At 72.1% G+C, this 198,697-nt stretch carries 178 protein-coding genes, 1 tRNA gene, 7 pseudogenes and 1 riboswitch; of the genes and pseudogenes, 98 read left to right on the top strand and 88 right to left on the bottom strand.

All coding sequences use genetic code 11. The features are described from left to right. Positions 1 to 175: 175 nt before the first annotated feature. The 3 genes from ACWDAS_RS19335 to ACWDAS_RS19345 form a co-directional block, all read right to left on the bottom strand. Positions 176 to 2,146 carry a YncE family protein gene (locus tag ACWDAS_RS19335; RefSeq protein ID WP_450392145.1) on the bottom strand — a complete coding sequence of 657 codons (1,971 nt, stop codon included), beginning with the start codon at positions 2,144 to 2,146 and terminating at the stop codon, positions 176 to 178. A 616-nt stretch (positions 2,147 to 2,762) separates the two neighbouring features. After that, positions 2,763 to 4,403: a hypothetical protein gene (locus tag ACWDAS_RS19340; protein WP_450392148.1), complete on the bottom strand. Its 1,641-nt coding sequence runs from the start codon at positions 4,401 to 4,403 to the stop codon at positions 2,763 to 2,765. 128 nt (positions 4,404 to 4,531) lie between these two features. Further along, positions 4,532 to 5,011, bottom strand: coding sequence for a DUF5707 domain-containing protein (locus tag ACWDAS_RS19345; protein ID WP_450392150.1), 480 nt, complete (start codon positions 5,009 to 5,011; stop codon positions 4,532 to 4,534). A gap of 294 nt (positions 5,012 to 5,305) precedes the next feature. Here ACWDAS_RS19345 and ACWDAS_RS19350 point away from each other — a divergent pair. The 3 genes and pseudogenes from ACWDAS_RS19350 to ACWDAS_RS19360 all read left to right on the top strand — a co-directional run. After that, a pseudogene (locus tag ACWDAS_RS19350) lies at positions 5,306 to 5,476 on the top strand (ABC transporter ATP-binding protein); the annotation flags it as partial. Beyond that, positions 5,458 to 5,562, top strand: a pseudogene (locus tag ACWDAS_RS19355) (ABC transporter ATP-binding protein); the annotation flags it as partial. The pseudogenes ACWDAS_RS19350 and ACWDAS_RS19355, both read left to right, overlap by 19 nt. 78 nt (positions 5,563 to 5,640) lie before the next feature. Further along, entirely contained in the window at positions 5,641 to 8,049 is a 2,409-nt protein-coding gene (locus ACWDAS_RS19360) for a PA14 domain-containing protein (RefSeq protein WP_450392153.1), read from the top strand. A 384-nt stretch (positions 8,050 to 8,433) separates the two neighbouring features. On the opposite strand, the gene ACWDAS_RS19365 is transcribed toward ACWDAS_RS19360, so the two are convergent. Together ACWDAS_RS19365 and ACWDAS_RS19370 are read right to left on the bottom strand one after the other, a co-directional pair. Continuing rightward, entirely contained in the window at positions 8,434 to 9,135 is a 702-nt protein-coding gene (locus ACWDAS_RS19365; protein WP_450392154.1) for a hypothetical protein, read from the bottom strand. Positions 9,136 to 9,247: 112 nt separating this feature from the next. Further along, positions 9,248 to 9,769: an RNA polymerase sigma factor gene (locus tag ACWDAS_RS19370; protein WP_450392157.1), complete on the bottom strand. Its 522-nt coding sequence runs from the start codon at positions 9,767 to 9,769 to the stop codon at positions 9,248 to 9,250. A gap of 308 nt (positions 9,770 to 10,077) precedes the next feature. On the opposite strand from ACWDAS_RS19370, the gene ACWDAS_RS19375 reads away from it, so the two are divergent. After that, on the top strand, positions 10,078 to 10,731 hold the full coding sequence (locus ACWDAS_RS19375; RefSeq protein ID WP_450392159.1) for an RNA polymerase sigma factor: 654 nt from the start codon (positions 10,078 to 10,080) through the stop codon (positions 10,729 to 10,731). Next, on the top strand, positions 10,728 to 11,783 hold the full coding sequence (locus ACWDAS_RS19380; protein WP_450392161.1) for a CU044_5270 family protein: 1,056 nt from the start codon (positions 10,728 to 10,730) through the stop codon (positions 11,781 to 11,783). Before ACWDAS_RS19375 ends, ACWDAS_RS19380 begins: the two co-directional genes overlap by 4 nt. Positions 11,784 to 12,308: 525 nt before the next feature. On the opposite strand, the gene ACWDAS_RS19385 is transcribed toward ACWDAS_RS19380, so the two are convergent. Together ACWDAS_RS19385 and ACWDAS_RS19390 are read right to left on the bottom strand one after the other, a co-directional pair. Next, entirely contained in the window at positions 12,309 to 12,872 is a 564-nt protein-coding gene (locus tag ACWDAS_RS19385; protein WP_450392164.1) for an HAAS signaling domain-containing protein, read from the bottom strand. 37 nt (positions 12,873 to 12,909) lie between these two features. Then, entirely contained in the window at positions 12,910 to 13,251 is a 342-nt protein-coding gene (locus ACWDAS_RS19390) for a PadR family transcriptional regulator (protein ID WP_450392167.1), read from the bottom strand. A gap of 452 nt (positions 13,252 to 13,703) precedes the next feature. On the opposite strand from ACWDAS_RS19390, the gene ACWDAS_RS19395 reads away from it, so the two are divergent. Then, positions 13,704 to 14,279, top strand: coding sequence for a TerD family protein (locus tag ACWDAS_RS19395; protein ID WP_319132064.1), 576 nt, complete (start codon positions 13,704 to 13,706; stop codon positions 14,277 to 14,279). A gap of 248 nt (positions 14,280 to 14,527) precedes the next feature. Here the strand turns inward: ACWDAS_RS19395 and ACWDAS_RS19400 are convergent, their stop codons facing one another. Further along, a complete protein-coding gene (locus ACWDAS_RS19400) occupies positions 14,528 to 14,965 on the bottom strand; it encodes a MarR family winged helix-turn-helix transcriptional regulator (RefSeq protein ID WP_450392170.1) in 438 nt (145 codons plus the stop codon). Positions 14,966 to 15,021: 56 nt separating this feature from the next. After that, on the bottom strand, positions 15,022 to 17,493 hold the full coding sequence (locus tag ACWDAS_RS19405) for a SpoIIE family protein phosphatase (RefSeq protein ID WP_450392172.1): 2,472 nt from the start codon (positions 17,491 to 17,493) through the stop codon (positions 15,022 to 15,024). A 153-nt stretch (positions 17,494 to 17,646) separates the two neighbouring features. On the opposite strand from ACWDAS_RS19405, the gene ACWDAS_RS19410 reads away from it, so the two are divergent. The 3 genes from ACWDAS_RS19410 to ACWDAS_RS19420 all read left to right on the top strand — a co-directional run bounded on the left by ACWDAS_RS19410 (position 17,647) and on the right by ACWDAS_RS19420 (position 20,339). Next, positions 17,647 to 19,065: a DUF2252 domain-containing protein gene (locus tag ACWDAS_RS19410; protein ID WP_450392175.1), complete on the top strand. Its 1,419-nt coding sequence runs from the start codon at positions 17,647 to 17,649 to the stop codon at positions 19,063 to 19,065. An 82-nt stretch (positions 19,066 to 19,147) separates the two neighbouring features. Continuing rightward, entirely contained in the window at positions 19,148 to 19,957 is an 810-nt protein-coding gene (locus ACWDAS_RS19415) for a hypothetical protein (protein ID WP_450392177.1), read from the top strand. 49 nt (positions 19,958 to 20,006) lie between these two features. Beyond that, on the top strand, positions 20,007 to 20,339 hold the full coding sequence (locus ACWDAS_RS19420; protein ID WP_450392180.1) for a rhodanese-like domain-containing protein: 333 nt from the start codon (positions 20,007 to 20,009) through the stop codon (positions 20,337 to 20,339). Positions 20,340 to 20,364: 25 nt separating this feature from the next. Here the strand turns inward: ACWDAS_RS19420 and ACWDAS_RS19425 are convergent, their stop codons facing one another. Then, complete coding sequence (locus ACWDAS_RS19425) at positions 20,365 to 21,480, bottom strand: acyl-CoA dehydrogenase family protein (protein ID WP_450392182.1); 1,116 nt, start codon at positions 21,478 to 21,480, stop codon at positions 20,365 to 20,367. Positions 21,481 to 21,667: 187 nt separating this feature from the next. On the opposite strand from ACWDAS_RS19425, the gene ACWDAS_RS19430 reads away from it, so the two are divergent. From ACWDAS_RS19430 to ACWDAS_RS19440, 3 genes are read left to right on the top strand one after another with little or no spacing between them, the layout of a single operon-like run. Then, positions 21,668 to 22,336, top strand: a complete 669-nt coding sequence (locus tag ACWDAS_RS19430) for a DUF5819 family protein (protein ID WP_450392185.1) — start codon at positions 21,668 to 21,670, stop codon at positions 22,334 to 22,336. 8 nt (positions 22,337 to 22,344) lie between these two features. Then, complete coding sequence (locus tag ACWDAS_RS19435) at positions 22,345 to 23,712, top strand: HTTM domain-containing protein (RefSeq protein WP_450392569.1); 1,368 nt, start codon at positions 22,345 to 22,347, stop codon at positions 23,710 to 23,712. Then, the gene (locus ACWDAS_RS19440) at positions 23,709 to 24,413 is read left to right on the top strand and encodes a TrmH family RNA methyltransferase (RefSeq protein WP_450392188.1); all 705 of its coding nucleotides are present in this window, start codon (positions 23,709 to 23,711) and stop codon (positions 24,411 to 24,413) included. Before ACWDAS_RS19435 ends, ACWDAS_RS19440 begins: the two co-directional genes overlap by 4 nt. 42 nt (positions 24,414 to 24,455) lie before the next feature. Here the strand turns inward: ACWDAS_RS19440 and paaN are convergent, their stop codons facing one another. Then, complete coding sequence (gene paaN, locus ACWDAS_RS19445) at positions 24,456 to 26,132, bottom strand: phenylacetic acid degradation protein PaaN (protein WP_450392191.1); 1,677 nt, start codon at positions 26,130 to 26,132, stop codon at positions 24,456 to 24,458. Positions 26,133 to 26,263: 131 nt separating this feature from the next. Here paaN and ACWDAS_RS19450 point away from each other — a divergent pair, with 131 nt between their 5' ends. From ACWDAS_RS19450 to ACWDAS_RS19460, 3 genes are read left to right on the top strand one after another with little or no spacing between them, the layout of a single operon-like run. Then, positions 26,264 to 27,784 carry a 3-hydroxyacyl-CoA dehydrogenase gene (locus ACWDAS_RS19450; protein WP_450392194.1) on the top strand — a complete coding sequence of 507 codons (1,521 nt, stop codon included), beginning with the start codon at positions 26,264 to 26,266 and terminating at the stop codon, positions 27,782 to 27,784. Positions 27,785 to 27,786: 2 nt separating this feature from the next. Further along, complete coding sequence (locus tag ACWDAS_RS19455) at positions 27,787 to 28,404, top strand: TetR/AcrR family transcriptional regulator (protein WP_450392196.1); 618 nt, start codon at positions 27,787 to 27,789, stop codon at positions 28,402 to 28,404. Between the two features lie 33 nt (positions 28,405 to 28,437). After that, entirely contained in the window at positions 28,438 to 29,166 is a 729-nt protein-coding gene (locus ACWDAS_RS19460) for an alpha/beta hydrolase family protein (protein WP_450392198.1), read from the top strand. A 40-nt stretch (positions 29,167 to 29,206) separates the two neighbouring features. Here the strand turns inward: ACWDAS_RS19460 and ACWDAS_RS19465 are convergent, their stop codons facing one another. Continuing rightward, positions 29,207 to 29,749, bottom strand: coding sequence for an Lrp/AsnC family transcriptional regulator (locus tag ACWDAS_RS19465; protein WP_450392201.1), 543 nt, complete (start codon positions 29,747 to 29,749; stop codon positions 29,207 to 29,209). A 149-nt stretch (positions 29,750 to 29,898) separates the two neighbouring features. On the opposite strand from ACWDAS_RS19465, the gene pdhA (ACWDAS_RS19470) reads away from it, so the two are divergent. The 10 genes from pdhA (ACWDAS_RS19470) to ACWDAS_RS19515 all read left to right on the top strand — a co-directional run bounded on the left by pdhA (ACWDAS_RS19470) (position 29,899) and on the right by ACWDAS_RS19515 (position 39,419). Next, a complete protein-coding gene (gene pdhA, locus ACWDAS_RS19470; RefSeq protein WP_450392203.1) occupies positions 29,899 to 30,999 on the top strand; it encodes a pyruvate dehydrogenase (acetyl-transferring) E1 component subunit alpha in 1,101 nt (366 codons plus the stop codon). Beyond that, positions 30,996 to 32,021, top strand: a complete 1,026-nt coding sequence (locus ACWDAS_RS19475) for an alpha-ketoacid dehydrogenase subunit beta (protein WP_450392206.1) — start codon at positions 30,996 to 30,998, stop codon at positions 32,019 to 32,021. The genes pdhA (ACWDAS_RS19470) and ACWDAS_RS19475 overlap by 4 nt, the downstream gene beginning before the upstream one ends. Next, complete coding sequence (locus tag ACWDAS_RS19480; RefSeq protein ID WP_450392208.1) at positions 32,021 to 33,361, top strand: dihydrolipoamide acetyltransferase family protein; 1,341 nt, start codon at positions 32,021 to 32,023, stop codon at positions 33,359 to 33,361. Before ACWDAS_RS19475 ends, ACWDAS_RS19480 begins: the two co-directional genes overlap by 1 nt. Positions 33,362 to 33,389: 28 nt before the next feature. Next, complete coding sequence (locus tag ACWDAS_RS19485; protein WP_450392210.1) at positions 33,390 to 34,301, top strand: NTP transferase domain-containing protein; 912 nt, start codon at positions 33,390 to 33,392, stop codon at positions 34,299 to 34,301. Then, the gene (locus ACWDAS_RS19490) at positions 34,298 to 35,719 is read left to right on the top strand and encodes a molybdopterin molybdotransferase MoeA (RefSeq protein WP_450392212.1); all 1,422 of its coding nucleotides are present in this window, start codon (positions 34,298 to 34,300) and stop codon (positions 35,717 to 35,719) included. Before ACWDAS_RS19485 ends, ACWDAS_RS19490 begins: the two co-directional genes overlap by 4 nt. Next, on the top strand, positions 35,716 to 36,780 hold the full coding sequence (locus ACWDAS_RS19495) for a potassium channel family protein (RefSeq protein WP_450392215.1): 1,065 nt from the start codon (positions 35,716 to 35,718) through the stop codon (positions 36,778 to 36,780). Before ACWDAS_RS19490 ends, ACWDAS_RS19495 begins: the two co-directional genes overlap by 4 nt. Positions 36,781 to 36,790: 10 nt before the next feature. Then, positions 36,791 to 37,762, top strand: a complete 972-nt coding sequence (locus ACWDAS_RS19500) for an NAD(P)H-quinone oxidoreductase (RefSeq protein ID WP_450392217.1) — start codon at positions 36,791 to 36,793, stop codon at positions 37,760 to 37,762. A gap of 66 nt (positions 37,763 to 37,828) precedes the next feature. After that, the gene (locus ACWDAS_RS19505; RefSeq protein ID WP_450392219.1) at positions 37,829 to 38,191 is read left to right on the top strand and encodes a hypothetical protein; all 363 of its coding nucleotides are present in this window, start codon (positions 37,829 to 37,831) and stop codon (positions 38,189 to 38,191) included. Between the two features lie 40 nt (positions 38,192 to 38,231). Further along, positions 38,232 to 38,798, top strand: coding sequence for a PadR family transcriptional regulator (locus tag ACWDAS_RS19510; protein WP_450392222.1), 567 nt, complete (start codon positions 38,232 to 38,234; stop codon positions 38,796 to 38,798). 57 nt (positions 38,799 to 38,855) lie between these two features. Then, positions 38,856 to 39,419 (top strand): bacterial proteasome activator family protein, encoded by a 564-nt coding sequence (locus tag ACWDAS_RS19515; RefSeq protein WP_450392224.1) that lies wholly within the window; start codon positions 38,856 to 38,858, stop codon positions 39,417 to 39,419. 142 nt (positions 39,420 to 39,561) lie between these two features. Here ACWDAS_RS19515 and ACWDAS_RS19520 read toward each other — a convergent pair whose 3' ends face one another. Then, the gene (locus ACWDAS_RS19520) at positions 39,562 to 41,358 is read right to left on the bottom strand and encodes a protein kinase domain-containing protein (RefSeq protein WP_450392227.1); all 1,797 of its coding nucleotides are present in this window, start codon (positions 41,356 to 41,358) and stop codon (positions 39,562 to 39,564) included. Between the two features lie 236 nt (positions 41,359 to 41,594). Here ACWDAS_RS19520 and ACWDAS_RS19525 point away from each other — a divergent pair, with 236 nt between their 5' ends. Continuing rightward, on the top strand, positions 41,595 to 43,172 hold the full coding sequence (locus ACWDAS_RS19525; RefSeq protein WP_450392230.1) for a protein kinase domain-containing protein: 1,578 nt from the start codon (positions 41,595 to 41,597) through the stop codon (positions 43,170 to 43,172). Positions 43,173 to 43,213: 41 nt separating this feature from the next. Here ACWDAS_RS19525 and ACWDAS_RS19530 read toward each other — a convergent pair whose 3' ends face one another. The 3 genes from ACWDAS_RS19530 to ACWDAS_RS19540 all read right to left on the bottom strand — a co-directional run bounded on the left by ACWDAS_RS19530 (position 43,214) and on the right by ACWDAS_RS19540 (position 45,498). Beyond that, positions 43,214 to 44,242 carry a phosphotransferase gene (locus ACWDAS_RS19530; protein ID WP_450392233.1) on the bottom strand — a complete coding sequence of 343 codons (1,029 nt, stop codon included), beginning with the start codon at positions 44,240 to 44,242 and terminating at the stop codon, positions 43,214 to 43,216. Continuing rightward, positions 44,239 to 44,607 carry a pyridoxamine 5'-phosphate oxidase family protein gene (locus ACWDAS_RS19535; protein ID WP_450392236.1) on the bottom strand — a complete coding sequence of 123 codons (369 nt, stop codon included), beginning with the start codon at positions 44,605 to 44,607 and terminating at the stop codon, positions 44,239 to 44,241. The genes ACWDAS_RS19530 and ACWDAS_RS19535 overlap by 4 nt, the downstream gene beginning before the upstream one ends. Positions 44,608 to 44,697: 90 nt before the next feature. Next, positions 44,698 to 45,498: a carbon-nitrogen family hydrolase gene (locus tag ACWDAS_RS19540; protein ID WP_450392238.1), complete on the bottom strand. Its 801-nt coding sequence runs from the start codon at positions 45,496 to 45,498 to the stop codon at positions 44,698 to 44,700. A gap of 132 nt (positions 45,499 to 45,630) precedes the next feature. Here ACWDAS_RS19540 and ACWDAS_RS19545 point away from each other — a divergent pair, with 132 nt between their 5' ends. Beyond that, positions 45,631 to 46,461 carry a maleylpyruvate isomerase family mycothiol-dependent enzyme gene (locus ACWDAS_RS19545; RefSeq protein ID WP_450392241.1) on the top strand — a complete coding sequence of 277 codons (831 nt, stop codon included), beginning with the start codon at positions 45,631 to 45,633 and terminating at the stop codon, positions 46,459 to 46,461. A gap of 15 nt (positions 46,462 to 46,476) precedes the next feature. Here ACWDAS_RS19545 and ACWDAS_RS19550 read toward each other — a convergent pair whose 3' ends face one another. From ACWDAS_RS19550 to ACWDAS_RS19560, 3 genes are all read right to left on the bottom strand, one after another. Continuing rightward, a complete protein-coding gene (locus ACWDAS_RS19550) occupies positions 46,477 to 47,781 on the bottom strand; it encodes an MFS transporter (RefSeq protein ID WP_450392244.1) in 1,305 nt (434 codons plus the stop codon). Further along, positions 47,781 to 48,461 (bottom strand): GntR family transcriptional regulator, encoded by a 681-nt coding sequence (locus tag ACWDAS_RS19555; RefSeq protein ID WP_450392247.1) that lies wholly within the window; start codon positions 48,459 to 48,461, stop codon positions 47,781 to 47,783. The genes ACWDAS_RS19550 and ACWDAS_RS19555 overlap by 1 nt, the downstream gene beginning before the upstream one ends. A gap of 79 nt (positions 48,462 to 48,540) precedes the next feature. Next, the gene (locus ACWDAS_RS19560; RefSeq protein WP_450392250.1) at positions 48,541 to 49,239 is read right to left on the bottom strand and encodes a response regulator; all 699 of its coding nucleotides are present in this window, start codon (positions 49,237 to 49,239) and stop codon (positions 48,541 to 48,543) included. Between the two features lie 310 nt (positions 49,240 to 49,549). Between ACWDAS_RS19560 and pdhA (ACWDAS_RS19565) the strand changes: the two genes are divergently transcribed. From pdhA (ACWDAS_RS19565) to ACWDAS_RS19580, 4 genes are all read left to right on the top strand, one after another. Further along, positions 49,550 to 50,692: a pyruvate dehydrogenase (acetyl-transferring) E1 component subunit alpha gene (gene pdhA, locus ACWDAS_RS19565; RefSeq protein WP_450392252.1), complete on the top strand. Its 1,143-nt coding sequence runs from the start codon at positions 49,550 to 49,552 to the stop codon at positions 50,690 to 50,692. A gap of 1 nt (position 50,693) precedes the next feature. Then, positions 50,694 to 51,668, top strand: coding sequence for an alpha-ketoacid dehydrogenase subunit beta (locus ACWDAS_RS19570; protein ID WP_450392255.1), 975 nt, complete (start codon positions 50,694 to 50,696; stop codon positions 51,666 to 51,668). Between the two features lie 52 nt (positions 51,669 to 51,720). Further along, entirely contained in the window at positions 51,721 to 53,142 is a 1,422-nt protein-coding gene (locus ACWDAS_RS19575) for a dihydrolipoamide acetyltransferase family protein (protein ID WP_450392571.1), read from the top strand. Positions 53,143 to 53,247: 105 nt separating this feature from the next. Continuing rightward, on the top strand, positions 53,248 to 53,442 hold the full coding sequence (locus ACWDAS_RS19580; protein WP_450392258.1) for a hypothetical protein: 195 nt from the start codon (positions 53,248 to 53,250) through the stop codon (positions 53,440 to 53,442). A 23-nt stretch (positions 53,443 to 53,465) separates the two neighbouring features. Here the strand turns inward: ACWDAS_RS19580 and ACWDAS_RS19585 are convergent, their stop codons facing one another. Both ACWDAS_RS19585 and ACWDAS_RS19590 read right to left on the bottom strand, forming a co-directional pair. Beyond that, positions 53,466 to 53,945, bottom strand: a complete 480-nt coding sequence (locus ACWDAS_RS19585) for a hypothetical protein (RefSeq protein ID WP_450392261.1) — start codon at positions 53,943 to 53,945, stop codon at positions 53,466 to 53,468. After that, on the bottom strand, positions 53,938 to 56,115 hold the full coding sequence (locus ACWDAS_RS19590; protein ID WP_450392263.1) for a CHAT domain-containing WD40 repeat protein: 2,178 nt from the start codon (positions 56,113 to 56,115) through the stop codon (positions 53,938 to 53,940). The genes ACWDAS_RS19585 and ACWDAS_RS19590 overlap by 8 nt, the downstream gene beginning before the upstream one ends. A 288-nt stretch (positions 56,116 to 56,403) precedes the next feature. Between ACWDAS_RS19590 and ACWDAS_RS19595 the strand changes: the two genes are divergently transcribed. The 5 genes from ACWDAS_RS19595 (at position 56,404) to ACWDAS_RS19615 (ending at position 61,732) form a co-directional block, all read left to right on the top strand. Beyond that, complete coding sequence (locus ACWDAS_RS19595; RefSeq protein ID WP_450392266.1) at positions 56,404 to 57,564, top strand: hypothetical protein; 1,161 nt, start codon at positions 56,404 to 56,406, stop codon at positions 57,562 to 57,564. Between the two features lie 25 nt (positions 57,565 to 57,589). Next, positions 57,590 to 58,507, top strand: a complete 918-nt coding sequence (locus tag ACWDAS_RS19600; RefSeq protein WP_450392268.1) for a hypothetical protein — start codon at positions 57,590 to 57,592, stop codon at positions 58,505 to 58,507. A 98-nt stretch (positions 58,508 to 58,605) separates the two neighbouring features. Further along, positions 58,606 to 58,956 carry a hypothetical protein gene (locus ACWDAS_RS19605; protein WP_450392270.1) on the top strand — a complete coding sequence of 117 codons (351 nt, stop codon included), beginning with the start codon at positions 58,606 to 58,608 and terminating at the stop codon, positions 58,954 to 58,956. A 5-nt stretch (positions 58,957 to 58,961) separates the two neighbouring features. Next, positions 58,962 to 59,912, top strand: coding sequence for a M48 family metallopeptidase (locus ACWDAS_RS19610; RefSeq protein WP_450392273.1), 951 nt, complete (start codon positions 58,962 to 58,964; stop codon positions 59,910 to 59,912). Positions 59,913 to 59,926: 14 nt separating this feature from the next. Beyond that, positions 59,927 to 61,732, top strand: coding sequence for an NHL domain-containing thioredoxin family protein (locus tag ACWDAS_RS19615; RefSeq protein ID WP_450392275.1), 1,806 nt, complete (start codon positions 59,927 to 59,929; stop codon positions 61,730 to 61,732). Positions 61,733 to 61,737: 5 nt separating this feature from the next. Here ACWDAS_RS19615 and ACWDAS_RS19620 read toward each other — a convergent pair whose 3' ends face one another. The 4 genes from ACWDAS_RS19620 to ACWDAS_RS19635 all read right to left on the bottom strand — a co-directional run bounded on the left by ACWDAS_RS19620 (position 61,738) and on the right by ACWDAS_RS19635 (position 66,494). Then, entirely contained in the window at positions 61,738 to 61,959 is a 222-nt protein-coding gene (locus tag ACWDAS_RS19620) for a hypothetical protein (protein WP_018559143.1), read from the bottom strand. Between the two features lie 133 nt (positions 61,960 to 62,092). Beyond that, positions 62,093 to 63,382 carry a M18 family aminopeptidase gene (locus tag ACWDAS_RS19625; RefSeq protein ID WP_450392277.1) on the bottom strand — a complete coding sequence of 430 codons (1,290 nt, stop codon included), beginning with the start codon at positions 63,380 to 63,382 and terminating at the stop codon, positions 62,093 to 62,095. 95 nt (positions 63,383 to 63,477) lie between these two features. Beyond that, on the bottom strand, positions 63,478 to 65,307 hold the full coding sequence (locus ACWDAS_RS19630; protein ID WP_450392280.1) for an acyl-CoA dehydrogenase: 1,830 nt from the start codon (positions 65,305 to 65,307) through the stop codon (positions 63,478 to 63,480). A 110-nt stretch (positions 65,308 to 65,417) separates the two neighbouring features. Further along, entirely contained in the window at positions 65,418 to 66,494 is a 1,077-nt protein-coding gene (locus tag ACWDAS_RS19635; protein WP_450392282.1) for an AI-2E family transporter, read from the bottom strand. 136 nt (positions 66,495 to 66,630) lie between these two features. On the opposite strand from ACWDAS_RS19635, the gene metG reads away from it, so the two are divergent. Together metG and ACWDAS_RS19645 are read left to right on the top strand one after the other, a co-directional pair. Next, positions 66,631 to 68,358: a methionine--tRNA ligase gene (gene metG / locus ACWDAS_RS19640; RefSeq protein WP_450392284.1), complete on the top strand. Its 1,728-nt coding sequence runs from the start codon at positions 66,631 to 66,633 to the stop codon at positions 68,356 to 68,358. Next, positions 68,358 to 68,906 (top strand): hypothetical protein, encoded by a 549-nt coding sequence (locus tag ACWDAS_RS19645; protein ID WP_450392287.1) that lies wholly within the window; start codon positions 68,358 to 68,360, stop codon positions 68,904 to 68,906. The genes metG and ACWDAS_RS19645 overlap by 1 nt, the downstream gene beginning before the upstream one ends. Before the next feature lie 88 nt (positions 68,907 to 68,994). Here ACWDAS_RS19645 and aspS read toward each other — a convergent pair whose 3' ends face one another. Then, on the bottom strand, positions 68,995 to 70,764 hold the full coding sequence (gene aspS / locus ACWDAS_RS19650) for an aspartate--tRNA ligase (protein ID WP_450392289.1): 1,770 nt from the start codon (positions 70,762 to 70,764) through the stop codon (positions 68,995 to 68,997). 108 nt (positions 70,765 to 70,872) lie between these two features. Between aspS and ACWDAS_RS19655 the strand changes: the two genes are divergently transcribed. The 4 genes from ACWDAS_RS19655 (at position 70,873) to ACWDAS_RS19670 (ending at position 74,978) form a co-directional block, all read left to right on the top strand. Continuing rightward, the gene (locus ACWDAS_RS19655) at positions 70,873 to 72,981 is read left to right on the top strand and encodes an ATP-binding SpoIIE family protein phosphatase (protein ID WP_450392292.1); all 2,109 of its coding nucleotides are present in this window, start codon (positions 70,873 to 70,875) and stop codon (positions 72,979 to 72,981) included. Between the two features lie 21 nt (positions 72,982 to 73,002). Beyond that, a complete protein-coding gene (locus tag ACWDAS_RS19660; protein ID WP_450392295.1) occupies positions 73,003 to 73,446 on the top strand; it encodes an SseB family protein in 444 nt (147 codons plus the stop codon). A 105-nt stretch (positions 73,447 to 73,551) separates the two neighbouring features. Then, entirely contained in the window at positions 73,552 to 74,505 is a 954-nt protein-coding gene (locus ACWDAS_RS19665; protein ID WP_450392296.1) for a pirin family protein, read from the top strand. Positions 74,506 to 74,738: 233 nt separating this feature from the next. Continuing rightward, positions 74,739 to 74,978, top strand: coding sequence for a DUF397 domain-containing protein (locus ACWDAS_RS19670; RefSeq protein WP_450392299.1), 240 nt, complete (start codon positions 74,739 to 74,741; stop codon positions 74,976 to 74,978). A 22-nt stretch (positions 74,979 to 75,000) separates the two neighbouring features. On the opposite strand, the gene ACWDAS_RS19675 is transcribed toward ACWDAS_RS19670, so the two are convergent. Beyond that, complete coding sequence (locus ACWDAS_RS19675; RefSeq protein WP_450392301.1) at positions 75,001 to 75,486, bottom strand: ATP-binding protein; 486 nt, start codon at positions 75,484 to 75,486, stop codon at positions 75,001 to 75,003. Between the two features lie 223 nt (positions 75,487 to 75,709). Here ACWDAS_RS19675 and ACWDAS_RS19680 point away from each other — a divergent pair, with 223 nt between their 5' ends. The 3 genes from ACWDAS_RS19680 to ACWDAS_RS19690 all read left to right on the top strand — a co-directional run bounded on the left by ACWDAS_RS19680 (position 75,710) and on the right by ACWDAS_RS19690 (position 78,524). Continuing rightward, positions 75,710 to 76,549 carry a helix-turn-helix domain-containing protein gene (locus ACWDAS_RS19680; RefSeq protein ID WP_450392303.1) on the top strand — a complete coding sequence of 280 codons (840 nt, stop codon included), beginning with the start codon at positions 75,710 to 75,712 and terminating at the stop codon, positions 76,547 to 76,549. Positions 76,550 to 76,623: 74 nt separating this feature from the next. Continuing rightward, on the top strand, positions 76,624 to 78,081 hold the full coding sequence (locus tag ACWDAS_RS19685; RefSeq protein WP_450392306.1) for an aldehyde dehydrogenase family protein: 1,458 nt from the start codon (positions 76,624 to 76,626) through the stop codon (positions 78,079 to 78,081). A gap of 95 nt (positions 78,082 to 78,176) precedes the next feature. Next, positions 78,177 to 78,524 carry an STAS domain-containing protein gene (locus ACWDAS_RS19690; RefSeq protein WP_450392309.1) on the top strand — a complete coding sequence of 116 codons (348 nt, stop codon included), beginning with the start codon at positions 78,177 to 78,179 and terminating at the stop codon, positions 78,522 to 78,524. 24 nt (positions 78,525 to 78,548) lie between these two features. Here the strand turns inward: ACWDAS_RS19690 and ACWDAS_RS19695 are convergent, their stop codons facing one another. Further along, the gene (locus ACWDAS_RS19695) at positions 78,549 to 78,971 is read right to left on the bottom strand and encodes a CBS domain-containing protein (RefSeq protein WP_450392312.1); all 423 of its coding nucleotides are present in this window, start codon (positions 78,969 to 78,971) and stop codon (positions 78,549 to 78,551) included. A 120-nt stretch (positions 78,972 to 79,091) separates the two neighbouring features. Here ACWDAS_RS19695 and ACWDAS_RS19700 point away from each other — a divergent pair, with 120 nt between their 5' ends. Next, the gene (locus tag ACWDAS_RS19700) at positions 79,092 to 79,361 is read left to right on the top strand and encodes a DUF1876 domain-containing protein (RefSeq protein ID WP_450392314.1); all 270 of its coding nucleotides are present in this window, start codon (positions 79,092 to 79,094) and stop codon (positions 79,359 to 79,361) included. 51 nt (positions 79,362 to 79,412) lie between these two features. Here ACWDAS_RS19700 and ACWDAS_RS19705 read toward each other — a convergent pair whose 3' ends face one another. Both ACWDAS_RS19705 and ACWDAS_RS19710 read right to left on the bottom strand, forming a co-directional pair. Next, the gene (locus ACWDAS_RS19705; protein ID WP_450392317.1) at positions 79,413 to 80,597 is read right to left on the bottom strand and encodes a magnesium and cobalt transport protein CorA; all 1,185 of its coding nucleotides are present in this window, start codon (positions 80,595 to 80,597) and stop codon (positions 79,413 to 79,415) included. A 151-nt stretch (positions 80,598 to 80,748) separates the two neighbouring features. Beyond that, complete coding sequence (locus tag ACWDAS_RS19710; protein WP_450392320.1) at positions 80,749 to 81,504, bottom strand: TetR/AcrR family transcriptional regulator; 756 nt, start codon at positions 81,502 to 81,504, stop codon at positions 80,749 to 80,751. Positions 81,505 to 81,568: 64 nt separating this feature from the next. On the opposite strand from ACWDAS_RS19710, the gene ACWDAS_RS19715 reads away from it, so the two are divergent. The 5 genes from ACWDAS_RS19715 (at position 81,569) to ACWDAS_RS19735 (ending at position 88,186) form a co-directional block, all read left to right on the top strand. Then, positions 81,569 to 82,585 carry an ATP-binding cassette domain-containing protein gene (locus ACWDAS_RS19715; protein WP_450392323.1) on the top strand — a complete coding sequence of 339 codons (1,017 nt, stop codon included), beginning with the start codon at positions 81,569 to 81,571 and terminating at the stop codon, positions 82,583 to 82,585. Then, a complete protein-coding gene (locus ACWDAS_RS19720) occupies positions 82,582 to 83,406 on the top strand; it encodes an ABC transporter permease (protein WP_450392324.1) in 825 nt (274 codons plus the stop codon). The genes ACWDAS_RS19715 and ACWDAS_RS19720 overlap by 4 nt, the downstream gene beginning before the upstream one ends. A gap of 59 nt (positions 83,407 to 83,465) precedes the next feature. Further along, entirely contained in the window at positions 83,466 to 83,708 is a 243-nt protein-coding gene (locus ACWDAS_RS19725; protein ID WP_450392327.1) for a hypothetical protein, read from the top strand. 78 nt (positions 83,709 to 83,786) lie between these two features. Next, positions 83,787 to 86,327: a SpoIIE family protein phosphatase gene (locus ACWDAS_RS19730; RefSeq protein ID WP_450392330.1), complete on the top strand. Its 2,541-nt coding sequence runs from the start codon at positions 83,787 to 83,789 to the stop codon at positions 86,325 to 86,327. A 200-nt stretch (positions 86,328 to 86,527) separates the two neighbouring features. After that, positions 86,528 to 88,186 carry a glycosyl hydrolase family 18 protein gene (locus ACWDAS_RS19735; protein WP_450392333.1) on the top strand — a complete coding sequence of 553 codons (1,659 nt, stop codon included), beginning with the start codon at positions 86,528 to 86,530 and terminating at the stop codon, positions 88,184 to 88,186. A 121-nt stretch (positions 88,187 to 88,307) separates the two neighbouring features. Here ACWDAS_RS19735 and ACWDAS_RS19740 read toward each other — a convergent pair whose 3' ends face one another. From ACWDAS_RS19740 to ACWDAS_RS19765, 6 genes and pseudogenes are all read right to left on the bottom strand, one after another. After that, positions 88,308 to 89,792, bottom strand: coding sequence for a cellulose binding domain-containing protein (locus ACWDAS_RS19740; protein ID WP_450392335.1), 1,485 nt, complete (start codon positions 89,790 to 89,792; stop codon positions 88,308 to 88,310). A gap of 223 nt (positions 89,793 to 90,015) precedes the next feature. Then, positions 90,016 to 90,270, bottom strand: coding sequence for a YceI family protein (locus ACWDAS_RS19745; protein WP_450392573.1), 255 nt, complete (start codon positions 90,268 to 90,270; stop codon positions 90,016 to 90,018). Positions 90,271 to 90,283: 13 nt separating this feature from the next. After that, positions 90,284 to 91,045, bottom strand: a complete 762-nt coding sequence (locus ACWDAS_RS19750; protein WP_450392337.1) for an energy-coupling factor ABC transporter ATP-binding protein — start codon at positions 91,043 to 91,045, stop codon at positions 90,284 to 90,286. Continuing rightward, positions 91,033 to 91,794, bottom strand: coding sequence for a cobalt ECF transporter T component CbiQ (gene cbiQ, locus ACWDAS_RS19755; protein ID WP_450392340.1), 762 nt, complete (start codon positions 91,792 to 91,794; stop codon positions 91,033 to 91,035). Before cbiQ ends, ACWDAS_RS19750 begins: the two co-directional genes overlap by 13 nt. A gap of 2 nt (positions 91,795 to 91,796) precedes the next feature. Beyond that, positions 91,797 to 92,812, bottom strand: a pseudogene (locus ACWDAS_RS19760) (energy-coupling factor ABC transporter permease). A gap of 130 nt (positions 92,813 to 92,942) precedes the next feature. After that, positions 92,943 to 93,506 carry a histidine phosphatase family protein gene (locus ACWDAS_RS19765; protein WP_450392342.1) on the bottom strand — a complete coding sequence of 188 codons (564 nt, stop codon included), beginning with the start codon at positions 93,504 to 93,506 and terminating at the stop codon, positions 92,943 to 92,945. Between the two features lie 297 nt (positions 93,507 to 93,803). Here ACWDAS_RS19765 and ACWDAS_RS19770 point away from each other — a divergent pair, with 297 nt between their 5' ends. Together ACWDAS_RS19770 and ACWDAS_RS19775 are read left to right on the top strand one after the other, a co-directional pair. Then, positions 93,804 to 94,025, top strand: coding sequence for a CbtB domain-containing protein (locus ACWDAS_RS19770; protein WP_450392344.1), 222 nt, complete (start codon positions 93,804 to 93,806; stop codon positions 94,023 to 94,025). A gap of 15 nt (positions 94,026 to 94,040) precedes the next feature. Next, positions 94,041 to 94,820 carry a CbtA family protein gene (locus tag ACWDAS_RS19775; protein ID WP_450392346.1) on the top strand — a complete coding sequence of 260 codons (780 nt, stop codon included), beginning with the start codon at positions 94,041 to 94,043 and terminating at the stop codon, positions 94,818 to 94,820. Positions 94,821 to 94,911: 91 nt separating this feature from the next. Here ACWDAS_RS19775 and ACWDAS_RS19780 read toward each other — a convergent pair. From ACWDAS_RS19780 to ACWDAS_RS19810, 7 genes and pseudogenes are all read right to left on the bottom strand, one after another. Next, positions 94,912 to 95,109 (bottom strand): annotated as a pseudogene (locus ACWDAS_RS19780) (hypothetical protein); the annotation flags it as partial. Beyond that, positions 95,106 to 97,217, bottom strand: coding sequence for a SpoIIE family protein phosphatase (locus ACWDAS_RS19785; protein WP_450392349.1), 2,112 nt, complete (start codon positions 97,215 to 97,217; stop codon positions 95,106 to 95,108). The pseudogene ACWDAS_RS19780 and the gene ACWDAS_RS19785, both read right to left, overlap by 4 nt. 179 nt (positions 97,218 to 97,396) lie before the next feature. After that, positions 97,397 to 97,933, bottom strand: a complete 537-nt coding sequence (locus ACWDAS_RS19790) for a universal stress protein (protein WP_450392351.1) — start codon at positions 97,931 to 97,933, stop codon at positions 97,397 to 97,399. 107 nt (positions 97,934 to 98,040) lie between these two features. After that, complete coding sequence (locus tag ACWDAS_RS19795; protein ID WP_450392355.1) at positions 98,041 to 99,126, bottom strand: ABC transporter ATP-binding protein; 1,086 nt, start codon at positions 99,124 to 99,126, stop codon at positions 98,041 to 98,043. After that, positions 99,123 to 99,944 (bottom strand): molybdate ABC transporter permease subunit, encoded by an 822-nt coding sequence (gene modB, locus ACWDAS_RS19800; RefSeq protein ID WP_450392576.1) that lies wholly within the window; start codon positions 99,942 to 99,944, stop codon positions 99,123 to 99,125. Before modB ends, ACWDAS_RS19795 begins: the two co-directional genes overlap by 4 nt. A gap of 29 nt (positions 99,945 to 99,973) precedes the next feature. After that, positions 99,974 to 100,801 carry a molybdate ABC transporter substrate-binding protein gene (gene modA, locus ACWDAS_RS19805; protein ID WP_450392358.1) on the bottom strand — a complete coding sequence of 276 codons (828 nt, stop codon included), beginning with the start codon at positions 100,799 to 100,801 and terminating at the stop codon, positions 99,974 to 99,976. Then, a complete protein-coding gene (locus ACWDAS_RS19810) occupies positions 100,801 to 101,211 on the bottom strand; it encodes a TOBE domain-containing protein (RefSeq protein ID WP_450392360.1) in 411 nt (136 codons plus the stop codon). The genes modA and ACWDAS_RS19810 overlap by 1 nt, the downstream gene beginning before the upstream one ends. A gap of 138 nt (positions 101,212 to 101,349) precedes the next feature. Here ACWDAS_RS19810 and ACWDAS_RS19815 point away from each other — a divergent pair, with 138 nt between their 5' ends. From ACWDAS_RS19815 to ACWDAS_RS19830, 4 genes and pseudogenes are all read left to right on the top strand, one after another. Beyond that, positions 101,350 to 101,796: a hypothetical protein gene (locus ACWDAS_RS19815; RefSeq protein WP_450392362.1), complete on the top strand. Its 447-nt coding sequence runs from the start codon at positions 101,350 to 101,352 to the stop codon at positions 101,794 to 101,796. Positions 101,797 to 101,817: 21 nt separating this feature from the next. Further along, positions 101,818 to 102,222, top strand: a complete 405-nt coding sequence (locus ACWDAS_RS19820) for a pyrophosphohydrolase domain-containing protein (protein WP_450392365.1) — start codon at positions 101,818 to 101,820, stop codon at positions 102,220 to 102,222. A 31-nt stretch (positions 102,223 to 102,253) separates the two neighbouring features. Then, a pseudogene (locus ACWDAS_RS19825) lies at positions 102,254 to 102,574 on the top strand (LysR family transcriptional regulator); the annotation flags it as partial. Beyond that, a complete protein-coding gene (locus ACWDAS_RS19830; RefSeq protein WP_450392368.1) occupies positions 102,574 to 102,972 on the top strand; it encodes a DnaJ family domain-containing protein in 399 nt (132 codons plus the stop codon). The pseudogene ACWDAS_RS19825 and the gene ACWDAS_RS19830, both read left to right, overlap by 1 nt. Positions 102,973 to 102,981: 9 nt before the next feature. Here the strand turns inward: ACWDAS_RS19830 and ACWDAS_RS19835 are convergent, their stop codons facing one another. Next, the gene (locus ACWDAS_RS19835; protein WP_450392370.1) at positions 102,982 to 103,149 is read right to left on the bottom strand and encodes a hypothetical protein; all 168 of its coding nucleotides are present in this window, start codon (positions 103,147 to 103,149) and stop codon (positions 102,982 to 102,984) included. Positions 103,150 to 103,280: 131 nt separating this feature from the next. On the opposite strand from ACWDAS_RS19835, the gene ACWDAS_RS19840 reads away from it, so the two are divergent. Next, positions 103,281 to 104,234, top strand: a complete 954-nt coding sequence (locus ACWDAS_RS19840) for a ribonuclease BN (protein ID WP_450392373.1) — start codon at positions 103,281 to 103,283, stop codon at positions 104,232 to 104,234. On the opposite strand, the gene ACWDAS_RS19845 is transcribed toward ACWDAS_RS19840, so the two are convergent. Then, the gene (locus ACWDAS_RS19845; RefSeq protein WP_450392375.1) at positions 104,204 to 104,632 is read right to left on the bottom strand and encodes a DUF7144 family membrane protein; all 429 of its coding nucleotides are present in this window, start codon (positions 104,630 to 104,632) and stop codon (positions 104,204 to 104,206) included. The two genes, ACWDAS_RS19840 and ACWDAS_RS19845, sit on opposite strands and share 31 nt — an antisense overlap. A 26-nt stretch (positions 104,633 to 104,658) precedes the next feature. Beyond that, positions 104,659 to 105,144 carry a hypothetical protein gene (locus ACWDAS_RS19850; protein WP_450392377.1) on the bottom strand — a complete coding sequence of 162 codons (486 nt, stop codon included), beginning with the start codon at positions 105,142 to 105,144 and terminating at the stop codon, positions 104,659 to 104,661. A gap of 96 nt (positions 105,145 to 105,240) precedes the next feature. On the opposite strand from ACWDAS_RS19850, the gene ACWDAS_RS19855 reads away from it, so the two are divergent. The 8 genes from ACWDAS_RS19855 to cobM all read left to right on the top strand — a co-directional run bounded on the left by ACWDAS_RS19855 (position 105,241) and on the right by cobM (position 113,795). Beyond that, positions 105,241 to 106,536, top strand: a complete 1,296-nt coding sequence (locus ACWDAS_RS19855; protein WP_450392380.1) for a hypothetical protein — start codon at positions 105,241 to 105,243, stop codon at positions 106,534 to 106,536. 117 nt (positions 106,537 to 106,653) lie between these two features. Further along, positions 106,654 to 108,468, top strand: coding sequence for an APC family permease (locus ACWDAS_RS19860; protein ID WP_450392578.1), 1,815 nt, complete (start codon positions 106,654 to 106,656; stop codon positions 108,466 to 108,468). 230 nt (positions 108,469 to 108,698) lie between these two features. Next, on the top strand, positions 108,699 to 109,418 hold the full coding sequence (locus ACWDAS_RS19865) for a response regulator transcription factor (protein WP_450392383.1): 720 nt from the start codon (positions 108,699 to 108,701) through the stop codon (positions 109,416 to 109,418). Beyond that, positions 109,415 to 110,911 carry a sensor histidine kinase gene (locus tag ACWDAS_RS19870; protein ID WP_450392386.1) on the top strand — a complete coding sequence of 499 codons (1,497 nt, stop codon included), beginning with the start codon at positions 109,415 to 109,417 and terminating at the stop codon, positions 110,909 to 110,911. Before ACWDAS_RS19865 ends, ACWDAS_RS19870 begins: the two co-directional genes overlap by 4 nt. 47 nt (positions 110,912 to 110,958) lie before the next feature. After that, entirely contained in the window at positions 110,959 to 111,357 is a 399-nt protein-coding gene (locus ACWDAS_RS19875) for a hypothetical protein (RefSeq protein ID WP_450392388.1), read from the top strand. Continuing rightward, on the top strand, positions 111,354 to 111,572 hold the full coding sequence (locus tag ACWDAS_RS19880) for a hypothetical protein (protein WP_450392391.1): 219 nt from the start codon (positions 111,354 to 111,356) through the stop codon (positions 111,570 to 111,572). The genes ACWDAS_RS19875 and ACWDAS_RS19880 overlap by 4 nt, the downstream gene beginning before the upstream one ends. 220 nt (positions 111,573 to 111,792) lie before the next feature. Then, positions 111,793 to 113,028 (top strand): precorrin-6y C5,15-methyltransferase (decarboxylating) subunit CbiE, encoded by a 1,236-nt coding sequence (cbiE, locus tag ACWDAS_RS19885; protein WP_450392393.1) that lies wholly within the window; start codon positions 111,793 to 111,795, stop codon positions 113,026 to 113,028. Beyond that, entirely contained in the window at positions 113,025 to 113,795 is a 771-nt protein-coding gene (gene cobM, locus ACWDAS_RS19890; protein ID WP_450392395.1) for a precorrin-4 C(11)-methyltransferase, read from the top strand. The genes cbiE and cobM overlap by 4 nt, the downstream gene beginning before the upstream one ends. Positions 113,796 to 113,905: 110 nt before the next feature. Here the strand turns inward: cobM and ACWDAS_RS19895 are convergent, their stop codons facing one another. Further along, complete coding sequence (locus ACWDAS_RS19895) at positions 113,906 to 114,313, bottom strand: DUF3224 domain-containing protein (RefSeq protein ID WP_450392398.1); 408 nt, start codon at positions 114,311 to 114,313, stop codon at positions 113,906 to 113,908. Positions 114,314 to 114,352: 39 nt separating this feature from the next. Further along, on the bottom strand, positions 114,353 to 115,453 hold the full coding sequence (locus tag ACWDAS_RS19900) for a cobalt-precorrin-5B (C(1))-methyltransferase (RefSeq protein ID WP_450392399.1): 1,101 nt from the start codon (positions 115,451 to 115,453) through the stop codon (positions 114,353 to 114,355). A 21-nt stretch (positions 115,454 to 115,474) separates the two neighbouring features. Here ACWDAS_RS19900 and ACWDAS_RS19905 point away from each other — a divergent pair, with 21 nt between their 5' ends. Further along, the gene (locus ACWDAS_RS19905; RefSeq protein ID WP_450392401.1) at positions 115,475 to 116,233 is read left to right on the top strand and encodes a cobalt-precorrin-6A reductase; all 759 of its coding nucleotides are present in this window, start codon (positions 115,475 to 115,477) and stop codon (positions 116,231 to 116,233) included. Positions 116,234 to 116,249: 16 nt separating this feature from the next. Here ACWDAS_RS19905 and ACWDAS_RS19910 read toward each other — a convergent pair whose 3' ends face one another. From ACWDAS_RS19910 to cobG, 3 genes are read right to left on the bottom strand one after another with little or no spacing between them, the layout of a single operon-like run. Next, a complete protein-coding gene (locus ACWDAS_RS19910) occupies positions 116,250 to 117,746 on the bottom strand; it encodes a precorrin-2 C(20)-methyltransferase (protein ID WP_450392404.1) in 1,497 nt (498 codons plus the stop codon). Then, entirely contained in the window at positions 117,743 to 118,375 is a 633-nt protein-coding gene (locus ACWDAS_RS19915) for a precorrin-8X methylmutase (RefSeq protein ID WP_450392405.1), read from the bottom strand. Before ACWDAS_RS19915 ends, ACWDAS_RS19910 begins: the two co-directional genes overlap by 4 nt. Beyond that, complete coding sequence (cobG, locus tag ACWDAS_RS19920) at positions 118,372 to 119,739, bottom strand: precorrin-3B synthase (protein ID WP_450392407.1); 1,368 nt, start codon at positions 119,737 to 119,739, stop codon at positions 118,372 to 118,374. Before cobG ends, ACWDAS_RS19915 begins: the two co-directional genes overlap by 4 nt. A gap of 115 nt (positions 119,740 to 119,854) precedes the next feature. Beyond that, positions 119,855 to 119,939: riboswitch (cobalamin riboswitch) on the top strand. A 52-nt stretch (positions 119,940 to 119,991) separates the two neighbouring features. On the opposite strand from cobG, the gene cobN reads away from it, so the two are divergent. Then, complete coding sequence (gene cobN, locus ACWDAS_RS19925; protein WP_450392409.1) at positions 119,992 to 123,603, top strand: cobaltochelatase subunit CobN; 3,612 nt, start codon at positions 119,992 to 119,994, stop codon at positions 123,601 to 123,603. A 509-nt stretch (positions 123,604 to 124,112) separates the two neighbouring features. Next, the gene (gene ppk2, locus ACWDAS_RS19930) at positions 124,113 to 125,009 is read left to right on the top strand and encodes a polyphosphate kinase 2 (protein ID WP_450392412.1); all 897 of its coding nucleotides are present in this window, start codon (positions 124,113 to 124,115) and stop codon (positions 125,007 to 125,009) included. A gap of 311 nt (positions 125,010 to 125,320) precedes the next feature. Here the strand turns inward: ppk2 and ACWDAS_RS19935 are convergent, their stop codons facing one another. Together ACWDAS_RS19935 and ACWDAS_RS19940 are read right to left on the bottom strand one after the other, a co-directional pair. Then, positions 125,321 to 125,782 (bottom strand): hypothetical protein, encoded by a 462-nt coding sequence (locus ACWDAS_RS19935; RefSeq protein ID WP_450392414.1) that lies wholly within the window; start codon positions 125,780 to 125,782, stop codon positions 125,321 to 125,323. Positions 125,783 to 125,872: 90 nt separating this feature from the next. Continuing rightward, a complete protein-coding gene (locus tag ACWDAS_RS19940; protein WP_450392417.1) occupies positions 125,873 to 127,954 on the bottom strand; it encodes a putative Ig domain-containing protein in 2,082 nt (693 codons plus the stop codon). A gap of 630 nt (positions 127,955 to 128,584) precedes the next feature. Here ACWDAS_RS19940 and ACWDAS_RS19945 point away from each other — a divergent pair. The 3 genes from ACWDAS_RS19945 (at position 128,585) to ACWDAS_RS19955 (ending at position 131,294) form a co-directional block, all read left to right on the top strand. Continuing rightward, a complete protein-coding gene (locus tag ACWDAS_RS19945; protein WP_450392420.1) occupies positions 128,585 to 129,517 on the top strand; it encodes a putative protein N(5)-glutamine methyltransferase in 933 nt (310 codons plus the stop codon). Between the two features lie 292 nt (positions 129,518 to 129,809). Further along, positions 129,810 to 130,271 carry a transglycosylase SLT domain-containing protein gene (locus ACWDAS_RS19950; RefSeq protein ID WP_450392422.1) on the top strand — a complete coding sequence of 154 codons (462 nt, stop codon included), beginning with the start codon at positions 129,810 to 129,812 and terminating at the stop codon, positions 130,269 to 130,271. A 222-nt stretch (positions 130,272 to 130,493) separates the two neighbouring features. Then, positions 130,494 to 131,294: a maleylpyruvate isomerase family mycothiol-dependent enzyme gene (locus ACWDAS_RS19955; RefSeq protein WP_450392425.1), complete on the top strand. Its 801-nt coding sequence runs from the start codon at positions 130,494 to 130,496 to the stop codon at positions 131,292 to 131,294. 53 nt (positions 131,295 to 131,347) lie between these two features. Here the strand turns inward: ACWDAS_RS19955 and ACWDAS_RS19960 are convergent, their stop codons facing one another. Further along, positions 131,348 to 132,292: a GlxA family transcriptional regulator gene (locus tag ACWDAS_RS19960; RefSeq protein WP_450392428.1), complete on the bottom strand. Its 945-nt coding sequence runs from the start codon at positions 132,290 to 132,292 to the stop codon at positions 131,348 to 131,350. Between the two features lie 70 nt (positions 132,293 to 132,362). Here ACWDAS_RS19960 and ACWDAS_RS19965 point away from each other — a divergent pair, with 70 nt between their 5' ends. The 4 genes from ACWDAS_RS19965 (at position 132,363) to ACWDAS_RS19980 (ending at position 135,967) form a co-directional block, all read left to right on the top strand. Continuing rightward, entirely contained in the window at positions 132,363 to 133,319 is a 957-nt protein-coding gene (locus tag ACWDAS_RS19965) for an NADP-dependent oxidoreductase (protein ID WP_450392431.1), read from the top strand. Positions 133,320 to 133,432: 113 nt separating this feature from the next. Continuing rightward, entirely contained in the window at positions 133,433 to 134,155 is a 723-nt protein-coding gene (locus ACWDAS_RS19970) for a Clp protease N-terminal domain-containing protein (protein ID WP_450392433.1), read from the top strand. A gap of 64 nt (positions 134,156 to 134,219) precedes the next feature. Further along, positions 134,220 to 135,476: an SLC13 family permease gene (locus tag ACWDAS_RS19975; RefSeq protein WP_450392581.1), complete on the top strand. Its 1,257-nt coding sequence runs from the start codon at positions 134,220 to 134,222 to the stop codon at positions 135,474 to 135,476. 5 nt (positions 135,477 to 135,481) lie between these two features. Continuing rightward, positions 135,482 to 135,967: a universal stress protein gene (locus tag ACWDAS_RS19980; RefSeq protein WP_450392435.1), complete on the top strand. Its 486-nt coding sequence runs from the start codon at positions 135,482 to 135,484 to the stop codon at positions 135,965 to 135,967. 7 nt (positions 135,968 to 135,974) lie between these two features. On the opposite strand, the gene ACWDAS_RS19985 is transcribed toward ACWDAS_RS19980, so the two are convergent. From ACWDAS_RS19985 to ACWDAS_RS20020, 8 genes are all read right to left on the bottom strand, one after another. Beyond that, the gene (locus ACWDAS_RS19985) at positions 135,975 to 136,268 is read right to left on the bottom strand and encodes an RNA polymerase sigma factor (RefSeq protein WP_450392437.1); all 294 of its coding nucleotides are present in this window, start codon (positions 136,266 to 136,268) and stop codon (positions 135,975 to 135,977) included. A 45-nt stretch (positions 136,269 to 136,313) separates the two neighbouring features. Beyond that, positions 136,314 to 137,162: a class II glutamine amidotransferase gene (locus tag ACWDAS_RS19990; protein WP_450392440.1), complete on the bottom strand. Its 849-nt coding sequence runs from the start codon at positions 137,160 to 137,162 to the stop codon at positions 136,314 to 136,316. A gap of 42 nt (positions 137,163 to 137,204) precedes the next feature. Continuing rightward, a complete protein-coding gene (locus ACWDAS_RS19995) occupies positions 137,205 to 139,634 on the bottom strand; it encodes a SpoIIE family protein phosphatase (protein ID WP_450392443.1) in 2,430 nt (809 codons plus the stop codon). Between the two features lie 133 nt (positions 139,635 to 139,767). Beyond that, complete coding sequence (locus ACWDAS_RS20000; RefSeq protein WP_450392446.1) at positions 139,768 to 140,298, bottom strand: hypothetical protein; 531 nt, start codon at positions 140,296 to 140,298, stop codon at positions 139,768 to 139,770. Next, a complete protein-coding gene (locus ACWDAS_RS20005; RefSeq protein ID WP_450392450.1) occupies positions 140,295 to 141,764 on the bottom strand; it encodes an ATP-binding protein in 1,470 nt (489 codons plus the stop codon). Before ACWDAS_RS20005 ends, ACWDAS_RS20000 begins: the two co-directional genes overlap by 4 nt. Further along, entirely contained in the window at positions 141,761 to 142,441 is a 681-nt protein-coding gene (locus ACWDAS_RS20010; RefSeq protein ID WP_450392451.1) for a response regulator, read from the bottom strand. Before ACWDAS_RS20010 ends, ACWDAS_RS20005 begins: the two co-directional genes overlap by 4 nt. Before the next feature lie 17 nt (positions 142,442 to 142,458). Beyond that, positions 142,459 to 144,135 carry a murein biosynthesis integral membrane protein MurJ gene (gene murJ / locus ACWDAS_RS20015; RefSeq protein ID WP_450392454.1) on the bottom strand — a complete coding sequence of 559 codons (1,677 nt, stop codon included), beginning with the start codon at positions 144,133 to 144,135 and terminating at the stop codon, positions 142,459 to 142,461. Continuing rightward, on the bottom strand, positions 144,132 to 145,328 hold the full coding sequence (locus ACWDAS_RS20020) for a lipid II:glycine glycyltransferase FemX (RefSeq protein ID WP_450392457.1): 1,197 nt from the start codon (positions 145,326 to 145,328) through the stop codon (positions 144,132 to 144,134). Before ACWDAS_RS20020 ends, murJ begins: the two co-directional genes overlap by 4 nt. 226 nt (positions 145,329 to 145,554) lie before the next feature. Here ACWDAS_RS20020 and ACWDAS_RS20025 point away from each other — a divergent pair, with 226 nt between their 5' ends. The 3 genes from ACWDAS_RS20025 (at position 145,555) to ACWDAS_RS20035 (ending at position 148,862) form a co-directional block, all read left to right on the top strand. Beyond that, the gene (locus ACWDAS_RS20025) at positions 145,555 to 146,751 is read left to right on the top strand and encodes an Ig-like domain-containing protein (RefSeq protein ID WP_450392459.1); all 1,197 of its coding nucleotides are present in this window, start codon (positions 145,555 to 145,557) and stop codon (positions 146,749 to 146,751) included. 85 nt (positions 146,752 to 146,836) lie between these two features. Further along, positions 146,837 to 147,772: an SDR family NAD(P)-dependent oxidoreductase gene (locus ACWDAS_RS20030; RefSeq protein ID WP_450392462.1), complete on the top strand. Its 936-nt coding sequence runs from the start codon at positions 146,837 to 146,839 to the stop codon at positions 147,770 to 147,772. A 232-nt stretch (positions 147,773 to 148,004) separates the two neighbouring features. Then, entirely contained in the window at positions 148,005 to 148,862 is an 858-nt protein-coding gene (locus ACWDAS_RS20035) for an alpha/beta fold hydrolase (protein WP_450392465.1), read from the top strand. 58 nt (positions 148,863 to 148,920) lie between these two features. On the opposite strand, the gene ACWDAS_RS20040 is transcribed toward ACWDAS_RS20035, so the two are convergent. Next, positions 148,921 to 150,702, bottom strand: a complete 1,782-nt coding sequence (locus ACWDAS_RS20040; protein ID WP_450392468.1) for a sulfatase — start codon at positions 150,700 to 150,702, stop codon at positions 148,921 to 148,923. Between the two features lie 346 nt (positions 150,703 to 151,048). On the opposite strand from ACWDAS_RS20040, the gene ACWDAS_RS20045 reads away from it, so the two are divergent. From ACWDAS_RS20045 to ACWDAS_RS20055, 3 genes and pseudogenes are all read left to right on the top strand, one after another. Continuing rightward, positions 151,049 to 152,725 carry an LCP family protein gene (locus ACWDAS_RS20045; RefSeq protein WP_450392470.1) on the top strand — a complete coding sequence of 559 codons (1,677 nt, stop codon included), beginning with the start codon at positions 151,049 to 151,051 and terminating at the stop codon, positions 152,723 to 152,725. 93 nt (positions 152,726 to 152,818) lie between these two features. Further along, a complete protein-coding gene (locus ACWDAS_RS20050; RefSeq protein ID WP_450392473.1) occupies positions 152,819 to 153,229 on the top strand; it encodes an ester cyclase in 411 nt (136 codons plus the stop codon). Positions 153,230 to 153,437: 208 nt separating this feature from the next. Beyond that, positions 153,438 to 154,838: pseudogene (locus ACWDAS_RS20055) on the top strand (IPT/TIG domain-containing protein); the annotation flags it as partial. Between the two features lie 114 nt (positions 154,839 to 154,952). On the opposite strand, the gene ACWDAS_RS20060 reads toward ACWDAS_RS20055, so the two are convergent. After that, positions 154,953 to 156,008: an alpha/beta fold hydrolase gene (locus tag ACWDAS_RS20060; RefSeq protein WP_450392474.1), complete on the bottom strand. Its 1,056-nt coding sequence runs from the start codon at positions 156,006 to 156,008 to the stop codon at positions 154,953 to 154,955. A gap of 224 nt (positions 156,009 to 156,232) precedes the next feature. On the opposite strand from ACWDAS_RS20060, the gene ACWDAS_RS20065 reads away from it, so the two are divergent. Together ACWDAS_RS20065 and ACWDAS_RS20070 are read left to right on the top strand one after the other, a co-directional pair. Further along, complete coding sequence (locus ACWDAS_RS20065) at positions 156,233 to 156,487, top strand: hypothetical protein (RefSeq protein ID WP_450392477.1); 255 nt, start codon at positions 156,233 to 156,235, stop codon at positions 156,485 to 156,487. A 332-nt stretch (positions 156,488 to 156,819) separates the two neighbouring features. Continuing rightward, on the top strand, positions 156,820 to 157,275 hold the full coding sequence (locus ACWDAS_RS20070; protein ID WP_450392480.1) for a hypothetical protein: 456 nt from the start codon (positions 156,820 to 156,822) through the stop codon (positions 157,273 to 157,275). A 153-nt stretch (positions 157,276 to 157,428) separates the two neighbouring features. Here the strand turns inward: ACWDAS_RS20070 and ACWDAS_RS20075 are convergent, their stop codons facing one another. The 4 genes from ACWDAS_RS20075 to ACWDAS_RS20090 form a co-directional block, all read right to left on the bottom strand. Next, positions 157,429 to 158,166 (bottom strand): hypothetical protein, encoded by a 738-nt coding sequence (locus ACWDAS_RS20075; RefSeq protein ID WP_450392481.1) that lies wholly within the window; start codon positions 158,164 to 158,166, stop codon positions 157,429 to 157,431. Between the two features lie 126 nt (positions 158,167 to 158,292). Further along, a complete protein-coding gene (locus tag ACWDAS_RS20080) occupies positions 158,293 to 158,592 on the bottom strand; it encodes a GYD domain-containing protein (RefSeq protein ID WP_450392484.1) in 300 nt (99 codons plus the stop codon). A 111-nt stretch (positions 158,593 to 158,703) separates the two neighbouring features. After that, a complete protein-coding gene (locus ACWDAS_RS20085) occupies positions 158,704 to 161,010 on the bottom strand; it encodes a hypothetical protein (protein ID WP_450392487.1) in 2,307 nt (768 codons plus the stop codon). 292 nt (positions 161,011 to 161,302) lie between these two features. Continuing rightward, complete coding sequence (locus ACWDAS_RS20090; RefSeq protein ID WP_450392489.1) at positions 161,303 to 162,079, bottom strand: hypothetical protein; 777 nt, start codon at positions 162,077 to 162,079, stop codon at positions 161,303 to 161,305. A gap of 224 nt (positions 162,080 to 162,303) precedes the next feature. Here ACWDAS_RS20090 and ACWDAS_RS20095 point away from each other — a divergent pair, with 224 nt between their 5' ends. Continuing rightward, positions 162,304 to 164,568: a hypothetical protein gene (locus tag ACWDAS_RS20095; RefSeq protein WP_450392492.1), complete on the top strand. Its 2,265-nt coding sequence runs from the start codon at positions 162,304 to 162,306 to the stop codon at positions 164,566 to 164,568. Between the two features lie 235 nt (positions 164,569 to 164,803). On the opposite strand, the gene ACWDAS_RS20100 is transcribed toward ACWDAS_RS20095, so the two are convergent. Continuing rightward, entirely contained in the window at positions 164,804 to 165,937 is a 1,134-nt protein-coding gene (locus ACWDAS_RS20100) for a hypothetical protein (protein WP_450392494.1), read from the bottom strand. A gap of 661 nt (positions 165,938 to 166,598) precedes the next feature. Here ACWDAS_RS20100 and ACWDAS_RS20105 point away from each other — a divergent pair. Next, complete coding sequence (locus ACWDAS_RS20105; RefSeq protein ID WP_450392497.1) at positions 166,599 to 166,931, top strand: hypothetical protein; 333 nt, start codon at positions 166,599 to 166,601, stop codon at positions 166,929 to 166,931. A gap of 467 nt (positions 166,932 to 167,398) precedes the next feature. Here the strand turns inward: ACWDAS_RS20105 and ACWDAS_RS20110 are convergent, their stop codons facing one another. The 4 genes from ACWDAS_RS20110 to ACWDAS_RS20125 form a co-directional block, all read right to left on the bottom strand. Next, entirely contained in the window at positions 167,399 to 167,779 is a 381-nt protein-coding gene (locus ACWDAS_RS20110) for a hypothetical protein (RefSeq protein ID WP_450392498.1), read from the bottom strand. Between the two features lie 233 nt (positions 167,780 to 168,012). Further along, positions 168,013 to 168,174 carry a hypothetical protein gene (locus ACWDAS_RS20115; protein WP_450392501.1) on the bottom strand — a complete coding sequence of 54 codons (162 nt, stop codon included), beginning with the start codon at positions 168,172 to 168,174 and terminating at the stop codon, positions 168,013 to 168,015. 96 nt (positions 168,175 to 168,270) lie between these two features. Next, positions 168,271 to 168,789 (bottom strand): SMI1/KNR4 family protein, encoded by a 519-nt coding sequence (locus tag ACWDAS_RS20120; RefSeq protein WP_450392504.1) that lies wholly within the window; start codon positions 168,787 to 168,789, stop codon positions 168,271 to 168,273. 913 nt (positions 168,790 to 169,702) lie between these two features. After that, positions 169,703 to 169,852 (bottom strand): hypothetical protein, encoded by a 150-nt coding sequence (locus ACWDAS_RS20125; RefSeq protein WP_450392507.1) that lies wholly within the window; start codon positions 169,850 to 169,852, stop codon positions 169,703 to 169,705. Between the two features lie 794 nt (positions 169,853 to 170,646). Here ACWDAS_RS20125 and ACWDAS_RS20130 point away from each other — a divergent pair. Then, positions 170,647 to 171,522, top strand: a pseudogene (locus ACWDAS_RS20130) (tyrosine-type recombinase/integrase); the annotation flags it as partial. Positions 171,523 to 171,573: 51 nt separating this feature from the next. Here the strand turns inward: ACWDAS_RS20130 and ACWDAS_RS20135 are convergent. Then, positions 171,574 to 171,647, bottom strand: a tRNA-Gly gene (locus ACWDAS_RS20135). Positions 171,648 to 172,151: 504 nt separating this feature from the next. Between ACWDAS_RS20135 and dcd the strand changes: the two genes are divergently transcribed. Next, a complete protein-coding gene (dcd, locus tag ACWDAS_RS20140; protein WP_450392509.1) occupies positions 172,152 to 172,727 on the top strand; it encodes a dCTP deaminase in 576 nt (191 codons plus the stop codon). 4 nt (positions 172,728 to 172,731) lie between these two features. Further along, entirely contained in the window at positions 172,732 to 173,244 is a 513-nt protein-coding gene (locus tag ACWDAS_RS20145; protein ID WP_450392511.1) for a phosphoribosyltransferase, read from the top strand. Positions 173,245 to 173,716: 472 nt separating this feature from the next. Here ACWDAS_RS20145 and ACWDAS_RS20150 read toward each other — a convergent pair whose 3' ends face one another. Continuing rightward, positions 173,717 to 174,577, bottom strand: a complete 861-nt coding sequence (locus tag ACWDAS_RS20150) for a Yip1 family protein (protein ID WP_450392514.1) — start codon at positions 174,575 to 174,577, stop codon at positions 173,717 to 173,719. Between the two features lie 161 nt (positions 174,578 to 174,738). Beyond that, positions 174,739 to 175,098 (bottom strand): hypothetical protein, encoded by a 360-nt coding sequence (locus tag ACWDAS_RS20155; RefSeq protein ID WP_450392517.1) that lies wholly within the window; start codon positions 175,096 to 175,098, stop codon positions 174,739 to 174,741. Between the two features lie 60 nt (positions 175,099 to 175,158). Between ACWDAS_RS20155 and ACWDAS_RS20160 the strand changes: the two genes are divergently transcribed. Further along, positions 175,159 to 175,968, top strand: a complete 810-nt coding sequence (locus ACWDAS_RS20160; RefSeq protein ID WP_450392584.1) for a thioredoxin domain-containing protein — start codon at positions 175,159 to 175,161, stop codon at positions 175,966 to 175,968. Positions 175,969 to 176,059: 91 nt separating this feature from the next. Here ACWDAS_RS20160 and ACWDAS_RS20165 read toward each other — a convergent pair whose 3' ends face one another. Then, positions 176,060 to 178,327, bottom strand: a complete 2,268-nt coding sequence (locus ACWDAS_RS20165) for a (Fe-S)-binding protein (protein ID WP_450392519.1) — start codon at positions 178,325 to 178,327, stop codon at positions 176,060 to 176,062. Between the two features lie 325 nt (positions 178,328 to 178,652). Here ACWDAS_RS20165 and dnaK point away from each other — a divergent pair, with 325 nt between their 5' ends. Genes dnaK through ACWDAS_RS20185 form a run of 4 tightly spaced genes read left to right on the top strand, consistent with a single transcriptional unit; the run spans position 178,653 to position 182,849 of the window. Continuing rightward, complete coding sequence (dnaK, locus tag ACWDAS_RS20170) at positions 178,653 to 180,503, top strand: molecular chaperone DnaK (protein ID WP_450392521.1); 1,851 nt, start codon at positions 178,653 to 178,655, stop codon at positions 180,501 to 180,503. Next, positions 180,500 to 181,171, top strand: coding sequence for a nucleotide exchange factor GrpE (gene grpE / locus ACWDAS_RS20175; protein ID WP_450392524.1), 672 nt, complete (start codon positions 180,500 to 180,502; stop codon positions 181,169 to 181,171). Before dnaK ends, grpE (ACWDAS_RS20175) begins: the two co-directional genes overlap by 4 nt. Positions 181,172 to 181,204: 33 nt before the next feature. Continuing rightward, positions 181,205 to 182,380 (top strand): molecular chaperone DnaJ, encoded by a 1,176-nt coding sequence (dnaJ, locus tag ACWDAS_RS20180; RefSeq protein WP_450392527.1) that lies wholly within the window; start codon positions 181,205 to 181,207, stop codon positions 182,378 to 182,380. A 22-nt stretch (positions 182,381 to 182,402) separates the two neighbouring features. After that, positions 182,403 to 182,849 carry a heat shock protein transcriptional repressor HspR gene (locus ACWDAS_RS20185; protein ID WP_450392587.1) on the top strand — a complete coding sequence of 149 codons (447 nt, stop codon included), beginning with the start codon at positions 182,403 to 182,405 and terminating at the stop codon, positions 182,847 to 182,849. A gap of 28 nt (positions 182,850 to 182,877) precedes the next feature. Here the strand turns inward: ACWDAS_RS20185 and ACWDAS_RS20190 are convergent, their stop codons facing one another. The 3 genes from ACWDAS_RS20190 to ACWDAS_RS20200 form a co-directional block, all read right to left on the bottom strand. After that, complete coding sequence (locus ACWDAS_RS20190; RefSeq protein ID WP_450392530.1) at positions 182,878 to 183,420, bottom strand: hypothetical protein; 543 nt, start codon at positions 183,418 to 183,420, stop codon at positions 182,878 to 182,880. After that, positions 183,417 to 184,574, bottom strand: coding sequence for an ImmA/IrrE family metallo-endopeptidase (locus ACWDAS_RS20195; RefSeq protein WP_450392533.1), 1,158 nt, complete (start codon positions 184,572 to 184,574; stop codon positions 183,417 to 183,419). Before ACWDAS_RS20195 ends, ACWDAS_RS20190 begins: the two co-directional genes overlap by 4 nt. A gap of 69 nt (positions 184,575 to 184,643) precedes the next feature. Then, positions 184,644 to 186,668 carry a PA14 domain-containing protein gene (locus ACWDAS_RS20200; RefSeq protein WP_450392536.1) on the bottom strand — a complete coding sequence of 675 codons (2,025 nt, stop codon included), beginning with the start codon at positions 186,666 to 186,668 and terminating at the stop codon, positions 184,644 to 184,646. Between the two features lie 166 nt (positions 186,669 to 186,834). Here ACWDAS_RS20200 and ACWDAS_RS20205 point away from each other — a divergent pair, with 166 nt between their 5' ends. After that, on the top strand, positions 186,835 to 187,299 hold the full coding sequence (locus tag ACWDAS_RS20205) for a hypothetical protein (protein WP_450392538.1): 465 nt from the start codon (positions 186,835 to 186,837) through the stop codon (positions 187,297 to 187,299). Here ACWDAS_RS20205 and ACWDAS_RS20210 read toward each other — a convergent pair. The 5 genes from ACWDAS_RS20210 to ACWDAS_RS20230 all read right to left on the bottom strand — a co-directional run bounded on the left by ACWDAS_RS20210 (position 187,257) and on the right by ACWDAS_RS20230 (position 191,545). Then, entirely contained in the window at positions 187,257 to 187,553 is a 297-nt protein-coding gene (locus tag ACWDAS_RS20210) for an NIPSNAP family protein (RefSeq protein ID WP_450392541.1), read from the bottom strand. The genes ACWDAS_RS20205 and ACWDAS_RS20210 overlap by 43 nt on opposite strands. Before the next feature lie 61 nt (positions 187,554 to 187,614). After that, positions 187,615 to 188,271 (bottom strand): nucleotide exchange factor GrpE, encoded by a 657-nt coding sequence (gene grpE / locus ACWDAS_RS20215; RefSeq protein WP_450392544.1) that lies wholly within the window; start codon positions 188,269 to 188,271, stop codon positions 187,615 to 187,617. Further along, a complete protein-coding gene (locus ACWDAS_RS20220; protein WP_450392547.1) occupies positions 188,268 to 189,407 on the bottom strand; it encodes a tetratricopeptide repeat protein in 1,140 nt (379 codons plus the stop codon). Before ACWDAS_RS20220 ends, grpE (ACWDAS_RS20215) begins: the two co-directional genes overlap by 4 nt. 21 nt (positions 189,408 to 189,428) lie before the next feature. Then, entirely contained in the window at positions 189,429 to 191,024 is a 1,596-nt protein-coding gene (locus ACWDAS_RS20225) for an Hsp70 family protein (protein ID WP_450392550.1), read from the bottom strand. Positions 191,025 to 191,140: 116 nt separating this feature from the next. Beyond that, on the bottom strand, positions 191,141 to 191,545 hold the full coding sequence (locus ACWDAS_RS20230) for a pyridoxamine 5'-phosphate oxidase family protein (RefSeq protein ID WP_450392553.1): 405 nt from the start codon (positions 191,543 to 191,545) through the stop codon (positions 191,141 to 191,143). Between the two features lie 171 nt (positions 191,546 to 191,716). Here ACWDAS_RS20230 and clpB point away from each other — a divergent pair, with 171 nt between their 5' ends. Both clpB and ACWDAS_RS20240 read left to right on the top strand, forming a co-directional pair. After that, positions 191,717 to 194,314 (top strand): ATP-dependent chaperone ClpB, encoded by a 2,598-nt coding sequence (clpB, locus tag ACWDAS_RS20235; protein ID WP_450392589.1) that lies wholly within the window; start codon positions 191,717 to 191,719, stop codon positions 194,312 to 194,314. A gap of 111 nt (positions 194,315 to 194,425) precedes the next feature. Further along, positions 194,426 to 194,950, top strand: a complete 525-nt coding sequence (locus ACWDAS_RS20240) for a YbjN domain-containing protein (protein ID WP_450392556.1) — start codon at positions 194,426 to 194,428, stop codon at positions 194,948 to 194,950. 146 nt (positions 194,951 to 195,096) lie between these two features. On the opposite strand, the gene ACWDAS_RS20245 is transcribed toward ACWDAS_RS20240, so the two are convergent. Both ACWDAS_RS20245 and ACWDAS_RS20250 read right to left on the bottom strand, forming a co-directional pair. Further along, positions 195,097 to 196,269, bottom strand: a complete 1,173-nt coding sequence (locus tag ACWDAS_RS20245) for a pyridoxal phosphate-dependent aminotransferase (protein WP_450392559.1) — start codon at positions 196,267 to 196,269, stop codon at positions 195,097 to 195,099. Between the two features lie 303 nt (positions 196,270 to 196,572). Continuing rightward, positions 196,573 to 196,818 (bottom strand): hypothetical protein, encoded by a 246-nt coding sequence (locus ACWDAS_RS20250; protein ID WP_450392562.1) that lies wholly within the window; start codon positions 196,816 to 196,818, stop codon positions 196,573 to 196,575. A 375-nt stretch (positions 196,819 to 197,193) separates the two neighbouring features. Between ACWDAS_RS20250 and ACWDAS_RS20255 the strand changes: the two genes are divergently transcribed. Then, the gene (locus ACWDAS_RS20255; protein WP_450392564.1) at positions 197,194 to 197,724 is read left to right on the top strand and encodes a DUF7919 family protein; all 531 of its coding nucleotides are present in this window, start codon (positions 197,194 to 197,196) and stop codon (positions 197,722 to 197,724) included. 289 nt (positions 197,725 to 198,013) lie between these two features. On the opposite strand, the gene ACWDAS_RS20260 is transcribed toward ACWDAS_RS20255, so the two are convergent. After that, positions 198,014 to 198,229, bottom strand: a complete 216-nt coding sequence (locus tag ACWDAS_RS20260; protein ID WP_450392567.1) for a hypothetical protein — start codon at positions 198,227 to 198,229, stop codon at positions 198,014 to 198,016. Between the last annotated feature and the right edge of the window lie 468 nt (positions 198,230 to 198,697).

Below are 198,697 nucleotides of genomic sequence, written 5' to 3' on the forward strand. Positions count from 1 at the left end.
CGGCCCGTTTGGGGGGGGTGGGCGGGGGGCCCGCCGTGGGGCCCGCGCCCTATGTTGTTGGGGGGCCCCCCCGGGGGGGGGGGGCCCCCCACGATCCTCGGCTTCCGTTGTCCTGCTCTTCGTCGGCAGGTACTGTCCCCCGGGTTCGCTCGTGCGATCTTCCGGGGCGGTGGATCTACTTGGTGAAGATGAAGTACTTCCAGGCGCCGTGCGTCGTGGAGTTGACGTTGTCGCCGGAGGAGCCGTTGATGTAGGACGAGCGCATCCGGGCCCGAATGCCGGACTCGCCCGCCGCCTCCAGGCGTACGGCCGACTTGCCGTTCGTGCCCAGGGCGAAGTACTGGGTGCCCGCGTCGTACCAGGAACCCTGGTAGTACACCTGGAGCTGGAAGCGCTGCTTCCGGCCGGCGTAGTAGTTCATCGTCGTGGTGAACACCGGGTCGGTGTTCTTGTGGAAGTAGTAGTACGTGGTGGAGCCGATCTTGCCCGTCTTGTAGTGCTTGGAGACGGTGGTGGAGACCTTCGCCCGGGCGTACGCCGTCGACTTCACGGTCTTGGAGGCGGACCGGGCGTCGCCGGCGAAGACCGCGGTGACGGTGGTGTCACGAGTCATGTCGACGGTCGCCGACACATTCCCCTTGGAGTTGACCTCGGCGGTCTTCAGCAGCTTCTTCGGCTTGTCCGTCCCGAACGGGTCCGCGTAGATCGCGACGGTGCGGCTCTTGTACGTCGTACCGAGGTGCGCGGTGAAGACGACGTCCTTGCCGTACGAGTACACCTTGCCGTTGTTGTTCAGGCTGAGCGAGGTGGCCTTGCGCGAGACCTCCACCGCGTCGGAGCCGGAGGCGGGCGCGTGCGTGGCGTCGCCCGCGTAGGAGACCTTGTAGGTGACCTTGCCGCCGACGGTGGGGGTGTCGGTGAAGGAGAAGCTGCCGTCCGCCTTCGTCGTCACGGCAGGCAGCGCTCTGCCGTTCGGCGACTCGATGTCCGTGCGGGTCACCTTCAGGCCGGTGCCCGCCGCCAGGAGCGTCTTCGAGGTCAGCTTGCCGGTGACCGTGAGCTCCTTGGCGCGTTCCGACGTGGTGGGGGCCGACACCTTGAGCGTGGGCAGCTCCTTGGTGGGATCGGTCAGGGCGCGAAGGGTGTAGGTCCCGTAGCTGTTCACGGAGACGGCGAAGATCCGGCTCGCGTCCGGCGCCCAGGCGAGTGCCCCGTCCACGAGGGTGTCGGCGCCGCTGCTGTTGCCGGTGTTGGGGAAGTCGTACTCCCGCGTCGGCGTGGGGTCACCGGGCCGGTGGATGTGAACGTCGGGGTCGTACCAGGAGAAGCTGCCGCCCGCGACGCTGCCGTCGGGTGCGACCCGCACGGCGTTCGGGTAGGCGTTGATGGGGTAACCGGCCTGCTCGGTGAGGTCCGTGGTCGAGTAGGCCCCGATGCCGTACCCCATGTCGGGGTCTCCCCACGACGTGAGGACCTGGCCGCCGTCGGGTGTCAGGTCCAGCTGCTTCACGGCGGTGTCCATCTCGCCCTTGACCCGCAGCGTCGCCCCGTCGGCCGAGACGTCGTAGACCGCGAGGTCGCCGCCGTTTCCGGCCGCCAGCACGCCGGGGACGGCCGGATCCGACGCCAGGAACATCCCGAAGGCGCCGGAGAAGTCGACGTCGCCCCGCTGGGCGAGGTGGACGACGGGTTCCGCTCCGGAGACGTCGAGCGAGCCGAAGTCGGTGCCGTAGGCGAACCAGATCCGGCCGTCCACCACCTCCAGGTCGAGGGGGGCCGCGCCGACGGGGTAACTCGCGGTCTGGGTGTACGTCCCCGTCTCCAGCGAGATGATCCGGCGGTCGTTCTTCACAGCCGCGTACACCTGGCCGGAGTCGGCGGACAACGCGAGGCCCATAACGCCGGAGAGCCCGGTCAGCGTCGCCTTCACGGTGCCGGCGTAGTCCGTGACGACGATCTTGCCGCTGGTCGGATCGGAGACGTACACCCGCTGGTGGACGCCGTCCACGACCATGGCGCCGACCGACTTCACCGGAAGGGTCTTCGCGGAGTCGGCTGCCGCCGGACCGGCCAGGCCCGTTGCCAGGGCCGCGGAACTGAGGACGACTGCGAGTGCCGTCGCGGTCGAGATGCTGCGCCTGCGCACAGTGATGTGACCCCCACAGAAGAAGCCCGGTACCCGCCGGGCGGAAACGAACAGGCAACGCGTCCCCCCTCGCACCGACAGGGGTGCGTGGACGCCGAAGTGGCAGCGTATGGCATGCGAGTGACAATTGAAGACTGGAATACCGCGCTCAAGTCACCCGGCGGTGCTCCGCCTGCGCCACCGTGATCAGGGATTCGAGTACACCGACGCTCGCGCAGCGCGTCGCCAGCACGCGGGGGCATGCTCGTGCTCCACACGCCGCTGCGTTCACCAGGAAAGTCGCGTGTCGGAAGCGAGGTCGTCGGCGTGTATGTAGAGAGAGGGGTCAGCCCCTTGACGGCTGCTGATGGCTGTCGTCGGGGTGGTCCGGGCTACGGTCAGCCACGTCTGGATCCACTACGCAAGCAGCGCGACCAGGCCCGTGCCGCAGCCGGCGTCCCGCCGCGGACCAGAGGGAGGTGACCTCCAGCTGATTGGTTGACGTCGCATGGGATGACGAAGTCGTCCACCCCGTCGTCGGTGACACCCCCTCGCGCGCGGCCCACCCCAGGTGGGCCGCGCGTGACCGCGTGGGCCTCGCCGCTGCCTACAGGTCCCCAGGCAGAAGCCTGGGTGGTCAGACTGCGCTGACCCGGACCATGGGGCCGTAGGCGTTGACGTGGAGTTGGTCGGGGGTCTTGTACACGAGGCGCCAGGTGCCGGAACGGGCGACGGTGGGGTGAGCGGCGAAGTAGCCGCTGCTGCTGGTACGGGCGCTGGTGATCAGGTGCCAGGTGCTGCTGCCGGAGGGGCGGAAGAAGATCTGGACGGTGGCCTTGGGCAGGGCTGTCCAGTAGCCGTAGCCGTTCTGCTTGAGGGTGCCGCTGATGGTCACGGTGTGGCCCTTGGTGACCCGGGTGCTGCTGGGCTTTCCGCCACTGATGGCGGTCTGGTAGCGGAAGGCGTGGACGACCGGGCTGTAGGCGGCGGTGTAGCCGGCGGCGCCGGGGTAGTAGTAACGCCAGTAGCCGTGGGGGTTGGTGACGGTGAGCACGGAGGCGGCGAAGTTGGCGGAGGTGTCGATCGTGGTGGAGCCGATGCTGGTCCAGCCGCTGTGGCCGTCGTTGGACTGCTGGATGTAGATCCGCCCGTTGGACGGCCACTCGTTGCCGGCGGCGGTCAGGTATCCAGAGATGTGCAGGCGGGAGTAGGCGTCGACGCTTGGCTTGTTCGCGTACAGGGACACCTTCGTGAGGGGGTTGGCGATGGTGTAGCTGGCGCTGACCGGCATGAGGAAGGGCCGCGTGTCGCTGACGGTCCAGATCGTGGTGTCCTTGGTGACGGTCACGGTCTGGCTGAACCGCCCGGTGGCATCGGTGGTCGCCCAAGCGACCGCCAGGTCCGTGTTGGTGTTCATCCGGAGCGGGCTGTTGGCGAGCGGAGCCCAGGTGCCGTCCTGCTGCTGGCGTTCTGCGGTTCCACTGATGACCTGCGTGCTGCCGACCAGCGCGCCGGTGCTGCCGGTGTGGTCCAAGGTGATGCGTACGGGGGAGTCGACGGAGGTGATCGGCTCGGAGTCCGGCCCCTGAGCGTACGTCGTTCCGGCTGAGACGAACACGTGGAGGGTGGTGTTCTGCACGTCGCCGGGATGGACGGTGAAGGCGAAGGTGCCGTCTGCTGCCGTTGCGTTGGGGGGCGACGTGTGCCCGTCCCAGGTGGCGAAGACGCCGGCGACGGCGGTGGCTGGCCACGGGGCTCCGGTGTCACCGCTGGCCGGGTCGTACTCGGTCAGCCGGCCGGTGACGTTGATGTCCTGGTGCTCGAAGCTGAGGGCCGTGGGCGCGTAGACGGTGTCGTGGAAGACCGGCCAGGGGCGGTAGTCGAGCAAGCCGCGACCGGGAAGGGAGACCGTTCCCTGGCTGTCCTGCGCAGTGATGGCGACCCGGTAAGCGGTGTAAGTGTCCAGTCCCAGTGGGCCGCTGCTCTGCCAGGTACCGGAGGTGGCGGTGCCGGAGACGAGGTGGAAGTCGGTGACCGTGCTGACGAAGGTGTCGGGCACGCTCATCGTGCCTGAGGTGATGGTGGCCGTCACGGAGGTGACGCCGGCCGGGGCGTCGATGTCCGCGGTGAGCTCGAGCCCGGTGTCGGTTCGGATCTTGCCGACCTTCGAGACCACGGGCCCGGTCGTGTCGGCGCTTGCCTGCCCGGGGGCTGCGACCATGCCGGCGAGTATCGCGGTGCTGATGGCCGCGGCTCGCACGGCGCTCTTCAAGTTCACGGGACTGCTGCTTTCGAATAGAGGGGATGACGACGGGCCTGAACCGCGGCGGCCGGCCGCCCCGCCGAGAGGAACGGCGAGGTGCCGGGCCCCCGCTGAGGGACCCGGCATCCGCAGGTGCCTCTGGGTCAGCGCACGTCGACGAAGTCGCCGGCGGCCGCGGCCCACACCTTCCAGGTGCCGGCCAGAGCGTTCTTGTAGAGGTCGGACCGCGGGTCGACCACGATGCTGACCTTGCAGGTCGAGGTGGTGGCGTTGACGGCCGTGCAGGTGCCGTTCTCCGCGGCGGGAACGAGCGCGCCGTCGATGCCGGCCTGGGTGAAGCTGGTGCCGTGCCAGAGCATGGCGTACCCGTCGGAGATGCCCGAGAGGTCGGTGGCGGTCACCGTGATGGTGATGGTCTTGCTGTAGGTAGTCCCGAGGACGATGTCCTTGCCCGCGTTGACGACGACCTTGGTGATGGCCGTGTCGCCCTGGATCTCATCCGCCGGGGCCTTGCCGGAGAACGGCGCCAGGGCGGCGCCCGGGATCTCGTCGGCCTGGGCGGTGGGCAGGGCAAGCGCGGAGAGTGCCAGGGCGCCGGAGACGGCGGCCACAATGGCGCGCATACGCATGTAGAAATCCCCACATCGGATGCGATCCCATCGTGCGTCCCCCCGGCGGGATCTTGAATGGTGAACGGATCCTATGCATGGCCCACGCGTTCGTAAACGCCTTTGCACGCGCCGGATCTCGGGGTTTCACACGCCCATGGCGTAGCCGCGTGCGCGGTGGTGTCCCGATGTCACAGGGGTTTCGTCTTACGTCTGCGGTTGGTGCGCCTGATGGGGCGCTGTCCGCCGAGGGCCTGGCTGTCCAGCCACGTCGTGATCTTCCGCCGGACGGGCCGGGATCGTGAGGAGGATGCCTCCAGCACGGCTGCGCTGGTCACCGTCGTCGAGGACTGTCGCGCCGCCACCGGCACGGGCCTGATCGCCGTCGGCCGCGACGCCACCCTCCTGCACCGCTGGTGCGACCGGGTGGTGGACGGGGGATCGCTGGGTGACGCTGCCGCACAGCCGACACCTCTGTGAGCCTCACCCAGGACCACCTGGGACGACGTCCTCACGAGGTCAGCGGCGGCCAACTCCAGCCTGCCTGCCTCGCCCGCAGGCTCGTACAACCAATCGACGCTCTCGTCAGTCCTGTTCCGCGACGTCTGATCGACGTCTGTCGTTGAACAGGCCTGAAGGACTCGATGAACCCCAGACGCATCACCGCCACCGCCCTGGTTCTGGCCGCGGCAGGCGGAGTGCTCACCGCCACCGCCGCGCCTGCCTCCGCGGCGGTGAGCTGCACCTCCCCCGTCTTCAAACGGCAGTTCTTCGCGAACACGACTTTCTCGGGCACGCCGAAGAAGACGGACTGCGACTCCGCGATCGACCAGAACTGGGGCACGGGCGCACCCGTCTCCGGCGTACCGTCCAACAACTTCGGCGTGCGCTGGTCGGTGACGCGCGATTTCGGCTCCGGTGGCCCCTTCGCGTTCACGGTGTCCGCCCAGGACGGCATACGTGTCTACCTCGACGGTGTCCGCAAGATCGACTTGTGGAAGAACGTCTCCACCACCGTCAAGAAGACGGTCAATGTGACGATCCCCAGCGGCAAGCACACGCTTCGCGTCGACTTCGTCAACTGGACGGGCACCGCGAACGTCAAGTACGCCTACACGCCGCGCACCTCCGTCGACGTTGACAGGGTCAAACCGCTCGCGCCGACGGGCGCAGCCGTCTCCTACGACTCAGCCACCGGCGCGGCCAAGCTCACCTGGTCCAGGAACAGGGAGATGGACCTCGCGAACTACCGGGTCTACCGGCGGCTGAAGGGCGCGTCGTACGGCGCCAAGCCGCTCGCGACGACCACCGCAACGTCGTACACCGACAGGACCCTGCCGAAGACCGGCGCGGCCTACTACTACGAGGTGCGGGCCGTCGACAGGGCGGGCAACGCCTCCAGCGGCAGTGCCGACCAGCTCGTCGCCACCGTCGACAAGACGCCGCCCGCCGCGCCGTTCGTCGAGATGGACGCGTGCCCGGCCGACCAGCCCTACGCGGCTCCGGAGCTGGTCACCACCGCGGCGAACGCCGCCGACATCGCCTGGTACGAGATGCAGCGGCTCGACGCCGCCACGCAGAGCTGGAGGACGGTCTACTCCGGCGCCAAGGGCGCGATCTGCGACACCGGGTACCCGGCAGACGGCAGTAAGGTCACCTACCGGGGCCGGGCCCGGGACGCCGCCGGGAACTGGTCGGCGTACTCGGCCGCCGCGACGTTCACCACCTCCGACCGGACCCCGCCGGCCGCGGTCGCGAAGGTCGACGTGGAGTACCGGTCGGGTGTTCCGCATCTGGTGTGGTCGCCCGTCACCGGAGCCGCCTCGTACCAGGTCGTCCAGTACGACCCGGCGAGCGGCGGCTATGTCAACGCCCTGCCCGAGGGAAGCACCACCACGCAGACCGACGTGGCGCCGCGCCAGCTGGCCACCGTCGCCGATAGTTACCGGTACGCGGTGCGCTCGGTGGACGCCAGGGGCAACGCCGCCGCGCCTGCCGAGATCACGCTGAAGATGGCCGACCGGCCGGAGGCGATCCCGGCGTTCCAGACCACTGCCCGCGTTTTCGACGAGGGCGTGATGATCGCGTGGAGCAGCGTCGACCCGTGGACCGTCGACGAAGCGCCGCTGCCCACGTACAGGATCGTCCGGACCGACACCGCGACCGGCGAGACCCGCGTCGTGGACAAGTGCAAGCCGTTCACCCCGTGGGACGAGCCGCTGGAGGACCCGAAGACGTACTGGACCTGGACGGGCGGCGACGCCCCCCTGTTTGCCGACAAGCAGGTCAACGGCAGCTGCTGGGACGTCCAGGGCAAGTCGGAGACGACGTACGAGTACCGGGTCGTGACGACCGACCGGTACGGGCATGACTCGACGCAGGGCCCGGCCGCCACGGAGACCACCCCGGACACCGAGCGTCCCGCCCCGGTGCAGAACCTGACCGCGGAACGTGTCCCACTCGGTGTCCGGCTGACGTGGACGCCGCCCGCCGACACCGACGTCCGCGGCTACCACGTGTGGCAGGGCGTCACGGACCCGGACAGCGGCGAGACGGTCTGGAAGGAGAACTGCTGGAGGGGCAGCTCCCTGGCCGAGACCGAGATCCTCTGCCCGACGGTCCCCGACGGCTCCACCCACGTCTACAAGGTGGCCGCCACGGACGACCGGCTTCTGCACGACGACGATCCACTCGACGTCCTCCACTCCACCGAGGTCTCGGTCACCCTGCCCGACACCCGGCCGCCGGGCTGGACCCAGACAGAGGTCGGTGAGGGGCAGTACCCGGAGCTGTACGTCGGCTGCTCCGAGAGCTCCGGCTTCGGGGACTGCTCCCGGTTCGCGAGCTACCGTGTGGAGCGCTGGGACCCGGCCACGGCCGCTTACGTCACCCTGGCCGAGGGCACGATGGGTGACAGAGCGTTCTTCATGGACACCACGGTGCACGAGGACCGGCTCGGCCTGTACTACTACCGCGTCGTACGCCGGGACGCTTCCGGCGCCGAGGCCCTGACCCGGTCGATGGCGTGCGGCATCTGGGACGACTGGCTCTGACCGGACGCGAGGAATGAGAGGGGCCCGGAGGATTCTCCTGGCCCCTCTCACCCACCACGTGAGCGTCGGCGACTGCTGCTTCCGCCTGCTTCGGCGAGCGTGATGGCGCGCTTGCGGCGAGGGGTCCGGTAGGACTGGGCTGAGGGTCGACGAGCGGGAGGTGGATGCCGCGTCCGAGCGTGCGCGGCTCGAGCGGGCACTGCACCTTGTTCCCGCCTCGAAGACGGCGGACGGTCTTCAGCCCGTTGTACCCGGGGCGCTCTCCCGGCTTGTCCGGGCAGAGACCGAGAGCGAGAGCAGGCAGGACGCCGGGATCAGGTGCCGCTCCGGAAGATGCCGCGGCAACCACTTCCGGCCGCCGATGCGGCCGGTCGTATCGGTTCCTTACTCCTTCGGGAAGATGGAGTCGCCGGAGACGGTCCGGGTGGAGCCGTTCTTGAGGGTGAGGACAACCTCGCCACCGGCGCCGCCCGTCGGCTCAGAGGCCGGCCACCAGGCGGTGAACCGGCTGTTCTCGATGGTGGCCTCGATGGTGCGGCCGCCGTCGTGCAGGGTCACGGCCTTGACGTCGGATCCCACCGAGCCCACGAGGTAGTTGAAGCCGTCGGTGCCCTGGCCGTGGCCACCACCCGAGTCCACCTCGATCGCGTTGCCGGCGAGCTTCTTGACCGGATCGATCACCTCGGCCATGCCGTCGCCGGTCTTGTCGGTGAGGCAGTAGGAGATGGTCGTCCCGTCGGTGACGACCACGGACGTGACCGACCCCCGCACCTCCAGATTGGCGTACGAGACCGACTTTCCGGAATAGTCGCTCCCCAGGGCCTTGACGCACCACTTCCTGGCGGCGATGGCCTCGGGCGAGGTGGCCGCCGGCTGACTCGGGGTGCCGGTCCAGCTCGCGAGTTCCACCGAGGACAGCGAGCCACCGGAGTCGGGCACGCTCTGCGATGCCTGATTCACGGCGACCACGGCCGCGGTGGCGGCGACAGCACCGGCCGCCACCCAGAGCAGCGGGCGACGGCGGCGGCGAGCCTCGGGAGCGGGCGCCTGCGAGGTGGATCCTGCATCATTCATCACGGTGCTCAACAGGTATTCCTTACGGGTGTTTTCGGCCTCGGTCAATTCGCGGACGGGAGCAGCGTCCAGAGCGGCCAGCAATTGGGGGAGTCTTTTCTCGCGATCGTTCACGTTTCTTCCTTCAGCGCGTCAAAGCCGGAGCGGGTATGGTCTGGCCGGTTGTTCCGAACAACTTGGCCAGGCGACGTTTGGAGCGGGAGAGCCGCATCGTGTAGGCCGCACGTGAGCAGCCGAGCACAGTGGCCGCGGCCCGGTCCGTAAGGCCCTCCCACACATGGAGCGCCAATACCTCCTGGTCGGCGGTCGGCAGTCGCCGCCAGGCGGCTATGAGGTCCATCCGGTCCTCGGCTGCGACCATCCCGTCGTAGCCGTCGTCGCCGCCGTTCTCCATGACACGCACCGCGACTGCCGTCTGGCGCCGCTGCCCACGGTGGGCATTGAGCATCGCGTTGCGAGCGGTTCCGAAGAGCCACGGACGAGGGTCTTCCGGCAGCTCGCTCCGGCGGCGCCATGCGGCGAGAAACGTTTCACCGACGATGTCGTCCACGTTCATCGGGTGAGCACGCCGGCGGACGAAGCGCAGTACGTCCTCATAATGAGCGCGGTAAATATCGGCGAACTCGTCCTCGGTGTCGATGGCCATGGCTTCCTTTCGCTGCTTCCGTCCCTACGTGTCCACCACCCGCGAAGGTGCAACGCGAGGACTCGAAATAGTTTGCGTCGGGCCTCAGCAGCCGGAAGGCGGGGCTCAAAACTGGGCAAAAGGGCCGGCTGGGCCCTTCTGTGGGTGGCCTCGCGACGGGCGGCGCGCAGCACGTACCTCGCGGTCCGGCAGCGGCCGGCGGCCCGGGTGCGGAATGGGTCCGTCGGCGTGTGCTTCCATGACTCCGACGCCTCCCCGACACCTGTGTGACAGCGGACACAGGAACTCGGCCGGGGCGGCGGAGGGTAATGAATGTGACGCAAATAGAACCAGCAGAGTCGTCGCGTGGGCGCATACGTGCAGGAGACCGTTCCGCGTTCGCCGACCTGTACGAACAAAACGCGCGAGCGGTCTACAGTCACGCGCTGCGGTTGACCGGGAGCTGGTCGGAGGCCGAGGACGTCATGTCCGAGACGTTCCTCGCCGCCTGGCGCGCGCGGGAGACCGTGGAGCCCGAGGGCGGCTCCCTCACCCCGTGGCTGCTGGGCATCGCCACGTACAAGGCGCACAACGCCAACCGTGGACTGCGGCGCAAGCTCGCCTTCCTCGCGCGCAGCCCGGAGCCCCGTCCCGTCGAGGACTTCGCGGACGAGACGGCCGGCCGGATCGACGACGCCCGCCGCCTGGCCGCCGTCCACGACACACTGCGCCAGCTGCGCCGCCAGGACAGGGAAGTGATCGCCCTGTGCGTGGCGGCCGGGCTGGACTACCAGCAAGCCGCCGAGGCCCTGGACATCCCGGTCGGCACCGTGCGCTCGCGGCTCTCGCGTGCCCGGAAGCGACTGGCCAAGCTGAGTTCCGCACCAGCGCGCGGCACGAGTGTGGAACCGGATGGCGCTCGCGGAGGGATAGAGAGCGAGGCCGCGTTCGCGGCGCTCTTTCTGCAGGAGGAAACCCGATGAACGCCGACCATCCGCACGGCGCCGGCCCAGCCCGGAGTGACGCGGAAGAACTGCTGGCGGCCGCGGCCGCCTGGGACCTCTCGCCGAGCCGTCATCTCCATTACAAGGAAGTTCTGATGCAACAGATCGACCAGGACCGCGTCTCCGACGCCCGGACGTCGAAGGCACAGCCCCGCCGTCGGCTGCTCCGTCCGGCGATGGTCCTGCCCGTGGCAGCCGCACTGACCGGCGTGCTGGTCGTCACCGCGTCCGGCGGTGACCACACCTCCGCCCCGCGTCCCTCCGCCGCCCGGCCGGCGAAGGACAACGGCGCGTCCGTCACCCTCGACCGGATCGCCGCCGCCGCCATGTCACGGGACGTGAAGCCGGTGAAGGACAACCAGTTCGTGTACGTCGAGTTCCTGGCCCGCGGGAACAAGGGCACGTTGGGCGGCCCGGTCCGGCTCGGTGCGCTGGGCAAGCAGGAATACTGGTTCGCCCAGGGCTCCGGCCCCACGACCAGGACGGGCTGGCTCCGCGATACTGACAAGGACGGGGACAAGCCCGGCAAGCTGGGCACCATCGTCACCACCTCGCCCGTGCGCCCCGGCCTGGACCATCCCACCTACCAGTGGCTGGCCACGCTGCCCACGGACCCCGAGGCCCTGCGCTCACTGCTCTACGCCCAGGTCAAGCCGTGGGGCGACCTGTCGCAGGACGAGACCGTCTTCAGGAACATCGGTGAGCTGCTGCGCTCGACGGTCATGCCGCCCGCCACCGCCTCCGCGCTGTACAAGGTCGTTGAGAAGATCCCCGGAGTCACCGTGGTACCCGACGCCGTCGACGCGGCAGGCCGTCACGGCATCGGCATCACGCGCAAGGACCCCGGGGACGCCACCCGTGACGAGTGGATCTTCAACAAGAAGACCCTTGCCTATCTCGGCGCGCGGTCCTACATGACCGCCGGCAAGGGCACCGGCGGACCCGCCGACACGTTGTACGGCGTCGAAGCCGTCATGGCGAGCGGCGTCGTCGACAGTCCCGGCGAGGTCCCCGCGGACACCGAGGGCTGACCCCGGCAGTGCCGGCGGACTCCCCGCTCTCCGGAGCGGGGAGTCCGTGCAGTGCGTCGGCCAGGAGCCGGCGATCGGCGGCTGACCACGCCCGGCGCTGTGACCGGTAACGAGGCACGCCCTCCCAGGCCCACCTGCGCAGACGCCGCATCGCGGAGCCGCCTCGACGAAGCGGGGACCAGGCCGCGGACCGTCGGGGAAGGCAATAGGGAGGGGTGGGCCCGTCGCCCCGACGCCGGCCGCCTCCACCGCTGCCGCGGCACCGTCGGGCAACCTGTCAAGGGGATGACGGTAGCCGTCGTCGGCAAGTGTGAGGTAGCGGTGCCGATGCGGGGAACGGTATCGGCTGGTCGCGGCGCCTGATGTCGGTGAAAGGCGGGTTCCGGCGGTCGGCACCCCCATCGGTGCGAGCGCACACATGGTGGTGGGGGAGGCGTCACCACCGCTTCGCTCGTGGCCTCTGATGAATCGGAGACCACCCGCTGTCGGCCGCCGTCCCGCGCCGCCACCACAGGCCATTCAGCCTCATGACGACATGTGGCGCCCGGCCCGGAAGAGGTGTACCGATGCGGACGCCGGGACCAACGTGATGGTGGCGATGGCGGCGAGCATCGCCGGATCGAGCCGCCCTTCTGCCGAGGAAGTCAGGGCGACAAGCGCGGCGCCCATGGGGACCAGGAGCGCGGCCGCAGTGCCGATGATCTTGTCGCGCCTGCTCCAGTGCGGTGCTGTCCACAGCAGCGCGACGCCCGCGATCATGGCAAAGCAACCCAGGACGGAACTGACGTCCACGAGGAGTCCAGCCACCGGCAGCAAGATCAACGGGCCGAGGCTGTGCCACTTACTGACCGGCGGTGCAGTCGTCTCGCCTTCCCGGGCGGTGGCCACGATGGCGCGGGGGTCGCCGAGACGGTCCAGGACGGCTTTCACCCCTGCCTCGCCGCGGGCGGGCCGCTCGGCGAAAGCCACCTCAATGTGCTCCGTCAGATCGGCAATCAGTTCATCGCGGCGTTCCGGCGCCAGGACCGCGGCCTCGCGTGCCACAGCCCCCAGGTACGCAACCACGAGAGGGTGCTCGATGTTCTTCATAGCGCATCTCCATAAAGACTGTGAGGAAGTCGGTCGTTCAGTCGGTGATGAAGCGGTCCACGGCGTCGCGGAAGTGCGGCCAGATTTCGGTGAACTCCGCCAGCGCCGCCTCCCCCTGGGGGGTCAGCACGTAGTAGCGGCGCGGCGGCCCACTCGGGGACTCCTGCCAGGTGGTTTCCACCAGGCCGTCCCGGCGCAACCGGGCCAGCAGGGGATAGATCGTCCCCTGACTCGTGGCCATTACGCGCACTTCGCCGAGCACCTCGAGCAACTCCACGCCGTAGCGGGCGCCATTGCGCAGAAGCCCCAGGACGCAGTACTCCAGCACTCCTTTGCGGAGCTGGCTCTCGGCCTTCCCCGAGCCGCCGTTACTTGCCATCCCAGCTACCATGCAATGCACAGTAGCTGGCATGGCTATGTACGTCCAGCCCTGCTGGGGCTCCGCCTGGGGCCGCACGCCGCGGCCCCGACTTGAGGTGACGACCCCGAGGGGCCGAGGGCGAGGACCGCTTCCACGGCGCGGTGTGGATCCTGCCCGGTACGTCCACCAGGCCCACCGGGAAGGACAGTGTGGAACCGACCGCCGGGAAGCTCGGGGTGGCAGGCGGGTTCCCGCAGGTCGGCGGCTTCCAGCCGTAGTGATGGGGGAGGCACCGTGGCCCCGGTGGCCAGGCGGCCTTCCCCCGCTCCCGTCTTCGCCGTACGGGTGTGTACGGCACTCAGGTGAAGCGGCACGGAGCCGGGAACCCACGCCCCGGGAGCGCCGTTGAATCCATTGGGCAAAGGAATCGTCAAGGGGCGCGGCCCGCGCCGGAAGAGCAGGGAGATCCCATGGGTGTCAGCCTTTCCAAGGGCGGCAATGTCTCGCTGACGAAGGAGGCCCCGGGACTGACCGCGGTCACCGTCGGTCTGGGCTGGGACGTCCGTACGACCACCGGCACCGACTTCGACCTCGACGCGAGCGCGCTCCTGGTCAACGCCGACAGCAAGGTCGTCTCGGACAAGCACTTCGTGTTCTTCAACAACCTGAAGAGCCCGGAGGGCTCGGTGGAGCACACCGGCGACAACCTCACCGGCGAGGGTGAGGGCGACGACGAGCAGGTGAAGGTGAACCTGGCCACCGTGCCGGCCGAGGTCGAGAAGATCGTCTTCCCGGTGTCGATCTACGAAGCCGAGAGCCGCCAGCAGTCGTTCGGCCAGGTCCGCAACGCGTTCATCCGCGTGGTCAACCAGGCCGACAACAACGAGCTCGCCCGCTACGACCTCTCCGAGGACGCCTCGACCGAGACGGCGATGGTCTTCGGCGAGCTGTACCGCAACGGCGCCGAGTGGAAGTTCCGCGCCGTCGGCCAGGGCTACGCCTCGGGCCTGCGCGGCATCGCGCAGGACTTCGGCGTCAACCTGTGAGGTAGCCGGACGCCCCCGGGCGGACGGTGCGTGCGACGACACAGGGCCGCGTGGCGCATGCCACGCGGCCCTCTTGCGCGTTTGCGGCCGGAGCCGCGGTCGGACCTCCCGGACGCCGGAAGGTCAGGCGACGCGCGTCGCGAGTTGCGCTGGGTGAGCTGGGTTCGTGGGCGGAGAGGTACCTGCCCGACGAGGTTCCCTGCCCGGACGGCGGCGCCGAAGCCTGCGGCTGATCGACTGACGGCACGTCATCCCCGTTGCGGAGCGGCCTCGTTGTAACGGGTCAGATAGGCCGCGAACCGCTCCAGGTCGGCGTCCTCCCAGTCCGCCAGCCTGCCGCGGACGCTGCGCCGCGCCGCGCGGGTCGCCTCGGCCAGCACGGCCGCACCGGCCGCGGTCGGCAGCAGCACCTGGACGCGGTGGTCGCAGGGGTCGGTACGCCGCTCGACGAAGCCCAGCCGCTCCAGGGCGGCCACCTGGCGGCTGACCGTCGACTTGTCGAGCAGGAAGGCCTGCGCGAGGTCCGTGGCCCGGCAGTCCGGCCGGTCGCTCATGTACGTCAGCAGCGTGTACGCGACCAGCGACAGCTGCGGATGCATGCGTGCGGCCGCGGCGCGGGCCCGGCGGGCGAACGCGACCATCTCACGGTGGATGGTCTCGATGGACGCGTCTTTGCGGGCCGGCATTCCCGCAGATTACATCCGGCCAGGGCGCAATGGTTTCCAGCCATTCGCGCGGACGGTCAGACGGGCAGCGGCAGCTCGAACCAGACGACCTTGCCGACCGCCTTGCGGCTGGTGCCCCAGCGCCGGGAGAAGTTGCTGACCAGGGCCAGGCCCCGGCCCTCCTCGTCGTCGGCGTCCGCGCGGCGCAGCTGCGGCAGGTTGTGGTCGTCGTCGCTGACCTCGACCAGCAGCTTGCCGACCCGCATCAGCCGCAGCGACACCTCGTGCGAGGCGGCCCGCAGCGCGTTGGTCACCAGCTCGCTCACCAGCAGTTCGGTCAGATCGCTCAGCCCCTGCAGACCCCACAGCGCCAGTTGCTCGCGGGTGAGCGCGCGGGCCCTCCGGACGTCGGAGAGGTCCATCGTCAGCCGCCACTCGACGACGTCCTCGGGCGGGATGCCCTGGAAGTTGGCGACCAGCAGTGCCACATCGTCGCGGCGGTCGTCGGAATGGACCCGGCTGAGGATCTGCTCGCAGACGTCCTCGGGGGTCTGCTGCGGCTCGATGACGTTGGAGCAGAGCGCCGCCAGGCCGGCGTCTATCCCCTGGCCGCGCACCTCCACCAGGCCGTCGGTGCACAGCACCAGCCAACTGCCGTCCGGGACGGGGATCTCGACCGTCTCGAAGGGCACGCCGCCGACCCCGATCGGGGCGCCCTTCGGGATCTGCAGCAGTTCGCTGCGGCCGTCGTGCCGGGCCAGCACCGGCGGGATGTGGCCGGCGTTGGCGAGGGTCAGAGTGCGGTGGATCGGGTCGTAGACCGCGTACACACAGGTCGCCAGGTGCTCGGCGCCGAGGCGGTGGGCGAGGTTGTCCAGGTGGCGCAGCAACTGCGCGGGCGGCAGGTCGAGTGCGGCCATCGTGATCACCGAGGTGCGGAACTGGCCCATCACGGCGGCCGACAGCAGCCCGTGGCCCATGACGTCGCCGACAATCAGCGCCACGCGCCCGCCGGGGAGCTGGATGGCGTCGAACCAGTCGCCGCCGACCTGGGCCTGGCGGTCGCCGGGCATGTAGTGGTGGGCGATCCGCACCCCGGGGATGCGGGGCGGGCGGGTCGGCATCATGCTGCGCTGCAGGGTCGCGGCGGCGCGCGACTCCAGTCGGTGAAGCCTGGCGTTGTCCAGGTGCACCGCGCCGCGCGCGGCGACCTCGGCGGCGGTCGCGGCGTCCTTGGCGTCGAAGGGGCGGCGCCCGGGGTGGCGCAGGAAGCACATCCGGCCCAGCACCGTGCCGCGCGCGGTCAGCGGTACGACGATCATCGACCGCTCGGGCAGTAGCGGGCCGAGCCCGGGAACGCCCAGGTCGAGCGCGATGTCCCGGGCGAGCGCGGGGTCTATCACCGGTACGAGCAGCGGCTCGCCGAGGCGCGGGGTGGAGTCGGCGGGGAGCGGGATCAGCTCGCCCTCCGGGAGGGCGGCCGCCCAGGGGCCCGGGGGCGTGGGGTCGGTGTGGGCGACGGCGACCCGGCGGGCGACGATCGTGTCCCCGGTGAGGTCGTCCTTGGGCGGCTCGGTGTCGGAGAACAGCTGGTCGACGACGAGGATCGCGGCGAAGTCGGCGAAGCGCGGCACGGTGACGGCGCACAGCTCGCGGGCGGTGGTCTCCAGGTCGAGGGTCGTGCCGACCTTGGCCCCGGTCTCGCGCAGCAGCGCCAGCTGCTCGTCCAGTACGTGCCCGGGGGCGAGCGAGGCTGCGGGCGCCGCCGCGGGAACCAGCGCCGGGGGCGTGGCGTCGCCGCGCGGGCCGGGCAGCAACTCCCGGCGCGGGGCGGGCCGGGTGGGGCGGGCCGTACGTCCGGTGGCGGGGTTCGCGGCGGGCCGCGCCGCGTTCGTCCCGTGCTCCTCCGGCAGCACGGGGAGCAGCACCGTGCCGTCGATCTCCACCGCCGGATAGCCCAGGGGCACGATCTGACGGACGATCCGGTCCAGCCGGCCCGCGCTGACCCGGGGCAGCACCGAACCCAGCCGGCCGGCCAGGTGCTCGGCGTGCGCGGGGTCGGCGACCGGGGCGAGGCGCGCGGTGACGCGGACGCCGCCGCGGGCGGTGGTGCCGTCGGCGGTGTAGGGCAGCAGACGGTCGCCGAGCGCGAGGCGCGGCCCGGTGTCGCGCAGCGGCCGGGCGTTGGCGGCGATCACCAGCAGGCTGCGGCCGGCCGGCTCCATGATGCGGTAGGACCACCACATCATGTCCTTCACGCCGCCGTCGCGGTCGGTGGTGGGCAGTGCGCCGGCCCAGGCGGACCGGGTGAGGTCGTCCAGGACCTCCAGGGCGTCCTGCTCGCCGGGATGACGGCCCGCGGTGTGCGGCAGCAGCCCGGTCGCCGGGCGGCCGAACACGCCTTCCCAGCGGTGGCCGAAGAGCTCCTCGGCACCGCGGTTCCAGTAGGAGATGTCGCCGTCGGGGCCGACGCAGAGCACGGCGAGGCGTACGAGCGCGGATACACCGGTGGCTGCGAGCGGGGTCGTGGTCGTGGGGAGCCTGGTCATCTCGTCCAACGTCGGGCACCTGCGGTTCGGCTGCGGTTCGGCGCGGAAGGCTGAAAGAGCATCAGGGTCGGGTCTTCACCGTCCAGGCAAGCATGAAACGTCGGACGCGGTCCGGTAAATGGCTAGATTGCCCCCAGGAGTGACCAACCGGGCATGGCCCATGGGGAGGGAGAGCACGTGGAGCAGAGGGTTCCGCACATCGCGGGGTTCGCGAGATGGCCGCACGACGGCGCCCCGAAGCAGGAGGGCAAGGCTCTGCGGCAGACGGTGCCGCGCGAGGCGCACGCCGCTTTCGTCCCGGGCGCCGACCGGCCGGGCGCGGTGGAGGCGGTGCGGGAGTCCGGCCGGGGGCGCATCCCCGAACTCGTCCCGCTGCGGGTCGGGCGGATGGCGGCGAGCCCCTTCGCCTTCCTGCGCGGCTCGGCCGGGCTGATGGCCGCCGACCTCGCGGGCGGCCCGGTCACCGGTATCGGCGCCCAGATCTGCGGTGACGCGCACGCCGGCAACTTCGGCCTGTACGGGGACCACCTCGGCCGGCTGGTCATGGACATCAACGACTTCGACGAGACCGTGCACGGCCCGTGGGAGTGGGACGTCAAGCGGCTCGCCGCCTCACTGGTACTGGCCGGCCGCGAGGCGGGGGCGGGCGAGGTCGAGTGCCGCGGCGCCGCCTTCGACGCGGTGGGCGCGTACCGGCGGACCATGCGGCTGCTGGCGAGGATGGCGGTGCTGGACGCCTGGCACGCCATCGCCGACGAGGAACTGGTCGCCCACGCCGACGCCCGTGACCTGGCGGGCACGCTGCGCCGGGTCGCCGGGAAGGCGCGCCGCAACACCAGCGCCAAGTTCGCGGCCGGGTCCACGGAGGAGACCGAGGGCGGCGGCCGCCGTTTCGTGGACGCGCCGCCCGTGCTGCGCCGGGTGCCGGACGAGGAGGCGGCGGCGGTCGCGAGCGCCCTGTCGGCGGCCGGTTACCTGGCGACGATCGGCGAGGACCGGCGGCCGCTGCTGGCCCGGTACGCGGTGCACGACGTCGCCTTCCGGGTGGTCGGCACGGGCAGCGTGGGCACCCGCTCGTACGTGGTGCTCCTCCTGGACCACCTCGGTCAGCCGCTGGTGCTCCAGGTGAAGGAGGCACGGCCCTCGGCGCTGCTGCCGTACCTGGGGAAGGCCGGGTTCGACGCGCCCGCGGTGGAGCACGAGGGGCGGCGCGTGGTGCTGGGGCAGAAGCGCATGCAGGTCGTCAGCGACAGCCTGCTGGGCTGGGCGGACGTGGCCGGCCGGCCGTACCAGGTGCGGCAGTTCCGCAACCGCAAGGGCAGCGTCGACCCGGCCGAGCTGCAGGCCGGCCTGATAGACGACTACGCGCGGATGACGGGCGCCCTGCTGGCCCGCGCGCACGCGCACAGCGCGGACCCCCGGCTGATCGCGGCGTACTGCGGCAAGGGCGAGCAGTTCGACGAGGCGGTGGCGGCCTTCGCGGTCGCGTACGCGGACCGGACCGAGGCGGACCACGCCGAGCTGCTGGCGGAGGTGCGTACCGGGCGGATCGCCGCGGAACCGGGCCTGTGAGGCACGGGGCCGGCGCGTTCCGGTACGGTCGGGAGGCCCGGACCCTGTGACCGGCGCCCCCCGCTCCTCGTAGGCTGGACCGGTGACGAATTCCTCCGGCACCGAATCGGCTGCCGCCTCCTCCGAACCGCAGGACCGGCTGGCCCAGGCGGTGCGCGCCGCCGAGCGGGCCCTGATCGAGTTCGAGATCGCGGTGGAGACCTTCAAGGTGGAGGTCGAGAACTTCTCCCGGCTGCACCACCAGAAGCTCGGCCCGATGTACGCACGGCTCGACGAGCTCGACGCGCTGATCGCCGAGGCGGTCGCGGCGAAGAGCGGCTCCCGCGAGGACATCCAGCGCGCCTGGGAGGCGCGGGCCCTGGTGATGCCCATGCCGGGGGTGGAGGAGCTCTTCGAGGGGCTGTTCGGCTCGGACGGGGTGCGGCCCCAGGAGGACCCGAACCCGCCGCGCCGGGTGCGCCCGGGCAAGGAGGCGCAGCGGCTCTACCGGGAGCTGGTCCGCAAGGCCCACCCTGACCTGGCGCAGGACGAGGCGGAGGTCGCACGCCGGAGCGAGTTCATCGCCAGGGTCAACGAGGCGTACACCTACGCCGACGAGGAGCGGCTGCGCGAACTGGCGGAGGAGTGGGAGGCCGGTCCGGTCCCCGAGGAGGCCAGGCCGAGCGAGGCCGAGGTGCTGTACGCGCGGCTGGAGTGGCTGGCGCAGCGCAAGGAGCAGCTGGCCGCCCTCGCCGCCGAGCTGGAGGACAGCGCGATCGCGCAGATGATGAAGCTCGCGCCGGACGACCCGGACGGGCTGCTCAACGAGATCGCGGAGAGTCTCCTCAACCAGGTGGCCAACCGCGAGGCGCGGCTGGCGGAGCTGGTGCGCTCGTCGAAGGGGCCCGTGTAGCGGGTCCGGTACGTTCGATGTGCACGCCCCGACCGAAGGAGTCCGTTCCATGTTCTACGCCCAGCTGCCCGCGGTGGACGCCGCACAGGTCCCGGCCGACGGTTACCTGCTCGACGTCCGGGAGCACGACGAGTGGGACGCGGGGCACGCCGACGGCGCGGTGCACATCCCGATGGGCGAGGTCGTGGCCCGTATCGAGGAGGTCCCGGCGGACCGCCGGGTGCACGTGGTGTGCCGGGTCGGCGGCCGCTCGGCGCAGGTCGCGCAGTACCTGATCGCGCAGGGCCTCGACGCGGTGAACGTCGACGGCGGCATGCTCGGCTGGGAGGCCGCCGGCCGCCCGCTGGTGGCGGACGGCGCGGGCCCGGCCCACGTGCTCTGAGGCCTGCGCGCAGGCCCCGGGGCCGTCAGGCCTCGGCGGCCAGCAGGTCGCCCAGCTCCTCCTCGTGGGCCGCGGCGGGGCCGAGCGAGAGCTCGAGCTGCTTGGCCCAGGCGTGGTAGCGGTGCAGCGGGTAGTCGGTGTCGGCGCCGAAGCCGCCGTGCAGGTGCTGCGCGGTCTGCACGACCCGGCGTACGCCCTCCGAGGCCCAGATCTTGGCGACCGCCACTTCGGCGGGGGCCAGCCGCCAGGCGGCCTGCCAGCAGGTGACCTCCATCGCACGCAGGTCGATGTAGCGGTCGGCGGACTGCATCGCCACCGCCTGGAAAGTGGCCAGCGGGTGCCCGAACTGCTCGCGCTTGCTCGTGTACGCGCCGGTCATCCGCAGGACGGCGGTGCCGAGGCCGAGCGCCAGGGCGCAGGTGCCGGTGGTCAGCAGCCGGCGCAGCCGGTCCCAGGCGCCCTCGGCGGTGATCACGTCGGAGGCGGCGACGCGGACCCCGTCCAGCCGGAGCTCGGCGTGGCGCTCCCCGCTGGTCGAGATCTGCTCGGCCGCGGTGACGGCCTCCCGGGGGACGAGCGCGAGGACGGTACGGCCCTCGGCGGCGGACGCCGGGACCAGGACGAGACCGGCGTGCGGGGCCCAGGGAACGGCGGTCTGGACGCCGTCGAGCAGCCAGTCCCGCCCGGACTCCGGCCCTTCCCCCGGCGCCGGGCGGGCGGTGACGGCGAGCTCCGCGCCGTCGTGGCCGGTGCGGCCCGCTGCGGCGACGGTGAGCACGAGGTCGCCGCGGCCGACCGCGGGCAGCAGCCGGGCGCGCAGCTCCTCGGGGCCGTGGGTCTGCACGGCGAGCGCGGCGGCGCAGGTCTCCAGCAGCGGCACCCTGGCCAGGACCGCCCCGGCCTCCCGCAGCACCAGGCAGAGCGCGACCGTGTCGAGGCCGGCGCCGCCGTACGCCTCGTCCAGCACCAGGCCCAGCAGGTCGGCGGCGGCCAGCCGTCGCCACAGCGGGCGGTCGAAGTCCTCCGCGACCGCGCCGGCGGTCAGTGCGGGACTCGGCACGGCGTCGGGCGCCACGCCGGAGAACACCGCCCGTGCCGCCTCGACGGCCGCCGTCTGCTCCTCGCTGAAGCCGAAGTCCATGGCCCGACCTCCCGCACGACTCGATTCTGACGGTGTGTCAGGTTAGGTGGGCCGGGCCGGGAAGTCCACATCCCCGTCGCCGCCGGCCGCACGGCGCCCCGCGATGACCGGGACGGCTGTACCGCACGCGTGTGGCATGAGTACCGTTCCGTGCTGAGCGAAACGCGGGGAACAGGAGCGAAGGACCATGGAGCCACCCGAGGAATCCGGGGGATCGACCGGGATAGCCGCGCTGTCGCCGCCCGCGCGGGTGGCGGTCGCGCTGGCGCTGGCCACGGCCGTGGTCGGCGTCGCGGTGCACCTCCTCATGGTCTTCCTGCACGTCGCGCCGGAGAACACCGCCACCAAGCAGCACGGGGACCTGGTCGGCGGCTACGTCTACCCCGAGTTCGAGCAGAACTGGAAACTCTTCGCGCCCAATCCGCTCCAGCAGAACATCCACGTGTGGGCGCGCGCCGACGTGCACAAGGACGACGGCACGAACGAGGTGACCGGCTGGGTCGACCTCACGGCCCTGGACGCGGCCGCCATCCGGCACAACATCGCCCCCAGCCACACGCAGCAGAACCAGCTGCGCCGGGCGTGGACCTTCTACAGCGCCAGCCACGGCGAGAACAACAAGCCGATCGGCATGCGGGGCGAGCTGAGCAGGCAGTACCTGCAGCGCATCGTGGAGCACCGCTTCGGGCCCCGGCTCAACGGCGGCGAGGTCGCCCGCGTCCAGGTGCGGACGGGCGCGACGCCGGTCGCCGCGCCGGAGTGGAGCCCGGAGAAGATCGACACGCGCACCGTCTTCCAGGTGCTGCCGTGGTGGAACTCCGACGTCGCGGACGGGCACCGGGAGGACGCGTCGTGAGCGAATCCATGAGCGAGCCCGTGGCCGAGCCTGTGGCCGAGCCCGCGGCCGGACCCGTGCGTGAGCCGGCGCGTGAACCCGTGAGCCGTCCCGCTCCCGTGCCGTCGCCCTTCGCGGGGCTGCCCGAAGCCGCCGCGAGGGGTCTGTCCCGCGGGCTGGTCCGGATCACCGGCACCGTCGTCGGCCCGTACCAGAGCGCCGTCGTACGCATCGGAATCTCGCTGACCTGGCTGCTGTTCCTGCTGCGCGAGTGGCCGCACCGGCGCGAGCTCTACGGGCCGGACGGGGCGTGGAGCTGGGACCTGGCGAACCGGCTCGTCGCCGACAACCACGCCTTCACCGTCCTGCTGTGGAGCAGGAGCGGCGCCTGGTTCGAGATCGTGTACGGGGGCGCGATCGTCGCCAGCGCCATGCTGCTGCTCGGCTGGCGCACCCGCACCGCCTCGCTGCTGTTCATGGTCGGCGTGCTGTCCCTGCAGAACCGCAGCGTGTTCGTCGGTGACGGCGGCGACAACGTGATCCACCTGATGGCGGTCTACCTGGTCGTCACACGCTGCGGACAGGTCTGGTCGCTCGACTCCCGTCGCCGGGTCAAGGGGCGGGAGGGTGACGCGGTCGGGATCGCGCTGTGGATCGTCCTCGGGCTGGTGCTCACCGTGGCGCAGCTGCTCGGCCGTACCGGCCTGACCTGGACCGACGGCCTGCTGCCGTGGCTGGGCTGGACCCCGTTCCTGTGGGGCTTCCTGCTGCTCCAGGCGGTGTGGTGGGCGGTGCGCCGGTACGCCCCGGGTGAGCCGCGCACCGTGCTCGACATCTTCGCCAACATCCTGCACGCCGCAGGCATGGTGGTGATCGTCGTGGAGGTGTGCCTGATCTACTCCACCGCGGGCTGGTACAAGATCCAGGGCTCACGCTGGCAGGACGGCACCGCGACCTACTACCCGCTGCACCTGGACGACTTCAGCCCGTGGCCCGAGCTCTCCCACGCGATGGCCGCCAGCGGCCTGATGATCATGGCGGTCACCTATGGAACGGTGATCGTCCAGGTGGCCTTCCCCTTCACCCTCTTCAATCGCCGTGTGAAGAACGTGCTGCTCGCGCTCATGATCGTCGAGCACACCTCGATCGCGGTGGTCCTCGGACTGCCGTTCTTCTCGCTCGCGATGATCGCCGGAGACGCGGTCTTCCTGCCGACCGGCTTCCTGCGCTGGGTGGGCGACCGGGTGGCGCGCCTCGTGCGGCGCGGCGGCGGCCCTGCGCAGGACGAAGGCGGCGACCGGGAGCCGGAGGGCGCGGAAGCCGAGGCGGAGGCGGAGGCGGGGCTGCGAGGGCCGGGACCGGCCACCGAGCCCGCCCCCTCTAACCTCGTGGTGTGAGCACCAGCCAGGACGACGCGGCCGAGCCGCTGCAGTACGACGACGGCTTCGGCCCCGAGATCGGGGTCGGGCCGCACCCGCGACCCTGGCCGGAGGACCCGCGGTACGACCGCGGGCTGCTCGCGCAGGGCGACCGCCGCAATGTGGTGGACGAGTACCGCTACTGGACGCGGGAGGCGATCGTCGCCGACCTGGACACCCGGCGGCACGACTTCCATGTCGCGGTCGAGAACTGGCAGCACGACTTCAACATCGGCTCCGTGGTGCGCACCGCCAACGCCTTCCTGGCCAAGGAGGTGCACATCGTGGGGCGGCGGCGCTGGAACCGGCGCGGCGCCATGGTCACCGACCGCTACCAGCATGTGCGCCATCATCTGGACGTCGCGGCGCTGGCCGCCTGGGCGGCCGCGGAGGACCTGCCGATCATCGGGATCGACAACCTCCCCGGCGCCGTGCCGCTGGAGACCACCGAGCTGCCGCGGCGCTGTGTGCTGCTCTTCGGGCAGGAGGGGCCGGGGCTGACCGACGAGGCCTGGAAGCACGCCTCCGCGGTCTGCTCGATCGCGCAGTTCGGCTCCACGCGGTCGATCAACGCGGGTGCCGCGGCGGCCATCGCCATGCACGCCTGGATCCAGCGCTACGCACGGGTGTCCGCGCAGCAGCCCGCACAGCACCTCGCACAGCAGCCCCGTCCGGAGTGACAGGGCTCCGGACGGGGCTGCGAGGACGGGGGCGGAGCGGGATCAGACCGGGCGGCGGACCTCGATGACCCGGAAACGGCTCGCGACGAAGGCCCCGTCGCACAGGGCCGCGTTGGCGGCGGGGTTGCCGCCCGAGCCGTGGAAGTCGGAGAAGGCGGCCGTCTGGTTGACGTACACCCCGCCGGTCAGGTTGAGGGAGAGCTGCGCGGCCTCCTCCAGGCAGACCTCCTCGATCTGCCGCTCCACCTCGGCGGAGGTGGTGTAGGCGCCGACCGTCATCGCGCCCTTGTCCCGCACCGTGCGGCGCAGCAGGTCGACCGAATCCTTCGTGGAGTCCATCGCGACCGCGAAGGCGACCGGGCCGAAGCACTCGGACATGTAGGCGGCCTCGTCGTCAGGCTTGGCGCCGTCCAGCTTCACGATCACCGGGGTGCGGACCACGGCGTCCGGGAAGTCGGGGTGCGCGACCTCGCGGGAGGCGAGCGCGACCTCGCCCAAGGAGGCGGCGGCCTCCAGGCGGGCCTTCACATCGGGGTTGACCAGGGCGCCCAGCAGGGCGTTGGCCCGGGCGTCGTCGCCGAGCAGCCCGCCGACGGCGGCCGACAGATCGCCCACCACCTCGTCGAAGCCCTTGTGGCCGTCGTCGGTGGCGATGCCGTCGCGCGGGATCAGCAGATTCTGCGGGGTGGTGCACATCTGGCCGCTGTACAGGGACAGGGAGAAGGCCAGGTTGGACAGCAGGCCCTTGTAGTCGTCCGTGGAGTCGATGACGACGGTGTTGACGCCGGCCTTCTCGGTGAAGACCTGGGCCTGGCGGGCGTTCTCCTCCAGCCAGTCGCCGAAGGCGGTGGAGCCCGTGTAGTCGATGATGCGGACCTCGGGGCGGAGCGCCAGCGTCTTGGCCAGGCCTTCGCCGGGCCGCTCGGCGGCCAGGCAGACCAGGTTCGGGTCGAAGCCGGCCTCGGCGAGCACCTCGCGGGCGATCCCGACCGTCAGCGCCAGCGGCAGCACGGCGCGGGGGTGCGGCTTGACCACGACCGCGTTGCCGGTCGCCAGGGAGGCGAAGAGGCCCGGATACCCGTTCCAGGTGGGGAAGGTGTTGCAGCCGATCACGAGCGCGATGCCGCGCGGCACCGCCGTGAAGTCCTTGCGAAGGGTCAGCGGGTCGCGCTTGCCCTGCGGCTTGGCCCACTCGGCCGTGCCCGGGGTGCGGACCTGCTCGGCGTAGGCGTACGCGACGGCCTCGAGGCCGCGGTCCTGCGCGTGCGGGCCGCCGGCCTGGAAGGCCATCATGAAGGCCTGGCCGGAGGTGTGCATGACCGTGTGGGCCAGCTCCGTGGTGCGGGCGTTGATCCGGGCCAGGATCTCCAGGCAGACCAGGGCCCGGTTCTCGGGACCGGCCTCGCGCCAGGCGGGCATCGCGGCCTTCATCGCGGGAAGCAGCACGTCGACGTCCGGGTGCGGATACTCCACGCCCAGCTCGATGCCGTACGGGGACACCTCGCCGCCGGTCCAGCCGTCGGTGCCGGGCTGGTCCAGGTCGAAGCGGGTGCCGCGCAGGGCGTCGAACGCGGCCTGGGCGGTCTCGCCGTCCGCGTATGCCTTCGGGTGCTCGGGGTACGGAGACCAGTACTCGCGGGTACGGATCGTCTCGAGCGCCTTGTCGAGCGTCTCGCGATGCTTTTCGATCAACGGGACAGCGGTGAGATCGGCAGCCATGGGGCCAACTCCTCGTCGAGCTGGATTGGGGTGGGCAGGGTGCTGGCTTCACCGCTAGATTAACCGAATGTTCGGTCGGGACAAGGGGGCCGGCCGAAGCTGTGGACAACTGGCGAGGAGCAGTGGCGGCGATGAGCGCTCTTGACCGATCCAGCACGATCGCGGTTGTCGGCGCGGGCACGATGGGCCAGGGAATCGCCCAGGTCGCGCTGGTCGCGGGGCATTCCGTACGGCTCTACGACGCGGGCCCGGGCCGCGCCGAACAGGCCGAGCGGGCCATAGCGCACCGGCTGGACCGCCTGGTGGAGAAGGGCCGGCTGCCCGCCGCCGAGCGGGACGCGGCCTGCGGCCGGCTCTCGGCGGCCCGGGAGATCGAGGAACTGGCGGGCGTGTCGCTCGTCGTGGAGGCGATCCTGGAGGACCTGGGCGCCAAGCAGCAGCTCTTCACCGCCCTGGAGTCGGTGGTCGCCGAGGACTGCCTGCTGGCCACCAACACCTCCTCCCTGTCGGTGACCGCCGTCGGCGGCGTCCTGCGCCGGCCCGGCCGCTTCGTCGGGCTGCACTTCTTCAACCCGGCCCCGCTGCTCCCCCTGGTCGAGGTCGTCTCCGGCGCCGCCACCGACGAGGCGGCCGCCCGGACCGCGTACGACACGGCCGCCACCTGGGGCAAGACGCCCGTGCGCTGCGCCGACACCCCCGGCTTCATCGTCAACCGGGTCGCCCGCCCCTTCTACGCGGAGGCCTTCCGGCTCCACGAGGAGCGCGTCGCCGACCCCGCCACCATCGACGCGGTGCTGCGGGAGAGCGGCGGCTTCCGGATGGGCCCGTTCGAGCTCACCGACCTGATCGGCCAGGACGTCAACGAGGCCGTCACCCGCTCGGTGTGGGACTCGTTCTTCCAGGATCCGAAGTTCACCCCCTCCCTGGCGCAGCGGCGGCTGGTGGAGTCCGGGCGGCTCGGCCGCAAGAGCGGTCACGGCTGGTACGACTACGCCGAGGGCGCCGCCGCCCCGGCCCCCCACACCGCGGGGCCGGAGAAGCCGCCCGCCGAGGTCACCGTGTGCATGGGCGGCCGCGGCCCGGCCGCCGTGCTGCCCCAGCTGATCGCCGAGGCGGGGATCGAGGTGCTGGACGGGGAGGTCGCCGATCCGTACGACGGCTACATCGAGCTGCCCGGCGGCGGCCGGCTCTACCTGGCGGACGGCGGCCCGGCCACCACGGGCCCGGCAGTCGACTATGTGCAGTTCGACTTGGCGCTGGACTACCGGGCGGCCACCCGGGTCGCGATCGCGCCCTCCGACTCCGCGCGCCCGGAGACCGTGCAGGCGGCGATCGGGCTGTTCCAGGCGCTGGGCAAGCAGGTCAGCGTGATCGAGGACGTCCCGGGCATGATCGTCGCCCGTACCGTCGCCATGCTGGTGGACTTCGCCGCCGACGCCGTCGCCCGCGGGGTCGCCTCGCCCGAGGACATCGACTCCGCGATGCGGCTGGGCGTGAACTATCCGCGCGGTCCCCTCGCCTGGGGCGACGAACTGGGCCCTGAGTGGGTCCGCGAGGTGCTGCGCAACCTGCACCAGGCCTGCCCCGGCGGACGTTACGCGCCGTCCCGTCTGCTGAACCGCCGCGCGGCGGTCGAGGGGGGACTGCTCTAATCATGGCCATGGCACAGCGCGACACTCCCGCACCCAAGCGGGACACCTACACCCCGGACTCGCTGCTCGCCGTGGCCGTGGAAGTCTTCATCGAGCGCGGGTACGACGGCACGTCCATGGAGCACCTGTCGCGGGCCGCCGGCATCTCCAAGTCCTCCATCTACCACCATGTGCGGGGCAAGGAGGAACTCCTGCAGCGCGCGGTCGGCCGTGCCCTGGACGGCCTCTTCGGCATCCTGGAGGAGCCCGGTGCGCGCAACGGGCGGGCCGTCGAGCGGCTGGAGTACGTCACGCGCCGTACGACCGAGGTGCTGACGACGGAACTGCCGTACGTCACGCTGCTGCTGCGGGTGCGCGGGAACACCAAGACCGAGCGCTGGGCCATGGAACGCCGCAGGGAGTTCGACCACCGGGTCGCCGACCTGCTGAAGTCGGCCGTCGCGGAGGGGGATCTGCGCGGTGACGTGGAACCCAGGCTCGCGACCAGGCTGCTCTTCGGAATGATCAACTCCATAGTCGAGTGGTACCAGCCGCACACGGCCGGTACCCGGGATCAGGACGAGGCCGCGGTCGTGGACGCCGTGGTCCGGCTGGCCTTCGACGGGCTGCGCGTCTCTTGACGTTGGTCCAGACCTGGCTTCACGATCAGGGTCATGTCAGCCCTCTTCCGTGCCCGTCTGTGCGCCGTCCCGGCCGCCGTCCTGCTGCTCACCGCATGCGGCGGGGGTGACGGTGGCGGTCAGGCCGCCGACGCCACGCCGCCGGAGGACTTCGGCTGTCTGACGGCCGCGCAGGCGAAGTCGGGCTCCGTCAGCTACGACGACACCGACGACAACCCCGTGGACGCCTGGTTCGCGGGCAAGGGCGACGCCGCCGTCCTGCTGATGCACCAGTCGGACGGAGACCTGTGCCAGTGGCTGCCGCAGGCGGAACTCCTGCTGAAGGACGGCTACCGCGTCCTGGTCGTCGACTCCAACGGCAGTGAGGTGCCCGAGGTCGTGGGCGGGGTGGGCTTCCTGCGCGCCAAGGGCGTGAAGCACGTCCTGCTCATGGGCGCGTCGAAGGGCGGCACGGCCGTACTGGAGGGTGCGGCGGCGGTCGATCCGCCGGTCGACGCCGTGGTCTCGCTCTCCGCGCCCGAGGCGTACGGGACCATGGACGCGAGTTCCGCGGTGCCCCGGCTGACCGCGCCCGTGCTCTACATGGCCGCGGCCGGCGACACCGAGTTCGCCGAGTCCACCAAGGCGCTGAGCAAGGCGACGAAGAAGGCGGCCGAGAACAGGCTCGACATCGTCAGCGGACCCCAGCACGGGGTGGGCATGCTCACCTACGACCCGAACTGGGCCACCGTGACGTCCTTCCTGAAGAAGTACGCCGGGTAGCGCCTCCGGCGGAGCGATCGGCGGCGGGCCGGCCGGCTGGTCAGTCGGTCAGCACCCGGTCGGTCTCCTCGAAGACCAGCAGCGTGCGGCTGCTGAGCACCTCCGGCACAGCCTGGATGCGGGTGAGCACCAGCTCCCGCAGGCTGCGGTTGTCGGGGGTGTGCACGAGCAGCAGCACGTCGAAGTCCCCGCTGACCAGGGCGATGTGCGCCACTCCCGGCAGCTCCAGCAGCTTCTCGCGCACGGTGCGCCAGGAGTTCTGCACGATCTTCAGTGTGATGTACGCGGACGCGCCGTGGCCCGCGCGCTCGTGGTCGACCCGGGCCGTGAAGCCGCGGATGACCCCGTCCTCGATGAGCCGGTTGATCCGGGCATAGGCATTGGCGCGGGACACATGGACACGTTCCGCCACGGAACGTATCGACGCCCGGCCGTCCTCCTGCAGATACCGCAGGATCGCGCGGTCGATCGCGTCCAGCGGACGCACCGCCGCCGGACCGGAGTCCGGCGCCCCCGCCTGGGGTCCCGGGGAGCCGCCCCGAGAAATTTGGGAATCCGTCACGCCCCCGAGCCTCCCTAGCATGGACGTACTGGCTCCATCTCAGGGTGTGGAGAACCGTTTGTCCACAGGCGGAACACACCTGTAGCCAAAATGCCTCCGGCGACCGAACAATCGGTAGGGGAGCGATACCCGCTCCCTCGTTCGAACACGCCCACGAGGAGGTGCTCGCGATGACCGTCCTGGACCAGCATGTCTGGCACCCCCGCACCGACCCGGCGCCGCTGCTGCCCGACCCTGAGCCGTACCGACTGCTCGGCACCCCCGAGGCAGGCGCACTCGACGCCGGGCTGCTGACCACGATGTACGGACAGCTGGTGCGCGGCCGCCGCTACAACCGGCAGGCCACCGCGCTGACCAAGCAGGGCAGGCTCGCCGTCTACCCCTCCAGCACGGGCCAGGAGGCGTGCGAGATCGCCGCCGCGCTCGCCCTGGAGCCGCAGGACTGGCTGTTCCCCAGCTATCGCGACACCCTTGCCGCGGTCGCCCGCGGCGTCGACCCCGTGCAGGCGCTGACGCTGCTGCGCGGCGACTGGCACACCGGCTACGACCCGCGCGAGCACCGTGTCGCCCCGCTCAGCACGCCGCTGGCCACCCAGCTGCCGCACGCCGTCGGCCTCGCGCACGCCGCCAGGCTCAAGGGCGACGACGTCGTCGCGCTCGCCATGGTCGGCGACGGCGGCACCAGCGAGGGCGACTTCCACGAGGCGCTGAACTTCGCCGCCGTGTGGCGCTCCCCCGTCGTCTTCCTCGTGCAGAACAACGGCTTCGCCATCTCGGTGCCGCTCGCCAAGCAGACCGCCGCCCCGTCGCTGGCCCACAAGGCCGTCGGCTACGGGATGCCCGGGCGGCTCGTCGACGGCAACGACATCGCGGCCGTCCACGCCGTGCTCACCGAGGCCGTGGCCCGCGCCCGCGAGGGCGGCGGCCCGACGCTGGTGGAAGCCCTCACCTACCGCATGGACGCCCACACCAACGCCGACGACGCCACCCGCTACAGGGACGCGTCCGAGGTCGAGGCCTGGCGCGAGCACGACCCGATCGCCGTGCTGGAGCGCGCCCTGCGCGCCCGCGACCTGCTCGACGAGTCGCTGGTCAGCGATACCGAGGAGGAGGCGGAGCGCATGGCCGCCGCACTGCGCGAGCGGATGAACGAGGACCCGGTCCTGGATCCGATGGATCTGTTCGCACACGTCTACGCCGAGCCCACCCCGCAGCTGCGTGAGCAGGCCGCGATGCTGAGGGCCGAGCTGGAGGCCGAGGCACAGTCATGAGCACCGCCACCACCGCGACCCCCGTGGCCGCCGGGCGCAAGCCGGCCACCATGGCCCAGGCGCTCAACCGCGCGCTGCGCGACTCCCTCGCGGACGACCCTTCGGTCCACCTCTTCGGCGAGGACATCGGCACCCTCGGCGGCGTCTTCCGGATCACCGACGGCCTCGCCAAGGAGTTCGGCGACAGCCGCTGCACCGACACCCCGCTCGCCGAGGCCGGCATCCTGGGCACGGCCGTGGGCATGGCGATGTACGGCATGCGTCCCGTGGTCGAGATGCAGTTCGACGCCTTCGCCTACCCGGCGTTCGAGCAGCTCGTCAGCCATGTCGCCAAGATGCGCAACCGCACGCGCGGCACGATGCCGCTGCCCATCACCATCCGCGTGCCCTACGGCGGCGGCATCGGGGGTGTCGAGCACCACAGCGACGCCTCCGAGGCGTACTACACCCACACCCCCGGTCTGCACGTCGTCACGCCGGCCACGGTCGCGGACGCCTACGGGCTGCTGAGGGCCTCGATCGCCTCCGACGACCCGGTGATCTTCCTCGAGCCCAAGCGGCTGTACTGGTCCAAGGCCGACTGGTCGGCGGACGAGCCGGAGGAGGTGGCTCCCATCGGGCGGGCCGTCGTCCGCCGCAGCGGCCGCTCCGCCACCCTCATCACCTACGGCCCGTCGCTCCCGGTCTGCCTGGAGGCGGCGGAGGCCGCCGTGCACGAGGGCTGGGACCTGGAGGTCGTCGACCTGCGCAGCCTGGTGCCCTTCGACGACGAGACGGTCGCCGCTTCGGTGCGCCGCACCGGCCGCGCGGTCGTCGTCCACGAGTCCTCGGGTTTCGGCGGCGTGGGCGCCGAGATCGCCGCACGCGTCACCGAGCGCTGCTTCCACCACCTGGAGGCCCCGGTCCTGCGGGTCGCCGGCTTCGACATCCCCTATCCGCCGCCGATGCTGGAGCGGCACCACCTGCCCGGCGTCGACCGCATCCTCGACGCGGTCGGGCGGCTGCAGTGGGAGGAGGCGTGATGGCCGTCGTCCGTGAGTTCGCCCTTCCCGACCTGGGTGAGGGACTGACCGAGGCCGAGATCGTGCGGTGGCTGGTGCAGGTCGGCGAGGTCGTCGCCATCGACCAGCCGGTCGTCGAGGTCGAGACGGCCAAGGCCGTCGTCGAGGTGCCCTGCCCCTACGGCGGGGTGGTCACCGCGCGCTTCGGCGAGGAGGGCGAGACCCTCGACGTCGGGCGGCCGCTGCTGACGGTCGCCGTCGGCTCCCCCGACGGGCACGCCGCCCCTGCTTCCCCCGCTCCCGCCGCCTCCGCCGACGGTGACTCCGGTTCCGGCAATGTGCTGGTCGGCTACGGCACCAGCGCCCCCGCGGCCCGCCGCCGCAGGGTGCGCCCGGTAGCGGCACCGGCACCGGCTGCCGCGCCCGCCCCGGCTCCCGTACCGGCGGCGGTCGCCGTCGCGGCCCCGGCCCGTCACGACGAGGGTCCCGTCGCCGTCATCTCCCCGCTGGTGCGGCGCAGGGCCCGTGAGCACGGGCTCGACCTGCGCGCGCTGACCGGGTCCGGCCCCGACGGGCTGATCCTGCGGTCCGACGTCGAGCGGGCCATCACGTCCGCGTCCGCGGCGCCGGTCACGGCCGCCGCCCCCGCGGCGTCCGCCGCTCCGTCCGCCGAGGCCACGCGCATCCCGCTGCGCGGCATCCGCGGCGCCGTGGCCGAGAAGCTCGGCCGCAGCCGGCGGGAGATCCCCGACGCCACCTGCTGGGTGGACGCCGACGCGACGGAGCTGCTCGCCGCACGCGCGGCGATGAACGCCTCGGGAGGTCCCAAGGTCTCGGTCCTCGCGCTGTTCGCGCGAATCTGCACGGCGGCCCTCGCCCGGTATCCGGAGCTCAACTCCACCGTGGACACCGAGCGCGGCGAGATCGTCGTGCTGCCGGAGGTGCACATCGGCTTCGCGGCGCAGACCGACCGTGGTCTCGTCGTGCCGGTCGTCCGGGACGCCCACCGGCGCACCACGCAGGAGCTGTCGGCGGAGATCGGCCGGCTCACCGAGGCGGCCCGCTCCGGTGGCCTGACCCCGGCTCAGCTGACCGGCGGGACCTTCACGCTCAACAACTACGGCGTGTTCGGTGTCGACGGCTCCACACCGATCATCAACCACCCCGAGGCCGCGATGCTCGGCGTCGGCCGGATCACACCCAAACCATGGGTGCACCAGGGCGAACTGGCGGTGCGCCAGGTGGTCCAGCTGTCGTTCACCTTCGACCACCGGGTGTGCGACGGCGGCACCGCGGGCGGTTTCCTCCGCTTCGTCGCCGACTGCGTGGAACAACCGGCGGTGCTGCTGCGCGCGGTGTGAACGCGTCACGGTGGGCGATACTCCGGGCATGACTCCGGAGCCGCGTGAGCCGCGTGACCACCCATCGCCGCGTTCGCCGTACGAGCGGGACTTCGACGCCGTCGTCCTCGCCGGCGGCGCCGCGAAGCGCCTCGGCGGGGCCGACAAGCCCGGCCTGCCGGTCGCCGGGCGGGCGCTGATCGAGCGCGTCCTGGACGCGTGCGCGGGCGCGGCCACCACGGTGGTCGTCGGCCCGCGCCGCCCGACCGCCCGCCCGGTGGTATGGGCCCGTGAGGACCCGCCGGGCGGCGGCCCGCTGCCCGCGCTCTCCGCCGGACTGCGCCAGGTCACGGCGGAGACCGTGCTGGTGCTCGCCGCAGACCTGCCCTTCCTCTCCCGGAAGACGGTGGGCGCGCTCCTCGCGGCGCTCGGCGAGGACGAGGGCGGCGACGGCGTCGTGCTCACCGACCCCGGCGGCCGCGACCAGACGCTGGCGGCCGCCTACCGCACGGAGGCGCTGCGCCAGCACCTCGCGCTGATCGCCGCCGAGCACGGGACCCTCACCGGGCTGCCGTTGCGTCTGCTCACCGGTGAACTGGCCCTGCGGCGCCTGCCCGACCCGACCGGGCAGGCCTCCTTCGACTGCGACACCTGGGACGACCTCTCCACAGCCCGTGCCCGTATCAGGGAGCATGGGGGCGTGCTGGATGAATGGATTGCCGCCGCCAAGGCCGAACTCGGCGTCGAACTCGACGTCGACATCCGTCTGCTCCTCGACCTCGCGCGCGACGCCGCCCATGGCGTCGACCGCCCCGCCGCGCCGCTGACCACCTTCCTGGTGGGATACGCGGCGGCCAAGGCCGGCGGGGGCGAGCAGGCCGTCGCGGAGGCCGTCAGGCGCGCCTCCGCGCTGGCCGAGCGGTGGGCGAAGGAAGCGGAGAGCGGGGACCCGGGCGTATGAGCGTGCCGGGTGCGGCCGGCGGTGGCCGGGACACCGGTGCGGGGGACGTGGCCGACGACGAGTTGGACGCGGCGCTCGCCCTGGCCAACGGGCGGGCCCCCGACGAACCGCACGGGCCGCACGGCTCCCGTGAACGGCGCGAACCGCACGGGCCGCACAGGACGGCCGCCGGGCACCACCCCGCTCCGCCGTCTCCCGGCGACGCTGCCCGCTCGCCCCACCCGCCTCCCCACGGCGGGCACCACGACCTGCCGTGGCCGCAGGCGCGGCGGATCGCCGGCTCCGCCGCGGGGCCGCTGGGGCGGCTGGCCGTACCGCTCGGCGAGGCGCTGGGGCACGCGCTGGCCGAGCCGCTGACCGCGCTCACCGACCTGCCCTCCTTCGACACCTCCGCCATGGACGGCTGGGCTGTGGCCGGCCCCGGCCCGTGGCGGCCGGCGGGCAGTGTCCTGGCCGGGCACCGTCCCGCGGCCCCGCTGCTCGACGGGCACGCGACCGGCATCGCCACCGGGGCGGCCCTGCCGCCCGGCACGACGGCGGTGCTGCGCCGTGAGCACGGGCGGATCACCGGCGACGGGCTGCTGCACGCGACGCGGGGCGGCCCGGAGCCCGGGCAGGACGTCCGGCCACGCGGCCAGGAGTGCCGCGGCGGCGACGAGTTGCTGGCCACCGGCGTCCTGGTCACTCCCGCCGTGCTCGGCCTGGCAGCGGCGGCCGGCTATGACGAACTGGCCGTCACCGCGCGGCCCACGGTCGAGATCCTCGTCCTGGGGGACGAGTTGCTGGACGCGGGCGCGCCGGGCGGCGGCCGGGTGCGGGACGCGCTCGGCCCGCTGCTGCCCGGCTGGCTCACCGCGCTCGGCGCCGGCGCGGTCTCCGCGCGGCGGCTGAAGGACGACGCCGGTCTGCTGGAGGACGCCATCACCGCGTCCACCGCCGATCTCGTCGTCACCACCGGCGGGACCGCGGGCGGCCCCGTGGACTTCGTCCACCCCGTGCTGGCCCGCCTGGGCGCCCGGCTGCTGGTCGACGGTGTCGAGGTCCGCCCCGGCCACCCCATGCTCCTGGCGGAGATCCCCGGCGACGGCGGGCATCTGGTGGGTCTGCCGGGGAACCCGCTGGCGGCGGTCTCCGGTGTGCTGACCCTCGTCGTCCCCCTGCTGCGGGCCCTCGCGGGCCGGCCGGCCCCGGTGCCGTGCGAGGCGCGGCTCACCGGTGACGTGCCCGGCCACCCCATCGACACCCGGCTCGTGCCGGTGATCCTCGACGAGGAGTCGCAGGCGGTGCCCCTGCACTTCAGCGGTCCCGCCATGCTGCGCGGCATCGCCGCGGCCGACGGCATGGCCGTCGTCCCGCCCGGCGGAGCCGTCAAGGGCGACCGCACGGCCGTCCTGGAGACGGGCTGGGGGCGGCTGTGAAAGACCTGCGCCGCGACACCGGCCAGGCGACGGGCGATTTCGTCCATCTGCCCCGCAAGAGGGCCCTCGCCCCCATGCACCAGGTGGCCCGGCGACTCGTGCTGGCGCTGTTCGTCCTGGCGGCGACCGTGCTGATCGTGTACGCGGACCGGGGCGGCTACCACGACAACGCCGGCGGCCCGATGACGCTCCTGGACTGCGTCTACTACGCCACCGTCACCCTTTCCACCACCGGCTACGGCGACATCGTCCCGTACAGCGCGAGCGCCCGGCTGACCAATGTGCTCCTGGTGACGCCGCTGCGCGTGCTCTTCCTGATCATCCTGGTCGGCACCACCCTCGAAGTGCTCACCGAGCGCACCCGCGAGCAGTACCGGCAGCAGCGCTGGAGGTCCACCGTGCGCGACCACACCGTCATCATCGGATACGGCACCAAGGGCCGCTCCGCGGCCAGGACGCTGACCGGCCACGGCGTCCCCGCCCAGCGGATCGTGGTGGTCGACCCCGATCCCAAGGCGGTGGAGTCCGCGGTCGCCGCGGGCTTCACCGGCGTCATCGGCGACGCGACCCGCAACGACGTGCTGCTGCGCGCCGAGATCCAGCGGGCCAAGGAGCTGATCATCGCCGCGCAGCGGGACGACACCGCCGTCCTGGTGGCCCTCACGGCCCGCCAGCTCAGCAAGCGGATCATGATCGTCGCCTCGGTGCGCGAGGAGGAGAACGCGCCCCTGCTGCGCCAGTCCGGCGCGAACGCCGTCGTCACCAGCTCCGGCGCGGCGGGGCGGCTGCTCGGGATGTCGATGCTCAGCCCCAGCGCCGGCGCGGTGATGGAGGAGCTGATCAGCTACGGCAGCGGCCTCGACCTCATCGAACGCCCCGTCAACAAGGCGGAGGCGGGGCTGTCCCCGCGCGAGGTCGGCGACCTGGTGGTGGTCGTCAAGCGCGGTCACCGCCTGCTCGACCACGACAACCCGGAGGCCGGCCCCCTCCAGTTGACCGATCGGCTCATCGTCATCCACAGGACGAGTCAGGAAGGCCCTTCGCACGTCCCGCAGGGGTAGCGTCGGCCCCATGCATGCGATCACCATCCCCGAACCCGGCGGCCCCGACGCGCTCGTCTGGGCCGAGGTCCCCGATCCCGTACCCGCCGAGGGCGAGGTGCTGGTCGAGGTCGCCGCCACCGCCGTCAACCGTGCCGACCTGCTGCAGCGGCAGGGCTTCTACGACCCGCCCCCGGGCGCGTCCCCCTATCCGGGCCTGGAGTGCTCGGGCCGGATCGCCGCGATCGGCCCGGGGGTCAGCGGTTGGACCGAGGGCGACGAGGTCTGCGCGCTGCTCGCGGGCGGCGGCTACGCCGAGAAGGTCGCCGTCCCCGCCGGGCAGCTGCTGCCGGTGCCCAAGGGCGTGGGGCCCGTCGAGGCCGCCGCCCTGCCGGAGGTGGTCTGCACCGTCTGGTCCAACGTCTTCATGGTCGCCCATCTGCACCCCGGCGAGACGCTGCTGGTCCACGGCGGTTCCAGTGGCATCGGCACGATGGCGATCCAGCTGGCCAAGGCGGTCGGGGCCAAGGTCGCGGTCACCGCGGGCAGCGAGGACAAGCTCGCCGCCTGCCGCGAGCTGGGCGCGGACCTCGCGATCAACTACCGGGAGCAGGACTTCACCGCCGAGGTGCGGGAGGCGTTCGGCGGCGCCGACGTCATCCTCGACATCATGGGCGCGAAGTATCTGGGCCGGAACGTCGACGCCCTGGCGATGAACGGCCGGCTGGCCGTCATCGGTCTCCAGGGCGGCGTCAAGGGCGAGCTCGACCTCGGCAAGCTGCTGGGCAAGCGGGCCGCGATCACGGCGACGTCGCTGCGGGGGCGGCCGCTGGAGGAGAAGGCGGCCATCGTGGCGGCGGTGCGGGAGCACGTCTGGCCGTTGTTCGAGTCCGGGGCGGTGCGCCCGGTGGTGGACCGTACGTTCCCGATGCGCGACGCGGCCGAGGCGCACCGGGTGGTCGAGGCCAGCACGCACGTCGGGAAGGTGCTGCTCACGGTGTGAGCCGCCCGCGCGCGGTCCGGGCGGGCACGACTGGCCGCCCGTGACGCTCCGTGTGACGCTGGGAGCATGGAGTGGCGCAAGGCGGTCGTGGCGGCGACGGTGGCCGGGGTCGCCCTCTCGGTCACCGGCGCGGCCAGGCCGCCCGCGCCGCCCGCGGCGGCCTCCACGGGGCTGGCCGGGAGCGGACCGGGCGAGGGGCGCAGGCATCCCGGGCGGGCGGAGGAGCCGAGCAACCCGGGTGAGACCGACCCGGTGCCCTCCGCGCCGGTACCCGTCCACATCGAGGAGCCGCAGGGCCAGGACCAGGGTCCGGCCGCCGTCCAGGCACCCACGGGGCGGGTGCTGCAGGTGCTGCCGCTCGGGGCCGGACTGGTGCTGATCGGCCTGGGTCTCGGATTTCTCGCCCTGCGACTGCGCCGCGGCCGTTGAGCCTTGCCCCACCCCTGCATACTCGGTATACGTTCGCGGCATGTCCATTCGACACGGCTTGCTCGCCCTCCTGGAGGGGGGTCCCCGCTACGGCTACCAGCTCCGTACGGAGTTCGAGTCGCGCACCGGGTCGACCTGGCCGCTCAATGTCGGCCAGGTCTACACGACGCTGGGCCGGCTGGAGCGGGACGGCCTGGTGGTCCCGGCGGGCGAGGACGGGGCGGGACACTCCCTGTACGCCATCACCGGCGCGGGCCGCGCCGAGTTACGCGCGTGGCTGGGCCGCCCCGTCGACCGGACGAGCCCGCCCCGCGACGAGCCGGCCATCAAGCTGGCGATGGCGGCCTGCTCGCCTGGCGCCGACCCGGACGCCGTCATCGAGGCGCAGCGGGAGCACACCGTCTCCGCCGTGCGGGAGTGGACCCGGCTCAGGGACCGGGCCCAGGAAAGCGGCCCGGCCACCGCGGAGGACGTGGCGCGGCTGCTCGTCCTGGACCGGCTGATCCTCGCGGCCGAGGCGGAGGCCCGCTGGCTCGACCTCTGCGCGGACCGGCTGGCCGGCTTCCGCGCCGTACCTCCCGCGAACGACCGTGGCCCGGAGGGGTAGCGGGGGCCAACGGGGGGCACAAATCCCGGAGAGGCGCCGGTGCGCGACAATGGCGGCATGGAGATGCCGATGAACGAACGGTCGCAGGAGAGCCCGCAGGTCCTGGTCGTCGGCCCGGACGGGATGGCCCTCGGCGGCGGCGGACACGCCGGCCGCGCCGGAGAAGGCGACGAGCAGCGCGAGGTCCCTGTGACGGAGATGGTCGAACAGCCCGCGAAGGTCATGCGGATCGGCAGCATGATCAAGCAGCTCCTGGAAGAGGTCAAGGCGGCGCCGCTGGACGAGGCGAGCCGCGTCCGGTTGAAGGAGATCCACCACAGCTCCGTGAAGGAGCTGGAGGCGGGACTCGCTCCCGAGCTCGTCGAGGAGCTGGAGCGGCTCTCGCTGCCCTTCGCCGAGGACGGCGTGCCGAGCGAAGCCGAGCTGCGGATCGCCCAGGCGCAGCTGGTGGGCTGGCTGGAGGGCCTGTTCCACGGCATCCAGACCGCTCTGTTCGCCCAGCAGATGGCCGCCCGCGCCCAGCTGGAGCAGATGCGCCGCGCCCTGCCGCCCGGGGTGGGCCACGAGGGCGACGAGGACGGGCACGTCCCCGGCAGCGCGCGCACCGGCCCGTATCTGTGAGCGGTCGGCGGCGGGACGGTACGTACGCGTAGGTACAGACGCACGGACGGCGGGTGACGTTACGGTCGCCGGCCGTCCGTGGTTCGCGGCGCCGGACGCCTCGTTCGCGCCCTCGTACTCACGGGGCGGTCGAGCGGGTCCGTCAGCCGCCCTCGCCGGTGGACACCCAGATGGTGATCTTGTCCTTCTCCGGCTTCAGGGCGGAGTAGCTCTTGGGCCTCTGGTCGACGACCGCGCCCTTCCCGTAGATCTGCTCGTTGCGGTACTTGATGTCGTAGCGCCAGCCGGCCTCGTCCATGCAGGACTTCACCGAGTCGACGTACTTGGTGAAGAAGTCCGGCATGATCACCGCGTCAGGGTCGTCGTTCAGATAGCTCTTGCTGGCCTCGGTGCAGCGAGCGGCGTCGATCGTGCGGGTCCGGTCGGCCTGGCTGACGCCCGGCGCGGGTTCGTCGGCGCCCCCCGGCGACGAGGACGTCTCGCCGCGGTCGGTGGCCGGAGCGCCGGCCCGGGGGTCGTAGGTGGGCGTGCCGCCGGTGTCTCCGTCGCCGCCCGGTTTGCCCAGCCACAGGATGACGCCGACCACGACCACCGCGATCACGGCGACCGTGGCGCCGATGGCGACGACCGCCGTCGAGGCGCCGCCGCCCCTGCGTCCGCCGCCGGCCGGGGTGCCGGGACGCATCGTGTACGGCGGGGCGGCGTGCTGCTGCACGGCCTGCGGATGGGGTTGGTGGGGCTGGTGCGCTTGGTGCGGCACGCGCGGGGCGTTCTGCGGATACCCGTAGGCCGGGCCGGGACCGGGCGGCGGGGTGTGCGCGGGCCCGCCCTGGCCGCCGGTGCCCCAGCGGGGCTGCTGCTGCGGCTGTGGCTGCGGGTAGGACGGCGGGGGTGTCTGCGGCAGATGCGGGGCCGGGGCCCGGTACGGCGTCTGCACGTTCGGCGGCGGGGTGCGCACATCCCCCTGCACCGGCGGGAAGACCGCGGAGGAGACCGCCTCACCGCGGCCGCGGGCCCGCGGCCCCTCGCCGATGATCAGCGGGGTGGTGCCCGCGCCGCGCACCGGGGCGGCGACCCGGTCCGCCTCGTCGCGCATCGCGTCGGCGGTGGGGAAGCGCTCGGCCGGGTTCTTCCTCAGGGCGCGGGCGACCAGGGCGTCGATGCCCGGCGGCACCGAGCCGTTGAGCTCGGACGGGGCCGGCGGGACCTCCTGGACGTGCTGGTACGCGATGGCCAGCGGGGAGTCGCCGTCGAACGGCAGCCGCCCGGTGAGCAGCTCGAAGAGCAGGCAGCCCACCGAGTACAGGTCGGAGCGCTCGTCCACGCCCCGCCCCAGCGCCTGCTCCGGCGACAGGTACTGCGGGGTGCCGACCACCATGCCGGTCTGGGTCATCGACGAGACGCCGGACTGCATCGCGCGGGCGATGCCGAAGTCCATCACCTTCACCACGCCGCGCTTGGTCAGCATCACGTTGCCGGGCTTGATGTCCCGGTGCACCAGGCCCATGCTGTGGCTCTCGGAGAGCGCCGCCAGCACGTCCGCGGTGATCTTCAGCGCCTTCTCGGTGGGCATCGCGCCGAGCTGCGCGATGTCCTCGTCGAGGATCGTGCGCAGCGGCTTGCCCTCGACGTACTCCATGACGATGTACGGCACGAGCGTGCCGTCGACGGTGTCCTCGCCGGAGTCGAAGACCGAGACGATGTTGGTGTGGTTGAGCTTGGCGACCGCCTGCGCCTCACGCCGGAACCGCTCGCGGAAGGACTGTTCCCGGCCGAGGTCCGTGTGCAGCGTCTTGACGGCCACCGACCGGTCCAGCACTGTGTCATGAGCCAGGTGCACGGCGGCCATGCCGCCCTGCCCCAGCAGGTCGCGCAGCACATAGCGGCCGCCACCGACCGAGCGCCCCGAATGAGTGCCCCGCGTGCCGTCCCCGCTCATCCGTACCCGTCCCCTTGGCGTTCCCCCTGAGCGCACCCCGCGTACGCACCAGACACTTCTCCCGATCCTGACCGCCCAGTCTGCCCGACGACCTGGACAGGTCAAGTTCGTTGACCTGTTCGTCACCGGATGCGTATGAATCCCTTCACAGGTGGCACAGGGGCACGTCCACCGCGGAACGCGGTAGCGTGGTGCGCTGGAGGACCCTGTACGGCGACGATCGACGGCGAGGACTGATGGCACAGACGACAGCCGCCGGGGGCCCTGACGAGCCCTCTGCCGACGGCCGGGGCGTGCCCGACTCGCCCGAGCAGTGGGGTGCCGGAGGCCTGGTCGGCGACGGCCGTTACCGGCTGACCCGGCGTCTCGGCCGGGGCGGTATGGCCGAGGTGTTCGCGGCCGAGGACGTGCGCCTGGGGCGGACGGTGGCCGTGAAGCTGCTCCGTTCCGACCTGGCCGAGGACCCGGTCTCCAAGGCCCGGTTCACGCGCGAGGCGCAGTCGGTCGCCGGGCTCAACCACCATGCGGTGGTGGCGGTGTACGACTCGGGCGAGGACATCACGCCGGGCGGCACGGTGCCGTACATCGTGATGGAGCTCGTCGAGGGCCGCACGATCCGTGACCTGCTGCTGGGTTCCGACGAGCCGCCGCCGGTCGACCAGGCGCTCATCATCGTCTCGGGCGTGCTGGAGGCGCTGGCGTACAGCCATGCGCACGGCATCGTCCACCGGGACATCAAGCCCGCGAACGTCATCATCACCAACACCGGCGCGGTGAAGGTGATGGACTTCGGCATCGCGCGGGCGCTGCACGGCGCGTCGACCACCATGACGCAGACCGGCATGGTCATGGGCACTCCGCAGTACCTGTCGCCGGAGCAGGCGCTCGGCAAGACGGTCGACACCCGCTCCGACCTGTACGCGACGGGCTGCCTGCTCTACGAACTCCTTGCGCTGCGTCCGCCGTTCACCGGCGAGACCCCGCTGTCGGTGGTCTACCAGCACGTCCAGGACGAGCCGCGCCCGCCCTCCGAGACCAGCGACCGGGTGCCGCCGGAGCTGGACGGGCTGGTGCTGCACGCGCTGGCCAAGCACCCGGACGACCGCTTCCAGACCGCCGAGGAGATGCGCGGCGTCGTCCAGTACGCGCTGAACATGCTCAACGAGCGCGGCGGCCGCACCGGCACCTGGAACACCGGCTTCGTGCCCGCCGCCAGCGCCGCGCCGACCGCGCCCATGGCCGTCACGTCCCCGTACGGGCAGCAGCGCCCTCCGCACACCACCGCCGAGCTGCAGCCTCCGCTGCTGCTCGGCCCGCCGGGCGGTGACGGCGGTGACCGCGGCTACGACGGCTATGACGGCGGACGGCCCCCCGGCGGCGGCAACCGCTGGGTCAAGCCGGCGCTGTTCGTGGTCGCGGCGGTGCTCGCGGTCGCGCTCGGCATCTACTTCGCCGTCTCCCACACGGGCGACAAGACGCCCCCGGCCGAAAAGGTGACGCCGACTCAGTCGCAGCCCGAGCGGCCGACGTCGGAGCCGACCCAGGACAACTCCACGGGCGGTACGCAGAACAGCACGGGCGGCGTCACGGAGAAGCCGTCGTACAGCTCGACCCCGTCGTACACGCAGCCGACCACGCAGGCGCCCACGACCTCCGCGCCGCCGAGCGAGGAGCCGAGCACCCCGGCCACCTCCGCGCCGCCCACGCCGACGCCGTCCGCGTCCGCGACCGGCGGCACCGGGGGCGCCACGGGGGAGGCCTCGGGCGGCAGCGCCGGCACCGAGGGCGCGGACGGCGGCGCCGTCGGCGGCTGACCGGCGCGAGGACGCCGGACACGGCCGGGCCCGGCACCGGGTCAGGCCGTGAAGGCGTCCAGCACGGCCTCGTACGCCGCGGTCCACCACACGACCAGGGCGGACGAGGCCGGGAAGAGCGGATCGGTTCTCCGGTCGTCGAGGACGTAGCGCCAGCGCAGCATCCAGAAGTCGTTGAGCCGCTCCCACCACACCCGGTGCACGGCCGCGGCCAGTTCGTCCTCGGGCAGGGAGGCGGCGGCGCGGTAGGCCCTGGCGTACGCGCGGATCTTCTCCAGGTCGAGGGTGCCGCCGGGCCGCACGAAGAAGATCACGGCGGCCCGTACCGCCTCCTCGGCGCGCGGCTGGACGCCGAGCCGGTCCCAGTCGACGATGGCGACCGGTTCGTCCTCGCGGTAGAGCAGGTTGAGCGGGTGGAAGTCGCCGTGCACCCAGCCGGATACGGGCTCGGCGGCGTCCGGCGGGCGGCGGTGGGCGTGACGTTCCAGCAGGGTCCGCCGCTCCAGCAGCCGGTGCTCGGCCAGTTCGTCGAAGGTCTCGCGGGGAGCGCGGGCGCGCACCCGCCGCAGCAGCGCGGCGATCAGCGCGTACGTCAGTTCCGGGTCGGCGCTGGCGTGCCGGCCCGGCTCGGGGGCGGGCTGCACCCGGGCCAGCGTGGTGTGGACGAGACCGAGCAGCGCGCCGAGGCGGCGGGAGTCGGCGGTGGTCAGTTCGCCGCCGTCGCGGTGCCGCCCGTCCACCCAGGGGTAGAGGGCGTAGCAGCGGCCGCCGAGCACGGCGACGGTGCGGCCGTCGGTGTCGGGCAGCGGCGGCGCGACCGGCAGGCCCACCTCGTCCAGGCGCTGGGTCGCCCGGTGCTGGCGGGCGATGACGGTGGAGTCGGCCGTGGCGCTGTCGACGTACAGCTTGAGGAAGTAGCGGCCTCGCGTGGTGGCCAGCCGGAATCCCCGGTTCAGTAAGCCCTGGGCAACGGGTTCGCAGGACATCGGGTCGCCGGCGTCCGCGTATCGGCGCAGCAGGATGTCCAGTGTCCCGGCGGAGGGCGGCGCCGTCGCCGAACTCCCGATCACCAGGCAGATGCTAGATCATTCCGGTGGTGGACTCGCGGGTCGAGCCGTACGTACACATGGCCCGGGCCTTGGCTTGTATCGTTTTGGCGATCTGTGCCGAAGAGCGCCCGCTGCGCCTCCGAGGGTTCGAAGGCCCGCGCCGTCCCGAGGAACTGCACCGCCCAGCCCGCGTCGAGGTCGTCCGCCTGGTAGGCGACGACCGTGCCCTCCACGCCCCATGAGCGCTCGGTGCGGATCAGCACGGAGCCGTCCGCGACGACGTGCCGTGCCACGGCGATGTACGGCAGGGCCCCCCGCGTCAGCGCCAGCCGCCCGTACCGAACCCTTTCCAGTAGCGCCAGCGCAGCGCGCCCCTCGAATTCCATAGGCACAACCTTGCCGGGCCGGCCCCCGCAGGCGCAGAGCACTCCGCCCCCACCTCCGGGGCCGATGGTCCCTGATGGGGCCATACCGTCTCAACCAGTCGAATCCGGCACAGGCAGGCCCAGAACGCGGTCGCGCAGCACCGGGAATTCCGCGCGGGTCCTCGCGACGAAGCCGGGGTCGAGCTCGGCGGTCAGGACCTCCTCCCCGGGGCCCGCCTCGGCGAGGACCGCGCCCCAGGGGTCGACGACGACGCTGTGCCCGGCCAGCTCCACCCCGGCGTGGCTGCCCGCGGTGCCACAGGCCACGACATAGGCCTGCGCCTCGACGGCGCGGGCCCGCGCCAGCAGCGTCCAGTGCTCTCGGCGCCGCTCGGGCCAGCCGGCCGGGATGACCATGACGGTGGCGCCCGCGTCGACCAGCAGCCGGAACTGCTCGGGGAAGCGCAGGTCGTAGCAGGTGGCGAGGCCGACCGGGACGCCCTGGACGTCGGCGGTGACGACGCGGTCGCCGCCGCTCATGATCACGGCCTCGCCCTTGTCGAAGCCGAAGCGGTGGATCTTGCGGTAGGTCTCGCGCAGTTCGCCGTCGGGGGAGAAGAGGAGCGAGGTGTTGTAGAGCGCCCCGTCCGGGGCCCGCTCGACGATCGACCCCGCGTGCAGCCAGACGCCCGCGTCGAGCGCGGCGGCGCTCATGACCTCCGCGGTGGGGCCCTGGAGCGGTTCGGCCTCTGGCTGGAAAAGATCGGCCGCGAAGGCCCCGACCGGCCACAGTTCGGGCAGAACGACCAGGTCCGACCCGGCTTGTTCGCGGACGAGCGCCGCGACCCGTTCGCGCCGGGCGTGCACCGGTTCGCCGGGGTCGACGTCGATCTGGAGCAGGGAAACGCGCACAGTACCACCGCCCATGGATTCGGCAGGTCTTGACGGGCCTACGATCGTCACACGAAAGCACTCCCGTGGTGTCACTGCGCAGCGTAATTTAAGGCGCACACCACGACCGCGCTCCGACCGTCGAGGGGTCCCGTGACCGGCACCGTCCACAGCCAGATCCAGCCGTACATCGACGCCTGGACCCACTCCATAGAATCCATAGCCGAGTTGGTCCGGCCCGTTCCTGCGGGCGCCTGGAACCGGCCCACCGAGTGCCCGTACTGGTCCGTGCGCGACGTCGTGTCGCACGTGATCGGCTTCGAGTGCGAACTGCTCGGCGACCCGCGGCCCATCCACACGCTCCCCAGCGATCTGCGGCACATGACCACCGAGCACGCCCGTTACGTGGAGGTGCCGGTCGACAAGCGGCGGCACCACACCCCGCCGGAGGTCGTCGGCGAGCTCGACTACACGATCATCCGCCGGTCCCGGCAGTTGCGGAACGAGACCCGTGGCGCGCAGGACACCGTCCGCGGCCCCATGGGCAAGGAGATGACCCTCGAGGAACTGCTGAAGTGGCGGGTCTTCGACGTGTGGGTGCACGAGCAGGACCTGCGCCGCGCGCTCGCCGAGCCCGGCAACCTCGACTCCCCGGCCGCCGTCCTGGCCCGGGACCACATCCTGTCCGAGCTGCCGAAGGTGGTCGCCGGGCGCGCGGGTGCCCCGGCGGGTTCCGCCGTGGTGTTCGACGTCCACGGGGAGCTGGAGTTCATGCGCACCGTCCGGGTCGACGCGGACGGCCGCGGCACGATCGACGGCAGCGTCTCGCTCGGCCCCGCCGTCACGCTGACCCTGGACTGGGAGACCTTCGTACGGCTGACCTGCGGCCGCACGCGCGCGCACGCGGTGGAGGACCGGCTGAAGGTAGAGGGCGATCCGGCGCTGGCCGACGCGATCCTGGCGAACATCGCCATCACGCAGTGACGCCGGGGGGAGCGTTCATGTCCCGGCGGGGACGTGAACGCTCTCGACGCGGCTGACGGCGATCCGCTGCCGCTCCAGCCGGGCGGCCCGGCCGCGCAGCCGCAGGATCTGGACCAGGCCCAGGGCCTGGAGGACGAAGACGCTGCTCCAGGCCACCCGGTAGTTGTCGCCACTGGCGTCCAGCAGGACGCCGATGGCCAGCAGCGCGGCCATCGAGGCGGTGAAGCCGCCGATGTTGACGATGCCGGAGGCCGTTCCGAAGCGCTCCGGCGGGTTCGCCGGGCGGGCGAAGTCGAAGCCGATCATCGACGCCGGGCCGCAGGTGCCCAGGACGACGCAGAGCAGCACCAGCAGCCACAGGGGGGCGTGGTCCGCGGGCCAGACCAGGACCACGGCCCACATCGCGGCGGTGGCGCCGACGACGCCCAGGGCGAGCGGCATCCGGGCACCGTGGTGGCGGCCGATGATCTGCCCGAAGAGCATCCCGAAGACCATGTTGGCGATGACGACCACCGTCAGCAGGGTGCCGGCCGCCTCCCGGGTCAGCCCCTGGTCCTCGACCAGGTACGGCAGGCCCCACAGCAGCAGGAAGACCATCCCGGAGAACTGGGTGGTGAAGTGCGTCCACATCCCCAGCCGGGTGCCCGGCTCCCGCCAGGCGGCGGCGATCTGCCGCTTCACGTACCCTCGCCCGGGGTGCTCTGCGGGCGCCGGCTCGAAGCCCTCGGGGTGGTCCTTCATGAAGACCAGCACCAGGACGAGGACGAGCGCGCCGCCCAGCGCCGTGCCGACGAAGGTCGGGGTCCAGCCCGCGGAGTGCAGCAGCCGGGCGAGCAGCACGGTGCTCAGCAGGTTGCCGGCCACGCCGAACAGCGCGGCGCCCTGCGCGATCATCGGCCCCCGGCGGGCCGGGAACCAGCGGGAGCCCAGCCGCAGCACGCTCACGAAGGTCATGGCGTCGCCGCAGCCCAGCACCGCGCGGGCGGCCAGGGCCGTGCCGTAGGCGTGGGAGAGCGCGAAGCCGAGCTGGCCCGCGGTGAACAGGACGACACCGATGCTCAGCACCTTCTTGGTGCCGAGGCGGTCGACCATCAGGCCCACGGGTATCTGCATGCCCGCGTAGACCAGCACCTGCAGGATCGAGAAGGTGGACAGCGCCGAGGCGCCGATGTGGAAGCGCTCCGCGGCGTCGATCCCGGCGACGCCGAGGCTGGTGCGGTGGACGACCGCGACCATGTAGACGAGGGTCCCGATGCTCCAGACGGCGACCGCCCGGGTGCCGCCGGGCGGTTCGCCGGTCGTGGTGCCGATCGCTGCCATTACTCCCCCCGGGCCAAGTGGCTCACCCAGCTGACGTGCCGTTCGACCAGCGCGGCCGCCACGGCGGTGTCCCCCGCGCGCAACGCCGCGAGGATCTCGGTGTGTTCGGCGATGTTCTTGGCGATGCGACCCGGTTCGGCGTGCATCGTCGCCACCCCCATGCGCAACTGACGATCCCTCAACTGGTCGTACAGCTGGGACAGGATGCGATTGCCGGCGGCGCGCACGATCTCGGCGTGGAAGCTGCGGTCGGCCCTCGCGAAGGCGGCGAGGTCGCCCGCCTCGGCGTGGCCGCGCTGCTCCTCCAGCAGTTCCTCCAGGCGGGCCAGCAGCCGCTCTGGGGCGGGCACCACCTTGGTCACCGCGTGGCGTTCCACGAGCAGCCGGGTCTCCACGACGTCCGCGATCTCCTGCGCGGAGACCGGCAGCACCAGGGCGCCCTTCTTCGGATAGAGCTTCAGGAGGCCCTCGGCCTCCAGGCGCAGCAGGGCCTCGCGCACGGGGGTGCGCGAGACGCCGACCGCCTCGGCCAGTTCGCCCTCGCTCAGGAGGGTGCCGCCCTCGTAGCGGCGGTCGAGCACGGCCTGCTTGACGTGGGTGTAGACCCGCTCGGCGGCGGGCGGCTGCTTGACGGCCGGCTCGGCGGTGGTGCCGGCGGTCGCGACGGGGCTCCGGGTCATGATGCGCACATCATAGATACAAGACGTATGCGGCAGCAGTCCGCGTCCGGCATACGGACTGGTACGTGGGTTCCCGGGGTCAGGATCCGGACGGTCCGGTCCCGGCTCCCGCGTCGGGGCCCGCGGGGCGCCCCGGGCGCAGCCGGGCGACGTACGCGGCGGCCTGGGTGCGCCGCTGCATGCCGAGCTTGGCGAGCAGGGAGGAGACGTAGTTCTTGACCGTCTTCTCCGCCAGGTGCAGCCGGTCGCCGATCTGGCGGTTGGTGAGTCCCTCGCCGATGAGGTCGAGGATCCGCTTCTCCTGGTCGGTCAGGTCGGCGAGACGGTCCTCCTGGCGTTCCCCGCCGCCGCGCAGCCGCTCCAGGACCCGCGCGGTGGCGATCGGGTCGAGCAGCGACCGGCCCCGGGCGACGTCCCGTACGGCGCCGACCAGGTCGGTCGCGCGGATGTCCTTCAGGACGTAGCCGGACGCGCCCGCCATGATCGCGTCGAAGAGCGCCTCGTCGTCCGCGTAGGAGGTGAGCATCAGGCACGCGATCCCGGACTGCGAGGAGCGGATCTCCCGGCAGACCTCGACCCCGCTTCCGTCCGGCAGCCGGACGTCCAGGACCGCCACGTCGGGCCGCACGGCGGGGATCCGGGCCAGCGCCTCGGCGGCCGTGCCGGCCTCGCCGACGACCTCGATCCCGTCCTCGGCGGAGAGCAGCTCGTGCACTCCGCGCCGGACGACTTCGTGGTCGTCCAGTAGGAATACCGTGATTACCGACTTTTCGGTCACAAGTTCAGCGTTGCACACACGACCCGCGTCGACCTCTTACGAAGAATCGATCCTCGGGATACCGTGCCGTTGTCCCGGTGGCCTGCGAGAACGTCCATTTACTAGGAAATCAAAACAAAACCGCAGGTAGAACACTCTTCGCGCGAAAGCGGGAGGTGTGGGTAACGTTCACTTCGCAGGGCTGCCTGCCGGGTCTACCAACACTCCCGGCTCGGCCGTGCCGCACACACCCCGTGCGCCGCGACGAGTCGGGCAGGAGCCGCACTGGCCGCCGGCGGATCCCGGGGGCCGGACAGACGGAGGAGCAAGCGTGAGCGTGAAAAGCACTGCCGCGAAGCCCCGTACGCCCCGTACGGGCACGCGCGGCGGAGCGAAGCGCCGTGAGGGCGAGCCGGAGCTGGTACAGCTCCTGACCCCCGAGGGCGAGCGCGTCCAGCACAGTGAGTACTCCATCGACCTGAGCCCCGAAGAGCTGCGCGGTCTGTACCGGGACATGGTCCTGACCCGCCGGTTCGACGCGGAGGCCACCTCCCTGCAGCGGCAGGGCGAGCTGGGTCTGTGGGCGTCGCTGCTGGGCCAGGAGGCCGCACAGATCGGCTCCGGGCGGGCCACCAGGCCGGACGACTACGTCTTCCCCACCTACCGCGAGCACGGCGTCGCCTGGTGCCGCGGGGTGGACCCGGTCAACCTGCTGGGCATGTTCCGCGGGGTGAACCACGGCGGCTGGGACCCGAACGAGAACAACTTCCAGCTGTACACGATCGTGATCGGCTCCCAGACGCTGCACGCGACCGGCTACGCGATGGGCATCACCAAGGACGGCGCGGACTCCGCCGTCATCGCCTACTTCGGCGACGGTGCCTCCAGCCAGGGCGACGTCGCGGAGGCCTTCACCTTCGCCGCCGTCTACAACGCCCCCGTGGTCTTCTTCTGCCAGAACAACCAGTGGGCGATCTCCGAGCCCACCGAGAAGCAGACGCGCGTCCCGCTCTACCAGCGCGCCGCGGGTTACGGCTTCCCGGGCGTGCGGGTGGACGGCAACGACGTCCTCGCGGTCCTCGCGGTCACCCGCGCCGCGCTGGAGCACGCCCGCTCCGGCCAGGGCCCGATGCTCGTCGAGGCCTTCACCTATCGCATGGGCGCCCACACCACCTCCGACGACCCCACCCGCTACCGCCTCGACGAGGAGCGCGAGCAGTGGGAGCACAAGGACCCGATCCTGCGGCTGCGCGCCTACCTGGAGAAGGACGGCATCGCCGACGAGGCGTTCTTCGCCGGGATCGAGGAGGAGAGCGAGGCGCTGGGCAAGCGGGTCCGCGAGGCCGTGCGCGCCATGCCCGACCCCGACCCCATGTCGATCTTCGAGAACGTCTACGCCGACGGTCACGCCCTCGTCGACGAGGAGCGCGCCCAGTTCTCCGAGTACCTCGCGTCCTTCGAGGAGGGTCACTGACATGGCCACCATGACCATCGCCAAGGCCCTCAACGAGGCGCTGCGCAAGTCCCTGGAGACCGACCCCAAGGTCGTCCTCATGGGCGAGGACATCGGCAAGCTCGGTGGCGTCTTCCGCATCACCGACGGCCTGCAGAAGGACTTCGGCGAGCAGCGGGTGATCGACACCCCGCTCGCGGAGTCCGGCATCGTCGGCACCGCGATCGGCCTGGCCCTGCGCGGCTACCGCCCCGTGGTGGAGATCCAGTTCGACGGCTTCGTCTTCCCCGCGTACGACCAGATCGTCACCCAGCTCGCCAAGATGCACGCGCGCGCCCTGGGCAAGATCAAGCTCCCGGTCGTCATCCGCATCCCCTACGGCGGCGGCATCGGCGCCGTCGAGCACCACAGCGAGTCGCCCGAGGCGTACTTCGCGCACACCGCCGGCCTCAAGGTCGTCTCCCCGTCGACCCCGCAGGACGCCTACTGGATGCTGCAGCAGGCGATCGACTCCGACGACCCGGTGATCTTCTTCGAGCCCAAGCGCCGCTACTGGGACAAGGGCGAGGTCGACACCGACGGCATCCCCGCGCCGCTGCACAAGGCCCGCACCGCCCGGGAGGGCACCGACCTCACCCTGGCCGCGTACGGCCCGATGGTGAAGGTCTGCCTGGAAGCGGCCGCCGCGGCCGCCGAGGAGGGCCGTAGCCTGGAGGTCGTGGACCTGCGGTCGCTGTCCCCCCTGGACTTCGACGCCGTCCAGGCGTCGGTGGAGAAGACCCGCCGCCTGGTCGTCGTGCACGAGGCGCCGGTGCAGCTCGGCATGGGCGCGGAGATCGCGGCCCGCATCACCGAGCGGTGCTTCTACCACCTCGAGGCTCCCGTGCTGCGGGTCGGCGGCTTCCACGCCCCGTACCCGCCGGCCCGGGTGGAGGAGGAGTACCTGCCCGGACTGGACCGGGTGCTGGACGCCGTCGACCGCTCGCTGGCGTTCTGAGGAGAGGGTTGTGACGACAGTGGCAGCACCGCAGCGCTTCCGTGAGTTCAAGATGCCGGACGTCGGCGAGGGACTGACCGAGGCCGAGATCCTCAAGTGGTACGTCAAGCCCGGTGACACCGTCACCGACGGCCAGGTGGTCTGCGAGGTGGAGACCGCCAAGGCCGCGGTCGAACTTCCGATCCCGTTCGACGGGGTGGTGCACGAGCTGCGCTTCCCCGAGGGCGAGACCGTCGACGTCGGCACCGTGATCATCGCGGTCGACACCGGTGAGGGCGAGGGCGGGGAGCCGGCCGCCCCCGCCGCCGAGCCCGCCGCGCAGGCCCCCGCCGCGCCCGCCGCGGAGCCGGAGCAGAAGCGGCAGCCCGTGCTGGTCGGCTACGGCGTCGCCGCCTCCTCGACCAAGCGCCGGCCCCGCAAGCAGCCCGCGGTCCCGGCGCAGTCCGGCGCGCAGCAGGCGCTCCAGGGCGAGCTGAACGGCCACGCCGCCGCGGCCGCCCCGGCCCCGGCGCCCGCCGTCACGGCCCCGGCCGCCCCCGCCGGGTTCGCCCCCGCCGAGGTGCGCCCGCTGGCCAAGCCGCCGGTGCGCAAGCTGGCCAAGGACCTGGGCGTGGACCTGGCCACGGTCATCCCGACCGGGCCCGAGGGCACGATCACCCGCGAGGACGTCCAGAAGGCGGCGGCCCCCGCCGCCGCGCCGGTCGCCCCCGCGCAGGTCCCCGCCGCCCCGCAGGCGGTACCGGCTCCCGCGGTCGCCGCCCCCGCCGCGGCTCCGCTGGAGACCCGGGTGCCGATCAAGGGCGTGCGCAAGGCCACCGCCGCGGCCATGGTCGCCAGCGCCTTCACCGCGCCGCACGTGACCGAGTTCGTCACGTTCGACATCACCCGGACCATGCGGCTCGTCCAGGAGCTGAAGACCGACCCGGCCTTCGCCGGGCTCAAGGTCAGCCCGCTGCTGCTGGTCGCCAAGGCCCTGCTGGTCGCGATCCGCCGCAACCCGGAGATCAACGCCGCCTGGGACGAGGCCAACCAGGAGATCGTCCACAAGGGCTACGTCAACCTGGGCATCGCGGCCGCCACCCCGCGCGGCCTGATCGTCCCCAACATCAAGGACGCCCAGGCCAAGACCCTGCCCGAACTGGCGTCCGCCCTCGGTGACCTGGTCGCCACGGCCCGTGAGGGCAAGACCTCGCCGGCCGACATGCAGGGCGGCACGGTCACCATCACCAACGTCGGCGTCTTCGGGGTCGACACCGGCACGCCCATCCTCAACCCCGGGGAGTCCGCGATCCTCGCCTTCGGCGCGGTGAAGGAACTCCCCTGGGTCCACAAGGGCAAGGTCAAGCCCCGCCAGGTCACCACGCTCGCGCTCTCCTTCGACCACCGCCTGGTCGACGGCGAGCTCGGCTCCAAGTTCCTCGCCGACGTCGCGGCGGTCCTGGAGTACCCCAAGCGCCTGCTCACCTGGGCCTGATCCGCCCCGGCCACGGCAACGGGAAGGGCCCGGACATTTGTGCGTTCGGGCCCTTCCCGCGCGTGTCGCCCCCACCCGGGCGCCGACTTGTGACGTCATACGGCCATGGCGGTATCCATCTCCGTGGTCCTGCTTCTGATCGTGATCACGCTCATCCTGCTGCGGGCGAAGTCGCTGAAGATCTCCCACGCGATCCTCTGCGTCCTCCTCGGCTTCTGCCTCGCCAGCTCCAGCCTCGCCCCCACCATCCACTCCGGCCTGGTCGCCACCACGGACGTCGTGAACGACCTGCGCCCCTGATCCCGACGGCCGAGGCCGCTCCCTCAGCGCCAGCGGTTGTCCCCGCGGTCGAAACTCAGCGTGCGCCCGCTGTGCGAGGCCGGGTCCATCCGGAACAATTGTTCGTATGCCGAGTCCGGCAGATCGGCCTCGAGCACGAACCTGGCGCCCGAACCGGCGTCCTCCAGCAACAGCGACCGTGCCCGTGCGGCGGCCGGCATGAGGGCGTCGTCGTCCCGACCTCGTTTCGCTGCGGTGCCGACCAACCGTTTGACCGCTTTGTACGCGTCCTGGGCGAGCCCTTGGCCGACGGCGCCGAGGAAGCCCCCGAACGGCAGCACCACCAGGGCCAGCCAGGTCAGCGGTTCGCTGCGGACGACATCCGTCATCTGGTGTCGCGCCTCGATGTCCAGTTCGCGGAGGCCGCGGAGGAACGCGGTTTGCTCCTCCGCGGCAGTGCCGGCGGCGAAGTAGATGTGTGCGGTCAAGGGCGTCGTGGACGCCCGGGGTGTGGGCTCAGCCATCCGTCGTCTCCCGAAGACTCCAGATCTGGACGTTGTGATCGGTGCTACCGGTGGCCGCCAGCAGGCTGTCCGGGCTGATGGCCACCGAGGTGACGGCCCTGTCGTGGCGGACGACGCGAGGGCGCCCGGTTTTGAGTTGTCCCTGTTCCACGCCCAACGGCCAGAAGCGCGCCCGACCGTCGTCACAGCCGACGGCCAACCAGCGGCCGTCTGGGCTGAAGCACATGCTGTGCACCAGGCTCCGAAGAGACATCTCGTGGGCGGACTCGCCGTCGGGTACCGTCCAGAAGCGGACGGTGCAGTCCTCGCCCGCAGTGACGACATGCTCGCCGTCGGGGCTGAACGCCACGGCGCTGAGTGTCCCGGGGAGGGTGAAGTCGCGGACGGGGGTGAGCCTGCCGCGGGTGTCCCACAGCAGGATTCGGCCGTCGTCACCGATGGTGACGAGCTGCCGTCCGTTGGGGCTGAAGCACAGACCGGTCACGGGTCCCGGTACGGCGAGCCGGTGCACTGACCGCCCGTCCTCGGCGCTCCACAGGCCGGCACCCGCCAATCCCGATGTGGCCAGCAGCTTCCCGTCAGGACTGAACGCGATCCTGCGCGGGCCGCTGATGACGTCGTGGTCCAGGTCGACGGCGGTCCGCGGCGTGCCGTCATATGTGTTCCAGATCCGCACGGAACGGCGGCTGGAAGCGGCCAGAAGACTGCCGTCCGGGCTGAGGACGACCATCCGCGCGCCGGTGGCAATGCCCAGTCGGAAGGTGTGGACCTCGCGTCCGTCGGCGGTGCCGATCAAGCGTACGGTGCGGCCGCTGCCCCCGATGGCGAGCCGTTTGCCGTGCGGCCCGAGGCTCACCGAGTGGACAGGCCAAGGGGAGCGGACCGTCTTGAGACGCCGGAAACCGGCCGCCTGGGGGGACCGCAGGCGGGGTCTGCGCCGTTCGAGGGCCACCGTGCCGTCCGGGACGCCGGCCCTCTGTGGCGGGGGCGCCGCCCCGGGCGGGGACGCCGGTTCCGGCGCGAGCACGGAGTCGGGCGGTGTACGGCGTCCGGCGGTACCGTTTGCGGGCGGTGTCCCGAGGTCGAAGATCAGGCCGTTGGAGGACCGGAGCCAGAGCATGGGCGTGCCCCATTCCAGCGAGCCCTGCTGGGCGATGCGCACCGCGCGCCGGGCAGCCGTCACACCGTGGTGTACGGGCCTGCCCTCGGCTATCTGCTCGTAGAAGGTGCGACTGAACTCGGTTGCGGCCCGGTCGCTGATCGCGAACTGCATGGCCACCACCGCCGGCACCCTCTTGTGCAGCAGGGCGGCGGCGACGCCGGAGAACGGGTCCAGCGGATCGGCCCGTCCGGTGGCGCAGGCATTGAGCACTACGAGCCGCAGTGATGTGTGCTCGTGGAGCAGCAGCGCGAAGTCGCCGGCGGACATTCGGTGGCTCGTACCGTTCGTCTCGTCGCCGAGCACCAGCGCCCCTCGGCCGGTAGCAGGGTCGAATACCCCGTGCCCCATGAAGTGGAGGACGTGCGGCCGCGTCCGACTGAGCGCGGTTTGCAGGTCGCGCCAAGTGGGACCGGCGACCCAGGACAGCTCAACGAGGCCACGGCTGACCAGCCCGCCGAGGGCCTCACTCAGGTGTCGCTGTTCCTGCTCCACCGACAGGCGGGCGACGTCCGGGGGAACCGCCGTCATCCCGAGCACGTGCAGCGGACCCTTGACTGTGAGCGGGCGCTGCTCGGTCATCACTTGGGGCTCTCGGACGAGGGACCATTCGAGCGCCAGGAACTCGCCCGCGGAGGCGTCGTACAAGTACTCCCAGGGAAGACGGGCCAGCGAAGGGGTCTGGACGAGGAGTACCACGCGCAGATGACGCTGCTCGCGTTCGGCCTGGTCCCGACCGGCCATGAGCAGGTTTGCGGCTGCGGCGTCGAAGAGTGACGAGAAGAGCAGTTCGCCGAGCTCCCTGGCGGGCCGCTCCCCAGGCGCGGGCATTCCCGGGAACGCTGCCAGGGTGACGGTCTCGGGGAGTCGTTCCAAGAGTTCCCGCACGCGGTGGTCCGCGGTCAGCAGCGGTGACTGCACCAAGGCGGTTGCGCCGGACGCGCTGCGTACGGTCGCGATCTGGAAGTCCCCCGCTGCGTGGACGGCCACATGAAAATCGAGCGCTTCCATGTGCGTTCCCCCCGACGCTTCCTCTGCCGCCGTCGCTCCCCGGGCGGCGGTGAGCCCGATGGTAGGGCTTCGTGCGCGGGCGCAGCAGCTGTTTGGCGCGGTACATCGGCTTCCGTGGGCCGGTTCCCCGGGGCAGGGGGCGCATGCGTTGGAAATTGTGCGCCTGGCGTACGCCATTGGATTCGCGGCGTCCTCGCAATCCGGCGTATTCGGTTTGCCCTACGGGTTCCGCTGGCATGCTGGAGGGCATCGTCCCGGAGTGTTCCGGGAGGGTGGGGGGAGTTACGCATGGTGCTGGACGGGTTCCATTCCGAACCGCAGGGACAACTCGGCTTCGGAATCGGCGTGGTGGGTCCCAGCAGGGTCGGGAAGACCTCACTGATCGTTTCGATCATCGCGGACGCGCCCCGTGTTCTCGCCGGAATGCCGGCCTCCCTGCGTGCCCGCGACACCTGGACCGAAGATGCGGTCATGCGGCGTCGCAATGAACTCGACGGAGCCGTCAGAGCGGGTTCGTTCCAGCGGCAGGCTCTGCGTGGCACCGAACGGGAGGCGTACTACAAGCTGGCTCTGGACAGTGGTATCGCCGGTGTCGCCGTGCAGTTGACCTTGCTGGACTTCCCGGGTCGATGGCTGAGCCCAGGTGGGGAGGTCGGCCGTCCGGAGGACACCTGGCGGGAGTGCCGCGAATTCATGGCGCAGAGCACGGTGCTGCTAGTGCCGATCGACGCGACGGTCCTGATGTGCGCGACCGAAGCGGAACACCAGCGCGCGATTCCCGGCCTGCTGAAAATCGCCCAAGTGGAAGCAGTAGCCGAGGAGTGGGCCACCGAACGGAAGTACGCGGAAGAGGAGCCGGCGCTGTTGCTTTTGGTGCCGATGAAATGCGAGAGCTATTTCACTGACAACGGCGGTTCGGAGGACCGGTCCGACGAGCTCTTCGAGACGGTGGCCAAGACCTACTCGCGGGTCAGGGACGTGGTGCGGATGAACGCCCCGCACGCGCAGATCCTTTACTGCCCGCTGGACACCCTCGGTTGTGTCGAGTTGGCCGGGAACGGGGATTGGGTGCCCGATTCCGAGGACGGGGGACTCCAACTCGAAGCGGAGTTCAGGGTTCGCCCTCCCGCCGGGATATCCGTTGTGGGCGCCGAGGACATCCTCATCGCCGTCTGCCGGAACCTGGCCGAGGCTCGGCGCGCCGTGGAACAAGGCCTTGCCGAGGAGGCGGAGGAGGCCCGCGACGAGGCGGAGGAGGTCGCCCGGGCGAGACACGGCTTCCTTGAGAGCATCCGGCGATGGGCCGACGGAACCCGGAGCCAGGTCAGGACCAATCAGGCTGTCACCGCCGCCCGGGCGGCGCGCATCCAGCGCAAGCTGGAGCACTTCGAGCACATGGTCGACCAGCTGGCTGTCCGGCCCGCGGGACCGCGTGTCCGTGAGCTGTGAGCCGCGGCCGGGAGGGGGAGAGGCGATGCGGGCACATGTGCTGACTCGCGGGTGGCGCAGGCAGGACGACTACACGTTCTTCCCTGGGCCGCCGCAGGACCGGTGGTGGGAGGAATACGGCGAGCACGCCGACTTCGACTATCCGGTGCTGCTGGTCGAGACGGCGGGCGACCGGCAGTGGCGGGCATACGTCGGGGGCGTCCCCACCTCGCGTGAGGACGTGGTGGGCACCCCGATCAGACTTTCTCTCGTGGCAGGCGGCGAGTGTGGTTGCGGCCCGGGCCCGGCACTGGTCGCCGCGCTCGTCGAGGAGCGGGTCAGGGAACTGGCGGGTGAGCGTGCAGTCGCGGGGGCCGGAGACGCGATAGGGCGGCCTGCCACGGACTGCCTCGACCAGGCCTTTGGCGAGAAAGCGGTGGCCGATCTGTTCGCCGGCCGCGCCAGTGCCGGTGATCTGGTGGACGACGCGGCCGAGGCGTACGCGACTGCCGTGCCCACTACGGCACCGGTTCGCGTGCATCCGGAGCCGCCGGCCACTGCCTGGGTGGCCGGCCTGACCGGGGCAGGGGCGCGCGATGCCTTCCTCGCCACGGTCCGTGACCTGGTCATGGGCGACGCTGTCGGGCGCGCCCTGCTGCTCAATAGCCTTGACGGCCACAACGCCATACCTCGGCCCCGAGGCGTGGAACGGCTGGCGGTCCTGGACGGCAGCCCCACGGAGAGGATCGGTCCCGACCCGGTGGCCATCCAGGGAAAAGTTCCGGAGTCCGCCGAGCCCGGTCGGGCGGGCAGGCCGCTGACCTGGGCCGCCCTCGCGGGAGTCGCGGTAGTCGGCGGGGCGGCGGTGATCAGGCAGAGCCGTCGACGGCGCCGCGGCTGCATTCCCATCCGCCCGGCGGCACCGACGACATCGGACCGGACCTCGAACGGCTGCTCCTCCTGACGTCCCCGGGGTGCCGCTCCGCCCAGGAGGACGGCAACTGGCTGTGCCGCCTGTACCTGAACTGGCTTCCCACCGGACCGGACGGCACCCGTCAGGCGTTGATCAGCCGACGCGGCCACGAGGCCGGCACCCTGCGGGTCGATCCGGAGCCGGTCACCTCCCGGCTCGTGCAGACGGCGTGGCGGGCGGTGCGGGCCGGTGCGGAGCTCACCGGTCTGACCACGTCGGCCGATCCGACCGGACCACGCCGGTCGGCCCTGCTCAGACTTGCCCCGCCGCTCGATCCACGAGCGGGGATAACGGGCGAGTGGCACATCCTGCTGACGCCGGTCTGGCGTACGGCAGGCGGCACCACCATGGCGGTCGCCCAGTTGCCCGTGCCATGTCCTCAGTGCATCGAACCGCACGGCGGCGGGATCTGCGCGCTGCTGCCGTTGTCAGGAGGTTGAGAACTGTGACGATCGCATCCCCGCCTCGCGTGCGCTTCCCCGGGATCTCCTCCCAGGCGTATGAGCATCCGGCTGCTCAGGCCGCGCTCACCGCCGTACGCAAGGTCAAGGGTGCGGACGAGCTGCTCAAGAAGCTCGCCGCATCAAGCTGGGAGGCAGCCCTGCGGATGCACCACCTGGCTTCGGCCGTGAAAGTCGGCGAGCGCCAGTTCCGCCGGCTGCACCTGCTGATGGAGGACGCCGTTCGCACCCTGGACGTCGCCGACCCGCCGGAGCTGTACGTCAACCGCAGCGCGGGGTTCAACGCGCTCACCATCGGCTTCAACCGCCCGTTCATCGTGCTCGGCTGCGATCTGATCGACTCCATGGATGAGGAGGAGGTCCGTTTCGTCATCGGCCATGAGCTCGGCCACGCGATATCCGGCCACGCCCTGTACGAGAGCCTGGCGTGGATCCTCGCCAAGGCCGGCGTGAGCGGCCTGTCGAGCGTCCCTGGCGCGGCGCTGGTCGCCAAGGGCTTGGAACTGGGGCTCTATGACTGGGCGCGGAAGTCGGAACTGTCCGGCGACCGGGCGGGGCTCCTGGTCGGGCAGGACATCGAGGCGGCGGTACGGACCCTGATGAAGCTGGCCGGCGGCAGCCGGAGCGAGGACCTGAACCCGCAGGCGTTCCTGGAGCAGGCCACGGAGTTCGAGATCAACACCACCGGGGTGAAGCATCGCCTGATCAAGTGGCTGATGCCAACGACCACCCATCCACTGCTGGTGGTCCGGGCCGCTGAGTTGGACCGCTGGGTTCGCTGCGGCGACTACGGTCGTATCGTCCATGACGGCGACTATCCGCTGCGCGGTGAGACGACCACCCTCCCGGCGCAGGTTGTCCGCGGTTTCGACAACGCCCGGCGGACGTGGATGTTGAAGCGGGGGCAGGGTCAGGACCCCTCGGACCCGTCGTAGTGCATCCTTGAATCATGAACGACGCCGCTCCCGCCCCCCGCCGTGCCCGTGTCCGCGCCCCCGAGCTGGTCGGCAAGGGCGGCTGGATCAACACCGGGGGCAACGACCTCACCCTCGCCGACCTGCGGGGCAAGTGCGTCATCCTCGACTTCTGGACCTTCTGCTGCATCAACTGCCTGCACGTCCTCGACGAGCTGCGCGAGCTGGAGGACAAGCACCGCGACACCGTGGTGATCGTCGGCGTGCACTCGCCGAAGTTCGTGCACGAGGCGGAGCACCAGTCGGTCGTCGACGCCGTGGAGCGGTACGGGGTGCATCACCCGGTGCTGGACGATCCGGAGCTCGAGACGTGGAAGCAGTACGCCGTGCGGGCGTGGCCCACGCTGACCGTGATCGACCCGGAGGGGTACGTCGTGGCGCAGCACTCCGGGGAGGGGCATGCGCACGCGCTGGAGGTGCTCATCGCGGAGCTGGAGGAGGAGCACGCGGCGAAGGGGACGCTGCGGCGCGGGGACGGGCCGTATGTGCCGCCGGAGCCGGTGGCGACGGATCTGCGGTTCCCGGGGAAGGCGCTGCGGCTGGCGTCGGGGAATCTGCTGGTGTCGGACTCGACGCGGCACCAGCTCGTGGAGATGGAGCCGGACGGCGAGACCGTCGTGCGGCGGATCGGGGGTCCGGCGGACCTCAACGAACCGCAGGGGCTCGCGCTGCTGCCGGACGGCGCCGTGGTCGTCGCCGACACGGTGAACCACCGGCTGCGGATCCTCGACCCGGACAGCGGCGCCCTGGAGACGGTGGCCGGTACCGGGAAGCAGTGGTGGCAGGGCTCGGCGACCTCGGGCCCGGCCCTGGAGGTCGACCTGTCGTCGCCGTGGGACGTGGCGTGGTGGGACGGCAAGGTGTGGATCGCCATGGCGGGCGTCCACCAGCTGTGGACGTACGACCCGGCGGACGGGACGGTCGGCGTGGCGGCCGGGACGACCAATGAGGGGCTGGTCGACGGGCCCGCGGCGGAGGCGTGGTTCGCGCAGCCGTCCGGGCTGGCGGCGGCCGGTGACCGGCTGTGGGTCGCGGACTCCGAGACCAGCGCGCTGCGCTGGGTCGAGCGGGACGCGGACGGCGGAGGGTACGTGGTGCGCACCGCCGTCGGCACGGGGCTGTTCGACTTCGGGCACCGGGACGGTGCCGCGGACCAGGCGCTGCTGCAGCACCCCCTGGGGGTGACCGCGCTGCCCGACGGGTCGGTCGCGGTCAGCGACACGTACAACCAGGCGCTGCGCCGCTTCGACCCGGCGGCCGGCGAGGTCACCACGCTCGCCACGGATCTGCGGGAGCCGTCCGGCGCGGTGCTGGACGGCGAGGAGATCGTGGTGGTCGAATCCGCCCGCCACCGGCTCACCCGCCTGCGCCTGCCGGATGAGGCGGTGCGGGTCGAGGCCGCCGCGCACCGGACGCAGCGGCCCGCGACGGATGTGGCGCCGGGGCCGCTGCGGCTGGACGTGGTGTTCACCGCTCCGGCCGGTCAGAAGCTCGACGAGCGCTACGGCCCGTCGACGCGGCTGCTGGTCGGTGCGACGCCGCCGGAGCTGCTCCTTGAAGGGGCCGGCAAGGGTACGGACCTCTTCCGCGACGTCGTCCTGAACGGGGACGTCACCGAGGGGGTGCTGCACGTGTCCGCGATGGCCGCGTCGTGCGACGACGACCCGGACAACGAGTTCCCGGCCTGCCATGTGCACCAGCAGGACTGGGGCGTCCCCGTCCGGCTGTCGGCCGGCGGGGACTCCCGGCTCGCCCTGGTGCTCGCCGGAATGGACGCCTGACGCCCCTACACGTGCGGGTAGTTGCGGGCGCGTTCGTCCATCACCGGCATCGGCTCCACGACCCGGCGCTTCTTGAAGATGCTGATGTACGCGGCCAGGCCGATGACGCCGACCGCCATCATGATCAGGCCGACCAGGTCCAGGTTGACCCCGGCCATGTGCCAGTCGGTCGCGAAGGTGAGGATGGCCCCCACCGCGATCAGGCCGATGCAACCGCCGATGCCCATGATGTCCGCCTCCGAACTGGGTTGGGTCTACGGACTCGTAGAACCCGTGTACCCGGGGGCGGGCGTCTCATGACCGGTCCCGTCCGGTGAAGCCCGCTTTCAGGGAGCGGACTTCACCGGACGGAAGCGCGGATCAGCCCTCCAGGAACGCCTTCAGCGCGCTGGCCAGCAGATACGGGTCGTCGGCGCCGCACAGTTCGCGCGCGGAGTGCATCGACAGGATCGGCACGCCGATGTCCACGGTCGTGATGCCGTGCCGGGCGGCCGTGATGGGGCCGATGGTGGTGCCGCACGGCATGGCGTTGTTGGAGACGAAGGACTGCCAGGGCACGCCCGCCCGCTCGCAGGCGGCGGCGAAGATGCCGCGGCCGGTGCCGTCGGTGGAGTAGCGCTGGTTGACGTTGACCTTGAGGATCGGGCCGCCGTTGGGCATCGGGCGGTGCGTCGGGTCGTGCTTCTCCGTGTAGTTGGGGTGGACGGCGTGGCCGGTGTCGGCGGAGGCGCACACGGTGCCGGCGAAGGCGCGGGCGCGGTCCTCGTAGCTGCCGCCGCGGGCGAAGACGGTGCGCTCCAGGACGTTGCCGAGCAGCGGTCCGGCGGCGCCCGTGTCGGACTCGCTGCCGGTCTCCTCGTGGTCGAAGGCGGCCAGCACGGGGATGTACGGCAGCGGGGCGCCGGCGACCGCGGCCAGGGCGGCGGTGCCGGCGTGCACGGAGAGCAGGTTGTCGAGCCGGCCGGCGGCCAGGAACTCGCGGTCGCGCCCGAGGTAGGCCGGCGGCTGGACGTCGTGGGTCATCAGGTCCCAGCCGACGACGTCCGCGGCGGCCACACCGGTCTCCTCCGCGAGGAATGCCACCAGCGCGCCCTCGTCGACCTCGCCGAGGCCCCAGATCGGCTGCATGTGGCGCTGCTTGTCGAGCTTCAGGCCGCTCTCGTTGACGCCGCGGTCGAGGTGGACGGCGAGCTGCGGCACGCGCAGCAGCGGACGGTCGATGTGGACCAGCGTCGTCGTGCCGTCGCGCAGCACGAGCCGGCCGGACAGGCCCAGGTCGCGGTCGAGCCAGGTGTTGAGGAGGGCGCCGCCGTAGATCTCGACGGCGATCTGGCGCCACCCGAAGGAGCCGGAGTCGGGGCGCGGCTTGACGCGCAGGTTGGTGGAGTCGGTGTGCGCGCCCACGATCCGGAACGGGGTGGCGGGGCCCGCGCCCTCGGGCACGTACCAGGCGATGATCGCGCCGCCCCGCAGCACGTACTTGCCGCCCGCCTCGGCGCCCCAGGCCTCGGTCTCCGCCACCCGCTGGAATCCGGCCTTCTCCAGGCGCTCGGCGGCGCTCGCGACCGCGTGGTACTGGGACGGACTGGCGGTGAGGAAGGCGGCGAGGTCGTCGGTGTGGCCGCGGCCGAAGTGGGGCTGAGGGTTCATGCTTCAAGCATAAGGACGCGGGACGGCCCGCTCCTCGGCGGAGGAGCGGGCCGCCGTTGCCGTATCGGTCCCGGCCGGAACCGGTCAGGCGGAGGTCAGAACGCCTCTTCGGGCAGGTCCATGACGTCGAGGGAGACGCCGTCGGCAATGGCCCGGGCGACGGAGACCTGCGGCAGGATCTCGGCGGCGAAGTGCTTCGCGGCCGCGATTTTGCCGGTGTAGAAGGCGGTGTCCTTGGCGGAGGCGCCGTCGGCCAGCTTCTCGGCGGCGACGGAGGCGCCCTTGAGGAGCAGGTACGCGACGACGACGTCACCGGAGGCGAGCAGCAGGCGGGTGGTGTTCAGGCCCACCTTGTAGATGGACTTGACGTCCTTCTCGGTGGCGGCGAGGTCGGTCAGCATCTTGCCCACAATGGCCTCGAGGTCCACGGCGGCCTTGGCGAGCTGCTCGCGGGCGCCGGACAGCTCCTCGCCGCCGGTGGCCTCGGCGAGGAACTTCTTGATCTCCTCGGAGAGGGTGGTCAGCGCGGCGCCCTGGTTGCGGACGATCTTCCGGAAGAAGTAGTCCTGGCCCTGGATCGCGGTGGTGCCCTCGTAGAGGGTGTCGATCTTCGCGTCGCGGATGTACTGCTCGATCGGGTACTCCTGCAGGAAGCCGGAGCCGCCGAAGATCTGCAGGGACTGCGCGAGCTGCTCGTAGCCCTTCTCGGAGCCGTAGCCCTTGACGATGGGCAGGAGCAGGTCGTTCAGCGCCTCCAGGCTCTTGGCCTCCTCGCCCTCCGCCTCGGCGACGGCGATCGCGTCCTGCACGGAGGCGGTGTAGAGGACCAGGGCGCGCATGCCCTCGGCGTAGGCCTTCTGCGTCAGCAGGGAGCGGCGCACGTCGGGGTGGTGCGTGATGGTGACCTTGGGGGCGCTCTTGTCCATGAACTGCGCGAGGTCCGGGCCCTGCACGCGCTCCTTGGCGTACTCCAGCGCGTTGAGGTAGCCGGTGGAGAGGGTGGAGATCGCCTTCGTGCCGACCATCATGCGGGCGAACTCGATGATGCGGAACATCTGGCGGATGCCGTCGTGCTTGTCGCCGATCAGCCAGCCCTTGGCGGGGTGCTTGTCGCCGAACGTCATCTCGCAGGTGTTGGAGGCCTTCAGGCCCATCTTGTGCTCGACGTTCGTGGCGTAGACGCCGTTGCGCTCGCCCAGCTCGCCGGTCTCGAAGTCGAAGAGGTACTTCGGGACCAGGAAGAGGGACAGGCCCTTGGTGCCGGGGCCGTGGCCCTCGGGGCGGGCGAGGACGTAGTGGAGGATGTTCTCCTCCATGTCGTGCTCACCGGAAGTGATGAAGCGCTTGACGCCCTCGATGTGCCAGGAGCCGTCCTCCTGCTCGACGGCCTTGGCGCGGCCGGCGCCCACGTCCGAGCCGGCGTCCGGCTCGGTGAGGACCATGGTGGAGCCCCAGGTCTTCTCGACGGCGATCTCGGCGATCTTCTTCTGGACCTCGTTGCCCTCCTCGAAGAGGATGCGGGCGAAGGCCGGGCCGGAGGAGTACATCCATATCGCCGGGTTCGAGCCGAGGATCAGCTCCGCGTACGACCAGATCAGGGACGGCGGGGCGGTGGTGCCGCCGATGCCCTCGGGCAGGCCCAGGCGCCAGTACTCGGAGGCCATGAAGGCCTTGTAGCTCTTCTTGAAGGAGTCCGGCACCGGGGCGGTGTTGGTCGCCGGGTCGAAGACCGGCGGGTTGCGGTCGGCGTCCGCGAAGGAGTCGGCGAGCTCGTTCTCCGCGAGGCGCGCGATCTCACCCAGGATGTCCTTGGCGGTCTCGACGTCCATCTCGGCGAACGGGCCGGTCCCGTACAGCTTGTCGCGTCCGAGGACCTCGAAGAGGTTGAACTCGATGTCGCGAAGGTTTGACTTGTAGTGGCCCATGGCGACGGCTCCGTCGGGGTCGGTCGGACAGCGGGAAGGGTTCGCAGTCCTCGCAGCTTCATCACTTACCAGTCGGCAATGATGCTACCCGTCGGTAATAAAAACAACCCCTATCCGGCCGGATGTGACGCAGGCCCTTCGGCTTCCGGAGGAACACCCGGCTCCTGGTGCCGTAGTTCGTCCAGGGCCCCGAAGGCGGCGGCCGCGAGCGGCACCGCCAGCAGCATCCCGAGGATCCCCGCCAGGCTCGCCCCCGCGGTGATCGCCAGCAGCACCAGCGCTGGGTGCATGTGCACCGTGCGGCTCTGCACGATCGGCTGCAGCACGTGCCCCTCCAGCACCTGCACCGCCAGCACCACCCCCAGGGCCCACACGCCGATCACCCATCCCCGGTCCGCGAGCGCCACGAGCACCGCCACCGCGCCGGAGATGAAGGCCCCCAGGTACGGGATGTAGGCGCCGACGAAGACCAGCGCCGCCAGGCCCGCCGCCCCCGGCACCCGCAGGATCAGCAGGCCGATGCCGATGAGCGTGGCGTCGATCAGCGCGATCACGGTCGTGCCCCGCATGAAGCCCTGGACCGCCGCGAACGCACGGTGGGCGATCCGCTCCAGCAGGGGACCGGTGCCGTACGGGGCGGCCTCGCGCAGCAGTGCGGGGAAGCGGGCGCCGTCGCGCAGGAAGAAGAAGGTCAGCAGCAGTGCCAGCACGGCGGTCGCGATGAGCTGTCCCACGATGCTGATGCCGGACACCACCCCGGAGGCGGCGCGGGCGCCGTACTTGGTGGCGAAGGACTTGAGGCTGTCGATGGTGTCGTTCAGCGAGGTCCCCGACGCGCCCAGGCGCGGCAGCAGTTTCCTGGCCGCGTCCTTGAGCGAGGCCACGATCTCGTCCCCGGTCTCCAGCAGGCTGTGGACGACCACGAACCCCGCGCCCGCGACGAAGACCATCAGCGCCGCGCAGGTCAGCGCCGCGGCCGCCGACCGCTGCACCCTGACGGCCCGCAGCCGCCGGTAGAGAGGGCCCAGTAGGGCGCTGCCCAGCAGGGCCAGCAGCACGGGTGTCACCACCGCGGCGAAAGTGACGACGAGCCACACGGCGAGCGCCCCCACCCCGGCCACCAGCAGCACGACGGCGCACCACGCGGCCGTCCGTCGCGCGGAGGCCGGCAGAAGGGGAGCGTCCACCCGTCCAGCGGATCATGCCCCCACTCGTGTCCGCATGCCGGAAAAGGCGAACGGGTGGACCTTCACGGTCGGATACGATATTGACGGTCCGTAGAGGAAATCCTCACCCACAGTAGCGACTTGGGAGCAGCCGGCAATGGCTCGACACCTCATCACCAGCGCCCTTCCGTACATCAACGGGATCAAGCACCTGGGCAACATGGTGGGGTCCATGCTCCCGGCCGACGTCTACTCCCGTTATCTGCGCCAGCGCGGCCACGAGGTCCTCTACATCTGCGCCACCGACGAGCACGGCACGCCCGCCGAGCTCGCCGCGCAGGAGGCCGGCCTGCCGGTCGACGAGTTCTGTGCCCAGCAGCACGACGCGCAGAAGGCGATCTACGACGGCTTCGCGCTCTCCTTCGACTACTTCGGCCGCAGCTCCTCGCAGCAGAACCGGGAGATCACCCAGGCCGTCGCGCGCGAGCTGAAGGAGAACGGCTTCATCGAGGAGCGCGCCATCCGCCAGGTCTACTCCCTGGACGACGAGCGCTTCCTGCCCGACCGCTACATCGTCGGCACCTGCCCGCACTGCGGCTACGACAAGGCCCGCGGCGACCAGTGCGAGAACTGCACCCGCGTCCTGGACCCGACCGACCTGATCGACCCTCGCTCCGCCATCAGCGGCAGCAGCCGGCTGGAGGTCCGGGAGACCAAGCACCTCTTCCTCCTCCAGTCCAAGCTCTCCCACGAGGTCGAGGCCTGGGTCGACGAGCACGGCAAGGACTGGCCGACCCTCGCGTCCTCCATCGCCCGCAAGTGGCTGACCGAGGGCCTGCAGGACCGCGCGATCACCCGCGACCTCGACTGGGGCGTGCCCGTCCCGGCCGACACCTGGCCGGACCTGGCGGCCGAGGGCAAGGTCTTCTACGTCTGGTTCGACGCGCCGATCGAGTACATCGGCGCCACCAAGGAGTGGTCCGACGCCGCGTCCGAGGGCGAGAGCCGCGACTGGCGCTCCTGGTGGTACGACGTCGACACCGAGGTCCGCTACACCGAGTTCATGGCCAAGGACAACGTCCCCTTCCACACCGTGATGTTCCCGGCCACCCTGCTGGGCACCCGCGACAAGTGGAAGAAGGTCGACTACGTCAAGGCCTTCAACTGGCTGAACTACTACGGCGGCAAGTTCTCCACCTCGCAGCGGCGCGGCATCTTCACCGACGCCGCCCTGGAGATCCTGCCCGCCGACTACTGGCGCTACTTCCTGATCGCGAACGCGCCCGAGTCGGACGACACCTCCTTCACCTGGGAGCACTTCGCGGCCTCGGTCAACAAGGACCTCGCCGACACCCTCGGCAACTTCGTCAACCGCGTGCTGTCCTTCTCCCGCAAGCGCTTCGGCGACGAGGTCCCGGCCGGCAAGGAGGCGGGAGAGGCCGAGCGGCGCCTCGGCGAGCAGATCGCGGAGCTCCTCGCCGAGTACGAGCGCCACATGGAGGACCTGCAGTTCCGCAAGGCCGCGCAGGCGCTGCGCGCCCTGTGGAGCGCGGGCAACTCCTACCTGGAGGAGAAGGCCCCCTGGCTGGAGATCAAGACGGACGCCGACGGTGCCGCCCTGACGCTGCGCACCGCGATGAACCTCATCCACCTGTACGCGGTCGTCTCCGAGCCCTTCATCCCCGCCACGGCCGCCGCCATGCGCGGTGCCTTCGCCCTGACGGACGACACCGCGGTCTGGGTCACCCCCGAGGAGGCCCGCGCGCTGGCCGCCGTCCCGGCGGGCACGGCCTTCACCGTCCCGCCGGTGCTCTTCGCGAAGATCACCGAGGAGGACCTGGAGTCCTACCGCGAGCGCTTCGGCGGAGAGCCCGAGGCGGCCTGATGCCCACCACGGCCAGGGACAGGTCCCCGCTGCTGCTGATCCTGGCGGTGGGTTTGACCCTGGTGCTGGTGGTGGCGGGTGTGATCCTCGCGGTGTCCCTGACCGGCTCCGGCGACCGCCGCTCCGGCGCGGCACCGGAAGCGGGCGGCGCCTGCCGGGGCAGCAACGTCACGCTGGCGAAGGCGGCCGGCCGCTTCGGACTGCAGGTGCCCCGTGACGCGAAGGACGTGCGTTATCTGGCGCAGACCGGTGGGCTCTCCGGTGCGTACGAGCTGGAACTGAGCTTCCGTACCACCGACGCCGGCCTGAAGCGCTTCCTGACCGACGCCGGCCTTCCGGCGCTCGGCTCCGATGTGCAGGCCCTGCGCGTGGGGGTGCCGCCCGCCGACCCGTGCCGGCGCGCCGCCGGGGGCCTCGCGCACGCCCGGTACACCGGGGACCACGTCCCGGCCGGCGGATCCGGCCAGGCTGCCTACAGCCGGGGCGTCGCCGTGGACGACAGCGACCCGGCCCACCCCGTGGTCGCCCTCGTCGCCCTGGACGGCTGAGCGGCCCGGTCCCGGCGGGAACCACAGACGCAGATGGGCCCGGAACCGTGCGGTTCCGGGCCCATCGGCGTGCTTGTGCCCCGGGGCGTCAGGCCTTCTTCTCCGGCGGCAGCCGCAGCGCGAGGTGCAGCTCCTTCAGCCGGGCCTCGTCGACGGTGCTCGGAGCGCCCATCAGGAGGTCCTGGGCGTTCTGGTTGAGCGGGAAGGCGATGGTCTCGCGGATGTTGGGCTCGTCCGCGAGCAGCATGACCATCCGGTCGACGCCCGGGGCGATGCCGCCGTGCGGCGGGGCGCCGAAGTGGAAGGCGCGGAGCATGCCGCCGAACTCGTGCTCGACGGTCTCGCGGCTGTAGCCGGCGATCTCGAAGGCCTTGTACATGATCTCGGGCTCGTGGTTCCGGATCGCGCCCGAGGACAGTTCGACGCCGTTGCAGACGATGTCGTACTGCCAGGCCAGGATGTCCAGCGGGTCCTTGGTCTGCAGCGCCTCCAGGCCGCCCTGCGGCATGGAGAAGGGGTTGTGCGAGAAGTCGATCTGACCGGTGTCCTCGTTCTTCTCGAACAGCGGGAAGTCGACGATCCAGCAGAAGCGGAAGACGTCCTCCTCGAACTGGCCGGCCCGCTTCGCGGCCTCGACCCGGACGGCGCCCATGATCTTGGAGACCTCGTCGAACTCGCCCGCGCCGAAGAAGATGGCGTGGCCGGGCTTGGCGTCGACCGCGGTGAGCAGTGCCTTGACGTCGTCCTCGGTGAGGAACTTGGCGATCGGTCCGGTGAGCGTCAGATCGTCGCCGACGCGCACCCAGGCCAGGCCCTTGGCGCCCTGCTCGACGGCGTAGTCGCCGAGGTTGTCGAAGAACTTGCGCGGCTGGTCGGCGGTGTCCGGCACCGGCAGGGCGCGGACGTGCTTGCCGGCGAAGGCCTTGAAGCCCGAGGTGGCGAAGATGTCGGAGACGTCGACCAGTTCCAGCTTGGCGCGCAGGTCCGGCTTGTCGTTGCCGTACTTGACGAACGCCTCACGGAAGGGGATCCGGGGGAAGGGCGAGGTGACGTGGCGCCCGTTGCCGAACTCCTCGAAGAGGTCGGTCATGACCTTCTCGATGACCGCGAAGACGTCCTCCTGCTCGACGAAGCTCATCTCGATGTCGAGCTGGTAGAACTCGCCGGGCGAGCGGTCGGCGCGGCTGTCCTCGTCGCGGAAGCAGGGCGCGATCTGGAAGTAGCGGTCGAAGCCCGCGATCATCAGCAGCTGCTTGAACTGCTGCGGGGCCTGCGGCAGCGCATAGAACGTTCCGGGGTGCACGCGGGAGGGCACCAGGAAGTCGCGGGCGCCCTCGGGCGAGGTCGCGGACAGGATCGGGGTGGCGAGCTCGTTGAAGCCGAGCGCCGTCATCTCACGCCGCAGGAAGCTGATGACCTGGGTGCGCAGCATGATGTTGCGGTGCATGCGCGCGCGGCGCAGGTCGAGGAACCGGTGCGTGAGCCGGGCCTCCTCGTTCGCGTTGTCCTCCGGGAAGACCGGGAAGGGCAGTGTGTCTGCGGCGCCGAGCACCTCCAGCTCGAAGACCTCGACCTCGATCGCGCCGGTGGGCAGATCGGGGTTGACGTTCTCCGCCGAACGGGCGACGACGCGTCCGTCGACGCGGAGCACCGACTCCTTGGACTGGTGGCTCAGCGCCTCGTACGCGGGCGAGCCCGGGCGGGCGACGAGCTGGACCACTCCGTAGTGGTCCCGGAGATCGACGAACAGGATGCCGCCCAGATCCCGGCGATTGTGCAGCCAACCACTCAGGCGCACTTCCGCGTCTACGTCGGTGGCGCGCAGCTCACCGCAGGTGTGGGACCGGTACCGATGCATCGTTCATCCAAGTCGTCTGATTTCGGGGATGAGGCCTCCCCAGTCTACGGGGGCAGGTGCGCCCGACCCCATTCGTATGAAAGCGACGAAAAACCATAAACTATGCGAATGCGCATCGAGGACGTGCTGGCCTCGCTCGGCACGGGCGTCTGGCGCTGGAACAGCGCCACCGACATGGTGGAGCTCGACGCGGTGAGCGCCGGGCTGATAGGGCTTTCACCGCAGGAGCAGAAGGTGCATTCCGGGGTGACCCGGGCCTGCTACCACGCCTCCGACTACGTGGACATGGCGGCGGCGGTCGCCCTGGCGATAGCCGAGGGCACCGCGTCGGAGTCTGCGCTGCGCGTGGTCAGGGAGGACGGCCGGGTCGTCCGCACGGTGGTGATGCGCACCTTCGGGCTCCCCTCCCCGGGCGGCTGGCCCGAGGAGATCGTCGGCACGCTGCAGGAGGCCCCCGCGGTGCCCGGTGTCCCCGGCGCGGGCACCGGGACCCGTCCGTCCGCGGCGGCCCCGGCCGCCCCCGCGGACTGGCGGCGGGCCCGTGAGGCCTTCCTGCTGGACGCGGGCAGGGCGCTGGCGGAGGCCGACAGTACCGAGGAGGTGCTGCGGGTGGCCGCCCACCTGTCCATGCCGGGCTTCTCCCCCGACGGCCTGGCCGTCTTCGGCGTCCAGGGCGACCGGCTCTGCGTCATCGGGCACCACGGGCAGCAGCCGGGCGACGAGACGCCCTTTGTGGACATGCCGCTGGCCACGGAGTATCCGGCGGCGGTCGTGGTGCGCACCGGCCGGGCGGTCTACCTGCCGAGCCCGCAGGCGTACGAGGACCGCTTCCCGGCGACCTGGCCGCTGGTGCGGGGCTTCGGCCGGCGGTCCTGGGCCTATCTGCCGCTGGTCGTCGCCGGCCGTACGATCGGCGCCTGGATGGCCGGTTTCCGCGAACCCGTCGCCTTCACCCCGGACGAGCGCTCGGTACTGACCACCGTCGCCCGGATGCTGGCCCAGGCGCTGTCCCGGGCGCATCTGCACGAGTCCGAACGGGAGCTCTCCGACGGGCTGCAGCGCGCCATGCTGCCGGGGCGGCGGCCGCACGTCGAGGGGCTGACGCTGACCGCCCGCTACGTGCCGACCGGCGGCGGGCTGCAGGTGGGCGGCGACTGGTACGACGTGATCGACCTGCCCTCGGGGCGCACCGCCCTGGTCGTCGGCGATGTGCAGGGCCACGACGTCCGCGCGGCGGGGGTGATGGGCCAGCTGCGCATCGCGCTGCGCGCGTACGCCGACGAGGGCCACCGCCCGGACGCGGTGATGTCGCGGACCTCCCGTTTCCTGGCCGGGCTCAGTCACTGTTCCGGCGACGGCGAGGACGCCCGCTTCGCCACCTGCCTCTACATCGAGGCCGATCCGGCGAACGGCACCCTGGACGTGGTGCGGGCCGGGCACCTGGACCCCGTGGTGCGGCTCGCCGACGGCACGACGATCATCCGGCGCACGGCCGGCGGCCTCCCGCTGGGCATCACCCCCGACTCCGACTACCCCACCACACGGCTCGCCCTGGAGCCCGGCGAGACGATGCTGATCTGCACCGACGGGCTGATCGAGACCGGCGGGCACGACCTGGTGACCGGGTGGAAGCGGCTGCGCTCGGTGCTGGAGACCTCGGCCGACGACGGGCTGGAGGCGCTGGCGGACGCGCTGGTCGAGGCGGTGCACGGCCCGGCCTCGCACCACATGACCGGCCCGCTGGCCGACCGCCGGGAGGACGACATCGCCCTGCTGCTGGTGCGCCGCGATCCGGTCGGCACGGTCGGCGAGGTGCCGGTGCGGCGCAGCGTGCTCACCGTCGCCCAGACCGACCCCCGGCAGATCCGGGCCGCCCGGGAGGAGGTTCGCGCGCTGCTGCACGACTGGACGTCCGCGGACCAGATCGACGCGGCCGTGCTGCTGGTCTCGGAGCTGGTCACCAACGTGCTGCTGCACACCGACGAGGACGCGGTGCTCGGTGCGCAGCTGCTCGGCGTGCCGGGCGTCCGGCGGCTGCGCATCGACGTGACCGACCGCGGCGACGACATGCCGCACCGCCGCTCCCCGGGCGAGATGGCCGCCTCCGGGCGCGGGCTGCTGCTCCTGCAGGAGATGGCCGACGCCTGGGGCGTGGATCCGCAGGGCGACGGCAAGGCGATCTGGTTCGAGCTCCACGAGGTTCCCACGGCGGGCTAGCGGCCCGATACTCTTTGTGCCGTGTACGGCTACGACCAGAACGCGATGGCAGGGGCCGCGCCGCCGATGGGCGGGGCGCAAATGGGTGCGGGCTACCCCGAGCCCTCGCCGCCCTCGCTGGCCGACGCGGTACGCGCCTTCACGACGGGCTCGATGTCGGCCGAGGACTTCCAGGCGGTCTTCGCCACCTCCAAGGTGTACTGCCCGCGCGGTGACAATCCCGGCTTCCTGGCACTGCACGACACGCAGCAGCCGGTGATCCCCATGTTCTCCTCTCTGAAGCAGCTGCGCCGGTACGCCGGCAAGGAGTCCAAGTACTTCGTGATCACGGGCGCCGAGGTGCTGGACCTGCTGCCGACCGGCTACGGCTTCGTGCTGGACATGGAGGGCGAGCACCGGATGGTGTTCGACGCCAAGGCGGTCGAGCAGATGGTGGAGTTCACCATGCGGCGGATGTACGGCTGATCCGGCCCTCTCCCCACGTAAACCGGACAAAGGCCGGGGAACGGTTGCGGGAAGTTCAGGGTTCAACTATGTTGAACATTGAACTATCCGAGGAGGATCCTGGCCATGCCTGCAGTGACCGTCGAGAACCCGTTGACCCTGCCGCGCGTCCATGCCCCCGCCGGCGCGGTGCAGCGTCGTGCGCTGCAGGTGACCACCGCTCCGAGCGGCTTCGAGGGGGAGGGCTTCCCCGTCCGCCGCGCCTTCGCGGGCATCGACTACAAGAACCTCGACCCGTTCATCATGATGGACCAGATGGGCGAGGTGGAGTACGCGCCCGGCGAGCCCAAGGGCACGCCCTGGCACCCGCACCGCGGCTTCGAGACCGTCACCTACATCATGGACGGCGCCTTCATCCACCAGGACTCGCACGGTGGCGGCGGCACCATCACCGACGGCGACACGCAGTGGATGACGGCCGGCAGCGGCCTGCTCCACATCGAGACCCCGCCCGAGTCGCTGGTGATGAGCGGCGGTCTCTTCCACGGTCTGCAGCTGTGGGTGAACCTGCCCGCCAAGGACAAGATGATCGCGCCGAAGTACCAGGACATCCGCGGCGGCAACGTCAAGCTGCTGGCGTCCGAGGACGGCGGCGCGCTGATCCGGATCATCGCCGGCGAGATCGACGGTCAGCAGGGGCCGGGCGCCACGCACACCCCGATCACCATGCTGCACGTCTCGGTTAACCCCGGTGCCGAGCTCACACTGCCCTGGCGTTCGGACTTCAACGCCCTGGCGTACGGCCTGTCCGGCCGCGGTACGGCGGGCCCCGAGGGCCGGCCCTTCCGCATGGGGCAGGCGGTGGTCTTCGGGCGCGGCGATTCGCTCACGATCCGCGCCGACGAGACCCAGGAATCCCGCAGCCCGAACTTCGAGGTCGTCCTTCTGGGCGGGCAGCCGATTCGTGAGCCGATGATGCAGTACGGCCCGTTCGTCATGAACACCCACGCAGAACTCGCTCAGGCCTTCGAGGACTTCCAGGCCGGCCGGCTCGGCACCATCCCCGCCGGTCAGGAGTGACGACGGCGGCCCCAGGGACCTCCGGCATTAAACGGCCCCGCCCGGGAATCCGATTCCCGGGCGGGGCCGTCGCATGTGGTGGGAGCAATTCCGTGGGGCGGTTCGTTGGGCTGTTCATTGGTCGCTGCATTGACCCTGAGTGACTGCACGTGCACTTGCACGTGCAGATGCACGTGTCATCGTCTCTGGCTATCATCTCCCCTGTCCTGCAAGGCACTTATCTGGAGAGAAGCATGCGCCACACGTACAACGGCATGGCCGCGTCCGATCTCCTCGGAGTGGCGTGGCAGAAGAGCCGGCACAGCAATGCCAACGGTCAGTGCGTGGAGCTGGCGGCGCTGCCGGGCGGGGGCATCGCCGTGCGCAATTCACGTTTTCCGGACGGACCGGTGCTCATATATACGAAGGAAGAGATTGAATCCCTCATCGTGGGGATGAAGAACGGGGAGTTCGATCACTTCGTGGCGAACTGATCCCGATCCCCGCCGCGGCGGGTCAATGTGACGGCTCGTCGCTTCCCGGGGGCATCCGGAAGAGGGCCCAGACGACTTTCCCCGTACCGGTCAGGGGATGCCAGCCCCAGGTCTCGCTGAAGGACTCCACCAGATGCAGTCCGCGCCCTGATTCGGCCACGAAATCCGGGGCCTTGGTGACGGGGCCGTTGCTGCTGGGGTCGCGCACCGCGCACACTACGCGCGTTGACCATCTGACCAGACTGAGCCGTACGCACCCGTGGGCCGCGTCGTCGGGGAGTGCGTAGCGCAGGGCGTTGGTCACCAATTCCGAGGCGACCAGTTCGACGCCGTCCCGGAGTGCTTCCAGGTCCCAGGCGTGGAGCGTCGTGCGCGCGAATCTGCGTGCGTCACCGACTGCCTCGTACCGGGGCGGCAGCGGGCAGGATGTGGCGCTCGATGACGAAAGGCGCTCCGGAACCAGCCCATTCCATAAGGGCTGCACCCCGGCCGAGCTCTCAGTCCACATGCGCACCACCCGGTATCGGCACGTACGTCATCGTCCCGTACGGCCGGTGGCCGATGCAAGGGGCGGATGCACGTGCATTTGCATGCCACGGGGCAGTTGGTGCGGAAGTGGCGATCGAGAGTGACCGATCGAGTACTGAACGCAGTGCGAAGATGGCAGACTGCTGGATGCCACGGGGAGAAGGTAGGCGCAAATGACCACAGTTCAGTCAGGAAGCGGATCCATGGTGCGCCGCATCCTCCTGGGCTCGCAGCTGCGCAGGCTGCGCGAAGCCAAGGGCATCACCCGTGAGGCCGCGGGCTATTCGATTCGCGCGTCCGAATCGAAGATCAGCCGAATGGAGCTCGGGCGTGTGAGCTTCAAGGAGCGCGACGTGGCGGACCTGCTCACCCTCTACGGCATCACGGACGACGCCGAACGCTCGGCGCTGCTCGGCCTGGTGCGCGAGGCGAACGTCGCCGGCTGGTGGCACGGCTTCGGCGACGTCCTGCCGGCGTGGTTCCAGACGTACGTGGGCCTGGAGGAGTCCGCCTCGGTCATCCGCACCTTCGAGACCCAGTTCGTGCACGGACTGCTGCAGGCCGACGACTACAGCCGCGCCGTCATCGAGCTGGGCCACCCGGACGCCCCGGCGGACGAGGTGGAGCGCCGGCTGGACCTCCGGCACAAGCGGCAGAAGCTGCTCACCTCGGAGCGCGCCCCGCAGATCGTTGCCGTGATGGACGAGGCCGTGGTGCTGCGCAGGTTCGGCGGCCGCGACGTGATGCGCGCCCAGATCGAGCATCTGGTCGAGGTCTCGCAGCAGCCGAATGTCACGGTGCAGCTGCTGCCGCTGGAGTTCACGGGGTATTCCGCGGGCGCCAGCGGCACCTTCACGCAGCTGAGCTTTCCGGAATCCGATGTCTCGGACGTCGTGTACGTGGAACAGCTCACCGGTGCCATGTACATCGACAAACGCGACGAAGTGGACCAGTACCGGGTCGTCATGGCGAAACTGCGTGCGGACAGCCTCTCGCCGGAAGCCACGAGGGACCGGCTGAACGTCATTCTCCGCGACACCTGATCGCCCCTGGCCGTAACATGACATCGCATCAAGTCGGCTTTACTGCGGGGGACTTCGCGAAAGGGACGACCCAGGTGTCTCACTTCTCCGAATTGTCGTTCCAGTACATAGACGGTGAGTGGCGGCCCGGCAACGGTTCGTGGGATGTCGTCGACTTCAATCCCTTCACCGGAGAGAAGATCGCCGCCGTGACCGCCGCGACGGTCGAGGAGGTCGACCTCGCCTACCGCGCTGCCGAGCGCGCACAGGGGCCCTGGGGCGCGGTGAGCCCGTATGCGAGACGGAAGGTGCTGGAGCACGCGCTGCGCGTCGTGGAGCAGGACGAGCAGCGGATCGCCGAGTCCATGGTCACCGAGACGGGCGCCACCGCCGCCGCCGCGGCCTTCGAGATCACGCTCGCCAAGGAGACCCTGCGGGCGGCCGCGGAGATCGCGCTGCGGGTCGAGGGGCGCATCCTGCCGTCGCCGGTCCCGGGCAAGGAGAACCGGCTCCACCGGCTGCCGGTCGGTGTCGTCGGGGTCATCAGCCCCTTCGACTCCCCCTTCTTCCTGGCCCTGAAGTGCGTCGCCCCCGCCCTCGCGCTCGGCAACGGCGTGGTCCTCAAACCGCACGAGAACACCCCGGTGACCGGCGGCACCCTGATCGCCCGGATCTTCGAGAAGGCCGGACTGCCGGCCGGCCTGCTGAACGTCCTGGTCACCGACATAGCGGAGATCGGCGACGCCTTCATCGAGCACCCGGTGCCCCGGGTCATCACCTTCACCGGCTCCGGCAAGGTCGGCCGCCACGTCGCCTCGGTGGCGGCGGGCAACCTCAAGCGCACGGTCCTGGAACTCGGCGGCAACAGCGCCCTGGTGGTGCTGGAGGACGCCGACCTCGACCGGGCGGTGGACGCCGCCGTGTACAGCCGCTTCGCCGGCCAGGGGCAGGTGTGCATGGCGGCCAACAGGGTGCTGGTGGACCGCCGCGTGGAGGCGGAGTTCACCGAGCGCTTCCTGGCCGCGGTGTGCGCCCTCACCGTCGGCGACCCGGCCGACCCCGGCACAGGCATCGGCCCGCTGATCGACCAGCAGCAGGTGGACGGACTGACCGCCGCCGTCGACCAGGCCCTCGCCGCCGGCGCCACCGCGCTGCTGCGCGGTCCCTCCGAGGGCACATTGATGTGGCCCACCGTCCTGACCGGCATTCCCGACGACGCGCCGATCCTGCGCCGTGAGCTGTTCGGCCCCGTGGTGCTCCTCGTGCCCTTCGACGGCGAGGACGAGGCCGTGCGGATCGCCAACGACACCCCGTTCGGGCTGAGCGGGGCGGTCCACACCGCCGATGTGGAGCGCGGGGTGCGGGTCGCCCAGCGGATCGACGCGGGCATGGTCCACGTCAACGACAGCACGATCCAGGACGAGCCGCTGATCTCCTTCGGGGGCGAGAAGCAGTCCGGTGTGGGGCGGCTCAACGGCGAGTCGGCGCTGGAGGTCTTCACCACGACCAAGTGGATCTCCATCCAGCACGATCGGCGCCGCTTCCCCCTCTGAGCACGGGTTTGCGGATTTTCAGAGATCTCACTGGATCGAGTGAAGTGGACCTTGACGTATTGGTCGGCTCATCGGCTCGGTGATCTCATGCTGCGGTGAGCCCGTACCTGCGCACCTACGAGAGCAACGGGTGCGTCGTGGTGGAACTCAGCGGGGAGATCGACATCGTGGCGGCGATGGTGATCACCCCGCCGCTCGACGCGCTCACCCGCGCCCCGGGCCCGGGTCTCGTCGTCGACCTGGGCCCCGTCGACTTCATCGACTGTTCGGGACTGGCCACCCTGTGCCGGGTGCGGAGCCGGGTCCACGGCCACGGCGGACAGGTGCAGTTCGTCTGCGACCGTCCGCCGACCCTCAGGGTCCTGCGGGCCGCCGGGCTGATGAACGCCTTCCGGCCGGTCCCGAGCGTGGACGAGGCGCTCACCCGGATCGGGCGGCCGTGACCGCCCCGTCCACACGGCGGCGGATCAGTCCGAGCAGATGGCCGAGACGAACTCGGCGACCCGTTCACGCGGCAGGTGGCGTGCCACATCGGCCTCGCTGATCATGCCGATGAGCCGGTGGGCCGGATGGTCGATCACCGGCAGCCGGCGCACCCGGTACTCCTCCATCAGTTCCAGCACCCGGTCGACCTGCTCGTCCCCCTCGATGATCTGCGGCCGGCCCATGGCCAGCTCGCCGCAGGAGACCTCGGACGGGTCGCGTCCCTCCGCTACGCACTTCAGCACGATGTCGCGGTCGGTGACGATGCCGACCAGCACGTCGTCGTCCCCGCAGATCGGCAGCGCGCCGATGTCCTGTTCGCGCATGATCCGGGCTGCGTCGGTGAGGTTCTCCCGCTCGCCGACACACATGGCGCCGGGGTGCATGATGTCCAGTGCGGTGGTCATGACGGCGCCTCCTTGTGGCGTGGACCGATTCTTCTTCCGTCCATCGTCACCCTGGTGGAGTAGTTCCGCGATAGGGAGCACGCTGGAAGGAGACACCGGGACCGCTGGAGGTGTTCCGTCATGCAGACCCTCGTCGGATGGCACATCGAGATGGACTTCCGGGAGGAGGGCGCCAAGACGCGGGCCGCCGCGCTGCTCCGCCTTCCGGACGGCACGGAGGTCAGGTCGCACGGCCATGCCAACCGGCACCCCTCCGACCCCGAGCAGGAGCGGGTCGGCGAGGAACTCGCGGCGGCCAGGGCGCTGAACGACCTCGCCCGTCAGCTCCTCGGTAAGGCGGCGCACGAGATCGAGGAAGTCACGCACGTGCCCGCGCACCCCAGGATCTGACCGCCGCCGGGGGCCGTCCGCCGCGGCGGACGGCCCCTCACGGGCGGCTCCTCACAGCCAGCCGCGCCGTTTGAAGACCAGGTAGAGGCTGATGCAGACCACGCCCATCAGCAGGATCGCGAAGGGGTACCCGAGCAGCCAGTGCAACTCGGGCATGTGGTCGAAGTTCATGCCGTAGATCGTGCCGACGAGCGTGGGCGCGAAGAGGATGGCGGCCCAGGCGGAGATCTTCTTGATCTCCTCGTTCTGCTCGAAGCCCGCCTCCGCCAGCGCGCGCATCTCGGCGTTCTGCTGCTGCGCGACGAGGGTCGCGTTGAGGGTGAGCAGATCGCCGAGCGCCTGCCGGAAGCCGTCCACGCGCTCGATGGTGTGCGTGACGTGGTCGGCGACGTCGCGCAGGTAGCGCTGCAGTTCCTCGCCCGTCCCGTACTTCTCGAAGCCGGCCTGCAGGCCCTCCAGCATGGGGGTGAGCGGGCGGGTGGCGCGCTGGAACTCCAGCACCTCCTGCGAGAGCTCGTAGATCCGGCGGGAGACCTGCGGGTCGCCGCCGAAGACCTGGATCTCGCTCTCCTCCATGTCCTTCTCGACCCCCGCGACGACCGGCGCGTAGCCGTCGACGACCGTGTCGAGTATCGCGTAGAGCACCGCCTCGGGGCCGAGCGTCAGCAGCTCGGGGTTGCTCTCCATGCGGCGGCGCACGGAGGACAGGTCGGGCGCCGCGCCGTGGCGGACGGTCAGGACGAAGCCGGGCCCGACGAAGATGTGCAGCTCGGCGAAGTCGACCTCCTCCGGCGCGTCGAGGTAGCGGGCGGCGCGGAGTACGACGAAGAGGGTGTCGCCGTAGCGCTCCAGCTTGGGGCGCTGGTGGGCCTGGATGGCGTCCTCCACGGCCAGCGGGTGCAGGTCGAACTCCTTCGCCAGGGAGACCAGCTCGGCCTCGCTCGGCCGGTAGAGCCCGATCCACGCCATCGCGCCGGGCTCGGCGCGCAGCTGCGCGTACGCCTCCGCGAGCGAGACGGGCGTCGAGATGCGGCGGCCGTCGCGGTACAGGGCGGCGTCCATGACGCTGCTCACGGTCACGGCGGCGGTGTCCGCGATCCGCGGCTCCAGGGGGACGCGTTGCTCCCCGGCGAGCGGCGCGACGGACGGCGCCGGGCGGCCGGACCTCGCCGTCCTGGCCTTCTCCTTCGCCGAGTTCCTCAGTGCGCGCAGAGCTCGCAGTCGACGCCCGGCCACCGGCAGCACCCCCTCTTTCGGGCCTTCCGAGCAGCGTAGCCCGAGCGTGCCGGGGAACGGACGCACCGCACCAGCTCCCGGGCCCCGGAATGCGGGCCCCGTGCCCGCGGGTTGCGCGACCGCGGTCCCGGCGCCGGCCGCCGGGTCGATCTCAGGCGTCCGGGCCGGGGCCGCCTTCCGCGCGGCCGCCGGACCCGTACGCGTCCAGGATCCGGCCGATCGCGCGTTCGAAGTAGGCGTCCATGTCCACGGCCGGGCCCGCGTGCGCCAGCGCCGCGGCCACGCGCGGGTACCCGCCGCCGCCGATCCGCTCCGTCAGGTAGGCCATGCGCGCCGCCTGCTCCTCCAGCGGCGTCCACGGGAGGGCGCGGCTGCGTTCCTCCATGGCCACTTCGTTGCTCACGTACGTCATGACCGCGCCGTGGACCATTGCGAGCAGTTCCATCTTCGTGGCGTCGTCCTCGTCCAGACCCTCCAGGGCGGCGAGGCAGTGCTCCAGGTAGCGCAGCCCGTTGGGGCTGAAGCCGTGGACGGAGGTGTAGAGCCGCGGCACCCACGGATGGCGGCGCAGCAGGTCGCGACTGGCGCGGGCCAGCGCCATCAGGTCGGCGCGCCAGTCGCCGGAGGGGTGCTCGGGCAGCTCGTACTCGCCGGTGACGGCGTCGACCATCAGCTCGTGCAGATCCTCCTTGCGCGGCACGTAGTTGTAGAGCGACATCGTGCCCGCGCCGATCTCGGCCGCCACGCGCCGCATCGAGACGGCGTCGATGCCGTCGGTGTCGGCGATCCGCACCGCGGCGGCGGCGATCTCCGCGCGGGTGTGCGCGGGGCGAGGGCCTCTGGCCGCCCGTTCCGGACGGTTCCAGATCACCTCGGGGGCGGCGGGTCGCCCGGTGCTGGCTGGCATCGATCATCACCTCGTCCACCATCGTAGTTACGTACGGCGTACGTAGTGGGGTATGGTGCCGGGCATGGAAACTACGTACGCTGTACTCAGTGAGGGGCTGGAGAAGGGTTTCGGTGACGTGCGCGCCCTGCGCGGACTGGATCTGGCGGTGGCGGCCGGCAGCGTCTGCGGCCTCCTCGGGCCGAACGGGGCGGGCAAGAGCACGGCCGTGCGGGTGCTGACCACGCTGTGTGTCCCCGACGCGGGCAGCGCGCGGGTCGCCGGGTACGACGTGGTCCGGGAGCCCGGCGCGGTGCGCCGTGCCATCGGGGTCACCGGTCAGGAGGCCTCGGTGGACGACGATCTGTCCGGCCGCGAGAATCTGCGGCTGTTCGCCCGGCTGCAGCGGCTGCGCGGCGCCCCCGGCCGGGCCCGGGCCGACGAACTCCTCGCGGGGGCGGGGCTGGAGCACGCCGCCGACCGGCCCGTCCGCACGTACTCCGGCGGGATGCGCAGGCGCCTCGACCTCGCGGTGAGCCTCCTCGCGCGGCCCCGGGTGCTCTTCCTCGACGAGCCCACCACCGGGCTCGACCCCACGGCCCGGGAGGGCGTCTGGCGGGCGGTGCGCGAGCTCGCCGACGAGGGCACGACGGTGCTGCTGACCACGCAGTATCTGGAGGAGGCGGACCGGCTCGCCGACGAGATCGCCCTGGTGGACGAGGGCCGGGTCACCGCCCGCGGCACCCCTGCCGAGCTCAAGGCCCGCATCGGCTCCACCGCGGAGGTCGTGGTGGGCGAGGCCGCCGCGGTGGCCGGCGCCGCCGTCGTCCTGCGGTCGCTGACCGGCGCCGAACCGGTGCTGGACCACGCGCGCCGCACGGTCGGTGTGGTGAGCGGCGACCGCTCGCTCACGCTGCCGCGGATCGTGCTCGCCCTGGACGCCGCCGGCGTTCCCCTGGTCGACGCGAGCCTGCGGCCGCCCACCCTCGACGAGGTGTTCCACCGGCTGACGGGCGGCGGCGCATGTGCCGCACCCGCTGTTCCCGCCGTGCCCACCGCGTCCACCGCGTCCACCGCGTCCGCGAAGGAGAGCGCCGCATGACCACGCTCGCGTACGGAAGAAGGGCCGGAGGCGTCGTGGCCGACGCCTGGGCGATGCTCGGCCGCCACCTGCTGCGGGTGCGGCGGGCGCCGGCGCTGTTCGCCCTGACCCAGGCCATGCCGTTGATCCTGCTCCTCTTCTTCGGCTATGTCTTCGGCAGCGCGCTCACCCTCCCCGGCGAGGCCGGATACCGTTCCTACCTCCTGCCGGGGCTGTTCACCGCCGTCGCGGCGGGCGGGCTCATGACCGGAATGATGCAGGCCGCGCAGGACGCGCAGCGCGGCGTCACCGACCGCTTCCGCACCCTGCCGATGAGCCGGTCGGCGGTGCCGCTGGGCCAGGCGGTCGCCGACGCGCTCGTCACCGCCGCCGGGCTGATCCCGCTCGCTCTGGTGGGCCGGGCCGTCGGCTGGCGCGTCGAGGGCGGGGCGGGCCCGGCGCTCGGCGCGTACGGCCTGCTGCTGCTCTTCCGCTTCGCCACGTGCTGGGCCGGCATCCACCTCGGCCTGCTGATCCGCGACGAGGAGGCGGCGGCCCAGCTCGGCAGCGCCACCTTCGTCCTGCAACTGGTCTCCGGCGCCTACATCCCCACCTCCGGCATGACGGGCCGGCTGCGCGCCGTCGCCGAGTGGAATCCGCTCAGCGCGGTGGCCGCGGCCTGCCGCGGGCTCTTCGGGGGGCCGGCCGCCCGGCTCGCCGACGTCCCGGGCGCGGCGTGGCCGATGGTCCACCCGCTCACGGCCTCGGTGGGCTGGTCATTGGCGCTGCTGCTGGTCTTCGTCCCCCTGGCGATACGGCGGTACGCACGTGGCGGGCGCTGACCGGGGCCGACGAGTAACCTGATTCGCGGGGGCCACGGGGGCCGTACTCGGAGGTCTTGATGGACGTCCCGGTGCTCACCGGCCGGTTTCTCCTCGCGCCGCCCGTACCCGGAAGGGGGGTCGGCCGTCTCACCGGGACCGGGGTGCCGTGGAGCGACGTCGAGGCCGGACAAGGGGAGATGATCCGCTTTCTCAAGGACCCTTCCCCGGCGGGCACGTACCCGATGCCACTCGCCTCGCTCTCCCGTGCCGGACACGAGCTCGGGCTCGTCGTCACCGGCCCGCTCCCCCGAATCCCGTGATGCCGTGAGCGGCGTTCGCCCAGTGGGAAGAACGGTGAGCGGAGCGTAACGTTGCGGGCGGATACGGAGTGGCTGGCCATGGGGACACCCGAGGAACGCGTGGACGCGGGCGTGGCGGATGCCGTCACGTTGTTGCTCGACGCCCAGGGGCGGCTGCTGAGCTGGCCGTCCGCCGCCGAGCGGCTGCTCGGACGGCGCGCGGCGGACGTCCTCGGCCGCCGCGCGGTGGATCTGCTCGCCCCGGAGGACGCGGACCGATCGCCGGAGATCGCCGAGCGCTGCCGCACCGAGGGCGGCTGGACGGGTGTGCTTCGGCTGCGCCGTGACGACGGCATGCGGGTCGCGCTGGGCGTGCGGGTGGCCGGGCTCCCGGAGGATCTCGGCATCTCGTCCGCCCGCTGGCTGGTCCTGGCGGCGGAGTCCCGCCGCACCGCCCGGTCCGCCGCGTCGGGGATGACCCAGGCGATGCTGGAGCGGATCGTCGGGCAGACGCCGATCGGACTGGCCGTGGTCGACACCGAGCTGCGCTGCGTGTGGTCGAACGCGGCGCTGGAGCGGTTCGGCGGCGGTCCCTCCCAGGGGCGGCTGGGGCGCCGGCTCGCGGAGATCCAGCCGGGCCTGAACGCCACGGTCCTGGAGGCGCAGATGCGGCAGGTGCTGGAGACGGGCGTGCCGGTGATCGACTACGAGCACGTCGGGCGGTTCCGCACCGATCCGCGCCGTGAGCAGGCCCACTCGATGTCCTTCGTGCGGCTGGAGGACGAGCGCGGCGTCCCGGTGGGCGTCTGCTACTCCGTGGTCGACATCAGCGAGCGCTGGCGGGCCAGACAGCGGCTGTCCCTGCTCGACCGGGCCAGTGAGCACATCGGCCGCACTCTCGACGTCATGCACACCGCGCAGGACCTGGCGGACGTGGCGGTGCCCGACCTCGCCGACTACGTCGCCGTCGAGTTGCTGGAGGCGGTCATCAAGGGCGCCGAGCCGCAGCCCGGCCCGCTGGGGGACGCCGCCGCCGTGCCGCTGCGCCGCTCCGGGATGCGGGCGGCGCGGCAGGGCGAACCCCAGCCGGCGTTCGGCATCGGGGCGGTCTCCGCCTACCGGGAGAACACCCCGCCGGTCCGGTGCCTGACCGACGGCAACTCCTGGCTGAGTTCCCGGCTGGACCCGCTGGAACTGGAGTGGGGCGCCGGCCTGCCCGGCGGACACTCGCACCACTTCGGCGAACTCGGGCTGCACACCGCGATGGTGGTCCCGATCCGCGCCCGGGGGGTGACCCTCGGCGTGACGCTGTTCTTCCGCGTGCGCCGCGCCGACCCCTTCGACGGGGACGACCTGCGCCTCGCGGAGGAGGTCGTGGCCAGGGCCGCGGTCTGTCTGGACAACGCCCGCCGCTACACCCGCGAGCGGGATGCGGCGCTCGTCCTGCAGCGCAGCCTGCTGCCGCACACCTTCCCGCCCCAGGACGCGGTGGAGGTCGCCACCTACTACCGTCCGGCCGACGAGCTGTCGGGCGTGGGCGGTGACTGGTTCGACGTCATCCCGTTGTCCGGGGCGCGGGTCGCCCTGGTGGTGGGCGAGGTGGTGGGCCACGGCATCGAGGCGGCCGCGACGATGGGCCAGCTGCGGACCGCGGTGCGGACCCTGGCCGATCTCGACCTGCCGCCGGAGGAGTTGCTGGCGCACCTGGACGACCTGGTCGTCCAGGTCTCCCGGGAGTCGGGGGAGACCGCCACGGTCGGGGTCGGCGGCAGCGCGCTGGGGTCGAGCTGCCTTTACGTGACGTACGACCCGGTCAGCCGGCACTGCGTCATGGCCAGCGCGGGGCATCTGCCGCCCGCCGTGTTGAGTCCTGTCGCCGACGGGTGCGGGTCGGACGGCGGGGAGGCCGTGTGCTTCCCCGAGCTGCCCATCGGCCCCGCCCTGGGTCTGGGCGGACTCCCTTTCGAGGCGGCCGAGTTGCAGCTGGACGAGGGGAGCGTCCTCGCGCTCTACACGGACGGCCTCGTCGCCTCGGCGGAGGGCGGGAGCGAGGGGCAGGACGCCGGGCGGAGCCGGCTGCGCGCCGCCCTGGAGGCCGAGGACCTCCCGCTGGACGCGCTGTGCCGCAGCGTCGTCGACGAACTGGCCCCCGCCCGGCCGCACGACGACGTGGCGCTGCTGCTGGCCAGGACCCGCTGCCTGGACATCGGCCGGGTCGCCTCCTGGGACCTGCCCACCGACCCGGCGGTCGTCGGCCGGGCCCGGGAGATGTCCACCCACCAGCTGGAGAGCTGGGGTCTGGACGACCTCGCCTTCACCACCGAGCTCGTCGTCAGCGAGCTGGTCACCAACGCCATCCGGCACGGCTCCGGTCCGATCCGGCTCCGGCTGATCCTCGAACGCGCCCTCATCTGCGAGGTCTCCGACGCCAGCAGCACCTCCCCGCACCTGCGGCATCCGCGGACCACCGACGAGGGCGGCCGCGGGCTCTTCCTCATCTCGCAGTTCGCCCAGCGCTGGGGCACCCGTTACACCGACAACGGAAAGATCATCTGGGCCGAGCAGTTCCTCGACGGCCAGGGCCCCGAGGCCGGTCTCGACATCGGCATCGACACGGTCACCGTGGCCGAACCGGCCTGACGTCCTTGGTTCACCCGCCCGTCCGGGCGCTGCCAGCCGTGCGCCGTTCTCCGGGCCGAGGGTCGAGATGGTCCAGACCTATTGACCATCTGGTCCAGACCTTTCTACCCTGCCAGGGAACTGTGGTGGGCATGACATGGAGTCAACCGCCCACCAGGCGGCATTGGTTTCCCCGTCGGCCCCCACTCGAGGAGCACCCCTTGAGCACTGGAGACACCCCACGCACTCCACGCACCAGACGCATCAGGACCACAGCCGCCGCGGGGCTCACCGCGCTGCTGCTCCCGGTTGCCGCGCTTGTCGGCCTGGCCACCCCGGCCCACGCCGCGGGCACCACCGCCACGTACACCAAGACCCAGGACTGGGGAACGGGGTTCGAGGGCAAGTGGACGATCACCAACAGCGGTACCTCGGCCATCAGCAGCTGGACCGTCGAGTGGGACTTCCCCGCCGGCACGTCGGTGACCTCGGCGTGGGACGCCGACGTGACCGCCTCCGGCACCCACTGGACCGCCAAGAACAAGAGCTACAACGGCACGCTGGCCCCCGGAGCCAGTGTCAGCTTCGGCTTCAACGGCGCCGGCAGCGGCAGTCCCAGCGGCTGCAAGCTCAACGGCGGTTCCTGCACCGGCGGCGGTGACCCGACCCCGACCCCCACGCCGACCCCCACGCCGACGCCCACTCCCACCCCGACTCCGACCCCCACGCCGACCCCGACTCCGACCCCCACCGGGCCCGCGGGCAACAAGATCCGCCTCGGCTACTTCGCCGAGTGGGGCGTCTACGGCCGCAACTACCACGTCAAGAACCTGGTGACCTCGGGCTCGGCGAGCAAGCTGACCCACATCAACTACGCCTTCGGCAACGTCACCAACGGCCAGTGCGCCATCGGTGACGCCTACGCCGACTACGACAAGGCCTACACCTCGGACCAGAGCGTCGACGGCGTCGCCGACACCTGGGACACCGGTGCGCTGCGCGGCAGCTTCAACCAGCTCCGCAAGCTGAAGAAGCAGTACCCGAACATCAAGATCCTTTGGTCCTTCGGCGGCTGGACCTGGTCCGGCGGCTTCGGCCAGGCGGCCGCCAACCCGACCGCCTTCGCCGACTCCTGCTACAACCTGGTGGAGGACCCGCGCTGGGCCGATGTCTTCGACGGCATCGACATCGACTGGGAGTACCCCAACGCCTGCGGTCTGTCCTGCGACACCAGCGGGGCCTCGTCCTTCAAGACCCTGATGTCCGCGCTGCGGACCAGGTTCGGCTCCAACAACCTGGTCACCGCGGCCATCACCGCCGACGGCACCAACGGCGGCAAGATCGACGTCGCGGACTACGCGGGCGCCGCACAGTACGTCAACTACTACAACGTGATGACGTACGACTACTTCGGCGCCTTCGACGCGGACGGACCGACCGCCCCGCACTCCCCGCTCACCTCCTACAACGGCATTCCGATCGCCGGCTTCTACTCCGACGCGGCGATCCAGAAGCTGAAGAGCAAGGGCATCCCGTCGAACAAGCTCAACCTGGGCATCGGCTTCTACGGGCGCGGCTGGACCGGCGTGACCCAGGACGCCCCGGGCGGCTCGGCGACCGGCGCGGCCCCGGGCACGTACGAGGCGGGCAACGAGGACTACAAGGTCCTCAAGAACAGCTGCCCGGTCACCGGCACCATCGCGGGGACCGCGTACGCGCACTGCGGCAGCAACTGGTGGAGCTACGACACCCCGTCGACCATCGCGGGCAAGATGACCTACGTGAAGGACCAGGGCCTCGGCGGCGCGTTCTTCTGGGAGTTCAGCGGCGACACCAGCAACGGTGAGCTGATCACGGCGATCAACAACGGCCTGAGCTAGGCATCAGGATCCGGGCCGTGCGGGCCGGAGGGGCGGTGTCGTCACCGTCTCTCCGGCCCGGTCGTGTCCGGCCGCTCGAGCGCAAGCCGCGCCGCCGCCAGGAGGCAGGTGGCCGAGGGGGTCAGCTCGCGCAGGACGCGCCGTTGAGGGTGAAGCCCGTGGGCGCGGAGGCGGTGCCGGGCCGGGTGCCGACCAGCCCGAAGGAGACCGAACCGCCCGCAGGAACCGACCGGTTGTACTCCTTGGCCCGGGCGGTGACCGAGCCGCCGCGCTGGGAGAAGTCGGCGTCCCACATCTGTGTCACGCGCCGGCCGTCGGAGTACCGCCAGCCGACGGTCCAGTCGCCGATGTCCGCGCGGGTCGTCAGGGTGACCGTCGCCTGGAATCCGTCGTACCACTGGTCGACCACGTCGTAGGCGATCGTGCAGGACGGCGCCGGGTCCGCGGGAGCGCCGTGCGTGGGCTTCGAGGACGTCCTGGCGCCCGAGCCGGCCGAGGGGGCGGCACCGGCGGCGGGGATCGTGTGCTCCGCGGCGGAGGGCTCGATGTCCTCGGGGAACGACGCGCTCGCCGAGGGTTCCGGGGCCGCCGAGGCGCCGGACGCCCCCGGCGACGGCAGCGGGGGGAAGCCGGGGCCGCCCGGGGCGGTGCCGTCGTTGCCGCCCTGCGCCGTGGGTGCGGCCTGGGCGGACTGGGGCGCGGAGTCGTCGGAGGTGACCAGGACCGTCAGGCAGACCACGGCGGCGAGCAGGGCGACCGCGGCCGCGGCGGCGCCCCTGCCCTTGGAGATGCGGGCCCCCGTCCGTGCGGCGCGCGCGGCACGACGGGACAGCGGAGGTGGAACGGCGCCTCGCCCGGCCGCCCGGCGCCTGGCCTCCAGATAGGCGGGACCGGCCCAGCCCAGCACTCCTTCGGCCAGCGCGTCGGCCAGCCCGCCGCCGAGCGGGGTCAGGCACACGGCCGCCTTCGCGCAGTCGGCGCACCGGCCGAGGTGCCGGCGCAGGTCCTCCGGCGCCGCCTCGTCCGGCATCCGGGTGGCCGCGTCGAGCAGTCCGGCGTATCCCTGGCACTCCGCCGAGGGCGGTTCCTCTTCATGGGCGCGCAGACAGCGCTCCCGGAAGTCCTGGCGCGCCCGGTCGATCTCCCGTTCCGCGGCGGCGACGTCGATGCCCAGACGGCGCGCCGTGCCGGCCGCGGCGCGGCACTCCACCTCCGTGAACCACAGCAGCGCCGCGTCCGGCTCGGGCATGTCCCGCAGCCCGCGCAGGGCCAGGGACTCGGGGCGCGGTGTGCTGCCCCGGCGCGCGGCACGTTCCGCGTTGAGCCAGATGCGGAACTCCGGCTGCAGGCTGTCGCCCTGACCCCGGGCCTGCCACCGCGCGGCGGTGTCCCGCACGGCGGTGAGCAGCAGCGGCAGCGGCGGCAGCCCCGGGCAGGAGGCGGCGTCGGCCGCCTCGTGCACCCGGGCCGGACCCGGTTCGAACGCGTCGGCGGCCAGCAGGCCACCGTCCTCGGGGGTGAGCGTGCACAGCTGCGCGAAGCACAGCACTTCCCCCCAGTACTCGGACAGCGGTACGGCCTCGGGGACCGGGGCGGTGGCAGTCATCGAGCGGTGAACCAACCCTTCGGCGTCGGGAGGCAGCGCCTGCGCCTTGTGGTTCCGGGAGCCTTTCACGGCTTCCACACAAGTAGCAAGACACGACTTCTTTTGCCGAGTGGGCAGTTGGGGGTGACCGGGGATGCGCGGTCGTGTGCCGTCGTGAACGGTGCGGACGGGGTGGAGGCGCTCCCGTGACGCCGTGCGGGCTGGGGCGGTAGCCGGCGCGGGATCAGCCCGGGTGGACGAAGCGGGCGGCGACCGAGATGGCAGCGGCGCCCTTGATCAGGCCCAGCCGGTTCCAGGTGAGGCCGTAGTCGGCGTGGCCGACGGTCACCTCGGCGGTGAGTACGACGGCGTCGGCGGAGGAGGTCTCGGCACGGCCGGTGAGGGCGAGCGGGCGGGTGGTGCCGCGGACGGTCACCTCGCCGTCGACCCAGAGGGCGCCGTCGGCGCCGGCGGTGACGCGGCGGGCGGTGAAGACGATCGCCGGATGGGCCTCAGACGTCGACGGCGACCGATCGGGGGTCGAAGCCGTAGGGGAGTTCCAGGCGGTGGGCGCGCATCAGCGCGTCGTCGGACAGGAGTTCCTGGGTGCGGCCGTCGGCCACGACGGTGCCGCCGCTGAGCACCACCGAGCGCGGGCAGAGCTCCAGCGCGTAGGGGAGGTCATGGGTGACCATCAGGACCGTGACGTCCAGCGAGCGCAGGATGTCGGCGAGTTCGCGGCGGGAGGCGGGGTCCAGATTGGAGGAGGGCTCGTCCAGGACGAGGATCTCCGGCTCCATGGCCAGGACGGTCGCCACCGCGACCCGGCGCCGCTGGCCGAAGGACAGGTGGTGCGGCGGCCGGTCGGCGAACTCCTCCATGCCGACCCGCTCCAGCGCCTTGCGGACGCAGGCCTCCAGCTCGGCGCCGCGCATTCCTGCCGCGGCCGGGCCGAAGGCGACGTCCTCGCGGACGGTGGGCATGAAGAGCTGGTCGTCCGGGTCCTGGAAGACGATGCCGACCTTGCGCCGCACCTCCGCCACGTTCCCGCGGTCGCCGACCGGGAGCCCGGCGACCGTCACGCTGCCGGCGCCCGCCTCGAGGATGCCGTTGAGGTGCAGCACGAGGGTGGTCTTGCCGGCGCCGTTGGGACCGAGGAGGGCGACCCGCTCGCCCCTGGCGATGGTCAGGTCGACGCCGAACAGCGCCTGGTGGCCGTCGGGGTAGGCGTAGGCGAGGCCCCGTACCTCGAGTGAAGGTGTCACAGGAACCATCCCATCAGACAGACCGCCAGCGCGGCGGCCGGGAACACGGCCGCGTACGACCACTGGGCGCGCGAGGCCGTGACGTCGTCGATCACCGGCATGCTGCCGGCGTAACCCCGGCTGACCATCGCCAGGTGGACGCGCTCGCCGCGCTCGTACGAGCGGATGAACAGGGCGCCCGCGGACTTGGCGAGCACGCCCCAGTGGCGCGGGCCGCGCGCCTCGAAGCCGCGCGAGGCGCGGGCGACGCGCATCCGGCGCATCTCGTCGGTGATGACGTCGCCGTAGCGGATCATGAACGAGGCGATCTGCACCAGCAGCGCGGGCAGCCGCAACCGCTGCAGGCCGAGGAGGAGCCCGCGCAGCTCGGTGGTGGAGGCCAGCAGTACGGAGGCGGCGACGCCGAGGGTTCCCTTGGCGAGGATGTTCCAGGCCCCCCACAGGCCGTTCACGCTGAGCGAGAGGCCGAGCACCTCGGTGCGCGGGCCCTCGGCGACGAACGGCATGAGGAAGGCGAAGGCGACGAAGGGCACCTCGATCAGCAGTCGCCGCAGCAGGAATCCGGCCGGGACCCGCGACACGGCGGTGACCGCGGCCAGCAGCACCGCGTACAGACCGAAGGCCCACATCGCCGTGCGCGGGGTGGAGACCACCACCAGGACGAAGCAGAAGACCGCGGCGATCTTGCACTGCGGGGGCAGCGCGTGCACCGGTGAGCGCCCGTGCCGGTAGAGCCGGTGGGCGTGGCCCGCTCCCACGGCTAGGCCTCGTCCGCGCGCGGACGGCGGCGGACGACCCAGAAGACGCCGGTGCCGAGCGCGAGGGTGGCACCGACGCCGATCACACCGGCGAGGCCGCCGGACAGGCGCGCGTTGCCGACGTCCTTGGTCTGGTAGGCCGCCAGCGGGGAGCCATCGGCCGCGTGGCCCTCGGTCTTCTTGTCGATGCCGTGGTCCGCGGCGACCTTCTCCAGGCCGTCCGGACTGGCCGATGCGTAGTAGCTGACGATTCCGGCGAGCACCAGGGCGGCGATCAGCCCGGCGATCCACAGCGGCCGTATGCCGCCGCGCCTGGGGACGGTGGTCACGGCCGGCATCAGACGGTCGCCTCCTTGAGCTCCAGCGGGCGGCGCAGGTCACGGGCGCCGTGGACGAGGTCGGGGCGGACGGCGATGACGGCGCCCACCGTCGCCGCGGTGATCACCGCCTCGCCGATGCCGATCAGGACGTGCACACCGACCATCGCGGTGAAGACCTTGCCGAGCGAGACGTCGGTCGTCCCGCCCAGCGCGTAGATCCCGGTGAAGGCGACCGCGGCGGCGGGGACGGAGACCAGGGCCGCCGTGAAGGCCGCGCCCGTCACCGCGCCGCGACCGCGCGGCAGGACCTTGACCAGACCGCGGAAGACGGCGTACGCGACGACCGTGGTCACGATCGCCATGTCGGTGATGTTGACGCCGAGCGCGGTGAGGCCGCCGTCGGCGAAGAGCACGCCCTGGATGAGCAGGACGACGGACACGCACAACACCCCTGTGTAGGGGCCGACGAGTATCGCCGCCAGCGCGCCGCCGAGGAGATGGCCGCTGGTGCCCGCGGCCACCGGGAAGTTGAGCATCTGGACGGCGAAGATGAACGCCGAGACGAGTCCGGCCAGCGGCGCGGTGCGCTCGTCCAGCTCGCGCCGGGCGCCACGCAGGCTCACCGCGACGGCCGCGGCCGCGACGGCGCCCGTCGCCACCGACACCGGGGCGTCGATGAATCCGTCGGGTACGTGCATGGAGGGCTCCGGTCCGGGGTCGGCGAAGTCGAACGCTCAATCATAGAGGCTTATTGCGACTCTTTTGCAAGAGCCTGATCCATGCTGGAGCAAATCGCGGGCTTCTGGCCGTCCGCCCCGCGCTCGTGCCTCATCCCAGCGGCCGCCCCGCCCGCAGATTCCAGCGTCCGGACCGCCCGCTGAATTCCGTCGCGGTGAGCGGGGGGACGTCGATCCGCCAGAAGGCCCGCTCCGGCGCCCCCAAGGCCCGTACCGCGCAGGCGCGTACGATCTCCGGCTCGACGACGGCGACCACCCGGCCCGGTGCCGCCGCGAGTCCGTCGAGCCAGGCGCCGACGCGGGCGCACAGGTCGCGCAGCGACTCGGCGTCGTGCGGTGCGGCGTCCGGGTCGGAGAGCCAGGCGGCGAGGGCCTCCGGCTCCTCGGCGCTGACCTCGGCCAGGGTGCGTCCCCGCCAGCGGCCCAGTGCCCACCCCGCCGGCGCCGACGCCTCGGCGGCGAGGCCGAGCGCCTCGGCGGTGGCCCGGCAGCGCACGGTGGGCGAGGCGAGGGCCGGTCCCGTCGAGGGCAGGGAGCCGGCCATCGCGCGGGCGCCGTCGAGCGCGTCCGCGTCCGGTGGCACGTCGTCGTCGAAACGGGCCTCGCGCAGCGCCGCGTTCACCACCGGTGAGATCAGCATCACCCGGGTCGTCATGCACCCTCCTTCCCGGCCGGCGACTCCGCGGAACCGCCGACTTCCCCTTCACACCAGGCCGATCGGTCGCACGGAAGCAGATCCCGCGCATGCCGGGGCGCACACACGCGCCCTTGGCCGGATGGCCGGATCGCGGTACCGTCACGACGACATTCACGACGACACGGCGGAAGTCCGGTGCAAATCCGGCACGGTCGCGCCACTGTAAGCCCGGCACAGCGCCAGGCAAGTCAGACCCGCAGTCGTCCGAGAGAGCTCCACCGACCGGGACGCGAGTTCCCACCAGGAGGTCATGCCATGGCGCAGTCCGCCGCCCCGCCGGCCGTCGCCCCTTCCGCCGCCCCCGTGACGCTGCCGATCCGGGCGATCCTGCCCTGGGCGGTCTTCTTCGGCGTCCTGATGCTGGTCCTGCTCTACTTCGTGGGCGCCGAGCAGGGGGCCACGTCCCTGCTGTCTGGTGAGAACGTCCACGAGTGGGTGCACGACGGACGCCACCTGCTCGGCTTCCCCTGCCACTGACGGGGCGCCGCACCGATGAACCCCGTCAACTCCGCCACCGTCAGGCAGCTGTTGGTGCGGGGCATGCTGGCCGGCCTCGCCGCCGGGCTGCTCGCCCTCGTCGTCGCCTACCTGCTGGGCGAGTCCCGTGTCGACGCCGCCATCGCGTTCGAGGAGTCGCACGCCCATGAGCACGGCGGCGCCGAGCCGGTCAGCCGTGCCCTGCAGTCCACCGCCGGTCTGGCCACCGGCATCCTTTTGTACGGCGTGGCGCTGGGCGGCATCGCCGCCCTCGCCTACTGCTTCGCCCTCGGGCGGATCGGCCGCTTCGGCCCGCGGCCGACCGCGCTGCTGCTGTCGGCCGCCGCGCTGGTCGCGGTGTACGTCGTGCCCTTCCTGAAGTACCCGGCCAATCCTCCGGCCGTCGGCGACCCCGACACCATCGGCAAACGCACCACGCTGTACTTCCTGATGATGGTGCTCAGCGTGCTGCTGGCGATCGCCGCCGTGATCCTCGGCAAGCGCCTCGCGCCACGCCTGGGCAACTGGTACGCGACCGTGGCCGCCGGTGCCTTCTTCGTCCTGGCCGTGGGGCTCGCGTACGCGTTCCTCCCGGGCGTCAACGAGGTGCCGGAGCACTTCCCGGCGACGCTGCTGTGGCAGTTCCGCCTGGCGGCGCTGGCGATCCAGCTGACGCTGTGGACCTCCTTCGGGCTGGTCTTCGGCCACTTCGCCGGACGCCTGCTGGATCCGGCCCCAAGCAACACACCCGCCGACTGCGGCGCGGTCGGTGCGGGGACGGCGGCCTCCGCCTGACCCGTCCGCGCACCGCACGGACCGTGACCGCCCGTACGACGCTCAGCGCGTCGTGCGGGCGGTTCCGTGCGCCGATGAGCACGTGCAGCCGCTCCGCCGCGGCCCGGCCGAAGGCGGGGTCGTTGATGTGGGTGCCGTACTCGGCGAGTTCCACCCGGCTGCCGCGCGACTCCTCGCGCAGCGTGCGGAACAGGACGCCGTCCACCGTCCGGTCGTGGTACGGCCCGCCCGGCGCCCAGAGGATGGACAGCCCGCGCAGCGGCAGCAGGCGGAGGTGGCAAGGCCTCATGCCGGGGCTACGCGCAGCAGCAGGAGTGCGGTGTCGTCGGTGCGGTCGGTGGCCAGGCCGTCGCAGTGGACGAGGGCCTCGGCGAGTTCGTCGAGCGGGAGCCGGCCGTGCGCGGACAGGGCCACGGCCAGGGCGGCGATGGCCTCGTCCAGGTCGCCACCCGGGATCTCGACGAGGCCGTCGGTGTACAGCGCGAGCACCGCGCCGGGGGGCAGCGTCAGCGTGGTGGTGGGGTACTCGGCATCGGGGTCGATGCCGAGCAGCAGTCCGGGCGGCTGGGTCAGGATGTCGGTACGGCCGTCGGGGCGGCGCAGCAGCGCCGGCGGATGGCCCGCGGAGGCCAGCCGAAGGACGCCCTCGGCGAGCTGGACGTGGGCGTAGAGGCAGCTCGTGAAAAGTCCGGTGTCGAGTTCGTCGAGCAGCCGGTTGGTACGCGACAGCACCTGGTCGGGGGAGGCGCCGGCGGTCGCGTGGGCGTGCACGGCGGTGCGCACCTGGCCCATCAGCGCGGCGGCGTTGACGTTGTGCCCCTGGACGTCGCCGATGACGGCGGCGACGCAGGTGTCGTTGAGCCGGATCAGGTCGTAGAAGTCGCCGCCGACCTCCATGCCGCTGGTCGCGGGCAGGTAGCGGGCGGCGACCTCCAGGCCGGGCAGGGAGGGCAGGGTGTGCGGCAGCAGCCCGGACTGCAGGCTGTGCGCGAGCTGGTGCTTGGCGTCGTAGATCCGGGCCCGGTCGAGGGCCTGGGCGATCAGCCCGCTGAGCGAGGTCAGGGCGGCCCGCTCGTCCGCGGGGAAGGACCGCTTGCGGGCGAACGCGAGGATGCAGCAGCCCACGGGACGGCCGGAGGCGATCAGCGGCAGGAACGCCCAGGCGGCCAGGCCCGACTGCAGGTCCAGGTCGTGGTAGGTCCGTATGAGGTCCTCGGGTGAGCCGAAGAAGCTGGGGACGCCGGTGGTCAGTGCCCTGGCCGCCGGGATGCGCGCGGTGAGCGCGGTGCCGTCCAGGGCCGCCATGACCTCGGGCCGGTAGCCGCGGTCGCCGATGACGCGCAGCCGGCCGCCCTCCGCGACGGACAGCACGAAGGCGTCGGCGCCGATCGCGGCCGGGAACAGGTCGGCGACCAGGCGGACGACGTCGTCCACGCCGACGGCCTCGGTGAGGGCGGTCGCGAGGTGCATCAGGTGGTAGATCGCCCCGATCCGGACCGGCACGGCGGCCTCGTCGAAGGACGCGGCCTGCGCGGTGGAACGGGCACCGGCGTCGGTGGGGGAGATCCGGACGCTGATGCCGGTCGCGTCGGGGTAGAGCTGCACGAGCAGCCAGTGGTCGGGCGGCCGGAGGGCGGTGAAGGAGACCGGCTGTCCGCTGAGCACGGCGGCGCGGTAGCGGTCCTCGTGGGCGGGGTCGCGCAGCCAGCGCAGGCTCTCCCACGGCAGAGTGCCCAGGAGCCGCTCGACGGGCAGGCCGAGGAGTTCGGCGGCGCGCGGGCTGATGTAGGAGATCCGCCCGTCGAAGTTCAGCGCGCAGGCGCCCTCGGGGAGCCGCCGGGCCCAGTCCGCCGCCGCCAGCGCCTCGTCGGGGGCGACCGGGGCCGTCCGCGGCCGGTGCAGCACCCGCGGCACGTGCCCCGGCAGGATCGGCTCCCCGCCCGCCTCGGCGCGTACGAGCTGGTCGGCGAGGCGGGCGCAGGCATGCCCGATCAGCGCGCGCTCCGCGGGCGGCGGCATCGAGGGGCGGGAGTGGGACCAGATCAGCACGAGCGAGCCGCGGACGGCCTCGCCGTCGGTGACCGGGGCGGAGGCCATGGCCAGGTCGTACGGCATCACCAGGGCGGTGCGCGGATAGCGGTCGGCCAGTTCCTCCCGGGAGCCGACCCAGATCAGCGCTTTCTCGCGCACCGTGTCGCCCACCGGGGTCGAGCGCTCCATGGGCAGCCGCGACCAGGGCGACGACAGCTCCCGCGGCGACCCGGTGATGACCTCCATGCCCAGCACCCGGCCCCCCGGCATGAGCAGGAAGACCGCACCGATATGGGCGCCCGTCTCACGCACCACTTCGGCGAGCGCCTGGTCCAGCAGCTCCCGCGCGGGGGCAGTCACCACCATGCGTGGCTCCACCATCGGGCCGACAACCACTTACACATGGACGATACGCCCCGATTCGTCCCCGTCTCTCCCCGGGACGCGGCCTTCTGCCCCCGTGGCCTCCACCGCTGCCCGCCGGCTGCCGGGCGTCGTGCCTGTGGACGGTTGCGGCGGGGCGCCGGCGATGCCGTCGCCCGGGGTCACCGCAGCGGCGCGGCGGCGTGCAGCTGCAGCCGCCAGGCGTTGCGGCGGCGTACGTCCTCGAAGACCTCGTGGAGCGGGGAGCGGGGCACGGCGAGCACCGGGCAGACCGCGTGCACGAGGCATCGCCGGGCCACCGAGCGGCTGAGCAGGCGGCGCAGCAGGCCGCGCCGGCCGGCCCCGAGCACGAGCAGGTCGTCGGGGCGGTCCGCCACGTGGGTCAGCGCCCACCCCGCGGGTCCGCGGACGACGAGCGCGCGCATCGTCAGGTCCGCCGGGATGCCGCCGAAGGCGGACTCCAGCGCGCCGACCAGTTGCCGCCGGGCCCGGTCCTGCCACTCGCTCAGCAGCGGCGGGCACGGGGAGCGCCGGTAGGCGAACTCCCCGCCCGGGGGCTCCCAGGCGAGCACGGCGACCAGCACCGCGCCCGTACGGCGTGCCTCGGCGGCCGCCCGGTGCAGCGCCGTGAGGCTGCCGAGCGAGCCGCTCACCCCCACGACCACGCGGTGGTTTCCGGCGTCATCCATGCGTCCCATGGAAGACCCGGGCGGGGCGGGCGCGGGGCTTGCTGTCGCCGTCTTGTCGCCGGGCGGCCCACTCCTGACGCCGCGCTGACCCGCCGGACCGCCGCCCCGCCGGGGCGTCAGGCCGGATAGGCGTGGGTCTGGGCTGCCTTGACGGTGGCCCAGACCTCGGCACCGGGATGCAGCCCGAGCTCCGCGGCGGCCACCGTGGTGAGGTCGGCGGCGAGCGGGAGTTCGCCGCCGACGTCCACGCGGATCTGGTCGCCGTGCGACTCCAGGCCGGCCACCCGGCCGTGCCACATGTTCCGGGCGCTGGAGCCGGTGGGGCGCTCGCGGTGGAGGGTGACGGCGCCGGGCGGGAAGGCGACGAAGGCCGGGCCGGACAGCTCGTCGGTGGTGGTGATCGCCGGCCCCTGGTCGATCCGTACGGTGTGCCCCTCGGCCCGGCCCCGGTAGAGGTTGAGGCCGACGAGGTGCGCGATGTAGTCCGTGCGGGGGCGGCGGGCGATCTCGGCCGGGGTGCCCTCCTGTACGGAGCCGCCGTGCTCGATGACCACGAGCCGGTCGGCCAGCACCATGGCGTCCAGCGGGTCGTGCGTGACCAGGACGGCCACCGCCTCGAAGTCCGCCAGGTGACGCCGGAGCCGGGAGCGCACCTCCAGGCGGGTGCGGGCGTCGAGCGCGGCCAGCGGCTCGTCCAGGAGCAGCAGCCGGGGCCGGGTGGCCAGTGCCCGGGCGAGGGCGACGCGCTGCGCCTGTCCGCCGGAGAGCCGGCGCGGCCGGGCGGAGGCGTGCTCGGCCAGTCCCATGCGCTCCAGCCACGCGGCGGCCTCGGCGCGGGCCCGTGCCTTGGGGACGCCGTGGCAGCGCGGGCCGAAGGCGACGTTGTCCAGCGCGGACAGGTGGGGGAAGAGCAGGTAGTCCTGGAAGACCACGCCGACCGGGCGGGTCTCGGGCGGTGTGCCGTCCAGGGCGGCGCCGTCCAGCCGCAGGTGGCCGGCGGTGAGCGGGGTCAGCCCGGCCAGCGCCCGCAGCGCGGTGGTCTTGCCGGCGCCGTTGGGGCCGAGCAGGGCGAGCACCTCGCCGGGCGCGGCGGTGAGCGTCACGTCGAGGCGGAAAGCGCCGCGGTCGACGATCAGCCGGGCGTCCAGGCCCTCGGCACGCGGGCCCCCGGTGGCCGGGGCGGCTTTGTCCAGGGAGGTCATGGTGTGGTCATCCAGCGGTCGCGCAGTCCGGCCAGGACCGCGATCGAGACGGCGAGCAGCACCAGGCTGAGCGCGACGGCGGCGGCGGGGTCGCTCTGCAGGGCGAGGTAGACGGCGAGCGGCATCGTCTGCGTACGGCCGGGGAAGTTGCCCGCGAAGGTGATGGTGGCGCCGAACTCGCCGAGTGCCCGCGCCCAGGCCAGGACGGCCCCGGCGGCGATGCCCGGGGCGATCAGCGGCAGTGTCACCCGCCGGAAGGCGGTGAAGCGGGAGGCGCCGAGGGTGGTGGCGGCCTCCTCGTAGCGCGGATCGGCCGCCCGCAGGGTGCCCTCGACGCTGATGACCAGGAACGGCATCGCGACGAAGGCCTCCGCGACGACGACCCCCGTCGTGGTGAAGGGCAGCGTCACCCCGAACCACTGGTCCAGCCACCGTCCGGCGACGCCGTTGCGGCCCAGTGCCAGCAGCAGCGCGACACCGCCCACCACGGGCGGCAGCACCAGGGGCAGCGTCACCAGGGCCCGGACCAGCCCGCGCCCGGGGAACTCGGTACGGGCCAGCAGCCAGGCCAGCGGCACGCCCAGCAGCAGGGTCACCGCGGTGGCGAGGGTGGCGCAGATCAGGGAGAGCCTCAGCGCCTGCCACACCCCGGGGCTGGTGAGCTGCGCCGGCAGCTCACCCCACGGGGTACGGACCAGCAGCCCGACGAGCGGCAGCACCAGGAAGGCGAGGCCGAGCAGGGCGGGCAGCAGCAGCGGCAGGGGCACCGGGGAACGGTGACCCTGCCGGCGGCCGGCGCGGCGCGGCCGGGACTCCACGAGATCGGGCGCGCCGCCACTGCGTTCCGTCACGGGTTGAGGAAGCCCGCCTCGCCCAGCACCTTCTTGCCCTGGTCGGACTGGACCAGCGCGATGAAGGCCTTGGCGGCCTCGGCGTCGGGCGCGTCCTTGAGCAGGACGATCGGGTAGTCGTTGACGACCTCGGCGGACTCGGGGAACTCCACGCCCTCCACCTTGCCTCCGGCGGCCTTCACATCGGTCCTGTAGACCACGGAGGCGTCGACCTCCTTCAGCTCCACCTTCGTCAGGGCGCTCTTGACGTCCTGCTCGTAGGAGACCGGGGTGAGCTTCAGACCGGCGGCGTCCAGCGCCTTCTGCGCCGCTGCGCCGCAGGGCACCTCCTTGGCGCACAGGGCGACCTTCAGCCCGGACTCGGTGAGGTCCTTGAGGGTGGCGACGTCCTCGGGGTTGCCCGGGACGACCGCGATCTCCAGCTGGTTGCGCACGAAGGTCGCGGGCTCACCGGCCGCGTCCTTCGCGTCGGTGACGATCTGCATGGTCTTGGAGGAGGCGGCGGCGAAGACGTCGGCGGGGGCGCCGGAGGTGATGCTGGCGGCGAGCGCGTCGCTGCCGCCGAAGTTGAAGGTGACCTTGGTGCCCGGGTGGGCCGTCTCGAACTCCTTGCCCAGTGCGGTGAAGCCCTCCTTGAGGGAGGCGGCGGCGAAGACGGTGACCGTGCCCTTCAGGTCGCCCGCGGAGGACGCGCCCGCCGAGGACGAGGACGGCGCGGAGGCGCCGGCGGAGTCGTCCGAGGACGAACAGGCGCTCAGGGCCAGCAGCACCGCGGTGCCTCCGGCGGCCAGCTGAAGGGGCCGGCGCTGCGTGAAACGGGTCATCACAGGGCTGCTCCTCCGAGTCTTGGCGGTCTCTCGACGACCACGTTGGTCGACTTGATGACGGCGACCGCCGGGACGCCGGGTTCGAGCTTCAGCTCCTCGGCGGACTCCCGGCTGATCATGGACACCACGCGGAACGGACCCGCCTGGATCTCGACCTGCGCGGAGACGTCGCCGAGGATCACCTCGGTGACGATTCCGGAGAAGCGGTTACGGGCCGAGGAGCCGGTGCCGGCGCGTTCCGTGCGGTTGAACTCGCGGGCGAACGCGGCCAGATCGGGGCCCTCGATGATGCGCCGCCCCTGCTCGTCGCGTTCCGCCCGCAGCCGCCCGCCGTCGACCCAGCGCCTGAGGGTGTCGGCGCTGACGCCCATCAATGCGGCCGCCTCGCCGATCCGGTAGGTGTGCATGCATCGATCATAGTGACGCAGATGCGAGCCGGAAGGGTCCTGACGCATTGCATCGGCCGGATCTTCGGGCACTGGAGGTCGCATGTGCGTTTTCGCGGCCACCGCGGGTGGGTACGGTCATGCGGGAGGTGGAAGCCGGTGACCGTGTCCGTTCCCGCGCCGCCGAAGCTCGCCGGCTTCATCTCGAGCGGTGATCTCGCCCGTCCCGCCCCGCTGACCGTCCGCGATCTGCTGGCCCGGCCCCAGCACCGGGTCCGGGTGAGCTGCGAGTGCCAGACCAGCGGCGTGCAGCACCACCGCTTCGAGGGGTCGTTGCCGCACGAGGTGCTGCGCTCGGCCGGTCCTGCCTTCGACCCGGTCCGCCGCAAGGACAGGTTGCGCTTCCGCATCGCCGTCACGGGGGCGGACGGCCACCACGTGCTCCTGAGCCGGGCGGAGATCGACCCGGACTCCGGGCGGGCCCGCGTGCTGCCGGCCACCCGCATCGACGGCGCCCCGCTGGACGCGCACAACCCGCAGCCGGTGCTGCCGCAGGACCGCTGCGGCGCCCCGGCGGCGCCGCCCGGCGGAGACGGGGGCTCCTGAGCACGCACTACGATCGGCGGGATGCGACCCTCCCCCGCCGCCCTGGTCCGTGAGTTCCACACGGCCTTCGGCCTCGACGTCCGCCCGCGCCCGACCGAGATCACGCCGGAGCACGCCGCGCACCGCCAGGAACTGCTCGCCGAGGAGGTGGCCGAGGTCGCCGAGGCCTCCGCGGCCGGTCACCTCGACCACCTCGCGCACGAGCTGGCCGATGTCGTCTACGTTGCCTACGGCACCGCGCTGGTGCACGGCATCGACCTGGACGAGGTGATCGCCGCGATCCACCGCGCCAACATGAGCAAGCTCGGCCCCGACGGCCGCCCGACCCTGCGGGCCGACGGGAAGGTCCTCAAGGGCGAGAACTACCGCGCCCCGGACGTCGCCGCGGTCCTGCGCGACCAGGGCTGGGCGCCCGCCGGGGAGTAACGCGGCGGCACCGTGTGTGCGACCGTGAGCCATGCTGCCTCGCCAACTGGAGTATCTGGTCGCCCTCGCCAGGGAGCGGCACTTCGCCCGCGCCGCTGACGCCTGCTTCGTGTCGCAGCCCTCGCTGTCGGCCGGGATCCGCGAGCTGGAGCGGGAGCCGGACGTGCCGATCGTGCGGCGCGGCCGCCGCTTTGAGGGGCTGACCCCGGAGGGCGAGCGGGTGCTGCTGTGGGCGCACCGCATCCTGTCGGAGCGTGACGCGTTGCGGCAGGAGCTCTCCGGGATGCGCGGCGGGCCCCGCGCCCGTCCCCGGCCTGTCGGCCGGGTCCCGGGGGAGGGAGAATCGGTGGCATGACGGAGCGCAAGCCACCGGGCGTACCCTTCGAGTCCTGGGTCGACAAGCAGATCCGGGAGGCGACGGAGCGCGGCGCCTTCGACAACCTGCCCGGCGCCGGCAAACCGCTGGCCTCCATGGACCGGCCGTACGACGAGCTGTGGTGGATCCGGGAGAAGCTGGCACGCGAGGGGCTGTCCCACCTTCCGGCGAGCCTCGTGCTGCGCAAGGAGGTGGAGGACGCGATGGAGGCCGCCTCCCGCGCCCCCTCCGAACGCGAGGTGCGGCGCATGGTCGAGGAGGTCAACGACAAGATCCGCACGGGGATCCGCACCCCCATGGACGGCCCGCCGCTCAACCTCGTGCCGTACGACGTGGAGGACGTCGTCGCGCGGTGGCGCGCGGAGCGGGGCTGAGCGCTCGCCTCACGCGTCCGCCCGCCAGTAGCCCAGGGCGCTGACCCGGTCCTTGGGCAGGCCCGGTTCCTTCCGGGCGCGGGCGGTCAGGGCCGCACCGTTGACGGGGCCGGGCCCCCCGATGCCGCCGCCCCCGCCGTGGACGATCGCCGTCCGGCCGTCCGGGATCCCGGTCATGTCCGCCTCCGTCCCCCGGGGAGTGCCCCCGCTGGTGACTGCCAGCGGAGGTGGAACGACGGCGTCGCGGAAACCCATCGGTGCTCCGAGGCCCGGTTGCGGGGCCCGGCGGGCTGAAAAATAGTCGGACTGTGAAAGGGCGGCCACGGATCAGGATTCCCGAGGGGCTCCGTGCGCGGTTCGCGGACCTGCCGGCGCGGGCGCGTGTCCTGCGGACCGAGGCGGAGCGGCGGTTCCCGATCATCAGCCTGCTCGCCGCCCGGCTGCTCACCGTCAATGTGCTGGACGCCGCCACCCGGTTGGCGGCGCAGGTCTTCCTGACCGCGGTGCCGCTGCTGTTCGTCATCGCGTCCTTCGCGCCGGAGAGCGTGCGCAAGGAGTTGCTCGACTCGCTGGTGCGGGTGCTGGGCCTGACCGGTCCTTCCCGGGAGCAGCTGCGGTCGGTGTACGACTCCGATCCGGGGAACCTGCGGCAGACGGTGGGCGTGGTGGGCACCCTGATGGCGCTGCTGTCCGCGACCGCGTGCAGCCGGGCGATGCAGAGGGTGTGCGAACGCGCCTGGCGCATGCCGAAGTCGGGGGTGCGGATCGCGGTCTGGCGCTGGTTCGCCTGGGTGTGCGCGGCGCTGGTCTACCTGGCGCTCCAGGGGCCGCTGCGGGAGGGCTTCGGCCTGGGCCGCTGGTTCGGCGTCCCGCTGTCCCTGGTGTGCGCGGTGGGTATCTGGTGGTGGACCCAGCACCTGCTGCTGGGCAGCCGGATCGGCTGGATGGCGCTGCTGCCCGGCGCGCTGCTCACGGCGGTGATCCTGGAGGCGGCGGTGTTCGCCGCGCCGCTGTACGTGCCGAAGGCGCTGAACCGCAGCCTGCAGGCGTACGGCTCGCTGGGCTCGGTGTTCACGCTGCTGTCCGGACTGATCGCACTGTGCGTCGTGGCGACCGTGTGCATCACCGTCGGTGCGGTGATGCACGGCGGTCAGCCCAGGGACGGCGGGGACGGCGGGGACGGCGGCGGGACCGAGCCGGTCCCGCCCGGGGAGGGCCGGGCGGGCGGCGGTCAGGCGGCCGGTGAGCGCTCCGGCTTGTAGTGGGCGAGCGCCCAGATGATGAAGACGTCGAGCGCGATGAGGACGATCGACCAGAACGGCAGGTAGGGCAGGTACAGGAAGTTCACGACGATGCCCAGGCCCGCCAGGACGACACCCATGATCCGTGACCAGAGCGCGGCGCCGCTGAGCAGTCCCGTACCCGTGATGACGAGGAGCACGCCGAGGATCAGGTGGATCCATCCCCACCCGGTCAGGCTGAACCTGTAGACGTAATTGCCGACGCGCGCGTACACGTTGTCCGCGGCGATCCCCGAGATGCCCTGGAAGATGGCCAGGACGCCGTCGACGAGCAACAGGACGCCGGCGAAGGTGACGCCCCCGTAAGCCCACCCGTTGCGGTGGTTCCCGGTCCTGGGTGACGTGCCGGTGGCTGCCATGGCTGCCTCCTCGCGGTGATGGTGTCTCAGTGCCGCAGCGCCGCGTCCACCTGCGCCTTGACCGTGCCCGTCAGATCGCGATTGCTGCGGGCCGTGGTCTTGCCGGACGTCTTCGGCGCCACGTCGGTGACGTTGACCACGACGGCGTCCAGGAGGTTCCCGCTGGAGTCGCGGAAGCTCACCTCGACGGTGTACGTGGCCTGCTTGTCCCCGCTGTTGGTGGCGGTGACCTCGGCGGTGGCCTTGTCCCCCTCGATCGTGACGGGGCCCAGCCCGACGTCGGACTTGGCGTTGACGCCGTTCTTGATCTTCGCCAGCTCGGACTGGGCGGCCGCGGTCGCCGACGCGACGGCCTCCCCGCCCTTGGACACCAGCGAGGACGCGGCGGACGCCGCCTTCGACGCCTTCTCGGCGGGGGTGCCGTCGTTGTCCGAGCAGGCGCTCGCGGCGAACGCGGTGGCGCACACAACGACCGCCGCGCACACCGCCCGGCCCCGGTACGGCCTCGTCATTCTCTGCCTCCACAGGTACACGCGCCTCAAATGGCACATCAATCACAATACGGATTAAATTGCCGTGTCGCGTGGTGAAGGAGAGGCGGCGGTGGCATGGCGGACGCAACGCCCGAAGGGCGTGACGATCTGGCCGAACTGCGCGCCCGGCTGTCGGCACTGGAGGCGCGGGAGACCGCGCCCGCGGGCGCCGGGGCGCAGCCCCCGCCGCCTCACCGGCGACGGCCCGTGCGGGCCTTCTTCTCGGCCCTGTTCATCGTCGTGGCCTGCGTCTTCGTCCCGTTGAGCGCGCTGGCCGTCTGGGTGAACTCCGAGGTCGGCGACACCGACCGCTATGTCGCCACCGTGGCGCCCCTGGCGAGCGACCCGGCCGTGCAGAACGCCGCCGCCAACCGCATCACCTCCGTGGTGATGCAGCAGATCGACCTCAAGCGCCTCCTCGACGAGTTCGCCCCGCAGGACCGCCCCCGGCTCGACCAGCTGCTCAACCGCCTCTCCGGCCCGCTGACCAGCGGCATCGAGAGCCTGGTGCACTCCACGGCGGAGAAGGTCGTCCAGAGCGACGCCTTCGAGAAGGTGTGGACCGACGCCAACCGCGGGATTCACGCCTCGCTGGACAAGGCGCTGACCGGGCAGGGAGGCGGCGCGGTCAAGCTCACCAACGACACCGTGGCCATCGACCTCGCCCCGATCATCGACCGGGTCAAACAGCGGCTGGTCGACGCGGGCCTGACCATCGCGGCGAAGATCCCCGAGATCCACACCGACTTCACCGTCGTGCGCTCCGACAAGGTCGGGAAGATCAGGACCGCCTTCCGGCTCCTGCAGCTCGTCGGCTTCTGGCTGCCGGTCGTCACCGTCGTCCTCGCGGCCGCGGGCGTGCTGCTCGCGGTCCGCCGCCGGCGGGCCCTGGTCGCCGCCGCGCTGGGCTTCGCCGCGGCCGCCCTCGTACTCGGCGCGGGCCTGACGATCTTCCGGGCGATCTACCTCGACGCGCTGCCCGCGAGCGTCAGCCAGCAGGCCGCCGGGACGGTCTACGACACCCTGATCCGCTTCCTGCGCAAGACCGTCCGCGCCGTCTTCGTGCTCGGCGTCATCGTCGCGCTGGGCGCCTGGCTGAGCGGGCCCGGCCGCCACGCCGTCCGGGCGCGCGGGGTGTGGGAGTCCGTGCTGGGCGGGGCGGGCGACGCGGCGCACCGGGTCGGCCTGCGGACCGGGCCGGTCGGGCCGTGGCTCGTCCGCCACAAGATCCTCGTCGGATGGATCGTCATCGCGGCCGCCGCCGTGACACTCGCCTTCTGGTCCTACCCGACCGGCTGGGTCGTCCTCGGGCTGGCGCTCGCCGTCGTCTTCGTCCTCGCCGTCGTGGAGTTCCTGGCCCGGCCCGACTGACGGCTCACCCGATCGGCCGCCCCGCGCTGCGCGGCGGACGCCGCCGCCGGAGGCTGACGGGAGAGCCCGCCGGCGGAGGAGACCAGCCATGTGCCACACGCAGCCGGCGGGCGGGCGATGACCTTCGGGCTGGCGCGCCGCCAGGTGCGGCCGAGGGTGCCGCTGCGGCACGGCGAGGGGGAGCGCTCGCTGCTGACCAGCGTTCAGGGGCTCGCCGCGCTGTCACTGGACGCCCTGAGCTCGGTGGCGTACGGGCCCGAGGCCATCGTGCTCGTCCTGCTCGCCGCCGGGACCGCGGCGCTGTCCGCCACGCTGCCGATCATGCTGGTCATCGCCGGCCTGCTGGTGGTCCTGGTGATCTCGTACGGCCAGGTCATCGCCGTGCACCCGGACGGCGGCGGCTCCTACGCGGTGGCCGGGAAGGACCTCGGGCTGCGGGTGAGCCTGCTGGCGGCGGCCAGCCTGGTCGTCGACTACGTGCTCACCGTCGCCGTGAGCCTGGCCGCCGGCGCCGCCAGCCTCGCCTCGGCGTTCCCGTCCCTCAGCCCGTACCTTCTGGAGATCTGCCTCGGGGGGCTCGCCCTGCTCACCGTGGTGAACCTGCGGGGCGTCGCCGACAGCGCGCGGGTGCTGATGCTGCCCGCGGTGCTCTTCGTCCTGTGCATCGGCGGGATCGTCGTCGTCGGCCTGCTGCGCGCCCACCCCGCCGCCGTCGTCGGCAGCCCGCAGCCCGTCCACGCCACCGAGGCGCTCAGCGTGCTGCTGCTCCTGAAGGCGTTCTCCTCCGGCTGCTCCGCACTGACCGGGGTGGAGGCGATCGCCAACGCGGTGCCGTCCTTCCGGCCGCCCAAGGTGCGGCGCGCCCAGCGCACGGAACTGATGCTCGGCGCGCTGCTGGGCCTGATGCTGGTCGGGCTGGCCTTCCTGATCCGGCGCGACGAGGTGGCGCCGCGCGGCGGCGTGACGGTGCTCGCCCAGCTGACCGCGGGCTCCTTCGGTACGGGATGGGCGTACTACACGACCAATCTCGTGGTCACCCTCGTCCTCGGCCTGGCCGCGAACACCAGCTTCGGCGGCCTGCCGGTCCTGATGAGCCTGCTCGCCCGCGACAACCGGCTGCCCCACGTGTTCGGGCTGCGCGCCGAACGGCCCGTCTACCGCTACGGCGTGGTCGCCCTGGCGGTGGTGGCCGCGCTGCTGCTCGTCGCCGTCGACGCGCAGACGCAGCGGCTCATCCCGCTGTACGCCATCGGGGTGTTCACCGGCTTCACCATCAGCCAGACCGGCCTCGTCCGGCACTGGGCGGGCATGCGCCCGCGCCGCTGGGTGCCGCGCGCCGCGCTCAACGGGCTGGGCGCTCTGCTGACCGCGACGGCCGGGGTGATCCTGGTGACCACGAAGTTCACCGAGGGCGCCTGGGTGGTCGTCGTCGTGGTGCCGCTGCTGATGCTGCTCTTCTCCCGCATCGAGCACTACTACGCGGAGGTCGGCAGGGAACTCGGGCTGGGCACCGTCCCCGACCGGCCGCGCCGCACGAACAGCCTGGTCATCGTCCCCCTCGGCGGGGTCAGCAGGCTCGCCAGGCACGCGCTCACCGCCGCCATCGCCCTCGGCGACGAGGTCGTGGCGGTCACCGTTGAACCCGACCCCGCCAAGGCGCGGGACCTGCTCGACACCTGGGACCGCTGGCAGCCCGGCGTCCGCCTCGACGTCATCGAGAGCCCGCACCGCTCGCTGGTGCTGCCGATCCTCTCCTACGTGCGCCGCATGTCCGAGGACGGCCGGCAGATCGCCGTCCTCATCCCCGAGGTCCAGCCGCGCCACGCCCGCTACCGCATCCTGCAGAACCAGCGCGGCGTCCTCCTCGCCACGATCCTGCGCGCCAGGACCGACGCCGTCGTGTGCCTCCTGCCGTACCGGCTGGACATCTGAGGGTGCGTGAGGGCGCGTGCGCGCGGGCCGCGGCCCGTCGGCACTTCCGCCGACACCTGCGCCGCGGTCACCGCCGCGATCAGCACCGCGTCCCCCCGGCCCGTTCCGCGCCGCATGCCCACCCCCCCCCGTTGCCGTCCGCCGTCGCGCCGCACCGCAACCGGGCCAGGGAACCGCGCCACCGACCGGGGCCTCTTGGTGATCAAGCCGTTGCGCTTACCATCGCCGCCGTGAGAACCGATGCGCACACGGGCGGCCGGGTCCTGGTCGCCGACGACGACGCCGCCATACGCCGCTCCCTGGAACGGGGGCTGCGACTGGACGGCTTCTCGGTGAGCCTGGCCGACGGCGGCAGGGCCGCGCTCGCCGCCGTACGGGACGGGGCACCCGACGTGGTGGTCCTCGACATCTCCATGCCCGACCTGAGCGGGATCGAGGTGTGCCGCGCGCTGCGCGAGGAGGAGAACGACGTTCCCGTGCTGATGCTCTCCGCCCTGGACGAGGCGGCCGACCGGGTCGCCGGGCTCCAGGCGGGCGGGGACGACTACCTGGTCAAGCCGTTCGCGCTGCAGGAACTGGTGCTGCGGCTGCGTGCGCTGCTGCGCCGCCGTCCCCCCGCCGCGGGCGGGCGGGTGCGCGCCGGGGGGCTGCTGGTCGACCCGGCGACGCGGGAGGCCCGGCTGGACGGGGAGCCGCTGACGCTGACCCGGCGGGAGTTCGAGCTGCTGGAGGTCTTCGCGCGCAACGCCGGGCTGGTCCTCACCCGCGACCAGCTGCTGGACCGGGTCTGGGGTTACGACTTCGACGTGCGCACCGACGCCGTGGACACCTTCGTCAGCTATCTGCGGCGCAAGATGGAGACCGGCGGCCGGGCGCGGATCCTGCACACGGTGCGCGGCGTCGGCTTCGTCCTGCGGGACGACCGGGACGCCCGGAGCGAGCGCTCATGAGGCTGTCCACGCGGCTCGCGCTGGCCGTGGGCGTGGTCGTCCCGCTGCTCGTCCTCGCCTCCGGCGCGTTGCTGATCCGGCTGGTCGCCGCCGACCTGCACGCCCAGCAGGACGCCCATCTGCGGGACCGCGCCACGGCCGTCGCGGGGGACGCCCAGGCCCTGCTGCGGGCCACAGCCGCGGACCGCCCCGCGGCGGAACAGGCCCGTACGCGCAGGCTGTTCAGCTCCGCGCTGGACGTGGGCATCCGGCTGGCCGGTCCCGAGGGCACGGTGTCGGGCGGCCCGCAGCCGGACCCGTCCGTGACGCTGCCCGCCCGTGCGCCCTCCCCGGTCACGATCCGGGCCGGCGGCACCCGCTGGCGTGTGCTGTCGGTGCCGGTGAACGGCGCCCGCAAGGGCGTCCGGGGCACCCTGTGGCTGTTCTCGCCGGACGCCGCCACCGAGAACCAGCTGCGCCAGGTGCGCCGCCGCGTGGTGACCGTGGCGCTGCTGGCCGCGCCCCTGTCCGGACTGCTGGCCTGGGCGGCGGCGGGCCGCGCGGTGCGTCCGCTGCGGCGGCTCCAGCAGCGGGCGAGCGGCCTCGATCCGCGCGTCAGCGCCGTACGGCTGGACCACGTCCCGGCCCGGATCACCGAGGTCGACGACCTGGCGCGCACGCTGCAGACCGTGCTCGCCCGCTACGACGAGCAGGCCTACCGGACCGGCGAGGCGCTCGCCACCGCCCGCTCGTTCGCCGCCGTCGCCTCCCACGAGCTGCGCAACCCGCTGATGAGCATGGGCACCAACCTCGACATCCTCGCCGGCCACCCGGACCTGCCGGACGCCGAGCGCCGCGAGGTGGTGGGCGACCTGCGCGCCGAACACGCCCGCGTTCTGGGCCTGCTGGTGATGCTGCGCGCCCTCGCCCAGGGGGATCTGGTCGAGGAGGACGCCTTCGGCCCGGTCGACGCGGCCGAACTCGTCGACGCCTCCGCCGCCGACCTGCGCCGCCGCCATCCCGAGGCCCGGGTCCGGGTGACCACCGCGCCCGGTCTCCTCGTCCACGGCTGGGAGCAGGGACTGCGCTCGGCGACCGACAACCTGCTGACCAACGCGGCGGTCCACGGCCGCACTCCGGGCGGTCCGCCCACGGTCGAGGTCACCCTGCGGCGCGGCCGAGACGACCGCGCCCCGGCCGTCGTCCTCACCGTCGACGACCACGGTCCCGGTATCCCGCCCGAGGCCCGGGCGGCGGTCTTCGCCCGGTTCCACCGCCGGCCGGACAGCCCCGGCTCCGGCCTCGGGCTCACCCTGGTCGCCCAGCAGATCGCGCTGCACCGGGGGACGATCACCGTCCTGGATCGGCCGGACGGCGCGCCCGGCACCCGCTTCGAGATACGCCTCCCGCCGAGCGGAGTCCGCGACAGCGAGCCGACCCTTCCGCTGCCGCGCCGCGACTGGCTGTCCGGGCGTGCCTGGGAGCCACAAGGTTTCCACAAAGACGCTCCCTAACTTCCGTGCCGAAGGCGCTCCGCGCTTCCGATCCGAAGGAGGACGTCATGCGACGCCGCACCACCGTCGTGGCCCTGGCCACCGTCGTCACCCTGCTGGGCCTCGCCGGCCCGGCCACCGCCGACAGCGGCGGCACCCCGGCCCCGGCCGCCACCCCCACCGGGGACGGCGCCAAGGCCCTGTGCAAGCGCGCCGGCAAGATCGACGCACGCATCGACCGGGCCCTGAAGCGGCTCAACGGGCCGGTCACACGCCGGGGTTCGATCGAGCGGCTGGAGAAGCGGGTCGCCAACGCCAAGGCCGCCGGGCACGCCGAGATCGAGACCTACCTCAACGACCGGCTGACCTTCCGCAAGTCCCTCGTACCGACCCTGGAGCAGCGCCGCACCGACCTCGTGCGGGTCCGCAGCTGGTGCGCCTCCCACGACAACGGCGCCGCCTCGTGACCCGCCGCCTGGCGGCACTGGCCGTGGCCGCGGCGGCCTGCGCGGGACTGCTCACCGCCTGCGGCCCGTCCGGCGGTTCCGCCTCGGCCCCGACCGCTCCGGCCACGGCGCCCGCGGGTGACGCCCCGGCCCCCTCCGACCTCGCCCGCATCGTCGACGACGCGGAGAGCGCGGCAGCCGCGGCGGACTCCGACGCGGCGCGCGGGGACGACTGACCGGGCCGGCTCTCAGGCCGGGTGGAACAGGGCGCTGACCGGCTCGCCGTCGTGGATCCGCCGTACGTACGGCCTCGGCGCGGGCGCCACGGACAGCACTGTCGGCCCGTCCGTGAGCTGCACCCGGCCGCGGAGGCCCGGGCCCGGGGCCCACCTGGCACTTCACGTAGAGTGCGGCTGCTGTGTCCGACCGTTCCCGCCGACTTCCGAGGTGCCCGTGATGGACGACGCGTCCGCCCCCGTGGTCGTCGTCGGCATCGGTGCCGACGGCTGGGCGGGGCTTCCCGCGGCGTCGCGGGAGGCGCTCTGCGGGGTCGAGGTCGTCATCGGAGGGCCGCGGCAGCTGGAGTTGCTGCCGCCGGAGGTGACCGCCGAACGGGTCGCCTGGCCGTCGCCGTTGCGCCCGGCGGTGCCGGGGCTGCCGGCCGCCCACGCCGGGCGGCGGATCGCGGTGCTGGCCAGCGGCGATCCCATGTTCCACGGCATCGGGCGCACCCTCACCGAGGAACTGGGGGCGGACCGCCTGCGGGTGCTGCCGCATCCCTCGTCGGTGTCGTACGCGTGCGCGCGGCTCGGCTGGGCGGTGGAGGACACCGAGGTGGTGAGCCTGGTGGGGCCGCCGCTGCCCGCGCTGGCCGCCGCGCTGCACGACGGGCGCAGGGTTCTGGTGCTGAGCCGGGGTGCCGGCACCCCGGCCGAGGTGGCCGGGCTGCTGTGCGAACGGGGCTTCGGCGCCAGCCGGTTGCGCGTACTGGAGCAGCTGGGCTCGACGCGGGAACGGATCCTGGACGGTACGGCGCGGGACTGGCCGCATCCGCCCGGCGACCCGCTGAACGTCGTCGCGGTGGAGTGCGCCGCGGCGCCGTCCGCGCCGCGGCTGGGGCTCGTCCCGGGACTGCCGGACGCCGCGTACGAGCACGACGGGCAGCTCACCAAGCGCCATGTGCGGGCGGCGACCCTGGCCGCGCTCGCGCCCGCCCCCGGCGAACTGCTGTGGGACGTCGGCGGCGGCTCGGGCTCGATCGCCGTCGAATGGATGCGGGCGCACCGCGCCTGCCGGGCGGTCACCGTCGAGCGGGACCCCGTCCGGGCGGAACGCATCACACGCAACGCGGCCACGCTCGGCGTCCCGGCACTACGGGTCGTGACCGGCGCCGCCCCGGCGGCGCTGGACGGACTGCCCGTCCCGGACGCCGTCTTCGTCGGCGGCGGCCTCACCGCCCCCGGGCTCCTGGAGGCATGCTGGACGGCCCTGCGGCCGGGCGGGCGCCTGGTCGCCAACACCGTCACGCTGGAGTCCGAGGCCCTGCTCGCCCAGTGGTACGCACGGCACGGGGGCGAACTCGTCCGGCTCGCCGTCGCGCACGCCGCCCCGGTCGGCGGCTTCACGGGCTGGCGCCAGGCCATGCCCGTCACCCAGTGGTCCGCCGTCAAACCCGTGGGAGCCCAGCCATGACCGTCCACTTCATCGGCGCGGGACCCGGCGCCGCCGACCTGATCACCCTGCGCGGCCAGCGGGTCCTGGCCCGCAGCCGGGTCTGCCTGTACGCGGGGAGCCTCGTCCCCCGTGAACTCCTCGCCGAGTGCCCGCCGGACGCCCGGCTCGTCGACACCGCGCAGCTGACGCTCGACCAGATCACCGAGGAGCTGGTCCGGGCCCACGCCGAGGGCCACGACGTGGCCCGGCTCCACTCGGGCGACCCCTCCGTCTTCAGCGCCGTCGCCGAGCAGATGCGCCGCCTGGACGCGGCCGGCGTCCCGTACGAGGTCGTTCCCGGCGTCCCCGCCTTCGCGGCGGCCGCCGCGGCGCTGAAGCGGGAGCTGACCGTGCCGACGGTCGGGCAGACGGTCATCCTCACCCGGATCGCGCAGCAGGCCACGCCCATGCCGGAGGGGGAGGACCTGGCGACGCTCGGCCGCAGCGGCGCGCTGATCGTGCTGCACCTGGCGGCCCGCTACGTGGAGCGCGTGGTGGCCGAACTCACCCCGCACTACGGCACGGACTGCCCGGCCGCGGTGGTGGCGATGGCCTCCCGCCCGGACGAGCTGGTGCTGCGCGGGACGCTGGGCGACATCGCGGAGCAGGTGAAGGAGGCCGGGGTGGTCCGCACCGCGGTGATCATCGTCGGGCGCACCCTGGGCGCGCAGCAGTTCCGCGACAGCCACCTGTACTCGGCGGAGCGCGTCCACCGGCACGCGACGGACTGCGGCGCCTCCTCCTAGGTGCACCCGGTCGCGGGTGTTGTGGGGCGGTGGCGCCGGTGGGCGGGCGCGAGACGGTGGGACAGCCGAACCACTAACGGCACCACCGGCACTGCCGTCGCGCCCGGGCCTCAGCCGAGGTCGTAGTCGAACCAGATCCGGTGGGTGCCGTCCTCGTCGAGCGCGAGGCCGCCCGTGCCGGTGACGCCGGCCAGTTCACCGGTGCCGCTGGTGGGGACGATGACGAAGAACTCGGCGGTGCGGTCGCTGCCGGAGGTCGTCGCCGAGTGGGCGAAGTTGAAGGTGCCCTCGCGGCCGTTCAGCGAGCCCTCGAAGGACTCCATGGCCACATAGGTGCCGACGCCGGTCGCCTGGTCGTACGCGGCGGTGAAGAGGGTCGAGGAGCGGCCGGCGACCTCGCCCTCGAAGTGCTTGTCGATCGTGGCGACCCCGACCGGCGTCCCGGTGGTCACGGCCGGCTCCGGCACGAGCTCGGTCGGCACGAATGCCTTGACGTCAAACGTTCCCGCGGCTCTCATGCGTCGAGTCTAGCGACGCTCCCGGCCCCGCGCGGCGGGTCAGCCGGCCCGGCCCACGATCGTGCCGGCGCGGTCGATGCAGATGACGTCGACCGTGACGGGGGCCTCGCGCAGGACGCCCGCGGCGGTGCGGCGGGCGGCCTCGGCGACGAGGTCGCCGAGCGGGACGCCCCGGGCGAGGCACAACTGGATCGCCTCCAGGCCGGTGTTGGCGGCGGCGACGGCCTCGGCGAGGGCCTCGTCGGCGCCGCCCCGGCGGGCCAGGTCGGCGAGGAGGCCCTTGTCGACCTGGGAGCGGGAGGAGTGCAGGTCCAGGTGGCCGGCGGCCAGCTTGGACAACTTGGCGAAGCCGCCGGCGATCGTGAGCCGCGGCACGGGGTGGCGGCGCAGGTACTTCAGCACGGCGCCCGCGAAGTCCCCCATGTCCAGCAGCGCGTCCTCGGGCAGGCCGTGCACGGCGACCGCGACCTTCTCCGAGGTCGACCCCGTGCAGCCCGCGACGTGTGTGCGCCCGGCCGCCCGCGCGACGTCCACGCCGCGCCGGATGCTGTCGATCCATGCCGAGCAGGAGTACGGCACGACGATCCCGGTGGTGCCCAGCACCGACAGGCCGCCCAGGATGCCCAGGCGCGGGTTCCACGTACTGCGGGCAAGCTCCTCGCCGTTGTCGATGGAGACGGTGATCTCGACGTCGCCCGCGGCGCCGCGCCGGGCCGCGACCTGCGCGACGTGGTCGCGCATCATCGTGCGGGGGACGGGGTTGACGGCGGGCTCGCCGACGGCCAGCGGGAGGCCGGGCCGGGTGACCGTGCCGACGCCGGGGCCGGCGCGGAAGACGACCCCGCTGCCGGGGGCGCCGTGGCGCACGGTCGCACGTACGAGCGCGCCGTGGGTGACGTCCGGGTCGTCGCCCGCGTCCTTCACGACGCCCGCCGTGGCCCAGCCCTCGCCGCGCTCCTCCACCGCGAGGGCGAAGGCGGGCCGCTGCCCCTTGGGCAGGGTGATCGTCACCGGGTCGGGGAACTCGCCGCCCAGCAGGGCGGTGTACGCGGCGGTGGCCGCCGCCGTCGCGCAGGCGCCGGTGGTCCAGCCGTGCCGCAGCCCGGCCCGTTCCAGCTGGGCGCTCCGGCCGCCGCTCACGGCGCGCCGTAGGGTGCGGAGGTGACCGGCAGACAGCAGCACGTCCTCGTCCTCGGCGGCACCACCGAGGGCCGCCGCCTCGCGGAGGCGCTGGCCGCCGACCCGGCCGCGTGGCGGGTCACCAGCTCGCTCGCGGGGCGCGTGGAGCGGCCGCGGCTGCCGCCCGGCGAGGTGCGCACCGGTGGCTTCGGCGGCCCCGCGGGGCTCGCGGCGTGGCTGCGGGAGCACGCGGTCGACGCGGTCATCGACGCCACCCATCCTTTCGCCGGGACGATCTCGTTCAACGCGGCCGAGGCGGCCTCGGCCTTCGATGTTCCCCTGCTGGCGCTGCGCCGTCCCGGCTGGGTCGCCGGGCCCGGCGACCGCTGGCGGCCGGTGGCCTCGCTGGCGGAGGCCGCGCGGGTGCTGCCCGCCCTGGGGCGACGGGTCTTCCTCACCACGGGCCGCATGGGGCTGGCCTCCTTCGCGGGGGTCACGGACTGCTGGTTCCTGGTGCGCAGCGTCGACGCCCCGGAGCCGCCGCAGCCACCGCGGATGGACGTACTGCTGGACCGGGGCCCCTTCACGCTGGACGGGGAGCGGGAGCTGATGCGGCGGCACGGCATCGACGTCGTCGTCACCAAGGACAGCGGCGGCGCCGCCACCGCGCCCAAGCTCACGGCCGCCCGCGAACTGGGCCTGCCCGTGGTGGTCGTGGAGCGCCCACCCGTCCCTGCCGGCGTGCCCGTCGCCCCGGACGTGCCGGGCGCGCTGGAGTGGCTCCGCACGCGGGCGGCCTGAGCGGGCGCCCCGGGCGTCAGGCCGGGTAGCGCCGCGGCGTCCACACCACCGTGGTGCCGTCCCCGCGCCGCACCGCCCTGGTCTGCGACGAGCCGACGAGCAGGACGCACCGCATGTCGACGGTCGCCGGGTCCAGGTCCTCCAGCGTCGTGACCCGTACGGCCTGCTCGGGCCCGCCGACATCGCGCGCCACGACCACGGGCGTGCCCGGGACGCGGCCCTCCCGCAGCACCTTCAGCGCGGTCTCCAGCTGCGTCTTGCGGCTGTGGGAGGCCGGGTTGTAGAGCGCGAGGACGAGGTCCGCGGCCGTGGCGGCGCGCAGCCGCTCCTCGATCACCGTCCACGGCTTGAGCCGGTCGGAGAGCGACACGACCGCGTAGTCGTGCCCCAGCGGCGCGCCCGCGAGCGCCGCCGCCGACTGCGCGGCGGTGATGCCGGGCACGACCCGTACGCGGACGTCCAGGTACGGCTCGGCGGAGGCGGCCTCCAGCACGGCGGTCGCCATGGCGAAGACGCCGGGGTCGCCGGAGGACACCACGGCCACAATCCGCCCGCGCCGTGCGAGGTCGAGGGCGAACTCGGCGCGCTCGGCCTCGACGCGGTTGTCGGAGGCGTGCCGCAGCTGACCCGGACGGACCGGGACGCGGTCCATGTAGGTGGTGTAGCCGACCAGTTCGTCCGCCTCCGCCAGCGCGGACCTCGCCTCCGCCGTGAGCCACATCGGCCCGGCGGGGCCGAGTCCGACGACCACGACCTCGCCCCGGGCCGGGGACGGCTCCGGCGCGGGCCGCTCGTCGATACGGCTGGGCAGCACCGCGACGGCGAAGTACGGCACCGACCCCGGGTCCACGTCGGCCAGCCGCTCCAGGCGCTCGGCCTCCATGGTGGCCCGCTCGACGTAGTGGGCGTCCTCCAGGCGTCCGGCCGTCTCCAGGGCACCGCGCACCGCGGGGAAGGTGCGGCCGAGCTTCATCACGGCCGCCGCGTCGGTGGCCGCGAGGCGCGCCGCCAGCTCCTCCTCCGGCAGCGTGCCGGGCAGGATCGTCAGCACCTCCTCGCCCTCCACCAGCGGCCGTCCGATGCGGGCGGCGGCGGCGCTCACCGAGGTGACGCCGGGGATCACCTCGGCCGGGTAGCGGCCGGCGAGCCGCTTGTGCATGTGCATGTAGGAGCCGTAGAAGAGCGGATCGCCCTCCGCGAGCACGGCGACGGTGCGCCCGGCGTCCAGGTGCGCGGCGAGCAGTTCCGCCGACTCGGCGTAGAAGTCGTCGAGCGCGCCCCGGTAGCCGCCCGGGTGGTCGGTGGTCTCCGTCGTGATGGGGTACATCAGCCGCTCCTCGATCTGCTCGGAGCGGATGTGCGCCGCGGCGATGGAGCGGGCGATGCTGCGGCCGTGGCGGGCGCAGTGGTACGCGATGACGTCGGCGGAGCGGATGACCTCCACGGCCCGCACGGTCATCAGGGAGGGGTCGCCGGGGCCGAGGCCCACCCCGTACAGACGGCCGGTGGTCATACGATTTCGCTTTCCGTCGCGATGGCGTTGAGGGCGGCGGCGGCCAGGGCGCTGCCGCCGCGCCGGCCCCGCACCACCAGGTGCTCCAGCCCCGAGGGGTGTGCGGCCAGGGCGTCCTTGGACTCGGCGGCGCCGACGAAGCCGACGGGCACGCCGATGACCGCGGCGGGGCGCGGGGCGCCCGCCTCGATCATCTCCAGCAGCCGGAAGAGCGAGGTCGGGGCGTTGCCGACGGCGACGACGGAGCCCTCCAGCCGGTCCCGCCACAGCTCCACGGCGGCGGCGCTGCGGGTGGTGCCGAGTTCGGCGGCGAGCGCCGGGACGGCGGGGTCGGAGAGGGTGCAGACCACCTCGTTGTCCGCGGGCAGCCGCTTGCGGGTGACGCCGCTGGCGACCATCTGCACGTCGCAGAGGATCGGCGCCCCGGCGCGCAGCGCGGCGCGGGCGTCGGCCACCACCGAGGGGCTATAGGCCAGGTCCCGTACGAGGTCGGTCATGCCGCAGGCGTGGATCATGCGGACGGCGACCTGCGCCACGTCCGGTGGCAGGCCGCCGAGTTCCGCCTCGGCGCGGATGATGGCAAAGGACTGACGGTAGATCTCCGGTCCGTCCTTCTCGTACTCGATCACGTCGTCCTCGGGGGTGGTGGGGTGCTGGTGCGGCGGGCGGTGACCAGGGCGGCGGGCAGGTCCCCGGCGGCGGTGGCCGAGGCGGTGCCGGCCACGGAGACGCGGTAGCGGCCGCCGGCGCCGGCCACGACGTCGACCCAGGCGCCGTCCGGGTGGCCGCAGCGGCGTTCGCAGCCGGAGAAGTGCACGGGCAGCAGACGGTGACCGGGCTCGGGGGAGGCGTCGCGCAGGGCGGCCTCGGCGTCGGCGCGCACGTCCGCCAGCGACTTGGCGCACCCGGGCCGCCCGGCACAGGCGGTGACCCCGCGCCACGGCGACTCCTCGCCGGTCAGGAAGCCGGCCGCGGCCAGGCGCCGCAGCGCCTCCCCGGCCGCGTCCACCGGCAGGCCCGGGAGGACGACTCCGCGCCAGGGCGTGACCCGCAGTTCTCCGCCGCCTGCCCGCGCCGTCTCCGCGAGCAGCCGCCAGGCCTCGGTGGTGACGCGTCCGAGGCGTACGCCGACGGACAGCGCGCACGTCCGGCCGTCCGGTCGTGTGACGGTGCCGAGCGCGGGACCGCCGGGGGTCCCGGCCGCCGTCGCGGGGGCCGTGGCGCCGCCGGCCTCCTGGGCGGCGGGACCGGAAGCACCCGCGCCCGCCAACCGCGCGGCGAGTTCGGAACCGCCGGGGTCGATGTCGGCGATCCGCCAGGCGCGGACGCCGCGTTCGGCGGCGAGCGTGAGGAAGGTCTCGGCGGCGCGTACCGCCCAGCGGGGCGCTTCGGCGGCCGGTACCCGGGCGACGGGCCTGCCGGCCAGGCGGAGTTCGGCGGTGGAGTCGTCGGGCCGCGCGATCAAACTCACATCGGCACCGAGGGCCGCGACGTCACCGCGGCCGTCGTCCAGGGCGAACAGGAACCGCCCGGAGAGCGCGGCGGCGGCCGGGCTCGCGCACAGCAGGGCGTCGAACTCGCGGAGCCAGCCGCGCAGATCACCGTTGCCGCGGCCGTCGAGCCCGCCGAGCGGCGAGGCGACGACGTTGCGGGCACGCTCGTGCGCCCATGAGGGCAGCAGTCCCGCGTCGCCGAGCAGCTCGGCCAGTGCGGCGCCCGCGCCGGGGTCGCGCACCCCGCGGAGCTGCAGGTTCCCGCGCGAGGTGAGGTCGATGCGGCCGTCGCCGAGGCGGTCCGCGGCGGCCGCCAGCAGCTCGGCCTGACGTATCGTCAGCAGGCCGCCGGGGATGCGGATCCGGGCCAGGCCGCCGTCGTCGGCGGCGTGCAGCCGCAGCGCGCCGGGGCAGGCGTCGTCGCGTCCGCGCCCCGCCGTCGCTGCGGCGAAGGCGCCACTCACGGGGGTATCGGAGGGCGACGGCATGGCCGCGAGCATACCCGCGGGTACCGCGGGGCCGTATGGACCGCGGGGCCCGCAGGACAGGCGCAGCGCTTACCATGCTGCGCGGGCGGGTCACCCAGCCGCGCCCACGCCATCGACGGCAACAGCGGAGGAAACCGGTGCGATTCCGGTGCGGTCCCGCCACTGTCACCGGGGCCGGCGCGAGAGCGCCGGGCCACGGGAGCCAGGAACTCCGGCCGTCATCCACCGGCCCGGGGCGCGGACCCCGAGGAAGGCACGTCCGACGTGATCCTGCTGCTGTCGACCTCCGACACCGACCTGCTCAGCGCCCGCGCCGCGAACGCCGCCGGCGGCCCCGTCCCGTTCCGGCTCGCCAACCCCGCCCGGCTGCCGCTGGACGAGCTGCCCGGCCTGCTCGACGGCACCGATCTGGTCGTCGTACGCCTCCTCGGTGGGCGCCGCGCCTGGGACGATGGGCTGGACGCGCTGCTGGCCGGGCCGCGCCCGGTGATCGTGCTCACCGGTGAACAGGCCCCGGACGCCCAGCTGATGGAGCTGTCCACCGTTCCCGTCGGCATCGCCGCCGAGGCCCACGCCTACCTCGCGCACGGCGGCCCGGCCAACCTGGAGCAGCTGGCCCGCTTCCTCTCCGACACCGTGCTGCTCACCGGTCACGGCTTCGACCCCCCGGCCTCCGCGCCGTCCTGGGGCCGGCTGGAGCGCGCCGAGGCCGTCACCGACGGCCCGCGGGTCGCCGTCCTCTACTACCGGGCCCACCACATGAGCGGCAACACCGCCTTCGTGGAGGCCCTCTGCTCGGCGATCGAGCGGGCCGGCGCCCGGGCCCTGCCCCTCTACGTCGCCTCGCTGCGCGCCCCCGGGCCCGAACTGCTGGACGCCCTGAGGGGTGTGGACGCCGTCGTCACCACCGTGCTCGCGGCGGGGGGCACCCGCCCGGCGGACGCCTCCGCGGGCGGTGACGAGGAGGCCTGGGACGCGGGCGCGCTGGCCGGCCTCGACGTGCCGGTTCTGCAGGCGCTGTGCCTGACCTCCTCGCGCGAGGTGTGGGCGGAGAACGACGAGGGCCTGTCCCCGATGGACGCCGCGACGCAGGTCGCCGTCCCCGAGTTCGACGGCCGCCTGATCACCGTCCCGTTCTCCTTCAAGGAGATCGACGAGGACGGCCTTCCCGGCTACGTCCCCGACCCGGAGCGGGCCGCCCGCGTCGCGGGCATCGCGGTGCGCCACGCCCGGCTGCGCCACATCCCGCCCGCCGGGCGCCGCTTGGCGCTCGTGCTGTCCGCGTATCCGACCAAGCACTCCCGCATCGGCAACGCCGTGGGCCTGGACACCCCCGCCAGCGCGGTCGCGCTGCTGCGCCGGCTCCGCGACGAGGGCTACGACTTCGGTCCGGGGGAGGAGATCCCGGGCCTGTCCTCCGGCGACGGCGACGAGTTGATCCGCGCGCTGATCGACGCGGGCGGCCACGACCAGGACTGGCTCACCGAGGAGCAGCTGGCCGCCAACCCGGTGCGCATCCCGGCGGCCGACTACCGCCGCTGGTTCGCCGCGCTCCCGGCGGAACTGCGCGACGCGGTGACGGAGCACTGGGGGCCGCCGCCCGGCTCCATGTTCGTCGACACCAGCCGCAACCCCGAGGGCGACATCGTGCTGGCCGCGCTGCGCCGCGGCAACCTGCTGATCCTCATCCAGCCGCCACGCGGCTTCGGCGAGAACCCGATCGCGATCTACCACGACCCCGACCTCCCGCCCTCCCACCACTACCTCGCCGCCTACCGCTGGATCGGCGCCCCCGCCGAGGACGGCGGCTTCGGCGCCGACGCGGTGATCCACCTCGGCAAGCACGGGAACCTGGAGTGGCTGCCCGGCAAGAACGCGGCCCTGTCCGCCGCCTGCGGTCCCGACGCCGCGCTCGGCGACCTCCCGCTGATCTACCCGTTCCTGGTCAACGACCCCGGCGAGGGCACCCAGGCCAAGCGCCGCGCCCACGCCACCCTGGTCGACCACCTGGTGCCGCCGATGGCCCGCGCCGACTCCTACGGCGACATCGCGCGCCTGGAGCAGCTGCTCGACGAACACGCGTCGATCGCCTCCATGGACCCGGCCAAACTGCCCGCCGTCCGCGCCCAGATCTGGACGCTGATCCAGGCCGCCAGGCTCGACCACGACCTGGGCCTGGAGGACCGGCCGCACGACGCGGAGTTCGACGACTTCCTGCTCCACGTCGACGGCTGGCTCTGCGAGATCAAGGACGCCCAGATCCGCGACGGCCTGCACGTGCTGGGCCAGGCCCCCGCCGGAGCCGAGCGGGTCAACCTGGTGCTCGCCATCCTGCGCGCCCGGCAGATCTGGGGCGGCACGGCCGCGCTGCCGGGGTTGCGCGAGTCCCTGGGGCTGGACGAGTCGAAGGCCACCCGGCTCACCGCCGACGCGGCCGAGGAGCAGGCCCGCGCGCTGGTGCAGGCGATGGAGGACGCCGGCTGGGACCCGGCGGCGGTGACCGAGGTCGCCAAGGGCCTGCCCGAGGACGTCGCCCGCGTCCTGGACTTCGCCGCCCGGCAGGTCGTGCCGCGGCTGGCCCGTACGGTCGACGAGACCGAGGCCGTCGTGCACGCTCTGAACGGCGGTTTCGTGCCCGCCGGCCCGTCCGGCTCTCCGCTGCGCGGCCTGGTCAACGTCCTGCCGACCGGCCGCAACTTCTACTCCGTCGACCCCAAGGCGGTGCCCAGCCGGCTCGCCTGGGAGACCGGCCAGGCCCTCGCCGACTCCCTCCTCGCCCGCTACCGCGAGGACAACGGCGGCGCCTGGCCGCGGTCGGTGGGCCTGTCGCTGTGGGGCACCAGCGCGATGCGCACCGCGGGCGACGACGTCGCCGAGGCGCTGGCGCTGCTCGGCGTACGGCCGGTGTGGGACGACGCGTCCCGCCGCGTCACCGGCGTCGAGGCCGTCCCGGCGCAGGAGCTGGGCCGCCCGCGCGTCGACGTCACCCTGCGCATCAGCGGCTTCTTCCGGGACGCCTTCCCGCACGTCGTGGGCCTGCTGGACGACGCCGTGCGGCTGGCCGCGGGCCTCGACGAGCCGGACGAGGTCAACTTCGTCCGCGCCCACACCCGCGCGGACCTCGCCGCCCACGGCGACGAACGCCGCGCCACCACCCGCATCTTCGGCTCCCGGCCGGGCACGTACGGCGCGGGCCTGCTGCAGCTGATCGACAGCCGCGACTGGCGCAGCGACGCCGACCTCGCCGAGGTCTACACGGTGTGGGGCGGCTACGCGTACGGGCGCGGCCTGGAGGGGCGCCCCGCGCGGCAGGAGATGGAGACCGCCTACCGGCGGATCGCGGTGGCCGCCAAGAACACGGACACCCGCGAGCACGACATCGCCGACTCCGACGACTACTACCAGTACCACGGCGGCATGGTCGCCACCGTCCGTGCGCTGACCGGGCGTTCCCCCGAGGCGTACATCGGCGACTCCACCCGCCCGGAGAGCGTCCGCACCCGGTCCCTGGTCGAGGAGACCTCGCGGGTCTTCCGTGCCCGTGTCGTCAACCCGCGCTGGATCCAGGCGATGCGGCGGCACGGCTACAAGGGCGCCTTCGAGCTCGCGGCGACCGTCGACTACCTCTTCGGCTACGACGCCACGACCGGCGTCGTCGCCGACTGGATGTACGACAGGCTCGCCCGCACCTACGTCCTCGACCCGGAGAACCGCGCGTTCCTGCAGGAGGCCAACCCCTGGGCCCTGCACGGCATGGCGGAGCGGCTGCTGGAGGCCGAGTCCCGCGGTATGTGGGCGGAGCCCGACCCGGAGGTGGTCGAGCAGCTCCGGCAGGCGTTCCTGGAGACGGAGGGCGACCTGGAGGGCGGCGAATAGCCGGCCGCACGGGCGTTGCGGGATGCTCGGACGTCTCCTGCGGTCTTGGGCGGGACGACGGCTCGCCGCAACGCGGACGCCGGGCGGGGCGCGAGCCCGGGCGGACGGACGCCACCGCGCCGGTGCGCTCGCTGCTGGAACCGGTACCGGCCCACCGCACCGCCTGGACGGAGGTGCTGCGCGCCGAGGGCGGCGCCGCCGAGGTGGCGCTGGACACGCCCCGCCACGGGTTCGCTCGCCACGAGCTTCCCCGACTACGTGATCCGCGGCGCCGGCCAGGACGTCGTCAAGTCCACGGCCATCTGACGCCACGGCGCCCCGCCGGTCACTCCCGGCGAACGCCGCCATGCCTGCCCCGCCGCGCCCGGGCCTGCCCGGGAGCGCACGCGAGATGTACCGGTCGTCGTCATGCGGGGTTCGCCGGGGCGTGGGGGCGGGGGGTCCGGGGCAGCGTTACCGTGGGGGACAGGCGCACGTCCGTTCCCGTGGACCCGGAGGTGAGAGGCGGTATGACGACGCTCCCGCACCCCGCGGACCTGGATCTGCTCGCCGGGATGCAGGTCGACTACACCGACCAGGACGACCCCGTGCTGATACGGCCGGACGGCACCCCGGTCGAGACGTGGCGCGAGAACTATCCGTACGACTTCCGCATGGAGCGCAAGGAGTACGAGTGGCACAAGCGGCTGCAGCAGATAGAGCTGCTGAAGCTGCAGAGCTGGATCAAGGAGACCGGCCGGCGGCTGGTGATCGTCTTCGAGGGGCGCGACGCGGCCGGCAAGGGCGGGACGATCAAGCGCTTCACCGAGCACCTGAACCCGCGCGGGGCCCGGGTGGTCGCCCTGGAGAAGCCCACCGAGCGCGAGCGCGGGCAGTGGTACTTCCAGCGGTACGTGGAACATCTGCCGACCGCGGGGGAGATCGTGCTCTTCGACCGGTCCTGGTACAACCGGGCCGGCGTGGAGCGGGTCATGGGCTTCTGCACGGACGACGAGTACCAGCGCTTCATGCGGCAGGCGCCCGGCTTCGAGCGGATGCTGGTGGACGACGGCATCGACCTGGTGAAGTTCTGGTTCTCCGTGTCGCGCAACGAGCAGCGCACCCGCTTCACCATCCGCCAGGTCGACCCGGTGCGGCAGTGGAAGCTCAGCCCCATGGACCTGGCCTCCCTGGACCGCTGGGACGACTACACCGAGGCGAAGGTCGCGATGTTCCGGGAGACGGACACCGAGCAGGCGCCCTGGACGGTGGTCAAGAGCAACGACAAGAAGCGGGCCCGCGTGGAGGCGATGCGCAGCGTGCTGGGCCGCTTCGACTACGGCGACAAGGACGTGGAGGTCGTGGGCGTGCCCGACCCGCGGATCGTCGGCGCCGCCGCGAATCTGCTCGAGGCCGGCGAGGCCTGAGGCACTCCCCCGAGACCCCTGGACGATTCATCCCGTCCCCGGCTCCGGGACGGGATGAAACATCCACTGGCGAGGGCTTGCGCCGTGGTATCAACGTCCACATTCAGCCCTGGACCTGGGGTGATTCCCCCCTTCCCGCGCACCGCGTGCTGTGCGGCGCGGGTGGTGTGAGCGCATGCGGGCCCGGACGCCGGACTCGCCGGGACGTCCGGCCGCACCAGGGACTTGCCGTTGCCCGCCGGCCCGAAGCACTCCGGGTCGCCCGCGTCGTACCAGTGGCCCTCGACAACCTTCCTGCGTGGCGGGCGTGTTCAGCCATTGGCGACCCGCACGGTGACGGTCCACTCCCGCAGGCCGAGGCAGGCCACCTGGTCGGGGGCGGTCGGCGTGGCGCACAGCGGCCGGGAGGAGCTGAGCCGCGCCGTGCCGGGGGCGGTGGCACGGTAGGCGGCGATGGTGTCGCCGCGGGGGGCGCCGATGCCCGCGTTGACCGGGGTGAGGGCGCTGCCGTCGGCGGTGACGGGCGACCACGGGCGGTCGGGGGTGCCGTCGAGGGTGATGCGGATCGTGCCTCCGGTCGTGACACACAGGGTGCGGCCGGTGTCGGCGGCGGTGAGGACGGCCTCGGCGGCGCAGGCCTGCCCCGTGGTCGCGCCGGAACCGGCGCTGCCACCGGCACTCGGGCTCGTGCTCGCGGGGCCGCCGGACTGTGTGCCGCAGCCGGCGAGCAGGAGTGCGGTCGCCGCGACGGCCGCAGCTGTCGAAAGACGCATGGATGGCCTCCTTTCCCCTTTGACGTGTCACGGGCGCAAAAGGGTCCCGGCCGCCTCGCGGCGGCCGGGACGTCCCGCGGGGAGGCGGGGTCAGCCCGTGGTCAGGGCGGTGTCGTCGACCACGAAGCTGGTCTGGAGGGAGGAGTCCTCGGTGCCGGTGAACTTCAGGGTGACGGCGGAGCCGGCGAAGGAGGACAGGTCGAAGGTCTTCTGGGTGTACCCGGTGGCCTTGTTGAGGTTGGAGTAGGTCGCCAGGGTGGTGGACCCGGCGGTGACGGTCAGCTTGTCGTAGGCGGTGGTGGTGGTCGTCTCGGCGGTGTCGACGTGCAGCCAGAAGGTCAGCGTGGCCCGGCAGCCGCTCGGGACGCTCACGGTCTGGGAGAGCGTGTCGGTGTGGGCGGAGCCGTAGCCGTCCAGCCAGGCCTTGTACGAGCCGCCGTGGGCGGCCTCACCGCTGTCGCTGGTGATGACACCGCTGGACGCCGTCCACGTGGTGGCGCCGGACTCGAATCCCGGGTTGCCGAGCAGCTGGGCCGCGGTGCAGGTGCCGCCGCCGGCCGGGGAGACGGTCCAGCCGAAGGACGCGGAGCCGGAGGCGCCGGTGCCGTCGGCGGCGGTGACCGTGGTCTGGTAGGTGCCGGCGGTCGTCGGGGTGCCGGAGATCAGGCCGGTCGAGGCGTTGACGGACAGTCCGGCGGGCAGGCCGCTCGCGCTGTAGGTGAGCGCGGCCCCGGCGCTGTCGGTGGCCGAGATCTGCAGGCTCTTCGGGGTGCCGACGGTCGCGGTCTGGCTGCCCGGGTTGGTGACGCTGACCGTGTTGCCGCTGCCGCCGCCGTTGGTGAAGGCGGTGACGCCGTTCGGGGTGCCGAGGCCGGTGGGGCCGTCGTAGCCGGCCTTGCCGGTGCACAGGTACGAGCCGGAGCAGCTGCCGTTGGCGCCGGTGGTCACGTCGTACAGGTTGGCGGTGTGGGCGTACGGGTACGACGCCGGGTTGGAGCCGGAGGCCGGGGCGCCGGCCAGGGCGTACACACCCGCGATGAGCGGCGCGGAGGCGCTGGTGCCGCCGTAGACCGCCCAGCCGGAGCCGCCGTAGGTGTCGTAGACCGCGACACCGGTGGCCGGGTCGGCCACGGCGGAGACGTCGGCCACGGTGCGCTTGGCGCAGCCGGTGTCGGTCTGCCAGGTGGGCTTGGTGTCGTACGCGGAGCAGCCGGAGCCGGTGCCGTCGCCGCCCGCGCTGGTGCCCCAGACCTTCTCGGACCAGCCGCGGGTGGTGGAGGCGGTGGTCAGGGAGGTGCCGCCGACGGCGGTCACGTAGCGGGAGGCGGCGGGGTACTCGGCGCCGTAGCCGGAGTCGCCGGCGGAGACGGTGATGGCGACGCCGGGGTGGTCGAAGTAGGCGCTGTCGTACGAGGGGTCGGCCGACTCCTCGCCGCCGCCGTAGCTGTTGGAGACGAACTTCGCGCCGAGCGCCACGGCCTCGTTCACGGCCGTGCCGAGGTCCTCCATGCTGGCGGAGTTCGCCTCGACCAGCAGGATGTTGCAGCTCGGGCAGGCGGCGCTGACCATGTCGAGGTCGAGGGCGATCTCACCGGCCCAGCCGCTGTCCGGCGTGGGGAGGCCGGTGGTGCTGCCGGTCTGGCTCACCTTGCGGAAGCAGCCGTTGGCGACGGTGCAGGCCGAAAGGCCGTACTGGGAGCGGTAGGTGGCCAGGTCGGTGGCGGCGTTGGGGTCGTCATAGGCGTCGACGATGGCCACGGTCAGGCCGGAGCCGCCGGTGGAGGGCAGGTTGTAGGCGCTGTGCAGGTTGGCCGGGCCCAGGCCGGACGGGGTGGCCTGGGGCGAGAGCGTGTTGTCGCGCTTCATCGCGATGTCGGTGCGGCGCTGCGCGAGGCAGCCGAAGTGGCCGGCGGCCGGTGCGCCGCACAGGTGCTTCGTCGGTACGTCGGCGCCCGCCTTGCCGGTGGAGTGCACGGTCTGGGCCGCGGGGGACTGCAGGGCCCGGGCGTTCTGCGCGTCCCGGGTGGTGGGGGTGTGGGGGGCGGCGGCCTGGGCGGCCGGTCCCGCGGCGAGCAGGCCGGTGACGGCCAGGGCGAGCGCCGGCAGGGCCGCGGTCAGTGTTCTTCTCAGTCGCTTCAGCGGCTGTGCGGGTCGGTGTGCAGAGGGGTGCACGGGGTGCCTCCGTCGATTGCCGGGAGTGGGGGTGTCGCGGCGTGGTGCGGGTGGCGCGGTGCGTCGGGCTGCGGCGGCCAGGGTGTGGGTGCGGTCATGTGCATGACATACGAACACGCGTAGACAGCCCCTGGGCTGCGGCTGCGGTGGACGAGGATGTGGGAACGCGCTGAAGTTAAGCGAGGCCGCCGGGGCGCGGACAGCGGCCGGGAGAGATCTTTACCGCTGCTTGAGGCGGGTTTGCCCGGACCGAGACGGGACCCCTCGACCGCTGGTCCGCGGGCCGGATTTCCCTAGGGTTTTCCCTGTATGCCCGGCCCGTGCCGCGCGCTCCTTGGCCTTGTCGCGACGTCAAGGTCTCTACTGGCCATGCGCATCGGAGAACTCGGTGCTCCCGCGACGGCCCGCGTCCTGCGCTTCCACGCCGACGACCCGCGCGCCGCCGTCATGGCCCTGGGGGTGGGCGCGGCACCGGAGGCTCGGGTAACGTTGCCGTCTCCAGCAGTGGACGTACCGAGGAGGTGAGACCCATTACCGCCATGTCAGGTTGGGTGCTCTCTCCCGGCGGCCCTGCGGTCCGTCCGGCCTAGGCGACCGGGAGAGCGCCCCGCGGCGCCCCGAAAGGCCCTCATGTCCTCAGCCTCGCCTGCTTCTTCCAGCCCCTCCTTTTCCGGTTCGACCGATTGTTCCACTTCTTCCGCTTCTTCTGCTTCATCAGGATTGTCCGCTCCGTCGATCGTTCCCGTGCTCCGGGCCGCCGGCTGCGTCTTCGCCGAGGACGAGGCCCGGTTGCTCGTCTCCGCTGCCCGCACCCCCGCCGAACTCGCCGCCATGGTGGAGCGGCGGGTGGCCGGCCTGCCGCTCGAACACGTCCTGGGCTGGGCGGAGTTCTGCGGTCTGCGGATCGCCGTCGGCCCCGGGGTCTTCGTCCCGCGCCGCCGTACGGAGTTCCTCGCCCGTGAGGCCGCCCGGCTCGGGCGCGCCCTGGACCGGCCGGGCGCCGTGGTCGTCGACCTGTGCTGCGGCTCCGGCGCGGTGGGCGCCGTGCTGGCCGCCACGCTCGACCGGCCCGAGCTGCACGCCGTCGACATCGACCCCGCGGCCGTCGCCTGCGCCCGCCGCAACCTCGCCGCGGCGGACGGCCGCGTCCATGTCCACCAGGGGGACCTCTATGACCCCCTCCCCGCGGAACTGCGCGGTCGTGTCGACGTCCTGGTCGCCAACGCGCCCTACGTCCCCACCGGGGCGGTCGGTCTCCTTCCCCCCGAGGCCCGCGACCACGAGCCCCGCGTCGCCCTCGACGGCGGGGCGGACGGCCTCGACATCCTCCGGCGCGTCGCCGCCGCCGCGCCCGCATGGCTCGCGCCGGGCGGTCACCTCCTCTTCGAGACCGGTGAGGAGCAGGCACCGTCCGCTGTCGCCGCGGTCGGCCGGGCCGGGCTGGAGGCCCGGGTGGCCGTGTCGGGGGAGCTGCACGCGACGGTCGTCATCGCGGGAGCGGCCGGAGGACGGCCGGACGGGGCCGGCGGCGCGGGCGGGCGGGGAGATCGTCGCCTTGCGTGAAAACTCCGTATCTCCGCGTCAATAAGCCGAGTATTTCGTGACGCAGGCCACATGGCCTGCGTCACGCAATGGGTGATTTGTCCGGGTCTGCGTGTGACGTAGCCGATATGGCGTGCGCCACTTTCCGGGCCCCTTAGTAGACGACGCCCCCGAATCCCCTTCCCACGCCTGAGCGGCGGGACTTTCGTCCCTGGTCCCACAACTAATCCCCTTAGTAATTGGGGTGCATTGACCCGGGGATTTAAGTCGGCCAACAATTCATGGCGTACCCCACGGAAGAGGAATTACTCGAATGCAGATCTCCGCAATGTCGAAGCTCAACCGCGTGGCCAAGGCCAAGAAGATCACTCTCGGTTGCGCTGCCGCCAGCGTCGCCGTCGTCGCCGGTGGTGTGGCCATGGCCCCCACCGCCTCGGCCGCCCCCACCGCGCAGTCGGGCTCCGTCAACACGTGGATCAACGAGTCCCTGAAGGTGATGCGCGCCCACGGCATCCCCGGTTCCTACTACGGGATCTACAAGAACCTGATGCGCGAGTCCTCCGGTAATCCGCAGGCCATCAACGGCTGGGACTCCAACGCGGCCAAGGGAATTCCCTCCAAGGGCCTGATGCAGGTCATCGACCCGACCTTCAAGGCCTACCACGTCCCCGGTACCTCGTGGAACATCTACGACCCGGTCGCGAACATCACCGCCGCCTGCAACTACGCGGCGCACGTCTACGGCACGATCGACAACGTCAACTCGGCGTACTGATCACCGGCGCACAGACGCTATCCAGGGAACGCCCCCGGCGGCCACGGCTGCCCGGGGGCGTCCCCTTTTCCCTTCCGGCATTCCGCTCCCGGTTTCGCGGACCGGGTTTCGCGGACCGGTTTCCGGCCGTCCGGCGCTGCCGCCCCGGCATTCCGCGTCCCGGCCGGTCCGCCGTCCCCCGGGCCTGGACAGACGCACGATGCTGGTCCACGCTGTCCGACCATGACCGTCGCCCCTGACCGCCCGGCCGAGGCCGAGGCCCTGCACGCCGTCGCCGAGGACATAGCCGCCCTGCTGCGGGCGTGCCCGGACACCTCCGTACCCATTCCCGGTGCCGAGTGGACGATCGGCGAGGCCGCGGCGCACCTGGTGCTCGCCAACGAACTGATGGCCGCCCTGGCCGAGGGCCGCGAGCAGCCCTACGGCGACGGCACCCCCGGCAGTCTCGCCGCCGCGAACGCCGCCTCGCTCGCCGCCTTCCCCGAGCGCGACGGCCGGGCCCTGGCGGACGGCATCGTGCGGCACGCCCGCGCGTTCACCGACGCGGCCGCGAGCCACGCGCCCGACATGCCGGTGGTCACCCCGCTCGGCCCCATGGACCTGGCCACGCTCGGCTCGTACCTGCTCACCCACATGCTCGGCCACGGCTACGACATCGCGGTCGCCCTGCGCCGGCCCCACATGATCGACCGCGAGCGGGTCGCCCGGTCCATGCCGTTCCTCAGGACGGCCATGCCCCGGGTCGTCGACGAGCGGTCCGCGGCCGGCTTCAACGCCTGCTACGCCCTGCGCGTCCCCGGGATCACCCGCTTCGCCGTCACCTTCAGCGACGGTGCGGCCAGCGTCACGGACGAACCGCCGCGCCGCCCCGACTGCACGATCACCACCGAGCCGGTCACCTTCTTCCTGATCGCGCTCGGCCGCCGGGGTGCCACGGCCGCCATGGCCCGCGGCAAGATCGCCGCCTGGGGCCGCCGCCCCTGGCTCGCCCCGCGCTTCCCCACCCTCTTCACGGCCCCCTAGCCGGCACCCGCAGGCGCGGGCCGGTCGCCGGACAGGCACGCCAGTGCCATGGCTCAGCGGGCGGCGGCGGTCCGGAAGGTGCGCCGGTACGCCAGCGGGGAGACCCCGATGGCGGCGTGGAGGTGCTGCCGCAGCGAGGTCGCGGTGGCGAAGCCCACCTCACCCGCGATGCGGTCGACCGGGAGGTCGCTGGACTCCAGCAGGTGACGGGCCCGGGCGACCCGCTGCTGGATGAGCCACTTTCCCGGGCTCATCCCGACCTCGTCCCGGAAGCGCCGGGCGAAGGTCCGCAGGCTCATCCGGGCGTGCTCGGCGAGGTCGTTCAGGGTGAGCGGCAGGTCGAGGTGCTCCAGTGCCCACTGGCGGGTCGCCGCTGTGCCCGCGTCCGTGGTCTCCGGCACGGGCTGCTCGATGTACTGGGCCTGGCCGCCGTCCCGCCAGGGCGGTACGACGCAGCAGCGGGCGACGAAGTTGGCCACCGCGCTGCCGTGGTCGTTGCGCACCAGGTGCAGGCAGACGTCCACGCCGGAGGCGGCGCCGGCCGAGGTGAGGATGTCGCCGTCGTCGACGAAGAGCACGTCCGCGTCGAGCGCCACACCGGGGAACATCCGCCGGAAGCGGTCGGCCAGGGCCCAGTGGGTGGTGGCGGGGCGGCCGTCCAGCAGGCCCGCGGCGGCGAGCACGAAGGCCGCCGTGCAGATGGACACGATGCGCGTGCCCGGCCGGATCATGCCCAGCGCGGCGGCGACCGGGGCGGGGAGCTCCTCGGTGATCCGGGTCAGGTCGTACGGCGGGATCACGACGGTGTCGGCGGTGGCCAGCACCTCGGGGCCGTGCTCGACGGCGACCGAGAAGTCGGAGTCGGTGCGGACGGGCCGGCCGTCGGCGGTGCAGGTCAGCACCTCGTAGCGGTCCCCGGCCGAGCCGAAGACACGCTTGGGGATCCCCAGCTCGAAGGGGTACACGCCGTCGAGGGCGAGGACGACCACACGATGCATGGCACGATCGTATCGGATGATGGCAATCAGGCCATTTTCTCGTGCGGCACCCGTCGGCACGCTGGAGTCCATGACCGAAACACACCGTCACACCATGCGCGCGATCACCCAGGACGTCCTCGGCGCCCCCGAGGTGCTGCGGGAGGCGGAGCTGGAGCGCCCCGTCCCCGGCGTCGGCGAGCTGCTCGTCCGCGTCCACGCCGCGGGGCTCAACCCGACCGACACCAAACACCGGGAGACCGGCCTCTTCCTCGGGCGGCCGCCGTTCGTCCTCGGCTGGGACGTCTCCGGCGTCGTGGAGGAGACCGGCCTGGGTGTCACCCTCTTCAAGCCCGGCGACGAGGTCTTCGGCATGCTCCCCTACCCGCACGGTGCGGGCTCCCACGCCGAGTTCGTCACCGGGCCCGCCCGCGCCTTCGCGTCCAAGCCGTCCACCGTCGGCCATGTCGAGGCCGCCGCGATCCCGCTGGTGGCGCTCACCGCCTGGCAGGCCCTCGTCGACACCGCCGGCCTCCGCCGGGGGCAGCGCGTCCTGATCCACGCGGCCGCCGGCGGCGTCGGCCACGTCGCGGTCCAGATCGCCAAGTCCCGCGGCGCCCACGTCATCGGCACGGCGAGCGCCGCCAAGCACGACTTCCTGCGCGGCCTCGGCGCCGACGAGGTGATCGACTACCGCACGACCGACTACGCCGAGGCCGTTCGCGACGTGGACGTCGTCCTCGACCCGCTCGGGGGGTCCGAGGCCGTCCGCTCGCTGCGCACCCTGCGCGAGGGCGGGCTGCTCGTCACCATCCTCCCGATCGGTCTGCCGGAACTCCTCGCGGAGGCCGGGCGCCTGGGCGTGCGCGCCGCCGGCATGATCGTCGAGGCCGATCACGCCGGTATGGCCGCGATCGCCCGCCTGGTCGAGGACGGCGCGCTGCGCGTCACGGTCGCCGACACCTTCCCCCTGTCCGAGGCCGCCAAGGCACACGCCTCGCTGGAGACCGGGCGTACGACGGGGAAGCTGGTCCTCACCGTGCGCTGACGGGCCCGCGGTCCGGGCGCCGGTCCCGCGGTGGATCTCCGGCGCCCGGACGGCCGGCGCGCCATCGTCAACCTGTGGTTGACGATGGCCCATCGTCAACCTATCGTTGACGCATGACGCAGCAGATCCGGCTCGACGACCTGATCGAAGCCATCAAGAAGGCCCACCCCGACGCCCTCGACCAGCTCTCCGACGCCGTCATCGCCGCCGAGCACCTGGGTGAGGTCGCCGATCACCTCATCGGTCACTTCGTCGACCAGGCCCGGCGTTCCGGCGCCTCCTGGACCGACATCGGCAAGAGCATGGGCGTGACCAAGCAGGCCGCCCAGAAGCGCTTCGTCCCCAAGGACCCCGGGGGATTCCCCGACCTCGACCCCTCGCAGGGCTTCGCGCGCTTCACCCCGCGCGCCCGCAGGGTCGTCATGGCCGCCCACGGCGAGGCCAAGACCGCCCGCAACCCCGAGGTCCGCCCCGAGCACCTCGGTCTCGGCCTGCTCAGCGAGCCCGAGGCCCTCGCCGCCGCCGCGATCACGGCGCAGGGCATCACCCCCGACGCCTTCCGCGCCGCCCTCACCGCGGCCCTCCCCCCGGCCGTCGACGAGGTCCCCGAGGTCATCCCCTACGACCTCGCCTCCCGCAAGGTCCTCGAACTCACCTTCCGCGAGGCCCTGCGGATGGGCCACAACTACGTCGGCACCGAGCACCTCCTCCTCGCCCTCCTGGAACTCGAGGCCGGCGAGGGGCCCCTGACCTCCCTCGGCATGGACAAGCCCACCACCGAGGCCCACATCATCGAGGCGCTGGCCCGGATCGTGGCGGCGCGCGAGCAGCAGTGAGCGGGTCCCGGGTGGGGCGTGATTCCATGAGGGGCCGTTCCCGCCCCACCCGGGAGGAACAACCCTGAACACCGCGTTCGCCGAGGCGCTGTGCGTCGCGCTGCTGCTCCTCGTACTCGCCGGGGCGGTGATCCGGCCGTTCGGGCTGCCGGAAGCCGTGGTCGCGGTGCCGGCCGCGGCGGTGGCCGTGGGGAGCGGGGCGATCTCGCCGGCGCACGCGGCGGAGGAGGCCGCGCGGCTGGGTCCGGTGATCGGGTTCCTGGCGGCGGTGCTGGTGCTCGCGAAACTCTGCGACGAGGAGGGCCTGTTCCGGGCCGGCGGGGCGTGGATGGCCCGGGTGGCGGCGGGGCGGCCGCGGCGCCTGCTCGGGGCGGTGTTCGTGCTGGCCTCGGTGGTGACGGCGGCGCTGAGCCTGGACGCCACGATCGTGCTGCTGACCCCGGTGGTGTTCGCCACCGCCGCGCGGCTGGGGGTGCGGCCCAAGCCGCATGTGTACGCGTGCACGCACCTGTCGAACACGGCCTCGCTGCTGCTCCCGGTCTCGAACCTGACGAACCTGCTGGCGTTCGCGGCCAGCGGGCTGAGCTTCACCCGCTTCGCCGGGCTGATGGTGCTGCCGTGGCTGGCGGCGATCGCCGTCGAGTACGTCGTGTTCCGCCGCTGGTTCGGTGGTGACCTGGAGGCCGCCGTCCCGGTCCCGGACGGCGCGCAGGCACCGCCGCTCCCGATGTTCGCGCTGGTCACGGTGGTGTGCACGCTGGCCGGTTTCGTCGTCACCCCGGCGCTGGGCGTGGATCCCGCGTGGGCGGCGGCGGCCGGGGCGCTGGTGCTGGCCGTACGGGCGCTGGCGCGGCGGCGGATGACGGTGGGCGGTGTGGCCGCGGCCGCCGGGGTGCCGTTCCTCGCGTTCGTGCTGGCGCTGGGCATCGTGGTCCGGGCGGTGGTCGACAACGGCCTCGCCGACGCGCTCGGCCGGATCGTGCCCGAGGGCACCGGGCTGCCCGCCCTGCTCGGCCTCGCGGCGCTCGCCGCCGTACTGGCCAACCTGATCAACAACCTGCCCGCCGTACTGGTCCTGCTGCCGCAGGCCGCCTCCGCCGGGCCCGGCGCGGTGCTCGCCGTCCTGCTCGGGGTGAACATCGGCCCCAACCTCACCTACGCGGGCTCGCTGGCGACCCTGCTCTGGCGGCGTATCGTCCACCAGCACGAACACGACGTGGACCTGAAGGAGTTCACCGTCCTCGGCCTGCTCACCGTGCCTGCTGCGCTGGGCCTGGCGGTGGTGGCACTGTGGGGTTCGCTGCACGTCCTCGGAGGCTGATGCCCGTGATCGTGACCGCCTGGATCGCCGAAGGCACCTGGCCCGCCTGCGTCGACGCCGTCCGCACCCACGCACCCGGGACCGCCGACGTCGTCCTGCTGCACGTCAGCGGCCCCGACGTCCCCGGTCTGGCGCACGCCGCCTACGCCGGGCTGCTGGGCCGAGGGCACCCGGAGAACGATCCGGGCACCCGGCTGGAGGGCCTGGGTGCGGACTCCGCGAGCCGGCTGCTGGAAGCCGCCGCCGAGCGCCTGGGCCGCCCGTGCCGCCGGGTGGAGCGGTCGGGGCGGGTGGAGCGGGAGGTGGTCGCCGCCGCGGCGGGGGCCGATCTGCTGGTGATGGCCCGCGACGGCGACCTCGCGCGGCTGGGGCCCCGCAGCCTCGGTCCGGCCACCCGCTTCGTCGTGGACCACGCGCCCTGCCCGGTCCTCCTGGTGTGGCCCGCGGCCGCACCGGACGTCGGAACGCTTCCGCCGCCCCCGCCCCACTGACCCGGGCTCAGCCCGCGGCGCCGGGCGGCTGCTTGAGGCCGTCCACGACGGACCGGGTCAGCACCGTGTTGGTGAAGGCGACCGTGCCACGCGGCATGATCCCCTCGGGGTCCGCTCGACCTGGACGGAGCGCTCGCCGAGGAGGACACGTGAAGGCCGCCGCCATGACGTCCCCGGCGACCGGCCGGTCGGCGGTCAGCCGGAACGCGTGGTTGTGGACGGTACGCGCGTACGCGTCGAACAGTTCCGCGAAGGCGGCTGGGTCCCCGTCCCGTACCCGGGTCCGTACATGAGCGGTCACCTCTGTCGGCTGTCCGGCCGTTCCCGGCGGGTTCCCATGCCTGCGTCACGCGGCGACGCCGTCGGGGGCCACCGGCACGAAGGGGAACAGCTCGTCCTGGCCCGGCCGTACGACCCCGTAGGTGCTCTCCGGTACCTCGTGCCAGGCGTCCGGCAGGTCACCCAGGGGCTCGGACACCACGAGCCGGGTCTCCTCCGACACGCCCTGCAGGAACCACAGGTCCGGGTGGAGTTCCCGCAGGGAGTCCACCTTGCTGCTGTAGAACAGCGACCGCGAGCGGTGCTCGCTGGAGTAGCGGAAGGCCCACAGGCTCTCGCCGTCGGTGACCGCCACCGTCATCTGTATCGGGAACTCGACGCCGTGCTCGTGGCCGGTCCGCTCCACCAGCCCCGTCATCCTCGAGACCGCGCCGGGCACGTCCTGGTCCATGCCGAGGGTGAGCGCGAGGAAGAACAGCACCTCGGAATCCGTCGAGCCCTCCATGCAGGAGAAGAGCGCCGGGTCCACGGCGAGCGCGAGAGTGCGGCGCAGCCGGTGGAAGTCGGTGACCGCGCCGTTGTGCATCCACAGCCAGCGGCCGTGCCGGAAGGGGTGGCAGTTGGTCTGCTGGATCGCGGTGCCCGTGGACGCCCGTACGTGGGCGAAGAACAGCGGCGAGGTGACGTGGTGCGCGATCTCCCTCAGGTTGCGGTTGTTCCACGCGGGCCCGATGTCCCGGATGATCGCCGGGGTGTCCAGGTCACGGGCGTACCAGCCGATGCCGAAGCCGTCGCCGTTGGTCGTCTCGACCCCCATCCGGGAGTGCAGGCTCTGGTCGATCAGGGAGTGCTGCGGCTTGTAGAGGATGTTGTCGAGCAGCATGGGCGTGCCCGAATAGGCGAGCCACCGGCACATGAGCACCATTCCCTTCCGCGGGCCCGTCCGCGGGCCCCATCCTCAGCCCCCGACCAGGGCGACCTCCGCCCAGATCGTCTTGCCCTCCTGGGTGTGACGGGTTCCCCAGCGCTCGGTGACCTGGGCCACGAGCAGCAGTCCGCGGCCGCCCTCGTCGAAGACCCGGGCCCGGCGCAGGTGGGGCGCGGTGCCGCTGCCGTCGGAGACCTCGACGACAAGAGTGCAGTCGTGGATGATGCGCAGCCTGATCGGCGGGGTTCCGTACCGGATGGCGTTGGTGACGAGTTCGCTGACCACCAGTTCCACGGTGTACGTGACGTCCTCCATCCCCCATTCCGCCAGTCGGCGCGAGACGCCTGCGCGGATCCCCGCCACGGCCGCGGGCTCGGCGGGCACGTCCCAGCTGACGACCTGGGATGCGTCCAGCACCTTGCTGCGGGCGAGGACCAGGGCGACGTCGTCGTCCGGGGGGTCGGGGACGAGGCCCAGCAGGGCGTCGCAGACGGTCTCCAGCGACCGGGCGGGCCGGGAGAGGGTCTGGCGCAGGCGTTCCGTGCCCGAGTCGACGTCCCGGTCGGGGGTGGCGATCAGGCCGTTGGTGTAGAGGAGCAGGAGGCTGTCCGGGTCGAGCTCGCGCTCCGCGGTCTCGAAGGGCAGCCCGCCCAGTCCCAGCGGGGGCCCCGGCGGCACGTCGAAGAGCTCCGCGGTGCCGTCGGGCGCGGTCAGGACCGGCGGGGGGTGACCGGCGCTGGCGGCGGTGCAGCGCCGTGAGACGGGGTCGTAGACCAGGTACAGGCAGGTGGCGACGAGGTCGGTGACGACGTTCTCCCCGTCGGGCTCGGTCACCTCCTCGGCGGCGAGGTGGGCGACGAGGTCGTCGAGGTGGACGAGGAGCTCGTCCGGCGGCAGGTCGACGTCGGCGAGGGTGCGCACGGCCGTCCGCAGCCGCCCCATGGTGGCGGAGGCCCGCAGTCCGTGGCCGACCACGTCGCCCACGACCAGCGCGACCCGGGCGCCGGACAGCGGGATCACGTCGAACCAGTCGCCGCCGACCCCGGCGCCGCTGCCCGCGGGAAGATAGCGCGAGGCGACCTCCACGGCGTCCTGGCGGCCTAGCCGCTGCGGCAGCAGGCTGCGCTGGAGGGCGAGGGCGGTGGCGCGTTCCCGGGTGTAGCGGCGGGCGTTGTCGACGGCGACGGCGGCCCGGGCCCCGATCTCCTCGGCGACCTGAAGGTCGTCCTCGCTGAAGGGTTCGGGCCGCCGGTGCCGGGCGAGCACGGCGACGCCGAGGGTGATCCCGCGGGCCCGCAACGGGATGATCATCACCGAGTGGATCCCGTAGCGGCGCAGGACCGAGGCACGTCCGGGATCTCCCGCGGCCCAGGCGTCGAGGGCGCGGTCCACGGTGCTGTGCAGCGAGGGGCGGCCGGTGACGAGGGAGCGGGTGGGCGGGGAGTCCTCCGGGTAGTGGTCCAGTTCCCCGGTCGTGATCACGGACTCGGGCAGGCCGGGCAGGACGGACTGCTGGGCGGCGCGGCGCAGGGCGACGAGGGCGGGGTCGGCGTCCTTGGGCTCCACCCCGCGGAACAGCGGGTCGAGCAGGTCGACGGTGACGAAGTCGGCGAGCTTGCCCACCACCACGTCGGCCATCTCCTGGGCGGTACGGCCCACGTCCAGGGTGCTGCCGATCCGCGTGCTGACCTCGTTGAGCAGGGCGAGCCGCTCCCGGGCCAGGTACTGCTCGGTGGTGTCGACGGCGGTGAGCTGGACGCGGGGTGTGCGCCGCAGCGGATCGGTGAGCGCGGAGAGCATGATCGTCCAGGAGCGCGGTCCCGGCGCCGACCGTGAGCGGACGCGCAGGTGCAGGTCGTGCGACTCGCCGGTCGCCAGGACGCGCCGGACGCCCTCCTCGACCGCCTCTCCCGCGTGGCCCGGCAGGATCTGCGAGGGGCGCCGGCCGCGCATCTGCTCCTCGGAGCGCCCGGCCTCGCGTTCCATGCCCTTGCTCGTGCGCAGGGTCCGCAGCTCGCTGTCGAAGATCGCCATGGGCAGGGCGGACTGGGCGAAGGCCTCCTCGATCACGCTGTCCACCGCGCCCCAGTTCCGCCGGTCCACCGGTGAGACCACGATGAGCCGCTGCGGCCTGCCGTGGCTGTCCAGCGACGGGTAGACCCGCACGGACACGTCCAGGTGGCGGCCGTCCCGGCGGCGCAGCACCGATCTGCCGCCCCAGCCGAACGGCATGGCGAGGAACCACTCGGTGCTCCGCTCGGCGTCCGAGCCCAGCAACCGGCCGGCCGGCCGGCCCACGACCTCGTCGTGTCCGTACCCGAGCAGCCGCTCCGCCTCGCTGCTCCACCCGGTGATGATGCCGTGAGCGTCGATCACGGCCGTGGCGGGGACGGCCGGATCGGGCCGGGGACGGAGGCCGGCGTCGAAGTCGTCGTCGAGGCTGGAATCTCGCATCGCCATCCGTCGCCGTTCTCGCCGGTCCTCACCCGGCCCCCTCCAGGACGCGGCCGCCTGGGCCCCCCTCCACTTCTACCGCTCCTGGCCCGCGCCCGCAGGTCGGCGGCGGGTGCCGCGCCGCCCGTGGCGGGTCGGGTCAGCCCGTGGGGAGGGGGACGATCCCGGCGCAGCGCGCGGGCGGGAGCGTGCCGTCCCGGCCGGTGAGGGTCACCTCGGCGTCGCCGTTGCGGGCCTCGGCGTAGGCGGTGGTGCAGATCAGCTGGCTCACGGCGCCGTCCTTGAGGTCCCGCACCGGGAACGGGAGCGTGACCCGGACGGTGCCCAGGGACGACGCGACGTCCACGGGGCCGCCGGAGACGGGCAGCCCGGTGGTCAGACCGGCCGCGCTCTCGTCGGGACGAGGGCCTTGCAGCAGCGCGGAGAGCAGCTTCGCGGTCTGCACCGGCGGGGCGTGCTCGTCGTACACCCCGGTGTCCCGGAGTACGGGGGTCGGCCGGCCCTCGGGGGAGAGGAAGAACAGCAGCAGCCGGTTCGCGGTGTCGGGGTACACGATGGTGGTGGCGGGACCGCCCGCCTCGACCACCCCGGACTCCGGCACCCCGCAGCCGGCGAGCAGCGCGGCGGCCGCTGCGGCGCAGACGGCCGTCGCCACCGGCGGGCGCCTCATGTGGCCGCCTCCCCGGTCGTACGGGGTGTCCCCAGCGGCATCCGCACCGTGAGGACGGCCCCGCCCCGGGGGCCGTTCGCGGCCCGGACCGTGCCGCCGTGCAGACGGACGTTCTCCAGGGTGATGGCGAGGCCGAGACCACTGCCGGCGGAGCGGGTGCGGGCCGCGTCGGCCTTGTAGAAGCGGTCGAAGACGTGCGGCAGCACGTCCGGCGCGATGCCGGGGCCGCTGTCGGCGACCTCGACGACGAACCGGGCCTCCTCCCCGCCGTGGGCCTCGGTGTGCAGCCGCACCTGGACGGGGGCGCGGCCGTGGCGCAGCGCGTTGCCGACGAGGTTGGCGACCACGACGTCGAAGCGCCGCGGATCCAGCCGGGCCCGGATGCCGCCGGGCAGTTCGGTGACGACCTGCTCGGGATCGGTCCAGTGCCGGATCGCCAGGGACTTGCGGACGGTCTCCGCGACGTCGACCTCGTCGGTGTTGAGCTCTGCGGCCTTCGCGTCGAAGCGGGAGATCTCGATCAGGTCCTCGACCAGGACTGCGAGTTTGCCGGTCTCGGCGCTGATGAGGCGGACGGCGGCGGCGGTGTCCGGGGCGAGCCGGTCCGCGTCCTCGTCCAGCACCTCGGTGACCGCGAGCATCCCGGCGAGCGGGGTGCGCAGTTCGTGCGAGACGTCGGAGGCGAAGCGGCGGGCGCGGGCCTCGGCCCGGCGCAGTTCCTCCACGGACCGCTCGAGCTGCAGCGCCGACTCGTTGAAGGTGTGGGCGAGGTCGGCGAGTTCGTCGTCGCCCTTGACGGGGATGCGGGTGTCGAGCTCGCCGCGGCCCATGCGCTGGGCCGCCTTGCGCAGGTCGCGGACGGGACGGAGCACGCTGCGCGCGGCGAGCAGGGCGGGGACGAGGGCGATGGCCAGGGCCGGGAGTGTTCCGTCGCGTGCCGCGGTGAGCATGGCCTCGACGTTGTCCCGCTCGGTGGTCAGCGGCATCACGGCGTACAGCACGAGTCCGCTGGGCCGGGCGGAGGCGCCGGTCCTGAAGACGGTCGGCACGGCGATGGTCAGCCACGGGGTGCCGTTCTTGTCGACCCGCTGGAAGACCCCGTCGGGGCGGGCCAGCGCGGCGCGGCGCAGTTCGGGGGTGATCACCGTGGAGACGGGACTGGTGCCGGAGGAGACCCGCATCGACCCGTACTCGGCGAACACCACCCAGGTGCGCGGTTTGCCCTTGCGGGCCATGTCGCGCAGCGACTGCTGGAGCACCTCGCGATTGGGCGGGAGGGCGGTGACGAGGGCAGCGGCCTGCTCGCGGAAGGAGGAGACGGCGGTGTCCTGGGCCTGTTCGAGGATGGCGTTGCGCGCCTCGCGGTAGGTGAGCGCCGCGGTGGTGCCCGCGCTGACCGCCGTGACCAGCAGGAAGGCCAGCACGAGCCGGGTGCGCAGCCCGAAGCGGGCTCTCCAGCGGATCACAGCGGCCCGAAGCGGTAGCCGAAGCCGCGCAGCGTCTGTATGTAGCGGGGGCTGCCGGGCACGTCCTCGATCTTGTTGCGCAACCGGCGGACACAGGCGTCCACCAGCCGGGCGTCCCCGTGGTAGCTGTGCTCCCACACGTGCTCCAGCAGCTGCTGCCGGCTGAAGACCTGTTCGGGCGCGGCGGTCAGGTACAGCAGCAGCTTCAGCTCGGAGGGCGCGAGCGCCAGGCGCTGTCCGGACTTGGCGACGCCGAGCCCGGTGCGGTCGATGGCGAGGTCGCCGTGGAACTCGACGGCGGGCCGCCCGCCGGGTTCCTCGATGCGGCGCAGGACGGCCCTGATGCGGGCCTCGATCACCTCGGTGCGGGCGGGTTTGACGATGTAGTCGTCGGCCCCCGCCTCCAGCCCCACGACGACGTCGAAGTCGTCGCCGCGGGCGGTCAGCATGATGATCGGCAGCTGGCTCGTCTCGCGTACCTGGCGGCAGACCTGGACGCCGTTCATACCGGGGAGCATCAGGTCGAGCAGCAGCAGATCGGGCTGGAACTCCGCGACGGCGGCGAGCCCGGCCTCGCCGGTCGCGGCGGCCCGTACCTCGTGCCCGCGACGGCGGAGGCCGAGTTCGACACCTTCACGCACGGAGGGGTCGTCTTCGATCAGGAGTACGCGTGGCATGAGCGGAGTATCGCAACTCATGATGCACGGCGCCGAGATTTGTCGATCACGGTCCGCAGGGCGGCCTCGACCTCGGTCAGCCGCAGCGGCCGCGCCGCGATCGCGAAGGCCAGCGCGATGACCAGTGTTCCGGCCACCGCCGCGGCGAGCGGGCCGGCCGGGGCGGCGCGGTCGGCCGCCAGCCGGCCGAGCACGGCGGCGGGGACCGCGGCGAGCAGCAGCCGGGCCAGCGCGCCCGCGGTCGGCGAACGCCACGGCCCTCGCGCCCGGTCCGGCGCCCCGAGCCTGCGGTCCAGCACGTACGCGGTGACCGCCCAGCCCGCGAAGAGCGCCACCGAGTACGCCACGGCCATGCCGGTGACCGCCCAGCGCGCGGGCAGCAGCCGGTAGGCGGCGACGGACAGGCCCGCGTTGAGCCCACAGATCACCAGGTTGAGCAGGAAGGGCGTCCGGGTCTCGCCGAGCGCGTAGAAGGTGCGCGACAGCACGTACTGACCGGAGAAGGCGACGAGCCCGGGGGCGAAGGCCACCAGCGCGTTCGCCATGATCGCGACATCGGCGGCGTCGGTCCTGCCGTGCTCGAAGACCAGGGCCATCGCCGGCCCGGCGAGCGCGAACAGCGCGCACGCGGCCGGCACCACGACGGCGGAACTGCTGCGCAGCGCGTAGGAGACGTCCCGGCGCACGCGCCCGGGGTCGCCGTCGGCCGCCGCTGCGCTCATCCGCGGCAGCAGCGCGGTGACCAGCGAGACCGTCACGATGCCGTGCGGCACGGCCCACAGCAGGTAGGCGTTGTTGTACGCGGTGAAGCCGGCGCCGCCGTCGATGCCGAGGGCGGCGGCCCGCTGCCCCGCGGACGTCGCGAGCCGGGTCACCACCCAGTACGCGATCTGGTTGGTGAGCACCAGCAGCACCAGCCACCCGGCGGAGCGCAGCGGCCGGGCCAGCCCGCTGCCCCGCCAGTCGAACCGCGGCCGCCAGCGGAAACCGGCCGACCGCAGCGACGGCACCAGGGCCAGCGCCTGCACCGCGATGCCGGCCGTGGTGCCCCAGCCGAGCAGCGCGGTCTCACCGGCGGTCAGCCCGCCGCCGGTCCCGGCCGTGGCCAGGTAGAGACCGAAGACGGCGATGACGACGACGTTGTTGAGGACGGGCGTCCACATCATGGCGCCGAACCGGCCCCGGGCGTTGAGCACCTGACCGAGCAGCGTGAACAGGCCGAGGAAGAAGATCTGCGGCAGGCAGGAGCGGGCGAAGGCCACCGTCGTCGCCGCCTGCGCCCCGGTGTAGCCGGTGTACGCGGCCACGATCGCCGGGGCGGCCAGCACGGCCGCGGTCGTGATCAGCAGCAGGGCGGCGGTGCAGACGGTGAGCAGCCGGTCGGTGTAGGCGGCGCCGCCGTCCTCGTGCTCCTTGGCGGCCCTGACCAGTTCGGGCACGAAGACGGCGTTGAGCGCGCCGCCCAGCAGCAGCATGTAGACGATCGTGGGCACGGAGTTGCCGACCGAGTAGCCGTCGGCGGCCAGTCCGATGCCGAGCGCGGCGGCGACGACCGCGGACCGGACGAAGCCGGTCGCGCGGGAGACGACGGAACCCGCGGCCATGACGGCGCCGCTGCGCAGCACCGAGGGGGCGGCGGAAGCGGGGGCCGGGGCGGCCGCGTCGGCGGGGCGGGCCGCCGCGGGAACGCTCACCGGCGGGCCATGTAGAGCTGGAACGCCCGGTAGAGCGTGTGGTTGGCGGTGCCGTCCAAAGCCGTCTCCCATTCCCCCAGGGTCTCCACGACCTGCCCGCCGGTGCCTAGCTTCCATCGCATGAGACCGAACGCCCGGTCCTCCGGGTCGAGTGTGGAGGGTACCCCGCGCATGTCGTACTCCTGTGCGCCCTGGGCGTGGGCGTCCCGCAGCATCCGCCACTGCAGGGCGTTGGAAGGACGGACCTCGCGGCGGTGGTCCGCGGAGGCACCGGTCTGGTACCAGACCCGCCGGCCCACCGTGATCATGGTGTGGGCGGCCAGGATCTCGCCCTCGTGACGGGCCAGATAGAGCTTCATACGGCCCGGCTGCTCGGCGTTGAGCGCCGCGTACTGGCGCTGGAAGTACTCCAGCGAGCGGCCCAGCCGGAAGCCGTCGCGCTCCTCGGTGATGCGCAGCAGCCGGTGGAAATCGGGGAGTTCGGCCGCGCCGCCCACGGTCACCTCGACGCCCGCCTTCCGGGCCCGCCGTATGTTGCGCCGCCACTCCTGGTTGAGCCCCGACCACAGGTCGTCGGCGGAGCGGCCGGCCAGCGGGATCCGGAAGACATGGCGCGGCTGGGCGTCCGCGTCCCCGTCGTCGCCCGGGCCGTCGCCGCCGCAGCGCCGCCAGCCGCGGGCCCGCAGCCGCTCGGCCACGACCGTGCCCAGCGGGTCGACCTCGCAGGCCAGGACGTCGGACAGCCGCCGCCCGAGGCCGGTCGCCGCCTTCAGCGCGGCGGCGTCCCAGCGGCGGTGGGCGGGTGACGGGCCGATGCGCACGGCGAAGGCCCCCAGGCCCCGCAGGTGGCGCAGCAGCGGCGTCAGCCAGTCGTCGATGCCGGGATCGGCCCAGTCGGCGACGGGCCCCTCGGGCAGGTACGCGAAGAACTTCCGCGTCCCGGGGAACTGGCGCAGCAGCACCAGCGCGACCCCGCTCAGCTCCCCGGCGCCGGGGCCGCCGCGCCGGCCCCAGCCGAGCAGATGGGCCCGCCAGCCCGGCTTGACCCGGGCCCAGGACGGGCACTGCAGAAAGCCGGGGCCGAGCGCCGAGCCGGTACGGGACGCCAGGAAAGAGCGGTACGTCTCGGTGTCGACCGGCCCGAGCCAGGCCTGCCGGGGGCCGCAGCCCGCCGTCACGAGCAGCGCTGACACTGCGCCTCCCTGGGGTGTGGTCGGTGGGAACGCAGGAAGGCTCACAGCCGTCCGTGACGGCCCCGCGCGGCGAATGTGACCGGACGATGACCGTTCCTGTGCAGCTGCTGTCACACGGCTGTCAGGCCGTCCGCCACCGCTTTCCGCGGCCTAGAGTCCCCGGGGTCAGGCCGCTTCCCGGCCGCTTCCCCGTCCTTCCCGGAGGTCTTCGTTGTCCCGGAAACGTGTGGGCCCGATACGCCAGGCACGCCTGCGCACCGCCGCCACGGCGGCCGCCGCCGCGCTGACCGCCCTGCTCACCGCCTGCTCGGGCGCTGCGCCGGCCGCTACCCACGCGGCCGGCGGCGAAGGGCAGGAGAAGGAGCGGCCGGCGACCGTCACCGTCACACCCCACGGCGGGCGGGTGCGGGCCGGCGAGCCCGTCCGGGTCGTCGCGCGGGGCGGCACCCTCACCGCGGTCACCGTCACCGGGCCCGGTGGCGGGCTGACCGGAACCCTGTCCACGGACCGCCGCACCTGGACCTCGGACCGCAACGTCGTGCCCGGCGCCTCGTACACCGTCGAGGCCGGCACCCGCACCGCCGGCGGCACCACCGGGAAGGCCGAGTCCAGCTTCACCACCGCCGCCGCGGGCAAGGTCAACAAGGTGGACTGGCGGCCCGGCGACGCCACCACCGTGGGCGTGGCCCAGCCGATCTCCCTGGTCTTCGACAACCCGGTGACGGACAAGGCCGCCGTCGAGAAGCAGCTGGAGGTCACGACCTCCAACGGCACCGAGGGCTCCTGGGGCTGGCTGACGGACTACTCCGGCCGGGACCGCGTGGACTGGCGCCCCAAGGACTACTGGCGGCCCGGCACCAAGGTCACCCTGAACGCCCGCCTGAACGGCACCGACTCCGGCACCGGCGGCTGGTTCGTCCGCGACTACAAGGCCGGCTTCACCGTCGGGGCCCGGCAGGTGGTCAAGGTCGACCTCGACAGCAAGCGGCTCGCCCTGCAGCGCGACGGCCGGACGGTGCGCACGGTCCCGGTCTCCGGCGGCACCCCCGGCCCCAACACCGGTTCCTGGCGCGGCACGGCGGTGGTGCTGGCCAAGGAGGGCACGGTCCGGATGAACTCCGAGACCGTCGGCCTCGGCAAGTCCTACGACGAGATGGTCGACGACTCGATCCGGCTGACCTGGTCCGGGATGTACGCGCACGCCGCCCCCTGGAACGCCGCGTTCTTCGGCCGGGCCAACCGCAGCCACGGCTGCGTCGGGATGAGCGACGCCGACGCGGAGTGGCTGTACTCCCAGGTGCGCGTCGGCGACCCCTTCGAGATCAAGGGCGCCGAGGCCAAGGGCACGGTCGCCGCGAACAACGGCTTCGGCGACTGGAACCTCGACTGGGACCAGTGGCGGGTGAAGAGCGCGCTGCACTGATCCCCGTCCGGGGGCGCCGCGGGCGGCGTGCGGTGGTTGCCTGGAAGGGGTGGCACCACCGCACCGCCGAGAGGAAGGCACTCCCATGACCGGCTCCGGCTTCACCGCACAGTCCACCGCCGCCGAGGTCGTCGGCGGCATCGACCTCACCGGCCGCCGTGCCGTCGTCACCGGCGCGGCCTCCGGCATCGGCCTGGAGACCGCCCGGGCCCTGGCGGGTGCCGGCGCCGAGGTCACCCTCGCGGTCCGGGGCACCGCCGCCGGTGAGCGGGCGGCCGCCGACATCGGCGCCGGCACCGGCGGCCGGCGGGTCCTGGTCGCCCCGCTCGACCTCGCCGACCAGCGCTCCGTGGCGGCCTTCACGGCCGCCTGGCACGGTCCCCTGGACATCCTCGTCAACAACGCCGGCGTGATGATGACCCCCGAGACGCGCACGCCCGAGGGCTGGGAGCTGCAGTTCGCGACCAACCACCTCGGCCACTTCGCCCTCGCCACCGGTCTGCACCGGGCCCTCGCCGCCGCCGGCCGGGCCCGCGTGGTCTCCCTCAGCTCGGTCGCCCACCTGCGCAGCCCGGTCCACTTCGACGACATCCACTTCCACCGGCGCCCGTACGACCCCGGCCTCGCCTACGCCCAGTCCAAGACCGCCAACGTCCTCTTCGCCGTGGAGGCCAGCCACCGCTGGGCCGCCGACGGCATCACCGTGAACGCGGTCCACCCGGGGGCGGTCCTGGGCACCAACCTGTCCCGCCACCTCACCCGGGAGGCCCTGGACGCGGCCGCCGCGTCGCGCGGCCACACCTTCAAGACCCCCCAGCAGGGGGCCGCGACCACCGTGCTGGTCGCCACCTCGCCCCGGTACGAATGCGTCGGCGGACGCTACTTCGAGGACTGCGCCGAGGCCCACCGCCACATCCCCGGCACCTCCGGCGGCGTCGCGGACCACGCGCTGGACCCGGACGCGGCCGCGCGGCTGTGGCAGGTCTCGCTGGACACCCTCGCGGCGGACGTACGCGGCTGACCCCTCCGGTCCGCGGATTCGCACCCCCACAGGGAAGCCCGGTGGACGGACCGGGTGATGAGCCGGGCCGCGCGGCACCCGAACGCCGCCCGTGCGAAGACGGAGTGAAAGGCGCGGCTGCAGGCGCAGCGTAGTTGATGGCCGCGGCAGTTGGGGAGGAGGTTTCCCGCGGCCCCGGTGACGGGTCGTTCGTCCGGGTGCGGTGTCGGTGCCCGCTCCTAGACTCGGCCGGATGGTGACGGAGACGGATCTCGAACTCGCCGACGGGCGGACGCTGCACGTGTACGACACCGGTACGGGCGGGGCGGGCGGCCCGGGGGACCTCGTCGTCCTCTGGCAGCACGGCACGCCCAACATCGGCACGCCCCCCGAGCCGCTCTTCGCGGCCGCCGCCGCGCGCGGCATCCGCTGGGTGTCGTACGACCGGCCGGGATACGGCGGTTCGGCACGCCGCCCGGGCCGGGACGTCGCCTCGGCGGCCGCCGACTCGGCCGCCCTCGCCGACGCCCTGGGCATCGGCCGCTTCGCGGTCATGGGCCACTCCGGCGGCGGGCCGCACGCGCTGGCGTGCGCCGCCCTGCTGCCGGACCGCGTCCTGGCCGTGGCCGCCGCGTCCGGCCTGGCGCCGTTCGGCGCCGAGGGGCTCGACTGGTTCGCGGGGATGGGGCCGTCCGGTGTGATCGAGCTGGGCGCCGCCGCCCGGGGGCGGCCGGCGCTCGAGGAGCACCTGGCCGTCGCCGAGTTCGACCCCGAGCTCTTCACCGCGAAGGACCACGCCGCGCTCGCGGGGGAGTGGGGGTGGCTGGGGGCCGTCGCGGGCAAGGCGCTGGAGGGCGACCCGGGCGGCATGGTCGACGACGACCTCGCCTACGTCGCGCCGTGGGGCTTCGACCCGGCGCGGGCCGCGGCGCCGGTGCTGGTCCTGCACGGCGGGGCGGACCGCATGGTGCCCGCCGCGCACGGCGAGTGGCTGTCCCGGAACTGCCCCGCGGCGGAGCTGTGGCTGCGGCCGGGCGAGGGGCACATCTCGGTCCTCGGCTCCGCCACGGCCGCGCTGGACTGGCTCGCGGAGCGGGCCCGCCAGGGCTGAGCGCGCGACGGCGCCGTCCACAGGCTGTGGACGGCGCCGTCGGCGGCACGGGCGGCGGTCAGGGGGTGGGCCGGGATCCGTACGCGGTGAGGAAGCGGTCGCGGAAGCTGTCCATCTTCCAGACCGGCGCGTCGTGGGCGGGCCGCAGCCCGTCGGACCAGCCCCAGCCGGAGATCCGGTCCAGTACGCCCTTGTCGTGGGCGACGATCGCGACCGGCACGTCGTGGCTCGCGTTCTCCCCGGTGACCGCGGTGGCGGGCTGGTGGTCGCCGAGGAAGACGAGGACGGTGTTCTTGTTGCCGTACTTCTTCACGTATTCGACCAGGCTGGTCACGGAGTACTGGATGGAACGCCGGTACTCGGTGCGCACCCGGTCCGGGTCCTGCCACACGTACTCGGGGGTGTAGCCCTCCTTGTTGATCTCGTTGTAGATCGATCCGTCGCCTATCTGGTCCCAGCCGACCATCCTCGGGATGGGCGCCCAGGGGCGGTGGCTGGAGACGAGGATGATCTCCGACATCAGCGGCTTGTCGTGCGGCTTGCCGTGTTCCAGCTTTTCGAACTCCCGCAGGCTGTACTGGTCCGGCACGGGCGCCCAGCTGAACTTGGGGCCGTGGTAGCCGAGATCGCGGGAGTCGTAGACGTGGTCGAGGCCGTAGAACGTCCCCTCCGGCCAGGACCGGGTCACGCCGGGCATGATGCCGACCGTGCGCCAGGCGTCGGTGCGCTTGAAGGCGTCGGTGAGCGTCAGCCGGTCGCTCGAGGTGACCGAGCGGTAGCGCTGCTGGTTCTCCACCCACAGGCCCGACAGGAACGTGGAGTGGGCCAGCCAGCTCCCGCCCCCCGCCACGGGTGAGGTCAGCCAGCCGCTGCGGGAGGAGTAGCCGGCCGCGCGCAGCCCGTCGGTCTCCTTCGCGAGGGTCGCGTCGACCGCCGGGCCCATGGACGGGTCCTCGATCGCGCTGCGCCCGTAGCTCTCGATGAACGCGAAGATGACGTCCTTGCCGCGCAGTCCGGTGAGCAGCTGGTCGTCCGGGGTGTTCCGGAAGTCGTCGTGGGCCGCGAGCCGGGTGAACTCCTTCTGGTCGTTCAACGTCGTGCGCACCTGCTTCACCCGGTCCCGCACGAGGGCGGCGGCGCTCTTCGAGGCGACGTCCGAACCGTCGATCTGCACGCCCAGGAGCGCGCAGAGGACCCAGGCGGTCCCGAGCACCAGCGTGGCGCGGGTCGCCACGCCGCTGTGGCGGGCCATGAGCCGGCTCAGCCGGACGACCGACAGCGTCATCAGGGCGAGCACGAGGAGCACCAGCAGCACCGCTCCGACGACGGCGGCGATCGCGTAGGCCCGGCCGGAGGTGTCCCTGAGGTACGCCTCGCCGTCGTCGAGGAGGATCCAGTCGAGCACCGGGTCGAACGGCCGGGTGAGCGCGGCGTAGAAGCCCATGTCGACGAATTTCATGACGGTGAACAGCCCCAGGCCCAGCCCGGCGACGACGGCCGCGATCTGACGCGCCCGGCCCGGCAGCACGAGCAGCAGCGCCGCGCCGCACACCCCTTCCACCGGGATGCGAAGGAAGGAGACGACGGTGATCCAGGGCAGCGCGTTGGGTACGAGGAGGGCGCAGAACACCAGGGCACCGGCCAGTCCGGTGGTGGTCCACCGCAGGGCCCGGGCCGCGTCCGGGTGCCGGGCGCGCCAGCCGGTCGCCCCGTCCGGATCCGCCGGCCGCCCCTCGCCGGCCGCGTCCGGTTCCGGCGCGGTCCCGTCCGGCGGGTCGCCCTCCGCCGCCTGTTCCTCGTCCGTCTTGCCCGGCTGGTGAGAGCCTGTGAAGAGCGACACCCCGAAAGTCCTTCCCTGCGTAGCCCGGTGATGGCACGGCGGGCCAGGCTCGGGGTCGGGACCGCCGTACCTTGTACGGCCCGGCGGCGGCATCGGTTCAATCGCCATGGAATCCCGCCGCCACCGGGACCCGCGGCCCGGGTCGCTTGTGCTCGCGGTGCCGCCCGGGCCCGTCCGAATCGCCCGCCCGCCGGGGGAGTTGATCGCGCGAGCGCAACCATGCGCCGTATTCGGATGTCTGAACGGATGCCCCGGGCCTACCGCGGGCGAACGCAGGACCGGACAAGCGACGATCGAGCGCCATGGGGGCGGCGCCTCGGGGCACAGACGGAGGACCCGGACGACCGTGGACACGCAAGGTGACAGGAACATCGACCCCGCGGACCAGTGGGTCCTCGACCCGGAGACCGGTACCTACCGGCTGCGGCTGGACTCCGACGCCCCCCCGGCCCCCAGGGTGCCCCGGCAGGGCGGACGGCGTGCGCGCCGCGAGGAGCAGCGGCCCGTCCCGGAGCCCGGTGGGCGCCGCCGCGACGGGGCACCGGCGTCCCGCAAGGCCAGGCGGTCCACGAAGCGGAAGGTCCTGATGTGGACCGCGGGCACGCTCGGATTCGTGCTGCTCGCGGGCAGCGCCGGCGCCTACTTCCTGTACCGGCACTTCGACAACAACATCACCACCGTGGACGTCGGCACGGCGGGCAGCAAGAAGGCGACCAGCCAGGACGCGGTGAACATCCTGGTCATCGGGACCGACAGCCGCATAGGTCTCGGCGCGAAGTACGGGGACGCCGGAAGCCTCGGACACGCCGACACCACGATCCTCTTCCATGTGGCCAAGGACCGGTCCAACGCGACCGCGATGAGCATTCCGCGCGACCTGGTCACCGACATCCCGGCCTGCCCCACCAAGCAGAAGGACGGCTCCACCAAGACCATCCCCGGCACGCCCAGGACCACGTCCAACCCGCGCTTCAACCAGAGCCTCGGCCAGGAGGGCCGCGACCCGGGCTGCACCATGCGGACCGTCACCAAGATCACCGGCCTGCCCATCGACCACTTCATCCTGGTCAACTTCGAGGCCGTGAAGACCCTTTCCACGGCCGTCGGCGGGGTGCCGATCTGCCTCACCCACGCCATCCACGACACGACCTCCGACGGTGAGGGATCCCACCTGGACCTGCCGGAGGGGCCGAACAGGGTCCAGGGCGAGAAGGCCCTGGCCTTCGTCAGGACCCGCCACTCCCTGAAGAACGGCAGCGACCTGGACCGCATCGACCTCCAGAAGCAGTTCCTGGCTTCGATGATCCGGCAGATGAAGTCCGGTGACACCCTCAGCAACCCGGCGAAGCTCTTCAAGCTGGCGAACGCGGCCACCAGCTCGCTCACCGTGGACACCGGCATCGGCGGCGTGGGGAAGCTCACCGACCTGGCCAAGGACCTGAGCCGGGTCGACCCCGCGCACATCACCTTCACGACGCTCCCTGTCGTCGACAACCCGGCCGAGGTGAAGGTCCACGCGACGGTCGTCGTGGACCAGACGAGGGCGCCCGCGCTCTTCAAGGCGATGAAGAACGACGTCTCCTTGACCACGGTCAAGAAGAAGCCCGCGACCGCGGCCGACGCCAAGCTCCGCGGGACCAAGGCGGACCCGTCGCAGGTCCGCGTCATCGTCTACAACGGGGGCGGCCCCCAGTACGCGGCGCAGACGACCCTGACGTGGCTGCAGAACAGCAAGGGCGTCAACCACTCGACCAACGGCGGCAACGCCCCCGGCGGGAAGCAGGACCACACGACCCTGGAGTACGCGCCCGACCAGGCCGACCAGGCCCGCGCCCTCGCCGCGATGATGGGCCTGCCGGCCACCGCCCTCCACCCCGGTACGGCCGACGCGGCACCCCGCGCGAACATGACGCTCACCCTCGGCGCCGACTACCGGGGCGCGGGGTCGCCGCTCGCCGACCCCGACCAGCCCCCGGCCGACATCCCGCAGTCGCACGCCGACAAGGAATCCTGCGTCGGCTGAGCCCCGGCAGGCCGGTCCCGGGCGTCGCGCCTACGGTGGAAGGGAGGAAGGGGCGCCCCGGGCGCCCGAGATCGCGACCGCAAGGAGCGCGGCATGTCCCGCAGCGACAACCTCTCCGTCCTGGAAAGCTTCGGAACAGCGGTGAACAGCGGCCACCTCGGCGAACTCGACGCGTACGTCGCGTCCGCCTCGGTGGACCACGACCCCGCCCCGGGGCAGACGCCGGGGCCGGAGGGGTACGAGGAGATGTTCGGTGCGATGCGGCGGGCTTTCCCCGATCTGCACATCGAGGTCGAGCACGTCATGGCCACCGACAACGAGATCGCCTTCGCGTACACCGTCACGGGCACGAACCTCGGCGAACTGATGGGCCACCCCCCGACGGGGCGGACCGTGAGCTACCGGGGCATGCAGATCAGCCGGTTCGAGGACGGGAAGATGGTCGAGCGCTGGGGGAGCAGCGACGAACTCGGCATGCTGCGCCAACTGGGCATCGTCACCTGACGTACCGCGACGGCGGGCCCGCGCGGCCCGCCGTCCCGGGCTCGTGGCGGGTACGGTCCCGGAACCCCGCGCCGGTGGGCGGCGCATGTCGTCACGTCCGTCGTGCGCGTGCCCGCCCGGGAGAACCGCGGCTTGATGTGATCGCGTCCCTTCGCCGTGCGGACCGGGACGCCAAAAGCCGTGTCCCCCTGCGGAACGCCTGTGCGATCTCGACGAGCAGCACACCGCCGTCTGCGCGGCACTGCCCACCGCCTTCAACGACTACTTCCGGGTCCCCGTCACCGACACGGACGGCGCCGCCGAGACCGCGGTGCCCGCCCTGTACGACAAGAGCCGCGACAACGGCTGCGCACGGTACGTCTCCGACGGGTACGAGTGCTCGGTGAACGAGCCGTACACGGGGGAGACGACCCCGAGCGTCTTCGTCCTCGGCCTCCCGGAGAAGGCATCGCACACGTCCTACCGGGCCGAACTGGTCTGCAAGTCCTCGCGCTGCGGCACGGAGACGGTCAGCGTCACCGGGGTGACCCCGGCCACCGGTGCCAGTGGCGGGAAGACCACCGTCACCGTGACGGGGACCGCCCTGCACGAGGAGGACAGGGTCCGGCTCAGCCGGTCCGGCGGAAGCGTGAAGATCGAGTCCACCACCGTCTCGGTGTCGGCTGACCGCAGGACCCTGAAGGCCGTCCTGGACCTCGACGGGGCCGCTCCGGGCGACTGGGACCTCAGCGTCATCACCCACGACGGCTGGGAGTACCAGCGCGGCGGCTTCACCGTCACCCCGCCGGCGCCGCCGGCCAACACCGAGGCCCCCTCGGTCAAGGGCACGGTGCGCGTCGGGGAGAAGCTCACGGCGGCTCCCGGCACGTGGTCCCCCACCCCTGACACGTACGCGTACCAGTGGAGGGCCGACGGCACGGCGATCTCCGGGGCCACCGGGCCCACGTACACGGTGCCGGCGTCGCTGCTGGGGAAGAAGCTCTCCCTGACGGTGACGGCCCGTCGCGCCGGCCATCTCGACGGCACCGCGACGACGTCCGCGGTCACGGTCGCCAAGGGGGCCGCCCCGAAGGCCACCACGCCGCCGGCGGTCAAGGGAACGGTGCGGGTCGGCGTCAAGCTCACCGCTGCTCCCGGCGCCTGGTCGCCCGGGGCGACCTCGTACGCGTACCAGTGGAGGGCCGACGGGAAGGCGATCTCCGGGGCCACCGGGTCCACGTACACGGTGCCGGCGTCGCTGCTGGGGAAGAAGCTCTCCCTGACGGTGACGGCCCGTCGCGCCGGCCATCTCGACGGCACCGCGACGACGTCCGCTGTCACGGTCGCCAAGGGGGCCGCGCCGAAGGCCACCACGCCGCCGGCGATCTCGGGCACCGCCAAGGTGGGCCGCACTCTCACCGCCTCGCACGGCACCTGGACGCCCGCTCCGACCTCCTACCGCTACCAGTGGTACGCGAACGGCACGGCGATCTCCGGGGCGACCAAGTCCACGCTGGTCCTCAAGTCCGCCCAGCACGGCAAGAAGATCACGGTCAAGGTGACCGCCGCACGCACCGGCCACAGCAGCGGTTCCGCCACCAGCAAGCCGACCGCGGCCGTCGCGCGCTGACGGGCCGGGGGCGAGGAGCCGGACGCCCGGTTCCTCGCCGACGGGGCGGCGACGACCACTGACCGCCGCCTGCGGCCGGGCCCCCGCGCCCGGCCGCAGGCGCCGTTCGGCCGTTCAGAGGCGGCCGACGTCCTCCACGGCTCGCGCGAAGGCCTCGGGTGCCTCCTGCGGCACGTTGTGACCGATGCCCTGCAGGGTCCGGTGCGCGTACGGCCCGGTGAACTTGCGGCGGTAGGACGAGCCGTTCCCCGGCGGAGTGAACGGATCGACCGCGCCGTCGAGGGTGATCGTGGGCACCGTGACGACCGGCCCGCGGGCGAGCCGCGCCTCGATGTCGTCGTACCGCGGGTCGCCCTCGATCAGACCGAGCCGCCAGCGGTAGTTGCCGATGACGATGGGGACGTAGTCCGGATTGTCGAAGGCCGCCGCGGTGCGGTCGAACGTGGCGTCGTCGAAGCCCCAGGTCGGGGAGTTGAACTTCCAGACGAGCCGGGCCAGATCGCGCCGGTACCGCTCCAGCCCGAGCCGGCCCCGCTCGGTGGAGAAGTAGTACTGGTACCACCACGCCCATTCGAGCTTCGGCGGCAACGGCTGCTTGTTCGCCGCACGGTTGGTGATCAGGTAGCCGGTCACGGAGACCAGGCCCTTGACCCGCTCCGGCCACAGCGCCGCGATGATGTCGGCGGTCCGCGAACCCCAGTCGAAACCGGCGAGGACCGCCTTCTTGATCCCCAGGGCGTCCATCAGCGCCACGATGTCGAGGGCGAACACCGCCTGCTCGGCGTCGCGCGGCGTCGTTGGCGAGAGGAAGCGCGTCGTCCCGTGACCACGCAGGTACGGGACGACGACCCGGTAGCCCTTCGCCGCCAGCAGGGGCGCCACGGCGGCGTAGCTGTGGATGTCGTAGGGCCAGCCGTGCAGCAGGATCACCGCGGGGCCGCCGGCCGGTCCGGCCTCGGCGTAGCCGATGTCCAGCACCCCGGCCCGCACGTGCTTCAGCGGGCCGAACGCGGGGGCGTTCCCCGGTCGTTCCTTCCCCGGGCCCGGAGCGGGTGGCACCGGCTTGTTCTCCTCGGACGTGGCCGTCGAGCACGCCGTGGCGAGCCCGGCCAGTGAGGCCGCGAACACTCCCGTGCCGACGATCGTGCCGAAGGTCCGCCTGTCGATCATCCGAAACCTTCCGTGGGCAGCGGGCGCGTGCTCTGAGGTAGCCCATGCCCCGTGCGGTGCCGCCCGCGACGCCGGACCCGGAAATGTCAGCCCCTTGGCCGAAGCGGCCACGGCGTGGCGGCCGGACGGGTGAAGTCGGGGGCGGGACGCAACCGGCGGGCCGACGGGGGTTGTCCTGCACGGCGAGTCCGGTCGACAACGTCCGAGATCCGAGAGGAAACACCATGAGCCTTCTCGATACTCCGCAGCGGTCACTGGGGGGCGACCGTTTCCCCGCCCCGCCGGCCGCCGTCCCGCTGGGCGCCCACGGCCTGGCCGCCGTCGACGCGCGCTGGGTCGAGCTCCACGCCGCGCTCATCGCGGCCGGGGTGCCCCCGCTCCCCGGGGACAGCGACGCGGTGCACACCATCGCGCGCCGCCTCGACGACGCCACGGTCAGCGCCGTCGTCGCCTGGATCGACAGTGCGGCGGCCCGCTGAGGGTCCCGGGCACCCCTCCCGCGGCCGCGGCGCGAAGGGCCCCGGGCGCACCGCCCGGGGCCCTTCCACCGGACGGGGACCGCGTTTCGTGACCGTCGTGTGAAGGGAATTCCGGCCTCCGCCACGGCCCGTTCCCGGCACCTGTGCCCGAGTTCGTGTCCGTCGTCCCATCCGGCCGTATCCGCCCTGGTGAAAAGGGCAGTTGGGCCCATGCGCGACGGCTGGGACGTGTCTTAAGGTCATCGCGTACCGGCGCGCCCCGGGTCGCGGGGCGCCCGGTCGGCAACCGGGCAGTACCGGACAGGCATGTACGTACAGGGAGCGAGCACAGCGTGAGTTTCATCAAGAAGGCACTCGAGGTCATCGAGAAGGGCGTGGACGCGGGCGGCGACGCCATCCACGACTTCACCGTCAACCGCCGCACGGCCGAGCTCTTCCTGAAGCTGGGCATCGCGGTCTACGCCGAGCGGCGCCTCGGCGGCTCCCACGAGCCGGTGGAGCGCATGTTCGAGGCACTCGAGGGTCACGTGGCCGAGAACGGGGAGGTCGAACTCGACCACCTGAGGGAGGCTCACGAGGTGCTCGGCGAGGCGTTCGTCGTCCGCCACACCGCCGAGATAGAGGCGGCGGAGGCGGCCGAGGCCCAGGCGGCCGAGGCCGCCGCGGCCGCCGCCCCCGCTCCCGTCCCTGCCGCGCCCGCCGCGGTTCCGGCTCCGGCCGCGCCCGCCGCCCCGGTCGCATCGGCCCCCGAGGCCCCCGCCCCGGAGGCCCCTGCCCCGGTCGCCTGAGCACGGTGCCGGCGGCACGTCCGCCGGAACTCCCGACGCCCGCGCGCTGCCCGAGCTGCGGCGGCCCGCGGGCACGGGACCCTGCGCGGTCCAGCCGGCAGGGAAGCCCCGGGCTGCCCGCCCGGGGCTTTCCGCCGCAGCGGGTGACGGGTTCTACTGCGAGCGCATCAGGCGAAGGTCGTCGCCCCATGCGTCCAGCACCGCGCCGTACCCGGCCCGCCTGGCCGCTCTCTCGACACGGGCGAAGAGCCGCCGTTGCAGGGGTACGTCTCCCGTTCGTGAGATGCGGTCCGCGGAACGGGGCAGCAGGTCGGTGTCCCAGCCGGGGAGCGGGTACCGGGCGAGTTCCCAGCCGAGGTACTTGTTGTAGGGGCGGGGGCGACGATCGAGAGCGAAGAGCAGTTCCAGGAGAAAGCGGATGCTGTCGGCGGCGTCGAGGCGGGCGGCAAGCGAGTGGCCGTGCCGGTCGTTCTTGACCGAGCGGTAGAGGGAGTTGGCGTAGGCGTCGAGCCAGTGGCCGACCTCCCGGAGTGCTTCGTCGGCACCGAGCCGGGCCTTGTCGGCCAGGATCCGGGCGATGCCTCCGTCGAGCCGGTCGGGCACGATCCGGGCGCGGGCAAGGGCGTAGCGCTCGAAACCAGGCATCCCGGCCGAGCGGAACTCGGCGAGAGAGAGGACGACGAGGTCGAGGCCGGGGGTGCGCAGGCCCGAGAACCGGCTGAGATCCGTTGTCGCGTCGTCCGCGAGGACGACGTACAGATCGTGGTCGGAGTACTCGGTGCTCATGCCCTCATGGGCCTGGGACCCCTTGAGGACGTGGCCGACAACGGCGGAATCGGCGGCGGCCAGTTCGGCGAAGGCGTCGTAGGCGAGGGGGTGCTCAGCGGGCATCGCACGGAAGATCAACGCACATGAGGATGTTATCGCCGACCGGCGGCGACGTGGGGCACGGACCGGCCGCACAAGTGCGGGCAGCCCGCCCCCGGGCCGGGGCGCCGGCCACGGGCTCGCCGGTGCTCAGACGGAGGTGGCCTTGGCGATGACACCCTCGATCTCGTTCCGGTCGAAGGCCCGCAGGGTCGTGCTGTGGATGTTGCCCACCCCGCCGAGCCGCAGGAGCGCCGCGGCGGCGGTTTCGTCGTCGGGGGCCTCGACGACAGCCACCAGGTCGTACGGACCGACGGTCCAGTAGATGCTCACGAGCCTCCCCCCGAGCTCCTGCAGCGCGGCGCCGAAGGCATCGGCCCGCTCGGCCGTGTCCTTGTAGGCGCGGATCCCCTGGTCGGTCCAGCTCAGCAGCGTGATGTAGGTCGGCACGATCTCTCACTCCCGCTTCGATGGAGAGAGGCATGTCACCTGAACATCCTAATTCCGGACATAGCGGATCGCATCCTGCCCCGGGCATGGCGCCACGCCCGGGGGCCGGCCTCACGACGGGCTGCCGGGGCGGACCGTGAGATAGGTCCACTTGCTCCACACGCCGCCGGTCTGCGCGCCCTTGGCCGGCGGCGTGTAGTGCCCGCGGATGCGGTAGTGGCCGTTGTTCGCGAAGAGCTTCAGGGCCCGGCCGTAGCCGTACCAGCCGTCGGAGTACAAGGGCACGCAACTCTGCGAGGCGACGGGGTGCCACGCCCCCGAGTAGTTGCGCTCCAGGTACACCGACATGCAGCCGTCGGACTGATGCGGCGTCACCTTGAGATCGAAGCCCATGTTGACTTCGGACTTGTAGAAGACCTGGTACGTGGTGGAACCGATGCGGGTGGTCGCGAGCGGATACTGCGTCTCGGTCCTGACCGCCGGCGTGAGGGTCGTACTCCTGGTCACGGTACGCGGCGCGTAGCGGTAGTCACCGGAGAAGGCCGCGGTGAAGACGGTATTGCGGGTGACCTTGTAGTACGCGACGAGGTTGCCGTGCGCGTCGACCTCGCCGCTCTTGAGCTGCGTCCGGGACTTGCCCGCGGGCTGGGCGTACAGCGTCACGGCACGGGAGTTGTACGTGGTCCCCAGATGCGCGGTGATCTCGGCGGTCGCGCCGGATCGGTAGGACTTCGCGTCGGTCGCCACACTCAGGCCCGGCGTGGCCCGGGACACCTCCACCTTCGCCGACGCCGTGACCGGGAGGTAGGACGTGCCACCGCCGTAGGTGAAGGCGTACGTGTTCGTGCCGCCGGCCTGCGGGGTGTCGTGGAAGGCGAAGGCGCCGTCGGCGGTGACGGGCACGGTGCCCACCGGGTAGCCGGACGGGTGCGCCGGATCGGTCTTGACGACGTGGACCGCGCCGGTCGTCACATGCGCATGCGGCCAACTCAGTTGCCCGGTCACGGCCATCGGCGTCGCACGTCCGCTGGAGGAGGGCGCGGTCAGCGTCACGGTGGGCGCGTACTTCGCGACGGGGACGTCGAAGGTCTGGTCCGCCGGGGCGTAGTGCCCGCTTCCGGAGTATTCGACGCGGAAGCTCAAGGTGCCGGTGAGCGGGGCGGTGCCGTCGACGCGGTACGAGCCGAAGAGGTCGGCATTGTTCACCGGGGTCGTCGTCGGGTTCGCGATGAGCACGCCGTCCGGATCGGCGTCGTCGTAGCGCGTGATCCGCACGGTGCCGGGCATCAGGGATTCACCGTCGGCGAGGTCGAGGCCCGAAGAGAACCCCGCCCGGAACGAATAGGCCTCGCCGGGGGCGAGGGGAGTGGCCTGGCTTCCGTAGAGCCTGACCGGCGCGGTCTCCGGGGCGCGGCCTATCTGGAGCGTCGGCGTGCCCCCGGAGGCGTCCACGCCCACACCGTAGAGCCGGCTCCCGTCCTGAGCCCAGGCGAGGCCGTGCGCGGCCTGGCGCACCTTGGAGGGGTAGGCGTACTCGGTGTAGTAGCCCTCGCCCGTTTCCGGGAACGCGTCGAAGGCGTAGTCGCCGCAGGCGCATCCGGCCATGGTGCCGTCCGGGGCCACGGCGACGGCCTTGGCGGCCACCCAGGTGGCGAATCGCCCGTCGGCCGCCAGATCCGAGGTGCGGTACCGGTACTGGCCGGCGTTCCCCCATGACGCGACCGCCAGGTGCAGCCCGTCCGCCGTGACCGCGAGGTCGCTCAGGTCGGGGACGGGCAGCGTCCTCGCCGCCTGCCGGGTCAGCGCGCCATCCGTGGTCTGGTACGTGACGAGGGCGGAGGTGTCGCCGGTCTGCGCGGCGGCCGCGAGTACGCCGGAGGGCGTCGGGGTCGTCGCCAGCACGGGCGCCCCGGCCCAACTGCCCGAGTCCTGGCCCAGGGTGACCGTACCGGCCCCGTCGACGGACCCGATGCCGCCGGCGCCCGCCGTGCCGTACCCGAACCAGAGGGTGCCGCCGGCGACGGCCAGGGAGTCGGGGCGGGTGCCCGCGCCCGTGACGTAACGAGCCGACTCGGTCAGGTTCTCCGTGCTGATCGCCGCGATCGCGTCCTGCTCCGGCAGGGCCGCGTACAGCGCGGATCCGTCATCGGAGAGGACGAGCCCGGTGGCACCGGGCTCACCGCCGATCGTCGTCGGGTTCCGGCCGTCGAGGTCGGTGACGAGAATGCCCTCGGTGCCGGCGCCCCCGCTGATGAACAGGTGCCCGTGCGGACCGTCCACGAGGATGTGCGAGAAGTGCGCGATCGGCAGCGGTACGGCCGACTCCGCGTACGAGTCGGCCGCGCCGGGACCGACGACGGTCGTCAGTCCCAAGAGCGCCGTCGCGGCTGTAGGCAGCGAGAATCGCGCGAGCTTCACGAAGGCCCCCCAGGTACCTGCACGATCAGTGGTGGCACCCTAACGCGAGCAAGATCGCGAACCTATGGCGAGCCGGCAGAGATTGCCAAGACATGACCGGGTGTCTCTCGATTTCCCGAATGCCGCCAGGATCGGCCCTGTTCCGAGGGCGGATCATCCCGCCGCGACGGGCGACCGTCACTGCGGGGCGAATCCCACGCCTTCCGCGTGACCGGCACCAACCGGCCCCTGACCACCCACAGCGGTCAGGGGCCGGCCGCACATGCCACCGCACCCCGGTTGTGCGGTCCGGTCAGGACGCGGGCGCGTTCGGCTTCGGCTGCCGCTGGACCTCGGTCACCTGCACGCGCACCTCCTCCGAAGCCCCGAACGCTTCGGCTGTCACCCCGCTGCTGGTGCCGGTGACCTCCAGCGCCAAGTGGTCGCCCATGAAGCGCAGGTCAAGCCTCGCGCAGGGCGCGCCCGCACGGTTCGGCATCCGGTGGATTCGCGACGCCGGGTAGCCCAAGCCCGTCAGTTTCTTGTGCAGCGCCCGGTAGTTCGTCGTCTTCGTGTTCTTGAACGCCTCGCTGACGCGCTTTGCGTGCCGGCCCCCGCTGCACGTCTCGGCAGCGGTCAGCGGCACCTCCTCGACCGGCTCGGACCTGGGGGACTCAGGGCTCGGCTCCGGCGGCTCGGAATCATCCAGAGGCGCCGGTATGTCGCCCTCGGCCTTCGGAACACCCGGCGGGGTCTCGCCCGGGCCATATCTCGGTGTGGGCGTGCCTTCCCAACCGGGCAGGTCCTCGGGTTCGGGCACGTCGCCTTTGCCGTTGGGGACGTCCGGGGCGCAGCTTTGCGTGATGGAGGTGATCAGCTCAAGGAACCGCAACACCGAGTCGGCGCCGTGCTCGGCATCGGGCGTGGACGCCACCGAGACCGCGCTTCCCGCGGGGGTCCGATCGGTGGCGGCGTGCCGAGTGCCGCAGCCGGACAACACCATGCAGCCGAGCACGGTCACGGCACCGGGCTTCGGAAGGGATATCGATCGCATGCCCGCATCCTGCTGGACGCCGGTCACCGCGCGCATGAGTGCCCGTACTCACCGTCATCTAAGGCCAACTGGCCATTCATCACGACCCGATACGGGCTTCAACGCCGATGTGCGAACGGCGAGCCGTGCCCCCTCCGAGGGTTTCGCCGACCCGCCGGGACCGGCGGTCCGGCGGCAGACCGGTCGGCGTGCTGCCGCAGTGTTCAGCAGCGTGCGCTATCGTCCGGATGCTTGTTCCCGTTTACTTCACAGGGAGCTTCATGCACCTCAAGAAGGTCTCGCTCACGGCGGCGATATCCCTCCTCGCCGGGCTGACCACCACCGCTGTCGGCCTCAGCAGCAATGCCTGGGCCGACACCGCAGCGACACTGCCGCTGCCCCACTACTCGCGCATGCTGGTCGACCCGGCTCACCAGCACCTGTTCTTCAGCAGTGGCGTCGGTAACAGCACCATCCTGGTGACCGACTACGACGGCGTCACTGTCCGCACCATCGACAACGAGCCCGGGGCGATCGGGCTGGCCCTGTCCCCCGACGGCGGCACCGTCTATGCGGCGCTCTACAACGGCGACGCCATCTCGGCCATCGACACCACCTCCCTGAACGAGGCCCACCGCTACAGCACCGGCGCCGGCAGCAAGCCCCGGAGCGTCGCCTACACCGGCGGCAGGCTCTGGTTCGGCTACGGCGGGGCGGCCGAGGGCAACATCGGTTCGATAGACACCGGCAGCGACCCGGCGACCGTCACCCTCAACACCGCCAGCGGGTGGTACAGCGCGCCGACGCTGGCCGCCGACCCGTCGGCGCCGGGGGTGCTCCTCGCCGCCGACCAGGACACCAGTCCGCCCTATCTGACGCGCTACGACGTGTCTTCGGGCAGTCCGGTCGTCGGCGTGCGCCGTTGGCTGCAGGACTCGGGCAGCGTGAGCGACATGCAGATCACGCCGGACGGTCAGGACGTGGTGCTGGCGACCGGAGCGCCGTACTACCACCAGGTCCTCAAGCTCTCCGACCTCTCGGCAGACGGCACCTACCCCAGCACGGCCTACCCGAACTCGGTGGCGATCGCGCCGGACGGCGCCGTCGCTGCTGGCAGCAACGCGTCCTATGACAAGGACGTCTACGTCTACCGGGCCCACCAGTCGTCCCCCGTCAACACGTACGACTTCGGATCCAGCACACTGGCCGGCTCCGGGCTCGCCTGGGCCCCGGACGGAAGCCGGCTCTTCGCCGTCACGGCCGACGCCTACGGCGCCAACCCCACCCTGCACGTCCTGTCCAACCCCGAGGCGGCCGCCTCCGCGCTCACCCTGACCGGGCCTGCCACAGCTGTCCCGACCCGGCAGCTCACCCTGACCGGATCGCTCACCTCGGCGAACCCGATTCCCGCTGGGCAGCAGGTCAAGGTGATCCGGGTCGACCCGGCGAATCCGGACGGCGTCGCTCTGCCGGACGCCGTCACGGATGCCGACGGCGGATTCACCGTCACGGACACCCCGGCGACCGAGGGGGCAACCACCTACCGGGTCTCGTACGAGGGCGACTCCGAGCACCTGTCCGCGAACGCCTCGTACGACGTCCAGGTGGCCAAGGCGGCCTCCACGATGACCTTGACCGCCCCGGCGACCTCGGCCCGCACGGCGCAGCTCACCATCACCGGCACGCTGGCCAACGGACCGTACACCGCCGGCGAGACGGTCCAGCTCGCCAAGAAGGACCTGGCCCACACCGCCGGCTACAGCATCGGTACGGCCACGGTGGCTGCGGACGGCAGCTTCACCATCCACGACACCCCGGCCATCGGCGGCAACAACACCTACACGGTGAGCTACCCGGGCGACACCACCCACAAGAGCTCCACCGCGTCGGCGACCGTCCAGGTCTCGCGCACTGCCTCGGCCCTGTCGGTGACCACCAACGCCTCGACCTACTCCTACGGTGCGACGGCCACGGTCACCGCACACCTCGGCACCACCTACAACGGCCGTACCGTCTCGATCTACGCCCAGCCCTACGGGGGCACCAAGACGCTGGTCAAGACCGGCACGGTGGACAGCCACGGGAACCTGGTGGCGAACTACAAGCTCAGCCGGAACACCGGCTTCAGCGCGGTCTTCGCCGGTGACTACCGCTACGCCCCCGCCACTGCCACCCGGACCGTGTATGACCGCGTCAAGGTGGCCGAAACGCTGAGCGGGTACTACACCAGCACCTACTACGGGAGCACCCTCTACCGGGTCTACCACCACACGGCCAAGGAGAAGCTCAACGTCACGGTCACGCCCAACAAGGCCGGGCAGTGCGTGCTCTACCGGGTGCAGCAGTACTACAGCGGCGCCTGGCACACGCTGACCACCTCGCCCTGTTACGCCCTCAGCTCCACCAGCGCCGGCGCTGGATCTCTGAGCCTGAGCAATGCGATCAACAGCAAGTTCCGCATGGCCGCCGAGTACGTTCACAGCAGCAAGGACAACACCAATGCCAGCACCTGGGGTGCCTGGCAGTACTTCACCGTCAGGAGCTGAGCAGCAATCCTGACAGCTGTACCCGTGAGATGACGAAGGGCCCGCCCGGCCTCGGGCGGGCCCTTCGTGCACCCTTGGTTGTGGAGCGGGGTCACGGCGTCGCGCCCTCCGGGCGCTCCGAGCCCGCGGCACCTGATTCGGAACGGCCCGAGCGAGCGCAAACGGGTGATGGCGGGGGTGCGGCCCGCCGCCGTACGCGGTGCCGCACCCCGTCGTCACGCTCCCGTACGGGCCGTCACAGCGATCCGGTGAGCACCAGAGGGCCGGCCGGTTCGGCGGTCCTGGTGCCTGCCATGCCGACCACGGTGACCGTACCGTCTGCCGTCGCGTCGACGCCGTCCACGAAGGGGTCCACGCCCTTGACGGGCGGCAGGGCCCGCATCGACAGTCCGGCCGCCGTCCCGCTCAGCGTGATCGACTCGGTACGGCCCACGTCCGTTCCGCCGGCCACGATGCCATCGCCGGTCCCCGCCACGGATATCAGCTGCCCTGCCTTGTCCGGTGCCGGGACCTGGTGCCAGGAGGTGCCGTCGTAGTGCATGACGAGGGAGTGCCCCCAGTCCTTGTCGTCGAGCAGCGTCCGCCCGACTGCCCACACGTCGTCCGGCCCGTTTGCGGCGAGGCCGTACAGCTCCCCGTTCACGCCGGTGAAGGGGATCGTGGTCGGCGCCCAGCTGGTCCCGTCGTAGTGCAGCGCGCGCGGCTGGTCGGTGTCGGAGAAGCCGGTGACCCACACGTCGTGCGCCGACGTGGCCTCGATCGCCATGATGTTCATGATGTCGGCGTCCGCCGGCGCCTGCACGGGGTTCCAGGCGGTGCCGTCCCAGTGCCGCAGCAGCGGCCCGCCGCTCTGCCCGTCCGGGGTGCTGTACCAGCCGGCGGCCCACGCGTCGGTGGGGGAGACGGCAGCGACGCGCATGTCCACGCTGCTGTTCTCCGGTACGGGGATGTCCGCGGACCGCCAGGAGCTGCCGTCCCAATGGGCCGCGGGAGCGGAGGTGCCGGAGAGGGCGCCGCCGACGGCCCACACGTCCTGCGGTGACGAGGCGTCGACGTTCCGGAAATAGGTGTAGTCCTGGCCGTCCTCCGGGGTGGGGATGACCTTCCACCCATGCCCGTCGCGGTCGTCCTTGCCGACCAGTACCGGGTGGTACGGGGCGCCGGTGCTCTCGCGGCTGCCGACTGCCCAGGTGGTGTGGGCGTCCAGATGCGTCACGTCCGAGAGATAACCCTGGGGGTACGGCACCGGCTCCGCGACCCACCTCCCTCCGGCCGCGGCGGCGCCTCCCGTCTGTGCGAGCGCCGCCCCGAGGAAAGCCGCCATTGCGATGGCCGTCTTGATGAGGCGCCCGCGTCCCGCAATCGTCATGCTCGGTCTCCGTTCGCGATCCTGGGGCTGTCCGCCCCTATGAAGACGCGCCGAACACGCGTAGCCGTTACATCACCTCCACGCGCAAGGCCCGGGTGCAGGAAGCGCACTTGCCTCAGCCATGCGGTTCGTGCACCCGTCTCGGCGGGACCCGCCCGCGTGGGATCCGCGGCGGACCGCATCCGTCCGGACATACGCGCGCAAGCTGACCGGACGGAAGGGGGGCAGGTGGTGCGGAGGTGGTGCGCGGCGCCTGAATCGGTCCGGACAACACAACGGCCCAGGTCGGGGACTACGTCCCTTTCCTGGGCCTTCGCTTTCGGAGCGGGTGACGGGAATCGAACCCGCGCTCTGAACTTGGGAATCACCGCGCGTTGGCGTCCACGTGCAGCCGTGACCTGGGTAGATCGTCCGCTGCCGCCCTTGCCTGATGGCCATGCGATGCCCGGCGTTGACCGCGGCTCACCGCTCGATCTGGCACGGCCGTGGCACGCGCCTGTGCTGATCCGCTCGGCGGTCGGAACCATGAAGCGGTGGGCGAAGGTCTTCGGCTGTAGTCACGGGACGACTCTGCTGGTCTCCGTGCGGGGAGGGATGTCAGAAATTGTCGGGTGATATGCAGGCGGCTCGTCGTCTTACCGGTTGCCTGATAGGTCCGGTTGTGGGAGTCATTGCCGCCTCCGGTGGCGTTGGGGTCCTTGACAGGACCTGGCGGGACTGCGAAATCGGAATAAATGCCGCTGCGAATTTCTGGTCTCTGATTCCCATTTTCGTTGCCCTCTGGGCTGCGGCAGCGCTGATTTGGGCCATGGCGTTCGGGGCGCTTGGCGGAAGAAGTCTGGTGCTGGCCACGGTTGTGGCCGCGCTCGGCACGCTGGGAATGTACTGGGCTCTGATGGCCGGCTGGCGCGCGCCCGATGGCTATCCGGTCAGCGTGAGTTCTTGCTTTCCGGACAACGTTCCGCCCTGGTGGCCGAAATGGCTGCCTGTGTGAGATCCGCTCGCTGAATTCTCCCATTTTCCGTGCTGTCGGTGTGAATAAAAGTCAACCGTAAATCGATCAATCGCCCGCCGTCAGTGCTGAGGAGCAGGCATTGTCCCTACGGGAGGCGGTGGGGTCTCGCAGGGGTCCAGTACGGCCGCGCCAGAAACCTGGCCGCGCTTGAAACCTGGAGGCCCCGGTTCGGGAGGCGCCGTATGCGGGCGACGGCAGACCTGGGAAGTCCTCGATCTGGGCTGGAGCGCGGCCGGCGCCGCCGTTCCCCGCGACGCGAGCGACTGTCCGACCTGGTACCGGACCCGCGGTGACCTGCGCGAACTGCCCCCAGGCGTCCGTGGTCGTGTGCCCACGTGTGCGGCCGTTGTAGCGTAGTTGAAAACTCAGTCCGTCGCGGCGCATCTAGTCCGTGGCTATGGCCAGTACGCAGATGCTGCGGCAGGGCAGGCAAACCGCCTTCTGCCTCACACTGGAAGCCAATCCGGCCACCACGGTGGCACGTTGTCGGGCGCACAGAAGCTGACCGGATAACCGTCAGGCGCGTGCCAGATCGCCATCAGGGGCCACAGTAGGGCGGCGGCGACAGCGGTCATGAATAGGGGAAGCAGCAACTGGCGACGGCCGGTGACCTTGCGCATGAGCCCCCACAGCAACGTGGAGGCCATGGCCATAGAGGTCGATGCCACGACGAGGTCCCCAAGATTGGCTGATGCGTTGATACCGATGTCGCAGTCCTGCCAGGCATTGCTCAGCAGCACAGAGGCCGCATAGCCGGATCCGAGGAAGACGACCCAGCCAAGGGCCCAGGCTCCGGCGCTGTACGGCGCCTTCTTGCTGTCGCTCAACGGACTTCCTCACCGCTAGGCGTGCCGGCCGGGGCGCTGGCCGCGTGCAGTGCCTTGAGACGTACCGTCAACCGGTGGGCAAACGTATCAAGGCCATGGTTGTGCTCGCCGATGATGAAGGCGGCGCATCCACAGGGCGCCACCTGTGATCCGGCCGCACTTCGGCGGCGCGCCCAGCGGAGCGTTCAACCGCGGCCCCGTCTATCAAGGCCTCCCTCTCCGTCACCGGCCGTTCAGGCAGGCTCGAAGAACGGCTCGGGCATGGCCTGTGCCAGGGAGTCGGGCCAGAACCCCGGATCGGTGAGGATCCGGTACAGGAGCTCCGTGGCGGTCATCTCGTAACGGTTCCACTCCCAGGTGTCCACCTGCATGGTGAGGACCGGCCATGCGTCCACCGCGCCGCCCGTGCGACGTCCCCCGCCTCACGACCTGTAACACGGAGAAGGGAGTCCACCCAAGACTCGTGTCCCCTCCCGTGGTCGGTGGCAAGCTCAGATGACGGGGGAATCCTCAAGCGACCTCCAGACAGGCCCGACCGCTGGCCATCCGTACGGAACTCTCTCCCCCGAGAGCAGATCGATCATGAAGGCGGTGAAGCCGCCCTCCACGATCAACACCTGCCGCCGCTGCCGGAACGCCACCATCACAGCCCACTCCCCCTTCTCCCTCGGCAGAAAGAAGCACAGATCGCCGTCGTAGTCATGGGAACCCCACCCCACTGCGGTTGCCGGATCGAAGGGCAGGCTGCCGGTCGGGTCTCTGTACTGGTCGGCGGACTCCTCCAGGGCTGCGCGGTCCTCCTTCATGCACTCGAGCAGCGGCGTCCTCCCGGCAGGATGGGCCACGCCCAGGAACTCCCTGATCCTGCAGTCGCCGTACTCATCGACGAACTCCTTGAAGTCCACCGGCAGGGCGCACCCCAACCACTTCTCGATCTCTGCCCAAGCCGCCGCACCAGCAGGCCTCCACCGCTGCGGCGGGCCGAGAAGCTCCCGGAGTCTCTGGTTCACGGACTCAGCCTCCACGCGTTTCCGATGAACAACTCTTCCTCAGCTCGTCCTGGTGCGAAGTTCCAGGAGTGCGGGCTGATCGTAGTGCGGCCAATGGCTGCCCGAGTCACAGCGCGATCGTTGCCTTGAGGAACTGGGGAGCCGGGGGATCGATCCCTGGACGGAAGATGCGCCTGCCGCATTCCATGACGGTCTTCGGCCACGACCGTCGTCGTAGTATCGGCCATCTCGGCCCATCCGTCGAAGTCGTATTCGAGGATGGGCGCGGCGGAGTCCAAGGTCACCTCGTTGACCTCGACCGGGCGTCCCACGGCTGGTGGCTGGTGATCGTTGCCTGTACGCGAGCGCCAGCACAAAGCTCGCTGAGCGGACGTCTCGCTTCGCCGGACATGGACTCATTGCCCTGTGGGCACCGCGAACGCACGCCTGACGCGGTCCTGGAGCGGCAGAGGGAGGTCGCGGCGGGTCTGGATCGCCTGGTCCGGGAGCGGCGTGCGGTTGCGGAAGACCCGGCATCTGGCACGGATCTGGCACGAGACGCTTGACCTGGTGTAGACAACAAAGAGGCCCCGGGCGGTTTCCCGGGGCTTTCTGCTGGAGCGGGTGACGGGAATCGAACCCGCGCTCTGAGCTTGGGAATCACCAGTACTTGCGTGTTGAGTTGGTGGCTGACCCGCAAGGATGGCCCTGATCGTCATGGCTGCCGTCCCGCGCTGAACCGCCGTTGACCGTGGCTGACCGTGCGTTCTGGTGCGCAACTGGTGCAGCCCCGGGTCTTGGGACAGGCGCACGCTTTCCAAGTCTGTTGGTCGTCTGGCGAGCTTACGGTGAGGCGCCTTGATCGCCGCGTGTCAAGCCGTGCAGGTGGTCCAAAGCGTCGAGTGCAGACCCATGCCCCTCGTCACCCGACTGATCACCAGGAGAACCAACCGGGAGTGGCCGAGTAGACCTGCGGCGTGTAGTCGCAGACGCTCTCACGCTCGGCCGTCATCTTCGCTGCGCGCTGTTCGCCGTCGGCGTCCACACTGTCGGCTGCCACCACGAGGGCTAGGGCGGCCACCATGCAAGCAATGAGGAACGGAGGGTGAGAAGGCTTGCTCCTCACGGTCGCTGTCGCCGCGCCGACGACGGTCGCTAGGAAGGCGCCTGCCACCAGTGCGAGAGCCACGAGTGTGAGGTGGTTCAGAGCTGGTGACTCGTGGGTTCCCCCGCCCCTCCTGGTGGCGCGCACTCGGTCGGCCGCAAGTCCGCCCAGTGCAGCAAGGAAACAGACCGCTCCCGCCCCCGAGGAGCAGGCGCAGCAGAAGCGGTCGGCCGTCAGTGCCCACCCCGCCCGCCAGGGGCCCAACCGGAATCGAACCTGTGGAAAAGCTGGGAAGACCAGCGGGTACCACCTACCCACACCCGGCCCACCCGGCACAGAACCCGACCGAAGCCCACCAGAAGATCACTTTCAAACCACGTCGGTGGATCGAGGCTTAGACACTCACTGCTACTGCCCGCCGATTCCCACCCCATCGGGCACGCGAAGGGCCCGACGGAGTCGCCAAGCGCGGACCTCGACGTAGAACACGAGCGCTATGAACATGACGGCCTGAGTCCGGATGATCCATGACCACGATTCATCCCCCCACCAGTGCTCTGGGACTGCCAACACAGCGAAGCACAGCACGGCGAGAAGGTAGTTGCGCAGACGCGCAGGCAGCGGGCGCGTGTGGAGCAGCGGACGCCCATCGTGCCATCGCTTAACTGGCATGACGGCAGACTGCCATTGCAGGACTGTTTCTGATCACGAGCGTATGTTCCTCACCCAAGCCTGGTAGGTCAATGCAACGGTAGGGGCTCGGTGTTGGATCCCTGTATCGGCGGCTGTTGAGGTTGCACATCCTGCCGACGTTCCGCGCCTGGGACCTGGACGGGATCACCTCACCTCGCATCCGGACCTGGCGGGCTGAGCGTCTGTCGGCCACTGGAGCGGCAACGACCATTGCCAAGGCATACCGGCTGCTCAAGGCGATTCTCGAAACGGCTGTCGAGGACGAACTGATCCGCCGCAATCCGTGCCGCATTCGAGGTGCTGGCAAGGAGTCGGCACCGGAGCGGCCGACCGCGACCGTGGACCAGGTGGACGCGCTGGCCGACGCTATGGGGCCGCGGTGGCGGCTGATGGTCTACATCGCCGCTTACGGTCCGGCTCGTCCGGAGGAACAGGCCGGCCTTCGTCGCCTGGACGTTGACCTCGATGCCGTGGGCGTGTGGGTCCGAAGGGCTGCGCCGGAGCTGACGACGGGCAAGCGTGCCGAGGGCCCCACCAAGTCCGAAGCGGGGAAGCGGTTCATCGTGCTGCCGCCGTTCATGCGCACGGACCTGGAACGGCATCTCAAGTGGTTCGCCGAGAAGGAGCCGAACGGCCTGCTGTTCGTGGGCGAGCGGGGCGCACCCTTCCGCCGATCGTCTTTCGGCCGCAAGTGGCGGCAGGCCCGCACCAAGGTCGGGCTCCCGGAGAACTTCCGCTTTTACGATCTACGTCACACCGGTCATACCCTCGCCACCCAATCGGGCGCCACGCTCAAGGACACGATGGTCCGGGCGGGCCAGTCCTCCGAGCGGGCTGCGCTGATCTACCAGCACTCGACGTTGGAGCGGCAGCGGGAGGTCGCCGCGGCTCTCGATGCGCGGGTGCGTGCGGAGCGCGCGAGGGCATCTGGTGCGGATCTGGTGCGCGACGCCTAGAGAGGTCTGGACAACAAAGAAGCCCCGGGCGGTTCGCCTGGGGCTTTCTGCTGGAGCGGGTGACGGGAATCGAACCCGCGCTCTGAGCTTGGGAAGCTCATGTTCTACCATTAAACTACACCCGCGTAAGACGCCTGTTGAGGCATCTGACCTCGCACACTGTACCCCATGCTCGGCCCCGGACGCATGCGCTCCGGGGCCGTCGTGTTGCTGCGGAAAGGTGTGCGCGGGGAGGGCGGAGGGGCGTACGGTGAGGGAGCCCGGGTGCCTGAGTGGGCGGAGTGCCGTGTGAGGCGGGGGTGGTTTCATCCCCTAATGTGGCTTTCGTCGTTGAGGTACCGGGGAGAAGGGGAGCGATGGATCGCACCGTCGTTCGTTGTGCCGAAGGGCACGTTTTCAGCACCGCTACGTTCCCGATGCAGAACCTGGGCGCCGGGCGGCTGGGCCCGGGGCGGTTGATCAGGTGTCCGCGGTGTGCGCGCCTGCGGAGCGCCGTGCCCGTGCCCGTACCGGCGGAGAGCGGCAAGTAGCCGCGAGCGGCCGGACGCGCAGGTCGGACGTGACGCGGGGGCCCCGGGCCGGGTCGGCTCGATTCGGCCCGGAGCCCCGTCCCCGCGTAACCTGCTTGCGTGCTTCTCTCTGACAAGGACATCCGGACCGAGATCGACAACGGCCGGGTCAGGATCGACCCGTACGAGCCGTCGATGGTGCAGCCGTCGAGCATCGACGTCCGGCTGGACCGCTTCTTCCGGGTGTTCGAGAACCACCGGTACCCGCACATCGACCCGGCCGTCGAACAGCCGGACCTGACGCGACTGGTGGAGCCGGAGGGGGACGACGCGTTCATCCTCCACCCCGGGGAGTTCGTGCTGGCCTCGACGTACGAGGTGATCTCCCTGCCGGACGACATCGCCTCGCGCCTGGAGGGCAAGTCCAGCCTCGGCCGGCTGGGGCTGCTGACGCACTCGACGGCCGGCTTCATCGACCCCGGCTTCTCGGGGCACGTGACCCTGGAGCTGTCGAACGTCGCCACGCTGCCGATCAAGCTCTGGCCGGGGATGAAGATCGGGCAGCTGTGCCTGTTCCGGCTGACGTCGGCGGCGGAGTTCCCGTACGGGTCGGACAAGTACGGCTCGCGGTACCAGGGGCAGCGGGGGCCGACACCGTCGCGCTCCTACCTCAACTTCCACCGCACGCAGGTGTGAGCGCATGAGCGAGCCGTCGCGGGAGAACCTGATGTACGAGGCCTTCGGGACGGCGGTGCGCGAGCTCGCGCAGACGATCGCCGATGACGGCTTCGAGCCCGACATCGTGCTGTCCATCGCCCGCGGCGGGGTCTTCGTGGCGGGCGGACTCGCCTACGCGCTGGACTGCAAGAACATCCACCTGGTGAACGTCGAGTTCTACACCGGGGTCGGGACGACCCTGGAGATGCCGGTGATGCTGGCGCCGGTGCCGAACGTGATCGACTTCTCCGACAAGAAGGTGCTGATCGCGGACGACGTCGCCGACACCGGCAAGACGCTCAAGCTCGTCCGGGACTTCTGCGTCGACCACGTGGCGGAGGTGCGCAGCGCGGTGATCTACGAGAAGTCGCAGTCGCTCGTGAAGTGCGACTACGTGTGGAAGCGCACGGAGGCCTGGATCAACTTCCCGTGGAGCGTCCTGCCTCCGGTACGCAAGTCCGGCGAGCCCTTGAAGCCCTCCCGGGAGGCCCTATGACGCCGTCGGCAACGACTCCGTCGAGGAGTCCCGCGGCCAGGCCGGACGGCATCGGCTCGAATTCCGGCCGGCGGACGTTGCGCTTGAAGGCGGGCAGGTCGTTGTCCTCGCAGACCTTGGCGACGTTCCATCCGCGTGGACCGGCGAGCCGTTCGCAGTCCCGTGCCGCGCGTGAGGGCATCGCGTCGTCCCGCGAGATCCGCGTGTAGACCGCGACCTCGGCTCGTCGCCACCTCCCGCCGCCCGGCGGTCGTCAGCCGGATGTCAGGGAGGCCGGCGGCGCCACCCGGACCGGCGCACCACCGGCGGTTCCACACTCCACGCGTCCTTGACTCCACGAGCCGGCCAGGTGCTGGACGCCTGAGGCCGCACCGCCGTACGGCCGCGGGAACCGAAGCGCCGAAGGCCACGCACGCGTAAGGGGCGCCGCTCCAGAAGTGGCGCCCCTTACGCGTGGCACAGAGGGCGAGCCTCAGATCACCGGCAGCTTGAACAGCACCAGCAGCGCGATCAGCTGGATCGACGCCGCCCCCAGGGCCTTGGGCCACGGCAGGTCGTGGGACTTGGCGACCATGGAGGTCAGCAGCGCGGCGCAGCCGATCCAGGTGGCCCAGCCGAGGAACTGGACGAAGCTGTTGGCGCTGCCCAGGAAGATGGCGAAGACCAGCCGGGGGGCGTCGGTGAGCGACGTGACGAGCATCGCCAGGCCGATGGTGGGCGCCCAGGCGCCGTCGCCGCCGAGCTGGCGGGCGAGGGCGTTGGTGACCGCGCCGAGCATCAGGCCGCTCAGGATGACGGCGACGGCCGTGCAGAGCACCCACGGGACGCTGTTGGAGAGGGTGGCGTCGATCACGTCCTGGCGGGCGCTGTCGAAGCCGAAGACGGCGAGCAGCCCGTAGAGGAACGTCACGATCAGGGCGGGGCCCCACACCTGGTGGTCGCGCATCTGCCAGAAGGTGGCGGACGGGCGGAGGACGATCCCGCTCAGCAGCGGCTTCCAGCTCAGCCGGGGGCCGGACGGGGGCGCGGAGGTCCGGCCCGCGCGGTAGGTGGAAACGTGGTCCGGGTGCGGCGTCTGCGGTGCGTAGGGGTCGTAGGCGTCGGGCGCGTCGCCGATGGAGAAGGCGCGGGTGTGCCCGGGGTTGTCGTCGTACGAGGGGGACGACGCCGGGGCGCCGAAGTACTCCGGCTCACCGTCGGCGGCCGGTGTGAAGCCGCCGTGGTGGGGCTGCTGCCCGCCCGGCGAGGTGTTCTGCTGCGGGTAGCCGCCGTACTGCTGATGCGGGTGCTGCACGTCCCCGTCCCGTCCGCGTCCGTTCCTGAATCCAGCCACGTTTCGAACGTACCCGGTCCCGGGGGCGGAGGGCGGGGCCGCCCGCCCCTCGAGGGGCTTTGCTGCCAAGCTGTGACAGATTCCACGGCCCGCCCCCTGGAGGGGAGGCGGGCCGCCGAAGCGGTGGAGCCGGTGCGGTGGAACCGGTGTGGTGGGTTCGGTCAGTCGGTGAAGTCGGCGCCGAACGGGGGGCTGCCGGTGGTGGAGAGGCCCACCGGGCTGGGGGCGACGCGGCGCCCGGAGGTGGTGATCTTGCTGCCGTCGGAGCGCAGGGCGGTGACCGAGCCGTTGCCGCAGTTCTCGCCGATGGCGGTGCTGGTCAGGTCGGCCTTGCCGTCTCCGTTGACGTCGTCGATGTGCAGCTCGACGCCGAAGCCGTCGTACGTCTCGTCGGAGCCGGGGACGCCCGCAGTGTTCTGGGCGCAGTGCCGGCACCGCGTGGGCCCGGCGGGTCGGATGCGATACGTGTCCGGTACGAACGGGCCCCGGCCGGAGCGGGCGGCGGGCCGCGCATTACGCATTCGCGCGCCCGAGCCCCTACCGTTCGGGTCGGAGTCGATCCGAAGGGACGGGAAGTGCCGATGGTTGTCAGGGCCGTACGGAATGCCGCGCGCGGGACCGCGCGCACCTCAGCGCGGGTCGCGGTGAGCGCCGCGGTCGCGGGGCTGCTGACGTTGTCGGTGGCGGGGTGCGGGCTGCTGACGACCGATTCCGGGTCCTCGCACTCGTCGGCCGCAGGGATTTCCGCCGCCCCGTCGTCCGTCGTGGGCGAGGTGCCGACGAAGCCGGACCCCGCGGTGCTGGCCGCGCTGCCCGCCCGCTTGGAGGCGGACGGGACGACGATCACGGTGGGCGACCCGGCGGCCCCGAAGACGGTGCACGTCTACGAGGACCCGCGCTGCCCGATCTGCAAGGCGTTCGAGACGGCCTCCGGGCCGCAGCTGGCCGCGCTCGCCAAGGCCGGCGACATCAAGCTGCAGTACACCCTGGCCTCGTTCCTGGACGACAACCTGAGGGGCAGCGGCTCGAAGAAGGCGGCGGGCGCCCTGCGTGCGTCCGTCGAGGCGGGCACCGGCGCCTTCGCCACGTACCACGAGTCGCTCTACGCCAACCAGCCCGAGGAGCAGGTGGACGGCTTCACGGACGCGTATCTGCTGAAGCTCGCCGAGGGCGTGAAGGGGCTGCGCGGCGGCGCCTTCGACACGGCGGTGAAGAAGCAGTCGTACGCGAGCTTCGTGGCCGCCTCCGAGGAGGCGTTCGTCAGGAGCGGTGCCACCGGCACCCCGTACGTGAAGATCGACGGCAAGGCGGTGTCCCAGGCGGACCTGCAGAAGCTGTTCGACCCCGCATCCTTCGCCGCGCTCCTGCGGCAGGCCGGGATCGGCGGCTGAGGGGGCCGGCCGGGCGCGACGCGAAACGCGGTGGGCGCGTACGGGATCCGTACGCGCCCACCGGCGTTCTCGCGACGTGTCGCGGGCCGGGTTACTTCGCGGGCTCCGGCTCGGGCTCGGCGGCCGTCGCCTGCTCGCCGTCGGGGTCGAGCGGGGTCTTGACGGACTCCAGCAGCAGCTGCGAGACGTCGACGACCTGCAGCGACTCCTTGGCCTTGCCCTCGTTCTTCTTGCCGTTGACGGAGTCGGAGAGCATCACCAGGCAGAACGGGCAGGCGGTGGAGACGATGTCCGGGTTGACGGACAGCGCCTCGTCCACGCGCTCGTTGTTGATGCGCTTGCCGATCCGCTCCTCCATCCACATGCGCGCGCCGCCGGCACCGCAGCAGAAGCCGCGCTCCTTGTGGCGGTGCATCTCCTCGTTCCGCAGGCCCGGCACCTTGGCGATGATCTCGCGCGGCGGCGTGTAGACCTTGTTGTGGCGGCCCAGGTAGCAGGGGTCGTGGTACGTGATGATGCCCTCGACCGGGGTGACGGGGACGAGCTTGCCCTCGTCGACCAGGTGCTGCAGCAGCTGGGTGTGGTGGATGACCTCGTACTCGCCGCCGAGCTGCGGGTACTCGTTCGCCAGGGTGTTGAAGCAGTGCGGGCAGGTGGCGACGATCTTCTTCTGCGCCTTCGGCTTCTTCGTCGACTCGTCCTCGTCGTCCTCGCCGAAGGCCATGTTCAGCATCGCGACGTTCTCGGCGCCGAGCTGCTGGAAGAGGAACTCGTTGCCCAGGCGGCGGGCGGAGTCACCGGTGCAGTTCTCCTCGCCGCCCATGATCGCGAACTTCACGCCCGCGATGTTCAGCAGCTCGGCGAAGGCCTTGGTGGTCTTCTTGGCGCGGTCCTCCAGGGAGCCGGCGCAGCCGACCCAGTACAGGTACTCGACCTCGCTGAGGTCCTCGATGTCCTCGCCCACGACGGGGACCTCGAAGTCGACCTCCTTGACCCAGGCGAGCCGCTGCTTCTTGGGCAGGCCCCAGGGGTTGCCCTTCTTCTCCAGGTTCTTGAGCATCGTGCCCGCCTCGGACGGGAACGAGGACTCGATCATGACCTGGTAGCGGCGCATGTCGACGATGTGGTCGATGTGCTCGATGTCCACCGGGCACTGCTCGACGCAGGCGCCGCAGGTGGTGCAGGACCACAGCACGTCCGGGTCGATGACGCCGTTCTCCTCGGCGGTGCTGATGAGCGGGCGCTCGGCCTCGGCGAGGGCCGCCGCGGGGACGTCCTTGAGCTGCTCCTCGGAGGCCTTCTCCTCGCCCTCCATGGTCTTGCCGCCGCCCGCGAGCAAGTACGGGGCCTTGGCGTGCGCGTGGTCGCGCAGCGACATGATCAGCAGCTTCGGGGAGAGCGGCTTGCCGGTGTTCCAGGCGGGGCACTGCGACTGGCAGCGGCCGCACTCGGTGCAGGTGGAGAAGTCGAGGATGCCCTTCCAGGAGAACTGCTCCACCTGGCTGACGCCGAAGACGTCGTCCTCGCCCGGGTCCTCGAAGTCGATCGGCTTGCCGCCGGAGGTCATCGGCTGCAGGGCGCCGAGCGCGACGGCGCCGTCGGCGTTCCGCTTGAACCAGATGTTCGGGAAGGCCAGGAAGCGGTGCCAGGCGACGCCCATGTCCGTCCTGAGCGAGACCGTGATCATCCAGACGAAGGAGGTCCCGATCTTGATCATCGCGGTGAGGTAGACCAGGTTCTGCAGCGTCGTGACGTCCAGCCCCCTGAAGGCCGCGACGAGCGGGTACGAGGCGAAGTAGGCGGCCTCGTAGCCGTGCACGTCGGCCAGGGCGCCCTCCAGGCCGCGCAGAGTCATGATCGCGAGACCGATGATGAGGATGACGGACTCGACGAAGTAGGCCTGGCCGGTGTTGGAGCCCGCGAAGCGGGACTTGCGGCCCGCGCGGCCCGGTCGCGACAGCTGGCGGATCGTGATCAGCGTGAGGATGCCGAGCGTCGTCATCAGGCCGATGAACTCGACGAACACCTCGTAGGGCAGCCAGTGGCCGATGACGGGCAGCGTCCAGTCGGCCTGGAAGAGCTGGCCGAAGGCGTTCACCAGGGTGAGCACGAGGGAGAAGAAGCCGACGGCGACGAACCAGTGGGCGACGCCGACCACGCCCCAGCGGTTCATGCGGGTGTGGCCGAGGAACTCCCGGACGACCGTGACGGTTCGTGCGCGCCAGTCGTCGGTGCGGGTGCCCGCGGGGACGTCCTGGCCGAGTCGTACGAACCGGTAGATCTGGGCGATGGCGCGGCTGAACAGCGCCACGCCGACCACGGCGAGTACCAGCGACACGATGATCGCGGCGAGTTGCATTTCGGGGCTCCTCGGACCTGCGAGAGCGGAGGCTCGGGGCTGATGCCCGGCTGAATACTAAGCAGTAACTTATGTGGTTCTCCTGAGACTACCCAGTATCCGCGCACGTGCGTAGCCGCGCCGCCGGTGATCTGTGTCGCTGAGGGGTGCCTTCCCCGGGCGGCCGGGGGCGCCCCGGCGCCGGGCGATCGCGCGCCGTGACCGGCCGTGCGCGGAGGGCTGGCCCATAAGTTGAGTCGCCACGACTCAGGTCTGTTGACAGACTCGGAGGTGTGCGGCACCCTTGAGCCAGTTCCACTCAAGTAGGCAGCTGGAGGATTCCACCATGGCACGTGCGGTCGGCATCGACCTGGGCACGACTAACTCCGTCGTCAGCGTTCTCGAAGGCGGCGAGCCCACCGTCATCACCAACGCCGAGGGTGCCAGGACCACGCCGTCCGTCGTCGCCTTCGCCAAGAACGGCGAGGTGCTCGTCGGCGAGGTCGCCAAGCGCCAGGCCGTCACCAACGTCGACAGGACCGTCCGGTCGGTCAAGCGCCACATGGGCACCGACTGGAAGATCAACCTGGACGGCAAGGACTTCAACCCGCAGCAGATGAGCGCCTTCATCCTGCAGAAGCTGAAGCGGGACGCCGAGGCCTACCTGGGCGAGAAGGTGACCGACGCGGTCATCACCGTCCCGGCGTACTTCAACGACTCCGAGCGCCAGGCCACCAAGGAGGCCGGCGAGATCGCGGGTCTGAACGTCCTGCGCATCGTCAACGAGCCCACGGCCGCCGCCCTGGCGTACGGCCTGGACAAGGACGACCAGACGATCCTCGTCTTCGACCTCGGTGGCGGTACCTTCGACGTCTCGCTGCTGGAGATCGGCGACGGCGTCGTCGAGGTGAAGGCCACCAACGGCGACAACCACCTCGGTGGTGACGACTGGGACCAGCGCATCGTCGACTACCTGGTGAAGCAGTTCGCCTCGGGTCACGGCGTGGACCTGTCCAAGGACAAGATGGCGCTGCAGCGTCTGCGCGAGGCCGCCGAGAAGGCGAAGATCGAACTGTCCTCGTCCACCGAGACCTCGATCAACCTGCCCTACATCACGGCGTCCGCCGAGGGCCCGCTGCACCTGGACGAGAAGCTCACCCGCGCCCAGTTCCAGCAGCTGTCCGCGGACCTGCTGGAGCGCTGCAAGATCCCGTTCCACAACGTGATCAAGGACGCCGGCATCCAGCTCTCCGAGATCGACCACGTCGTTCTCGTCGGCGGCTCGACCCGTATGCCCGCCGTCGCCGAGCTCGTCAAGGAGCTGACCGGCGGTCAGGACGCCAACAAGGGCGTCAACCCGGACGAGGTCGTCGCCATCGGCGCCGCGCTGCAGGCCGGTGTGCTCAAGGGCGAGGTCAAGGACGTCCTGCTGCTCGACGTCACCCCGCTGTCCCTCGGTATCGAGACCAAGGGCGGCATCATGACCAAGCTGATCGAGCGCAACACCACGATCCCGACCAAGCGCTCGGAGATCTTCACCACGGCCGAGGACAACCAGCCGTCGGTGCAGATCCAGGTCTACCAGGGTGAGCGCGAGATCGCCGCGTACAACAAGAAGCTCGGCATGTTCGAGCTCACCGGCCTCCCGCCGGCGCCGCGCGGCATCCCGCAGATCGAGGTCGCCTTCGACATCGACGCCAACGGCATCATGCACGTCTCCGCCAAGGACCTCGGTACCGGCAAGGAGCAGCGCATGACCGTCACCGGTGGCTCCGCGCTGCCGAAGGACGACATCGACCGCATGATGCGCGAGGCCGAGCAGTACGCGGAGGAGGACCACAAGCGCCGCGAGTCCGCCGAGACCCGCAACCAGGCCGAGCAGCTGGTCTACCAGACCGAGAAGTTCCTCAAGGACAACGAGGACAAGGTCCCCGGTGACGTCAAGACCGAGGTCGAGGCGGCCGTCGCGGACCTCAAGGAGAAGCTGAAGGGCGAGGACTCCGCCGCCATCCGCGAGGCCACCGAGAAGGTCGCCGCCACCTCCCAGAAGCTGGGCCAGGCGCTGTACGCCAACGCCCAGGCCGAGGGTGGCGCGGCCGGTGCCGCCGGTGCCGCGGGCGGGGACCGGGCCCAGGCCGACGACGACGTCGTGGACGCCGAGATCGTCGACGAGGACAAGAAGGACGGTGCCGCGTGACGGAGGAGACCCCGGGCTTCGAGGAGGAGCCTGTCGTCCCCTCTGCCGAGGCCGGCTCCGCAGCGCCGGGGGACTCCCCCGGCGAGGCGGGGCCCGGCGCCGGGTCCGCCGACCAGGCGGGCCCGGCGGCCCCGGCCGGGGACGCGAACGCCAATGTCGCTCTGCAGGCGCAGCTGGACCAGGTGCGCACGGCGCTCGGTGAGCGCACGGCGGACCTCCAGCGGCTCCAGGCGGAGTACCAGAACTACCGCCGCCGGGTGGAGCGGGACCGGATCGCGGTCCGCGAGATCGCGATCGCGAACCTGCTCACCGAACTGCTCCCGGTGCTCGACGACATCGGCCGTGCCCGGGACCACAAGGAGCTGGTCGGCGGGTTCAAGTCGGTCGGCGAGTCCCTGGAGACGGTCGCCGCCAAGATGGGGCTGCAGCAGTTCGGCAAGGAGGGCGAGCCCTTCGACCCGCTGGTGCACGAGGCCCTGATGCACAGTTACTCGCCGGACGTCACGCAGACCACCTGCGTGCAGATCCTGCAGCCCGGGTATCGCATCGGTGAGCGCACCATCCGCCCCGCGCGGGTGGCCGTCGCCGAGCCCCAGCCGGGCTCGCAGGGCCCGCAGAAGAACGACGACACGGCGGACGAGGAGAACGGTGGCCCCGAACAGGGCTGACGTGGGCGACGAACGGAAGGAGGGACGCCGGGGATGAGCATCAGCAGGGATTTGTTCGAAAAGGATCTCTACAAGGTCCTCGGCGTCCCGAAGGACGCCACCGAGGCGGAGATCAAGAAGGCGTACCGGAAGCTCGCCCGCGAGTTCCACCCGGACGCCAACAAGGGCGACGCCAAGGCCGAGGAGCGCTTCAAGGAGATCTCCGAGGCGAACGACGTCCTGTCGGACCCCAAGCGCCGCAAGGAGTACGACGAGGGCCGCGCCCTCTTCGGCAACGGCGGCTTCCGCACCGGCCCGGCCGGCGCGGGCGGCTTCGGCTTCGACCTCGGTGACCTCTTCGGCGGTGGTCCCGGCGGCACCGCCCAGGGCGGCGGCTTCGGCGGCGGCCTCGGGGACGTGTTCGGCGGGCTGTTCAACCGAGGCGGCGGCGCGACACGTACGCAGCCGCGGCGCGGCCAGGACATCGAGACCGAGGTGACGCTGAAGTTCACCGAGGCGGTGGACGGCGCCACCGTGCCGCTGAAGATGACCAGCCAGGCCCCCTGCAAGGCCTGTTCGGGCACCGGCGACAAGAACGGCACGCCCCGGGTGTGCCCGACCTGCGTCGGCACCGGCCAGGTCTCGCGCGGCGGCAGCGGCAGCTTCTCGCTCACCGACCCGTGCGCGGACTGCAAGGGCCGCGGCCTGATCGCGCAGGATCCCTGCGAGGTCTGCAGCGGCAGCGGCCGGGCCCGTTCGGCGCGCACCATGCAGGTGCGCATCCCGGCGGGCGTCACCGACGGGCAGCGCATCCGGCTGCGCGGCAAGGGCGCCCCCGGCGAGCGCGGCGGCCCGGGCGGCGACCTGTACGTCACCGTGCACGTCGACTCGCACCCGGTCTTCGGCCGCAAGGGCGACAACCTCACCGTCACCGTGCCGGTCACCTTCGTGGAGGCCGCCCTGGGCGGTGAGATCAAGGTCCCGACGCTCGGCGGCCCCGCCGTGACCCTGAAGCTGCCGGCCGGCACGCCCAACGGGCGCACGCTGCGGGCCCGCGGCAAGGGCGCGGTCCGCAAGGACGGCACACGCGGGGACCTGCTGGTCACCATCGAGGTCGCCGTTCCCGCGGCCACCGAGGGCAAGGCGCTGGACGCCCTGGAGGCGTACCGGGAGGCGACCGCGGACACCGATCCGCGGGCAGAGCTGTTCAAGGCCGCGAAGGGAGTCTGAGCCGGTGAACACGAGCGGCGGCATGCGTGGCGGACGGGGCCGCAACCCGTACGAGCTGACCGACGAATCGCCCGTCTACGTCATCTCGGTGGCGGCACAGCTCTCCGGCCTGCACCCACAGACCCTGCGCCAGTACGACCGCCTCGGCCTGGTCTCGCCCGACCGCACGGCCGGGCGCGGCCGCCGCTACTCGGCTCGTGACATCGAACTCCTGCGCGAGGTCCAGCGCCTCTCCCAGGACGAGGGCATCAACCTGGCCGGCATCAAGCGCATCATCGAGCTGGAGAACCAGGTGGCGGCCCTGCAGTCGCGCGTCGCCGAGCTGTCCGCGGCCCTCGAGGGCGCGGCGGCGGCGATGCAGCAGCGCGAGGCGGCCGTCCACGCCTCCTACCGGCGCGACCTGGTGCCCTATCAGGACGTCCAGCAGACCTCCGCGCTGGTGGTGTGGCGGCCCAAGCGGCCGGAGTGAGCGGGCGGCGCCCACTTACCGGCGGGTTCTAGGCCAGGAGGTCGGCGGGGCCCCGCGACACACGGTGCAGGAAGCGCCCCGAGGCGACCATCGCGTGCAGCAGGAGATGGCCCTCGGCCGCGGGGACGAGCCCTTCGGCGCAGGCGTCCCGCATGAGGTCGAAGGTCTCCTTGGTGGTGATGCCGCGGCGGCGCGCGAAGTCGCGGGCCGAGCGGTCGTCGGTGATCCAGACGGAGCCGCGGAACTCGCGGCGCCGGGTGATCAGCATGCATGTCTCGGCCTCGCCGAGGTGCTTGGTCGGCGCGTGGGACGAGCCGCCGAAGACCGCGCGGCGCAACCGGTCGACCTCCCGGAGCTCGGCGTCGTCGGTGATCTCCACGGGCTCGCCGAGCCACCCGGCCCCGGCCAGTCCGGCCAGCCGCGGCAGGAAGCGCGCGGAGCGGGCGGCCTCCCAGGCCACGGCCTGGGTCCAGCGGCCGCGGCCGTCCAGCACCTTCTCCAGCAGGAGCAGCCGGTCGACGGCGGCGAAGTTGCACAGGACGGTGTTGTCCGGGAACCACCACGTGGTCATGGCTGGAAGACCAGATCCCCTTCTTCCGCGTCCTGTTGCTCGGTGCCGTTGCCGGGGGGAGGCTCGGGGGCCAGGAGGTCGTGCAGCCCTTCCACGTCGGTGTCCAGCAGTGCCGCGAGCGGGCGCAGGGTCGTCTCCCCCGCCAGGTACGCCTTGTACAACTCCGAGGCCACGCGCGGCGGGAAGCGTTCCGCCGAGGCCCGCGAGGCCTGCTTCTGGAAGTCGTCGCCGGCGCCGGCCAGCAGATGACATGCCTCGGTGGTGAGGGCGCGCAGCTGCTTGCGGCGTGCGGCGTCGATCAGGCCCAGCTGGTGCAGCCGGGCGGCGAGCGCGCTGGGCGACACCCGGAAGCGTACGACCAGCCGCTCGAAGACGGAGTCCGAGATCTCGCCCTCCGCCGTCGCGGCGTCCGTCAGCTCCTGTGCGGGCATCAGCAGATGCGAGGCGAAGACATTGGCCCTGACCTCGGCCAGGTCCTTCTGCCGGCCGGGGGCGACATGGGACTCCACGACCACGCTGCGGGCGTCCTTGGCGAGGATGTGGCAGAGCTCGTGCGCCAGGGTGAAGCGCTGCCGGGTCCACACGCCGGTGGGCGCGAGCAGGACGAGGCGGAAGGAGTCGGCCTGCCACGCCAGGCCGTCCACACCCTGGGGAAGCCCGGTGATGGCGACGTCCACCCCGAAGCGCTCCTCCATCGCCGCGATCAGCTCGTCCGTACCGAGCTCCGCGGCCCGCAGCCGCTCCAACGCCTCGGCCGCCAGCCGTTCGCCCTGCGCCGCGTACCGGTCCAGCGCCGGGTCGGCCTCCGGGACCGCGGGCAACTCCCCTGTGCGGCCCAGCAGCTCCAGCACCTCGTACGCGGCCGCGAACCGGGCCGTCACCTGCTGCGCGCCCACCGGATCGGCGGCGGTGTCGCTGCGCGTCCGGGCCGCGAGCGCGGGGCGCAGCGGCTCGTTGCCGGTGAGCAGCCAGTCCACGGTCGTGCCGCCCGCCTCGGCGATCAGCGCCAGGTCCAGCGAGGTGAAGCGGCGCACGCCGCTCAGCGACTTCGACAGCTTGTCGGGCGTGAGCCCGACCGACCGGGCGAAGGCGGCCTTGGTCATCGCGGCCGCGTCCATCACGGTGCGTACACGTTCGATGACGTTCGGGTCCATGTCTACAGAGTAAGGCGGGCCTTGCGATTATCGCAAGGCCCGCCCGGGTGTGCCGCCGGTGTCCCGTCGTTACGGGGCGAGGATCGCGTAGTTCCCGCCCGGCGCGGACTCCGACCCGTCCGCGTACACGGCCTTCACCCAGTAGAAGTGGGTGGTGCCGCGCGGGGCGGTGGTGTCGGTCCAGCCGGTGCCGGTCACCGGTTCCGGGGTGAGGCTCTCGTAGCTGCCGCTGTCACGGTCCCAGCGGTAGACGAGGTAGCCGACGGCGTCGGCCACGTCGTTCCACCCCAGCCGCACGCCGTCCCTGACGTCCTCGGCGGTCAAGCGGACCGGGGAGCCCTCGGGGGTCTCCACGGACGGGGTGAGGTCGAGCTCGGTGAACTCCACCACATTGGTGTCGCGTTCCGAGAGGAACAGGGAGTTGCCCCAGATGTCCTCGGCGTCGACGAAGTAGCAGCCCTCCTCGCCGTCGGGCAGCCGCTCGGCGAGGTACTCGGTGGTGCCCGGGCTCAGCCACTCGACCGCGGCGGCGTAGCAGACCCGCTGGCCCTCGTCCTCGTAGAGCTCGCCGCGGTAGACCGTGTAACGGGCCAGGTCCGGCTCGGTGTTGGGGTCCCAGCGCAGGCGCGCCCCGTACTCGGTCGCCTCGACGGTCAGGCCGGAGACCTTGGCCGGGGGTTCCTCGTCGCCGGGGAGGGTGAAGGCGGCCTCGTTGGAGAGGGGCGACACGACGCCGTCGGCGGTCTGGGTGACGGCGTAGTGGTAGGTCACGCCGCGCTTCAGGGAGTCGCTGGTGTCGGTGCAACTGTACCGGACGGGGTCGGAGCCGAGCTCGCCCTCGGCGCGGATGGTGCAGGCCACGTCGGTCGCGGTGGCCGGGTCCACGGGCGAGGTGGCCGACCGGTGGACGGTGAACGTTCCGACCGTCTGCGCCCGGGGCATGCTCCAGGTCAGCTTGACGCCGAGGAGGGCCCCCGCGGGGGCCGCCGCCAGGTCGCCGGGGGCTTCGGGGTGCGGCGGCGTCAGCGGGGTCGCACCCGCGGCCGCCGACCGGCCGGAGATGTTGCCCGCGGCGTCCGTCGCGTCGACGGCGTAGTAGTACTGCGTCTTGGTGGCGACCGTGGTGTCCGTGTACGACGGGGCCGGAACGGTGCCGAGCTCCGTCCACGGACCTGCCGTCGACTCGGCCCGGTACACCTGGTACTTCGCCGCGTCCGCGACCGGGTTCCAGGTGAGCGCGTAGCCCTTGCCGTCGGCGGTCACCGCGGCCTTCAGGCCGGCCGGCGCGGCCGGGGCCAGTTCGTCGATCGACGTGACGGTGACCGCGGCCGACATGCCCGATTCGTTGCCGGCCTTGTCGACGGCGGAGACCGCGTAGGAGTACTTGGCCCCCGTGGACGCCGGCAGGTCGCGGTAGCTCGTGGTGGTCACGAGGACGCTGCCGCTGATCCGCGTCCAACCGCCCGTGCCCGTACGGCGGTACACCCGGTACCCCGCGAGGTCCATCTCCGCGCCCCGCGTCCACGCGAGCGCGAACGCGTGCCCGCTGGCCGGGGCCTTGAGCCCGGACGGCGCGAGCGGCTTCGTCTTGTCCACCGATGCCGACGTGCGCGGCGCGTACGTGAACTTGACGTTGGCGCTGCCCTTGAACGCGGCGAAGTCGACGCGGAGGGTGTGCTTGCCCTTGGGGATCGTGAGGTTGAGCGTCTTGTTCTGTGTGGTGCTCACGTCCTTCCAGAGGTCGATCTTGCGGGTGCCGTCGAGGTAGACGCGGATCCCGTCGCGGGCGGCGGCGGTGAAGGTGAACGGCCCGCCGGAGCCGAAGTCGCGCGTGAGGCTCCAGCGGACGCCGAAGTTGTCCTTCGGCAGCGTGACGCCGGCGGGGTCGCCGGTGCCGTAGTTCTCGTTGATCGAGGTGTCGCAGGCGGTCTTCGCCGGGGTGCCCTTGAAGGTGGTGTTGGCGTAGTAGGACGCCAGCCAGACCCCGGTGGAGCAGGTGGTCGCCGCGTGGGCGGTGCCGGCGGGCACCGCGAATCCGGTGGCGGCCGTGGCGAGCGCGAGCGCGGTGGCGCGGGCGCGTATGGATGTGGTCAAAGATCCCTCCCTGAGGAGCAAAATCCTGGCAGGTCCCGAACGCCTGTGCCAAGTCCTTCCGGGCGCTTGTGATCAGGCCGTGCCCGTACGGGTCGGTGCCCGCCGAAGGGGTGGCCGTGCGGGGCGGGGCGGGCGTGTGGGCCGCGCGGTGGGGAACACGCCTCGTATGCCGCACAGGGACCTGGGAGCCGGAGTCGTGGTGGGGCTGGCCGCGGGAATGGTGGCCGGCGCGGTGCCGCTCGGCACGAACTGGGGAGCCGCGGGGCTGGACGTGGGGCTGGCCACGGTGGCGATGTGGGCGGGGCTGCGGCTGGGGGCGCGGCGCGAGGGGCCGTGGTGGATCGCCGGGCTGATGGCGCTGGCGCTGGTGAGCGTGGGCGTGGCGGCGTACGGGGACGTGGGCGTGCCGCGCTACGCGGGGCTGGTGCCGGTCCCGGTGGTGGCGGCGCTGCTGGTGGTGGGCGGCGCCGGGTCCGCGTGGGCCCGGCGCCGGGAGATGGGCGTGGCGGGCGCCGCGGTCGGCGCGGGCGCGCTGCTGGCGGCGGCCTGGCTGCCGCTGTGGGCGGCGGCCGCGGTGTGGGCCGCGGCTCAGGCCGGTTCGACGTCGCGGACCTCGCTGCCGACGAGGTAGTCCTCGGGCTGCAGCGGCATCCGTTCCCGCTCGGGGCTGTTCCAGTAGCGGGCGTTGGCCGCGGCGAAGCCGTCCTCGCCGTCGTAGGAGATCAGCCAGACGAACTGGCCGCGCTCGCGGTCCACCCAGGCCAGGCCGATGTCGAAGCCGTGGGCACGGCGCAGCGGGACGATCTCGGCGTGCCACAGGTCGAGCCAGGCGTCGAGCATCTCCGGCTTGATGGTGTACGTGCGCAGCTGTGTGGTCCTGGGCATTCCGGGGCTCCCTGGGTTCCTCGGGGTGCTTGGGTTCCTTGGCTTCCCTGGCTTCCTTCGGTCACGCGGTCGCGTGCACGCGGACCTGCTGGGGGCGGACGACGCGGTCCCCGACGCGGTAGCCGTGGCGTACCACCTCGGCGACGTCGCCCGCCAGCTCCGGCCGTGGCGCGGGGACGGTGCCGACGGCCTCCTGGAGGGCGGGGTCGAAGCGCCCCGCGGTGACCGGGATGCGGGTCATGCCGTACTTCTCCAGGACGGTCAGCAGCTCGGCGCCGACCGAGTCGGCGAAGCCGCCGTCGACGCCGAGGTGGCGGTCGATGCGGTCCAGGAGCAGGACGAGGTCGTAGAGCAGCGGTTGCATCAGCCGGCCCTCGGCGGCCTTGCGCGTGTGGTCGAGCTCGGCGCGCAGCTCGTCCAGACTGCGGCGGCCCTCGCGGTCGTTGAGCAGTCTGCGGCGGAACTGGTCGCCGAGCACGGCCATTTCCTCGCGCAGTCCGTCGACGGCGTCGGCGACCACCGCGAAGGGATCGGGCGCGGACTGCGGGGAGGCGTCCGGGCCGTCCTCCAGGACGGCGTCCACGGGGGGTTCCGGCACGGAGACGGCCTCGGCCCACGACGCCCCCTCGGGCCCCGGCGGCCCGGGGGGCTGAGGCGGCACGGCCGGTACGGGCGGTACGGGCGGGACCTGCGGCGGCGGTGGCGGCGGTGTGCTCATGCGCGGCTCCAGAACTGCTGCGGCGGGTCGAGGAGGTGCCGGGGGAGGGACGCGCGGGTGTGCCACCAGCGCGGTTTGACGCCGATCCACACGATGAGCGCGACGGCGGCGACCGGTACGAGCAGGACGTACGCCCTGAACGGCAGGAACATCGCCACGACGGCGGGGACGACCACCCAGAGCATGCTCTTGTGCCATCGCCAGGTCTTGCCCAGGGACTCGCGGGCGAGCCCCCGGTAGAACTCCAGCCGCCCCACCAGGTCCGGATCGGCCGGGCGTACGGCCAGGCCCTGGTCGACGCAGTGCAGGATGCGCCGGGCGGCGTCCTCGGCGGCGACGACGAGCCGCCGGGTGACCGGGTGGGTGATCATGGCGCCCTCGGCGCGCAGCGACCAGATGCGGCTGATCTGGTCGCGCAGTCCCGTGTGCCGGGGGCTGTGCGCCAGCGCCTTCTCGTACCAGACAAGGGCCTCGTCGAAGCGGGAGGAGGCGTACAGGCCGTCGCCGATGGCGAGTTCGGTCCCCAGGTCGCCGGGCGTGAGGGCGGCGGCCTTCATGTACCAGGTCAGAGCGGTGTTGTGATCACCGAGCGCGGTGTGGACGTTGCCGATGTGGAAGTGCGTCGAGGCGTCGTCCGGCTGCAGTTCGAGGGACCGGCGGTGCTCCTGCAGGGCGTCCTGGTACGCGCCGAGGTCCTGGTGGACGGCGCCCAGCAGCCGCCAGGCGTAGGCGTTGCGGTCGTCGTGGTGCACGGCCTGGCGCAGTTCGTACTCGGCGGCCTGGAGGTCGCCGTCCTCGATCTTCCGCTCGGCGTTGCCCACCCAGTCGCGCACCGTGCCGCCGAGGGTCGGCTGTACGGCCTCCGGCCGGCGGGGCGCCGTTCCCTGCTTGCGGGACCGGGCGAGCCGCTGGTCGTACAGGGCGCGGGCGGAGGGGTCGGTGAGCGCCCTGCGGGCCTCCAGGACGCGACGCACCTTGTCCTCGGCCTCGCGGCGCTTGTCGGCGGTGGGGGCCTTGCTCGCCTTGCCCGCCCAGCTGCGGTGCTCGCGGTCGAGTTTCTTGCCGATCTCCTCGGCGGAGTCGCCGGTGCCGATCCCGAACTCGGCGTAGTAGTCGGGTACGTCGGTCGTGGTCATGGGGCGTCGGCTCCGCTCCGGTCAGAGGGCCGCGGTGCGGGACACCCGGTCGCTGAGTTCCTCCAGCTCTTCGGTGCCCAGGTTGTCGGGGCGCTCGACCTCGAACTCGCCGAGCCACTCGCCCGAGGTCAGGTCCTTGACCTCGACGTGGATGATGCCGTCCACGTCGTAGGCGTAGAACACCTCGAAGGGGGCGCCCTTGGGGTAGGGCGGGATCTTGAGGGTGCTCTCGCCGACGACCTTCACGTAGTCCAGGTCCTCGCCCTCGCCCTCGGTGACCTGGACGCGCAGCGCGGTCTGGCGCTCCCTGACCGTGTAGAAGGTGTCGCTCTGCTTCGCCGGGACGGTGGTGTTGTGCGGGACGATCACCGCGTTGTACTCGGGTGAGCCCGGTGCGTCGTCGTGCACGGCGATCATGCCGAGGGACTGGGAGGTGACGTCCCTGATGGACCTCACCTTGCCCTTGGTGAGCCGGGCGAGGCCGTCGCCCGGGGAGGACTCCACGTGGGCGCCGCTGCCGATGTACTTCTTCTTCTCCGCGGCCTGTTCGGCGCGGACCTCGGCGTCCAGGGCGATCAGCGCGGCGCCCAGCGCCACCACCTCGTCCTGGTTGACGCCGCGCTCCGCGCTCCTCCCCGACAGCCGCTCGACGAGGGCGGGCACCTGCGGCATGCGGGTGGAGCCGCCGACCAGCAGCACCTTGTCGATGTCGTCCCAGGTGAGTCCGGACTCCTCGAGGACGCCCTCGGTGAGGATCCGGGTGCGGTCCAGGAGTTCGGCGGTGAGCTCGTCGAACTTCTCCCGCGTGATGCGGATCTGCTCGTGGCGGCCGCCCGCGGAGAGCATGACGACGGCCTGCGGGGCGCTGGAGAGGGTGCGCTTGGCGATCTCCGCCTTGTCGCGCAGCTCGGCGAGGGTGGCGGTGTCGTCGGTGAGGTCGGGGCCGCCGGCCGCCATGAAGGCGCCGTTGAGGTGCTCCATCAGCGCCCCGTCCCAGTCGAAGCCGCCGAGGTTGCGGTCCCCGTCGGTGGCGACGACGTCGTACTCGCCGTCCTCGACCTTCATGACGGTGACGTCGAAGGTGCCGCCGCCCAGGTCGTAGACGAGGACGGTGCCGACCCGCTCGTCCTCGTCCCTGTCGACGCCGTACGCCAGAGCGGCCGCGGTCGGCTCGTTGACGATGCGCAGCACCTCCAGGCCGGCGATCCGGCCGGCGTCCTGGGTGGCCTTGCGGCGGGCGTCGTCGAAGTACGCGGGGACGGTGATCACGGCGCGCTCGACGGGCTCGCCGAGCATCATCTCCGCGTCCTCCTTGAGCCGCTTGAGGATCAGCGCGGAGATCTCCTCGGGGCGGAAGGAGGTGCCGGACTCCGAGGTGTACACCGGGGTGGGCTCGCCCATGTAGCGCTTGACGAACTGCACCACGTGGTCCGGTGCGGTGGCCGCGGACCGTTTCGCCTGCGAGCCGACGACCACGATGTCGCCCTGGAACATCACCACGGACGGGGTGATGTTCTCGCCCTCGCGATTGCGGACGATGGAGGCGGTGCCGGTCCGGTCCGCCACCGCGACCGCGGAGTACGTCGTGCCCAGATCGATTCCCACAACCCGTGCCACTGCCGGGCACCTCCCCGTAACGTCACGACACCCGAATCTGCCGGAGCGTCAATCATGCAGCATGCAGGGGTGTTTCGGGGGCGGGATCGACAGGGCCGGAGGGGCCCGGGCGAGGGTCAGGCGCGGCCCATGGCGCGGGTCAGCGCGATCTCGACGACGACCCGGTCCGGGTTGGGGGCGGGGGTACGGCCGTAGCGCTCGGCATAGCGCCGTACGGCGTCGGCGACGGCGTCCGGGTCGGTGTTGACGCGGGCCACGCCCTCCAGCGTCGCCCACCGTCCCTTGTCGACCTGGCACACGGCGACCCGGGCGCCCTCGGCGCCGGCCGCCAGGACGTTGGCGACCTTGCGGCTCGCCTTGTTGGTGATCACCCGGGCCAGCCCCGCCTCGGGGTCGTACGTCACCCCGACCGGCACGACGTGCGGGGTGCCGTCGGGGCGGTGGGTGGTGAGGGTGCTCATGAGGTACTCCCGCCAGAAGGCGAGGTAGCCGGGGTCGGGGCTGCGGGGATCGATGGCCATGGGGGTGACGGTACCCGGGTGAGGCGGGGGCGCGGGCCGGCCGTACCCGTGGGCGACGCGCGGCGCCCGGCGCTCTCGTCTTGGAAACCAACCTTGAGTGGAATAGACTCAACTTGTCTTACGCTGGAAAAAGCAGCTTCGATGTCGGCCCAGAAGGAGGAGTACGCGGACGTGGACGCCGAGCTGACCAACAAGAGCCGGGAGGCCCTGAATGCCGCCAACACCAGGGCGGTCTCGGCAGGGCACGCGGACCTGACCCCCGTGCACCTGCTGCTGGGGCTGCTGGAGCAGCCGGAGAACGACAGCGTGCTGGACGTCCTCGCGGCCACCGGCGCGGACGCCGCAGCGGTGCGGTCCGGGGCCGAGCGGCTGCTGGGCGGACTGCCCAGCGTGCAGGGGAGCACGGTGGCGCCGCCGCAGGCCAACCGCGACCTGCTGGCCGTGATCGCCGACGCGGCGGGGCGCGCGAAGGAGCTCGGGGACGCGTACGTGTCCACCGAGCATCTGCTCATCGGCATCGCCCTCAAGGGCGGCCCCGCCGGTGAGCTGCTGAAGCAGTACGGTGCGACCGGCAGCAGGCTGCAGGACGCGTTCGAGCAGATCAGGGGAGGGCAGCGCGTGACGACACCCGATCCCGAGGGCACGTACAAGGCGCTCGAGAAGTACGGCACGGACTTCACCGCGGCGGCCCGCGAGGGCAAGCTCGACCCGGTGATCGGCCGGGACAACGAGATCCGGCGCGTGGTGCAGGTGCTGTCCCGGCGCACCAAGAACAACCCGGTGCTCATCGGCGAGCCCGGCGTCGGCAAGACCGCCGTCGTCGAGGGCCTGGCCCAGCGCATCGTCAAGGGCGACGTGCCCGAGAGCCTGCGCAACAAGCGCCTGGTCGCGCTGGACCTCGGCGCGATGGTCGCCGGTGCCAAGTACCGCGGTGAGTTCGAGGAGCGGCTGAAGGCGGTGCTGGCGGAGATCAAGGCCAGCGACGGCCGGATCATCACGTTCATCGACGAGCTGCACACCGTCGTCGGCGCGGGCGCCGGCGGCGACTCCGCCATGGACGCGGGCAACATGCTCAAGCCGATGCTGGCCCGCGGCGAGCTGCGCATGGTCGGCGCGACCACGCTCGACGAGTACCGCGAGCGGATCGAGAAGGACCCGGCCCTGGAGCGCCGCTTCCAGCAGGTGCTGGTGGCCGAGCCCAGCGTCGAGGACAGCATCGCGATCCTGCGCGGGCTCAAGGGGCGCTACGAGGCGCACCACAAGGTGCAGATCGCCGACGCCGCCCTGGTCGCGGCCGCGACCCTCTCCGACCGCTACATCACCGCACGCTTCCTGCCCGACAAGGCCATCGACCTGGTCGACGAGGCCGCCTCCCGGTTGCGCATGGAGATCGACTCCTCGCCCGTGGAGATCGACGAGCTGCAGCGCTCCGTCGACCGCCTCCGGATGGAGGAGATGGCGCTGGAGAAGGAGACCGACGAGGCCTCCAAGCAGCGTCTGGAGAAGCTGCGCAAGGACCTCGCCGACAAGGACGAGGAACTGCGCGGTCTGACGGCCCGCTGGCAGAAGGAGAAGGAGGGCCTGAACCGGGTCGGTGAGCTCAAGGAACGCCTGGACGACCTGACCACCCGCATCGAGCGCGCCCAGCGCGACGGCGACTTCGAGGCCGCGTCCAAGCTGCTGTACGGCGAGAAGCCGAAGCTGGAGGCGGAGCTCGCGGAGGCCACCGAGGCGGAAGAGGTGGCCAAGCGGGGCACCATGGTCAAGGAGGAGGTCGGCCCGGACGACGTGGCCGACGTGGTCGCCGCCTGGACCGGCATCCCGGCCGGCCGTCTCATGGAGGGCGAGACCCAGAAGCTGCTGCGCATGGAGGAGGAGCTCGGCAGGCGGCTGATCGGCCAGACCGAGGCGGTGCGGTCGGTCTCCGACGCGGTGCGCCGTTCGCGCTCCGGCATCGCCGACCCCGACCGGCCCACCGGCTCGTTCCTCTTCCTCGGCCCGACCGGTGTCGGCAAGACCGAGCTGGCCAAGGCGCTCGCGGACTTCCTCTTCGACGACGAGCGGGCCATGGTCCGCATCGACATGAGCGAGTACGGAGAGAAGCACTCCGTCGCCCGCCTGGTCGGTGCCCCTCCGGGTTACGTCGGCTACGAGGAGGGCGGTCAGCTGACCGAGGCGGTGCGCCGCCGCCCGTACTCCGTGGTGCTGCTGGACGAGGTGGAGAAGGCCCACCCCGAGGTCTTCGACGTCCTGCTCCAGGTGCTCGACGACGGCCGGCTCACCGACGGGCAGGGCCGCACGGTCGACTTCCGCAACACCATCCTCATCCTCACCTCCAACCTCGGCAGCCAGTACCTGGTCGACCCGGTCCTCGGCGACGAGGAGAAGAGGGAGAGCGTGCTGGAGACGGTCCGGACCTCCTTCAAGCCCGAGTTCCTCAACCGGCTCGACGACATCGTGGTCTTCACCGCGCTGAACAAGGACGAGCTGCGACGCATCGCCCGCCTGCAGACCGACCGCCTGGCGGCCCGGCTGCGCGACCGGCGGATCGACCTCGACATCACCGACGAGGCCCTGGACTGGCTCGCCGAGGAGGGCAACGACCCCGCCTACGGCGCCCGCCCGTTGCGCCGCCTGGTGCAGACCGCCATCGGCGACCAGCTGGCCAGGGAGATCCTGGCCGGCGAGGTCAGGGACGGCGACACGGTGCGGGTCGACCGGGTCGGCGACCAGCTGCTGGTCGGCGCGGCCACCGGCAAGACCCTCTGAGGACGCCGCCCCGCGCGGAATCCGACGCGAATGGGGCACGGCGGGCCGCGCTTGCACAGCTCGGCCCGCCGTGAGGGAGGATGGGGTTATCCGTACGAAGGGAACTCCAAGGTGAGCATCGACCCGTCCTCGATTCCGAATTTCGGGGGCCAGCCGGACCCCCAGCCCGGCCCTGCCGGGAACGTGGTCATTCCTGACCAGGATCTGGTCAAGCAGCTGCTGGAGCAGATGGAGCTCAAGTACGTCGTCGACGAGGAGGGCGACCTCGCCGCGCCGTGGGAGGAGTTCCGCACCTACTTCATGTTCCGCGGGGAGGAGGACCAGCAGATCTTCGCGGTCCGCACCTTCTACGACCGGCCGTACAGCATTGAGGACAAGCCTCAGCTGCACGAGGCGATCGACGACTGGAACCGCCGCACCCTGTGGCCGAAGGTCTACACCCACACTCACGACGACGGCGCGGTCCGTCTGATCGGCGAGGCCCAGATGCTGATCGGCCTCGGCGTCGGCCTGGAGCACTTCGTCTCCAGCACCGTCAGCTGGGTCCGGGCCTCCATCGAGTTCGAGAAGTGGATCCTCGAGGCCCTGGGACTGGAGAAGGACGCGGAGTCCACGGACGACGACGGCGAGGACTGAGCGTCCGTTCCCCGGACGCACGCCCCCGGACGCACGCGACCCGCACCACGGCAGCCCGGCCGCGACGCGACCGCCGATGAGCGGCCGCGCGCTGCCGGGCTGCCGTCTTTCCGGGCGCAGTCCGGGGCGCCGCCCGTACGTCCGGATCAGAGCCGGCGCAGCCGCTCCACGCTCTCCCGCAGCACGTCCTCGCGCTTGCAGAAGGCGAAGCGCACCAGGCTGCGCCCCTCCTCCGCGTTGTCGTAGAAGATCACGTTCGGCACGGCCACGACCCCGCAGCGCTCGGGCAGGGCCCGGCAGAAGGCCAGGCCGTCCTTCTCGTCGAGCGGCCGGATGTCGGTGGTGACGAAGTACGTGCCCTCCGGGCGGAAGACCCGGAACCCGGCCTCCTCCAGGCCGTCGGAGAGCAGGTCCCGCTTGCGCCGCAGGTCCTCGCGGAAGTCCCGGAAGTACGAGTCCGGCAGCGCCAGCGCCTCGGCCACCGCGTACTGGAAGGGCCCGGCGCTGACGTAGGTCAGATACTGCTTGGCCGCGCGCACGGCGCTGACCAGGGCGGGGGCGGCGGTGACCCAGCCGACCTTCCAGCCGGTGAACGAGAACGTCTTGCCCGCGCTGGAGATGGTGACCGTGCGGTCCCGCATGCCGGGGAAGGACGCGAGCGGCACGTGCTCGGCCCCGTACGTCAGGTGCTCGTAGACCTCGTCCGTGACCACGATCAGGTCGCGTTCGACGGCGAGCTCCGCGATGGCCGCCAGCTCCTCGCGGGTGAGGACCATGCCGGTGGGGTTGTGCGGGCTGTTGAGCAGCAGCAGCCGGGTCCGCGGGGTGACCGCCTCGCGCAGCGCGTCCAGGTCGGGGCGGAACGAGGGGGCGCGCAGGGTGAGCGGGACGCGGCGGGCGCCGGCCATGGCGATGCACGCGGCGTACGAGTCGTAGAAGGGCTCGAAGGCGATCACCTCGTCGCCCGGCTCCAGCAGCCCGAGCATGGCGGCCGCGATGGCCTCCGTGGCGCCCGCGGTGACCAGTACCTCGGTGTCGGGGTCGTACCCCAGCCCGTGGAAGCGCAGCTGGTGCTCCGCGACGGCCCGGCGCAGCTCGGGGACACCGGGCCCGGGCGGGTACTGGTTGCCGCGGCCGTCGCGCAGCGCCCGCACGGCGGCCTCGCGCACCTCCTCGGGGCCGTCGGTGTCCGGGAAGCCCTGGCCGAGGTTGATCGCGCCGGTGCGGACGGCGAGGGCGGACATCTCGGCGAAGATCGTGGTCCCGAACTCGGCGAGTGCGCGGTTGAGCGGGGGTCGCGAGGAGGTCATGCCCGTCATCCTCCGCCGAACCTCTGGACTTCCTCTACTTCCGTCCGGGGGATGGCACCTGCGACGGTGTTCGGAGCACCGCCCCTGAGCAGGGAAAGTGGCGTCGGCGACTGTCGTCATCTGTCGTCGTTGGCTGCCGTCGGACGGCCCAGAGACGGCCCCGCAGTGGTGCCATCTGTGCGGGGCGACTCCCGCTTTTTCGAGCCCCACTCGCCTCAACCTGCCAGATGCCTCGGCCGCGCACGGTGGTGGCTCCGCCAGCAGCCGGCCCCATCTGCTGGCGTCTTGGGACGTTGATGTCAGTTGGTGATGTCAGGAATCGTGCCGCTGGCGGGCAGCGAGACGGAGAAGCCGTCGACGTCGTTGCCCAGCCTTCTGCTGTTGTGCAGAGGCCACCGCAACAGCCGTGGGATCGCTGACCTCGTCGTAGGCCGCCATCAGCAGAGGGTCATCGTCCTCCGGGATGAGTCGGCGCAGTGTTGCGACGTGCGTGCGGTTCGGGACCATCAGGCGCCTGGACTCAAGCCATACGGCGAGGTCGTGCTTGTCTCCGTCCACGGCGTAAAGGTAGGCCCCTCGCCCGATTCGCACCACGGGAAATGCACCCAGTTTGGAAGACGGAGTATGCGGATGCCGGCTGACCTGGCGACTCCCTGACCTGGCCCGGAGCGTGGTTGGCGCCCCTGTTCCCCGTGAGTCCCCGCAATGTCCCGCCGGAACGGGCACGCAACGGGCACGGGGGTCTCTTCGTCCCGAAGCAATGCGCGCGACCTTGTGACCTGCGGTCGAACCGCTCGTGACCTGGGCGGACCGTCCGCGAGCGTCCGTGGTTGTATGCGCACGTGCGGGGTCGTTGTAGCGCAGTTAGACACTCAGCCGGTGCCATCGGGAACTCGCTGGCCACAGCGGCTGCAATGGTGGTCTGATGCGTCGATGTTCTACGAGGATCTCAGCCGCTACGAGTACACCAACGACGGCGACACGTTCCCCGACCCGGACCCCAACAGCTTGCGATTCGTATGCTTTCAGCCGCCGTACGAGCGCCTCAACGTCGGTTGGCTGAGCGGGGACGAGCCCTGGACATCCGGGCCGGCCCCCGTCGGTTTCACGGACAATCTGCTGGCCATCATCGAGGCGCAAGCGATCAATCTGATGATGGGCATCCACCCCTGCGACTTCTGCGCGATCCCGTTCGACGATCCGCACCCGTGGTACGTACCGCGGCCTGGGAACCACCGCGCCAGTTGGGGTACCGGAGAGATCCGCGTCCCCGGCGCTTCCGGAGCGGCCTTTGCGGCCCCGAGACTCATCGGCCACTACGTCGTCGACCACGGCTATCTGCCGCCCCGCGCCTTCGTCGACGCTGTTCTCGCATTCGACCCCGACGCCCACCGGGCCGCCAGGCACCCGTGGATACCGTTCCCCTGGGTTCCCGACGATGTCGAAGCGGAGTGGATCGAGTAATCCGGTGGTGGGTGCCAGGAATCACGCCGCTGCTGTTGGTGGCACCAGTTTGGAAGACGGAGTATGCGGATGCCGGCTGACCTGGCGACTCCCTGACCTGGCCCGGAGCGAGATTGGCGCCGCCGTTCCCCGCGAGTCCCCGCTGCGTCCCCTCCGGACGGGCACGCAGCGGGCACGATGACCCCCTCGATGCGAACTGCGGGCGCGACATCGCTGAGCTTGGGTCGTTGTCTGGCTTTGGACTGCGTGATGCTGGTCCGGGTGGTGCTGAAACCCAGTGTGTCCCGTCTCAGTCCTTGACCGGTTCCACTCGAATGGGCTCAGCACCGCCCAGGTAGAGCATGTACCCGGCGTCCTCCATTTCCTCGTCCTCCATGTCCACGTCCCATCTCTCCGGCGGGACGACATAGAGTCCTGCGCTGGGTGCGGGAGCCCAGCCGAGGTTGCGCGGCGGGTCGTACTCCTCGAAGTGCCCCACGTAGAGCCGGGTCGGCGGGATGGACACGACGCAGAATCCTCCTGCTCGGAAGGTGGTGCTTACCGGTTCGAGACGGTATGGACTCCATTCCTGATGGGAGGCGCCGTACGGGAGGGCGACTTGCCCGTTCCACCTGAAATTGGAGCTATTGTCGATTGTTCCCCATGGCCATTCCAGGGTGATGTAGCGAATCACATCGACCACCCGAGCGGTTGCCGGCTCACAGGAGACGATCACTTCGCTGCCTATTCGTGGAATCACCTGATCACCTTTGTTCCAGGTCGTGGGGATGGAGCGTCGGTTCGTCTTACACGGCCCCACGATGGCCCGAGGTCAACGTGTCGAGCTGTGACCGTTGCTCGGCTGATCGGCGATGGCCCCGCTATCCCGCGGGAAGCAATACTGAGGATTAATGTGTGATGTCGCCAGGGCTTGTGGCGAGGCCGGTGCCGATGAGGCAGCCGGTGATGATGGTGGGTCGGTACTGGATCTGGC

It is taken from the genome of Streptomyces sp. NPDC001070 (genome assembly GCF_053598835.1).

What these genes read in the sequence shown, in the direction of transcription:
- ACWDAS_RS19580 (WP_450392258.1), top strand. Translation starts at nt 53,248, where the DNA reads ATGGCGGTATCCATCTCCGTGGTCCTGCTTCTGATCGTGATCACGCTC.
- ACWDAS_RS19535 (WP_450392236.1), bottom strand. Translation starts at nt 44,607, where the DNA reads ATGGAATTCGAGGGGCGCGCTGCGCTGGCGCTACTGGAAAGGGTTCGG.
- ACWDAS_RS20030 (WP_450392462.1), top strand. Translation starts at nt 146,837, where the DNA reads ATGACCGGCTCCGGCTTCACCGCACAGTCCACCGCCGCCGAGGTCGTC.
- ACWDAS_RS19345 (WP_450392150.1), bottom strand. Translation starts at nt 5,011, where the DNA reads ATGCGCGCCATTGTGGCCGCCGTCTCCGGCGCCCTGGCACTCTCCGCG.
- ACWDAS_RS19750 (WP_450392337.1), bottom strand. Translation starts at nt 91,045, where the DNA reads ATGGTTCCTGTGACACCTTCACTCGAGGTACGGGGCCTCGCCTACGCC.
- ACWDAS_RS20210 (WP_450392541.1), bottom strand. Translation starts at nt 187,553, where the DNA reads ATGCCCAGGACCACACAGCTGCGCACGTACACCATCAAGCCGGAGATG.
- ACWDAS_RS19490 (WP_450392212.1), top strand. Translation starts at nt 34,298, where the DNA reads ATGAGCGTGCCGGGTGCGGCCGGCGGTGGCCGGGACACCGGTGCGGGG.
- ACWDAS_RS19695 (WP_450392312.1), bottom strand. Translation starts at nt 78,971, where the DNA reads ATGACCACCGCACTGGACATCATGCACCCCGGCGCCATGTGTGTCGGC.
- metG (WP_450392284.1), top strand. Translation starts at nt 66,631, where the DNA reads ATGGCTCGACACCTCATCACCAGCGCCCTTCCGTACATCAACGGGATC.
- ACWDAS_RS19795 (WP_450392355.1), bottom strand. Translation starts at nt 99,126, where the DNA reads ATGACCTCCCTGGACAAAGCCGCCCCGGCCACCGGGGGCCCGCGTGCC.
- ACWDAS_RS19830 (WP_450392368.1), top strand. Translation starts at nt 102,574, where the DNA reads ATGACGGAGCGCAAGCCACCGGGCGTACCCTTCGAGTCCTGGGTCGAC.
- ACWDAS_RS19645 (WP_450392287.1), top strand. Translation starts at nt 68,358, where the DNA reads ATGCCCACCACGGCCAGGGACAGGTCCCCGCTGCTGCTGATCCTGGCG.
- cobG (WP_450392407.1), bottom strand. Translation starts at nt 119,739, where the DNA reads ATGCTCGCGGCCATGCCGTCGCCCTCCGATACCCCCGTGAGTGGCGCC.
- ACWDAS_RS19455 (WP_450392196.1), top strand. Translation starts at nt 27,787, where the DNA reads ATGGCCATGGCACAGCGCGACACTCCCGCACCCAAGCGGGACACCTAC.
- ACWDAS_RS19995 (WP_450392443.1), bottom strand. Translation starts at nt 139,634, where the DNA reads ATGGCGATGCGAGATTCCAGCCTCGACGACGACTTCGACGCCGGCCTC.
- ACWDAS_RS20095 (WP_450392492.1), top strand. Translation starts at nt 162,304, where the DNA reads ATGCACCTCAAGAAGGTCTCGCTCACGGCGGCGATATCCCTCCTCGCC.
- ACWDAS_RS19390 (WP_450392167.1), bottom strand. Translation starts at nt 13,251, where the DNA reads ATGGCAAGTAACGGCGGCTCGGGGAAGGCCGAGAGCCAGCTCCGCAAA.
- ppk2 (WP_450392412.1), top strand. Translation starts at nt 124,113, where the DNA reads ATGACGACGCTCCCGCACCCCGCGGACCTGGATCTGCTCGCCGGGATG.
- ACWDAS_RS20155 (WP_450392517.1), bottom strand. Translation starts at nt 175,098, where the DNA reads ATGCGTAATGCGCGGCCCGCCGCCCGCTCCGGCCGGGGCCCGTTCGTA.
- dnaK (WP_450392521.1), top strand. Translation starts at nt 178,653, where the DNA reads ATGGCACGTGCGGTCGGCATCGACCTGGGCACGACTAACTCCGTCGTC.
- ACWDAS_RS19395 (WP_319132064.1), top strand. Translation starts at nt 13,704, where the DNA reads ATGGGTGTCAGCCTTTCCAAGGGCGGCAATGTCTCGCTGACGAAGGAG.
- ACWDAS_RS19450 (WP_450392194.1), top strand. Translation starts at nt 26,264, where the DNA reads ATGAGCGCTCTTGACCGATCCAGCACGATCGCGGTTGTCGGCGCGGGC.
- ACWDAS_RS19700 (WP_450392314.1), top strand. Translation starts at nt 79,092, where the DNA reads ATGCAGACCCTCGTCGGATGGCACATCGAGATGGACTTCCGGGAGGAG.
- cbiE (WP_450392393.1), top strand. Translation starts at nt 111,793, where the DNA reads ATGGACGACGCGTCCGCCCCCGTGGTCGTCGTCGGCATCGGTGCCGAC.
- ACWDAS_RS19775 (WP_450392346.1), top strand. Translation starts at nt 94,041, where the DNA reads ATGAACCCCGTCAACTCCGCCACCGTCAGGCAGCTGTTGGTGCGGGGC.
- ACWDAS_RS19475 (WP_450392206.1), top strand. Translation starts at nt 30,996, where the DNA reads ATGAGCACCGCCACCACCGCGACCCCCGTGGCCGCCGGGCGCAAGCCG.
- ACWDAS_RS19950 (WP_450392422.1), top strand. Translation starts at nt 129,810, where the DNA reads ATGCAGATCTCCGCAATGTCGAAGCTCAACCGCGTGGCCAAGGCCAAG.
- ACWDAS_RS19380 (WP_450392161.1), top strand. Translation starts at nt 10,728, where the DNA reads ATGAACGCCGACCATCCGCACGGCGCCGGCCCAGCCCGGAGTGACGCG.
- ACWDAS_RS19385 (WP_450392164.1), bottom strand. Translation starts at nt 12,872, where the DNA reads ATGAAGAACATCGAGCACCCTCTCGTGGTTGCGTACCTGGGGGCTGTG.
- ACWDAS_RS19550 (WP_450392244.1), bottom strand. Translation starts at nt 47,781, where the DNA reads ATGGCAGCGATCGGCACCACGACCGGCGAACCGCCCGGCGGCACCCGG.
- ACWDAS_RS19595 (WP_450392266.1), top strand. Translation starts at nt 56,404, where the DNA reads ATGGTGCTGGACGGGTTCCATTCCGAACCGCAGGGACAACTCGGCTTC.
- ACWDAS_RS20060 (WP_450392474.1), bottom strand. Translation starts at nt 156,008, where the DNA reads ATGATCGACAGGCGGACCTTCGGCACGATCGTCGGCACGGGAGTGTTC.
- paaN (WP_450392191.1), bottom strand. Translation starts at nt 26,132, where the DNA reads ATGGCTGCCGATCTCACCGCTGTCCCGTTGATCGAAAAGCATCGCGAG.
- ACWDAS_RS19855 (WP_450392380.1), top strand. Translation starts at nt 105,241, where the DNA reads ATGGCGGACGCAACGCCCGAAGGGCGTGACGATCTGGCCGAACTGCGC.
- ACWDAS_RS20100 (WP_450392494.1), bottom strand. Translation starts at nt 165,937, where the DNA reads ATGACGATTGCGGGACGCGGGCGCCTCATCAAGACGGCCATCGCAATG.
- ACWDAS_RS19500 (WP_450392217.1), top strand. Translation starts at nt 36,791, where the DNA reads ATGCATGCGATCACCATCCCCGAACCCGGCGGCCCCGACGCGCTCGTC.
- ACWDAS_RS19505 (WP_450392219.1), top strand. Translation starts at nt 37,829, where the DNA reads ATGGAGTGGCGCAAGGCGGTCGTGGCGGCGACGGTGGCCGGGGTCGCC.
- ACWDAS_RS19420 (WP_450392180.1), top strand. Translation starts at nt 20,007, where the DNA reads ATGTTCTACGCCCAGCTGCCCGCGGTGGACGCCGCACAGGTCCCGGCC.
- ACWDAS_RS19370 (WP_450392157.1), bottom strand. Translation starts at nt 9,769, where the DNA reads ATGGCCATCGACACCGAGGACGAGTTCGCCGATATTTACCGCGCTCAT.
- ACWDAS_RS19675 (WP_450392301.1), bottom strand. Translation starts at nt 75,486, where the DNA reads ATGTGGACTGAGAGCTCGGCCGGGGTGCAGCCCTTATGGAATGGGCTG.
- ACWDAS_RS19485 (WP_450392210.1), top strand. Translation starts at nt 33,390, where the DNA reads ATGACTCCGGAGCCGCGTGAGCCGCGTGACCACCCATCGCCGCGTTCG.
- aspS (WP_450392289.1), bottom strand. Translation starts at nt 70,764, where the DNA reads ATGCATCGGTACCGGTCCCACACCTGCGGTGAGCTGCGCGCCACCGAC.
- ACWDAS_RS19590 (WP_450392263.1), bottom strand. Translation starts at nt 56,115, where the DNA reads ATGGAAGCGCTCGATTTTCATGTGGCCGTCCACGCAGCGGGGGACTTC.
- ACWDAS_RS20050 (WP_450392473.1), top strand. Translation starts at nt 152,819, where the DNA reads ATGTCCCGCAGCGACAACCTCTCCGTCCTGGAAAGCTTCGGAACAGCG.
- ACWDAS_RS19715 (WP_450392323.1), top strand. Translation starts at nt 81,569, where the DNA reads ATGGAAACTACGTACGCTGTACTCAGTGAGGGGCTGGAGAAGGGTTTC.
- modA (WP_450392358.1), bottom strand. Translation starts at nt 100,801, where the DNA reads ATGACCCGTTTCACGCAGCGCCGGCCCCTTCAGCTGGCCGCCGGAGGC.
- ACWDAS_RS19835 (WP_450392370.1), bottom strand. Translation starts at nt 103,149, where the DNA reads ATGACCGGGATCCCGGACGGCCGGACGGCGATCGTCCACGGCGGGGGC.
- ACWDAS_RS20230 (WP_450392553.1), bottom strand. Translation starts at nt 191,545, where the DNA reads ATGGCCATCGATCCCCGCAGCCCCGACCCCGGCTACCTCGCCTTCTGG.
- ACWDAS_RS19910 (WP_450392404.1), bottom strand. Translation starts at nt 117,746, where the DNA reads ATGACCACCGGCCGTCTGTACGGGGTGGGCCTCGGCCCCGGCGACCCC.
- ACWDAS_RS19820 (WP_450392365.1), top strand. Translation starts at nt 101,818, where the DNA reads ATGCGACCCTCCCCCGCCGCCCTGGTCCGTGAGTTCCACACGGCCTTC.
- ACWDAS_RS20190 (WP_450392530.1), bottom strand. Translation starts at nt 183,420, where the DNA reads ATGACCACGTGGTGGTTCCCGGACAACACCGTCCTGTGCAACTTCGCC.
- ACWDAS_RS19960 (WP_450392428.1), bottom strand. Translation starts at nt 132,292, where the DNA reads ATGCATCGTGTGGTCGTCCTCGCCCTCGACGGCGTGTACCCCTTCGAG.
- ACWDAS_RS19710 (WP_450392320.1), bottom strand. Translation starts at nt 81,504, where the DNA reads ATGCCAGCCAGCACCGGGCGACCCGCCGCCCCCGAGGTGATCTGGAAC.
- ACWDAS_RS19520 (WP_450392227.1), bottom strand. Translation starts at nt 41,358, where the DNA reads ATGAGCGGGGACGGCACGCGGGGCACTCATTCGGGGCGCTCGGTCGGT.
- ACWDAS_RS19860 (WP_450392578.1), top strand. Translation starts at nt 106,654, where the DNA reads ATGACCTTCGGGCTGGCGCGCCGCCAGGTGCGGCCGAGGGTGCCGCTG.
- ACWDAS_RS19630 (WP_450392280.1), bottom strand. Translation starts at nt 65,307, where the DNA reads ATGGGCCACTACAAGTCAAACCTTCGCGACATCGAGTTCAACCTCTTC.
- ACWDAS_RS19875 (WP_450392388.1), top strand. Translation starts at nt 110,959, where the DNA reads ATGCGACGCCGCACCACCGTCGTGGCCCTGGCCACCGTCGTCACCCTG.
- ACWDAS_RS20160 (WP_450392584.1), top strand. Translation starts at nt 175,159, where the DNA reads ATGGTTGTCAGGGCCGTACGGAATGCCGCGCGCGGGACCGCGCGCACC.
- ACWDAS_RS19525 (WP_450392230.1), top strand. Translation starts at nt 41,595, where the DNA reads ATGGCACAGACGACAGCCGCCGGGGGCCCTGACGAGCCCTCTGCCGAC.
- ACWDAS_RS19670 (WP_450392299.1), top strand. Translation starts at nt 74,739, where the DNA reads ATGCGCCACACGTACAACGGCATGGCCGCGTCCGATCTCCTCGGAGTG.
- ACWDAS_RS19845 (WP_450392375.1), bottom strand. Translation starts at nt 104,632, where the DNA reads ATGGCAGCCACCGGCACGTCACCCAGGACCGGGAACCACCGCAACGGG.
- ACWDAS_RS19790 (WP_450392351.1), bottom strand. Translation starts at nt 97,933, where the DNA reads ATGGGACGCATGGATGACGCCGGAAACCACCGCGTGGTCGTGGGGGTG.
- ACWDAS_RS19400 (WP_450392170.1), bottom strand. Translation starts at nt 14,965, where the DNA reads ATGCCGGCCCGCAAAGACGCGTCCATCGAGACCATCCACCGTGAGATG.
- ACWDAS_RS19620 (WP_018559143.1), bottom strand. Translation starts at nt 61,959, where the DNA reads ATGGGCATCGGCGGTTGCATCGGCCTGATCGCGGTGGGGGCCATCCTC.
- ACWDAS_RS19770 (WP_450392344.1), top strand. Translation starts at nt 93,804, where the DNA reads ATGGCGCAGTCCGCCGCCCCGCCGGCCGTCGCCCCTTCCGCCGCCCCC.
- ACWDAS_RS19870 (WP_450392386.1), top strand. Translation starts at nt 109,415, where the DNA reads ATGAGGCTGTCCACGCGGCTCGCGCTGGCCGTGGGCGTGGTCGTCCCG.
- ACWDAS_RS19970 (WP_450392433.1), top strand. Translation starts at nt 133,433, where the DNA reads ATGACGCAGCAGATCCGGCTCGACGACCTGATCGAAGCCATCAAGAAG.
- ACWDAS_RS20000 (WP_450392446.1), bottom strand. Translation starts at nt 140,298, where the DNA reads ATGAGGCGCCCGCCGGTGGCGACGGCCGTCTGCGCCGCAGCGGCCGCC.
- grpE (WP_450392544.1), bottom strand. Translation starts at nt 188,271, where the DNA reads ATGAGCACACCGCCGCCACCGCCGCCGCAGGTCCCGCCCGTACCGCCC.
- ACWDAS_RS19585 (WP_450392261.1), bottom strand. Translation starts at nt 53,945, where the DNA reads ATGGCTGAGCCCACACCCCGGGCGTCCACGACGCCCTTGACCGCACAC.
- ACWDAS_RS19720 (WP_450392324.1), top strand. Translation starts at nt 82,582, where the DNA reads ATGACCACGCTCGCGTACGGAAGAAGGGCCGGAGGCGTCGTGGCCGAC.
- ACWDAS_RS19480 (WP_450392208.1), top strand. Translation starts at nt 32,021, where the DNA reads ATGGCCGTCGTCCGTGAGTTCGCCCTTCCCGACCTGGGTGAGGGACTG.
- ACWDAS_RS19570 (WP_450392255.1), top strand. Translation starts at nt 50,694, where the DNA reads ATGGCCACCATGACCATCGCCAAGGCCCTCAACGAGGCGCTGCGCAAG.
- ACWDAS_RS19600 (WP_450392268.1), top strand. Translation starts at nt 57,590, where the DNA reads ATGCGGGCACATGTGCTGACTCGCGGGTGGCGCAGGCAGGACGACTAC.
- ACWDAS_RS19725 (WP_450392327.1), top strand. Translation starts at nt 83,466, where the DNA reads ATGGACGTCCCGGTGCTCACCGGCCGGTTTCTCCTCGCGCCGCCCGTA.
- ACWDAS_RS20145 (WP_450392511.1), top strand. Translation starts at nt 172,732, where the DNA reads ATGAGCGAGCCGTCGCGGGAGAACCTGATGTACGAGGCCTTCGGGACG.
- ACWDAS_RS19465 (WP_450392201.1), bottom strand. Translation starts at nt 29,749, where the DNA reads ATGCTAGGGAGGCTCGGGGGCGTGACGGATTCCCAAATTTCTCGGGGC.
- ACWDAS_RS20165 (WP_450392519.1), bottom strand. Translation starts at nt 178,327, where the DNA reads ATGCAACTCGCCGCGATCATCGTGTCGCTGGTACTCGCCGTGGTCGGC.
- ACWDAS_RS20010 (WP_450392451.1), bottom strand. Translation starts at nt 142,441, where the DNA reads ATGCCACGCGTACTCCTGATCGAAGACGACCCCTCCGTGCGTGAAGGT.
- ACWDAS_RS20255 (WP_450392564.1), top strand. Translation starts at nt 197,194, where the DNA reads ATGTTCTACGAGGATCTCAGCCGCTACGAGTACACCAACGACGGCGAC.
- ACWDAS_RS19785 (WP_450392349.1), bottom strand. Translation starts at nt 97,217, where the DNA reads ATGGTGGTGACTGCCCCCGCGCGGGAGCTGCTGGACCAGGCGCTCGCC.
- ACWDAS_RS19510 (WP_450392222.1), top strand. Translation starts at nt 38,232, where the DNA reads ATGTCCATTCGACACGGCTTGCTCGCCCTCCTGGAGGGGGGTCCCCGC.
- ACWDAS_RS19740 (WP_450392335.1), bottom strand. Translation starts at nt 89,792, where the DNA reads ATGACTGCCACCGCCCCGGTCCCCGAGGCCGTACCGCTGTCCGAGTAC.
- ACWDAS_RS19665 (WP_450392296.1), top strand. Translation starts at nt 73,552, where the DNA reads ATGCCTGCAGTGACCGTCGAGAACCCGTTGACCCTGCCGCGCGTCCAT.
- ACWDAS_RS19935 (WP_450392414.1), bottom strand. Translation starts at nt 125,782, where the DNA reads ATGCGTCTTTCGACAGCTGCGGCCGTCGCGGCGACCGCACTCCTGCTC.
- ACWDAS_RS19615 (WP_450392275.1), top strand. Translation starts at nt 59,927, where the DNA reads ATGAACGACGCCGCTCCCGCCCCCCGCCGTGCCCGTGTCCGCGCCCCC.
- ACWDAS_RS19515 (WP_450392224.1), top strand. Translation starts at nt 38,856, where the DNA reads ATGGAGATGCCGATGAACGAACGGTCGCAGGAGAGCCCGCAGGTCCTG.
- ACWDAS_RS19850 (WP_450392377.1), bottom strand. Translation starts at nt 105,144, where the DNA reads ATGACGAGGCCGTACCGGGGCCGGGCGGTGTGCGCGGCGGTCGTTGTG.
- ACWDAS_RS19460 (WP_450392198.1), top strand. Translation starts at nt 28,438, where the DNA reads ATGTCAGCCCTCTTCCGTGCCCGTCTGTGCGCCGTCCCGGCCGCCGTC.
- ACWDAS_RS19895 (WP_450392398.1), bottom strand. Translation starts at nt 114,313, where the DNA reads ATGAGAGCCGCGGGAACGTTTGACGTCAAGGCATTCGTGCCGACCGAG.
- ACWDAS_RS19435 (WP_450392569.1), top strand. Translation starts at nt 22,345, where the DNA reads ATGAGCGAGCCCGTGGCCGAGCCTGTGGCCGAGCCCGCGGCCGGACCC.
- ACWDAS_RS19410 (WP_450392175.1), top strand. Translation starts at nt 17,647, where the DNA reads ATGGCCCATGGGGAGGGAGAGCACGTGGAGCAGAGGGTTCCGCACATC.
- ACWDAS_RS20035 (WP_450392465.1), top strand. Translation starts at nt 148,005, where the DNA reads ATGGTGACGGAGACGGATCTCGAACTCGCCGACGGGCGGACGCTGCAC.
- dnaJ (WP_450392527.1), top strand. Translation starts at nt 181,205, where the DNA reads ATGAGCATCAGCAGGGATTTGTTCGAAAAGGATCTCTACAAGGTCCTC.
- ACWDAS_RS19575 (WP_450392571.1), top strand. Translation starts at nt 51,721, where the DNA reads ATGCCGGACGTCGGCGAGGGACTGACCGAGGCCGAGATCCTCAAGTGG.
- ACWDAS_RS19360 (WP_450392153.1), top strand. Translation starts at nt 5,641, where the DNA reads ATGAACCCCAGACGCATCACCGCCACCGCCCTGGTTCTGGCCGCGGCA.
- ACWDAS_RS19655 (WP_450392292.1), top strand. Translation starts at nt 70,873, where the DNA reads ATGCGCATCGAGGACGTGCTGGCCTCGCTCGGCACGGGCGTCTGGCGC.
- ACWDAS_RS19430 (WP_450392185.1), top strand. Translation starts at nt 21,668, where the DNA reads ATGGAGCCACCCGAGGAATCCGGGGGATCGACCGGGATAGCCGCGCTG.
- ACWDAS_RS20090 (WP_450392489.1), bottom strand. Translation starts at nt 162,079, where the DNA reads ATGCGCGCGGTGACCGGCGTCCAGCAGGATGCGGGCATGCGATCGATA.
- ACWDAS_RS19730 (WP_450392330.1), top strand. Translation starts at nt 83,787, where the DNA reads ATGGGGACACCCGAGGAACGCGTGGACGCGGGCGTGGCGGATGCCGTC.
- ACWDAS_RS20075 (WP_450392481.1), bottom strand. Translation starts at nt 158,166, where the DNA reads ATGCCCGCTGAGCACCCCCTCGCCTACGACGCCTTCGCCGAACTGGCC.
- ACWDAS_RS20125 (WP_450392507.1), bottom strand. Translation starts at nt 169,852, where the DNA reads ATGGTGGCCGCCCTAGCCCTCGTGGTGGCAGCCGACAGTGTGGACGCC.
- pdhA (WP_450392203.1), top strand. Translation starts at nt 29,899, where the DNA reads ATGACCGTCCTGGACCAGCATGTCTGGCACCCCCGCACCGACCCGGCG.
- ACWDAS_RS19765 (WP_450392342.1), bottom strand. Translation starts at nt 93,506, where the DNA reads ATGACGACCCGGGTGATGCTGATCTCACCGGTGGTGAACGCGGCGCTG.
- ACWDAS_RS19955 (WP_450392425.1), top strand. Translation starts at nt 130,494, where the DNA reads ATGACCGTCGCCCCTGACCGCCCGGCCGAGGCCGAGGCCCTGCACGCC.
- ACWDAS_RS20195 (WP_450392533.1), bottom strand. Translation starts at nt 184,574, where the DNA reads ATGGACCCGAACGTCATCGAACGTGTACGCACCGTGATGGACGCGGCC.
- ACWDAS_RS19625 (WP_450392277.1), bottom strand. Translation starts at nt 63,382, where the DNA reads ATGAACCCTCAGCCCCACTTCGGCCGCGGCCACACCGACGACCTCGCC.
- ACWDAS_RS19945 (WP_450392420.1), top strand. Translation starts at nt 128,585, where the DNA reads ATGTCCTCAGCCTCGCCTGCTTCTTCCAGCCCCTCCTTTTCCGGTTCG.
- ACWDAS_RS19810 (WP_450392360.1), bottom strand. Translation starts at nt 101,211, where the DNA reads ATGCACACCTACCGGATCGGCGAGGCGGCCGCATTGATGGGCGTCAGC.
- cobM (WP_450392395.1), top strand. Translation starts at nt 113,025, where the DNA reads ATGACCGTCCACTTCATCGGCGCGGGACCCGGCGCCGCCGACCTGATC.
- ACWDAS_RS19425 (WP_450392182.1), bottom strand. Translation starts at nt 21,480, where the DNA reads ATGGACTTCGGCTTCAGCGAGGAGCAGACGGCGGCCGTCGAGGCGGCA.
- ACWDAS_RS19375 (WP_450392159.1), top strand. Translation starts at nt 10,078, where the DNA reads ATGAATGTGACGCAAATAGAACCAGCAGAGTCGTCGCGTGGGCGCATA.
- ACWDAS_RS19680 (WP_450392303.1), top strand. Translation starts at nt 75,710, where the DNA reads ATGGTGCGCCGCATCCTCCTGGGCTCGCAGCTGCGCAGGCTGCGCGAA.
- ACWDAS_RS20065 (WP_450392477.1), top strand. Translation starts at nt 156,233, where the DNA reads ATGAGCCTTCTCGATACTCCGCAGCGGTCACTGGGGGGCGACCGTTTC.
- ACWDAS_RS20245 (WP_450392559.1), bottom strand. Translation starts at nt 196,269, where the DNA reads ATGACGGGCATGACCTCCTCGCGACCCCCGCTCAACCGCGCACTCGCC.
- ACWDAS_RS19405 (WP_450392172.1), bottom strand. Translation starts at nt 17,493, where the DNA reads ATGACCAGGCTCCCCACGACCACGACCCCGCTCGCAGCCACCGGTGTA.
- ACWDAS_RS20220 (WP_450392547.1), bottom strand. Translation starts at nt 189,407, where the DNA reads ATGACCACGACCGACGTACCCGACTACTACGCCGAGTTCGGGATCGGC.
- ACWDAS_RS19555 (WP_450392247.1), bottom strand. Translation starts at nt 48,461, where the DNA reads ATGACCCGGAGCCCCGTCGCGACCGCCGGCACCACCGCCGAGCCGGCC.
- ACWDAS_RS19965 (WP_450392431.1), top strand. Translation starts at nt 132,363, where the DNA reads ATGACCGAAACACACCGTCACACCATGCGCGCGATCACCCAGGACGTC.
- ACWDAS_RS19990 (WP_450392440.1), bottom strand. Translation starts at nt 137,162, where the DNA reads ATGTGCCGGTGGCTCGCCTATTCGGGCACGCCCATGCTGCTCGACAAC.
- ACWDAS_RS20205 (WP_450392538.1), top strand. Translation starts at nt 186,835, where the DNA reads ATGCCGCACAGGGACCTGGGAGCCGGAGTCGTGGTGGGGCTGGCCGCG.
- ACWDAS_RS20185 (WP_450392587.1), top strand. Translation starts at nt 182,403, where the DNA reads ATGCGTGGCGGACGGGGCCGCAACCCGTACGAGCTGACCGACGAATCG.